This window comes from Micromonospora sp. WMMA1923, from assembly GCF_049179195.1.
Classification (GTDB): Bacteria; Actinomycetota; Actinomycetes; order Mycobacteriales; family Micromonosporaceae; genus Micromonospora; species Micromonospora yangpuensis.
Genome location: NZ_JBMHLZ010000001.1, coordinates 968,135 through 1,198,139 on the forward strand (window position 1 = coordinate 968,135; position 230,005 = coordinate 1,198,139).

Consider the following 230,005-nt stretch of genomic DNA (forward strand, 5'->3'; position numbering starts at 1 on the left):
CCCGGCACCGCCGACGTCGAGGTCGGCGGCGACTGGTACGACGTGATCGGGATGGCCGACGACGAACTCGTCCTGGCCATCGGCGACGTGGTCGGCAAGGGCGTGCGCGCCGCCGCCGCCATGGGCCAGCTGCGCAACGCGCTGCGGGCGTACGTCATGGAGGGCTTCGACCCCGGTGTGGCGTTGACCCGGCTGAACCGGCTGGTCGGTTCCACCGAGAGCCGCTCGTTCGCCACCGTGTTCTGTCTCTGGTTCTCCCCACGCACCGGTCGGCTGCGGTACGCCAGCGCCGGGCACCCGTCCCCGCTGCTGATCCGAGGAGACGACGTGGCGTTCCTGCATGACCGGGCGCTCGGTCCGCCCGTCGGCGCGATACCGGGCACCGTCTACCGCACCGTCGAGGGGGAGTTGGCCACGGGCAGCCGGCTGCTGCTCTACACCGACGGTCTGATCGAGGACCGGCAGATCGGCATCGACGCCGCGCTGGACCAGCTCCGGGTCGACGCGAGCAGCCGGAGCGAGCACGTCGCCGACCTGGTCGACACGGTGGTGGAACGGGTCGGCACCCGGCGACGCCGCGACGACGTGGCGGTGCTGGCGCTGCAGGCCACCGAGTTGAACCGGTTCACCCTGCGCCTGCCGGCCGAGCCGACCCGGTTGAGCGTGCTGCGCAAGCGGCTGGAGGACTTCCTGGTCGCCCACGACGTGGGCGAGACCGACCTGTTCGACCTGACCGTGGCGGTCTCCGAGGCCGCCGCGAACGCGATCGAGCACCCGGTCGCCCCGAACGACCCGACGATCAGCGTGGAGGTGACCATCGTCGACCGCACGGTGGTGGCCACGGTGCGCGACAGCGGGCAGTGGCGGGAGTCCACCGGCGCCGGTTTCCGGGGCCGGGGCCTGTCGCTGATCAGGGCGCTCGGTGAGCTGTCGGTCCGGCGTACTCCGACCGGCACGGAGCTGACCCTGCGCCGGCAGCTCCAACCCTGACCGGCCGCCGCCGGTGGGACGGCCCGCGACCGGCGGAGCGCGGCCCGCGGCCGGCGATCAGCCCCCGCTCAGGCCGGTGGTGCGGCCAGCCAGGCCTGCCCGGAGAGGCCGGAGATCTCCAGGATCCGGCTGACCTGACGCGAGGGCAGCACGGTGAGGGTGGTGGGGAAGCGCTGGGCGAGCTGGACCACGGCGTGGATCGCCGCCGAGTCGAAGAAGGTCACCGCCCGCAGGTCCAGGGTGACCCGCTCGGCGGGCTCGCGCAGGGCGGTGTGCAGCATGTCGTCGGCGGTCATCATGTCGACCTCGCCGCTGACCACGACGCTCAGGTGGTCGCCGTCGAGCTCGGCGCTGGCCGTGAAGACGGGAGATGGCCCCGCTTGATCCACGGTCCCACCTTGGCACAGCGGGCAGCACGGGGCAACAACCCGACCCCGGCCGCCGGTGACGGTCGTCACCACGGTGGCCGGCGATAGGCTTACCGCATGACCGTCCGTGCGCCGCTCACCCCTGGCACGCTCTCCCCGTGGCGGGCGGTTCCCGCCCACATCGTCCGCCCCGAGTACGTGGGCCGCAAGAGTCCGAGCCAGTGGCGCGGCTCGCACGTGCAGACACCCGAGACGATCGAGCGGATGCGGGTCGCCGGTCGGCTCGCCGCCCAGGCCACCCAGCTCGCCGGCGAGCACTGCAAACCCGGGGTGACCACCGACGAGATCGACCGGGTGGTGCACGAGTTCCTCTGCGACCACGGCGCGTACCCGTCGACGCTGGGCTACAAGGGCTTTCCGAAGTCCTGCTGCACCAGCCTCAACGAGGTGATCTGCCACGGCATCCCGGACTCCACCGTGCTGCACGACGGCGACATCATCAACGTCGACGTGACCGCGTACCTCGACGGGGTGCACGGCGACACCGACGCCACCTTCTGCGTCGGCGAGGTCAGCGAGGAGGCCCGGCTGCTGGTGGAGCGCACCCACGAGGCGATGATGCGGGGCATCCGGGCGGTGGCCCCGGGCCGGCAGATCAACGTCATCGGCCGGGTCATCGAGTCGTACGCCAAGCGGTTCGGCTACGGCGTGGTCCGGGACTTCACCGGCCACGGCATCGGCGAGGCCTTCCACAGCGGGCTCTACGTGCCGCACTACGACAGCCCGCGCCCCACCGACATCATGGAGCCGGGGATGACCTTCACCATCGAGCCGATGATCACCCTGGGCACCTACCAGTACGACACCTGGGACGACGGCTGGACGGTGGTGACCAAGGACCGCAGGTGGACCGCGCAGTTCGAGCACACGATCGTGGTGACCGACAGCGGCCACGAGATCCTCACCCTGCCGTGACCGACACCCCCGCCGCGCTGCGTGAGGCGCACCACGCGGACGTCTCCGGCGGCTGGCTGCGGCCGGCGGTGTTCGGGGCGATGGACGGCCTGGTCACCAACATCGCCCTGATCGCGGGCGTGGGCGGTGGCGGGGTCTCGCCGCGCAGCATCGTGCTCACCGGCACCGCCGGCCTGGTCGCCGGGGCGATCTCGATGGGGCTGGGGGAGTACACCAGCGTCCGCTCGGCCAACGAGCAGGTGGCCGCCGAGGTCGCCAAGGAACGCCGCGAGCTGGAACGGCACCCCGAGACGGAGGCCCGGGAGCTGGCCGACATCTGGGTCGCCCGGGGACTGCCCCGGGAGCTGGCGACCCAGGTCGCCGACACGCTCGCGCGCAACCCCGACGAGGCGCTGCGGGTGCACGTCCGGGAGGAGTTGGGCGTCGACCCGGACGACCAGCCCAGCCCCTGGGCGGCGGCGATCTCGTCGTTCCTGTTCTTCTCGATCGGGGCGCTCGTGCCGCTGCTGAGCTACCTGCTCGGTTTCACCAGCCTCTGGTTGGCGCTCGGCATCGGTGGGGTGGGGCTCTTCGCCGCCGGGGCGATCGTGGCCCGGTTCACCAACCGACCCTGGTGGACCAGCGGCCTGCGGCAGCTCCTGCTCGGCGCGGCGGCAGCCGCCGCCACCTACCTGGTAGGCGCCCTCATCGGCATCCAAGGCCTGTAAGGAAGGGCCCCCTGTTAACGCATTCGGTAGAGAAGGGTTCCCCTCTCACCGGCCCCGCGAGCCGGGGGCGGCAGGTGGCGGCGCGGTGAGGCAGGGGCGGCAGGTGTCAGCGGCCCCGTGGCCCGGGGACGTCAGGGGGTGGTGAGTAGTTCGTCCACGGTGCCGTCGACGGGACGGCCCCGGGCGGCCAGCTCCTCGGCCTGCCGGGCCAGCACCGCGCCCACCTCGATCATGTCCGCGCCGGCCAGACCGGTACGCCGGACCGCGTCCCCGGGATCGCGGAAGTAGGTCCGGGTCAGCAGCCCGGTCACCGTCGCCGCCACCAGCCGGGCCTCGGCGAGCATCAACAGCGCCTGGTCGGTCTCGTACCACTCGGCCAACCGGGCGGCTCGGGCGTGCGCGGCACAGCCCCGGTACCACGCCTGCCGGGCGGCGGTGCTGAACTCGACGGGTCGGGCCCGGGCCAGCTGGGCGAGGTGCTCGTCGCGCAGGCGGGGCAGCCAGCCCGACGGGTCGTACAGTTCCCGGGTGGTGACGTACCGGTCGGCGGTCAACGGCCAGAGCGGGGTCAGCAGCCGGGCCTGGCGCAGGTACTCGTCGGCGCCGACGACGGTCAGGTCGACCAGGATGCCGTCCACCCGGCTGACCGCCGGCAGTGGACCGGTACCCGGGCGGTAGGTGACCACCAGCAGACCCGCCTCGGCGTCGCCACCGCCGTCGTCGTCGGTGTGCGCCAACGGCCCGTGTACGGCGACCGCGAGCACCTCGGCCGGAAACCGCCGCCGGACCTCCTCGGCGACCTGCCCGGCGACCCGCCACCGGGCATCCGTCGGGCGGCTGTCACCGGTCCGGTGGTCCGGATCTGCCTCGCCCGCCGGCAGCCGGTCGGCTCCGGTCGGGGTGGCCGTCTCCTGCCCCGTCTCCATGCCGTACCGCCCTCAGCTCGTCGCTCCGCCACACGCTAAACGACCGGAGTGGCGGGGCGAGGCGGTCAGGCGGACCCGGGTGGAATCGGGGTCAGGCGGAAGATGCGGATCTCCCGGCCGCCGGCCCGCCGCACGTACGTCTGGTACGCCGGCCACTCGGCGATCAGCAGCCGCCACAGCCGGTCACGTTCGGCGCCGGTGGCCAGGGTCGCGTGCACCGGGAACCGACGGCCCCCGACGGCCACCTCGGCGGCCGGCTGGGCGAGCAGGTTCAACGACCAGGCGGGCTGGTGCGGCTGCCCCCAGTTCGACCCGATCACCACGTACGCGTCGCCGTCGGACACGTACAGCAGGGGGTTGCTGCGGGGCTGCCCGGAGCGGCGGCCGGTGGTGGTGATGATCAGGGACGGCAGCAGACCGAGCGCCACCACCCGACCACTGGTGAGTCGACCCATCAGGCGGTCGGCCGGGACGAGCAGGCGGACGGCGGCACCGAACCAACGGTGGTGCCCCAACCGGCGGGTGAGCGTTGCCATCATGGACACCCGCCCAGTCTGCCGGCTCGCCGCCGGTCGGGACAACGCGGCGGTTCGGGTTCGCCCGCGCTCCGCGACCGCCGGGCCGGCACCGCGGTGTAACGATCACAGGCGGTTGGTGAGAGGGGGTCCCCTCTCTACCGTAAGCGTTAACAGGGGGCCCTTCCTTACCCTGCGGGGGGCGGGTGATCAGTCCAGCCGCCGTTCCACGGGCAGCCGGGAACGGGTGAACAGGGCCGCGCCGAGCATCGCCACCAGCGGCACCACGAGCAGGACACCGAGGGCCTTGCCGGGTACGACCAGCGGATAGTCGGGTTCGATCGGCCAGGTGGTGGCGTACCGCCGGTTGGTCGAGACGAGAATGATCACGGCTGCGACGAGGCCGGCGAGAATGCCGAGGGCGGTGCCGATTCCGGAGATCACCCCGGCCTGGCAGAGGGCGAGCAGCCGGCGTACCCCCGGACTGGCCCCGACCGCCGCGAGGGTGGAGAGGTCCGCGCGACCCTCTGCGGCGGCCAGCCCGGTGGCGACGCCGGCGGCCCCCACGGTGACCACCGCGGCGGCCGCCGCGAGCAGCAGCAGGATCGGCTCGCCGGCGTCGACGGGCGGGGGCCGTTCCAGTACGACCCGGGTCTGGCCGGCCCGGGTCAGGTCGGCCCTGAACCGCTGCTGCTGCGTCGCGCTCGGCGGGTTCTCCGGCACGACGACCCAGCCGACGCGGACGGCGACCACACCCAGCTTCCGGGCCGCCGCCGGGGAGAGCAGCAGCCGGCTCGCGGTGTCACCACCCACCACCGCGTACCCGGCAACGGTCACGGTCCTGGTCGGCTGCGCGCCGGTGGGGCCGGCGCCGGTCGGCTGCGCGCCGGTGGGGCCGGCGCCGGTCTGCTCCGTGCCGGTGGGGCCGGCGCCGGTCGGCTCCGTGCCGGTGGGTCCGGTGGGCCGACCGGCGGTGGGTCCGGTCTGCTCGGGGGGGTAGGCCCGGATGGTCAGGTGGCCGTCGTGCAGGTACCGGGGGTCGGTGACCACCGCACCGCCGGCCCGCAGCACCGCCCGGGCGGCCGCCACCTCGGCCGGGTCACCGCCGGTGAGCACCGGCACCGACGTACCGTCGTCGAGCAGCGTCGCCGGTGGGGAGCCGTAGTGCAGCCAGGACGGCCCGAGGCAACGCGGGTCGGCGCGGGCCCGGCGCTGGTCGGCCGCGCCGAGGTTGTCCCCGGCCTGGTAGGGGCAGGCCCGTCCGGCCGGCAGCACCACCTCGACCGAGCAGAACCGCACCGGCCCGCCGGCCGGGCCGCAGTCCGGCTGGTCGAGCGGGGCCACCGTGTCGGTGTGCAGGTGGGTGCGGGCCGGACCGAGGACCTGATCGCGGGTCAACCAGCCGTCGGGGCGGGCGCCGGTGGCCGGGTCGGGCCGGTGGACGAGGACCTGGCCCGGCGGGCCGGTCGGTTGCAACAGGGCCAGGTCGCGGGCGTTGCTGCTGGCCAGGTAGCTGCCGAGGGTGACACTGCCGGCCACCGCCGCCATCACCGCGGAGATGGCCGGGGCGGCGGAGGAGCGGTTCCGGCTGGCGTCGCGCAGCGCGATCCGGGGGGCCAGCGGCAGCACCCGGCCGGCGCGGGCCAGGACACCCAGCAGGGTCGGGGTACAACAGACCAGGCCCAGCTCGCCGAGAACCAGGCCGGTGAGGATCAGGGTGGTCCGGGTCGTCACGGCCCCGGCGGCGGCCGTACCGGCCCCACCCACGGTGAGTACCACGCCGATCAGCAGCCACCGTCGGCGGTGCGGCGGTGCGGTGCGCCGTCCCGCCAGGCCGGCGACCACGTCCTGGCGGGCGGCGGTCCAGGCCGGGGTCAGCGCCGCCAGCACCCCGGCCAGCACCGCCACGGCGGCGGTCAGCGCCAGCGCCGCGGGCCAGCAGCGGTACCCGCCGAACCGGGACTGGAAGAGGTACTGCTCGGTCAGGGGTCGGGCGGCGAACGCGACGGCGACGCCCAGGACGACCCCGGCCAGCGCGCCGGCGCAGCCCAGCACCACCCCGTCGGCAAGCACGATCCGACGCAGGTGCCGGGGGTCACCACCGGCGACCGCGACCAGCGCGAGGTCGCGCCGTCGGCGGCGTACCCCGACCGCGAACGCCGGCCCGACGAGCAGCACCACCTCCAGCAGACCCAACCCACCGACGAGTACGGCGTCACCGACGTCGGTGGGGCTGACCGCCGTCGGCGGTTCCTGGTGGGGCCAGCGGGTACCGGGCAACGGCTGCCGGGCGGAGACCAGGAAACCGTGCTGGTTGAGCCGGGCCACCAGGTCGGCGTCGGGTGGTACGGGCAGGTCCACCAGCCAGAGCCGCTCCTGCTCGACCAGCTCCCCCGGTGCCGCGCCGGGGTGCAGGGCGAACAGCGGACCCAGGTCGTCGGCGAACTCGACCGTCGCGACCACGGTGAACGTCTGACCGTTGCCGGTGATCCGGTCGCCGAGGTCCACGCCCAGGGCACGTCGGGCGGCCGCACTGGCCCCGATCTCGGCGGCTCCGGTCGGGGCCCGCCCGGCGAGCAGCCGGGCCGGTCCCCGGGCGAGCGGATCGGCGAGGTCGACCGCGCGGGCCTGGAACTCGTCGATCCGCCCGTCGAACTCGACGGTGAGGTTCAGCCACCGACCCACCTGGCTGGCCCGGCTGCCCGCCGGAAGCAGGTCGGTAACCTGCGCCGTGGACGGTGGCCGGTGCGGGTCGTCGACCTCGTGGGTTTGCTGCCAGTCGTACCCCCACTCGTCCTGCTCCAGCGGGCCGCCGGTGTACCAGCGCAGTTCCAGGTCCGCGCTGCCCAGGCGGCGACCGTTGGCCTCGGCCGGGGTCAGCTCCGCCATGTCCACGCTGGCCGCGACGAAGCTCAGCACCAGGACCGGCAGTGTGATCATCGCGAACACCAGCGCGGTACGGCCCCGCGCGCGCACCGCCTCCCGGCGGGCGATCCGCAGCGCCGCCCGCCAGGAACCGACCGTCCCGGACCACCGCCGTCCACCGACGGGACTCCCACCCGGCTGCCGGTCCTCGGCCGCGGACCCACCCGGCTGCCGGTCGCCCGCCGGGATCACCTACCGCTGCCGGTCAGCAACTGCTCGACGCCGGGCAGCGGAGCCGTCGAGTCCACCATGACCCCGTCGCGGAGGAAGACCACCCGGTCGGCCCAGCCGGCGTGCCGGGCCTCGTGGGTGACCAGCACGCCGGCGGCACCGGCGTCCACCCGACGACGCAGCAGTCGCAGCACCGCCTCCCCGGTCTGCGAGTCCAGCGCCCCGGTCGGCTCGTCGGCCAGCACCAGCCGGCGTTCGCCGACCAGCGCCCGGGCGATCGCCACCCGCTGCTGCTGACCGCCGGAGAGCTGGTCCGGGAACCGGTCACCCAGCTCCGCCAGGCCCACCTCGGTCAACGCCTCGGCGGCCAGTCGGCGGGCCTGCCGGACCCGGCTGCCGTCCAGCTCCAGCGGCAGCGCCACGTTCTCCACCGCGGTCAGGCTGCCGAGCAGGTTCAGGTGCTGGAAGATGTAGCCGATCCGGCGACGGCGTACCTGGGCCAACCGCCGGCGGTCCAGCAGGTGCAGTTGGTGTCCCTCGACGCGTACCTCGCCGGCGGTGGGGCTGTCCAGGCCGCCGGCCAGCGCCAACAGGCTGGACTTGCCGGAGCCGGAGGGGCCCATCACGGCGACCAGCTCACCCGGACGCACAGCCAGGCTGACCCCGCGTAGCGCCCGGACGGCCGCCGCGCCGGCACCGTGGGTCCGGTGGACGTCCCGCAGGTCGAGTACCGGGTCGGCCGGTCCACTCACCGGAGCCGGCTCCCCGCTCGCCGCCACGCCCGCCTCACGGCCGCGCCTCCTGTCCGATCCGGTGCGGCACCTCGCCGTCGGCGTCCCGGCCGGTCCGGTCCTGTTCCGCCGTCGGGCGGCCGGTCCAATCCTGGCCCGTCGGGCGGCTGATCTGGTCGTGTTCGGCCGCTGACGGTGGCCGGTCCACCGTCGGGCCCCGGTCGACCGGCCGGTACCGCAGCAGGCTGGTCTCGCAGTGGTCCAGCCAGCGGATCTCCGCCTCGGCCTGGAACACCATCGAGTCCAGCACCAGCCGCCACGGCAGGTCCTCCGGTCGGTCGCTGGCGTACTTCAACCGGGTCAGCTCCTGCAGGGTGCGCATGGTCGCGCCGCGCTGGTTCTGCACCACCGAGCGGACGTCCACCCCCGGGGTGGTCAGCGCCAGGGCCAGCTTGATCGCCAACTCGTCACGGGGCCGGTCGGTACGGCTGATCGGGGTGGCGAACCACAGCGCCAGGTCCGCCCGTCCGGCGTCGGTGATCTCGTACGGCCGCTGGCCGGCGTCGCTCTCCGGCAGCGGTCGGACCAACCCGTCCCGTTCCAGCCGGGCCAGCGTGGTGTAGACCTGCCCGATGTTGAGCGGCCAGGTCGAGCCGGTCGACTCCTCGAACGCGGCACGCAGCTGGTAGCCGTACATCTGGCCGCGTTCGAGCAGGGCGAGCAGCCCGTGACGGATGGACATGGCAACGGAGTATGCATACCTGGTATGCCGTCCGCAACAGTGGCGCCGGCCTGCTCAGGTCGGTCGCCCGGGAAACGGCACGGTGAGCGGGGTGACCCCGGCGGTGCGCCGCCACCGGGTGGCCCGCAACGCGCAGTCGGTGAGCGCCGTCAACGCCGTGGCCCGGTCGTCGCCGGTGGTCACCGGCAGGGCGGCCCGCCAGAAGGCGCCGGTCCGTTCCTCGACCTCGATCGCCAGGCGGAGCGCGCTGCCCGCGTCGGTCACCGGGAACGGCAGGGCGTACCCGGCCTGGTCGGCGGGGATCGGACCACCGGCGGAACTGAGCCGCATGACCAGGGCGTCGCGCCGGGCGCGGTGGGCCGCCTCGGCGTTACGGGCCGCGCGACGGGCGGCCTCGGGTAGGCGTACCCCGATCGGGCCGTAGGCGTAGACGGCCGCGTACTCGGCGGTGAGCGCCGCGACCAGCGCGTCGCCGGAAGCGGCGGGAGTCGGCTGCCGGATCACTTGAGCGCCTCCACGTGGGTCGCGCGGGCGGCGGCGATCGACCCGAGCAACGCCGCCCGTTCGGCCGGGGCGTCGACGCAGGCCTGCCGCGCGGCCTCCCGGCCCTGCTGCTCGGCGTCGCGCAGCGCGGCGAGCACCGCGCTGCGGTCACCGTCGCGCCCGGGGTCCGGGGAGGCGGTGGCCGGCGGCGTGACCGGTGTGGCCGGCGCACTCCGGCCGGTCAGCCGGGTCAGCTCGGCCGCGTGTGCCTGGTGGGCCTCGGCGATCGGGGTGAGCCGGGCCGCCAGCTCCGGATCGGCGGTGGCGGCGGCCCGGTGCCGGGCGGCCAGGTCGAGCGCCGTGGCGACCAGCGGCTCCAGCGGGTCGGGCGTCGGATCCGCGTCGTCGCCGCGCCCGAACAACCCGCAACCCGCTGTCGGTACGACCGCCGCGCCGAGGATCAGCAGCCCTCCGGCCTGCAACATCTGCCGCCGGGAACGCCCGGTCGGCGCGCCCCGCCGTGTCGTTTCGCCCCGCCGTGTCGTTTCGCCCGTCGCCACCGGACAAGTCAACACCATCGGCGTCGACGGGTGGGTGACCGGCGTCGGTGCGCCGCTCGGTCCGTCGCACCGCGAGCGCGTTACGCTCTGCGCAGCCACCGGCGCGGATCGCCCGGTGGCGTGCCGGCATGGCGGCCGACCGGGGCCGTCGACCTTGAAGGGGTAGGCCAGATGACGCAGCGTGGCCGGGCCACCAGAGCCTCGGGCAGGCCCAGAGGCGGCGAGGCCGCCCGGGGCGGCGGTGCCCGGGGTGAAGGTGCCGTCCGGGCGGGAAGTGCCCGCGGTGGCGACGTGGGTGCCCGTCGGGACCGCCTGCGGACCGTGATCGAGCCGGTGGTCAGCGCGGCCGGATACGACCTGGAGGACCTCTCCGTCTCCCGGGCCGGCCGCCGGCACGTGGTCCGGGTGATCGTGGACGGCGACGGCGGGGTCAACCTGGACGCCGTGGCGGAGGTCTCCCGGGCGGTCTCCGCCGCGCTGGACGACGCCGAGAACGCCGGTGGCGACATCGTCGCCGGCGAGTACCAGCTGGAGGTCTCCTCCCCGGGTGTCGACCGGCCGCTCACCCTGCCGAGGCACTGGCGGCGCAACGCCGGCCGGCTGGTCAAGGTGAGCGCCCGGGCCGGGGCGACGGCTGCCGGCCAGCCCGCCGGCGACCGGCAGGTCACCGGTCGGGTGATCGAGGCCGACGACGAGCGGGTGGTGCTGGAGACCGACGCCGGCCGGGTCGAGCTGGGCTACCCCGAGCTGGGGCCGGGCCGGGTACAGGTCGAGTTCAGCCGCCTCGACGAGATCGACGAGCCAGACGAGATCGACGAACCAGACGATGACGATATCGACGACGAAGACGATGTGGAGGACGAGGAGAGGTGAACATCGACCTCGCGGCGCTGCGCGCACTCGAGCGCGAGCGGGAGATCCCGTTCGACACCATCCTGGCGGCGATCGAGACCGCGTTGCTGACCGCCTACCGGCACACCGAAGGCGCCGAGGCGCACGCCCGGGTGGAGATCGACCGTAAGAACGGCGCGGCCCTGGTCTACGCCCAGGAGTTGGACGCCGACGGCACGGTCACCCGGGAGTGGGACGACACCCCGCACGACTTCGGGCGGATCGCCGCGATGACCGCCAAGCAGGTGATCCTCCAGCGGTTGCGGGAGGCCACCGACGAGGTGCACTTCGGTGAGTACGTGGGCCGCGACGGTGACCTGGTCACCGGGGTGGTGCAGGCGCACGAGGCGCGTACCGAGAAGGGCATCGTCAGCGTCGACCTGGGCAAGTTGGAGGGCGTGCTGCCGCAGTCCGAGCAGGTGCCCGGCGAGCGGTACGTGCACGGTGAGCGGATCCGGTGCGTGGTCGTCCACGTGGCCAAGGGCATGCGCGGACCCCAGATCACCCTCTCCCGGTCCCATCCGGCGCTGGTCAAGAAGCTCTTCGCGCTGGAGGTGCCGGAGATCGCCGACGGCACGGTGGAGATCGGCGCGATCGCACGTGAGGCAGGTCACCGTACGAAGATCGCGGTGCGCTCCACGGTGCCGGGGGTCAACCCGAAGGGCGCCTGCATCGGCCCGATGGGGCAGCGGGTCCGGGCGGTGATGAGTGAGCTGCACGGCGAGAAGATCGACATCATCGATTGGTCGGACGATCCGGCCACCTTCGTCGGCAACGCGTTGTCGCCGGCCAAGGCGTTGCGGGTCGAGGTGGTCGACCTGGCCACCCGGGCCGCCCGGGTCACCGTGCCGGACTTCCAGCTCTCGCTGGCGATCGGGCGGGAGGGGCAGAATGCCCGACTTGCTGCCCGGTTGACCGGTTGGCGGATCGACATCAAGTCGGATGCCGAACAGTCCGGCGGCCCTGCCCGCAGCGCGGCTGATCACGTCCGGGAACCGGGCGGAGCGATCTCGGGCGCCTAGGGGTAGACTTCTGCCAGTGGTGGGACGCGCGCTGCCGGAGCGCACCTGTGTGGGCTGCCGGTCTCGTGCGCCGACCAGCGAACTGCTGCGGATCGTCGCGGTTGCCGACGAGGCTGGTCACAGCCTCCGGCCCGACCGGCTCCGCAGGTTGCCGGGTCGGGGAGCGAACATGCACCCGGATCCGGCCTGTTTCGCGCTGGCGTTGCGGCGTCGCGTCTTCGGGCGTGCGCTGCGCATCACCGGGGTCATCGACCACGGTGCGTTGGCCGAGCACGTCGACGCGTCAGCCACTACACCCGGTCAACCCGACCGGGTGAGGGTCGCAAGCAAGGTAGGACGACCGACATGAGCACACGATGAAGTCGCAGAAATGACCAGGCTTCAAGTGCACGAGTGAGGTTGCTGCGGGTGCTGCCCGCACGACCTCGGAGTGAGGAGTGCAGTGGCAGGCAAGGCCCGCGTACACGAGCTGGCAAAAGAGCTCGGGGTCGAAAGTAAGACCGTTCTCGCCAAGCTGAAGGAAATGGGCGAGTTCGTGAAGTCCGCGTCCAGCACCGTCGAGGCGCCCGTCGCCCGTCGGCTGCGCAACGCGTTCGTCGCCTCGTCCGGTTCGCCGGCTCCGGCGGCTTCACCGGCGGCCAGCCAGGCCCCGACCCCGACGCCCACCCCGACCCCCGGTCTGCCCCGGGTCTCGGCCAAGCCGATGCCGCCCCGGCGGCCGGCCGCGCCGACCCCTGGTCCCAAGCCGAAGGGGCCGGTTCCCGGCCCGCCGCAGCCGGCGACTCCGGTCGCCAAGCCGGCGAGTGCCCACGACATCGAGGTGGCGGCCGCGGAGGCCCGCGCCGCCGCGCTGAAGGCTGAGCAGGAGGCCGCGGTCAAGGCCGCGCAGGCCGCCCGTCAGCAGCAGCGGGAGAACGTCCGCCGGGAGCCTCCGGCCGAGGGTGGTCCGCGCCCCGGTCCGCGCCCCGGTCCGGGCAACATGCCGCCCCGTCCGGGTTCCCCGGCGGCCGGTCGTCCCGGTGGCCCGCCCCAGGCTCCCGGTGGTCGGCCGGGTGGTCGGCCGCCGGCGCGTGGCGCCGGTAACAACCCCTTCGGCATCCAGGGCGGCCAGCAGCAGCGGCCGCCGGCTGCCGGTGGTCCCCGGCCCAGTCCGGCCGGTATGCCGCCGCGGCCCAGCCCGGCGTCCATGCCGCCGCGGCCGAGCCCGGCGTCCATGCCGAGCCAGCGTCCGGGTCGTCCCGGCGGTCCCGGTGCCGGTCGTCCCGGCGGCGGTGGCGGCGCGGGTCGTCCCGGCGGCGGTGGCGGTGGCGGCGGTTACCGCGGCGGTCCCGGTGGGGGCGCCGGCGGTGGCGGTGGCTACCGCGGTGGTCCCGGTGGCGGCGGTGGCGGTGGCTACCGTGGCGGTCCCGGTGGCGGCGGCGGTGCTCCGGGCGGCGGTTTCCGTCCGGGTGGTCCGGCCGGCGGCGGTGGTCGTCCCGGTGGCGGCGGTCGTGGCCGTGGCGGCGGTGCCGCGGGTGCCTTCGGGCGTCCGGGTGGCCGGCCGACCCGTGGCCGCAAGTCCAAGAAGCAGCGCAGACAGGAGTTCGACAACCTTTCGGCCCCGACCATGAGCTCGGGTGCTCCCCGGGGTCAGGGTCAGGTCGTCCGGCTCTCCCGTGGCGCCTCGCTGTCGGACTTCGCCGACAAGATCAACGCCAACCCGGGTTCGCTGGTCCAGGAGATGTTCAACCTGGGCGAGATGGTCACCGCGACCCAGTCCTGCTCTGACGAGACCCTGCTGTTGCTGGGTGAGCACCTCGGCTTCGACGTGCAGATCGTCAGCCCGGAGGACGAGGACCGCGAGCTGCTCGCGCAGTTCAACATCGACCTCGACGCCGAGGTGGACAGCGAGCGGCTGGTCAGCCGGGCGCCGGTGGTGACCGTCATGGGTCACGTCGACCACGGTAAGACCAAGCTGCTCGACGCGATCCGTAAGGCGAACGTGGTGGCCGGCGAGGCCGGCGGCATCACCCAGCACATCGGTGCGTACCAGGTCCACGTCCCGCACGAGGGCGAGGACCGGGCGGTGACCTTCATCGACACCCCGGGTCACGAGGCGTTCACCGCCATGCGTGCCCGTGGTGCGCAGGTCACCGACATCGTGGTGCTGGTGGTGGCGGCCGACGACGGCGTCATGCCGCAGACCATCGAGGCGTTGAACCACGCCAAGGCGGCCGACGTGCCGATCGTGGTCGCGGTCAACAAGGTCGACAAGCCGGACGCCAACCCGGACAAGGTCCGCCAGCAGCTGACCGAGTACGGGCTGGTCGCCGAGGAGTACGGCGGCGACACCATGTTCGTCAACGTGGCGGCCAAGCCGGGTATCGGCATCGAGGAGCTGCTCGAGGCGGTCCTGCTGACCGCGGACGCGTCGCTGGAGCTGACCGCTCCGATCGACGGCCCGGCGCAGGGTGTGGCGATCGAGGCGCACCTCGACAAGGGGCGCGGCGCGGTGGCCACGGTGCTGGTGCAGAAGGGCACCCTGCGGGCGGGCGACTCGATCGTCGCCGGTGGGGCGCACGGCCGGGTCCGGGCGATGCTCGACGAGAACGGCAACCAGGTCGCCGAGGCGGGTCCGGCCCGTCCGGTCCTGGTGCTCGGTCTGACCGCGCCGCCCGGCGCGGGTGACACGTTCCTCGCCGCGGCGGACGACCGTACGGTGCGCCAGATCGCCGAGCAGCGGCAGGCACGGAGGCGGGCGGCGTCCTTCGCCAACTCCCGCGGTCGGGCCACTCTCGAGACGCTCATGGAGCAGCTCAAGGAGGGCGAGAAGACCTCGCTCAACCTGGTGCTCAAGGGCGACGTCTCCGGTTCGGTGGAGGCCCTCGAGGACGCGCTGTTCAACCTGGACATCCCCGAGGAGGTCCAGCTCCGGATCATCCACCGGGGCGTCGGTGCGATCACCGAGAGCGACGTCATGCTCGCGAGCGCCTCGTCCGAGGCGGTCACGATCATCGGCTTCAACGTCCGGGCCGCGAACAAGGTCCGGGAGATCGCCGACCGCGAAGGCGTGGAGATCCGGTACTACACGGTTATCTACCAGGCCATCGAGGAGATCGAGGCGGCGCTCAAGGGGCTGCTCAAGCCGGAGTACGAGGAGGCCGAGCTGGGCAGCGCGGAGATCCGCGACGTCTTCCGCTCGTCCAAGGTCGGCAACATCTCCGGTTGCATCGTCCGGTCCGGCATCATCCGCCGCAACGCCAAGGCGCGGCTGCTGCGGGACGGGGCGGTCGTGGCGGACAACCTCACGATCAGCTCCCTGAAGCGGTTCAAGGACGACGCCACCGAGGTGCGCGAGGGCTTCGAGTGTGGTCTGACCCTGGGCGGTTACAACAACGTCCAGGTCGGCGACATCATCGAGACCTTCGAGATGCGGGAGAAGGTTCGCGCCTGATCCGGCGGTGACACAGTGATCAAGGGGTTTACGCCGATCGGCGTAAACCCCTTGATCATGTGGGCCGGTGCGGCGGTATCGTCGGACGCGATGTTCACCGGAACCGCGGTCTTCGACCTGCTGCTGCCGAGCGACTCCCGGTCGCTCAAGGCCAAGAGATCATATGTCCGCCCGATCGTCGCGGCGCTGCGCCGGTTCGAGGTGTCGGCCGCCGAGGTCGGCTCGCTCGACCTGCACGGCCGGGCCGAGATCGGGGTGGCCGTGGTGGCCGCGGAGGCGGGTCACGTGCGCGACGTGCTCGACTCCTGCGAACGCCTGGTCGCCGGCCGTCCCGAGGCCGAGCTGCTGTCGGTCCACCGACGGCTGCACGGCCCCGACGACTGACGCACCGAGGCTCCGACCACCAACGCACCGAGGCCCCGGTGGCGCGGCCGTTCGGTGCGGCGCGGGGTGGTGGGTGCCACTGTCGGCGGTGGGCGATGGCCCGGGCGACAACGGTACTGTTCGAGTGGTGGGCGCTCCGGCGCGGACGACGCCTCGCGTCGCCGGCCGGACCGGAACGGGACAGCGTGGAGGTGGCGGAGATGACGGATCCGGCCAAGGTACGGCGGCACGCGGAGCGGGTACGCGAACTCGTCGCGTCGGTGGTGCGTAGCCAGATCAAGGATCCCCGGCTCGGCATGATCACCATCACCGACGCCCGGATCACGGCCGACCTGCGGGACGCGACGGTCTTCTACACGGTGCTCGGTGACGCGGCCGCCCAGGCCGGCACCGCCGCGGCCCTGGACAGCGCCAACGGGATGCTGCGCAGCACCGTCGGCAAGGCGCTGGGTCTGCGCCACTCGCCGACCCTGACCTTCGTCCTGGACGACGTGCAGGATCAGGTCAAGCACATCGACGACCTGCTCGCGGCGGCCCGCAACGCCGACGCGGAGGTGCAGCGGCTGGCGGCCCAGGCGAAGTACGCCGGTGACGCCCAGCCGTACCGCGTGGAGTCCGACGAGACCGAGACCGAGACCGACGAGTCCGAGTCCGGCGAGTCCGAGCCCGACGTGACCGGATCCGACGCGCCCGGGGCCGGCCGTGTCACCCCCGACGAGGGCACCGCCGGGGCGCCGGACGGGGAACGGCGGTGACCGATCCGGCCGGCGCGGTCCTGACCGGTCCGTCGTCGGTCGGCTCCGGCCCCACCGAAGCCGACTGGGCCGCGGCGGTGGCCGCGGTGCGTCAGCTGCCCGCCGACGGCCGGGTGCTGCTGATCTGTCACGTCAACCCCGACGGCGACGCGCTGGGCAGCATGCTCGGTTTCGGGTTGGGCCTGCGTCGGCTCGGCGTGCGCCGGCTCCAGGCGACCTTCCCCGGCCCGCCGGAGCTGCCCGAGCCCTTCCACGGGCTGCCCGGCCTCGACCTGCTGGTACCCGAGGCCCAGGCGTACCCCGATCCTGATCTGGTGATCTGCTTCGACGCGGCGAGCGCGTCGCGGCTCGGTGCGTTGGCCGACCGGTTGGCCACCGCCGGGACCGCCCTGGTGCTGGACCACCACGCCTCGAACACCCGGTTCGGCGGCATCCACCTGGTCGAGCCGACGGCGGCGGCGACCTCGGTGGTCGCCGAGGAACTGCTCGACCGGTTGGGTGTCCCGTTGGACGCGGGGATCGCCGAGTGCCTGTACGTCGCGTTGAGCACCGACACCGGTTCGTTCCGGTTCGAGGCGACCACGCCGGCGGTGCACCAGATGGCCGCCCGCCTGCTGGCCACCGGCCTGCGACCGGGGGAGATCTCCCGCCGGATCTTCGACCACCGACCGTTCGGCGCGGTCCGGCTCTTCGGCGAGGTGCTCGGCCGGGCCCGGCTGGAGCCCGCCGCCGCGGCCGGGCTGGGCCTGGTCTGGACCTACGCCACCCTGGACGACCTGGACCGGCACGAGCAGCGGCCGTACGTCCTGGAGGCCCTGATCGACTCCGTCCGGTGCACCGCGGAGGCGGACGTGGCCTGCGTGGTCAAGCAGGTCACCGCCGGGCAGTGGGCGGTGTCGATGCGGAGCAAGGGTGCGGTGGACGTCAGCCGGGTGGCGGTGGCCCTCGGTGGCGGTGGGCACCGGTTCGCCGCCGGTTTCACCGGCCTGGGCAGCGCCGAGGAGGTGGTCGGGCGGATCCGGGAGCTGCTCGACGACGCCCTGATCGTCGAGGCGGGCCAGGAGCGACCCCGAGGGGTGTCGGGCTTTTGACGCTGGGTGGCGGCGGGGAGAATCATCGGATGGAGCAGTCTCCCGAACTCGCCGTCGACGCCCCCCGGGTCTGGGACCGTCCGATCGTCACGGTGCCGGTGCTGGCCTGTCTCTCCCTGGTGGGTGGGCAGTTGCCGTCGTTCTCGACCCAGGCGAACCTGTACGTCCTGGGCGCCGGGGGCGCGCTGATCTGGGTCGGCCTGAGCAACCGGATGCCGCGTCGTCCCTCGCCTCGTCGGCTGCCCCCGGGGGTGGTCTGGTGGGTGTTGCCGGCGGCGCTGTTCGGGGTGCTCGAGGCGGCGACTTTCGCGATGGCGGCGAAGGACGACTTCCCCACCTTCTCCCGGTTGGCCGATCCGCTGCTGGAGGACGAGTTGTTCCGGTCGGCGGCCTGGATGGCCTGGCTGGCCGCGTTCTGGGGGTTGGTGCGGCGATGATGCGGATGATCGCCATCTACGGTTTTCTGCTCTCGCTGGTGCTCTTCGTGGCCGTCGAGTGGGCGGCGCGTCGACCGGGTTCCCGGATCCCCTGCCTGAGTGACGTCTGTGGCTACCTGATGCGGTACGAGGTCGGCCCGGTGCCGGTGGGCCGGATCGGACTGTTCGGGTTCTGGTGGTGGATCGGCTGGCACTTCCTGGCCCGGTGACCGCGCCGACCCGATTCGGCAGCCCTGTCCAGATGGCGGGAACGCTGGGCAGCATGTGGACCTGAACGATAGCTTGGGATTTGACATTGCGGCGCCCGTCGCAGGTCGTGGGCGGTGGTGCCGCACCAGGGGCCGCCTCCCTCCAGGGTCGTAACCGACCCGGGCTCACGCTGCCCAGGCCAGCCGCTCCGGTGATCCCGGACCGCTTCCCGGGGCGCTCCCGCAGCACCGCCCGCACGGCCGCCGGTCAGTGGCTGGCCGCACCCTGGAAGGGGCCTCCTCATGCCTACCAACCCGAAGCCCGAGAAGACCAGCACCGCCAACGACGAGGCCCGTGAGCAGGCCCGCCGGGCGCTGCAGATCTCCATGGACACCCGTCAGTGAGCTGTCCCGTCCGGCGGTGACGGCGGACGAGGTGTAAGGAACACCGGCCCTTGCCGGGCTTACCGGCGCTGTGGCAGCATCAGCGCCGATGAGCACTGTCGTCGCGTCCCCACGTCGGATCGCCACCCTGGCGCTGCCGGCCCTGGTCGTCCTCGCCGCCGAGCCGGTCTACATCCTGGTCGACACGGCGGTCGTCGGGCACCTCGGTCAGGTTCCGCTCGCGGCGATCGCCGTCGGCGGCACGGTGCTGACCCTGATCGCCTGGATCGGCACCGTCGTGGCGTACGGCACCACCGGGCGGTCGGCCCGCCGGTTCGGCGCGGGTGACCGGGCCGCCGCGGTGGCCGAGGGCGTGCAGGCCTCCTGGCTGGCGCTCGCGGTGGGGCTGCTGGTGGTGGTGGCGATGCAGATCGGCGGGGCGGCGCTGGCGCGTACCCTCGCCGGAGGCCCGGGTGAGGTGGCCGACGCGGCCGCCCTGTGGCTGCGGATCGCCGCGCTCGGCGCGCCGGGTCTGCTGCTCGCCGCCGCCGGCAACGGTTGGATGCGCGGCGTCCAGGACACCCGTCGGCCGATCTGGTTCGTGCTCGGCCCCAATCTGCTCTCCGCCGCGCTCTGCCCGCTGCTGGTCTACCCGGTCGGGCTCGGCCTGGTCGGTTCGGCGGTGGCCAACGTGGTGGCCCAGAGCATCTGCGGCGGGCTCTTCGTCGCGGCCCTGATCGCCGAGCGGGTGACCCTGCGCCCGGAGCCCCGGCTGATCCGGCAGCAGCTCGTGCTCAGCCGTGACCTGCTGATCCGGGGCGTCGCCTTCCAGGCCAGCTTCCTGTCCGCGATCGCGGTGGCCTCCCGGTTCGGCCCGGCCACCGCCGGGGCGCACCAGATCACCCTGCAACTGTGGTTTCTCACCGCGCTGCTGCTCGACGCGCTGGCCATCGCCGCCCAGTCCCTGGTCGGCGCGGCCCTCGGCGCCGGGGACGCGGCGGTGGCCCGGGCGCTGGCCCGCCGGCTCGCCCTGGTCGGCGGGGCCTGCGGGTTGGCCTTCGCGGCCCTGGTCGCCGCCGGCGCCGGCGTGGTGCCCACCTGGTTCAGCAACGACCCGCAGGTGCACCAGCAGGCCCTGCTCGCCTGGCCGTGGTTCGCCACGATGTTGCCGCTGGCCGGGGTGGTCTTCGCCCTCGACGGGGTGCTGATCGGTGCCGGGGACGTGCGGTACCTGCGTAACCTGACCGTGCTGGCGGCGCTTGGCGGTTTCCTGCCGGCGATCTGGTCGGCGTACGTGTTCGGGTGGGGGCTGGGCGGGATCTGGGCCGGCCTGGCGTTCTTCGTGGTGCTCCGCCTGGTCGCCGTGCTGCTGAGGTTGCGCTCCGGGGCCTGGGCGGTGGTCGGCGCGGTCCGGTGAACCGGGGGCCCGGGGCTTCTGGCAGGCTTGGCGGTCGTGAGCACAGACGGTCTGATCGTGGTCGACAAGCCCGCCGGTATGACCTCGCACGACGTGGTGGCGCGGATCCGCCGGTTCGCCCGGACCCGCCGGGTCGGCCACGGCGGCACCCTGGACCCGATGGCGACCGGGGTGCTGGTGATCGGGGTGGGACGGGCCACCCGGCTGCTGACCTACGTGATCGGCGCCGGCAAGAGCTACACCGCCACCATCCGACTCGGTCAGGCCACCGTCACCGACGACGCCGAGGGTGAGGTCACCGACACCGCGCCGGCCGGGGCGGTGACCGACGAGGCGGTCCGCGCGGCGTTGACCGCGCTCACCGGCGAGATCGACCAGGTGCCGAGCGCGGTCAGCGCCATCAAGATCAACGGCCAGCGGTCGTACCACCGGGTACGCCAGGGCGAGAGCGTCGAGCTGCCCGCCCGGCGGGTCACCGTCTCCCGACTCGACCTGCTCGCGGTCCGCCGGGACACCCCGGACGTGGTGGACGTCGACGTGGCGGTCACCTGCTCCTCCGGCACGTACATCCGGGCCATCGCGCGGGACGCGGGCCGGGCGCTGGGCGTCGGTGGCCATCTCACCGCGCTGCGGCGTACCGCGGTGGGGGGTTTCACCCTCGCCGAGGCCGCCGGTCTCGACCAGCTGGAGCAGCGCGCGCCCGAGGTGGTCGACCTGCCGCTGGCCGCGGCGGCCGAACGGTTCTTCACCCGCCGCGACGCCAGCGCCGAACAGGCGCGGGTGCTCTCCCACGGCGGGCCGCTGGACCCGGCGGGCATCGTCGGGCCGTACGCGGTCTTCGATCCGGCCGGGGGGCTGATCGCTATCGTCAGCGAGCGGGACGGGCGGGCCCGCGCCGAGATCGTGCTCGCGCCGGCCTGACCGCCGGTACGCAGGACAGGGGAGGGGCGGCATGCAACGGTGGCGGGGGTACGACGCGACGCCGGGCGGGTGGGGACGCTCGGTGGTCACCATCGGCGTCTTCGACGGCGTGCACCGGGGACACCAGGCGACCATCGGCCACGCGGTGAGGAGGGCCCGCGAGCTCGGGGTGACCTCGGTGGTGGTGACCTTCGACCCGCACCCGGCCGAGGTGGTCCGGCCCGGCTCCCACCCGGCGGTGCTGACCGAGCCGGCCCGCAAGGCGGAGCTGATCGAGTCCCTCGGGGTCGACGCGCTCTGTGTGGTGCCGTTCACCCCGGAGTTCTCCCGGCTGTCGGCCGAGGCGTTCGTGCACGACATCCTGGTCGAGCAGCTGCACGCCGCGCTGGTGGTGGTCGGCGACAACTTCCGCTTCGGGCACCGGGCCGCCGGCGACGTGCCGCTGCTGGACCGGCTGGGCCGGACCTTCGGCTTCGCCGTCGAGGGCGGTCCGCTGGTCACCGAGGACGGCACCGTCTTCTCCTCCACCTACATCCGGTCCTGCATCGACGCGGGGGACGTGACCGCCGCGGCGGCGGCGCTTGGCCGCCCGCACCGGGTGGAGGGGATCGTGGTCCGCGGCGACCAGCGCGGCCGGGAGCTGGGCTTCCCGACCGCCAACCTGGCCTGCCACCGGTACGCGGCGGTGCCGGCCGACGGGGTCTACGCGGCCCGGCTGGTCCGGCAGGTGGGTCCGCGTCGCCGGGGCGGGGGACAACCGGGGCAGGTGGAGGAGTTGGCCGCCGCGGTCTCGGTCGGCACCAACCCGACCTTCTCCGGCCGGGAGCGCCGGGTCGAGGCGTACGTGCTGGACTTCGCCGGTGATCTCTACGGTGAGCAGGTCGCGCTGGACTTCCGGGCGCGACTGCGCGGGCAGGTGCGGTACGACTCGATCGAGCCGTTGCTGGCCCAGATGACCGAGGACGTGGCTCAGGTCCGGGCGATGCTGACCTGAGCCGCCCCGGGCGCCACGGCGACTCGACCGGGGCCTTCACCGGGCGGTTCCCCGATGAGCTGGTACTGTGGCGTGGACGTCGGCTGACCGACGAGGGGCCTCGCGTGCCTGCACGACGCCGCGGGTGCGAGGTTCAGTCCGTCTGGCGATCCCCGCCGGGTCGGGACGACGGACTCAGGTAGCAACCCACAGAACAGGGAGAAAATGGCGCTCGACCAGGAAGCCAAGGCCACGATCCGCGCGGAGTACGCGACCGCCGAAGGGGACACCGGTTCCCCCGAGGTGCAGGTCGCGGTCCTCACCAAGCGGATCGCCGAGCTGACCGAGCACCTGAAGGTGCACAAGCACGACCACCACAGCCGCCGTGGGCTGCTGCTGCTGGTCGGCCGGCGCCGTCGGCTGCTCAACTACGTGCAGAAGAAGGACATCAACCGCTACCGGTCGCTCATCGAGCGGCTCGGCCTGCGCCGCTGACGTGCCGGGGGAGTGGCCAGCCGGCCGCTCCCCCGCAGTACGTCGGCACCAGAAAAGAACCGGGCCGCGCGACCACCCGACAGGGGAGCCGGTCAGCGTACCGGTCTCCGGTAGTGGCCTCCGGACACGCCGGCACCTCGCCGGCCCACCCGGGCGCTTCGATCGAAGACCGGCCGTCTGAGCAGCTCCGCAAGCGTCGCGTAGCCCCCGATGCGAAGGAGCAAGACCGAAACATGACCGAGACCAAACTCGGCACCGAACAGCGCACCGCCGTGATCGACAACGGGTCCTTCGGCACCCGGGAGATCACCTTCTCCACCGGTCGGCTGGCCCGTCAGGCCGCCGGCTCCGTCATCGCCCAGCTCGGCGAGACGGTCGTGCTGAGCGCCACCACCGCCGGCAAGCAGCCGAAGGAGCACTTCGACTTCTTCCCGCTGACCGTGGACGTGGAGGAGCGGATGTACGCCGCGGGCCGGATCCCCGGCTCGTTCTTCCGCCGCGAGGGCCGGCCCAGCGAGGACGCCATCCTCACCTGCCGGCTGATCGACCGCCCGCTGCGCCCCTCGTTCGTCAAGGGCCTGCGCAACGAGGTCCAGGTCGTCGAGACCATCCTCGCGCTCGACCCGCAGCACCCGTACGACGTGGTGGCGATCAACGCCGCCTCGATGTCGACCAAGCTCTCCGGGCTGCCGTTCTCCGGCCCGATCGGGGCGACCCGGGTCGCCCACATCGACGGCCAGTGGGTCGCCTTCCCGACCCTGGAGGAGCTGGGCCGGGCCACCTTCGACATGGTGGTCGCCGGCCGGGCGCTCGCCGACGGCGACGTCGCGATCATGATGGTCGAGGCCGAGGCGACGCCGAACGCGGTGACCCTGATCGCCGGTGGCGCGACCGCCCCGACCGAGGAGATCGTGGCCAGCGGCCTGGAGGCCGCCAAGCCGGCGATCCGTGAGCTGTGCCGCGCGCAGAGCGAGCTGGCCGAGGTCGCCGCCAAGCCGGTCACCGAGTTCCCGGTCTTCCTGGACTACTCCGACGACGTCTACGGCGCGGTCGCCGACACCGCCCGCACCGAGGTCGCCGAGGCGCTGCAGATCGCCGGCAAGGCCGACCGCGAGGAGGCCCTGGACCGGGTCAAGGCCCGCGTCCAGGAGGAGCTGAACCCGCGCTTCGAGGGCCGCGAGAAGGAGGTCAGCGCCGCGTTCCGGTCGCTTACCAAGTCCGAGGTCCGCAACCGGGTGCTGCGCGAGCAGGTCCGCATCGACGGGCGTGGCCCCCGCGACATCCGCCCGCTGACCGCCGAGGTCGGCGTGCTGCCCCGGGTGCACGGCTCGGCGCTGTTCGAGCGGGGCGAGACCCAGATCCTGGGCGTCACCACGCTGAACATGCTGCGCATGGAGCAGTCGCTGGACACCCTCGCGCCGGAGAAGTCCAAGCGCTACATGCACAACTACAACTTCCCGCCGTACTCCACCGGGGAGACCGGCCGGGTCGGCTCGCCGAAGCGGCGGGAGATCGGCCACGGCGCGCTCGCCGAGCGGGCGTTGATCCCGGTGCTGCCGGCGCGCGAGGAGTTCCCGTACGCCATCCGGCAGGTCTCCGAGGCGCTCGGCTCGAACGGCTCCACCTCGATGGGCTCGGTCTGCGCGTCCACCCTGGCGCTGCTGCACGCCGGTGTGCCGCTGAAGGCCCCGGTGGCCGGTATCGCGATGGGCCTGATCTCCGACGAGGTCGACGGCAAGACCGAGTACGTGACGCTCACCGACATCCTCGGTGCCGAGGACGCGTTCGGTGACATGGACTTCAAGGTCGCCGGTACGCCGGAGTTCGTCACCGCCCTGCAGCTGGACACCAAGCTCAACGGCATCCCGTCGGACGTGCTGGCCGCCGCGTTGCAGCAGGCCAACGAGGCCCGGCAGGCCATCCTCGGGGTGATGCAGGCCGCCATCGAGGCTCCGGCCGACATGTCGGACCACGCTCCCCGGGTCACCACCGTCAAGATCCCGGTCGACAAGATCGGCATGGTGATCGGCCCGAAGGGGCAGACCATCAACGCGATCCAGGACGAGACCGGCGCCGAGATCTCCATCGAGGACGACGGCACGATCTACGTCGGCGCCACCAACGGCCCGTCCGCCCAGGCGGCGGTGGACCGGATCAACGGCATCGCCAACCCGACCCTGCCCAAGGCGGGGGAGCGGTTCCTCGGCACGGTGGTCAAGACCGCCGCGTTCGGCGCGTTCATCTCGCTGCTGCCGGGCCGCGACGGCCTGCTGCACATCTCCAAGGTGGGCGACGGCAAGCGGGTCGAGCGGGTCGAGGACTTCCTCAACGTCGGCGACAAGGTCGAGGTGGAGATCGCGGACATCGACGCCCGCGGCAAGATCTACCTGGACAAGGTCCGGCCGGAGGGTGCCGAGGCACCGGCCGCCGGTGCGGAGGCCGGTGGCGAGCGTCCGGCCGGTCGCGGCGGCGACCGGGGTCCGCGCGACCGCGGTGACCGGGGCGGTCGTGGCCCGGAGCGGGGCGACCGTGGCCAGGGTGGCGGCGGCGAGGGTGGCGGCGAGGGCGGCGAGCGCCCGCGTCGTCGGACCCGGCACAGCTGAGCACCTGATTCGTACCACCTCCACCCCTCGTCGATTCAGGAGCAGCCGTGAGTCGGGCCGATCGCGTGCCGTTCCCACCGGGTCGACGGGGGGTGGCCCGTACCGGTGCCGCCCCTCGGGCGGTCACCCGCACACTCAGTGACGACCCGGTGGGTGGCACGGTCCGGCGGACCGTGCTGCCCAGCGGGCTGCGGGTGCTCACCGAGGCGATCCCGGCCACCCGCAGCGTGTCGTTCGGCGTGTGGGTGGGGGTGGGCTCCCGGGACGAGACCGGCCCGCAGGCCGGCGCCGCGCACTTCCTGGAGCACCTGCTCTTCAAGGGCACCCACAAGCGGACCGCCCTGGACATCTCGGCGCAGATCGAGGCGGTGGGCGGCGAGACCAACGCCTTCACCACCAAGGAATACACCTGCTACTACGCCCGGGTGCTCGACGACGACCTGCCGCTGGCCGTCGACGTCATGTGCGACCTGGTGGCCGACTCGCTCATCGAGCCGGCCGACGTGGAGACCGAGCGGGGCGTCATCCTCGAAGAGATCGCCATGCACGACGACGAGCCCGGCGACGAGGTGCACGACCTCTTCGCCCGGATCGTCTACGGCAACCACCCGCTGGGCCGGCTGATCTCCGGTACCGAGCAGACGGTCACCCCGATGACCCGGCGGCAGATCCAGGCCTTCTACCGGCGGCGCTACGTCGCCCCGCAGATCGTCGTCGCCGCCGCCGGCAACCTCGACCACGCCACCGTGGTCCGGCTGGTCCGCCAGGCGCTGCGCGGCACCCCGATGGACACCGACGCGGCCACGCCCGCGCCGTGCCGCCCGCACACCCCGGGGGTACGCACGCGCCGGCCGGCCACCCTGGTCGAGCCGAAGGAGACCGAACAGGCGCACGTCCTGCTGGGCTGCCCCGGCATCGACCGGCGCGACGAGCGGCGCTTCGCCCTCGGGGTGCTCAACAACGTGCTCGGTGGCGGCATGTCCAGCCGGTTGTTCCAGGAGATCCGGGAACGCCGGGGGCTTGCCTACTCGGTCTACTCCTACGCCAGCCAGTACGCCGACACCGGGCTCTTCGCCGTCTACGCCGGCTGCGCGCCGGGCAAGCTCGGCGAGGTGCTGAAGCTGACCCGCGCCGAGCTGGCCCGGGTCGCCACCGACGGGATGACCGAGGCCGAGGTGGCCCGGGGCAAGGGCATGAGCAAGGGTTCGTTCGTGCTCGGCCTGGAGGACACCGGTTCCCGGATGAGCCGGTTGGGCAAGGGTGAGCTGCTCTACGGCGACGTGGTGCCGGTCGACCAGCTGCTGGCCCGGGTCGACGCGGTCACCGTCGAGGACGTCAACGCCCTCGCCGCCGAGCTGCTGGCCCGCCCGATGTCGCTGGCCGTGGTGGGCCCGTTCGACGCCGACGCCGTCACCTTCTGACCCGGCCGGTGGGCGGTGCCCGTCCGACGGTGAGCGATGGTCCGGGTTGGGATAGGTTGTGCCCCGTGACTGACGAGCAGGAGAAGAGCCCGGACGCGATCCGGGTCGGCGTGCTGGGCGCCCGGGGCCGGATGGGCATCGAGGTGTGCAAGGCGGTCGACGCGACCGGTGACCTCGAACTCGTGGCGATGATCGACCAGGGTGACGGCCTCTTCGCCGCCTCCGACGCCGGTGCCGAGGTGGTGGTCGACTTCACCACCCCGGACGTGGTCATGGACAACCTGCACTGGTGCATCGACCAGGGGATCAGCGTGGTGGTCGGCACCAGCGGCTTCACCGAGCAGCGGCTGGAGCGGGTCCGTGGCTGGCTGTCCCGGATGCCCGGGGTGGGCGTGGTGATCGCCCCCAACTTCGGCATCGGCGCGGTGCTGATGATGCAGTTCGCCGAGAAGGCCGCCCGGCACTTCGAGTCCGTCGAGATCATCGAGCAGCACCACCCGCGCAAGCTCGACGCGCCCAGCGGCACCGCGACCCACACCGCCCGGTTGATCGGTCAGGCCCGCGCCGCGGCGGGGCTCGCCGCCGCCCCGGACGCCACCACCGACGAGGTGCCCGGCGCGCGGGGCGCCGACGTCGACGGGGTACGGGTGCACGCGGTGCGCGCCCTCGGGCTCGTCGCCCACCAGGAGGTGCTCTTCGGCACCGCCGGGGAGACGCTCACCATCCGGCACGACTCGTACGACCGAGCCTCGTTCATGCCCGGCGTGCTGCTGGCCGTGCGGGCGGTCCGTAACCGCCCCGGCCTCACCATCGGCCTGGACGCCCTGCTCGACTGACGGTACGGCCGGCCTGGTCGGTCCGTGTCCCCGCCCTGCGGGGCGCGGTCCGACCACGGAGCCGCCGGTGGGGTCCCGACCACGCCCGCCGGTGGTGTTGGTGGCCGGCTCGGGCCCGCCGCGTCCCGCCAGGCCGAGCGGGCGCTCAGCTCTCGCTGGGCTCGGTGTCCTCGCTGGGCTTGGTGTCCTCGGCGGGGATCGCGACGTGCCGGCGGAGCTGGGGTACGAGCAGGTCGTCGACGTCCAGCGCGCGAGCCGCCCCGTCGGGCTCCCAGCCGGTGCTGGTGAGGAACTTCGCGCTCGCCTCGTCGGCCTCGAACGACCAGGCCACTGCCCGCTCGAACCCGTCGGCACGCCAGAGGTCGACCAGGGCGGAGAGCAGCCGGCTGCCGTGCCCCCGCCGCCCCCAACGCGGCTCCACCAGCAGGTCGGTGACGGCCACGACACCGGAACCGAGCGCCTCGGCCGGCTCACCCGGGGCGAGCGCCTCGGAGTCGGCCGGGCCGGAAGCGGCGAACCCCACCAGATAGGATTGCTCGGCCTGTTCGACGGCGACCAGCACGCGGTGGGCGTCGGACGGCGGCTGGAGCACCGCGGCGCTCCAGCGCCGGGCGAGGTACCCCTCGTCCAGGTTCTCCAGCACGTGCCGGGGCAGGATCCGCCGGTAGGCGACCCGCCAGGTCGCGAGCTGGATGCGTGCGATCTCGCCGGCGTCGTCACCACGCGCCGGGCGGACGTACCCGAGAGCCATGAACGTGAGCCTACGCAGGGCGAGGGGGACGACGGTGGCGCAGGGTCCCGGACGGACCGTCCGGCAGGTGCTGGTCGTGCTGGTGCTCGCCGTCGCGGTGGCCGCGTTCCTCTCCGTGGCGGCCGTCCGGCACGGCTTCTTCGACCTCAACGTCTACTACGGCGCGCTGCGTTTCTGGGTCCACGACGGTGGCGAGATCTACGACTTCCTCAAGTCCGGCACCCAGTACGGCTTCACCTATCCGCCGTTCGCCGCCCTGGTCATGCTGCCGATGGCGTACCTGCCGTGGAACCTGGCGATCCTGGTGAGCGTGACCGCCAGCGTGGTGGTCAGCGCGGTGGTGATCTGGTGGCTGGTCGACCCGGTGGCCCGCCGCTCCGGCTGGACCCGCTGGTTCACCCTGGCCGTGGCGCTCTGCCTGGCGGCGGCCTTCGAGCCGATGCGCGAGACGGTCAACTTCGGCCAGGTAAACATGCTGCTGCTCTTCCTGGTCGCGGTGGACCTGCTGCGCCTGCTGCCGGCCGGCAGCAGGTTCGCCGGGGTGGGCATCGGGCTGGCCACCGCGATCAAGCTGACCCCCGGCATCTTCATCGTGCAGTTGCTGGTCACCCGGCAGTGGCGGGCCGCGTTCACCGCGATCGGCTCCGCCGCCGGGGCCACCGTGCTGGCCGCCGCGCTCTTTCCCGACGCGTCCCGCGAGTTCTGGACCACCGCCCTGTGGAACACCGGCCGGGTCGGCGAGCTGGCCTTCGTCTCCAACCAGTCGCTGCGCGGGGTGGTGGCCCGGCTCGACCCGGACCAGCCGAGCACGCTTGCCTGGCTGGCCCTGGTGCTGGCGACCCTCGCGGTCTGGGCCTGGCGCTGCCGGGTGGCCGCCGCGGCCGGCGACCACGCCGCCGGGCTGGCCCTGACCGGCGCGGTGATGTGCCTGGTCAGCCCGGTCACCTGGGTACACCACCTGGTCTGGCTGCTGCCCGGGTTGATCCTGCTGGTCGACCACGGCATGGCGGCGCCCGCGCGCAGCCGCCGACGCCGCGCGCTGCTGGCCGCCGCGACCGTCGGGTACGCCCTGCTGATCAGCCGGATCGTCTGGTCCTGGGAGCGGGACTTCACCGGGGTGGACGGTTTCCTGGGCAGCAACACCTACGTCTGGATCAGCCTGGCGCTGCTGCTGTTCCTGCCGATCCGGTCGGCGGCCACCGGAGCCGTGCCGGCCAGCGGGACACCCACCGGCGGACCGGCCGGCGACGGGCCTGCCGATCCTCGGCCGGTCGGCGACGGGCCCGCCGGTTCTCGGCCGGTCGGCGACGCGTCCGCCGGTTCTCGGCCGGTCGGCGACGCGTCCGACGGCCGGCGGGCGGTGGTGGGCGGGCCCGCCGACCCTCGGCCGGCCGGCGCGCGTTCGACGTCCGGCGCGGGCGGGTCTGCCGATTCGCCGACGGCTGGCGACGAGTCCGCTGGTGGGCGGGCCGGTGGGCCGGGTCAGCCGTCGAGGCGGCCGGTGTAGCGCAGCTCGACCAGCCCGACCGGTTCGCTCCCGGCGGTCAGCGGCACCGGATAGGTGGACCGCTCGCCGTCGGGTGACAGCCCGGCCCGCTCGTAGAAACGGCGGGCCCGGACGTTGTCGGCCAGCACCCAGAGCCGGTACTCGTGCCAGCCGCGCCCGGCCAGCCCGTCCCGGGCCGCCGCCAGCAGCGCCGGGGCCGTCCCGTCCCCCCAGTGGTCCGGCTCGACGAAGAGCGCGAGCAGTTCGCCGTACGCCGGGTCCAGGTCGGCCCGGTTCTGGTCGACCCGGTACGGGCCGTACGAGGTGAAGCCGACGACCTGCCCGTCGGCCTCGGCGAGCAGGGTGGTGAACGGATGCTCCGGCTCGGCCGTGCCGACGTCACGCCGGCGCTGGGCCCAGGCGGCGACGTTCAGCCGGGCCAGCACCTGCGCCGGCATGATCCCGGAGTAGGCGTGCTGCCAGCAGCGCACGTGTACCCGGGCGACCGCCTCGGCGTCGGCCGGCCCCTCCCGGCGGATGGTCAGCATGGCACCGTTTGTATGCCCCGGTACGCCCCGAGTCCAGCGTCGCCGCGCGGTCGAACGGTCCGTCGTACCCGTGCGCGGGTCGTGTGCGCGGGTGTCGTGTCGCGCGGGTGGGTTGTGGTGCGCGGGTGTCTGCGGGTGGGTTGTGGTGCGCGGGTGTCGTGTCGCGCGGGTGGGTTGTGGTGCGCGGGTGTCGTGTCGCGTGGGTGGGTTGTAGTGCGCGGGTGTCGTGTCGCGCGGGTGGGTTGCGGTTTGCGGGTGTCGTGTCGCGTCGGTGGGTCGTGGTGCGCGCGTGGGTGTCGTACCCGTGATTTAGGGTGCCTGCGATGGTCGCACCGGTCGCACTCTCCCTCGCCCAGGCCCGGCGGGTGGCGTTGGCCGCCCAGGGCTTCGCCGACCCGGCGCCCACCGGCGTGCCCACCCGCCGGCACCTACGGCGGGTGCTCGACCGGGTCGGGCTGATCCAGATGGACTCGGTGAACGTCCTGCAACGGGCGCACTACCTGCCGCTGTACAGCCGTCTCGGGCCCTACCCGACAAGCCTGCTCGACACGGCGGCCTACCGGGCCCCCCGGGAGCTCTTCGAGTACTGGGGGCACGAGGCGTCGCTGGTGCCGGTGGGGCTGCACCCGGTGCTGCGGTGGCGGATGGCCCAGGCGGCGGAGAAGGCCTGGGGCGGGATGCGGCGGATCAGGGCCGAGCAGCCCCAACTGGTCGCCTGGGTTCGCGAGGAGGTGGCCGCCCGGGGCCCCCTGACCGCCGCCGAGATCGAGCACGACGCGCCCCGGGAGACCGGCAACTGGGGCTGGAACTGGTCGGCGGTCAAGCAGGCCCTGGAGTTTCTCTTCTGGGCCGGCGAGGTCACCGCAGCCGACCGCAGCACCTCCTTCGCCCGCCGGTACGACCTGCCCGAACGGGTGCTGCCGGCGGCCGTGCTGGCCGCGCCCACCCCGACCGACGCGGACGCCTGGCGGGCCCTGGTGGCGATCGCCGCCCGCAGCCTCGGGGTGGCCGCCGAGCCGGAGCTGCGCGACTACTTCCGGCTGCCGGTGGCCGGCGCCCGGCAGGCCGTCGCCGAACTGGTCGAGGCGGGCGAGCTGCTGCCGGCCCAGGTCCCCGGTTGGCGGCAGCCGGCCTACCTGCACGCCCAGGCCCGGCTGCCCCGTTGGATCCGGCGGAACACCCTGGTCAGCCCCTTCGACCCGCTGATCTGGGAGCGGGCGCGCACCGAGCGCCTGTTCGGGTTCACCTACCGGATCGAGATCTACGTGCCGGCGGCCCAGCGCGTGCACGGCTACTACGTGCTGCCGTTCCTGCAGGGTGAGCGGTTCACCGCCCGGGTCGACCTCAAGGCCGACCGCCGCGCCGGCGTACTGCTGGTGCCCGCCGCCTGGCTGGAGCCCGGTGCCGACCCGGGCGAGACCGCCCTGGCCCTGGCGGCGGAGCTGCACCGGCTCGCCGGCTGGCTCGGCCTCGACACGGTCGCCCCGCCCGTCGCCGGTGACCTGGCCGGCCCGCTGACCGCCGCCCTGACGAGCCGCTCAGGTGTACCGTGAGCGACGTGACGAGCGTTGACGGAGCGACCGCCCAACCCGGCCCCACGAGCACCGACCCCGGGCCCGCCGGCCCGCCCGCCGGCCCGTCCGCCGACCCCGTAGCAGCCCCCTCGTCGGCCGGCCCTTCTTCGGTTGCCCCGTGGTCGCCCGCCTCGTCGCCGGTCGCCCCGTCGTCGCCCGCCTCGTCGCCGGTCGCCCCTTTGTCGGTTGCCCCGTCGTCGCCCGCCCCGTCGTCGGTCGCCCCTTTGTCGGCTGCCCCTTCGTCGGTCGCCCCTTTGCCGACCGAGGGTGGCCCGGTGCCGGGGTACCTGGTGGCCGAGCCGGACCGGCTGACCCGGTTCGTGGGGCGGCTCTACGAGCGCTCACCGCGCTGGATGGTGCCGCTGGCGGCGGTGGGTTGTGTGGCGGCCGGCATCGGCTACACCCTGCTGAGCGACCCGACCCGCTCCGCGCCCGACGCGCTGCCGTCCTGCCTGCTCAAGCTGACCACCGGGCTGGACTGTCCAGGTTGCGGCGGCACCCGCGCCCTCTGGTACGTGCTGCACGCCGACCTGCCCGCCGCTGCCCGGCACCACTTTCTCTTCGTCTTCGCGTTGCCCTTCCTGGCGTACCTCTTCGTCGCCTGGGCGGGTCGGCAGGCGTTCGGCTGGCGCCTACCCGAGCTGCGGATCAGCCCGAAGATGATCGGTGGGTTCCTGGGCCTCTGGCTGGCCTTCTCCGTGGCCCGTAATCTGCCCTGGGCCCCTTTCACCTCGCTCTACGTCTGACCTCGACGACACCCGGTCCGGCTCGGGCTGATCGGCTCGGCGCGACCCCGGCCCGGCTCGGGCTGACCGATGCGGGCTGACCCCGATTCAAAAGATCTAGGAAGATTTCGGCCCCTATGATGGGGGCACATTTCTTCCAAGATCTTCCGTCGCGTCGCGTCGCGTCGGGGCGGGCGATCCGGGCGACCGGCCGTTCGTCCGTCGACGGCGTGGGACCGGACAGCGGTATGGCGGGTCTCCGCCTCGTCGACGCGGCTTCGGCTCCACCGATCTGCTCCGGCTCTGCTGGCCGGTGAGAGGGGTACCCCGCTCTACCGAATGCGTTAACAAGGGGCCCTTCCTTGCACCTGGGGGTGGGGGGCTACAGTCGCAGGAATGCCGGACATGGTGCAGCCGCAGGTCAAGCTCATCGCGTGGACTCAGTTCGAGGCCCCGGACGACGTTCCGTGGTCGACCGACGCCGACGGGGGCCAGGCGTTGGCCGAGTTCGCTGGCCGGGCCTGCTACCAGAGTTGGAAGAAGCCGAATCCGGCGACCGCCACCAACGCCGGTTACCTGGCGCACATCCTGGAGGTCGGGCACCTGAGCGTGCTGGAGCACGGCTCGGTGACGTTCTACTTCACCGGGGTGTCCCGCTCCTTCACCCACGAGCTGATCCGGCACCGGCACTTCTCGTACTCCCAGCTCTCCCAGCGGTACGTGCCGGAGCGGGACGCGGCGATGGTCGAGCCGGCGGTGATCGCCGACGACCCGGAGCTGCACAAGAAGTTCGTCGAGGCGGCCGAGGCGAGCGTGCGGGCGTACACCGAGCTGCTGGAGGGCCTGGAAGCGCGGTTCGTCGACGAGCCCAACCCGACGCTGCGGCGCAAGCAGGCCCGGCAGGCCGCCCGCGCGGTGCTGCCCAACGCCACCGAGACCCGGATCGTGGTCACCGGCAACTACCGGGCCTGGCGGCACTTCATCGGCATGCGGGCCACCGAGCACGCCGACGTGGAGATCCGTGAGCTGGCCGTGGAGTGCCTGCGTCAGCTGCGGCGGGTGGCACCGAACGTCTTCGCGGACTTCGTCGTCTCGACGCTGCCCGACGGTACCGAGGTGGCCACCAGCCCGCACGCCGGGTGAGTGATGGCCCCTTCCCGAGCAGGCCTCGGGTGGCCGTCCGCTAGGTTGGTGACATGACGCACGACCACCCTGCCGCCCCCGCCCGGGGGGCGTCGCGCCCGTTCGGGCGACTGCTCACGGCCATGGTGACTCCGTTCACCCCCGACGGCTCGCTGGACCTCGACGGCGCGGCGCGGTTGGCGACGTACCTCGTCGACGAGCAGGGCGCCGACGCGCTGGTGGTGAACGGCACCACCGGCGAGTCGCCCACCACCACCAACGAGGAGAAGGAACGCCTGGTCCGGGCGGTGGTGGAGGCGGTCGGCGACTCCGCCCGGGTGCTCGCCGGGGTGGGCACCAACGACACCCGGCACACCATCGAGTTGGCCACCGCCGCGGAGAAGGCCGGCGCGCACGGCCTGCTGGTGGTGACGCCGTACTACAACAAGCCGCCGCAGGCCGGTCTGCTGCGGCACTTCACCGCGGTCGCCGACGCCACCGGGTTGCCGGTGATGGTCTACGACATCCCGCACCGTTCCGGGGTGCCGATCGAGACCGAGACCCTGGTACGCCTCGCCGAGCACGGCCGGATCGTGGCGGTCAAGGACGCCAAGGGTGACCTGACCGCCACCTCCTGGGTGACCAGCCGGACCGAGTTGGCCTACTACAGCGGCGAGGACGCGCTCACCCTGCCGGCGTTGGCGGTGGGCTGTGTCGGGCTGGTCGGCACCTCGACCCACTTCACCGGCGCGCTGACCAGGCAGTTGATCGAGGCGTACGACGATGGGGACACGGCGACCGCGCTGGCCCTGCACCGTCAGCTCCTGCCGTTGTACACCGGGATCTTCCGGACCCAGGGCACGATCCTGGTGAAGGCCGGGCTGGCGGCCCGGGGCCTGCCCGCCGGGCCGGTGCGTTCCCCGCTGGTGGACGCCACCGACGACGAGATCGACCAGCTCCGGGCCGACTGCGCCGCAGCCGGCCTGCCCCTTCCCTGATGACCCGACGAGACGGGCGCCGGTCGACGGCGCTGCAGAATGAGGTGGACGCGTGACCGAGGCGCACATCGAGACGGAACTGCCCCCGCCGCTACCCGAGGGCGGCCTGCGGATCACGCCGCTCGGCGGGCTCGGCGCCATCGGTCGCAACATGACCGTCTTCGAGTACGACGGCAAGTTGCTGATCGTCGACTGCGGGGTGCTCTTTCCTGACGTCGAGCAGCCGGGCGTGGACCTGATCCTGCCCGACTTCGGGCCGATCCTGGACCGGCTCGGCGACGTGCAGGCGATCGTGCTCACCCACGGGCACGAGGACCACATCGGCGCGGTGCCGTACCTGCTCGCCCACAAGCCGGACATCCCACTGGTCGGCTCCCAGTTCACCCTGGCCCTGGTCGAGGCGAAGCTGGCCGAGCGGCGGATCCAGCCGTACACGCTGACCGTCCGGGAGGGCGGCCGGGAGCGGCTCGGTCCCTTCGAGTGCGAGTTCTTCGCGGTGAACCACTCGATCCCGGACGCGCTCGCGGTGGCCATCCGCACCGGGGCGGGCCTGGTGCTGCACACCGGTGACTTCAAGATGGACCAGCTGCCGCTGGACGGCCGGATCACCGACCTGGCCGGGTTCGCCCGGCTCGGCGCGGAGGGGGTCGACCTGCTGCTGTCGGACTCCACCAACGCGGAGATCCCCGGCTTCGTCACACCGGAGCGGGAGATCGGGCCGGTGCTCGACTCGATCTTCGCCAAGGCCAAGGGGCGGATCATCGTCGCCTCGTTCGCCTCGCACGTGCACCGGGTGCAGCAGGTCTTCGACTCGGCCGCCGAGCACGGCCGCAAGGTGGCGTTGATCGGCCGGTCGATGGTCCGCAACATGGGCATCGCCCGCGACCTCGGCCTGCTCAACATCCCGGCCGGCCTGGTGATCGGCATCGAGGAGGCGACCACCCTCCCGCCCGAGCAGATCGTGCTGATGTCCACCGGCAGCCAGGGCGAGCCGATGAGCGCGCTGGGCCGGATGGCCAGCGGGGACCACCGGCACATCACCATCGCCCCCGGCGACACCGTGGTGCTGGCCTCGTCGCTGGTGCCGGGCAACGAGACCTCGGTCTACCGGGTGATCAACCGGCTGGCCCGTGCCGGCGCGGTGGTGGTGCACAAGGACGTCGCCAAGGTGCACGTCTCCGGCCACGCCCCCGCCGGTGAGCTGCTCTACCTGCTCAACGTGACCCGCCCGAGCAACCTGATGCCGGTGCACGGCGAGTGGCGGCACCTGCGCGCCCACGCCCGGCTGGGCATCGAGAGCGGGGTCGCCCCGGACCGGGTGGTGCTCTGCGAGGACGGCGACGTGGTGGACCTGGTCGAGGGCCGGGCCAGCCTGGTCGGCCACGTCAAGAGCCGGTACGTCTACGTCGACGGGTTGGCCGTCGGCGACGTCAGCGAGTCGCTGCTGACCGAGCGCCGGATCCTCGGCGACGGCGGTTTCATCGCCACCACCGTGGTGGTCGACTCGGTCACCGGCAAGGTGGTCGGTGGCCCCACCCTGTCGGCGAAGGGCTTCTCCGAGGACCCGGCCGCCTTCGACCCGGTGATCCCGCTGGTCACCGAGGCGCTCAACCGGGCCGCCGCGGACGGCATCACCGACCCGCACCAGCTCCAGCAGATCGTCCGGCGCACCGTGGGCCGCTGGGTGAACGACGCGTACCGTCGGCGCCCGATGATCGTCCCCAACGTCGTCGAGGTCTGACCACCGGCTCGACCGCACCGGGTCCACCGCCGCCCGTTCCACGGGTACGGACGGCGGTGGACAATGGTTCAATCGACCGCTTCGCAATAGTTTGTCGTCGATTGTTTCAACCGTTCGGCGCCGTGTTCCGTACTCCGTGCCGGCAGACGTACCCGCGTCGGCCGGGAGGAGCGTGGCGGATGGACCGCAGACGGATGACAGCCATCGGCGTGGTGGTCGTGGCGCTGGGAGCGGCGACGGCGGTGACCCTGCCCTCGTTCGCCGGGGAGGGGCCGACCCCGACGGGTGGCCCGGGTGCGACCTCGGCGCAGCCCGCGCCGGAGGTGGTCGACGCGCTGCGGCGGGACCTGTCGCTGAGCCGGGAGCAGGCGCTGAGCCGGCTCGACCGGGAGCGGTGGGCGGCCGGCGTGACCACCCGGCTCGGCGCCGAACTCGGCGCCGCGTACGGCGGAGCCTGGCTCGCCACCGACGGCACCACCCTGAACGTGGCGGTCGCCGACCGGGCCGAGGCCGAGCGGGTACGCGCCGCCGGTGCGGTGCCGAAGGTGGTCACCCGGAGCCTGACCCAGCTCGACCGGCTCAAGAACACCCTGGACCGGTCCGGCCCGGCCGCCTCCGACGCCATCTCCGGCTGGTACGTCGACGTCGCCAGCAACTCGGTGGTGGTGCTCGCCGAGCCCGGCGCCACCAACGCCGGCTGGCGGTTCGTGGACCGCAGCGGGGTGCCCCGGGAGGCCGTCCGGGTCAACGCCACGGTGCAGGCCCCCCGACTGCTCTTCGACGTGCGCGGCGGCGACGCGTACCTCAACGGCAGCGGCCGCTGCTCGGTAGGCTTCTCGGTGGTCGGCGGCTTCGTCACCGCCGGGCACTGCGGCCAGGTCGGCGACCGTACCCTCGGGGCCAACCAGTTGGAGCAGGGCGTCTTCCGCGCCTCGTCCTTCCCCGAGGACGACTGGGCCGTGGTCGCGGTCAACCGGGACTGGATCCCGCAGCCGGTGGTCAACGACTTCAACGGCGGTACCGTCCCGGTCGCCGGGTCGCTGGAGGTCCCGGTCGGCTCGTCGATCTGCCGCTCCGGCTCCACCACCGGCGCCCGCTGCGGAGTGGTCCAGGCCCGCAACACCACGGTCAACTACCCGGAGGGTACGGTCACCGGCCTGACCCAGACCAACGTCTGCGCCGAACCGGGCGACTCCGGTGGCTCGTGGATCTCCGGCGACCAGGCGCAGGGCGTCACCTCCGGTGGCTCCGGTGACTGCACGGTCGGCGGCATCACCTTCTTCCAGCCGGTCAACGAGATCCTGCAGACCAACGGACTGACCCTGGTCACCACCGAGCTGACCGGCTCCGGCGGGGCAGCCCAACCGGCCCGTCGTGGCCTGCTCGGACGCATCTTCTCCTGACGCTCCACCCCGCTGCCCCCGCCCCGTTCAACCGGGCGGGGGCAGCGCCGTACGCCCATCTCGCGCACGTATCCACACTGCCCCCGTCCCCGCGTCCGCGCTGCGCCCGCCCCTGTCGCCCGCCCCTCCCCGCGTCCGCGCTGCGCCCGCTCGGTCGGGACTGCGTAGATTTCCGTGTTTGACCTGGGTGTGGTCCGTTGGACAGGACGTCGATCCTGTCCAGGAAGGACCACGTCATGGCAGACAAGAAGAATCCGGTTCAGCTTCCGGGGCCGTCGGTGGCGGAGCGGGAGTTCGCCCAGCAGTTGGTCGAGCGGGCCAAGGCCGACGGAGTCTCGTTGGTCGGATCGGGTGGGCTCCTCGCCGGGATTACCCGCACCGTCCTGGAATCAGCGCTCGACGCCGAGTTGGACGCCCACCTCGACGACGCCGGTGTTGACGAGGAGACCGGTCGGCGGGTCAACATCCGTAACGGTCACGGGGTGAAGACGGTGCAGACCGAGGTCGGGCCGGTGCGGATCCAGGTCCCTCGGGACCGGGCCGGGTCGTTCACCCCGCGGATCGTGCCGAAACACGCCCGCCGCCTTGACGGCTTCAACGAGGCGATCGGCGTCGCTGTACGCGAAAGGGTTGACGACCGGGGAGATCTCCGCGCATCTCGCCGATGTGTATGACGCCGAGGTGTCCCGGGAGTTGATCAGCCGGGTCACCGACAGTGTCCTGGCCGACATGGAAGCGTGGCGGCAACGCCCCCTGGACCGGATCTATCCGGTGGTGTTCATCGACGCCCTGGTGATGAAGATCCGCCAGGGGCAGGTCGCGAACCGACCCGTCTACGTCGTCGTGGGGATCAGCCTCGACGGGGAACGCGACGTGCTCGGCATGTGGGCCGGCACCGGCGGTGAGGGCGCCAAGCAGTGGGCCGCCTACCTCACCGAACTGCGTAACCGGGGCGTCGAGGACGTGTTCATGGTCTGCTCCGACGGACTCAAGGGCATGACCGACGCGATCGAACAGGTGTGGCCGCTCGCGGTGCATCAGCAGTGCGTCGTCCACCTCGTCAGAGCCAGCCTGCGCTACACCAACCGCAAGGACTGGCAGAAGATCACCCCCGCGTTGCGGGAGATCTACACCGCGCCCACGGTGGCCGCCGCCGAGACCCGGTTCGAGGCGTTCGCCGCCGAGTTCGGCGACCGCTACCCGGCCGTCATCAAGCTGTGGCGCCAGTCCTGGCCCCAGTTCGTGCCGTTCCTGGACTACAACCACGAGGTCCGCAAAGTCCTCTACACCACCAACATCATCGAGTCCCTGAACGCCCGGTTCCGGCAGGCCGCCCGCCGCCGCGGGCATTTCCCGACCGAGCAGGCCGCGATGAAGGTCCTCTACCTCGTCGTCCAGCAGAAACGCCGGGGCGGCGGGAGTATCACCGGCCGGGTCTACGGTTGGGCCAAGGCCCTCAACGCCCTGATCCTGGCCTACAGCGACCGGATCACCATCTAACAACCTCGATCACACCACAGGCCCAAACACGGAAATCGCCACACTCCCGCTCGGTCGTGGAAATAGTGGTCACTGGTGGTGAGAGAGCTACTCGTTCCTGGATGTTGTGCCAAGGAATCCGGGTGTTGTGCACTCGTTCCTGGGAGTTGTGTGGTGGGGGGAGCTGCGGGTGGGGGAGCCTTTGGGGGTGGCGGTCGGTCGGGCGATCTCGCAGTCGAAGATGCCGGCCCAGAAGGTCGTCAACGAGGCGACGCCGGAGCAGTGGGTCACCGAGCGGTGGAGGTCGCGGACGACCTGGCCGGGGTTGGCGGGGCCGGTCTGGCTGGCGGGGGCGTGGTCGGGGTGCGGGACTCGAAGGACCGGGCGGGGGCGGTCCTGGCCTTCGCCCCGACGCGCTGGCGAGCCTTCGTCGACGCCCTCAAGTCCGGCCACCTGACCTGACCGCTCAGCCTCGCAGCCTTTGGGGAGATCTGTTGTCGCTATAGCGACAACAGATCTCCCCAAAGGCACCCCGAATATGGCGGAGAGGCAGCGCGGCGAGGTCGTCAACCACCGACCGAGAGTAAGGAAGGGCCCCTTGTTAACGCATCTGGTATAGAGGGTTACCCCTCTCACCGCCGGCTGGGGGCGGCAACCACGGAGCCGCCGGCCGGGGGCGGCAGCCACCGAACCGTCAGCCGAGGGCAGCGACCGCCGAGCAGGTCAGCCGAGGGCGGCCACCGCGTCGGCGTACGCGGTCGCGGTGGTCACGGCGGCGTCGACCAGGACGGCCAGCTGCACCGGGGCCACCCCGTACGCCAGGTCGGTGTTGACGTCGCCGGCGAGCACCAGCTCACCGTTGCCCAGGTCGTGCACGTACGCCCGGGGCTGCAGCCGATCGTGGTTCCAGGCGTTGCAGAACCGGTACGCCTCGGCCCGGCGGGTCGCCGGCAGGCGGCGGACGGCGGCCACCCGCGCCTGCAGGATGTCCCCGCGTTCGCCGATCCGCTGGAACTGGATCACCGCCGATCCCCACCGACCGAGCACGGTGCCGGTGGCGTCGACCGCGTAACCGTCCCCGCGACTGTCCAACGTGGCGGTGATCATGGACAGGCTCAGCGGCATCGGCTCCACGTCGCTGGTCCCGCCAAGCACGTCCTGGCCGTAGTCGTCCCCGGGAGCGCGGTCACCGGGCACGTCCTGGGTCGCGCCGTGCGGTTTGCCGCCGGCTGGTCTGCCGCCGTGCGGGCCGTCACCGTCCGGTCCACCGATATCGGACCCGTCGCTGTCCGGCCCGTCGGCGGGCAGGGGGACCGCCGGGCCGGTCGGGCGTTCGGCCAGCCAGCCCGCGATCCGGCCGGACTGGTGGCCGGTGCCGTTGCGGGCGTCGAAGCTGCCGGCCAGTGCGGTGGCGACGGCGAGCAGGTCGGCACCGAGCGTCCCGACGTCGAGATCGGCTGCCGGCCGGGTGCCGTACGCGGGGCGGTGGATCCGCTGTGCGGCCAGCCCGGCCTCGGCCGCCACGGCGCAGACCAGCGCCCCGGCGGCGGCGAACTCCATCGCCCGCCGGTCGTCGGGGGCCCGGTCCAGTCGGGGCAACTGCTCGGCCAGGACCGCCAACCCCCGGGCCGGGTTGCCGCTGAGCGCGCAGAAGCGCAGGTGCGCCGCGAGGTACCCGAACGCCGACCACTCCCGCCGGTGTCGCCGGTAGGCCCGCACGTGTCCCGCCGCCGCCCGGTGCGGCTCGCCGGAGCGCAGCCACGGCAGCAGCGCCACGGCCAGGGCCGCCGCCGGCTGGTCGGTGCAGTCGACCGTACCCGCCAGGACCGGGCCGAGTTCGGCCAGCGCGCCCCGGTGGTCGCCCCAGCCGGCGAGCAGTTCGGCCCGCCGTACCGGTAGACAGCCCACGCAGCCCGAGGCCGGATCGGGCTCGGCGGTGCGCCACCGCTCGTACCAGCGTCGGGCCGCTGGTTCGTCGCCAACGTGGTCGGCGATCCGGCAGCGCAACCCGGCGACCACCTGGCCGCCGACCTCGTCCAATCCGGGTACCGGGCCAGCGTCGGTGGCCTTGTCCAGCCACGTTGCCGGGCCAGCGTTGGCGGCGGTATCCAGTCCCGGCACCGGGCCAGGGGCGCTGGCGGTGTACGGCCCGGATACCAGGCCAGCGTCGGCGGCAGTGTCCAGTCCGGGTACCGGATCGGGTTCGCCGGAAGTGTCCGGTCCGGGTAGCGGGCCAGGGGCGTTGGCCGTGTGTGGCCCGGGTGCCGGGCCAGCATCGGCGGCGGCGTCCAACTCGGCCACCGGGCCGGTCTCGGCGGCTGCCGCCGGCACCGTCCCGGCGTCCGGTCCGTCCACCGGGACCGGTGCCCGGTCACCGGCCGGCGACGACCGGCGGACCAGGTCGTCCAGCATGGCCCAGCCCTGGGCCAGGCCCACCCGGGGCGTGCCGAGCATCGCCTCGACGGCGTACCGCTGGTACCGGCGCATCGTCGCCACCAGGTCATCCGGGGACGGCGGTTCGTCGACCCGCGCCCGGTCGAGGGTGTCGAGGCAGTGGCGTACCGGATCGAACAGCCGCCACTGCTCGTCCTGCCGCAGGTACGTCTCGATCAGCTCGACGCGGGCCTGGAGCGACCGCGCGGTGTCGCCGAGCGCGTCGGCGTGGCGGGCGACCCGCTCCAGGTCGGCGGCGCGGTCCGGGCCGTCCGGCTGGTCCCGGGCGTCCGCCAGGGCCTCGACCAGCGACTGGCCCTCCCGCCCGGCGGTGCGGTCGCGCCCTACGACCCCGTCCCGGCCGGTGAGTCCGTCCCACCCGGTCACCGCGGCAACCCGTCGCGGTGGCGGCCGACGGCGGCGGCGAGATGGCGGCCGGCCGAGATGCCGGTGTCGAGGAGCCGGTCGAGTTGGTGCGTGGTCACCCCACGCTCCAGGTCGGTGACCGCCTCGCCGTGGATCCGGGCCTGGCCGGCGTCGTCGACGTGGACGAAGGCCTTCGGCCAGAGCTGCCCGTGGTTCCAGTCGTTGCAGAAGGCGTGCAGTGCCGGCACCCGCTCGATGCTGAAGGTCGGCGCGGTCACCGTGCGGACCTGCAGCACCTCTCCGGCGGCACCGAGCCGCAGGAACCAGAACACGGTGTCGCCCTGGCGGCTGTAGTGGCTGCCGTCCGGAGCGGTGTGCACGGACCGACCCCGCTGGACCAGCACGGCGGCGACGAGGTCGCCGGTGAGCGGGCGCAGCGTCGACGGGTGCCCGACGAGAGGATCGTCGGAGAAAGCCGGCGACACCATCCGAGATCCCTTCCTGGAGAGGCGAATATCACGATTGGCGGCAAAGGCCGTGTTGCGACGCGCGGACACGACCCGCAAAAGCGGCGGTCCACCGGCCTACGCCGTTACGGTGACCCTATGGCGGGCCGTACCTCTCAGGCGAGCCGGCGGCGCGGCGCGTCGCCGCGCGGAACCACGAACAACCGTGCCCGGCAACCGGCGAAGAAGGCCAAGGCGCCCGTCCGGCGCAAGGCCGCGGCCCGTCCCGGCCCCGCGAACCTGATCGGCCGGGCCATCGGTACGACCTGGATGGGCGTGGCCCACGGGGTCGGCTGGGCGGTACGCGCCGCCGGCCGGCAGGCCGCCTCCGCCCGGGACCTCGACCCGGAGCACCGTCGCGACGGTGCAGGCCTGCTGCTGTTCGGCATCGCCCTGCTCAGCGCGGTGGCGATCTGGTTCTCCGGTGCCGGCCCGGTGGGGCAACGGCTCGCCGACACCGTCCGGCTCTTCCTCGGCGCGATCTCCATCGTGGTGCCGGTGCTGCTCTCCATCGGGGCGTGGCGGGTGATGCGGGAGCCGGGCGACCCGGAGCACCGGGGGCGTGGGCTGGTCGGCTGGGGTTCCATGTTGGTCGCCTTCGCCGCCCTGCTGCACATCGGACAGAATCCGGTCGACCAGACCCAGCGTGACTACGCCGGGGGGCTGATCGGTGCCGGCGTCGGTGACCTGCTCCAGCGGGCGGTGACCGGCTGGGTGGCGGTGCCGCTGCTGATCCTGCTGCTGGTCTTCGGCCTGCTGGTGGTCACCGCCACGCCGATCAACAAGATCCCCGAACGGCTCGGTCTGCTCGCCGGCACGGTGGTCGCGCCGCCGGACGACGACGAGGAGGCCGAGGCGCCGCCGGCGAAACCGGCCCGCCGCCGGCCGGCCAAGCGCGCCGCGCCCCCGCCGTCCGACCCGGACGACCTCGACGACGAGGAGTACGAGGGCGTCGACCTGCAGCAGACGATGGTGCTGCCGCGCAAGCCACCGTCGAAGGTCCCGGCCAGCCGCAAGCCGGCCGAGCCACCGGAGCACTCGCCGGCGCCCACCCGGGCCGAGCAGCTCGCGCTGACCGGGCTGGCCGGCGACTACACCCTGCCGCCGGCGAACATGCTCTCCGGCGGGGCCGCCCCGAAGACCCGCAGCAAGGCCAACGACGAGGTGATCGCCGCGCTGCGCGGGGTCTTCGAGCAGTTCGGGGTGGACGCCGACGTCACCGGCTTCACCCGCGGCCCGACGGTCACCCGGTACGAGGTCGAGCTGGGCCACGGGGTGAAGGTCGAGCGGATCACCCAGCTGTCCCGCAACATCGCGTACGCGGTGAAGTCGCCCGACGTCCGGATCCTCAGCCCGATTCCGGGCAAGAGCGCGGTCGGGGTGGAGATCCCGAACACCGACCCGGAGAACGTGGCCCTCGGTGACGTGCTGCGCTCCCGGGCCGCCACCAGCGACCACCACCCGATGGTGGTCGCCCTCGGCAAGGACATCGAGGGCGGCTACGTGGTGGCCAACCTCGCGAAGATGCCGCACATCCTGGTGGCCGGGGCCACCGGGGCGGGCAAGTCGAGCTGCCTGAACACCCTGCTGGTGTCGATCCTGACCCGGGCCACCCCGGACGAGGTACGGCTGCTGCTGATCGACCCGAAGCGGGTCGAGATGACCAGCTACGAGGGCATTCCGCACCTGGTCACCCCGATCGTGACCAACGCCAAGAAGGCGGCCGACTCACTGGAGTGGGTCGTCCGCGAGATGGACATGCGCTACGACGACCTCGCCGCCAACGGGGTCCGGCACATCGACGACTTCAACCGCAAGGTCCGCAACGGGGAGATCACCGCCCCGCCGGGCAGTGAGCGGGAGATGCGCCCGTACCCGTACCTGCTGGTGATCGTGGACGAGCTGGCCGACCTGATGATGGTCGCCCCCCGCGACGTCGAGGACTCGGTGGTCCGGATCACCCAGCTGGCCCGCGCGGCCGGCATCCACCTGGTGCTGGCCACCCAACGACCGAGCGTGGACGTGGTCACCGGCCTGATCAAGGCCAACGTGCCGTCCCGGCTGGCCTTCGCGACCTCGTCGCTGGCGGACTCCCGGGTGATCCTGGACCAGCCCGGCGCGGAGAAGCTGCTCGGCCGGGGCGACGGCCTGTTCCTGCCGATGGGCGCGTCGAAGCCGGTCCGGATCCAGGGCGCCTGGGTGACCGAGCGCGAGATCGCCGACGTGGTGAAGTTCTGCAAGGACCAGCGGGAGCCGGAGTTCCGGTCGGACGTGCTGACCCCCGTCCAGGATCCGAAGAAGAAGATCGACGAGGAGATCGGCGACGACCTGGACCTGCTCGTGCAGGCGGTGGAGCTGGTGGTGACCTCGCAGTTCGGCTCGACCTCGATGCTGCAACGCAAGCTGCGGGTCGGCTTCGCCAAGGCCGGCCGGCTGATGGACCTGATGGAGACCCGCGGGGTGGTCGGCCCGTCCGAGGGCTCCAAGGCCCGCGACGTGCTGGTCAAGCCGGACGAGCTGGAAGAGGTCCTGGCCGGCCTGCGCGGCGACGACTAGGCCCGCGGCGACGACTGGGCCCGCGGCGACGACTGGGCCCGCGGCGACGACTGGGCCGACACCGGGAGACCCGGACGCGGACGGGCCCGCCGGGATCTTCCCGGCGGGCCCGTCGCGCGCGGTGGTGCTGGTGCGGCGGCTATGTCAGGAACTCATGATCAGGGCGCCGAGGATCATGTTGAGCAGGATCGCGCCGACCCCGGCCGCGGCGGCGTACCAGCCGAGCGGCTTGTCGCCCTGCAGCGCGCCGGCGACCCCGAGACCCACCGCGATCAGGCCGAAGAGCAGCGGGAACACGAAGATGCCGATGGCGGCGAAGACGAAACCGGCGATCGTCAGGATCCGCGCGGTGCTGGTGTTGGAACGGCCCCGGGTGCCGGTGTGGATGTTCGCCATGATGTCCTCCTGGTCGACTGATCTTCGGCGTCGGTCAGGCAGTACCCACGGTGGTGCACCGTCCAAACAGCACCGGGCGAAGCACTCAGTGGAAGACCTTCAGGCCGATCACGCCGGCCACCACCAGCAGCAGGCAGAGGATCCGGGGCAGGTTGACCGACTCGCCCAGGGCCACCATGCCGACGACGGCGGTGCCGACCGCGCCGATACCCACCCAGACCGCGTAGCCGGTGCCGACCGGGATGTCGCGCAGCGCGTACGCCAGGCCGAGCATGCTGAGAACCAGGGTGACCAGGAAGACGAGTGAGGGCGCCAGCCGGGTGAACCCGGCGCTCCGGTCCAGGGCGATCGCCCACGCGGTCTCCAGCAGTCCGGAGATCACCAATACGATCCAGGCCATGAGATCCACCTCGGCGGGCCGGCCCGGCCTCCGGGACCGGGACGAGTCTCCTCGCGCGCAGTGTCCTGCCGCGCGAGCTTCCACGCGGGGCGTCTTGGCCTGACCGGGTACGCCCACGACTCGTCCGGGGTGGCCACGGCGTACCGGGCCACCGTCGCGACCATAGCACCGCCGGTGTGCGGCCGGCGGTGCCGCGCCCGGTACCCTCGGATCGTGTCTGCCACCTCCCCCGCCACCCCTGACGACCACGCCACCCCCGACGGCCGCCGGGTCGCGTTGCTGACCCTGGGCTGTGCCCGTAACGAGGTCGACTCGGAGGAGCTGGCCGCCCGCCTGCACGCCGACGGTTGGCAGGTCACCACCGACGGCGAGGGCGCCGACGTGGTGGTCGTCAACACCTGCGGCTTCGTGGAGAAGGCCAAGCAGGACTCGATCCAGACCCTGCTGGCCGCCGCCGACACCGGTGCCAAGGTGGTCGCCGCCGGTTGCATGGCCGAGCGGTACGGCCGGGAGCTGGCCGCGAGTCTGCCCGAGGCGCAGGCGGTGCTCAGCTTCGACGACTATCCGCAGATCGGTGCCCGGCTCGACGCGGTGGTCGCCGGCACGGCCATCGACGCGCACACCCCGCGGGACCGGCGGGAGCTGCTGCCGCTCACCCCGGTCTCCCGCCGGGACAGCGCGGTGTCACTGCCCGGCCACGGCACCCCGACCCGCGCGACGATGGAGACCGACGAGCACACCCCGGCGCACCTGCGGCAGGTGCTGCGCCGCCGGTTGGACACCGGGCCGGTCGCCTCGCTGAAGCTGGCCAGCGGTTGTGACCGCCGCTGCACCTTCTGCGCCATTCCCGCCTTCCGGGGCGCTTTCGTCTCGCGTACCCCGGACGAGCTGCTCGCCGAGGCGGAGTGGCTGGCCAAGACCGGCGTTCGCGAGCTGGTCCTGGTCAGCGAGAACTCCACCTCCTACGGCAAGGACCTGGGCGACCCCCGGGCGCTGGAGAAGTTGTTGCCGCAGTTGGCCGCGGTCGACGGCATCGTCCGGGTCCGGGCCAGCTACCTGCAGCCGGCCGAGACCCGCCCGGGGCTGGTCGAGGCGATCGCCACCACGGCGGGGGTGGCCCCCTACTTCGACCTGTCCTTCCAGCACTCCAGTGAGCCGGTGCTGCGCCGGATGCGTCGATTCGGCTCCACCGACCGGTTCCTGGAGCTGCTGGCCGGGGCCCGGACGCTGGCCCCGCAGGCCGGCGCGCGGAGCAACTTCATCGTCGGTTTCCCGGGGGAGACCCGGGCCGACGTGGCCGAGCTGGTCCGGTTCCTGACCGAGGCGCGGCTCGACGCGATCGGCGTCTTCGACTACAGCGACGAGGACGGCACCGAGGCCGCCGGACTGCCGGGCAAGGTCTCCGCCGCCACGATCAAGCGCCGGTACGACCGGCTCGCCGCCCTGGCCGACGAGCTCTGCTCACAGCGTGCCGAGGAACGGCTCGGCACCAGCGTCGAGGTGCTCGTCGACAGCGTCACCGACGGGGTGGTGGAGGGCCGGGCGGCCCACCAGGCTCCCGAGGTGGACGGCTCCACCACCCTGGTCGCCCCGGTCGACGGCGGCGTCGACCTCGTCGCGTTGCGCCCCGGTGACCTGGTCCGCGCCACCGTGACCGGCACCGAAGGGGTCGACCTGGTGGCCGTACCGGACGAGATGATCTCGGCGGCGCCCGGCGCGGTCCGGTGACGGCGTCGCCGAGCCCAGCGGGGGACGCGGTACCGGGGACGCCTGACCGGGTCGCCGCGGTGGCCGGGGGAGCGGTGGCCGCTCCGGTGTCGGTGTGGAACGCCGCCAACGCCCTGACCGCGTTGCGGCTGGCCCTGGTACCGGTCTTCGTGGTGCTGGTGGTCGTTTCCGGGACGACCCGGCCGGGTTGGCAGATGCTGGCCTGTCTGATCTTCGGGTTCGCCTCGCTCACCGACTTCGTGGACGGCTGGATCGCCCGTCGTTTCGGGCTGGTCACCTCCGTCGGCAAGGTCGCCGACCCGATCGCCGACAAGGCGTTGACCGGCGCGGCGTTGCTGCTGCTCTCCGTCTACGACCGGCTGCCCTGGTGGGTGACCGTGGTGATCCTGGTACGCGAGTGGGGCATCACCGCGCTGCGCTTCTGGGTGATCCGGCACGGGGTGATCGCGGCCAGCCGGGGCGGCAAGCTCAAGACGGCGTTGCAGACCCTGGCCATCGCCTGGTACCTCTGGCCGATGCCGGCCGCCCTCACCGTCGTGGGCGACTGGATCATGGGGGCGGCGGTCCTGGTCACCGTGGTCACCGGCTTCGACTACCTGGCCCGGGCGCTGCGCCTGCGCCGCCCCACGGCGGCCCGGTGAGGCGAGCCGGACGCGATGATTGGGGCGGTGCGGTGGGGGAACGGGTGAGCAATGGAGAGCGATGCGAACGGGCAACTGCCGGTCGGTAGTCCGGCGGCGGGGGTGGTGCACCGGCTGGCGCAGCGGCACGAGACGTTGGCGACTGTCGAGTCGCTCACCGGCGGGCTGTTGGCCGCCTCGGTCGTGGAGATCGCCGGGGTCAGCGGCGTCTACCGGGGCGGCCTGGTGGTGTACGCCACCGAGATGAAGGCCGAGCTGGCCGGTGTGCCGGCGGACCTGCTGGCCGCGCGGGGACCGGTCGATCCGGATGTGGCGGTCGCCCTGGCCGAGGGCGGCCGACGGCGGTGCGGCGCGGACTGGGCGGTGGCCGCCACCGGGGTGGCCGGACCGGAGCCGCAGGACGGCAAGCCGGTCGGCCTGGTCTACCTGGCGGTGGCCGGTCCGGACGGGAGCACGGTCCGGCAACTCGATCTCGACGGTGGGCGGGGGCACATCCGCGCGGCGGCGGTGATCGAGGCCCTCCGGCTGCTCACCGAGCAGATCGACACCCTGGAGGTGGTCCGCCGGTGAGGCCGTCGACCGGACCGGGCCGGTGATCAGCGGGCGGGGTGGGATGTCAGGCGGCGCGCCAACGGGTACGGTTGCGGGAAGGCCCGGTGGTCGGCCCGTGTCGGCGTGGTGACGCCCCGTCCGGCGTGTGTCCACCGGGTGAGTGTCCCTCAGGGGGAGGTGCCATGGTCCTGCTACGCCGGGTGATCGGTGACGCGCTGCGGGCGCGCCGTCAGGGGCAGCACCGCACCCTGCGCGAGGTCTCCTCCGCCGCCAACGTCAGTCTCGGCTACCTCTCCGAGATCGAGCGCGGCCAGAAGGAGCCCTCCAGCGAGCTGCTGGCCGCCATCTGCGACGCCCTCGGTGCCCGCCTCTCCGAGCTGCTGCGCGAGGTCAGTGACACCGTGGCGCTCGCCGAGCAGATGCCCGGCGTGCTGGTGCCGGTCCAGGAGGGCACACCCGCCCCGGCGGAGCCGGCCCCGGTGGGTCCCACCGCCGTGCGCAAGGCCACCGGCCGGGGCGTCCGCCAGGTCACCGCCGACGGCACCGTGTCGGTCTCGGTCCGGCACGATTCGCCGTTGAAGGCGACCCTGCGCAGCAAGCGCGTGCGGTCCACCGACCGGGACGTGGTCTGCGCCGCCTGAGCGTCCCGCACCCCTGACCGGGGCGTCCCACCCGTGGCCGGGGTGGTTTCCGCCGCGTAGGGTTGCCTGCAAAGCGTTGGCCTGGCCGGCGTCCGTTGGCGTACCCGATGCCGGGTTGGCGTGCGCCTGGGACGATGGATCCAGTGCCGCGCGTCGCCGGTCCGGCTCCGTCCGGTACGGCGTAGGCGGAGCGATGCGACTGAGGGGACACGGCGAAGATGGCTAACCCGTTCGTCAAGGGTTGGAAGTACCTGATGGCGCTCTTCGGTGCCAAGATCGACGAGCATGCCGATCCGAAGGTGCAGATCCAGCAGGCCATCGAGGAGGCGCAGCGCCAGCACCAGGGGCTCGTCCAGCAGGCCGCCGCGGTGATCGGCAACCAGCGTCAGCTGGAGATGAAGCTGTCCCGCCAGATGACCGAGGTGGAGCGGCTGCAGGCCAACGCGCGACAGGCGCTGGTGCTGGCCGACCGGGCCCGGGCCGGCGGTGACGAGACCGAGGCCGGCCGCTACGAGCAGTCCGCGCAGACCCTGGCCAGCCAGCTGGTCTCGGCCGAGCAGGCCACCGAGGACCTGAAGACCCTGCACGACCAGGCGCTGGCGGCGGCGGCCCAGGCCCGTCGGGCGGTGGAGAACAACTCGATGATCCTCCAGCAGAAGCTGGCCGAGCGCACCAAGCTGCTCAGCCAGCTGGAGCAGGCCAAGATGCAGGAGACGGTGGCCGCCTCGCTGGAGTCGATGTCGTCGTTGACCGCCCCGGCCAACACCCCCGCCCTGGACGAGGTCCGTGACCGCATCGAGCAGCGGTACGCCACCGCGATGGGCCGGGCCGAGTTGGCCGGCAACTCCGTCGAGGGCCGGATGATGGAGATCCAGAAGTCGACTGTCGACATGGCCGGCTCGGCCCGGCTGGAGCAGATCCGGTCGAGCATGGCCGGCGAGCAGCTCGGCGCCCGGCCGGCCGCGTCGGAGGCCCAGCCGGCCGCGCCGGCGGGCGACCCGGCCGCCGCCGCCCGCCTCGACGAGCTGCGGGCCAGCATGTCGAAGGACCGGGGCACCGGGGACGCCACTCCCGCCGGCTGACCAGGCCGACGGGGTCGCTCCGGTGGGCACCGCAGGGGTGCGCGGGATGAGGAGGTACGGGTGACGGACGAGCGGGAACGGTACTTCCGCCGACTGCGCCGGCTGCGCCGGTCGGCCCGACGGTGGAGCGTCACCGCCGGTGGACTCGGCGGCACCGCGGCCGTGCTCATCCCGTACGCGGGGGTGGGTCTGCCGGACGCGGCCTGGGCCGGGGCTGCCGGCACCGCCGTCGCGATGGCCGTCTGGCGCTGGATCGACCTGCGGGCGCTTGCCGCCCAGCCGGCGCCCGCCCCGGTCGACCCGGCCGAGGCCGCGGCCCGTTCCCGGGCCCGCCTGGTCGCCGCCGTCGAACGGCTGCCCGCCGGGGCGGGAGTGCTGGCCGAGGTGCGTCGGGTCCGGTCCCGGGTGGCGCTGCGGGGCACCTCGGTCGCCCCGCTCTGGGCCCGGCTGGACCAGGCCGCGTTGGCTCTCGGCGGGATGTCCGGCCGGTTGACCGGGCTGGCCGCTCCCGTGCTCGGGCAGGCCGCCGAGGCCGACCGGTCGCTGCGGGAGCTGGCCGGCCGGGTGGTGAGCGTGGAACGGGCGCTGCGGCTGGCGCCGGCCGAGCCCCGCTCGCCGCTGGCCGACGCCCACCGGGAGCTGGTAGAGCAGTTGACCAGTGGGGTCACCGCGTACGAGCAGCTGGTGGTCGCCGCCGCCGGTTACCTCGCCGAGGATTCCCGCCCCACCGGCACGGAGCACGTCGCCGCATCCCGGTTGACCGAGGCCACCGACCTGCTGCACGGCGTCTCCTCGGCCCTGGCCGAGCTGCGCGCCACCGGCCCGGCCCGGCTGCGCACCCCCACCACCTGAGCCGCCTGCTGCTGACCGGGCCCGCCCGCTGCCGATTCGCGGAAACCGGTGGCATCCCCGTCACGGGCCGGGTGCCCGGCCGGATCGGTTGCTGCGGTGCCAGGACGCGGGTTGAGCCGGTGGGGCGGAGTTGGCGCTGGCCGAGCTACCAGCGGCGGGAGTGGCCGGAGGCGACAGGTTGACGGCCGCCATGGCGGCCGTCAGCTCCGGCGGCGGCCCGGGGTAGGGCGGCGGTGGCGGGTACGCGGGCGGGCCTGGCGTCCCGTCGTAGGCCGGCACCTCCCTCGGCCGGTAGGTGAGCGGGCGGGCCGGGCCCGGGAGGTAGGTCTCCGGATTCCGCCGATTCGGCAGTGCCGGCTCGTAGCTCTGCAGCCACGCCAGCCGCCTGTGCGCCGCTGATCCGGGTCTGAGCAGCGCGGACCAGCCGTGTTCGGCGAGCGTGGTGAGGACGGTGTCGCTGACGTGGGCCTGCCGGTCGAGATCGCGCAGTCGCCGGCCGATGTCGAACGGCTGTTCTTCGGCCTTGAGCCGGGTCCACCCGGGGAGTCGGCGGGCCGTGAACACGGTGACCTCGACCGTGTCGGTCCGCGCGGGGAGTCGACCGCCCTGCTCGTGGCACCGCTGGGCGAGTTGCGCCATCGCGTTGCGGTAGCCGAGGGGGGTGAGTTCGCCCGCCATGGCCACTCTGTCCAGCCACTCCGGCAGGACACCGTCCCGGACGAGCTGCGCCCTGATCCGCTCCGGCATCGCCATCGGCCCGCCGTACTCCCGGCGGGTGATGTTCGTCCACCGGCGCAGGTTGTCGCGGACGTCCGGATGAGCGGCCCGGTCCATCACCACCTTCTCGTCGCGGACCCGGATCCTGCCGGCGCGGTGATCAGCCAGGTAGTGGCGGACGAAGTCCAACCACTCCTGGTCGGTGCTCGGGGCCATCGACCGTCCTTTCCGGAGACTGTGCGGGAACTACGGAAGGCGGAGCCCACGGTTCAGTCCGTGGCACAACTCGCCACCGAAACCCGGACCATCGGCAGTGGCGGTCAGGGCCGGTCCGGTGGGGCGGTGGTGACCGGGATCGGGCCGGTGAACGGGGAGGTGCCGACGACGTTGAACGACCGGACCCGGTAGAAGTAGGTGGTTCCCCGGGTGAGTCCGCTGTTGGTGAAGCCGCGTCCGGTGACGGTGAAGGTGACCAGCTCCCGGCTGAACCGCGGGTCGGCGGCCCGCTGCACGACGAACCCGGAGCCGGCCCCGGTGGGCGTGGCGCACGCCCAGGTGAGGATCACCGTCGCGGTCTCCGGCGCCGGTGCGCTGGCCGTCGCCGCCACCGTGTGCGGCACGCTCGGCACCGGGGGCGTGGTGGCCGTCGCCAGCGTCGACCAGGCGGAGACGGCCCCCAGGTAGGTGGTGCGTACCCGGTAGTAGTACGTGGTCTCCGGGGCGAGGACCGGGTCCAGGTGGTGTTCGGCCACCCCGATCGCGGTGGTGGTCGGACCGCTGGTGAAGGTCGGGTTGGTGGCCCGCTGCACGTCGACGCCGGTGGCGAAGGAACGGTTGCGCCAGGTCAGGGTGACCCGCAGCGGGGCGGTGGCGGGGATCGCCGTGACCAGCCCGGTCGGCGGGTTCAGCTCGACCGAGGCGGGGACGCTGTTCGACCACGCCGAGCAGCTCGCCGCGTTCTCCGCCCGGATCCGGTAGTGGTAGGTCACCCCCGGGGTGACCGTGGCGTCCACGTAGCGGGTCGCGGTGGCGGCCACGGTCAGCCCGGTGACCCCCGCGGTGAACCCCGGGTCGGTGGCGCGTTGCAGGTGGTGGCTGCTGGCCGCCGGCCGGCCACCGTTGCCGGTCCAGGCCAGCGCGATCGCCGGCAGCGCCGTCGCGGTGCCCGTGACGGCGGTCGCGGTCAGGCCCGACGGCGCCCGGGGCGAGACCCGCAGCACCAGGGGCCGGCTCATCCCCAGGTCCCGGTGGCCGGCCAGCTGGCTGTGCCAGCGGTACTCCCAGCCCAGGTTGACCTGGTGGTTGACCACCCGGGCCGGCCGTCCGTCGAGGGGGCTGACGTCGGCCTCGCCGACGGGTGCGCCGGCCGGGCGCAGCGGGTCGAGCAGCCGGACGCTGTCGCCGAGCTTGAACGGCAGCAGCGGTGCGAACGGGCGTACCGCGACGATCACGTCCTCGCGGGGGTGGACCCGGACGATCTGCTTCCACCCCCGCTCGTTGTCGTCCGGTGGCCGGATCGCGCCGTCCCAGCCGACCCGGTTGACCAGCTGCACGTCGCAGCCGTCGAGGTGCAGCGGCTGGGTCACCCGGTCGGCGCCGACGATCCGCCAGAGCTGCGTGCCGTCGCCGACCGCGCCGACCGGGATGGCCGGGTCGCCGACGTCGAGCACCTCGGTGGCCGGGTCGTTCGGGCCCAGCGGCAGGACGGCCGGGTTCCCCGGGCCGCCGACCGGATGCCCGACACCGAGCCGGCCGGTGCGGCGTCCGTGGTCGCGGTCGAAGATCGGCCGTACCCCCTTGACGGCCAGGGGCAGGGTGACCGGCCCGGCGGCACCGACCGGGGTGATCTCGACCGTATCGGCGTGCGCCGACACCACGGTCTGGAGGGCGGTGCGGGTGCCGAAGGCCCGGTCGTACACCGGCTGCGGCACGATCGGCGGGCGCTGGCTGGCCGCGTACGCGCCGGGCAGCCGCTCGGCCAGCCGGTCCCGGTCGTACGGTGGGTCCGCCGCGCCGTGCACCCGGATCTGCAGCAGGGTACGGGTGTTCGGCCCGTACCCGGGGCGGGTCCGGGGTGGCCCGCCGACGTCGGTGCGGTCGGGTGCGGCGCTGTGCTGGTCGTAGCGGGGATCGAAGCAGGGCAGCGGCGCCGGGCAGTCGTTGTAGAGGATCAGGACGCTGCCCGGGGCGACGGTGGAGAAGTCGACCACCACGTCGGCCCGTTCGCCGGGGGAGAGCAGCAGGGCGTGGCCGGCCACGTTGAGCACGGTCGGGTCCTGCCGGTCGTAGCGGTAGCCGACCGGTCGGGCGGCGAGCACCGCCGGGGCGGGCAGCAGCCCGCACTCGTTGCCGATCTGGATCAGGTCCGGGCCGGCGGCCTGCGGGTCGGGTACCCCGCCGTCGCGTCCGTCGACCGGCCAGTGCGGCGGCCGCCCCGGGGCCCGGACCGCCTCCACCATCGGCACCTCGCCGGCGTCGGCGTCGGCGAGGCTGCCGTCGGGACGCCACATCGGCTGGTCCGAGGCGGCCCGGTACAGCCCCAGGTTGAGGCTGCGGTCCGCGCACGCGTTCAGGATCCGGAACCGGTACGCCTTCGGCCGGACCACCAGGTACGGGTACGCGCAGCCGTTGATCACCGGGGTGTCGCCGTACGCCTCGGGCACCGCGCTCGGGTGCGGCACCCCCGGGGTCAGCGGCGGCTCGTCAGGTGCGGTGACCGGGTCGTGGTGCGGGTTGGACACCGGCGCCGGTGCGTCCGGTCGCTGACCGCCGGACACGTCGCGGCCGCTGGACGGGTCGTGGCCGCCGGACGGGTCGCGGGGCGGGCCCGGGCGGTCCTCGGGTCGGGACCAGGGGCCGTAGTCCCAGCGGCCGGTCCGGTTGCCTCCCGACGGGTGGTACGGGTTCTGCCGGGGCTGGTAGACGTGCGGATGCCAGAGGTCACCCCGGGCCCCCCAGCGGTCCCGGTCCCAGGTCGGATCCTCCGCGGCCAGCTGCGCGTCGTCGGGTACGAAGGTCTTGTCCTGAATGATCAACGGAAGCTGTTCGGTGGGCAGCACCCCGTCGGCGACCAGCTGATCCTCGGCCGGATCGGTAAGCAGGTACGGCGCGAGCTGCCCGCTGTAGACGGTGAGCCGGGCCAGCCCCAGCGTGTTGTCGTGCAGCCACATCAGCCGGCCACTCTGGTCGTTCGGGTAGTACAACGTGGTGGCGCCGGCACCCGGCGGCGGCATGTCGGGCACGTGGGTCAACCCCACCCCGGTCGGGTACGGGGTGATCTCGCCGGCCGGGGTCACCCAGTGCAGCGGGTTGCCGGCGCTGGTCCAGCCGGTGAGCGCGCCCTGCAGGCGCGGCACCGCCCGGTTCTGCGGGTACGGCGCGGGTCCGCCCAGCGGGCCGGTCCCGGCCCCGGCCACCGACGGGTCGACCGGCAGGAACAGGTCGCCGGCCCGGCCGGTGGGCAGCTGGTTGATGAACTTGACCCGCACCGGCCGGCCGCGTCGCGCGGCGATCAGCGGACCGTGCAGGTACGGCCGGTCCGGTGGGGTGAGCGTGTTGTGCCCGGTCGGGTCGGTGCCCAGGTTGAGCTGGCGGTAGCCGCGCAGCCGGGTGGTGGGCAGGTCCCGGTGCAGGCGTTGGCGGTACTCCTGCAACCCGATCTCGTAGTAGTCGCAGCCCGGGTAGGTGATGGTGTCGGGCATCGCCACCGGCAGGTGTCCGCCGAGGGCGTTGCGGCCGTGCGGGCCGGGCAGCGGCAGCGCGTCGACGAACTTGCGCAGGCCGGTGCCGCGGACCACCTGGCCGGCGGCGGTCGGCACCGGCCGTCCGCTGGTGGCGAAGTTCGGCACCGGCCCGAAACAGCGGGGTACGGCGGCCGGGTCGAGGCTGGTCGGGGTGGTCGCCGCCGGTGCGGCCGACTCGCCGGTACGGGCCGCCGGCACCCTCGTGGTGCCCCGGGTGAGCCGGTCGAGCCAGGTGTGCCGGAGTCTGCGGAACATGGCCATGACGCTCCCGGGTCGCGGCACGGGCGGGCCGGCCCGCCGGTCGGCGGCCCGCCCCCACGTGGTGGTCTGCTGACGAGAGGTGGTCGTTCGACAACAGAATGCGACCGCCGGAGGGCTGCGAGGAATTACCCAATCGTCCGAAAATCGGCGTCGGTCCGGCCCGGTGTCAGGGTTGTTCCGGTTGGCAGCGCGGGCACCAGTAGGTGACCCGGTCGGCCTGCTCCCGTTTGTCGATCGCGGTGCCGCAACGGCGACAGGGCTGGGCCCGCCGGCCGTAGACGTAGCTGGTCGCGCCCCGGTGCAGCGACCCGGTGGTGCTCTGGGTCCACCGGCCCCGGTTGGCCGCGAGCAGCCGCTGCGCCAGCGTCACCAGGCCGGCCAGGTCTGGCACCGACCCGACCGGGGTCCACGGCCAGATGCCGCGCAGGAACAACACCTCGCACTTGTAGAGGTTGCCCACCCCGGCCAGGTTGCGCTGGTCCAACAGCGCCTCGGCGACGGTGACCTCGGGCCGGGCGGCCAACCGCCGGACCGCCTCCTGCGGATCCCAGTCCGGCCCGAGCAGGTCCGGCCCGAGCCGGCCGACCAGGGTCGCCTCCTCGGTGGTCGGCACCAGGGCCAGCTCGTGCAGGTGGTAGCCGACCGCCACCGCACCCGGGCTACGCAGCACCACCCGGATCAGGTGCGCCGGTCGGGCCGTCCACCGTTCCCCCGGCGCGTACGCCCGCCACGCGCCGTCCATCCGCAGGTGCGAGTGCAGGGTACGACGCTCGGCGCCGGCCGGGTCGGCCAGTCGCAACAGCAGGTGCTTGCCCCGGCTGGCCGACTCGAGCACGGTCCAGCCGGCCAGCTCGACCCCGGCCAGCTGCGGCACCCGGAAGTCGGTGCCGGTCAGCCGGCTACCCGCCAGCGCCCGGTGCAGGACGCGAGCGGTGTTCCAGACGGTGTCACCCTCGGGCACCTGACCATCCTGCCTGGTCGGCGTGGGTCAGGACGCTCCTGGCGGCGTTTCCCGGGCGCGTTGCCGGCCGGCCGGTCAGGGCCGGCCGGCCGGTCAGGGCCGTTCGTCCGGGCGGCCGGTCAGGGCCGTTCGCCCGGCTGGCCGGTCATGGCCGCTGTTTTGGGGCGGGCCGGTCAGGGCCGCTCCTCCGGGCGGGGCGGCCGGACCATGTCCTGGTAGCGGGGGTGGCTGGCGCCGTACACGGCGTAGTTGAGTCGGGCGTGCGAGAGGCTCAGGTCACCGTTGGGGCCGCCCCGTACCACCTCGGCGTCGGCGTCACCCTGACCGTCGTCGGTCCAGAAGCAGACCGGACAGGTCCCCCCGCCGGTCCGACAGGCGCAACAGGGACAGGCGGCCGGAACCCATTGATCACCCACCGGGGAAGCATTCCACACCGCCGGAGCGGACTGGAGCACGGGAGCGTACCGATTGTTGCGCTCACCGCGATCGGGCGCTCACGGTCAGCAGATCGCCGGGCGTCACCGCCAGCAGGTCCACCGCCCGTCCACCGTTCACCGCGATCGCCACCCGATCGGCCGAGTCGCCGTACACCACCAACTCGCCGTGGCCCGCGTCGGCGAAGGTCTCCCCGCGTACCGCCGGTTGACCGGCCCGTGCGGGTGCTGCCGGTTGACCGGCCCGTGCGGGTGCCGCCGGTTGACCGGCGCGTGCGGGTGCCGCCGGAAACCCGGCGCGTGCGGGTGCTGCCGGGTGGCCGGTGACCGTGAGGGTCGGTGGTAGGGCGTCGAGCAGGGCCGCCGGGGCGGCCAACTGGACGTTGCCGAAGTGGTCCACGGTGGACACCTCGGCGGTCAGCCCGTCGGTGTCGGCCCGTACCGTCGGTGTGGGCAGCCGGACCAGGGTGTCCGGGTCGACCGCCGGGCCGGCGGCGGCCAGCGGGTCGCCGCCGGCCAGTCGGGCCGCCACCGGCGCGAAGACGTCCCGGCCGTGGAAGGTCCGCGACACCCGCGACGCCAGCCAGCGCGGGTCGGTCAACTCCACCGCCGCCCCGATCCCGCCGAGGGCGAGCGCGGCGTCGACCAGCAGACCGTTGTCCGGCCCGACCAGGAACCCGCCCGGGGTGGCCAGGCCGACGCCGCGCCGGTCCGTGCCGACCCCCGGGTCGACCACCGCCACGTGCACCCCCCACGGCAGGTACGGCACGGTCTGGGCGAGCACCGCCGCGCCGCGCCGTACGTCGGCCGCCGGGATCAGGTGGGTCACGTCGATGATCCGTGCCTGCGGGGCGAGTCGGGCGAGCACCCCGTGGCAGGCGGCCACGAAACCGTCGGTCAGGCCGTAGTCGGTGGTCAACGAGATCCAGCTCTGCGCCATCGTCGAAGGCTAACCAGCCCCGCCGGGCAGCGACAGCTTCCCTGTCGTGGCGGTCACCCCCGGGCGGCCGGTGCCGGTACGTCGTCGAGGTACGCCACCCCGGTCGCGGCCGTGGAGACCTGCCAGAGGCGCTCGGCGAGGACGGGATCGTCGGCGGGCGCGACGATCCGGCGGGCGTGTACCCGGCTGTCCCACTTGCGCAGCGACGGGCCGTGCAGGACGCCGGTCTCGGCGGTGGGGCTGGTCGCGGCGTAGAGCAGCGAGATGGTGGCGCGCAGCGGACTGCGGGCCGTCAGGAGGCCGATGCCGTTGGTCACCACCCGTTCCAGCGCGCCGTCGGGCCGGGTGTTGAGCGGGGTCCGGGACATGCCGGGGTGGGCCAGGAAGCTGCGCACCGGGCTGCCGGCCCGGCGTAGCCGGCGGTCGAGTTCGGCGCCGAACAGGACGTTTGCCTGCTTCGAGCGGACGTAGCGCACGCCCGGCGAGACGGCCGGGTCGCCGGCCAGGTTGTCCAGGTCGGGGCCGCTGCGCAGCAGCCGGTACATGCCGGAGGTCACCGTGACCACCCGGGGGAGCCGGTCCGGGGCGAAGAGGTCCAGCAGCAGGCCGGTCAGGGCGAAGTGGCCCAGGTGATTGGTGGCGAAGACCGGCTCGTACCCCTGGGCGGTCGCCCCGGAGCCGCCGGCGTTGGTCCCGGCGTTGTTGAGCAGCAGGTCGAGGTGGCGGCCCTCGGCGCGCAGTCCGGCGGCGAACGCGCGTACCGAGTCGAGGTCGGCCAGGTCCAGCCGCCGTACCGTCAGGTCGCCGGTGAGCCCGGAGCGGACCCGTTCGCCCTTGGCCGGGTCCCGGACCGCCATGATCACGCGGGCGCCGCGGGCGGCGAGCCGTTCGGCGGCGATCAGGCCGAGGCCGCTGCTGGCGCCGGTGACCACCGCCGTGCGGCCGGTCTGGTCGGGCATCTCGTCGAGGGTCCAGGAAACGGGCACGCCGCACCTCCGGTGGCAGTGGAGCGGATGAGTTATCCGCTCAGCTGGGTCGACGGTAGCACGGCAGCGGATGACTAATCCGATCTCATCGGATGGATTATCCGCGTACTCTGGTCCGGGTGTCGACGACCAACGCCGAGTCCCTGCGGGCCGACTCCGCCCGGGTACGCGCCCGGATGCTGCAGGCCGCCCGCGACCGGATCGCCGCCGGTGAGCTGGAGCTGCCGCTGAACGCCGTGGCCAAGGCGGCCGGGGTCGGCGTGGGCACCGTCTACCGACACTTCCCCAGCCGCCAGGTGCTGCTGGAGGCGCTGGCAGCCGAAGGGCTCGCCCAGGTGGTCGCCGCCGCCGAGCGGGCCGCCGCCGAACCCGACGTGGCCAACGGTCTCGCCGGGTTGCTCCGGGTCGTGCTGGAGGGCCAGCGCACCGACCCGGCGCTCGCCGCCGTCCTGGCCACCCCGGAACCGGCCGGCCCGCAGACCCGGGACCTGGTAGGCGCGTTGACGGTCGCCGTGGACCGGCTGCTGCGGCGGGCCCGCGCCGACGGGGTGATCCGTTCCGACGTCACCGCCGGGGACCTCCAGGCACTGCTCTGTGGCCTGCAGCACGCCGTCCAGGTAAGTGGTGCCCCCACCGGCGAGCGCTACCTCGACGTCCTGCTGCGTGGCCTGCGCGCCCACCCCTGACGGCGGCGGGTGACTCCGGTCGGGGCGTACTGACGGCTGTGCGACACCCGCCCTGACCGACCGGACGGTGCCACCCGGGACGCGAGGACGGCACACTTCCTGACGTGAACAGTCGCATCTGGAGGGTCCCCGCCGTCGCCCTGCTCGTGGCGCTCGCCGCCGCGAGCACCGCCTGCGGCACCGAACGGACCCGCCCCGAGGCTGCCCCGTCCACCGGCGCCGCGCCGCTGAGCGCGGCACCGACCGCCACCGTCCCCGGCGCGCCCACCGTCCCGCCGGCGTCGACCGCCCCCGGGGCCTCGGCCGCCGGTACGCCCTCCGACGGCCCGTCCGCCACCGCCCCGGCACCCGGCCCGACCGCCGGCAGGACCGACACCCCGTCGGCGCGCCGCAACAGCCCGCCACCGGTCGTGCTGCCGAAAAGGCCCGCCGGCGCGCCCAGTGCGCGCACGGTAGTCGACGCGTTCCGGGCCGCCAAGCTGCCGGTGCCCAACCCCCGGGACCGCTCGGTCGACTGTGGACCGGACGGGCAGGGGCTGGGCTGCTCGGAGCTGATCGCCACCGACGCCGTCACGGTCTACGTCTTCCCCGACGAGACGGCCGCCAGCGACATCGCCGACACCTGGAGCGGGATGTCGTACCGGCACGGCACCGTGGTGTTGAACTACCTGGAGGCGAGGACCCCCTCGGCCGACCGGCCGCGCTACGAACGCGTCCTGGCCGGGCTCGGCTGAGGCGTGCCGGGTCAGCCGCGCAGTCGGAGCCCGCGTGGGGTGGCCCGGAAACCGGCGGCGGTCAGCGCGGCGTGCAGCGGTGACGAGTGCACGGACGCGCCGTCGGCCCGCTCGACCGACATCGCCCCCAACGCCCCGGAGTGCACCGCCTCGGCGAGCGCCCGGCCCGCCCCGGTCACCACCTCGGTGTCGGAGCTGAACGAGAGCAGGGTGCGTCCGCCCCGCTCCACGTAGAGCACCAGCTCACCGCCGACCAGCACCACCACCGCGCCCGCCTTGCGGCCGGCCCGGTGCCCGGTGGGCGCGCCGGCGGCGTCGCCCGCGTCCACCGCCCGGTCGGGCCACGGCAGCGCCGCGCCGTACGGGTTCGCCGGGTCGGTCGCCGCCAACACCAGCGCCGCCCCGGAGCGGTCCCGCCCGGACTCGGCGGTCTCGGCCACCGCGCGGATCCGGTCCACCGCCCCCGGCACGGCGAACTGGGCCGCCCCGAGCCCTTCCACGAAGTACCCGCGCCGGGCCGCGCCGCGCTCCTCCAACGCGGACAGCACCGGGTAGACCGCCGCGAATCCGCCCACCACCTGCTCGGCCAGGACCGCGCCCCGGGTGACGATGCCGTGCCGCTCCAGCAGCACGTCGGCCAGGGCGGTGGCCCGTCGGGTCGGGTCGGTGTCCCGGTCGGGCAGCCGGGACCAACGTCCGGCCACCGTCGGCGGCCCGCCCCGGCTGGGCAGCGCGACCCGCCCGGGACGGCGGTACCGGGTGCGCCCCGCACCCGGGCGGGCCCGGTGCGCCCCGCCGCCGCCGAGCACCGCCCGCAGCGGCGCGAGGGTGTCGTTGGTGAGGTACCCGGCCCAGACCAGGTCCCAGACGGCGGCGACCAGGGCGGCGTCGTCGCCGGAGCCGACCCGGTCCGACAGCGACCGGAAGAAGAGCGCCTGCCCGTCGGCGAGCGCCGCCAGCACCGCCTCGTGCAGCGGGCTACGGGCCAGCGCCTCGTCCGGCGGGGGCAGCAGCAACGGCGCGGTGTCCGGGTAGGCCAGGGTGAGCCAGCCGTCGCCGCCGGCGATCGCCCCGGAACCGGCCCAGAGCACCTCACCGCTGGCGCAGAGCTCGTCGAGCTGCGCGGGGGAGTAGTCGGCGACCCGGTTGGGCAGGACCAGCCGTTCCCAGGCGGAGGCGGGCACCGCGACGCCCTGCAACTGGTCGACGGCGGCGAGGACCGCCTCCACCCCCCGGGCCGCCGAGCCGACCTGTTGCCAGCGGGGCAGGAACGTGGCCAGCGCCGCCGGCGGCACCGGCTCGATCTCCCGGCGCAGCGCGGCCAGCGACTGCCGGCGTAACAACCGCAGCACCTCCGCGTCGCACCACTGGGTGCCCACGCTGTCCGGGGTGAACTCGCCGGAGAGCACCCGGCCGGTGGCGGCCAGCCGGCGCAACGTCTGCTCCACCACGAAGACCCCGAGCCCGAAGCGGGCCGCGCAGGTCGCCGCGGCGAACGGGCCGTGGGTGCGGGCGTACCGGGCGACCAGGTCGCCGAGCGGGTCGGCCACCGGTTCGAGGTACGCCCCGGCGACCCCCACCGGCAGCGCGACCCCGAGCGCGTCGCGCAGCCGGGCGGCGTCCTCCACCCCCACCCAGCGCTCCTCGCCGGCGATCCGGACCCGCAGCACCCGCCGGGCCGCCGCCAGCTCGGTGAGCCACTCCGGCGGGACCTCCCGGGCGGCCAGCTCGGTCTCGGAGAGGTCGCCGAGCACCCGGAGCAGCTCCACCACGTCCTCGCCGTCGCGGGGCCGGCGTTGCGCGGTCAGCCAGCGCAGCTGCCGCTCGGTCTCGGCCAGCACCGCCGGGTCGAGCAGCTCCCGCAGGTCCACCCGGCCGAGCAGCTCACCCAGCAGCGCCGAGTCCAGCGTCAGCGCGGCGGCCCGACGCTCGGCCAGTGGGGCGTCGCCCTCGTAGAGGAAGGCCCCGACGTAGCCGAAGAGCAGCGAGCGGGCGAACGGTGAGGGACGGTCGGTGGCCACCTCGACCAGGCGGATCCGGCGGGCGGTCAGGTCCCGCATCAGCTGGGCCAGGGCCGGCTGGTCGAAGACGTCCTGCAGGCACTCCCGGGCGGCCTCCAGGGTGACCGGGAAGTCGGCGTACTCCCGGGCCACGTCGAGCAGTTGGGCGGCCCGCTGCCGCTGCTGCCACAGCGGTTGCCGGCGGCGGGGGTCGCGCCGGGGCAGCAGCAACGCCCGGGCGGCGCACTCGCGGAACCGGGACGCGAAGAGGGCCGACGTGCCTACCGACTCCTCGACCAGCTGGGCGATCTCGTCGGGGTCGAAGACGACCACGTCCGCGCCGGGTGGCTCGTCGGCGGTGTCCGGCAGGCGTACCACGATGCCGTCGTCGGCGGGCATCACCTGGGCGTCCACGCCGTACCGCTCGGCCAGCCGGCGGCCGATGGCCAGCGCCCAGGCCGCGTTGACCCGGGCACCGAGCAGACAGTGCACGGCCAGTCGCCAGTCGCCCAACTCGTCGCGGAACCGCTCCACCAGGACCGTCCGGTCGTCCGGCAGGGACCGGGTGGCGGCCTGTTGCTCCCGCAGGTACGCCAGCAGGTTGCCGGCGGCCCAGTCGTCGAGCCCACCGGCCCGCAGCCCGGCCACGGCCGTCTCGTCGTCCTGCTGGAGCAGGGCCCGCACCCGGGCCCCGATCGCCCGGCCCAGCTCCACCGGACGGCCCGGCTGGTCGCCCTTCCAGAACGGCATCCGGGCGGCCTGGCCGGGGGCGGGTGAGACCAGCACCCGGTCGGGGGTGATCTCCTCGATCCGCCAGGAGGAGGAGCCGAGCAGGAAGACGTCGCCCACCCGGGACTCGTAGACCATCTCCTCGTCCAGCTCGCCGACCCGGGCCGCGGTGGCCGCGCCGGCCAGGAAGACCCCGAACAATCCCCGGTCGGGGATGGTGCCGCCGCTGGTCACCGCGAGCCGTTGCGCGCCGGGACGGCCGGTCAGGGTGTCGGTGCCCCGGTCCCAGAGCAGTCGCGGGCGCAGCTCGGCGAAGGCGGTCGAGGGGTACCGCCCGGCGAGCATGTCCAGGACGGCACGCAGGGCCGAGTCGGGCAGGTCGGCGAAGGGCGCCGCCCGGCGGACCAGCCCGGCGAGGTCGGCGACGGCCCAGGGCTCCAGCGCCACCATGGCGACGATCTGCTGGGCCAGCACGTCGAGCGGGTTGCGCGGGGGGTGCAGCTCCTCGATGGCCCCGTCGGCCATCCGTTCGGCCACCACCGTGCAGGAGAGCAGGTCCCCCCGGTGCTTGGGAAAGACCACCCCCCGGGAGACCGCACCTACCTGGTGTCCGGCCCGGCCGACCCGTTGCAGCCCGGCGGCCACGCTGGGCGGGGCCTCGATCTGCACCACCAGGTCCACCGCGCCCATGTCGATGCCGAGCTCCAGACTGGAGGTGGCCACCACGGCGGGCAACTGGCCGGCCTTGAGCGCCTCCTCGATCTGGCGGCGCTCCTCGCGGGACACACTGCCGTGGTGGGCGCGGGCGATCACCGGCTCCGCCCCGACCGCCGCCCCGGACTGCGCCATCACCTCGGCCGGCGCCCGCCCGGTCCCCCCGGACCCGGCAACGGCCCGGCCCCCGTGGTACGCCGGCCCGGTGTCGGGGCTGCCGGCTTCGCCGGCGCCGGGCTGCTGCTCGGCGTTGGTCTGCTCGGCGGCCAGCTCGTTGAGGCGGGCGCAGAGCCGCTCGGCACCACGCCGGGAGTTGGTGAAGACGATCGTCGACCGGTGGGCGCGGATCAGTGCGAGGACGCGCTCCTCCACCGCCGGCCAGATCGAGGCCCGGCGCGGCCCGGGCCCGCCGAGGGCGTCCTCGGCGGGCGCGTCCTGCTCGTCGAGGCGGGTCATGTCCTCGACCGGCACCTGGACGTTCACCTCGATGGTCTTGGGCGTGGCGGGCTGCACCACGTCCACCGGTCGGGGGCCGCCGAGGAAACGGGCGCAGCCGTCGACCGGGCGGACGGTCGCGGAGAGACCGATCCGTTGGGCGGGGCGGGGCAGCAGCTCGTCCAGACGCTCCAGGGACAGGGCGAGGTGCGCGCCGCGTTTGGTGCCGGCGACCGCGTGCACCTCGTCGACGATGACCGTGTCGACGCCGCGCAGGGACTCCCGGGCGGCCGAGGTGAGCAGCAGGAACAGCGACTCCGGCGTGGTGATGAGCACATCCGGCGGGGTGCGGGCGAAGGCCCTCCGCTCGTCGGCCGGGGTGTCGCCGGTGCGCATGCCGACCGTGATGTCCGGTGCGGTCAGGCCGAGCCGGGTCGCGGCCTGACGGATGCCGGCCAGCGGGGCGCGCAGGTTGCGGTCGACGTCGACCGCGAGGGCCTTGAGCGGGCTGACGTAGAGCACCCGGCACCGGTGGCGTGGATCGGGTGGCGCGGGGTCACGGGCGAGGCGGTCCAGCGACCAGAGGAACGCGGCGAGCGTCTTGCCGGAGCCGGTCGGGGCGACCACCAGCGCGTTGCGCCCCGCGGTCACCGACCGCCATGCCCCGTCCTGCGCGGCGGTCGGCGCGGCGAAGGCGGCGGCGAACCACTCCCGGGTGGCCGCGCCGAAGCCGGCCAGCACCGTCGTGGCGTCCTGCCCCGCGTCGCCTACCTCCGTCACGCCCCCATCGTGCCCGCACCCGCCGACATTTCCGCGGCCTGCACCGCCGTTGCGCCCGGTAGCAGGCCCAGAACGTCATATTGGCGATTGGTCCTTAAAGTCTTACTTAACTGCTTGCATGTGAGAGACAACATAACGTAGCTTCTCTCGCAACGTAGCGTCGAGGTGGAGGCGATCGATGGCCGTCGAGGAGCGTGGCTTCGAGCCCGGCACCGACGTGCTCATCCGCAAGGTCGACAGCCATCTTGCCGTCGTCCGGGCCGGTCTGCACGGGCCCGAGCTGGAGCTGGCCGAGCGGCTCGCCGGCTGTCTGCGGGAGCTGGTCGCCTCCACCGCGCAGGCCAGCGCCGCCGACCGGGGTCAGGTGCGGGCGGCGGTGCACTTCTTCGTGCTGCGCCGGGAGAGTCGGGGCCGGTTGCTGGCGGTGCGCTCGCTGGCCGCCGCCCAGCGGGTGGTCAACCGGGTGGTGCTCCACCTCGGCCGCCCCGACCTGCTGGTCTGATCACACCATTTGCCGGAAATGCCCCCATTGTCGGGTGAACTGGCGTCTGATCGCTGCTAAGGCCTGTCGAGCCGTGCCGTCGACCTGGAGCACCCGTGCTGTTACTGCTGATCCTCCACCTGGTGGCGGCGCTCGTCGCGCCGCTGCTGGTGCGCTGGTGGGGTCCGCGGGCCTTCCTGGCACTGGCGCTGGCACCGGCGGCCGCCGCCGGCTGGGCGGTGGCCCACACCCCGGCGGTACGCGCCGGCGGCACGGTGGTCGAGGCGTACCCGTGGATCGGTCAGCTCGGGCTCGACCTGGCGTTCCGGCTCACCACCCTGTCCTGGCTGATGACCCTGCTGGTCGGCGGGGTCGGAGCGCTGGTGCTGGTCTACTGCTCCCGGTACTTCCGCGTCGGCTCGGTCGGGCTGGCCCGCTTCGCCGCGGTCCTGGTCGCCTTCGCCGGAGCCATGCTCGGCCTGGTCCTCGCCGACGACCTGCTCCTGCTCTACGTCTGCTGGGAACTCACCACCGTCTTCTCGTACCTGCTCATCGGGCACAGCACCGAACGGCGGTCCAGCCGGTGGGCGGCGGCCCAGGCGCTCACCGTGACCACCCTCGGCGGGCTGGCCATGCTCGTCGGCGTGCTGATCCTCGGCCACCACGCCGGCAGCTACCGCTGGTCGGAGATCACCGACGGTCCGTTGCCCGGCGGGGCCGCGCTCACCGTCGCGGTGGTGCTGATCCTGGTCGGGGCGCTGTCGAAGTCGGCGATCCTGCCGTTCAGCTCCTGGCTGCCGGCGGCGATGGCGGCACCCACCCCGGTCAGCGCGTACCTGCACGCCGCGGCGATGGTCAAGGCGGGCGTCTACCTGATCGCCCTGCTCGCCCCGGTGCTCGCCACGGCCGTGCCGTGGCGTCCGGTGGTGGTCACCGCCGGCCTGGCCACCATGCTCGTCGGCGGTTGGGCGGCGCTGCGGCAGACCGACCTGAAGCTGCTGCTGGCCTACGGCACGGTCAGCCAGCTGGGCCTGCTGGTGGTGGTGACCGGGGCGGGCACCCCGGACGCCGCGCTGGCCGGCACCGCGATGCTGCTCGCGCACGCCCTGTTCAAGGCCGCCCTCTTTCTCGTCGTCGGCGTGGTGGACCACACCACCGGCACCCGTGAGCTGGGTGAACTCTCCGGACTGGGACGCCGGGCACCGGTGCTGTTCGGCGTCGCGCTGCTCGCCGCCGCCTCCATGGCCGGCCTGCCGCCGCTGATCGGGTTCGTCGCCAAGGAGGCGGTCTTCGCCGCCTTCACCGATCGGCCGCTGGTCCTCGCCCTGCTGGTGCTCGGCACCGTGCTCACCGTCGCCTACAGCGCCCGGTTCCTCTGGGGCGCCTTCGCGGTCAAGGACGGCGTGGCGCCCACGGGCACCGGGCCGGCCGGCGCAGCCATGCTCCTGCCCCCCGCCGTACTGGCCGGCGCCGGACTGGTCACCGGGGTGCTCGCCGGGCCGGTGGGTGGGCTGCTCGGGCCGTACGCGCAGCTGTTCGGGACGCCCGGCGAGCAGCTGGCGCTCTGGCACGGCCTCACCCCCGCGCTGGGTCTGTCGGTCCTCGCCCTGGGCGGCGGCGGGCTGCTGTTCGCGCTGCGCGGGCCGCTGGTCCCGGTGCTCGCGCGACTGCGCTTCCCGGTGAGCGGCTCCGAGGGGTACGAGTGGGTCTCCCGCCGCTTCGACCTGCTCGCCATCGAGGTCACCGGCGCCACCCAACGCGGCTCCCTGCCGCAGTTCCTGGGCACCATCCTGATCGTGCTGGTGGCGGTGCCCGGCGTGGCGTTGCTGGTGACCCGGCCCTGGCTCACCCGGATCGCCCTCTGGGACACCCCGTTGCAGGTGGTGGTGGTCCTGGTGGTCGCGGTCGCGGCGGTGCTCGCCGTCGGTGCCCGCCGCCGGCTGACCGCGATGCTGCTGGTCGGGGTGACCGGCTACGGCAGCGCGATGCTCTTCGTGCTCTACGGCGCACCGGACCTGGCGCTCACCCAGTTCCTGGTCGAGACGGCGACCATCGCGGTCTTCGTGCTGGTCCTGCGCCGCCTGCCGGAACGCTTCTCGGCCCGGCCGCTGCGGAGCAGCCGTTGGGTACGCCGGCTGGTCGGCCTGGCGGCCGGGGTGGTGTTCGTGGGCCTCACCCTGACCGCCGCCGGAGCCCGGCAGGCGCCCCCGGACTCGCTGGCCTTCCCGCAACTCGCCGTCGAGCAGGGTCACGGCCGCAACGTGGTGAACGTGACCCTGGTCGACATCCGCGCCTGGGACACCATGGGGGAACTGGCCGTCCTCGTGGTGGCCGCCACCGGGGTGGCGAGCCTGGTCTTCCAGCGTTCCCGCACCGGCCCCCGACCGCGCCGCCCCCGACCCCGACAGCCCGGCGGCCCCCGGCGTACCGACCGGGCGGTCTGGCTGCGGGGCGGATCGACCCTGCACGAGCGGCAACGCTCGATCGTCTTCGAGGTGGTCACCCGGCTGCTCTTCCACACCGTGGTGCTCTTCTCGCTCTTCCTGCTCTTCTCCGGGCACAACGCCCCAGGCGGTGGGTTCGCCGGCGGCCTGGTCGCCAGCCTGGCGCTGGTGGTCCGCTACCTGGCCGGCGGCCGGTACGAGCTGGCCGAGGCGGTACCGGTCGGGGCGGGCACCGTGCTCGGCGCCGGCCTGGCCGTCGCCGTCGGCTCCGGGGTGGTCTCCCTGCTGGCCGGCGGCGCGGTGCTGGAGAGCGCGAAGATCGACTTCTCGGTACCCGGCCTCGGCGCCTCCTACCTGGTCACCTCGCTCTTCTTCGACGTCGGCGTCTACCTGGTGGTGGTCGGGATGGCCCTGGACATCCTGCGCAGCCTCGGCGCGGAGGTCGACCGGCACATCGAGGCGGCCGGCGGCCACAGCCGAGGGCTGCTCGTCGACCCCGACGGGGAACGCGCGTGACCGCGGGCGGGGGCGGGCCGACCCTGGTCCTGGTGGTCGCCGTCGGCATCTTCGTCACCACCGGGGTCACCCTGCTGCTGGAGCGCAGCCTGACCCGCATCCTGCTCGGCGTCATCCTCTTCGGCAACGGGGTGAACCTGCTGGTGCTGGTGGGCGGCCGGGCCGGCGGGGCGCCGCTGGTAGGTGCCGGCCCCACCGACCGGATGAGCGACCCGCTGCCCCAGGCGATGGTGCTCACCGCCATCGTGATCACCTTCGGGTTCACCGCGTTCCTGCTGGCCGTGGCCTACCGCAGCTGGTACCTGACCGGCAACGACGAGGTCCAGGACGACCTGGAGGACCAGCAGGTGGTCCGGCTGGCCGCCCGCAACGAGCAGCCCGCCGCCGACCTCGGCGGGGAGGGCCCGGACGGCGACCCCGAGCAGGTCGACCCCCCGCCGGAGCGTCGACCCCCACGCGGTGGTGGGCAACGATGACGACCCCGTCGGCCCTCGTGCCGCTGCCGGTGGTGCTGCCGCTGCTGGGCGCCGCGCTGACCCTGGTCCTGGCCAACCGTCCCCGCCTGCAGCGGGCCATCAGCGTGGCGGTGCTCGCCGTCACCCTGGCGGTCGCCGTGGTCCTGCTGGTCGAGGCGTACCGGCACGGGCCGGTGGTGGCCCGGATCGGCAACTGGCCCCCGCCGGTGGGCATCGTGCTGGTCGCCGACCAGTTGGCCGCGCTGCTGCTGGTGGTCTCGGCGGCGGTGACGCTCTGCGTGCTGCTCTACTCCATCGGCCAGGGCCAGAGCGACGTGGGGGAGAGCGCCCCGGTCACCATCTTCCACCCCACCTACCTGGTGCTGACCGCCGGTGTCACCAACGCCTTCCTCGCGGGTGACCTGTTCAACCTCTACGTCGGCTTCGAGGTGCTGTTGGCCGCCAGCTTCGTCCTGATCACCCTGGGCGGCACCGAGACCCGGATCCGCACCGGCTCGACGTACGTGGTGGTCAGTGTCCTGTCGTCGATGATCTTTCTGGCGTCGGTCGGGCTGGTGTATGCCGCGACCGGCACCCTGAACCTGGCCCAGATCGCCGACCGGCTGGAGGCCCTGCCGGCCGGCGTACGGCTCAGTCTGCAACTGATGCTGCTGCTGGCCTTCGGGGTCAAGGCGGCGGTCTTCCCGCTGTCGGCCTGGCTGCCGGACAGCTACCCGACGGCCCCGGCCCCGGTCACCGCCGTCTTCGCCGGCCTGCTCACCAAGGTCGGCGTGTACGCGATCATCCGGACCGAGACGCTGCTCTTCCCGGACAGCGTGGCCGACACGCTGCTGCTGGTGGTGGCGGGGCTGACCATGCTGGTCGGCATCCTCGGCGCGGTCGCCCAGTCGGACCTCAAGCGGATCTTCTCGTTCACCCTGGTCAGCCACATCGGCTACATGATCTTCGGCATCGGGTTGAGCACCGTCGCCGGGCTCTCCGGCGCGATCTTCTACGTGGTCCACCACATCACCATCCAGACCACCCTGTTCCTGGTCGCCGGCCTGGTGGAGGTCCGGGCCGGCAGCACCGACCTGCGTCGCCTCGGCGGGCTGGCCCGGGTCGCGCCCCTGCTCGGCGTGCTCTTCTTCGTCCCCGCCATGAACCTCGCCGGCATCCCGCCGTTCTCCGGCTTCCTCGGCAAGCTGGGCCTGCTCCAGGCCGGGATCAGCGACGGCACCCCGCTGGCCTGGGTGCTGGTCGCCGCCGGCACGGTGACCAGCCTGCTCACCCTCTACGCGGCGTCGCGGGTGTGGAACATCGCCTTCTGGCGGGCCCCGCGACTGGCCGTCGACGTACCACCGGTCCGGCTGCCCCACCTGATGGTCGGCGCGACGGCCGCCCTGGTCGTGCTCGGACTCCTGCTGACCGTGGTGGCCGGCCCGCTCTTCGACGTCACCGCCGACGCGGCGACCGATCTGCAGGACCGCACCCCGTACCTGCGGGCCGTGCTGCCGGAGGTGACGTCGTGACCCAGGCCCTACGGGACCGGGCCGGGCGCTGGCGGGACCAGGCGATCGCGCTCGGCTGGCTGGTGCTGATCTGGATCCTGCTCTGGGGTCAGATCTCCTGGGCGAACCTGCTCGGCGGGCTGGTGGCCGGCGGCGCGGTGCTGGTGTTCTTCCCGCTGCCGCCGGTGACCTTCGCCGGTCGGCTGCGGCTGCGGGCGTTGACGGTGCTGGCCTTCCGATTCGCCGTCGACCTGGTCGGGGCCAGCGTGCACGTCGCCGTCCTGGCCGTCCGGCCCGGCCCGGCGCCGCGCAGCGCGATCATGGGCGTGCCGCTGCGGGTCCGTACCGACCTGAACCTGGCCCTCACCGCCGAGGTGATCTCGCTGGTCCCGGGCACCCTCGTGCTCGACGTGGACCGCGACGAGGCCGTCATCTACGTGCACGTGCTCGACCTGCCCGGCACCGGCGGCCGCACCGCCAACCGGGACCGGGTGCTGACCGTGGAACGGCGCATCGTGCGGGCCGTCGGCTCCCGCGCGGAGATCCGTACCGTCTCGTCCGACCCGGAGGCCCCGTCGTGAACACCGTGCTCGCCGTCTGCGTCACCCTCCTGCTCTCGGTCACTGCCCTGCTCTCGTTGACCCGCATGTACCGGGGGCCGTCCCTGCTGGACCGGGTGATCGCCGCGGACATGCTGCTCGCCACGACGGTCGGCGCAGTCGGCGCGGAGGCGGCGCTCAACCGGCACACCGACACGCTGGCGGTGCTGGTGGTGCTCTCCCTGCTCGGCTTCATCGGCTCGGTGGCGCTGGTCCGCTTCGCCGTACGGGAGGAGGGCTGATGCTCGCCACCGTCGCCGACTGGGCCGGCGGACTCTGCCTGGTCGCCGGCGGGCTGCTTGCCCTCGCCGCCGGGATCGGTCTGCTGCGCTTCCCCGACGTGCTGGACCGGATGCACGCGGCCACCAAGCCCCAGGTGCTCGGGGTGCTGCTGGTCCTGCTCGGCCTGGCCCTGCGCCTGCGCACCCCGGAGGACCTGGGCATGATCGCCCTGGTCGGGCTCTTCCAGCTGGCCACCGCACCGGTGTCGGCGCAGATGATCGGCCGGGCCGCCTACCGGTCCCGACGCCACGATCCGGCGCTGCTGGAATCCGACGACCTCGCCGGCCGTCGACCCCCACCACCGGCGTCGGCCGGCCGAACCTGACTCGCCGGTACTCCTTCCCGCGCACCGCCAGCGAAGGCACAGCTGACGCCGATAAAATGGTGGGCATGATCGACTCTTCTGCCCAGGAGGGCAGCAGTAGCCAGCCGGGTCCTGCCCGGCGTTCCCCCGTCCCGACCGTACGTCCGGGAGCCGTGAGACTCCCGTGTTGATCGTCGTCGGACTCGCCCTGATCACCGTCCTCACCGTCGCCACCGGTTACTTCGTGGCCCAGGAGTTCGGCTACGTGGCCGTCGACCGGGGCAAGCTCAAGCAGCTCGCCGAGGGCGGCGACCAGGCCGCCGCCCGAGCCCTGGAGGTCACCGCCCGGCTCTCGTTCATGCTCTCCGGCGCCCAGCTCGGCATCACCGTCACCGCCCTACTGGTCGGTTACGTCGCCGAGCCGTACCTGGGCGCCGGGCTGGCCGAGCTGCTCGGCGGCGTCGGGATCTCCCCGGCGCTGACCCTGCCCCTGTCCATCGCGCTCGCCCTGGTCATCGCCACCGCGGTGCAGATGGTCCTCGGCGAGCTGGCCCCGAAGAACCTCGCCATCGCCCGCCCCGAGCCGCTGGCCCGGGCCCTGAGCCGTTCCACCCTGCTCTACCTCAAGGTGGCCGGTCCGCTGATCACCCTCTTCGACCGGGCCGCCGTCCGCCTGCTGCGCCGGGTGGGCATCGAGCCCATCGAGGAGCTGCCCAGCGGCGCCACCCCGAAGGACCTGGAGCAGATCATCGCGGAGTCCCGCGAGGAGGGGCACCTCGACGCCGAGATGTCCGACCTGCTCGACCGGGGGCTCGACTTCCGGGAACTGACCGCCGGAGAGGCCATGGTGCCCCGGGTCGACGTGCACACCGTACTGGCCCAGGAACCGGTCAGCCGGGTGGTCGAGCTGCTCGACACCGGCCACTCCCGGTTCCCGGTACGCGGCGCCGACGGCGTCGACGACCTGGTAGGCGTGGTCGGCATCGCCGACGTGCTCGGCGTACCCCCGGCGGAGCGCGCCACCACCCCGGTCAGCGCGGTGGCCGGGCCGCCGCTGCTGGTGCCGGAGACCCTCCCGCTGCCAACGGTGCTGGACCGGCTGCGGGTCGGACACCGCCAACTCGCCTGCGTGGTCGACGAGTACGGCGGGTTCGCCGGCGTGATCACGCTGGAGGACCTCGCCGAGGAGCTGGTCGGCCCGATCCTCGACGAGGACGACCCACCGGAGCGCGCACCGGCCCGGCAGGAGGACGGCTCCTGGGTGGTGCCGGCCCGGTGGCGTATCGACGAGATCGCCGACAGCACCGGCATCGCCCTGCCCGAGGCCCCCGAGTACGACACCATCTCCGGTCTGGTCATGCGGGAGCTGGGCCGGGTGCCCGAGGTCGGCGACCGGCTGGAGATCAGCCTGCCGCCCGACCCCGACACCCCCGAGAGCGCCCCCACCGCGTTGGTCGAGGTCCTCGCGGTCGACCGGCACGTGGCCGACTCGGTCCGCATCCAACTCGCCGCCCCCGGTGAACGTAGCGAGGTGGCCGCATGAGCGAGCGGAGTGAGCGAATCATCGTCGTCGGGTGGCATGCGGTCGGCGAGCGTAGCGAGGTGCCGGCATGAGCGAGCGGAGTGAGCGAATCATCGTCGTCGGGTGGCATGCGGTCGGCGAGCGTAGCGAGGTGACCGCATGAGCCCCGGGATCGCGCTGATCGTGTCGGTGGTGCTGCTGGCCCTCAACGGGTTCTTCGTCGCCGCCGAGTTCGCCCTGGTGGCCAGCAAGCGGTACCGGCTGGAACAGGTAGCCGTCGGCGGCGGCCGGGCCGCCCGGGCGGCCCTGGACGGGGTACGTGAGCTGTCGCTGATGCTGGCCGGCGCGCAGCTCGGCATCACCCTCTGCACGCTGGGGCTGGGTGCGCTGGCCGAGCCGGCGATCGAGCGGCTGCTGAGCCCGTTGCTGCACGCGGCGGGGCTGCCGACCGCGGCGAGTCACATCGTCGCGTTGGTCTTCGCCCTGAGCCTGGTCACCTTTCTGCACCTGGTGGTGGGGGAGATGGCACCGAAGTCGTGGGCGATCACCGATGCGGAGCGGTCCGCGCTGCTGCTGGCGCTGCCGTTCCGGGCGTTCGCCCGGGTGGCCCGGCCGGTGCTGTCGCTGCTGAACGCCTGGGCCAACGCGATGCTGCGACTGGTCAAGGTGACCCCGCAGGACCAGTTGGCGCAGGTGCACGGGCCGAGCGAGCTGCGCATGCTGCTGGAGCAGTCCCGCGAGCACGGGCTGCTCGGCGCGGAGCAGCACCAGATGCTGACCAGCATGCTGGAGTTGCAGCGGACCACGGTCGCCGACGTGATGGAGCCGTTCGACCGGATCGTGACGGTCCGCCGGGACGAGTCGGCGGACCGCATCGAGCAGGTCAGCCGGGAAAGCGGCAGGTCCCGGCTGGCGGTGGTCGACGGCGGCGGAGACGTCGTCGGCCTGGTCCACGTCCGGGAGGCGGTACGCGCCGTGACGACCGGCCGGGCCGCCACCGCCGGCGAGTTGATGAGCAACGCCTTCACCCTGCCCGCGGTGGCCACGGTCACCGAGGCGGTGGCGGCGATGCGGGCCCGGCAGTCCCAGCTCGCCCTGGTCCGCAACGGTGGCGGCCCCACCCGGCCGATCGGTTTCGTCGCGCTGGAGGACCTGCTGGAGGAGGTCATCGGCGAGTTCGACGACGAGACCGACCCGGTGCCCCGCGGGCGGCGGATGAGGTAGGGGAGACGGCGGTGCGGTTGACGGGGGTGTCACCGGAGTCCGGCTGGACCGGACTGGCCGTGCACACCACCGTGACCAGCCCGAGCACCCGGCCCGGTCTGCGGTTGCCGGGCCGGGTCACGCTCACCGCCGGCCCCGAAGACGTACCGGTGCGGCACATCCGGCTCGGCCTGGTCGCCCAGGCCGAGCCGGACGACCCGGGTCAGCCCCACCGCCTCGTGCAGTTCCACCAGGTTTCGATCGCCGGCTCGTTCGTGGTCCCGGCCGGTCGCCGACGGGCCGTCGACTTCGCCGTGCCGCTGCCCTGGGAGACCCCGGTGACCATCTTCGGCGGGGTGCCGCTGATGTCGCTGCGCACCGGGTTGCGTACCGAGGTCACCGTCGGCGTCGACGCGACGCAGGCCGCGATGGTGCCGGTCTTCGTACACCCGCTCCCCACCCAGCAGCACGTCCTGGCCGCCCTGGACACCCTGGGTTTCGTCATGCGTCAGGCGGGCCTGCAACAGGGCAGGCTGCCGGGGGTGGCCCAGACGCTCCCGCTGCACCAGCGGCTCGGATACTGGGTGGCACCGCTGTACGCCGGCCCGATCACCGAGCTGGAACTGATCTTCGTGACCAACTCGGCGGGGCTGGAGGTGATCCTCTGGCCCGACCGCCGGCTGGCCCTGGCCGGGGCCACCCACCAGAGCATCAGCCGGTTCCGGGTCTGGCACACCGGCGCCGAGCAGCAGGACTGGATCGCACTGGTGGACGGCTGGCTGCGGGCGACCATCAACCGGCACGCCGAGATGGCCGCGCACGCCGACTGGTCCGCCCAGCTCACCGAGTCCGCCCACGTCAGCCGCCCGCCGGACGAGCCGGTCCCGCCCGGCTACGGCCTCGGCGGCACGGGCGGCGGCACCGGTATCGGCGGCGGCGACGGCACCTGACCGGCCTCGGCTGTCGGTCTCGCCCGGCGCGGTCCCGGCCCCCGGTGCCGGGACCACGCCGGCACGTGGCGGGGCGGGGAGCGCGGCGGGGTTCAGACGGTGGCGGTGGCGAGTTTGACGCTGAATCCGATGAAGAGCGCCGCGACGCCGGTGGTGGCCCCGGCCGCCAGCCGGCGTCGCTGGCGGAACTGCGCCGCCAGGAACGTGCCAGCGAAGATCAACACGGTCAGGTAGAGCACGCTGGTCACCTGCGCGATCAGCCCGAGCACCAGGAACGACAGCGCCGGCCAGGCGTAACCCGGGTCGACGAACTGGATGAAGAACGAGACGAAGAAGAGGATCGCCTTCGGATTGAGCAGGCTGATCACCAACGCCTTGCGGAACGGGCTGCGCAACTGCGCCGGCTCGGCGGCGTCGATCAGTCGCGGCGTATCCGGGTCGTGCCGGGTCCGCCAGCGCCGCCAGGCCCCGCGCAGCATGCCCACCCCGACATACCCGAGGTACGCCGCGCCGGCGTACTTCACCACCAGAAAGATCGGCGGGTACGCCTTGAGCAGCGACGCCACCCCGGCCGCGGAGAGCACCATCAGCACCCCGTCGCCGAGGAACACCCCACTGGCCGCCCGGTAACCGGTACCCACCCCGCGTTGGGCGGCGGTGGAGAGCACGAAGAGCGAGTTGGGGCCCGGCAGCAGGATGATCGCCACGGTGCCCAGCACGTACGTCCAGAGATCGGTGATACCCAGCACGAGGACATCATGGGGTGAGCGGCATGCTGGGGCGTACCCCTTTCCGGTCGGTTGACCTGTGCCGTCGGCCACTGCCCCTCGCGTCGGCGGACCCTGCGTTTCTCGCGCCGTCGGTCTCTGTGTCTCGCCTTATCGGTTCCGGTGTCCCGCGCGTCATCGGTTCCGGTGTTCCGCGCGTCATCGGTTCCGGTGTTCCGCGCGTGATGGGTTCCGGTGTCCCGCCTCGTCCCTTCCGGCGGATCCTGCTGCGCGTAGCGGGCGGGAACGGGTAGAACAGTCGGCATGTCCGAGATCGACACCGCTCCCGGTGCCCAGCAGTTCATCCCGCCCCGCGCCGACACCCTCGACGCCCTGCGCGCCGCCGCCCGCGGCTGTCAGGGCTGTGAGCTGCACCGGGACGCCACCCAGACCGTCTTCGGCCGGGGCGACGCCAGCGCCCGGGTGGTCTTCGTCGGCGAGCAGCCCGGCGACCTGGAGGACCAGAAGGGCCTGCCGTTCGTCGGACCCGCCGGCCGGTTGCTGCGCCAGGCGGTCGACGACGCCACCCTGGACCCCGGCCAGATCTATCTCACCAACGCGGTCAAGCACTTCCGCTTCGAGTTGCGCGGCAAGCGGCGCATCCACCAGACGCCGGACCGGGTACACGTCACCGCCTGCCGACCCTGGCTGGTCGCCGAGTTCGCCCGGCTGCGCCCGGAGATCATCGTGGTGCTCGGCGCGACCGCCGCCAAGGCGCTGCTCGGCCCCACGTTCCGGGTCACCCGCCAACGGGGCGAACTGCTGCCCTGGCCGGCATCGGCCCAGCACCCGGCAGACTTCACCCGGGTACCGGTGGACTCGGCCGGGCAGGTCGCCGACGCCCCGCCGGCCCGCCTGCTGGCCACCATCCACCCGTCGGCGGTACTGCGCGCCGACGACCGGGACCAGGCGTACCAGGGACTCGTCGCCGATCTCACCGTCGCCGCCCGCGCCCTGTCCGGCGGCGGGTGACGCCCGACGTCGCCAGGGAACGTCCGTTGACCTGTCGGTGTCGGTGTCGGTGTCGGTGTCGGTGTCGGTGTCGGTGTCGGTGTCGGTGCCGGTCGCCGGCTCCCGGACCGGGCAAGCCTCGACTACCGGATCGACCTGTCCTGAGCCCGGCCGGGGACAATGCTCGATCCTTCGGAAGAAGCCCCAGTCACATATCCGTTGATGACGGCCTGGTGGCGTGCGCCTAGTGTCGGTGGCATGACGAGGAGGCTGCGCCTGGTCGGTTCGGCGGAGATCCGGGCGATGCTCGGTGGGGTGTACCGTCAGCGCGTCTACCAGATCACGAGTCACCGCAGCTTTCCCGAACCCGTCGCGCACCTTCAAATGGGCAACGTGTGGCTGACCGAGGACGTCGAGGCGTGGCTCGCTGAGCACCGCCCCGGCCTGGACGAAAGCTGACCTGTGCCGACCGGCGCAGGAGCGGGCCGCTTTCCTTCTCATCACCCGGGCTGCTGTCGACGCCTCGCGAACCCCACGGGACAGGTGGACGCAAGGTGGTCCGGCATCCAGTCACCACACCAACCCCCAACCTGCCCCGGCTCCCGACCGGTGGGTAGATCTTGGACACTTACCGTTCTATTTGGACGGTAAGTGTCCAAGATCTACCTCCGGGGACCGCCTCGGCGGTGACGGGGGGCGTGAGGTGGTGGGGGTGGATGGGAAGCAGCGGGGCATTGCGGTGACTTGTCCTGTTTTCGTACCTGCGAGGCACCTGCAACAGCCGGGGTGAACTTGGAAGGAAAACTCCCCTCCGGAGGGGCCGATTCTTTCCAAGATCTTTCGGGCCGGCCGACTCCGGCCAGGGACACGGTGACCGGGGCGAGCGATCGTCTGGCACCGGGACGGGGCGGGCAGGACGCCGCGCCGGTGGTGAGAGGGGTTCCCCGCTCTACCGTAGGCGTTAACAGGGGGCCCTTCCTTGCGGGCAAGGGGGGCGGGTGAGGATGGGATGGTGCCAGTGCTGACCACCACGGGCTTGCCCCCGCGCGTACGGCCCGACGTCGCCGGCATTCAGTGGCGTACCCTGCGGTTGCTCTTCGTCACCCAGATCATCGGCGGGATCGGCGTGACCATCGGCGTCGCCGTCGGGGCGCTGCTCGCCGCCGACCTGGCCGGTACGGCGGTGGCCGGGGTCGCCCAGAGCGCCGCGGTGGTGGGGGCCGCCCTGCTCGCCGTGCCGATCACCCGGCTCATGGTCAGCCACGGTCGCCGACCCGGCCTGGCCGTGGCCTACCTGGTAGGGGCGGCCGGCGGGGTGTTGACGGTGCTCGCGGCGGTCACCCGGTGGGTACCGTTGCTCTTCGTCGGCATGCTGCTCTTCGGCGGCGGGAGCGCGGCTAACCTTCAGGCCCGCTACGCCGCGGTGGACCTGGCCGAGCCTGCCCGGCGGGGACGGCAGCTCTCCCTGATCGTCTGGGCCACCACCATCGGCGCGGTGGCGGCACCGAACTTCGCCGCACTGACCGACGAGGCCACCGCCGGCTGGGGGCTGCCCCGGCTCTCCGGCCCGTTCGCGTTCAGCGCTGTCGCCTTCGTGCTCACCGCCGGCGTACTCCTGCTGTTCCTGCGCCCCGACCCGCTGCTCACCGCCCGCCGCCTCACCACCGCGCCCACCGATCCCGCCGCGTCCACCGGGCCTACCGCGTCCACCGATCCCCCCGCGTCCACCGGGCCTACCGATCCCTCCGTGTCCGCCGATCCCCCCGCGCCCACCGGGTCCGCGCCCGCTGATCCACCCGCGTCCGCCGATCCCGCCGATTCCACCGGGCCTGCCGATCCCGTCGCGCCCGCTGATCTTGCCGCGTCCGTCGATCCCGGCACGTCCGTCGGCGGTGGGTCCGTCGCGTCCGCCGATCCGGTCGCGCCGGCGGGCGGGCCCGTGGTGGCGAAGGTCGGGGCGGTCGTCAGCCCGGCCGCGCGGACCCGGCGCGGCGCGGGGGTGCGCACGGCCTGGTCGGTGGTACGTCACCGACCCGCCGCCCGGCTCGGCATCGCCGCGGTGGCCGTCGGTCACCTGGTGATGGTGGCGGTGATGGTGATGACCCCGGTACGCCTGCACGAGTCGCACACCGACGCCGAGGTCCTGCCGGTGGTGGGCCTGGTGCTGAGCCTGCACATCGCCGGCATGTACGCCCTCGCCCCGGTGGTCGGCTGGCTCACCGACCGGCTGGGCCGGCGCGCGGTGATCCTCGGTGGGGCCGCCACGCTGCTGGCCGCCTGCGTGGTCGCCGGCACCGCCGGACACGACACCGTCCGGCTCACCCTCGGCCTGGTCCTGCTCGGGCTGGGCTGGTCGGCGACGATGGTGGCCGGCTCCACGCTGCTGTCGGAGTCGGTGCCGACAGAGGTCCGGCCGACCGTCCAGGGGCTGTCCGACCTGACCATGGGGCTGGCCGGGGCGGGGGCCGGCGCGGCCAGCGGATTCGTCATGCAGGTGGCCGGGTACCCCACCCTGGCCCTGCTCGCGGCGGTCGCGCTCGGGCCGCTGGTGGCGCTAGCGTTGCGGCCGGCACCGCCGGCCGAGCCGGCACCGAACCGGGTGCCGGACGAGGAGGAGTGATCCGTGCGGCTGACCGACTTCTGGGACCGGCTGGAGGAGGCCTTCGGCCCGGGGTACGCGCCCAGCATCGCCGCCGACCAGGTGCTGTCGCAGCTCGGTGGGCGCACCGTCGAACAGGCCCTCGCCGCGGGTGAGCAGACCCACGTCGTGTGGCGCGCGGTCTGCGCCGCGTACCCGGACCGGGTGCCTGCCCGACTACGCTGAGCAGCGCTTTTCCTCGCTCCGCGTGTCGCTTGCCGAGTCGTACACCTGTTCGGCTATTGTCCACAGCTGGGTGCTCGTCCACAGCTCGCGGCCCGTCGGCTGGTTTTCTGTCGGACCCAGCGCCTAGCGTGTCCGCGTGACGCGAAGCTCAGGAAAGACGCCGGCGAAGGCAGGGGTGGCAACCATGGCAGCAGGGCCTGACCGGGAGAAGGCACTCGACCTTGCTCTCGCTCAGATCGACAAACAGTTCGGCAAGGGCTCGGTGATGCGGCTGGGGGAGCGGCCGGTCGTCCAGACCGCGGTCATCCCGACCGGGTCCATCGCCCTTGACGTGGCGCTCGGCGTGGGCGGTCTGCCCCGGGGCCGGGTCGTCGAGGTCTACGGCCCGGAGTCCAGCGGTAAGACCACGGTGGCGCTGCACGCGGTGGCCAACGCCCAGCGGGCCGGCGGCATCGCCGCCTTCATCGACGCCGAGCACGCGCTCGACCCGGAGTACGCCAGGGCCCTCGGCGTCGACACCGACGCGATGCTGGTCTCCCAGCCGGACACCGGCGAGCAGGCGCTGGAGATCGCGGACATGCTGATCCGCTCCGGCGCGCTCGACATCATCGTGATCGACTCGGTGGCGGCCCTGGTGCCGCGCGCCGAGATCGAGGGCGAGATGGGCGACAGCCACGTCGGCCTCCAGGCCCGGCTGATGAGCCAGGCGCTGCGGAAGATCACCGGCGTGCTCAGCAACACCGGCACCACCGCGATCTTCATCAACCAGCTCCGCGAAAAGATCGGGGTCATGTTCGGCAGCCCGGAGACCACCACCGGTGGGCGGGCGTTGAAGTTCTACGCCTCGGTCCGGCTCGACGTGCGCCGGATCGAGAGCCTCAAGGACGGCACCGACGTGGTCGGCAACCGGACCCGGGTCAAGGTCGTGAAGAACAAGGTCGCCGCGCCGTTCAAGCAGGCCGAGTTCGACATCATGTACGGCAAGGGCATCTCCCGTGAGGGCTCGCTGATCGACGTCGGCGTGGAGCAGGCGATCATCCGCAAGTCCGGTGCCTGGTACACCTACGACGGCGACCAGCTCGGGCAGGGCAAGGAGAAGGCCCGGGAGTTCATGAAGGAGAACCCGGACGTGGCCGCCGAGATCGAGAAGAAGATCCTGGAGAAGCTCGGCGTCGGCGTCGGCGCGGGTGACGCCGCCGGTGGCCCGGAGCTGCCGCCGGTCGACTTCTGATCGGCGGGTGGCGGGACGACGCGCCCGTACGGGGCGGGGCTGGGATGCCAGCCCGCCCCGTACGGGTGAGGCCACCGATGAGGCCGTCGACCCTCAGCTGAGCGGGGCGGCCGGTCCCCGGCAGCGTCGGGCTCGACGGGGCCGCGCCGAGGCGGGCAGCAGCCCCGAGGCAGGCAACGGTCAGCCGGGCGATGACCGGCGCAGCGGCGGTGGGTCGGGGCCGCCCCGGCCCGAGTCGGAGGTGGCCCGGGAGATCTGCCTGCGTCAGCTCGCGGTTCGGCCGCGTACCCGGGCGGAGCTGGCCGGGGCGTTGGCCCGGCGGGGGATCTCCGAGGAGGTCGCCGCCGAGGTGCTCGACCGGTACGACGAGGTGGGCATCATCGACGACGCCGCCTTCGCCCGCGCCTGGGTGTCGAGCCGGCACACCGGCCGGGGGCTGGCTCGCCGGGCGCTCGCCAACGAGCTGCGCCAGCGTGGCGTAGACGGCGACACCGCGAGCGAGGCGCTGGAGGAGCTGGACGAGGAGACCGAGGCCGAGACGGCCCGCGCGCTGGTCGACCGGAAGCTGCGGACCGCCCGGGGCGAGCCGGACGCGGTCTTCCGTCGGCTGGTCGGCATGCTGGCCCGCAAGGGCTATCCCGCCGGCGTGGCGATCCGTGCGGTGAAGGATGCCCTCGCCGAGCAGAGCGCGGAGGCGGCCGAGTTCGCCGACCGGATAGACGCCGATGCCCTGGCCGACGCCGAGGGCGAGCCGGATCGCTGAGCCGACGCCGAGGGCGAGCCGGATCGCTGAGCCGACGCCGAGGGCAGGCCGGATCGCGGAGCCGACGCGCTGGCCGCTGTGGAGGGCGAGCCGGAGCACTGTCCGGCGAGTCGGGTCAGGTGCCGCGGGTGACGGCGATGACTACGCTCGGAGCCGATCGGGCCGATGTGACCGGTGGGTAGGGTTAGTTATGTCTGCCCATGTCCGGATCGTCGATCAGCGGAGAGTCACTTTTCAACTTCTCTCCGTTCGGGGGGTTTGATCATGACTCCTTGACCGGAAGGCCCTCGGAGACCTAGCCTCGCCATACAGGCTCACATTGCCCGACCATGCAGGCTACGTGCACAACATAGAACGCATAACAGAACAGCATCATTTGGGTCAGCTCTCTCGGTGCTGGACGGCGTAGCCGACCAGGCCGGATCGGTGCTGACGTGACAACCGCATCCCGCCGTCGGCGCTGTCCCCGGACACCGTCGACCACGAGAAGCTACCCAAGGCCAGCCGCTCCGGTCGGGCGTCCAGGAGGCCGCAGGGGGCGTGCCCACCCGGCACGCCACCGGTGGCGTAGACGTGTTCAGGGGAGGCGGCGGCCATGGTGGTGCGGCACAGGCCCGCGGGGGCGGCATGAGCGCCTTCGACGTGGTGATCCTCGCGTCGGTGGTGCTCCTGACGCTGGTCGTGGTCGGCGCAGTGATCTTCGGGGCCCGGCTGTTGCGGGGCTTCACGGCGGCACCGGCTCCGGAGGATCCGGCGTTCATCGCCGAGAAGGACCGCCAGGAGCAGTCCCTGGCGGCGCTGCGCAGCGCCGCCGACGAGGCCAACAGCACCATCGACGTGGCGAAGTCGGCGGCTGCCGCGTCCCGGGCCGAGGCGGCAGCGGCCAAGGCGGAGGCGAAGGCGGCCCGGGCCGAGGCGCGGCGGGTGCTCGACGCCGCCCGGGTGGAGGCCGACACCGTCCTGGAACGGGCCCACAAGCAGGCCGAGGCCGACGCCGAGCAGTTGCGCTCGACCGCCCGGCGCAGCGGGGAGCGGGAGGTGGCGGTCCTGGCCTCCACCACCCGCGAGCAGGCCGCCGAGGTGGAGCGGCGGGCCGCCAGGATGGACGAGCGGGAGCGGATGCACACCGAGGAGGTGGAGCGGCTCGCCGAGCGGGAGCGGCAGCTCACCGCGGCCAGTGCGGCGTTGGCGGCGCGCGAGTCGGCGCTGGCGCAGCGGGAGGAGGCGCTGGCCGAGGCCGAGGAGCAGCGCCGCCGGGAGTTGGAGCGGATCGCCGGCCTCACCGCCGAGGCGGCCCGTACCGAACTGGTCGAGGTGATCGAGACCCAGGCCAAGCGGGAGGCGGCGATCCTGGTCCGGGAGATCGAGTCCGAGGCCCGGGGCACCGCCGAACACCGGGCCCGGCATATCGTGGTCGACGCGATCCAGCGGGTGGCCAGCGAGCAGACCGCGGAGAGCGTGGTCAGTGTGCTGCACCTGCCCGGTGACGAGATGAAGGGGCGGATCATCGGCCGGGAGGGGCGCAACATCCGCGCCTTCGAGTCGGTCACCGGGGTCAACCTGATCATCGACGACACTCCCGAGGCGGTGCTGCTCTCCTGCTTCGACCCGGTCCGTCGCGAGGTCGGCCGCCTCACCCTGGAGAAGCTGGTGCTGGACGGTCGGATCCATCCGCACCGGATCGAGGAGGTCCACGACCTGGCCCGGCACGAGGTGGACCAGCTCTGCCAACGGGCCGCCGAGGACGCCCTGGTCGAGGTGGGCATCACCGAGATCCATCCCGAGCTGGTCGCCCTGCTCGGTCGGCTGCGCTACCGGACGTCGTACGGGCAGAACGTGCTCAAGCATCTGGTGGAGACCGCGCACATCGCCGGGATCATGGCCGCCGAGCTGCGGTTGGACATACCGACGATCAAGCGGTGCGCGTTCCTGCACGACATCGGCAAGGCGCTCACCCACGAGGTGGAGGGCAGCCACGCCATCATCGGCGCCGATCTGGCCCGAAAGTACGGCGAGACCGAGGACGTCGTGCACGCTATCGAAGCGCATCACAACGAGGTGCAGCCGCAGACCATCGAGGCGGTGCTCACCCAGGCCTCGGACGCCTGCTCGGGTGGCCGGCCCGGAGCGCGGCGGGAGAGTCTGGAGGCGTACGTCAACCGGTTGGAGCGGATCGAGGAGATCGCGGCCGGCAAGCTCGGGGTGGAGAAGGTCTTCGCCATGCAGGCGGGCCGGGAGATCCGGGTGATGGTCAAGCCGGACGACGTCGACGACATCGGTGCGGCGGTGCTGGCCCGCGACGTGGCCAAGCAGATCGAGGAGGAGCTGACCTACCCGGGTCAGATCCGGGTGACGGTGGTCCGCGAGTCCCGGGTCACCGAGATCGCCCGCTGAGCCGCAACCCGAGCCCGAGCCGGAGCCCGAGCGGGAGGGGGAGCCCGAGTAGGAGCAACGCGACGGGCTGGTGAGACGACGAAGGGCTGTCCCCCTGACGGGGCAGCCCTTCCTGCCGTCCAGCTGACCGACGAACCGGCGCGGGGCGGGTACGGGTCAGCCGACCCGTTCGACCACGGCCCGCCGGATGACGAACTTGCCCGCCTCCCGGACCTGCTCGTACGCCGCGTCGTTGAGCAGCACGCAGCTGCCCGACGGGCTGGTCACGGTCACCGTGATGCTCTTGCCGTTGTCCAGGTTGGTCACCTTGAGCCGGGTGCCGACCGGGAAGGTGCCGCTGGACGCGGCCGGCCCGGCCGCCTCGTTGAACAGGGTGACGGTGGAGCCCGCGCAGACCACCTCGCCGGCCCCGGTCCCGTCGCCGGCGTCCCCGCCGCCGGTCTCGGCCGGGGGCTGCTGACCGGGGGCGGCCGCTGGCGGAGCTGCCGCGGGCGGGGTCGCCGCCGGTGGGGCCGTCGGGGCGTCCACCCGGACCTCGGCGGTGCAGCCGGCGGTGGCGCGGCGCTGTTGGAGCAGGTCCACCACTGCCTGCCGGTTGGCGATCCGGTCGGCGGAGAGGGCGTCCGGGTTGGCCCGCTGGTCGGCGATGAAGGTCAGGTTGTTGCGCAGCGCGGTGTCCAGGCCGGCGCAGTTCTCGCCGGCGTTGCCCAGCCCCGTGCCGGCGACCAACGCGCCGCCGAGCAGGGTGGCCGCCGCCGCACCCAGCAGGACCTTTCGCGTCCGACCGGTCGTTCCGCCTCGCCCGTGCATGCCTCGCTCCTCTGTTCGGATACCCGACGATGGGTACGGCGGAGAGCGCGGCACGGATCGGCTCGGGACCCCACATTCTTCCGTTGAGGTCGCGCAAGGTGGTCGGTGGAGCGCTGGCGGAGGTAGCCAACAGGTACCGGCAGCCCACCCACCCACCGTGACCCACCCACCCACCCACCGTGACTCACCTGTCGGACGTGCGGCCGATGGCTTTGGGGAGATCTGTGGTCTCCAGGGCGACCACAGATCTCCCCAAAGCCGCGGGGCCACTTGTCAGCGGCGCTGGCGTCACCAGCCGCTGAAGGCGACGAGGAAGGCGAGCCCGAGGCCACCGAGGACGACGAGGTAGCCGGCGCCGATGAAGATGGCCCGGCGGTGCCGGAGCGGGAACGGCAGGAAGCCGACCAGCGCCAGCAGCACCCCGAGCACGGCTCCGCCGAAGGGGGCGCCGAGCATCACGAGGTGGCCGAACGCGTTGCAGACCAGCAGCCCCTCGGTGCCCGACGCGCCGCAGCCGGCGGCAGCCATCGGGAGGAACATCGCCACCAGGGCCACGACGAGGGCGACCACCACCAGCAGCACCGTGGCCAGGATGGCGCCGACCGTGGCCGCCGTACCGCCCCGGCGGGGCTGCGCCGCCCGATTCGCGACGCCCTGCGGGCCGCCCGCGATCACCATGCTGTGCCTCCTGTCGTCGCCCCGGCTCCACCGGTCACCGCAGGCTCGACAGGTGACACACCACGGTCGGGGCGACGGACGTGACGCGGGCACCACGGCTCGCCGCCGCCCGCACCGCCCGGGGTGCGGGCCTGAGACTAACCGCCGTGGGGCTGCGGCGGGTCGGCCGAGGAGGTCGACAGTGTCCGCCGCTCGGCCGGCCGGCGACAACCGTCGACGCCGGGAGCTGGACGGCCGTACCGAGCAACAGATCAGGGGCCGTGCCCGCCGACTACTCGGCAGGCACGGCCCCTGTTGACGTTGAGTCCGACGCCGGCGTCGGGCCGTACACCGTCCTAGGTCTTGGAGTCCTGGCCGAGGGCGGCGGCGGCGAGGGCGGGCGGCGGTGCCGCGTCCGGGGTGTCGGCGGTCCGACGGCCCCGGGCGAGTCGGTGTTGGACGTACTGGGCCAGCTTGGACAGCGAGTAGTTGACCACGATGAACAGCACGCCGATGACGACGTAGACCTGGATCGGGTTGTCCAGCACACCGATGATCTGCTTGCCGATGTTCAGGGTCTCCTCGAAGCTGATGATGAAGCCCAGCGAGGTGTCCTTGAGCACCACCACGAGCTGGCTGATCAGCGCCGGCAGCATGATCCGGAACGCCTGCGGCAGCAGGATCAGCCGGGTGGTCTGCAGCGGCGACAGGCCGACCGCCGCGGCGGCCTCGCGCTGGCCGCCGGGCAGACCCTCCATGCCGGAGCGCAGGATCTCGGCGATGACCACCGAGTTGTAGATGGTCAGGCCGATGACCAGGTACGTCAGGGTGCTCAGCGAGATGCCGAACTCGGGGAAGCCGCGGGCGACGAAGAAGATGGTGAGCACCACCGGCAGGCCCCGGAACACCTCCACACAGATCCGGGTGATCGCCGACAGCAGCAGGCTCAGCCCGCGCAGCAGGTAGGAGACGGGCTGGGCGAAGCCGGTGAACCGTCGGGCGGCCAGGCTCTTGAGTTGGATCCGCAGGACCGCCAGGGCGGTGCCGACGACCAGGGAGGCGACGATGGCCAGTGCCGCGGCGGTCAGGGTGTTCTTGAAGCCGACCCCGATCCGGTCCCAGACCTGGGAGAAGTTCTCGTTGGAGGGGTCGATCAGCGGCCCCCACAGCTCCATCGAGAACTGGCCCTTGTCGTCCAGCGGGCGGTAGATCAGGAGGTACGCGACGGCCAGCAGCAGCACGGTGGCCACGACGCTGCCGATCAGGGTGAGCCGGCGCTGGCGGGGGCCGGGTACGTCGTACAGGACGCTCTGCTGACTCATCGGGCCACCGCCTGTCGCTTCTCGATCCGGTCGAGCAGGGCGCCGAGCGGCACGGTCATGATCAGGTATCCGATCGAGATGCCGATGGCCACCGGGATGAAGGCCTGGCCCTCGGCGGAGGTGAGCTGGTCGGCCGACTGGGACAGGTCACCGACGACGCCGAAGAAGCCGGCCAGCGCCGAGTTCTTGATCATGGCGATGATGACCGAGCCGAGCGGCACGATCGAGGCCTTCCAGGACTGCGGCAGGACGACGTACCGCAGGTTCTGGCCGAAGGTGAGGCCGAGCGACCGGGCGGCCTCGGCCTGCCCGGCGGGCACGGCGTTGACGCCCGAGCGCAGCGCCTCACAGACGAACGCGGCGGTGTAGAGCACCAGCGCGACCAGCGCGAACCGGAAGTACGGCAGGTCCGTGCCGAGTCGGCTGAACAGCGAGTCCAGCAGCGGGATGCGGAGGAAGTCCGCGTTGGAACCGAGTGCCGGCAGGCCGAAGGCGGCGAAGAACCACACGACGGTCAGGGGCAGGTTCCGGAAGATGTTGACGTAGGCGGTGCCGACCGCCCGCAGTGGTGGCACCGGGGAGATCCGCAGGATCGCCAGGACGGCACCCAGAACCAGGGCACCGACCGCGGCGAGTACGCAGATCTGGAGGGTGAGCCAGAAACCACCCGCGAAGACGTCGAACCTGTCGATGAGCACATTCACGGGCCGGACTTCCTCCCCACCCTCCAGACCAACGGATCAGATCAGTAGCGGTTCACGGCCGGGGCTTCGCCCAGCTCGGCGCCGAACTTGCCGGCGGTGTCGTCCCAGGCCTTCTTCCAGCTGCCGTCGCCGTACGCCTTCTCCAGCGTGTCGTTGATGAAGGCACGGAAGTCGGTGTCCTCCTTCTTCACCCCGATGCCGTACGGCTCCTTGGTGAAGTTTTCGCCGGCGAGCTGGAAGGCGTTCTCGTCCTTGGCGATGTAGCCGAGCAGGATGACGTTGTCGGTGGTGACGGCGTCGACCTGGCCGCCGGTGAGGGCGTCGCGGCACTTGTCGTAGGTGTCGAAGAGCACCAGCTGCGAGCCGACGTCCTTGACGTACTTCTTGATCTCCTCGGCCGGCGTGGAGCCGGTGACCGAGCAGACCTTCTTGGCGCCGTCCTTGAAGGAGTCCGGGCCGGTGATCGAGGTGTCGCCCTTCTTGACCATGATGTTCTGGCCGGCCTCGTAGTACGGCCCAGCGAAGGCGATGCGCTCCTTGCGGGTGTCGTTGATCGTGTACGTCGCCGCGACCAGGTCGACGGTGCCGTTGACGATCACGTCCTCGCGGACCTTGGAGGGGGCCTCGACCCACTCGATCTTGTCCTCGGGGATGCCGAGTTCCTTGACGATGATCTTCGCAACCTCGACGTCGAAGCCCTCCGGGTCACCGGAGAGGCCCTTCTGACCGAAGCCGGGCTGGTCGAACTTGGTGCCGATCTTGATGGCCTGGGCCTTGTTCAGCCGCTCCATCGTGCTACCGGCGGCGAACGACTTGCTGCCCGCGCCGGTACCCTCCTCGGCATCGTCGCCGCCACATGCGGCCATTCCCAGCGCCAGGGTGGCTGCCGCCGCGAGCGCCGCAACGCGCTTGATACGCATACACTTCTCCTTCTCGACAGAGCCCACCGGGGGCGGCGCGCTCCACAACAGACACAACTAGTGCGTCAGGATCTTCGACAGGAAGTCCTTGGCCCGCTCGCTGCGGGGGTTGGCGAAGAACTCGTTCGGCTCGGCGTCCTCTACGAGCCGGCCGTCGGCCATGAAGATGACCCGGTTCGCCGCGTGCCGGGCGAAGCCCATCTCGTGGGTGACCACGACCATGGTCATGCCCTCCCGGGCCAGCGAGGTCATCACGTCCAGCACCTCGCCGACCATCTCCGGGTCCAGCGCGCTGGTCGGCTCGTCGAAGAGCATCGCCTTGGGCTGCATGGCCAACGCCCGGGCGATCGCCGCCCGCTGCTGCTGGCCACCGGAGAGCTGGGCGGGGAACTTGTCGGCCTGGTTGGCGATGCCTACCCGGTCGAGAAGGGCCAGACCCCGCTCGCGGGCGGCGGCCGGCTTCTCCTTGCGGACCTTGATCGGACCGAGGGTGACGTTCTCCAGGATGGTCTTGTGCGCGAAGAGGTTGAACGACTGGAAGACCATGCCGACCTCGCTGCGCAGTTTCGCCAGCGCCTTGCCCTCGGCGGGCAGCGGCTGCCCGTCGAAGGTGATGGTGCCCGAGTCGATCGGCTCCAGCCGGTTGATCGCCCGGCACAGGGTCGACTTGCCGGAGCCGGAGGGGCCGATCACGACCACCACCTCGCCCCGGCCGACCGAGAGCGCGACGTCCTGCAGCACGTGCAGCGGCCCGAAGTGCTTGTTGACCCCGTCCAGCACGATGAGCGGTTCGCCCGTCGTCACGTCGTTCACCGTCCTGTCGTCACGCCGATCCGGGGTCGGATGAACCCCCGGTGCGGCAACTGTAGGCGGGGTGACGTGGCGCAACGCAACTCAGATGGTCACGAGGGTGTAACACCGGTCCGTAACCGTGTCGGGAATCCGAATTACCGTCGCCGAAGGGCCGGTTCCGGGCCGCCGTAAGGCCTTTCGGTGGCGAGGGACACCCGGCCGGGGAGATCATGGCCGGATGACCGAACCGGTACGACTGACCCGGTACGCCCGCGGCGGCGGCTGCGCCTGCAAGATCCCTCCCGGAGAGCTGGAGGCGATGGTGGCCGGTCTCGGCCCGCCCAGCGGCACCGCCGAACTGCTGGTCGGCCTGGACCACGGCGACGACGCGGCGGTGGTCCGCCTCGACGCACGCACCGGCCTGGTCAGCACCGCCGACTTCTTCACCCCGGTGGTGGACGATCCGTACGACTGGGGACGGATCGCCGCGGCGAACGCGCTGTCGGACGTCTACGCGATGGGCGGCACCCCGCTGCTCGCGCTCAACCTGCTCTGCTGGCCGCGTGAGCTGCTGCCGGTGGAGCTGGCCGCCGAGGTGCTGCGCGGCGGGCAGGACGTGGCCCGGCTGGCCGGTTGCCACCTGGCCGGCGGGCACAGCGTCGACGACGACGGACCCAAGTACGGCCTGGCGGTGACCGGGACGGTCCGCCCCGAGGAGCTGATCACCCTGGACGCCGGGCGGGCGGGGGTGCCGCTGTCGTTGACCAAGCCGCTCGGGGTGGGGGTGCTCAACACCCGGCACAAGGCCACCGGTGAGGTCTTCCCGGAGGCGGTCGCCACGATGAGCACCCTGAACCGGGACGCGGCGCGGGCGGCGGTGGACGCCGGGATCCGCTGCGGCACCGACGTGACCGGTTTCGGGCTGTTGGGGCACGCCGCGAAGCTGGCCCGGGCCAGCCGGCTGACGGTCGCCATCGACGTGGCCCGGGTGCCGTACCTGTCCGGGGCGGCCGAGGCGCTGCGTGACGGGTACGTCAGCGGCGGCACCCGGCGCAACCTGGAGTGGGTGACCCCCTGGACCGACGTGGGGCCGACCGACGAGGCCCAGCGGCTGCTGCTGGCCGACGCCCAGACCTCGGGCGGGCTGCTGGTCGCCGGGGAACTGCCCGGCGCACCCGTGGTGGGCGAGCTGCTGCCCCGCGGCGAACACCTGCTGGTGCTGCGCTGAGCCGCACGCCACCGGAGCCGATAAACTGTCATCTTCCGGTCACTCACTGGAAGGGCTCCGATGGAAATTTTGCCCATAATGGTCACAGACCGGTAACTTGCCCCCGGTTCGGGTGAAATGCCGCGCACCATCGTCAGTAAGGCCCGATCCGGAGGCCGGTGGGGACGAGCACAGCGAGGAGGTGGCATGACCGAGCTGTGGAACTGGAGAATCGAGCGGGTCCGCCCGGTGGAGGTCTATCCGGCGTTGGCCGAGGCGCTCGGCCGGGTGGTGATGCCGTTGGCGGTGGCGGATCCGGCCCGGCTGCCCACGTACGCGGTGATCTGCGACGTCTGGGAGGCGCCGGGTGAGTTCGGCACCATCGTGGACTGCTACGGGGTGCCCGAGCAGCTCTCCGAGCAGACCTGCATCGCCGCCCTGGCCCGGCTGCTGGGCCGCAACTGCCTGCTGCGCGACGACACCCTGGACGCCGGGCGGCACCTGCTCGTCGCGCCGGACGGCACGATCCGCCCGGTGCACTTCGAGCTGACCGAGACCGACGACGGCGAGGTGCTGCGCGGCCAGCGCCTCTGCACCGAGGCCGACCCGGGCTGCCGGGGCTGGTCCCGGTGCCACCGCTCACGCTGGACCCCCGACTCGGTGCGCCCCGCTCCCGCCGCCGCCTGACCCCCGCCGGCAGGTGCCCCCCGGCCGCCTTGGTCAGGGGGCGCCGCCCCTACCGGCGGACCACCAGGTCGGCCAGGAGGGTGCGGGTGGCGGCGGCGACCGCGGCGACCGCCGCGTCGAAGGCGGCGGCGTTGTGGGCGGCGGGGGCCCGGAAACCGGAGATCTTGCGGACGTACTGCAGGGCGGCGGCGTCGACGTCCGCCGGGGTCACCTCCGGCGTGTACGGCTCACGCAGGGTCTTGATGCTGCGGCACACGGTCTCCTCCTCGCCTCGTGCCGAACCCGGCCGACACCTGCGGTGGCGCGACCCGGCACCGACAGTGAGGGTAGTCGACGCCCACCTGCGCACCCGGTGCGCCGCCGGGCGCGGGCGGCGGCCGGGCGGGCCGCTACCCTGGTAGCCCGAGGGAAAGGGGCGCTACCGAGGTGGCGAAGACCTACAACGTCGTGACGTACGGCTGCCAGATGAACGTGCACGACTCCGAACGCATCTCCGGCCTGCTGGAGCAGGCCGGCTACGTGCGGATGGGCACCGGGGACGAGCACCCGGACGTGCTGGTCTTCAACACCTGCGCGGTGCGCGAGAACGCCGACAACCGGCTCTACGGCAACCTCGGCCACCTGCGCCCGGTCAAGACCCGCAAGCCCGGGATGCAGATCGCCGTGGGTGGCTGCCTGGCCCAGAAGGACCGCGGCGAGATCGTCCGCAAGGCACCCTGGGTGGACGTGGTCTTCGGCACGCACAACATCGGGTCGCTGCCGGTGCTGCTGGAGCGGGCCCGGCACAACGCCGCCGCCGAGGTGGAGATCCTGGAGTCGCTTGACGTCTTCCCGTCGACCCTGCCGACCCGGCGCGAGTCGACCTACGCCGGCTGGGTGTCGATCTCGGTGGGCTGCAACAACACCTGCACCTTCTGCATCGTGCCGGCGCTGCGCGGCAAGGAGAAGGACCGCCGCCCCGGCGACATCCTGGCCGAGGTGCGCGCCCTGGTCGACACCGGTGTGCTGGAGGTGACCCTGCTCGGCCAGAACGTCAACTCCTACGGCGTGGAGTTCGGCGACCGGTACGCCTTCGGCAAGCTGCTGCGGGCGACCGGTGAGATCGACGGGCTGGAGCGGGTCCGGTTCACCAGCCCGCACCCGAAGGACTTCACCGACGACGTGATCGCCGCGATGGCCGCGACCCCGAACGTCTGCCACTCGTTGCACATGCCGTTGCAGTCCGGCTCCGACGCCGTGCTGCGGGCGATGCGCCGGTCGTACCGGTCGGAGCGGTACCTGGGCATCATCGACCGGGTCCGGGCGGCGATGCCGGACGCGGCGATCACCACCGACATCATCGTCGGGTTCCCCGGCGAGACCGAGGCCGACTTCCAGGCCACCCTCGACGTGGTCCGGGCGGCCCGGTTCTCCTCGGCGTTCACCTTCCAGTACTCCAAGCGCCCCGGCACCCCGGCCGCGACCATGGACGGTCAGCTGCCCAAGCAGGTCGTGCAGGAACGCTACGAGCGGCTGATCGCCTGCGTCGAGGAGATCACCTGGGCGGAGAACCGGAAGCTGGTCGGCCAGACCGTCGAGGTGCTGGTCGCCGTCGGCGAGGGCCGCAAGGACGAGCGGACCGGACGGATGTCCGGCCGGGCCCGGGACGGCCGCCTGGTCCACTTCGACGTGGGTTCGCTGGCCGGGCAGGTCCGGCCCGGCGACATCGTGCACACCACCGTCACCTACGCCGCCCCGCACCACCTCAACGCCGACGGCGAGCCGGTGTCGCACCGGCGTACCCGGGCCGGCGACGCCGCCGAGGCGGGGCGGGTACCGCGTACCCCCGGGGTGTTGCTGGGCCTGCCGGCGGTGGGCCCGCCGGCCGAGCTGCCGGCACCGACCGCCGGCTGCGCCGCGCACTGACGGGCCGAGCCCTGACGGGCCGGGACCACCGCGCCCACCGAAGGAGCCCTCGTCCCAGCCCGGGACGAGGGCTCCTCTGCTCAGCTGGCCTGCTCGGCGAACTGGAGGAACTGGCGCTTCGAGGCCAGCGCCTGCTCGGCCTCCTTGACCCGGCGGGCGTCCCCGGCGGCCTGCGCCCGGGTCAGGCGCTCCTCGGCCTCGGCGACCTGCGCCCGCATCTGGGCCAGCAGCGGGTTGTCCGACGGCGTGGTACGCCGCCACGCCGAGTCCATCACCTCGCGGACCTTGTCGTCGATGGCCCGCATCCGCCGTTCCAGGCCGGCGGCGGCCTCCCGGGGCACCCGACCCGCCTCGTGCCACTGGGCCTGGATGTCGCGCAGCCGGGCCTGGGCGCCCTTGGGGTCACCGTCGATGTCCAGGGCCTCGGCCTCGGCGATCAGGGCCTGCTTGCGTTCGAGGTTGGCCCGCTGCTCGTTGTCGCGCGCCGAGAAGACCTCGCTGCGGCGGGTGAAGAACTCGTCCTGGGCGGCCCGGAACCGTTCCCAGAGCTTCTGCTCGGCCTCCTTGGAGGCGCGCGGCGCGGCCTTCCACTGTGCCATCAGCTCCTTGAGCTGGTTGGCGGTGGCCGCCCAGTCGGTGGACTCCTTGAGCTTCTCGGCCTCGCCGACCAGCTCCTCCTTGACCGACTGCGCCTGCTTGCGCTGGGAGTCCAGGGTGGCGAAGTGGGCGCCCCGGCGCCGGGTGAAGCCGTCCCGGGCGGTGGCGAACCGCTTCCACAGCTCGCCGTCGGTCTTTTTGTCGACGCCCCGGATCGACTTCCACTCGTCGAGGATCTCCTTGAGACGGTCGCCGGCAGACTTCCACCCGGTCGCCTCGGCGGCCAGCTGCTCGGCCTCCTCCACCAGGGCGGTCTTGCGGGCGAGTGCCTCGACCCGGGCGGCGTCGCGGGCGGCCCGGGCCTCGCCGGCCTTCTCCTCGGCGACCGTGGCGAGCTTGTCCAGGCGGGCGGCGAGTGCGTCGATGTCGCCCACGACGTGCGCCTCGGCGAGCGATCCGCGGATCCGGCGGATCGTGGTCAGCGAGTGCCCGGCGTCGGCGGCGCCCGAGTTGAGCCGGGCCTCGGTCAGGTCGACCTCGGTCACCAGGTCGGCGAAGCGGCGGGCGAAGTGGGCGAGACCCTCCTCGGGTGCCCCCGCCTGCCAGGATCCGACCACTCGTTCACCGTCGGCCGTCTTGACGTAAACGGTGCCGTCCGCGTCCACCCGTCCGAAGGCAGTCCAGTCGCTCATGTGCCCATCCTCGTTCTCCCGGCGTCGTCGGGTCGGGACCCGCGATCGCCGCCACGGCGCAGCAAGTTACTTCCGGCATTGTCACAGGTCTGCCCGGGTCCGCGTCGAGCGCCTATCGCCGACCGTGACCATACGGTGTCCTACCGAACGGTGGGGTTCGGGGCGATCCGGGCGGTCGTCCGTCGCGTCGTCGTTACCGTACAATGTACGACAGCGCCGCGTCGGTGGCGCCCGAAGGAGGACCCAGATGACCCAGAGCCAGCCCCGGACCAGCACCCCACCGGCCGATGCCGGGTTCGTGCCCGGCCCCGAGGACCTCGCCGCCATCGACGAATGGTTCCGCCGGTACGACGCCCTCGCCGCCGCCGGTGACGTGGCGGGCACCGCGGACCTGGCCCTGTTCCCGTTGAACACGGTCACCGACGACGCCGCCGGCCAGGCCTCCGCCCAGCAGCTCGACCGGGCGGCCTACCTGGAGATGATGGGCGGTGTGCTCGGCGGCCCGGCCGACCTGCAGATGGAGTCCACCCGCACCCCGCACTTCCTCACCGGCAGCCTGGTGGTGGTGCTCACCGACGCCCAGTTCACCATCGACGGCCAGCGGCAGCGGGTGCGCTACGCCGACGTGCTGGTGAAGGTGGACGGCCAGTGGCGCTTCCAGACCATGGTGCAGGGCGGCTGGGGCGACCACGCCGGCTGAACCGTCGACCACCGGGCCCGGCACGCGCACCGCCGCCGGGCCGCTACGGTGGCCTCGTGCCCCTGGTCGCCGCCGCCGTCTGTCCCCACCCGCCGCTGCTCGTACCCGAGCTCGCCGGTGCCGCCGCCCCGGAGCTGGCCGACCTGCGGGCCGCCTGCGACGCGGCCGTCACCGGCCTGCTCGACCACGCGCCGGAGCAGGTCCTGCTGGTCGGTGGCGGACCGGAGACCACCCGGTTCTCCACCGCCGACTACGGGTCACTGCGCGGGTACGGCCTCGACCGGTACGTCCAGCTCTGGAAGGTCAACTGTGCCGGTGGGGGGCGGCTGCCGCTGAGCCTGACCATCGGGGCCTGGCTGCTGCACCGGGCCCGCACCGGGCTGCCCCGCTTCGCCGAGGCGGTCGCCGTCGACGCCGCCCCCGACCGGTGTGCCGCGCTCGGCGCGGAACTGGCCGCCCGGGCCGAGCCCCGCACCGCGCTGCTGGTGCTGGGCGACGGCACCGCCTGCCGGGGCACCGGCGCGCCCGGCTACGACGATCCGGGAGCCCAGCCGTACGACGAAGGGGTCGCCGCGGCCCTGGCCGGCGCGGACAGCGACGCCCTGCTCGACCTGGACCCGGCGCTGTCGACGCGGCTGAAGGCCGCCGGCCGGGCCCCCTGGCAGGTGCTCGCCGGGGCGGTCCGGGCCACCGGCGTGCCCTGGCGTGGCGAGCTGCGCCACCACACGGCGCCCTACGGCGTCGGCTACCTCGTGGCCAGCTGGGAGCCGGCGTGACCGGCGGCCAGGTGGGAGCCGGCGTGACCGGCGGCCAGGTGGTGGCGGTGGTGGGGCCCACCTGCGCCGGCAAGTCCGCGTTGAGTCTCGCCCTGGCCCACACCCTCGGCGGCGAGGTGGTCAACGCCGACTCGATGCAGCTCTACCGGGGCCTGGACATCGGCACCGCGAAGCTGACCCCGGCCGAACGGGACGGGGTGCCGCACCACCTGCTGGACATCTGGGAGGTCACCGAGCCGGCCAGCGTGGCCGAGTACCAACGGCTGGCCCGCGCGGCGATCGACGACATCCTGGCCCGGGGGAGGGTGCCGCTGCTGGTCGGCGGCTCCGGCCTGTACGTGCGCGCGGTGCTGGAGCGCTTCGAGTTCCCCGGCACCGACGCGGCGCTGCGCCAGCGGCTGGAGGCGGAGCTGGCCGCCGTCGGCCCGGCGCCGCTGTACGAGCGGCTGCGGGCGAGCGATCCGGCGGCCGCCGCCAGCATCCTGCCCGGCAACGGCCGGCGGATCGTGCGGGCCCTGGAGGTGATCGAGCTGACCGGCGCGCCCTTCACCGCCGCGCTGCCCGAGCCCACGCCCTACTACCCGGCGGTGCAGCTCGGGGTGGACCTGGACACCACGGCCCTGGACGAGCGGCTCGCGGTACGCCTCGACCGGATGTGGGCCGACGGCCTGGTCGCCGAGACCCGGGACCTGGTCGGCCGGGGCCTGCCCGAGGGACGTACCGCCAGCCGGGCGCTCGGCTACCAGCAGGTGCTGCGCTTCCTGGCCGGCGGCTCCACCGAGACCGAGGCGTACGACGACACGCTGCGCGCGACCCGCCGCTTCGTGCGCCGGCAGCGCTCCTGGTTCCGTCGGGACCCCCGGATCACCTGGCTGGACGCGGCGTCGCCGAGCCTGGTCGCCGATGCGCTGCGGGTCGTGGCCGACCATGGGCGATGATGGGGCCGTGGAGTTCACCAAGGGGCACGGCACCGGCAACGACTTCGTCATCCTGCCCGACCCGGACGGCCGGCTGGAACTGACCGCCGACCTGGTCGCCGCGCTCTGCGACCGGCGACGCGGGCTCGGCGCGGACGGCGTGCTGCGGGTGGTCCGGGCGGCGAAACACCCCGAGGGGGCCGGTCAGGCCGGCGAGGCCGAGTGGTTCATGGACTACTGGAACGCCGACGGTTCCTTCGCCGAGATGTGCGGCAACGGGGCCCGGGTCTTCGTCCGCTACCTGACCGAGACCGGGCTGGCCGCCCCGACCGGCCGGATCCTGCCGGTGGCCACCCGGGCCGGCGTCGTGCGCGCCCGGGTCGGGCCGGAGACCATCGCGGTCGAGATGCGCCGCCCCACCCTCACCGGCAGCTCCACCGCCGTCCTCGACGGGCTACGGCTGACCGGTACGGCCGTGGACGTGGGCAACCCGCACCTGGTCTGCGCGTTGCCCGCCGGCGTCGACCTCGCCGCGCTGGACCTCACCCGGGCGCCGGAGTACGACGCCACGGTCTTCCCGAGCGGGGTGAACGTCGAGTTCAGCACGCCGGCGGAGCCGGTCGGAGACGCCGACGGGCACGTCCTGATGCGGGTCTACGAGCGCGGCTCGGCCGAGACGCTCTCCTGCGGCACCGGGGCCTGCGCGGTCGGCGCGGTGGCGTTGCGCGACGCCGGCCGGGACACCGGCACGGTCGTCGTCGACGTCCCCGGCGGCCGGCTCACCGTCACCGTCGCCGAGGACTCCTGCTGGCTCGCCGGCCCGGCCGTGCTGGTCGCCACCGGCACCCTCACCGCGCACCGCCCCTGACCGCACACCGCCCGACCTGTCGAAAGGGGTCGGGCGGGTGTCCGTGCGGAGCGGGGCGGTCAGGGGGTGGCGGAGGCGCTGGCGGCGACCTCCGGCAGGTCGGCGGGGCCGGAGTCGGCGGCGGGGGTGGCGGTCGGCGCCGAGGCCGGGTTCTGCGCGGCGGCGCGCACCGCCGCCGCGACCGCCGGGGCGACCCGGGCGTCGAAGACGCTGGGCACGATGACCGTCGGGTTGATCTTCTCGGCGCCCACCACGTCGGCGATGGCCCGAGCGGCGGCGATCGCCATCTCCTCGGTGAACTCCTCGGCGTGCGCGTCCAGCATGCCGCGGAACACGCCCGGGAAGGCGAGCACGTTGTTGATCTGGTTCGGCTGGTCGGACCGGCCGGTGGCGACCACCGCGGCGTGCTTGCGCGCCTCCCGGGGGTCCACCTCCGGGTCGGGGTTGGCCAGCGCGAAGACGATCGCGTCGTCGGCCATCGTGGCGATGTCGTCGCCGGTGAGCAGGTTCGGCGCGCTCACCCCGATGAAGACGTCCGCGCCGCGTACCGCCCCGGCCAGGTCGCCGTCGTAGTTGCCGGCGTTGGTGTTGTCGGCCAGCCACTGCCAGGCCGAGTTGAGCCCGGTCAGCCCACGGTGCAGGGCACCCTGCCGGTCGTACGCGATGATGTCGCCCACACCCTGACGCAGCAGCAGCTTCATGATCGCGGTGCCGGCCGCGCCGGCGCCCGAGACCACCACCCGGACGTCGCTGAGCTTCTTGCCCACCACCCGCAGCGCGTTGGTCAACGCGGCCAGCACGCAGATCGCCGTGCCGTGCTGGTCGTCGTGGAAGACCGGGATGTCCAGCGCCTCCCGCAGCCGGGCCTCGATCTCGAAGCACCGCGGCGCGGCGATGTCCTCCAGGTTGATCCCGCCGTACGCGGGCGCGATCGCCTTGACGATCGAGACGATCTCGTCGGTGTCCTGGGTGTCCAGCACCACCGGCCAGGCGTCCACCCCACCGAAGCGCTTGAAGAGCGCGGCCTTGCCCTCCATCACCGGCAGCGACGCGGCCGGCCCCAGGTTGCCCAGGCCGAGCACGGCCGAACCGTCGCTGACCACGGCGACCGTGTTGCGCTTGATGGTCAGCCGCCGGGCGTCCGACGGGTTCTCCGCGATCGCCATGCAGACCCGGGCCACCCCCGGCGTGTACGCCCGGGACAGCTCGTCCCGGTTGCGCAGCGCGACCTTCGGGCTCACCTCGATCTTGCCGCCCAGGTGCAGCAGGAACGTCCGGTCGGAGACCTTGCGGACGTCCACCCCGTCCAACGCGGTCAGCGCGCCGACCACCTGGTCGGCGTGGGTGGCGTCGGCGGTGTCACAGGTCAGGTCGACGATCACGTTGGTCGGGTCGGAGTCGACCACGTCGAGCGCGGTGACGATCGCCCCCGCCTCACCGACGCAGGTGGTCAACCGGCCGATCGCAGAGGCGTCCGCGGTCACCGCGATCCGGATGGTGATCGAGAACCCGGCACTCGGAAGTCGGGTGATGGCCACGGGATTTGCCTCCGTCAACGCTGATCGGCCGGTCATATGTTCGCAGGCATTTCTACTCGCCCACCGAGGTCGGTCGGCATTCGCCCCCGGATTTTCGGCCCGCGAACCCCGGCTCGGCGGGTCCGGATCGCCCGTCCGGCGGCCCCGTGCCGACGGTGCGACCGCCCCGCGTCCCCGCCGGGCCGGGCATATTGCGGGTGCGGGTGACGTTGACCCGTGTCAGGATTACTCGGTAAGGAACAGAACGGACAGGAGAACGGCTTGCCAGACCAGGACACCTTCGCTCCCAACTCCGACGAGGAGTTCGACGCCACCACCGGTGAGCTGGAGTTGTCGGAGCGGCAGGCGCTCCGGCGCGTCCCCGGCCTCTCCACCGAGCTCACCGACATCACCGAGGTCGAGTACCGCCAGCTGCGGCTGGAGCGGGTGGTCCTGGTGGGCGTCTGGACCGAAGGCTCGCTCACCGACGCCGAGAACTCGCTCACCGAGCTCGCCGCGCTGGCCGAGACCGCCGGATCGCAGGTCCTGGAGGGGCTGATCCAGCGGCGCAACCGGCCCGACCCGGCCACCTACATCGGCCGGGGCAAGGTCGACGACCTCGGGGCCGTGGTGCTCTCCAGCGGCGCCGACACGGTGATCTGCGACGGTGAGCTCTCCCCGTCCCAGCTGCGCAACCTGGAACAGCGGATCAAGGTCAAGGTGGTCGACCGGACGGCGCTGATCCTTGACATCTTCGCCCAGCACGCCAAGAGCAAGGAGGGCAAGGCGCAGGTCGAGCTGGCCCAGCTGGAATACCTGCTGCCCCGGCTGCGCGGCTGGGGTGAGGCGCTGTCCCGGCAGACCGGTGGTTCCGGTCGCGGCGGCGGTGCCGGCGGCGGCGTGGGTCTGCGTGGCCCCGGTGAGACCAAGCTGGAGACCGACCGGCGGCGGATCCGCCACCGCATCGCCCGGCTGCGCCGCGAGATCAAGGGCATGAAGACGGTACGCCAGACCAAGCGCGCCCGCCGGGCCCGCAACGCCGTGCCGGCCGTGGCCATCGCCGGCTACACCAACGCGGGCAAGTCCAGCCTGCTCAACCGGCTCACCGGTGCCGGGGTGCTGGTGGAGGACGCGCTCTTCGCCACCCTGGACCCGACCACCCGACGGGCCACCGCCAGCGACGGCCGGCTCTACACCCTCTCCGACACGGTCGGCTTCGTCCGGCACCTGCCGCACCAGATCGTCGAGGCGTTCCGCTCGACGCTGGAGGAGGTCGCCGACGCCGACCTGGTGGTGCACGTGGTCGACGGTGCCCACCCCGATCCGGAGGAGCAGGTCCGGGCGGTCCGGGAGGTGCTCGCCGAGGTGGGCGCGGACCGCCTGCCCGAGCTGCTGGTGGTCAACAAGGTCGACACCGCCGACGAGGAGACGCTGCTGCGGCTCAAGCGCCGCTGGCCGGACGCCGTCTTCGTCTCCGCCCACAGCGGGCGGGGGATCGAGGGGCTGCGGCAGACCATCGAGAGCCGGCTGCCCAGCCCGGCCGTGGAGGTCCGCGCGGTGCTGCCGTACGACCGGGGTGACCTGGTGGCGCGGGTGCACCGCACCGGCGAGGTGCTGAGCACCGCCCACCTGCCCGAGGGCACCCTGCTGCACGTACGGGTGGCCGAGGATCTCGCCGCCGAGTTGGCGCCGTACCGCACCGAACCGCAGCAGGCGGTTACCCAGAGTCGCTGACCCCGGCGTAACCCACATGGTGAATGAGGCATGCGACACTGACGTCATGCACCGCGCTGTCTCCTCGGTCACGGTTGCCCTCGGCCTGTTCGGGCTGACCGTGGCGTTCTCCGGCACGGCCACGGCCGCGCCCGCCCCGCAGCCCAAACCGGAGCCGGGCAAGAAGCGGTGCGCCATCACCGACCCACGGCTACGTGAGGTCTCCGGCCTGGTGGCCACCAAGAGCGGCTACATCGTGGTCAACGACGGCACCGAGGTCGAGGAGCGCAAGCGCGTCTTCTACCTCGACACCAAGTGCCAGGTGACCAAGGCGGTCGCCTACACCCAGCAGGGGCCGTTCGACACCGAGGACCTCGCGCTCTCGCCCGACGGCAAGACGCTCTGGATCGCCGACACCGGTGACAACATCACCAGCCGGGAGCGCCGGGAGCGGGTGGCGGTGTGGACCATGCCGGTCGACGGCTCCAAACGACCGGTGCTGCACCGCCTCTCCTACCCCGAGCGCAAGCCGCACGACGCCGAGGCGTTGCTGATCGGCCCGGACAACCTGCCGTTGGTCATCACCAAGGAGCTCAACGGCAAGTCGCAGATCTTCACCCCCACCGGGCCGCTGCGGTCCGGGGACACCGAGCCGGTGCCGATGAAGAAGGTCGGCGAGGTCACCGTCCCGAAGACCACCACGGAGAACCCGCTCAACAGCATCGGCCGGCAGACGGTCACCGGGGCCGCCCGCGCGCCCGACGGCAGCCGGGTGGTGCTGCGCACGTACGCCGACGCCTTCGAGTTCGACGTCGCCGACGGCGACGTCCTCGCCGCGCTGACCACCGGCAAGCCGAGGGTGACCCCGCTGACCGACCCGTTCGGGGAGGCCATCTCCTACACCCCCGACGGCAAGACCTTCGTCACCGTCTCCGACGGGGGCGAACTGGCCGACGACGAGGAGCTGGAGATCCTCGCCTACACCCCGGCGACCACGGGCGCCGAGGCGCTCGCCGCCGAGGGTGGCCCTCCAGAGCCCAAGAAGCAGTCCTGGACCGCCGACCTGTCCCTGGACGACATCACCTACCTGATCGCGGCCACCGGGATCCTCGGTGCGCTGCTGGTGGGTGCCGGCATCGTCGGTATCGTGCGCGCCCGCCGACGGCCCGACGCCTCGTCGGTCGGTCCGAAGTCCGACGGCGGGCCACTGCCGGGCGACGATGAGCGCGCGGCACCGGTGTCCGCCGGGGAGCGTCCGCGCGGCGGCGTCTACGGCGGTGCGGCCTCCGGCGGCCATCCGGCACCGGTCGCCGCCCGTCCTGCGGGGCGCACCGGAGACCCGGCCCCGGCCGGGGTCTACGGCGGCAAGGCGGCCCGCGGTGGTGCCGTCTACGGCGGTGGCCGTCCCGCCGGCGACGGCGACGGTGGTCGTCCCGGCGGTGGTGCTGGTGGTGGTCGTGCCGGTGGTGGTCGGCCCGGTGGCGGCGTGTACGGCGCGGCCGCCCCACCCGGGCCGGGCCCGGCGGCTGGTGGTCGCGGTGGCCGACCCGGCGGCGGCCGACCGACCGGCGGTGGCGGCCAGCCCGGCGGGGGTGGTGGCGGTCAGTCCGGTGGCAACCGGGGCGATCAACCGGGTGCTCCGCGGGGTGCCCAGCCCGGTGCCGGTCAACCGGCGGCCCGGGGCGGCCCGGCCGGTGGTGCGGGGCGCGGTGGCCAGCCCGGTCGGGCAGCTCAGCCGCCTCGCGGTGGGCAGCCGGATCGCGGCGGCCAGTCCGCCCGCGGTGGGCAGCCGCCTCGCGGTGGCCAGCAGGGTCGCGGTGGTCACCCGCCGGCGGGTGACGGGGGCCGGGGCGGGGTCTACGGCGGCGGTCGGGCCGAGCCGCCGCGTCGCGGCGGCCGGGAGCCCGACCCCCGGGCGGGTCGGCGGCGCGACGCCGAGCACGACGACGGCAACCAGAGCCAACCGCCCTACGGCGGCCGCGGCGACTACCGCGGTGAGCGTTACTGACCGCGCCGCCCGATGGGCCGACCCCACGGCCTGCTGCACCGGGGACGTGGGGTCCGTGGTCAGGCCACCGGCCCGGTCAGATCCGGCGCAGCACCGCCACGACCCGGCCCATGATGGTGGCGTCGTCGCCAGCGATCGGGTCGAAGGCCGGGTTCTGCGGCATCAGCCAGACGTGCCCGTCGCGTCGCCGGTAGGTCTTGACGGTCGCCTCCCCGTCCAGCATCGCGGCCACGATCTCGCCGGAGTCCGCGGTGGGCTGTTGGCGGACCACCACCCAGTCGCCGTCGCAGATCGCCGCGTCGAGCATCGAGTCGCCCTTGACCTGGAGCATGAAGACCTCGCCCTCACCCACCAGCTCGCGGGGCAGCGGGAAGACGTCCTCCACCGACTGCTCGGCGAGGATCGGCCCACCGGCGGCGATCCGGCCCAGCATCGGCACGTACGCCGGGGCGGGCCGCTGCGCCCGGGTCACCTCGTCGTCGAGGTCACCGGGGGAGCGCACGTCCACCGCGCGGGGCCGGTTGGGGTCGCGGCGCAGGAAGCCCTTCTTCTCCAGCTCCTTGAGCTGGTAGGCGACGCTGGACGGGGAGACCAGCCCGACCGCCTCACCGATCTCCCGGACGCTCGGCGGGTAACCGTGCCGCTCGACCCAGGTGCGGATGAACTCCAGGATCCGGCGCTGTCGGGCGGTCAGGTCCACGGCGGCCGGGTCGCTGAACGCGCTGACCTGGGCGACCGGCCGTACGGCGGGCTGCCCGGCCCGGCTGCGGGCCGCGCCCCGGCGCCGTGTGGCCGGCGGACCCGCCTCGGTGATCTGCTGCGGGTGCTTCTGCCGGCTGGCCCGGTCCTCGGTCACGTCCGTCCTCCCTGGTCGGCGCCGGCGCTCCGGCTGTTCCTGACCGTATAGGTGAGATCCGCCATTTTCAAACATCTGTTCGACCTGTTCCCGCGTGTCGAGGGGATATTCGAGCTCATTCGAACGCGTGTTCTGGTAGAGATGCTACGTCGGGGGGCGCCGTGACCGGGTGGGGTGCCGGTGCGTTGGGGTTCTCGGCGGGTCGCCGACGGGGGGTGCCCGTGACGCGCCGGACACGCCTACCAACTTGACCTCGGTTCGCCGGCAACATAGGTTCGACCCCTAGATGTAGTAGTCACATGGGTGTAAGTCGCCTACAGGTTGGGTTCGACTACCGACCGCACTCCCCGCACCAGCAGCACGGCGGCAGCCATCGGCGATGGTTCGCGCCGGGCTTCCAGGTGCCCGGCGGCGCGTTCCGCGAGCGATGAAGGAGGCCGAGTGATGCGCTGCCCGTACTGCCGGCACGCCGACTCTCGGGTGGTCGACTCGCGGGAGGCCGACGACGGCCAGCTGATCCGGCGGCGCCGCTCCTGCCCGGAGTGCGGCAAGCGGTTCACCACCGTCGAGGAGGCGGTGCTCGCGGTGGTCAAGCGCAGCGGGGTCACCGAGCCGTTCAGCCGTACGAAGATCATCGGTGGGGTGCGCAAGGCCTGCCAGGGGCGACCGGTCGACGAGGACTCGATCGCCCTGCTCGCCCAGAAGGTCGAGGAGACCGTCCGGGCCAAGGGCGCCGCCGAGATCCCCAGCCACGACGTGGGGCTGGCCATCCTGGGCCCGTTGCGGGACCTGGACGAGGTGGCCTACCTGCGCTTCGCCAGCGTCTACCGGGCCTTCGACTCGCTTGCCGACTTCGAGCGGGAGATCGAGACGCTGCGCGCCGCCGCGCTCGCCCGGCAGGACGCCGCCGGACAGCCGGAGGCCCAGGGCCGGGCGGCGGCTCAGGGCGGCCCGGCCGCCCAGGGGGGCGCGGCGCCACGAGCCGCCGCCCGCCCCAGCTGACGTACTTCTTTCACAGTTTCTGACAGTAACCACGCGTGGCCGGTGGCCGCGCAGACGAGGGGGCGATGAGATGGCGGGGGATGGCGTGACAACCAGCCGGTCACGGACGAAGGCCGGCGCGGGGCTCAAGGTCGAGCGGGTCTGGACCACCGAGGGCGTCCACCCGTACGACGAGGTCGCCTGGGAGCGGCGCGACATCGTCATGACGAACTGGCGGGACGGCTCGATCAACTTCGAGCAGCGCGGGGTGGAGTTCCCCGAGTCCTGGAGCGTCAACGCGGCCAACATCGTCACCACCAAGTACTTCCGGGGCGCGGTGGGCACCCCGGAGCGGGAGTGGTCGCTCAAGCAGCTCATCGACCGGGTGGTGCACACCTACCGGGCCGCCGGTGAGCAGCACGGCTACTTCACCACCCCCGCCGACGCCGAGCTCTTCGAGCACGAGCTGACCTGGATGCTGCTGCACCAGGTGTTCAGCTTCAACTCCCCGGTCTGGTTCAACGTCGGCACGCCGTCGCCACAGCAGGTCAGCGCGTGTTTTATCCTCGCCGTGGACGACTCGATGGACTCGATTCTCGACTGGTACAAGGAAGAGGGATTGATCTTCAAGGGTGGTTCCGGCTCCGGGGTCAACCTCTCCCGGATCCGCTCCTCCCGGGAGCTGCTCTCCTCCGGCGGCACCGCCTCCGGCCCGGTCAGCTTCATGCGTGGCGCGGACGCCAGCGCCGGCACCATAAAGTCCGGTGGGGCGACCCGGCGGGCGGCCAAGATGGTCATCCTCGACGTGGACCACCCGGACATCGAGGAGTTCGTGGTCACCAAGGCGCGCGAGGAGGACAAGATCCGCGCGCTGCGCGACGCCGGGTTCGACATGGACCTCGGCGGCTCGGACATCGTCAGCGTGCAGTACCAGAACGCCAACAACTCGGTCCGGGTCTCCGACGAGTTCATGCGGGCCGTCGACGGCGGCACCGGCTTCGACCTGCGCGGCCGGCTCGACGGCGCGGTGATCGACACCGTCGACGCCAAGGGGCTGTTCCGCTCCATCGCCCAGGCCGCCTGGGAGTGCGCCGACCCCGGCCTGCAGTACGACGACACCATCAACGACTGGCACACCTGCCCGGAAACCGGACGAATCACCGCAAGTAATCCTTGCAGTGAGTACCTGCACCTGGACAACTCGTCCTGCAACCTGGCCTCGCTGAACCTGATGAAGTTCCTGCGGGCCGACGGTGGCTTCGAGGTGGAGAAGTTCGTCCGCTCCGTCGAGTTCGTCATCACCGCGATGGACATCTCGATCTGCTTCGCCGACTTCCCGACCGAGAAGATCGGCGAGACCACCCGGGCCTACCGGCAGCTCGGCATCGGGTACGCCAACCTCGGCGCGCTGCTGATGGCCTCCGGCCTGCCGTACGACTCCGAGCAGGGGCGTTCGGTGGCCGCCGCGATCACCTCGCTGATGACCGGCACCGCGTACCGCCGCTCGGCGGAGCTGGCCGGCATCGTCGGCGCGTACGAGGGGTACGCCCGCAACGCCGAGCCGCACAAGCGGGTGATGCGCAAGCACGCCGCCGCCAACGACGAGATCAAGCCCGCCGGTACGGTGGCCACCGCGATCGCCCGGGAGGCCACGAAGCAGTGGACCCAGGGCAACAAGCTCGGCGACAAGTTCGGCTGGCGCAACTCCCAGGCCGCGGTACTGGCGCCGACCGGCTGCCTGACCGCCGACACCATGGTGACCACCGATCGCGGGTTGGTCCGCCTCGGTGAGCTCGGTGACGTCTACGGCGACCGCTGGCAGGACCTGGACCTGCAGGTCTCCACGGACGAGGGGGCCCGTACGGCGACGAAGTTCTTCGTCAACGGTGAGGAGCCGACCCGGCGGATCGTGACCGACGGCGGTTACCGGATCCAGGGCACCCTGGCCCACCGGATCAAGGTCGTCGAGCCGGAGTCCGGCGCGTGGGTGTGGAAGCGGATGGCCGAGGTCGCCGAGGGTGACCTGGTGCCGATCCAGCTCGGCACGCTGGTGGGCGAGCCCCGCCGGGTGCCGCTGCCCGTGCTCGACCAGGCGTACTACACCGACGACCGTCGGCTCTACGTCCCGGACGCCGTCGACACCGAGCTTGCCGAACTCGTCGGCTACTTCATGGGCGACGGCAGTCTGCACGCCAAGGGCCTCCGGTTCTGCGTGGCCGACACGGACCTCGACGTGGTCGAGCGGCTCCGGGTGCTCGGCAAGGGTCTGTTCGGTCTGGAGCCGGTGGTCGCCGCGCAGGCCGGCTACCAGGAGGTCAGCTTCCACTCGGTTCGGCTGGCCCGGTGGTGGCAGACGGCCGGGTTCGCCAAGACACTGCCCGGCGCAGACCACTCCGGCAAGGGCTGGACTCCCCAGGTGCCGTCGGCGCTGCTGGAGACCAACGACGCCGGCGTCTACGGGGCGTTCCTGCGGGGCCTCTTCGAGGCCGACGGTACGGTGCTCGGCGGCGTACCGTCGATGTCCACCTCCACCGAGAGCTTCGCGGCCGAGGTCCGTACCCTGCTGTTGACGCTCGGGATGGCCACGACCACCCGGCGGACGATCAGCGGCCTGGGCTCCGAGGTCTGGCAGGTGCGGCTGCGCAACACCGCGCACGCGATCGCCTTCGACGAGGTCGTCGGCTTCGTCGGTGCCCGCAAGGGCGACCTGGTCACGTCCGACATGGCACAGAGCGCCAACCGGGACCGGATCCACCTGCCGGCTGCGGTGTGGGATCTGCTGGTGCCGGCCGGTCACGAGCTGCGCCCGGCGGTCGTCCAGTCGCTGCGCAAGACCGGCGGCGTGCCCCGGGCGGTGGCGCTGCGGGTGTTCGCCGAGACCGGCGACGACCGGCTCGGTCACGCCTTGGACTACCTCTTCGAGCAGGTCGCGGTGAACGAGGACGGCGGGGTCCAGCCGACCTACGACCTCTCCGTACCGGCGAACGTCACCTACGTCGCGGGTGGTTTCGTCAGCCACAACACCATCGGCCTGATGATGGACTGCGACACCACCGGCGTCGAGCCCGATCTGGCGCTTGTCAAGTTCAAGAAGCTGGTCGGCGGCGGCTCGATGCAGATCGTCAACCAGACCGTGCCGCGTGCCCTGCGCAGCATCGGCTACCCCGAGGAGCAGGTCGAGGCGATCGTCGAGCACATCGCCGACCACGGTCACGTGGTGGACGCCCCCGGCCTCAAGCCGGAGCACTACCCGGTCTTCGACTGTGCGATGGGCGAGCGGTCCATCGCCCCGATGGGCCACGTGCGGATGATGGCGGCGGTGCAGCCGTTCATCTCGGGGGCCATCTCGAAGTGCGTCGTCGGGGAGACCCTGGTGGCCTCCGGGGACGGGCTCGTCCGGATGGGCAGTCTCTACCAGGGCGAGGCGGAGGACACCTTCCGGTCGGAGTTCCTGAAGATCTCCTCCCTGGACGGTGACCGTAAGACCGACGCGTTCTACTACGGCGGCGTGCGTCCGGTGCGGACTGCCACGCTCCGTTCCGGGCACTCGGTGACCGGCACGTACCCGCACCGACTGCTCACCGCCGGTGATGGCGGACTGGTCTGGAAGACCCTGGGCGAGCTTCAGCCGGGTGACCAGGTAGCCACCCAGTACGGCGCCGACCTGTGGTCGACCGTCCCGGCGAGCCTGCGTGACGTGGTGACCTCCCGGTCCTATGGGAACCAGAGGTCGGTCACGCTGCCGGGGGAGATGACGGAGGAGTTGGCGCTGCTGCTCGGTGCCTACGCCGCCGAGGGGCACACCAGCCGCAGCAACTGGACGATCACCATCACCAATTCCGTCGACTCGGTGCTGGAGCGGATCCAGGCAGCCTGGCAGTCGGTGTTCGGGCTGACCGCCCGGATCGACCGCCAACCCGGCAAGTGCCCGGGGGTCGTCGTGTCGTCCAAGACGGTCGTGGAGTTCCTGACGGAAGTCGGTTGTGGCTCGCGGGCATCCGAGAAGCGGATCCCGGACGCGGTGCTGCGTTCGCCCCGCGCCATGGTGCTGGCCTTCCTGCGCGGGCTGGCGCTCGACGCGTACGTGACGACGGCGACCGCGCCGAAGTGGGCGATCTGTCTGGACAGCCCGGCGCTGCTGGACGACCTGCAGGCCGTGTTGACCAATCTCGGTGTCGTGCACGGCCGGGTGAGCAAGTTCAACCCGGCGTACGGCAAGTCGTACGACGAGGTCTACGCCGCCGGTTACCAGGGGCAGCTCCTGGTGAGCATGGTGCCGTTCCTGGAGCCGGAGAAGGCGGTCGCCGCCGCGCGTTACCTCGCACAGTCCTACGGCACGGGGACGGCGGATGTCGTGCCCGGCATCAGCGGGCGGGACCTGTACGACCTGATTCCGGCCGGAAAGCCGGGCCGGGGCGGCATCCGTGGCGACCGTTCGAGCTTCGCGTTCCTGCTCGACAAGCGCACCCAGCACGTCACCCGTCGTACCGTGGAACGGGTGGCCTCCCTCGACGGTGTGGTACTGCCGGGATGGCTGCGCCAGGTGTTGGACGGCAATCTGCACTTCTCGCCCGTCGACTCCGTGGTGGATGCCGGTGAGCGGGAGGTGTACGACCTCTCGGTGCCGGAGACCCACGCCTTCGTGGCGAACGGCATCATGAACCACAACACGGTCAATATGCCGGAGCAGGCGACCGTCGAGGACGTCGAGAAGATCTACTTCGAGGGCTGGAAGCTCGGCCTGAAGGCGCTGGCGATCTACCGGGACAACTGCAAGGTCGGCCAGCCGCTGTCGGTGGCCAAGCCGAACAAGGCGGTGGTCGCGGCGGCGGTGGAGGCCGCCGTCGAGGCCGCGGTGGCGGAGAAGGCCGTCGAGAAGGTCGTCGAGTACCGTCCGGTGCGCAAGCGGCTGCCGAAGAAGCGCCCGTCGCAGACGGTCAGCTTCTCCGTCGGCGGTGCCGAGGGGTACCTCACCGCGTCGTCGTACCCCGACGACGGCCTCGGCGAGGTCTTCCTCAAGATGTCGAAGCAGGGCTCGACGCTGGCCGGGGTGATGGACGCCTTCTCGGTGGCCATCTCCATCGGCCTGCAGTACGGCGTCCCGCTGGAGACGTACGTCAGCAAGTTCACCAACATGCGGTTCGAGCCGGCGGGCATGACCGACGACCCGGACGTGCGGATGGCCGCCTCGGTGATGGACTACATCTTCCGCCGGCTGGCCCTGGACTTCCTGCCGTACGACCGCCGTGCCGAACTGGGCATCTTCACCGCCAAGGAGCGGGCCGCCCAGCTGCGGGCCGAGGCGGAGGCGGAGGCCGGTGGCGCCGACCTCACCGCCATGGCCGCCTCGGCTCCGGTCGAGGCGCCCGAGACCAAGGCCGACGTGGCCGGGCCGGTTGGCCCGATCGCCCAGCCGGCCCTGGAGACCGCCGACGTCGCCGCCGCCAAGCCGGCGCCGGCGGTCGGCTCCAGCACCGAGCTGCTGGAGGCCGTGATCGGCAAGGCCGCCGACGCACCGCTCTGCTTCACCTGCGGTACGAAGATGCGCCCGGCCGGTAGCTGCTACGTCTGTGAGGGCTGCGGCTCCACCAGCGGCTGCAGCTGAGCCACGACCGGCGACCGCCCGACTCCCACCAGGGGTCGGGCGGTCGCCGGTGGTGTCACCATCGAATGATGCCGATCGCAGACAGCTTCGTCACGTTCGCCGTCCGGGAGGCGCGCGGGGTGTCGCCGACGTACGAACGACTCTGTCTGGCGGTGGCCCGGGACGACGAGTTGCTCGCCCGTCTCGAGCAGCTGCCGGCTGCCAGTCGGCAACCGAACCTGCTGCTGGGGGTCACCCGGCTGCTCGGCGGCCCGGTCGACGACCCGGTCGCGTTCCACGACTGGGTGTTGTCGCACTGGCAAATGGTCGAGGCGCAGCTGCGTACCCGGACGACCCAGACCAACGAAGCCGGTCGGTGCGCCGCCCTGCTACCGGTGCTCGCCGCGTTGCCGCAGCCCCTGGCGTTGGTGGAGGTCGGTGCCTCCGCCGGCCTCTGCCTCTATCCCGACCGGTACGCCTACCGGTACGGCGAGCACCTGGTAGGCGTCGGCGAACCGCTGCTGGAGTGCGCCGCGGTCGGCCTGTCACCGCCGGCACGGCGGCCCGAGGTGGTGTGGCGGGCCGGGCTGGACCTGACCCCGCTCGACGTCACCGACCCCGCCGACGTCGCCTGGCTCGACGCGCTGATCTGGCCGGAGCACACCCACCGCCGAGCCCGGTTGCGGGCCGCGGCGGCCGTCGCCGCGACGGATCCGCCGCTGCTGCTCCGGGGCGACCTGGTGGACGACCTACCCGCCCTGGCCGCCCAGGCGCCGGCCGACGCGACGCTGGTGGTCTTCCACACCTCGGTGCTCTACCAGGTGCCGGCTCGGCGCCGGGCGGCCTTCATCGAGACGGTACGCGGGCTGCCGGGACACTGGATCGCGAACGAGGCCCCGGAGACGCTGCCGTACGACGGGTTGCCACGACCACCGGACGGTGCCCTGCACCACGTGCTCGCGTTGGACGGCACGCCGTTGGCCTGGACCCGTTCACACGGTCAGTCGGTCACCTGGTTCGCCTGAGGCGACTCAGGCTCTCGACCGTTCCGCGCCTCGCGCCGGCTACGCCGGCCGGTCCGTGCGTTGCGCCGGCTGCCTCGGCCGGTCGGTGCGTTGCGCCGGCTGCGCCGGCCGGTCCGTGTGTTGCGCCGGCTGCGCCGGCCGGGCAGCATGGGGCACCGTGACCGAGCCGACCCACCTGGGGATCACCCGGGCCGCGTACGACACGGTGGCGGTCGACTACGCCGACCTGCTCCGCGACGAGCTGGCGTCACGACCGCTGGACCGGGCCCTGCTCACCGTCTTCGCCGAGACGGTCCGGGCCGGTACCGATGGCCGGGGCGGCTTAGATGGTCGGTCTGGGGCTGATGGTCAGGTGGGCGCCGATGGTCGGTCTGGGGCTGATGGTCAGGTGGGCGCCGATGGTCGGTCTGGGGCTGATGGTCAGGTGGGCGCCGATGGTCGGTCTGGGGCTGATGGTCAGGTGGGCGCCGACGGTCGGTCCGGGTCTGCTGGTCGGGCGGCCTCTGACGGTCGGGGCGGGGCCGATGGCCGCGCAGGTGACGGTGCTGGTCCGGCCGGTGGCGGCCCTCGGGTCGCCGACATCGGCTGCGGTCCCGGGCGGGTCACCGGCTTCCTGCGCGACGCCGGCCTGGACGTCTTCGGCGTGGACCTGTCCCCGCAGATGGTGGCGGTGGCCCGCCGGGAGCACCCGGACCTGCGCTTCGAGGTGGGCACGATGACCGACCTGACGCTGCCCGACGGCTCTCTCGCCGGCATCGTCGCCTGGTACTCGATCATCCACCTGCCGCCGGAGCTGCTGCCCGGCGTCTTCGCCGGGTTCCACCGGGTGCTCGCGCCGGGCGGTCACCTGCTGCTCGCCTTCAAGGCCGGTGACGAGCGGGTCCGGCTGGAGCAGGCGTACGGCCACCGGGTCAGCTACGACGTGCACCGGTTGCCGCCGGAGCGGATCGCCGGGCAGCTGCGTGACGCCGGGTTCACCGTCACCACCCGGGTGCTGCGCGAACCGCAGGCCTACGAACGCACCCGCCAGGCCTTCCTCCTGGCCGAACGCGACGGGTGAGCGCCGACCACCGGTCGAGCTCTGGCCACACCGGTTGGGCCTGACCACCGGTCGAGCCCTGGGCACCGGTCGAGCCCGGTCGCCGGTCGAGCCGAGCTGCCAGTTGAGCGCGAGCCACCGGTTCAGCCCAGCCACCGGTTCAGCCCAGCCACCGGTCGAGCCCAGCCACCAGGGTGTGAGCGGGGTACCCCTCTCGACGATATGCGTTAAGAGGGGGCCCTTCCTTACACTTTGGGGGTGGGGGGAGAGCGGCGGGCGTTGGCGGATCGGGCGTTGACCGAGCCGCATCCGTCCCGGCTGTCGCCGCAGCACCCGGACCGGGAGCGGATCCTGGCCGCGCATGCCGCCGCGCTGGCCGCCGGGGAGGCGGGCTACCTCGACCCGGGCAGCGGACTGTTCGTGCTCAGCGCCGGCTTCCTCGCCCGCCGGGGCACCTGCTGTGGGCGTGGCTGTCGCCACTGCCCCTACGTGACCGACTGACCCGCCGGGCGGCCACTTCCGGTACGTGTTCGACCGATCCGCCGGGCGACTTTCCTCCGGCGGGTGGATTCCGTACGGTGTCGCACGGACAGTCGGCAGGCGGCCGTCGTCGGGAGGTGTGCGAGTGCGCGGGCGGGTCTGGATCGCCGGGGCAGCGGTGCTGCTGGTCTCGGGATGTGCTGCCAAGGACGACGCCGAGCCGGTGGCGGTGCCGCCGGTGGGGCAGGTGACGATCCCGGTGGAGGCGGCCGCCGCGGGTGGTGCCTGCCGGCTGCTGGACTTCGCGGTGATCGAGGAGCACACCGGGATCCGGTTCGAGGTGGCCGCCGCGAGCGAACGTACCGACACCCAGACGTGTGTGGTCCGCACCGGGCAGGAGAGTCTGCCCGAGTTGACGCTCAGTGTCAGCGAGACGGCGGTGGACAAGGAGACGTTCACCGCCGACGTGGTGCCGAGCCGGGCGGAGAAGGTCACCGACCTGGGCGAGCAGGCGTACCGGCGTACGCTCGCGGCCTCCGGTGACGACGGTGCGGCGGCCGAGGTGGGCTGGTTGGCCGGGAAGGGCCGACTGGCCGTGCTGCGCTGCACCCTGCCGCCGGAGACCGACCGCGCCGCCGACGAGCTGGCCACCGGGCTCGCCGACCTGGCCAGGACCGTCGACCTCGCCCCCACCAACTGAGGCGCAAGGAAGGGCCCCTTGTTAACGCATCCGGTCGAGAGGGGTACCCGTCTCACACCCCGGGCACGCGGCGGTGAAGATCCAGTGGCCAGTCGGTGTGCGGCGAGGAGCTAGCGGTCAGCCGGCGGCGACGAAGACCCGGGAGGCGACCTCGCGGGGCAGCCGGACCCGATCGCCGGAGCGGTCGATGGAGACCCCGTCGCGTTCCTGGGCCACGGTGACGGTGGCACCCGGGTCGACGCCGGCGGCGTGCAACTGCCGCAGCACGTCGGAGTCGGTCTGCACGCTCTCACAGATCCGCCGGACCACCACCTGGCCGGCGAGCCCGGGGAAGGCGAGGTTGCGCTCGGTCTCCGCCACGTCGGCGGCGGGCTGCTCCGGTCGGCCCAACTCCTCCAGGCCGGGGATCGGATTGCCGTACGGCGACCGGGTGGGCCGGTTGAGCAGGTCGTACACCCGCTTCTCGACCGCGTCGCTCATCACGTGCTCCCACCGGCAGGCCTCTTCGTGGGCCTCCTCGTAGGGCATGCCGATCACGTTTACCAGCAGCAGCTCGGCGAGGCGGTGCTTGCGCATGACGGCGACCGCCATGCCGCGGCCGAGCGCGGTGAGGGTCAGGTGCCGGTCGCCCTCCACGGTGAGTAGCCCGTCACGTTCCATCCGGGCCACCGTCTGGCTCACCGTGGGGCCGCTCTGCCGGAGCCGTTCGGCGATCCGGGCGCGTAGCGGTGGCACACCTTCCTCTTCGAGCTCGAGGATGGTGCGCAGGTACATCTCGGTCGTGTCGACCAGGTCATGCTTCACGTCAGCGGCCTCCCGGAGGCCGATGCTACCTTGAGTAACGCCGATCGACCGCCGACGAGCCGCGAGACACCGACGAGCTGCGGGATCGGTACCCCCATGGTGTTGACTGGTCGGCGTGTCCGATTCGCAGAGCCCACTCGTCGAGGCCGACCGGCTCGCCACCGAGCTCGCCGGTCCGCATCCGCCCACGCTGCTGGACGTGCGCTGGCGGCTGACCGGCCCGTCCGGGCGGGCCGACCACGCCGCCGGCCACCTGCCCGGTGCCGTCTTCGTCGACCTGGACGCCGAGCTGTGCGGCCCGCCGGGCCCCGCCGGCCGGCACCCGCTGCCCGAGGTGGCCGGCCTGCAGGCCGCGCTGCGGGCGGCCGGGGTCCGCACCGGTGGTCAGGTGGTGGTGTACGACGGCGGCGACGGGTTGGCCGCCGCGCGGGCCTGGTGGACGCTGCGGTGGGCCGGCCACCTGCCGGTCCGGGTGCTGCACGGTGGCTGGGCGGCCTGGCTGGCGGCGGGGCTGCCCACCTCGACCGAGCCGGCGACGCCGGCACCCGGTGACATCGTGGTCGCCCCGGGGGCCCTGCCGGTGATCGACGCCGACGGGGCGGCCCGCCTGGCGGGCGAGGCCGCCGGGGTGCTGCTCGACGTGCGGGCCGCGCCCCGCTACCGGGGGGAGCACGAGCCGGTCGATCCGGTGGCCGGGCACGTCCCGGGTGCGGTGAACCTGCCCGCGACGCGGCTCGTCGACGCCGCCGGTCGGTACCCGGCGGCGGAGGTGCTCCGGGACCGGTTGGCCGCGGCGGGGGTGGTCGACGGGCGGACGGTCGGGGCGTACTGCGGGTCGGGGGTGACCGCCGCGCAGGCGGTGCTCGCCCTGCACCTGGCCGGGCGGCACGACGCCGCCCTGTACGTGGGGTCGTGGAGCAACTGGGTGGCCGATCCGGCGCGGCCGGTGGCCACCGGGGAGACACCCGCCGGTTGAGCGGGGCCGGTGACCGGGCCCGCAGCCGCCGTCGTGCGACCATGGGCCCATGGCCGACGACACGGTGGTGGTGTGGGACGAGGCCCTGCTCGCCTACGACCTGGGTGACCATCCGCTCGACCCGGTCCGGGTCGAGCTGACCATCGCGCTCGCCCGCGAGTTCGGCGTCCTGGACCGGCCCGGGGTACGGCTGGTCAAGCCGGAGCCGGCGGACGACGCCCTGCTCACCCTGGTGCACGAGCCGGACTACCTGGACGCGGTACGCGTCGCGCCGCGGGACCCGCTCTTCGCCGGTTTCGGGCTGGGCACCTCGGACAACCCGGTCTTCGCCGGGATGCACGAGTCCAGCGCGTTGATCGCCGGGGCCACGGTGGCCGCCGCCGAGGCGGTCTGGCGGGGCGAGGCCCGGCGCGCGGTCAACGTGGCCGGTGGGCTGCACCACGCCATGTCGGCGCGGGCCGCCGGGTTCTGCGTCTACAACGACCCGGCGGTGGCCATCGCCCGGCTGCTCGACCTCGGCGCGCAGCGGATCGCCTACGTCGACGTCGACGTGCACCACGGCGACGGCGTCCAGCAGATCTTCTGGGACGACCCCCGGGTGCTCACTGTCAGCCTGCACGAGACCCCGTTGGCGTTGTTCCCGGGCACCGGGTTCCCCGACGAGACCGGCGGGCCGGGGGCGGCCGGTACGGCGGTCAACCTGCCGCTGCCACCGGGGGTCGACGACGCCGGCTGGCAGCGGGCGTTCCACGCGGTCGTGCCCTCGGTGCTGCGGGCGTTCCGGCCGCAGTTGCTGGTCACCCAGTGCGGCGCGGACGCCCACCGGCTAGACCCGCTGGCCGACCTGCACCTGTCGGTGGACGGCCAACGTGCCACCTACCGGGCGTTGCGGGCGCTTGCCGACGAGCTCTGCGACGGTCGGTGGGTGGCCACCGGCGGTGGCGGGTACGCCCTCGTCGAGGTGGTGCCCCGGGCCTGGACGCATCTGCTCGCGGTGGCCACCGGTGAGCCGTTGGACCCGGCGGCGCTGACCCCGCTGGGCTGGCGGGAGCTGGCCGCCGCCCGCCGGCCGGGTCGGGAGGTGCCGTTGCGGATGACCGACGACGTCGACCCGGAGTACGTGCCGTGGCAGCCGACCGGGGAGCCGAGCGCGGTGGACCGGGCGGTCGCGGCCACCCGTCGGGCGGTGTTCCCGCTGCTGGGGCTCGATCCACACGATCCGCGCGACTGACCGGGCCTGGGGAGGACCGGTGGTGAGCGTGTCGGTGCAACCGGTGGATGTCCTGCTCAGCGACGGCACCACCGTCCAGTTGCGGCAGATCGAGCCGCAGGACGCGGCGGGGATCGTGGCGATGCACTCGCGGTTCTCCGAGCGCACCCGCTACCTGCGCTACTTCTCGCCGTACCCGAGGATCCCGGAGCGGGACCTGCGGCGGTTCGTGACTGTCGACCACCACGACCGGGAGGCGTTCGTGGTGGTGGCCGGGGAGCGGATCGTGGCGGTCGGCCGGTACGAGCGGCTCGGCCCGCAGGCCCCGCAGGCCGAGGTGGCGTTCGTGGTGGAGGACGCCTTCCAGGGGCGGGGGATCGGCTCGGTGCTGCTGGAGCATCTCGCCGACGCGGCCCGCCGGGTCGGCGTGACCAGTTTCGTCGCCGAGGTGCTGCCCGCCAACGGCACCATGTTGCGGGTCTTCGCCGACTTCGGTTACCAGGTCCGACGGCAGTTCGCCGACGGGGTGGTGCACCTCAGTTTTCCGATCGCCCCGACCGAGCAGACCCTGGAGGTCCAGCGTGGTCGGGAGCAGCGTACCGAGTCCCGTTCCGTGGCCCGGCTGCTCGCACCGCGTGGGGTGGCCGTCTACGGTGCCAGCGCCACCGGGCAGGGGGTGGGCGCGGCGGTGCTGGGGCACCTGCGCGACGGCGGGTTTCCGGGCGCGATCGTGCCGGTGCATCCGGCGGCGTCCACCGTGGCGGGGCTGCCGGCGTACCCGTCGGCGGTCGACGCCGGGGTGCCGGTCGACCTGGCGGTGGTGGCGGTGCCACCGGAGGCGGCGCGGGCGGTGGTCGCCGACGCGGCCGCCGCCGGGGCGCACGCCCTGGTGGTGATCTCCGCCGGGTTCGCCGAGGCCGGGCCGGCCGGCGCGGCGGCGCAGCGGGGCCTGGTCCGGGCGGCGCACGCGGCGGGCATGCGGGTGGTCGGCCCGAACTGCCTGGGCGTGGCCAACACCGACCCGACGGTACGCCTCAACGCCACGCTCGCGCCTGTCCTGCCCGCCGCCGGCCCGGTGGGGATCTTCAGCCAGTCCGGCGCGTTCGGGGTGGCGTTGCTGGCCGAGGCCTCCCGGCGCGGGCTCGGCCTGTCCAGTTTCGTCTCGGCCGGCAACCGGGCCGACGTCTCCGGCAACGACCTGCTGCAGTACTGGCAGGACGATCCCCGTACCGACGTGATCATGCTGTATCTGGAGACGTTCGGTAACCCGCGCAAGTTCGCCCGGCTGGCTCGGCGGATCGGCCGGAGCAAGCCGGTGGTGGCCCTGGCCTCACCGGCCCGGCCACCCGGGGTGGACGAGTCACCAGGGCTGGACACCGAGGCGGTCAGCGCGCTCTTCGCCCAGTCCGGGGTGATCCGGGTCGACACCGTCGCCGAGTTGCTCGACGTCGGGGTCCTCCTGGCCGACCAGCCGTTGCCGGCCGGGGCACGGGTCGCCGTGGTGGGCAACTCGTCGGCGTTGACCGGGCTGGCGGCCACCGCCTGCGTCGCGCAGGGGCTGACCGTCGCCGCCGGTTACCCGTGCGACGTCGGACCGGCGGCCGGGGCGGCGGAGTTCGCCGTCGCGCTTGCCGATGCGGCCGCCGACGAGCGGGTCGACGCCCTGGTGGCGGTCTTCGCCCCGCCGTTGCCGGGGCAGCACACCGAGGTGGACAGCGACGTCGTCGCCGCCCTGCCGGTCGCCTCGGCCGCCGGCAAACCGACCGTCGCGACGTTTCTGGCCGGTCGACCGCCGGCCGGGGTGCCGGCGTACGGCAGCGTCGAGGAGGCGGTACGGGCGCTGGCCCGGGTCACCCGGTACGCGCGGTGGCTGCGCCGGGACCCGGGTGTACCGCCGGAGCTGTCCGGGGTGGACAGTGCCGCGGGGGAGGCGGCGATCCGGGCCGACGGGGCGGATCCGACCGGTGCACTGCTCGCCGCGTACGGCATCGAGCTGGTCGCCTCGGTGCCGGCGCGCTCGGCCGAGGAGGCCGCCGAGGCCGCCGACCGGGTCGGCTACCCGGTGACGATCAAGGCCGCCGCCGCCGGACTGCGGCACCGGTTGGATCTCGGCGCGGTCCGGCTCGACCTGGCCGACGCGGCGGCGCTGCGCCGGGCGTACGCGGAGATGTCGGCGGTCTTCGGCGCGGAGGTCCTGGTCCAGGCGATGGTGGCGCCCGGGGTGCCCTGCGTGGTGGAGCTGGTGGAGGATCCGGCGTTCGGGCCGGTGGTCGGCTTCGGGCTGGGCGGGGTGGCCACCGAACTGCTCGGCGACCGGGCCTGGCGGGCGCTGCCGCTGACCGGCTCCGACGCCGCCGAACTGGTCGACGAACCCCGGGCGGCCCCGTTGTTGCGGGGGCACCGGGGTGCCGCGCCGGTGGACCGGGCGGCCCTGGCCGACCTGCTGCTGCGGGTCGGTCGGCTCGCCGACGACCAGCCCCGGATCCGGTCGCTGACGCTCAATCCGGTGCTGGCCCGCCCGGACGGCCTCTCGGTCCTGCACGCCACGGTCCGGATCGGCTCGGCCGCCGCCCGCCCCGACACCGGCCCCCGCCGCCTCTGACGGTAAGGAAGGGCCCCTTCCTATCGCTTTCGCGATAGGAAGGGGCCCCTGCAAACACCGCGCTCAGCTCAGCCCCGGCTGGAGATCTGCTGCACCGCCCAGGAGTTGCCGTCGGGATCGGCGAAGAAGACGAAACCGACGTTGTCCAGCGGGTTCGGCACCGGGTGTGGGTTCTCGCCGAGGATCTGGACCTCGCTGACCTCGACACCCCGCTCGACCAGCTCGGCGCGGGCCCGGTGCAGATCGGCCACGACCAGCTGCAGGCCCTTGAACGAGCCGGGTGGCATCTCCGGCACGGCGCCGTGGCCGATGACGATCGAGCAACCGGAGCCGGGTGGGGTGAGCTGGATGAGGCGTACCTGGTCGTTGATCCGGGTGTCGTGGTCGACGTGGAAACCGAGCCGGTCGGCGTAGAACGCCTTGGACCGGTCGAGGTCGGAGACCGGTACCACCACCACTTCCAGGGTCCAGTTCATGATGTCCTTCCGAGTCGGTGACCCCGTAGCGTAACGACGAAACGGGACCCCGGTGAACCACCGGAGCCCCGTCGTGTCGGGTCGTTCAGCAGGCGTACGCCTCCAGGCGCTGGGCCCGCTCGGGGGCCCGCAGCTTGAGCAGGGTGACCTTCTCGATCTGCCGGATCCGCTCCCGGGAGAGGCCGAACTCCCGGCCCACCTCGTCCAGGGTGCGCTGCCGGCCGTCGTCCAGGCCGAAGCGCAGCCGGATCACCGCCTGCTCGCGCTGGCTGAGGGTGGCCAGCACCACGCTGACCTCGGCGCGCAGCTCGCCGCCGGTGGCGCTCTCACCCGGCTCGTCGCGGGGGGCGGCGGCGACGAAGTCACCGAGCGCGCTCTCGCCGTCCTCGCCGACGGCCTGGTCCAGGCTGACCGGCTCCCGGTCGTACGAGATCAGCTCGATCACCTGGAACTCGGGCACGCCCATCGCGACGGCCACCTCGCTGACGGTGGGCTCCCGGCCCAGCGAGACCGACAGCTCCCGCCGGGCCCGGACCATCCGGTTGACCTGCTCGACCATGTGGACGGGGATGCGGATGGTGCGGGCCTGGTCGGCCATGGCGCGGGTGATGGCCTGGCGGATCCACCAGGTGGCGTAGGTGGAGAACTTGTAGCCCTTGGTGTAGTCGAACTTCTCGACGGCGCGGATGAGGCCGAGGTTGCCTTCCTGGATGAGGTCGAGGAAGGCCATCCCACGACCCGTGTACCGCTTGGCGATGCTCACCACCAGGCGGAGGTTGGCCTCCAACAGGTGATCCTTGGCGGCCCGGCCCTCGGCGGCGACCAGCGCCAGGTCGGCCTGCAGCTCCACCGAGACCGGCGTGCAGGTGGTCAGCTTCTCCTCGGCGAACAGCCCCGCCTCGATCTGCCGGGCCAGGTCGACCTCCTGCGCCGCGGTGAGCAGCTTCTTGCGGCCGATGCCGTTGAGGTACGCCCGGACCAGGTCGGTGGAGACGCCCCGCTCGTCGGTGGCGTCCAGGTCGGTGAGGGTGTCGGCGGTCGGGCCGTGCTGCTGCTCGATCATCTGCTGGACCATCTCTGTCGTCTCCCCGCGTCGACTCTGTGCCGCGTGCCGGACCACGAAGTGGCGCCGGTGACACCCAGCTTGGCGGGCGGGACGTGAAACGGGAGTGAGGCGATCGGGGAACCGACAGAATCGGCTCGACGAAGCCGGTCACACCGTCACCGTACGTGCCGGTAAGGTCGACCGGCCATCCACCGGGGTCCGTACGTTGTTGCTGGTCGAAGGGTTGTGTGTGTCGGTTACCGTGCCAGCGGCGGTCATCGAGGGTCGCCATCGGCAGACGGTGCACAGGCAACGGAGGGCGTCATGGTCTTCAAGCGGCTCATGCAGGCGATGGGGGTGGGCGGTCCGTCGGTGGAGACCGTTCTGGCCAACCCGAACTGCCGTCCCGGCGGGGAGCTTCAGGGCCGGATCCAGGTCGTCGGCGGCGACCACCAGGTCGACGTGGAGTACGTCGCCCTCGGCCTGCTCACCCGGGTCGAGGTGGAGAGCGGCGACAACGAGTACCAGACCAACCAGGAGTTCCAGCGCCAGCAGGTGACCGGCCCGTTCCAGCTGGCGGCGGGGCAGCGCTACGACATCCCGTTCCGCTTCGCGGTGCCCTGGGAGACCCCGCTGACCACGTTGTACGGGCAGTACCTGCACGGCATGACGATGGGGTTGCGTACCGAACTGGAGGTGGCGCGGGCGGTCGACTCCGGTGACCTGGACCCGGTGTCGGTGCATCCGCTGCCGGCGCAGGAGCGGCTGCTGGAGGCGCTGCTGCGGCTGGGCTTCCGGTTCGCCCGCGCCGACGTGGAACGTGGTCACATCTACGGGGTACGCCAGAGTCTGCCCTTCTACCAGGAGATCGAGTTCTACCCGGCGCCGCAGTACGCCGCGGCGATCAACCAGCTGGAGGTGACCTTCATCGCCGACCCGGGCCAGACCCAGGTGGTGCTGGAGATCGACAAGCGGGGTGGGCTCTTCACCGAGGGGCGCGACGCGTTCGGCCGGTTCACCGTGGACCACGCCACGCTGGACCGGGTCGACTGGGCGGCGCAGCTCGACGGCTGGCTGCGGCAGTCCATCCAACGCCGCGGCCTGTTCTCCTGACCCGGCCCGGGTCCGCCGTCGTCGGGTGTCCCGGGCTCGGGTCCGCCGCCGGCGAGGCACCGGCAGCCGGGATCAGAGGTCGAGCAGGAGGGTACGCGGGCCGACGTTGACGCTCTCCACCAGCATGTGCGCGCGGAACCGGCCGGTCCGCACCGGTGCGCCCCGGCCACGCAGCGCCTCGACGAACTCGGTGACCAGTGGTTCGGCCCGCTCGGCGGGGGCCGCCGCCGTCCAACTCGGTCGGCGGCCCTTGCGGGCGTCACCGTAGAGAGTGAACTGGCTGACCACCAGGATCGGCGCACCGGTGTCGGCGGCACTGCGTTCGTCGTCCAGGATCCGCAGCTCGTGGACCTTGCGGGCCATCGTCTGGGCCAGCTGCGCGGTGTCGGTGTGGGTCACCCCGAGCAGTACCAGCAGGCCGTCGGTGACCTCGCCGACGACCTCGCCGTCGACCGTGACGCTGGCCCGGCCGACCGTCTGCACCAGCGCCCGCATCAGGCCGGCACCGGCTCGATGAGGCCCCGCTCCACCAGGTGCGCCACGATCGGGCCGGCCGCCTCGGCGAGTTCGGACTCGGCGACGTCGTGCGCGGCGGCGAGCAGGGCGAGCTGGTCGCGCAACGGCAGCCGCCCGTCGGCGCCACCGACCAGCGCCAGCACCAGCGGATCGATCTCCTCGCTCCAACGCAACCCGTGCGGCTGCACCAGGACCTGCCGGTCCACCTCCCAGCCGTCGGCACCCATGGTCGCCTCCTGCCGCAGCTGGAGCCCCTCGGCCGCCCGGTAGCGCTCGGCGAGCAGCGCCTCGGTGTCGCGTACCCGGAGGAAGTCCTGCCGGTCGAACCAGGCGGCCACCTGGTCGCCCAGCGGCGGCTGCACCCGCTGGCGCAGGTCCTCGACCCGGACCACCGGATCGTCGTGACCACCTCTCCGCAGCGACACGAGGCCGAACCCGATCGCCTCCACCTGGTGGGCGTCGAACCAGTCCAGCCAGGCGGCGGCCCGCTGCGGGTCGGCGGTCTCGCCGACGTCGGCCAGCCACAGGTTGACGTACGCCATCGGGTCGGCCACCTCCCGCTGGATGACCCAGGCGTCCAGTCCGGTGCCGGTGAACCAGTCGGCCACCCGTTCGCCCCAGTCCTGGCCGCTGACGTGCACCCAGTTGGCCAGGTACTGCATGGTGCCGCCCGGGTTGAGCAGGCCGGGTGCGGCGGCGGCCAGCTCCGCGCCGACGGCGTCGCCGACCCGGCCGGAGTCCCGGTACACGTGGGTGGTGGTGCCGGGGCCGACCACGAACGGCGGGTTGCTCACCACCAGGTCGAAGCGTCGGCCGGCGACCGGGGCGACCAGGTCACCCCGGAGCAGCTCCCAGTCCTGGCCGTTGAGCGCGGCGGTGGTCGCGGCGAACCGCAGCGCCCGCGCCGACACGTCGGTCGCGGTGACCCGGCGGGCGTGCCCGGCCAGGTGCAGCGCCTGCGCCCCGGAGCCGGTGCCCAGGTCCAGCGCGGTCTCCACCGGCCGCCGCAGGGTCGCGCCGGTAAGCGTCTGGGTAGCCCCGCCGACGCCCAGCACGTGCTCGGCGGGCAGCGGCTGACCGGGCCGGGCGCTGGCCGGCACGTCGGAGAGCAACCACCAGTCGTCGGCGTACGGTTCCAGGTCCAGGCCCATCCGCAGGCCGTCGCCGTGCCGTTCGACCAGGCCGGCGGCGAGCGCCTCGGCCAGCGGGAGCGGGGCGAGGGCGGCGGTGACGGCCGGTTCCGGTTCGGTCTGCTCGCAGACGAACAGCCGGATCAGGGTGGCCAGCGGGTCGCGGTCCTCGGTGGCCCGCAGCGCGGCCCGGAAGTCGTTGCGGGCCACGCCGGCGGTGGCCGCCGTGCCGAGCCGGTCGGCGATCCCGGCGACGGTGTAGCCGGCCCCGGTCAGCGCGGCCCGGAGCGCCTCGACGCCGGCCGGGGAGAGCAGCATGTCATCTTCGTCCACCTGGACATCCTGCCCTCCCCGCGCCGGGCACCCGGCACCGCCCACGCCGGCGGATCAGCGGTGCCCGGTGCCGACCGGCTATCCCTCGGTACTACCTCGGTCGACCGCCCGGACCGGTCTGACCCGGCTGCGGTTGGTGCGGTGGACGTTGGCCCTCGGCAGGGAACCCGGGCTCAGGCGGGCCAGGCGCGGGCGGTGCCGTCGACCCGTACCGCCACGTCGGTGCCGACCGGTGCGGTGCTCGCGTCGTCGAGGATCCGGGCGGTGACCCGGGTGCCGTCGGCCAGCCGGAGCCCCACCAGCGCGTCGTGGCCGTGGAAGTCGTGCCGCAGCACCGTCGCCGGGACGGTGTCCGTGCGCGGGGCCGGCAGGATGCGTACCTGTTCCGGGCGGACCAGGACGGTGACCGCCCCGGACGGTGCCGCCCCGGCGATCGGGATCGGGCCGAGCGCGGTCCGGGCCCGACCTCCGTCGGCGACCGCGGACAGCAGCACCGCGTCGCCGACGAAGCCGGCCACCCACGGGTCGGCGGGTTCCCGGTAGATGGTGGTCGGGGTGTCGGCCTGCACCACCCGGCCGGCGCGCAGCACCACCACCCGGTCGGCCACCGACAGCGCCTCGCCCTGGTCGTGGGTGACCAGCACCGCGGTCGCCCCGTCGGCGCGCAGCGCCGCCCGGATGTCGTGGCGCAGCCCGGCGCGCAGCCCGGCGTCGAGGGCGCTGAACGGTTCGTCGAGCAGCACCAGCGACGGCCGGGGGGCCAGTGCCCGGGCCACCGCCACCCGCTGCTGCTGTCCGCCGGAGAGCTGGTGCGGCATCCGGTCGCCGTAGCCGGCCAGCCCGACCAGGGTCAGCACCTCGTCCACCCGGTCACCGCGCCGGGCGGCCCGGTCCAGGCCGTAGCCGATGTTCGCGGCCACGCTCAGGTGCGGGAAGAGGGCACCCTCCTGCGGCACCACGGCGATCCGGCGGCGGTGCGTCGGCAGGTGCCGGCCGCCACCGGCCACCGGCCGGCCGTCGAGCCGGATCTCGCCGTCGTCGAGGCGTTCGAAGCCGGCCAGGCAGCGCAGCAACGTGGTCTTGCCGCACCCGGACGGGCCCAGCACGGCGGTCAGCTCGCCGGCGGGCACCCTCAGGTCCACCCCGTCGAGCGCGGTGACCGGGCCGTACCGTTTGACGACGCCGGTCAGCACGACCTCGCTCATCGCCGATCCTCCTTGTCGAGCAGGCCGCTGCGGGCCACCAGCAGCCAGGTGGGTAGCGCCGAGATGACCACCAGCAGTGCGGCGTACGGGGCGGCGGCGGCGTACGCGCCGACGGCCGTACTGGTCCACAGCTCGGTGGCCAGCGTGTCGACCCCGGTGGGCCGCAGCAGCAGGGTGGCGGGAAGTTCCTTCATACCGGTGAGGAAGACCAGTGCGGCACCGGCGCCGATGCCGGGCAGGGTGAGCGGCAGGGTGACCGTGCGCAGCACGTCCCAGGGGCTGCGGCCCAGCGAACGGGCCACCTCCTCCAGGCCGGGCGGGGCCTGGGCGGCGGCACCGGCGACCGCACCCACCGCCAGCGGCAGGAACAGCGTGGCGTACGCGAGCGCCAGCAGCCACGTCGTCTGGTACAGCGGGTAGGCGACGTTGATCCCGAAGAAGATCAGCGACAGCCCGACCACCACCCCGGGCAGGGCGTGCGACAGGTACGCCGTCCGGTCCAGCAGCGTGGTCAGCGGCCCGGGGGCGCGGGCGGTGAGCAGCCCCAGCGGCAGCGCCAGCAGCATGGTCAACCCCGCGCCGGCCAGCGACAACCAGAGCGAGTTCCCGGCCGCGACCGCCACCTCGGCCAGCGCGCCGGGCCGGGACACCCCGGCGAACAGCCGCCGGGCCAGGCTGACCGCCGGCACCCCGAAGGCCAGCGCCGCCACGGCCAGCAGGACGGCCATCGCCGGCCACCGGGCCGCGCCGAGGCGCGACCGGACCACCGGCCGGCGGGCGCCACCGAGCCGGGCGTACCGGGCGCCGCGCCGTCGGGTGACCGTCTCCCCGGTCAGCAGCAGCAGGGTCAGCAGCACCAGCACGCTGGAGAGCACCAGCGCGCCGGTCGGGTCGAAGCCGAGGTCGAAGGCGACGAAGACGGCCCGGGTGAAGGTGTCGGTCCGCAGGATGGAGACCGCGCCGAAGTCGGAGAGCACGTAGAGGGCGACCAGCAGCGCGCCGGCGGCGGTGGCCGGCCGGATCTGGCGCAGGGTCACCTCGGTGAAGGTCCGCCAGCCGCCCCGCCCCAGCGACCGGGAGACCTCCTCCTGGGCCGGGTCCGCGCCGCGCAGCGCCGCCGCGACCGGCAGGAAGACATGGGGTACGAGCAGAGGGTGAGCACCAGCGCCGCCGGCCAGAATCCGGCCAGCCCGTCGACGGTGGAGACCCAGGCGAACGCGGCGATGTAGGTGGGCACCGCCAGCGGCAGCGCGGCCAGCACCGCGAAGACCCGCCGACCGGGCAGGTCGGTCCGGGTGACCAGGTACGCCGAGCCGACGCCGAGCAGCACGCAGGCCACGGTGACCACGGCGGCCAGGCCCAGGCTGCGCAGGGACAGCCAGCCGACCCGGCTGGTCCAGACCTCCGCGACGATCCGCTCCCAGCCGGCCTCGGCGGTGCGTACCGCGAGATAGGTGAGCGGGACGGCGGCCACGGCCACCGCGGCGGTCGAGGCCGCGAGCAGCGCCGGCCGCGGCGCCCACCGCCGCCACCTCCCCGGTACGCCGGACAGGGCCGGGCCGCCTCGGCGGTCCGGCCCTGCGGGGGCGACGGTCGGGGTGGTCAGGGTACGAGCCCCGAATCCTTGATCAGCGTGATCGTGGACTCCAACCCGTCGAGGTCGTTCAGGTCGATCTGCGGCACCTGCAGCTCGGCCAGCGCGGGCACCCCGGCCGGGCCGGTGACGCCGTCGACCACCGGGTACTCGAAGGTCTGCTCGGCGAAGTACGCCTGCGCCTCCGGGCCGAGCAGGTAGTCCACGAAGGCCTGCGCGTCCGGGTTGTCGGCGGCCCGCTTCAGCACACCCACCCCAGCGACGTTGACCAGCCCACCGGTGTCCCCACCGGCGAAGAAGTGCAGCTTGGCCTTGAGCGAGTCGACCGTGGCCCCCTGCTCCTTGGCGACCTCGCCGAGGTAGTAGTGGTTGATCAGACCCACCGGGACGGTGCCGGCGATGACGTCTTCGAGGATCTTGCCGTTGCCGTCGCGGATTTGCGGGTCGTTGGCCTTCAGCCCGGCCAGGAACTCCTTGGCCCGGGCCTCGCCGTGCTGCACCGTGATCGCGGTGACGAACGCCTGGAACGAGGCGTTGGTCGCGGCCACCCCGACCTTGCCCTTCCACTTCGGGTCGGTCAGCTCGAACACCGACGCGGGCAGCTCCGCCTCGGTGACCTTGTCGGCGTTGTAGGCCAGTACCCGGGCCCGGGCGCTCACGCCGACCCAGTGGCTGTTGCCGGCCCGGTAGGTGGCCGGCACCTTGTCCACCGTCGCGGCGGGCAGCGCGGTGAACATCTCCTGCTTGGAGACCGCGCCGAGCGCGCCGGCGTCCTGGGCCAGGAAGACGTCGGCGGGGGAGCGGTCACCCTCCTCGACCAGCTGGGCGGCGAGCTGGGCGGTGCTGGCGTAGCGGGCCTGCACGGCGATCCCGGTCTGCGCGGTGAACTTCTCCAGCAGCGGCTTGACCAGCTGCTCGTTGCGCCCGCTGTAGACGGTGATCTGCTTGTCGCCGGCGGCACCCGTCTCGGTGCCTGCCTCGTCCTCGGCGCCGCAGGCGACCAGACCGACGGAGAGTAACCCGGCGGCGATCATGGTCGCGGTGGCCCTGCGGAGGGGGATGGGCACGACGAGACGCTCCTTCGTCGCGGCTCCCGGACGACATCCGCCCAGGTGACGGGAATGAAGTTAGCACTGCCTAACCTCACTGCCGCCCGCTGTGGTCTGAGGTCCGGGTCACTCCGTCGCGCCGGTCCGGTTCCGCCGATCAGCCTGGCGACGGCGCTGCGGGCCCCGGACGGGTCCCCTGCCGGCCGTTGCCCGGACCGGTGGATCCGGCGGGCCGGGTGGCTGATGACCGGCCCGACCCGATGGTGTTGTCGGCGGCCGGCAGTGTGGCCCGCGCGTACGGTGCCGTAACCGCCGTCGCCGAGGGCGGGTGTTGCGCACCGGCCAGCCGGTCGATCTCCGCCCTTACCAGGGAACTCAGCTGGTCCATCGTCTGCTGGTGGAGAGCGTTCCCGGCTGACCACCGCAGCTGGGCGGCGGCGGACGCCGGCTGCCGTTCGAGCGTCGCCCACCAGGCCTGGATCTTGTGCTCGTTGCGGGCGAGGAAGGAGAGCCCCTCCCGTACGGCGGGATGATCGGCGATCCGGAGCTGATCGGCCTGCGGGAGGTCGTTGAGCGCGTCGGCGGTGTCGAGTTCCAGGTGCGGCAGCAGCGCGGCAAGCTGGTCCCGCCGCTGTTTGGCCGCCGCCAGGGGGTCCAGGGGTGCGGAAGCCGGCGGTGTGTCCTCGGGCGCGGCTGGGGAGCCGGAGCCTGTACCGGGTGTCGGTGGCATCTGTTTCTCGCTGCTTGTCGGGGAGTCGGACAGCGGCTCTACGCAGGGCGGACCCGCATTGTTCATCCGGGGTGTGGCGGGTCCGCCGATCGGCGGGGTGGCAGCATGGTCGACATGGCGCTCTCCCTGCCGATCGACCCGGCCGCGAACGACCTGCTCAACCGGGACCCGTTGGCCCTGCTGGTCGGCATGACCCTGGACCAGCAGATCCCGCTGGAGAAGGCGTTCACCTCGCCGTACGTGCTCGCCGAGCGGCTCGGGCACGCCCCGGACGCCCGGGAACTGGCCGGATACGACCCGGAGGCGCTGGTCGCGGTCTTCGCCCGGCCACCCGCGCTGCACCGGTTCCCGAAGGCGATGGCCGCCCGGGTGCAGGAGGTCTGCCGGGTACTGGTCGACCGGTACGACGGCGACCCGACCCGGCTCTGGGCGCAGGTGGCCGACGGGCGGGAACTGCTGGCCCGGATCGCCGACCTGCCCGGCTTCGGCCGGCAGAAGGCGCAGATCTTTCTCGCCCTGCTCGGCAAGCGGTACGACGTCCAGCCCGCCGGCTGGCGGGAGGCCGCCGGTGACTACGGCGACGCCGACGCGTACCGGTCGGTGGCCGACATCACCGACGGCGCGTCACTGACCCGGGTACGCGAGCACAAGAAGCAGCTCAAGGCGGCGGCGAAGGCCGCAAAGGGCTGACCTGCCGATCGGCCCGGTGCCGTCAGCGGCCACCGTTGTCCCGCAGCACCCAGTTCCGTGCCGTCGGCACCCGTCCTGCGCCGGCAGCGACTCCTTCCGTGCCGTGGGCACCCGGCCTGCGCCGTCGGCACCCGGCCTGCGCCGGCGGCACCCAGTTCCGTGCCGTCGGCACCCAGTTCCGTGCCGGCGGCACCCAGTTCCGTGCCGGCGGCACCCAGTTCCGTGCCGGCGGTGCCGGTTCCGTTCCGGCGGCGACTGCGGCGCCGATCAGATCTTTCACGTCACCGTGCCTGGTGCAGATGCCTCGAAGCCTAAAATAGCCCAAATATCCGCAAACAACCTATTCCCCACCCACCCACCCACCCCCACCGCCCCCCTCCCCACCGCCCCCTCCCCTCGTTCGCCACCGAAGCGGGCCCCAAAGTGAATCTTGGACACTTACCGTTCTATTTGGACGGTAAGTGTCCAAGATCTACATTCCAGGCGAGTGCGGAGAGGGCAACGCGCATCAGGGCGGGAGTTGGGGCGTTCGGCGGGCCAGTCAGGTTTGGAGTCGCTCTGCTGCTACCAGCTGTCAGCCCACCACCTTCGGGAAGACCCGGCAAGTCGCACAGTCAGCGTTGGTTGTGGTGACCGGGGCGGGCCAGATCTTCCGCTCGGGGCGAGCGCCGCTGAAGTGCGGCGGCGGTGGAGTCAGGCGGCGGTGGAGTCAGGCCGCGGTGGGATCAGGCTGCGGTGAGGTCCGGGCGGTGGGTTCCGGCGGCCTGGGTCAGGGTTGCGGTGGGGTCCGGCGGCGGTGGGGTCCGGCGGTGAGGTCCGGCGGCCTGGGTCAGGCGGCCTGGGTCAGGCGGCGGTGGGGTGGGCGAGCGTGGCCAGGGCGCGGCGCACGTCGGCCAGCGAGACCGTCGCGGAGTCGTCCAGGTCGGCCAGGCCAGCCTCGATCCACTGGCGCATCAGCGTGGTCACGCCGATGCCCCGGTCGTCGGCGGCGACCCGGACCCGCTCGTAGGTCTCCAGGGGTAGCCGGACCGAACGGCTGACCATCGGCACGTCGGTGTCGGGGGCGGGCAGTTCGCTCGACGCCTGGTCGTCGATCAGCTCGGCGAGCCGGTCGTCGCCGCTGTGGAACTGCTTCAACGCGTCGTCACGGTGCATGGCCACTGCCTCCTCGTCGGCGTGTTCTCCGGACCGCCTCGTCGTAGCGTTTCGCCTCGACGTCGCTCAGCTCGCGGGCGGAGAGGATGTCCCAGTCGTTGTCGGTGCCGTCGGCCTCGGCCAGCAGCACGGCCAGTCGTCGTCCCGGACGGGTCGCGGCGTAGACCACCATCACGTCGTCGCCCAGGTGTCGGATGACCCGTCTGCCGCTGTGCAGCGCCGCCCAGACCTCGCCCGGCGTGACGTCGTAGACCCGCAGGTTGGCCAACGCCTCGGCGGTGAAGCTGAACCGGTCGCCCACAGGGCGGAGCGTACCACGTACGTAACACGCGGCTCTGGGCGAAATGGCGGGAGACGGTGACGGCCGCCTCGATGTTCGCGCAGGGGTGGACAGCGGTGACAGAATGAAACCGATTCCGTCGAGGAGGACCGTGTGAAGCGTCCGGCGTACCAGCCGATCCTGATCACCGATGCCTCACGCAGCCAGGGCGACCAGCTCACCAGTCGCCAGCGGCGCTACGTGGTGATGATGATCTTCCGGGTGGCCTGTGTGGTCGCCGGGGCCGTCCTGGTCGGGGTGGAGGCCCCGCTGCTCTGGCTCTGGCTGCCGCTCTGCGGCGTCGGGATGGTCCTCGTCCCGTGGCTGGCGGTGCTGCTGGCCAACGATCGCCCACCCAAGGAGCAGCACCGGCTGGCCAACCGGTTCCAGCGTCGGGCCCGCGAGGAGGCCGCGCCGCGGACTCTCACCGCCGAGGAACACCCGCACAAGATCATCGAAGTCGAGCCCTGACCGACCGGCCGGAACGGCGGCCGGGTGGACCGGGCGCGGTGGGCCCGGTCGGGTGGTCGGCCTCAGCCGGGCGGCCGGGCGCCGGGGGTGCCGACCGCCGCCGCGCCGAGCGCTCCGGCCCGCTCCAGCGCCGCCGGCACCGGCTCCCCGGTCAGCCAGGCGGCCAGCAGGCCGGCGGCGAACGCGTCGCCGGCACCGGTGACGTCGACCACCGGCACCCGGGGTGCCGCCGGCCCGTCGACCGTCACGTCCCGATCGGCCCAGAGCGCCCCGGCCGCACCCCGCTTCACCACCACCCGCCGGACCCACCCGGACAGCGTCCGGGCCTGCGCCGCCGGCTCCGTACCACCGGCCAGCGCCGTCGCCTCGTCGGCGTTTACCAGCAGCAGGTCCACGTCGCGTACCCAGGTCAGGAAGGCCTCCGCCCCGACCTGCCGCAGCGGGGCCGCGGAGGCCGCGTCGACGCTGGTGGTCAGACCGCACTCGCGCGCCACGGCCAGCGCGCGCAGCCCGGCCGGCCGGGAGGCGGCGTCCAACAGCGGGTACCCGGACAGGTGCAGGTGCCGGGCGTCCGGCGCCGCAGCGACCGCCCGCTCGACGTGCCCCGGGCTCAGCAGCAGGTTTGCCCCCCGCTCGGTGACCATGGTCCGCTCGTCCGCGCCGGCCAGCACGATCACCGTGCCGGTGGCCGCGTCGCGGTGCGACTCGACCGCACAGACCACGCCGCCCCGGGTCAGCTCGCCCGTCCGGTCCCGGCCCGCGTCGTCGGCGCCCACGGCGGCGACCAGCGTCACCGGTACGCCCTGGGCGGCCAGCCAGGCGGCGGTGTTCGCGGCCTGGCCGCCGCCGGTCATCCGGATCGCCGCGGGCGTGTCCGAGCCGGGGGCGACCGGGCCGGCCAGCATTGCGACCACGTCGGTCACCACGTCACCGACGACCAGGACGCGCCCCGGGCCGGTCACGCTCCCTGGCCATCGTGCCGGGCGTCGTCGGCGGTAAGGCCATCGCGCCGGGCGTCGTCGGCGGTAAGGCCATCGTGCCGGGCGTCGTCGGCGGCGGGGCCGGTCTGCCGGGCGGCGGCGACCGCGATCCGGGCGGCGAGGTCGGCGTTGCGCAGGATGATCCGGACGTTGACCGCCAGGCTCGCCCCGGCGGTGGCGGAGTGGAAGTGGGCCAGCAGGAACGGCGTCACCGCCTTGCCGGTGATCCCGTCGCGGGCCAGCGTCGCCAACCCGTCGGCAAGCGTGCGGTCGTGCAGGGCCGGGTCGAGTTGCTCGTCAGCGGGGAGCGGGTTGGCCACGATCAGCCCACCGTGGTGCACTCCGTGCTCGGCGCGGGCGGCGATGATGTCGGCCACCTGCTCCGGTGAGTCCGCCGCCCAGTCCAGGTCGAAGCCCCCGTCGGTGACGAAGAAGCCCGGGAACCGGTGGGTGCGGTAGCCGACCACACCCACCCCGAGGGTCTCCAGCCGCTCCAGGGTCGCCCCGACGTCGAGGATCGACTTGACCCCGGCGCAGACCACCGCGATCGGGGTACGGGCCAGGGTGACCAGGTCGGCGGACTCGTCGAAGGTCTGGGCCGCGTCCCGGTGCACCCCGCCGAGGCCGCCGGTGGCGAAGACCCCGATGCCGGCGGCGGTGGCCACCGCACTGGTCGCGGCGACGGTGGTGGCACCGTCCGCGCGGATCGCCGCCGCCACCGCCAGATCGCGTACGGAGAGTTTCGTCACCCCGTCGGCGGTGGCGAGCCGGGTCAACTGGGTGTCGTCGAGTCCCACCACGAGTTCCCCGGCGACCATGCCGATGGTCGCCGGCACCGCCCCGGCGTCCCGGACGGCCTGTTCGATCTCCCTGGCCACGCGCAGGTTGTCCGGGCGGGGGAGGCCGTGCGAGACGATGGTGCTCTCCAGGGCTACGACCGGCCGCCGGGAGCGCAGGGCGTCGGCCACCTCGGCACCGAAACGAAGCTGAAAGTCGGTCATTTCAGGTACGTTACGGCGTGCCGTCGGGTCCACCTGTGGTGGACCCGACCGGGGTGACCTGCCAGACTGGAAAGGTTGGAGGTGTACACGTGAGCACAGAGGTTCTCGAACGTCCAGAGCTGAAGGACGCCGACACCGGTCCGGAGATGTTCCACTACGTCCGGAAGGAGAAGATCGCCGAGAGTGCCGTCATGGGCACCTTCGTCATCGCTCTCTGCGGAGAGACGTTTCCGGTGACAAAGGCCGCCAAACCCGGCTCGCCGGTCTGCCCCAAGTGCAAGGAGATCTACGACTCCTGGGGTGAGTGACGCGGGGCGGCCCACCAGGCCGCCCGCGTAATCTTCGGCGCTGTGAGCACCTCCACGGCCCTGCTTCTGGCCGACCTGACCGGGGTGGCCGTCTTCGCCGCCTCCGGTGCCTCCGCCGCGGTGGCCAAACGGCTCGACCTGTTCGGGGTGGTCTTCGTCGGCTTCGTCGCCGCCCTCGGCGGTGGGATCTTCCGCGATCTGGCCATCGGTGAGGTTCCGCCGTTGGCCTTCGCCGACTGGCGGTACGCCGCCACCGCCGCGCTGACCGCCGTCGCCGTGTTCTGGCTGCACCCGCAGCTCGCCCGGCTCCGCACCACCGTGCTGGTGCTGGACGCCGCCGGCCTGGGTCTGTTCACCGTCACCGGTACGGTCAAGGCCCTGGAGGCCCAGGTGCCGGCGGTCGGCGCCTGCGTGATCGGCATGCTCACCGCGATCGGTGGCGGACTCGGCCGGGATCTGCTCACCGGCGAGATCCCGGTGGTGCTGCGCCGGGAGATCTACGCGGTGGCCGCGCTGGCCGGCGCGGTCGCCGTGGTCGTGCTGGATCTGCTCGACCGGGCCGGAGCGGTCCCGCTCACCGTGGCGACGCTGCTGGTCTTCGGCCTCCGCCTGATCGCGTTGCGCCGTCGCTGGTCCGCCCCGGTGGCAATGCTCCGTCCACCGAGCACCGGCCCCACCTGACCGGCGACCCGACCCGCGGACCGGCACGGCCACCGTGGGCGCCGGTGTGCTCGGGTGGGCGGTCGAGCGCGGCGCGTGGCGTCGCGTGGGCGGGTCGACGGTCGCTGGTTATGCTGAGTGTCGGCCTTCGCGGCACCGACGCGCGGAGGTCCTTTTCATGGGCGGCGGTACGTGGCCCTGAGCCGGGGGCCGCCGCCGTGCGGCAGGGAAGGAGCACCTCGCGTGGCTGCCCGGTTGCCGACGATCGAGACCTTTCCGGCGCTGCGCGCCTGGCAGCGCCGGGCGTTGGTGGAGTACCTGCGGCGGCGTACCGAGGACTTCACCGCCGTGGCCACCCCCGGCGCGGGCAAGACCACCTTCGCCCTGCGGATCGCCGCGGAGCTGCTCGCCGACCGCACCGTCGAGGCGGTCACCGTGGTCGCCCCCACCGAGCACCTGAAGACCCAGTGGGCCAGCGCCGCCGCCCGGATCGGCATCCAGCTCGACGCCGCCTTCCGCAACGCCGACCTGCACTCGGCCGCCGACTTCCACGGCGCGGTGGTGACGTACGCGCAGGTCGGAATGGCGCCGCAGGTGCACCGTCGGCGCACCATGACCCGCCGTACGCTGGTCATCCTCGACGAGATCCACCACGCCGGCGACTCGCGGTCCTGGGGCGACGGGGTGAAGGCGGCCTTCGAGCCCGCCGTACGCCGCCTGATGCTCACCGGTACGCCGTTCCGCTCCGACGACAACCCGATCCCCTTCGTCGAGTACGAACGCGGCGGCGACGGCCTGCTCCGGTCCCGTGCCGACGCGGTGTACGGCTACGCCGACGCCCTGCGCGACGGGGTGGTCCGGCCGGTGCTGTTCCTGGCCTACTCCGGGGAGACCCGCTGGCGGACCAACGCCGGTGAGGAGCTGTCGGCGCGGCTGGGCGAGCCGATGACGCAGGACCTGATCGCCCAGGCCTGGCGCACCGCGCTGGACCCGGCGGGGGACTGGATGCCGCAGGTGCTGCGGGCCGCCGACGCCCGACTGACCGTGCTACGGGCCGCCGGGATGAGCGACGCCGCCGGCCTGGTCATCGCCAGCGACCAGCAGACCGCCCGCTCGTACGCGAAGCTGCTGGAGCAGGTGACCGGCGAGCGGGCCGCCGTGGTGCTCTCCGACGACGTCGGCGCGTCGGCCCGGATCGCCTCGTTCGCCGCCTCGGAGCAGCGGTGGATGGTCGCGGTGCGGATGGTGTCCGAGGGGGTGGACATCCCCCGGCTGGCCGTCGGGGTCTACGCGACCAGCGCCAGCACCCCGCTCTACTTCGCCCAGGCGATCGGCCGGTTCGTCCGGGCCCGTCGCCCCGGGGAGAGCGCGTCGGTCTTCCTGCCCAGCGTGCCGCACCTGCTCGGGCTGGCCAGCGAGATGGAGGCCGAGCGGGACCACGTGCTCGGCAAACCGAAGGACCGGGACGGCTTCGACGACGAGCTGCTGGAGCGGGCCCAGCGCGACGACCAGGCAAGTGGCGAGTTGGAGAAGCGGTTCGCCGCGCTCTCGGCGACCGCCGAGCTGGACCAGGTGATCTTCGACGGCGCGTCGTTCGGCACCGCGGCGCAGGCCGGTACGCCGGAGGAGGAGGAGTATCTCGGCCTGCCCGGTCTGCTGACCGCGGACCAGGTCACCGTGCTGCTCAACAAGCGGCAGGCGGAGCAGCTCGCGGCCCAGCGTCGCCGACGCGACGAACAGCCCGCTGAGCGGGCCGCTGCGGGCCCGCAGGCTCCTCCGGTGCCGCTGAGTGCCGCCCAGCGTCGGGTGGCCCTGAGGCGTCAGCTCAACGCTCTGGTGGCCGCCCGGCACCACCGGACCGGGCTGCCCCACGGCAAGATCCACGCAGAGCTTCGTCGCCGCTGCGGTGGCCCGCCCAGCGCCCAGGCCACGATCGAGCAGCTGGAAGAACGCATCGCCACCGTCCAGTCGCTGTAGGCCCGGACCGGCCACCGGGGCCGCGCCGGACATTCCGCGCGGCCCGGCCGACTCGCCGCGGGCTGTGGAACAGGCACGAAAAAGCCGGTCGGTGGCATCCACGGGATGCCACCGACCGGCCAGGTCGTTATCTGGTCAGTTCGCCATCAGATCGGCGCCACGCCAGCTGAACTCCGGGTCGGACGCGTACTTCACGGTGATCTTCACGAGATCCTCCGCGTACTTGTTCGCATGGTGCCCACAGAACACCAACTCGCTTCCACCCGCCAGAGTGATCCGGAGCTTGCCGGCAGCATTGCAGCGGTCGCACCGTTCATCGGCGGCTGGGGGAGCCACCGTCTCGGGCGGCGGCGTGAGGGTCGGGGTCATCGCCTTCCTCCTCTGGTCGTCACCGATGAACAAACTCTTCGGTCGTTGCTCACCTATCCTGCAACACCCTCGGCGGATGTTGCCTTCCCTGTGTGCCCGCGGGGGACCGAGGTCACACCTGGCAGCAACAGTGTGCCGTGCACCCAGGGTGCCACGTCAACGATCACAAACGAGCAACCACCCGATCATCATCAGGTCTTGTACGCCTGGTGATCAAAACGACACGCGCAGTTGACGTACTCGCTCAGTCGAGGTAGTCACGAAGCACCTGGGAGCGCGACGGGTGGCGCAGCTTCGACATCGTCTTGGACTCGATCTGCCGGATCCGCTCCCGGGTCACCCCGTAGACCTGGCCGATCTCGTCAAGCGTACGCGGCTGGCCGTCGGTCAACCCGAACCGCAGTCGGACCACCCCGGCCTCCCGCTCGGAGAGCGTCTGCAGCACCTGCTGGAGCTGGTCCTGCAGGAGCGAGAAGGAGACCGCGTCGACCGCGACCACGGCCTCCGAGTCCTCGATGAAGTCGCCCAGCTGGCTGTCGCCCTCGTCGCCGATGGTCTGGTCGAGCGAGATGGGCTCCCGGGCGTACTGCTGGATCTCCAGCACCTTCTCCGGTGTGATGTCCATCTCCTTGGCCAGCTCTTCCGGCGTGGGCTCGCGGCCCAGGTCCTGGAGAAGCTCGCGCTGGATCCGGCCGAGCTTGTTGATCACCTCGACCATGTGCACCGGAATGCGGATGGTGCGGGCCTGGTCGGCCATGGCGCGGGTGATGGCCTGGCGGATCCACCAGGTGGCGTAGGTGGAGAACTTGTAGCCCTTGGTGTAGTCGAACTTCTCGACGGCGCGGATGAGGCCGAGGTTGCCTTCCTGGATGAGGTCGAGGAAGGCCATGCCACGACCGGTGTACCGCTTGGCCAGCGAGACCACCAGCCGGAGGTTGGCCTCCAGCAGGTGGTTCTTGGCCCGCTCACCGTCGCGGGAGATCCAACCCAGGTCACGGACCATGTCCCGGGTCATCTTCTCTTCGCCCTCGTCGGCCGCGCGCAGCCGCTCGGCGGCGTAGAGGCCGGCCTCGATCCGCTTGGCCAGCTCCACCTCCTGCTCGGCGTTGAGCAGCGGGACCTTGCCGATCTGCTTCAGGTACGCCCGGACGGAGTCGGCGGACGCGGTCAGCTCGGCGTCCCGGCGGGCCTGCTTGAGGGCCTCGGACTCCTCGTCGTCCCACTCGAAGTCGTTGTCGGTCGCCGCTCCCGCGGCGTCCGCCGCGGCGGCCCGGGCCAGCTCCGCCGGCTCCTCGACCACCACGTCCTCGATGGCGGCGGCGAGCTCCTCGGGGTCGATGTCGCCCTCGGCACCCTCACCCTTGGCCTTGCCGGCGGCCTTGGTGGGCTTGCCCGCGGCGGCGGCCACCGTCGCCTTGGTGGCGCGGGTGGACTTCGCCGCCTTGGCCGGCACGACCTTGGCGGCCACCTCGCCGGTGGCGCCGGCGGCCTTGCGTGCGGTCGCCTTACGCGCCGGTGGTGGAGTCTCCTCCGCGGCGGCTGCCTGCTTGGGCGCCGGCGCGGCGGCCTTCCTGGTGGTCTTGGCGGTGGTGGCCCGGGAGGCCGGGGTGGCCGACCGGGCGGCGGCGACCCGGCGTCGGGTGCTCGCCGAGCCGTCCACGACCACGGTCACTCCCGCTTCGGAGAGCGCCCGCAGAATCTTCTTGGCCTGGGCCGGAGTCACCTCAGCGGACTCCACCGTGCGCGCGAGCTGGGCCGACGTCAACTGGCCGCCGGCGGTCTGCGCGTGCGCGATCAGCGTGTCGGTGAGCGAGCGTACGTCGGCGCCGGTGTGGCGGGGTTCTGTCACGAATGACCTTCCGGAGGCGATGAACGGGCACGGCCGGGGTGTCCGACACAGCGCGGCGCACCGTGCCAGGCATGTGGTTGAGGGACCCCCGTGTCCCGGGCCGGCCGGTCGTTGGCGGTCCGTGGCGCGTGGGCAGGGTGAATTGTAACGCCGTCTGCGGCGATCATCCTGCGCCGCACGGCGTGATCGACGGTGGAGACCGCCGAATAGGCGCAGATGTGGACTTTGTAAGGATGATACCCACGCGCGACAGCCGGAACGTCCCAGTCGTGCGGGAAGGGGACGAACCATGCATTGTTCGACGCCCGCGCCGCAGGATCTGCTGGCCCTGGCGGTCGAGGTGGCCCGTACGGCCGCCACGACCGCGCACCGGATGCGTGCCGAGGGCGTGTCGACGGTCGCCACCAAGAGCACCGTGACCGACGTGGTCACCGCCGCCGACCGGGCGGTGGAGCGGCAGGTCGTCGAGGCGTTGCGCCGGGCGCGTCCGGCCGACGCCGTGCTCGGCGAGGAGTACGGCCAGCGGGAGAGCGGCCCGGCCGGCGCCTCCGGCGTGCGGTGGATCATCGATCCGATCGACGGCACCGTCAACTACCTGTACGGGCTGCCGTACTGCGCGGTCTCGCTGGCCGCCGAGGTCGACGGCCAGGTGGTCGCGGGTGTGGTGCGCAACGTGGTGACCGGCGAGGAGTGGACGGCCACGGCCGGCGGCGGCGCCCACCGGGCCGGGCGGCGGCTGCGCTGCTCGACCGAGACGGACCTGGGGCAGGCGCTGGTGGCCACCGGCTTCGGGTACGACCCGGCACGGCGGTCACACCAGGCCCGGGTGGTCGCCGAGTTGATCGGGCAGGTGCGGGACATCCGCCGGATGGGGGCGGCGGCACTGGATCTGTGCCTGGTCGCCGAGGGCCGGCTGGACGCCTACTTCGAGAAGGGGCTGGCCGCCTGGGACCTGGCCGCCGGCGGGCTGGTCGCGGCCGAGGCCGGTGTGCGGGTCACCGGGCTCAACGGTGCGCCACCCGGGCCCGACCTGGTCGTCGCCGCCCCACCGGCGCTCTTCGGGGCGCTGCACGACCGCCTGGCCGAGCTGGACGCCGCGGGCGGCCCGTGACCGCCGGCCGGTCGGCGCGGGCGTGCGGGGGGCGGCCGGCCGGTCGCTCGTGTCTTACGGCGCGCCCGAGGTCGGCTCGGGCGTGCGGGGCCGCTGGTGCCCTGGTCGACGGTGGGCAGCCGGCGCGGGCCGGGTGACCCGGCCCGCGCCGGGCCGTCACTTGTCGACGGGCATCGGGCAGGAGCCGACGGGTGCGACCGGCGAGCCCAGGTCACCGAGGGACTGGTTGACCTCGGTGGTGGTGGCCAGCTGGGCGAACCCGTTGCCGAGGACCACGTCGACGGTGTCGTCCTTGCGCTTGGGGTCGTAGGCCTGGTCCGCGTTGTTCAGGAAGTACGCCCGCAGCAGGTGGGCGGAGCCGACTCCCTTGGGGCCGAACCGCAGCACCGCGACGCCGTCGACGCCCTTCTTCTCGTCGCCGACCTTCTGGACCTGGAACTTCCGGTTGCGGAAGTCGTCGGCGGTGCTGCCGGCCTGACCGACCTCGTCGGTGGCGTTGAGCACGTTGATCTTGACGTCCTTGGGTTCACGCAGGGCCACGTCGGCCATCGGCCAACCCTCCGGGCAGCCGCCGGCGACACCGGCGTCACCCTGGCTGTCCTTGACGATGGCGGCGACCACGAAGACCAGGGCGAAGACCGCCAGCACTCCGACGACAACGAGTGCTCGCACTCGCGCAAAACTCATCTGGGAGCTCCCCGGACATGGTTGGGTGGCGGCGACCGCCGGCGTTCGGAGCGCCCGGCCGGCCGTCGAGTACGCCGCTGAGGTTAGCGGTTGTCCGACCGTCGCGTGGAAACAGCCGGACATGCCGGCGCGCCAACCGGGAACCGGGTAGTACTACCCCTATCTTCGTGTCGCCTGAGTCACATTGGGAACAACTTCGCGGGCTGGGGCGTACATCTCTGCCACGAGGGCGGTATACATGCCTCGCCCACGAGGGGGGTAAGGTACCGCGCTCGCTGGGGGAGGTTTCCCTGCCGACCTGGCCGACCATCGGTCGAGTCGGGTGACCGACACGTGACAGTGACCGGCCAGCGGGAACCGAAACAGCGTCGTCCGGCGTTACCACCGGAAGCGACAACATCGATATGGGAGAGTGAAACCGATGGCCACCGACTACGACGCCCCGCGTCGCGACGAGGTCGACCTCGGCGAGGACAGCCTGGAAGAGCTCAAGGCCCGGCGGGTCGACTCACAGTCGGGCGCCGTGGACGTCGACGAGGCCGAGGTGGCCGAGAGCTTCGAGCTGCCCGGTGCCGATCTGGCCGATGAGGAGCTCACCGTCAAGGTGCTGCCAATGCAGCAGGACGAGTTCCGCTGTGCCCGCTGCTTCCTCGTCCACCACCGCAGCCAGTTGGCGGTGGAGCGAAACGGCGAGCTGATCTGCCGCGAGTGCGTCTGACCATCCGGCGGGCACGACCGTGTGCCCGCGAACCGGCGGCGGCCTCCCTGACGGGGCCGCCGCTACCGCAGCCATGCCCGCCGTGCGCCGTGCGCCGGTAGCTGCTTGACTCTGTCTGGCAGCTGCCACCGCAGGCGGATCCACTCGGGAGGTTCGGACGTGAGTGATCGAATCGGCGGTGCCGAGCCGTCGCCGTCGAGCGGTGCCGAGCCGTCGAGCGGTGCGGAGCCGCCCCGTGGTGCCGAGCCGTCCCGTGCTGCCGAGTCGTCGTCGACGGACGGTGCTGCTGCCGAGCCGGCCCGGCCCGGCGGTGACGCGCAGCTGAGCGTGCCGGGCGACGGCACCGGCGACGACCTGGGCGCGACCGTCGCCGCGCTGACCGCCGACGACCTGGAGCCGGCCCGCCGCCGGCAGCTGTTGGCCCGGATGGTCGGGCAGGCGCGGGCCCGGGGACTGGCCGACCTGTTCAAGCCGAAGGCCGCCCTGCGCTGGATGACCGACGCGGTGTCCGAGGTCGCCCCGCACGTGCCGATCCGTGACCTGGCCACCCTGCGTCAGCACTTCGACGGCCTCGACGGTGACCTGCTCGCCGACCGGCTGGTCCGCAACGCCTCCCGGGCCACCGCCGGCGTCGGTGCCGCCGGTGGGGGAGTCGCCGCCGTGGAGTGGGCGGTCACCCCCACGCTGCTCTCCGCGCCGGTGCTGCTGGCCGCCGAGACCGTCGCGGTGGTGGCGATCGAGCTGAAGCTGATCGGCGAGCTGCACGAGGTCTACGGCGTGCCGGTGCCGCCCGGTGGCACCCAGCGGACGGTGGCGTTGGTCCAGGCCTGGGCCAACCAGCGGGGGATCAACCCGATGTTGCCCGGGGTCGGGGTCGGCGCGGTGCTCGGCACCGCCGCCCGCAAGGAGCTGCGGGACACCCTGCTGAAGCGGTTCGGCCGGAACCTGACCACCTTGGGTCCGTTCCTGACCGGGGCGGCCGTGGCGAGCTACCTGAACCGCCGGGCCACCCGCAGCCTCGGCGACAACCTCCGCACGGATCTGCGCCGACAGCGCCGGGAACTGCCCGCTCCACCGCCCAGCTGGACGTGAGGGCCCACCCTGCCGGGGCTACCCAGCCTGTCGGGACGGCCCGGCCCGGGGTCGCTCAGGACCGGGCGTCGCGGGCGGCCAGCAGCGCCTCGGCCAGCTCGACCGGCCGGCGGGAGCTGACCACCCAGAACGGCGTCGGGTCGGCCGGATCGTCGAGCACCACCTGGACGGCCCCGCCGACCCAGGGACGCTGCACCACGAAGGCGAGCGGGTCGCCGCCGACGCCCAGCACCTCCCGGCGGCCGGCCACGTCCAGCGGGATCGCGTCGGCGACGAACCCCACCGGCAGCCGGGCGTCATCCACCCGCAGGTGCCCGTCGCGTACCTCGATCCGGATCCGGCCGCACCACCACAGCCCGGCCGCCGTCACCGGCAGCAGCAGCACGAACGGCAGCCAGGCCCGCACCCCGGGCGCGCCCATCCAGACCTCGGCGGCGAGCAGCCCGGCGGCGGCCAGCCCGGCCAACCACAGCCACCAGGGCAGGGTGAGTCGTTCCGTGTACCCGGGGGGTGCCGTGGGGGACCGGAACTCGGACGGCGAGGATGGCGACACGCTCACACCTGCGAGGGTACGGCGAACGCCGGCCGCCGTACCGGGCAGGATGGCAGGGGAACCCGGTGAACCGGACGGAAAGGGAGAATCGTGACCGACGTCGTAGGCGTGGCGGTGCGCCAGCTCGATCCGGAGCTGCCGCTGCCGGCGTACGCCCATCCCGGTGACGCCGGGGCGGACCTGGTGGCGGCCACCGACGTGGAACTGCCCCCCGGCGGCCGGGCGTTGGTCCCGACCGGGGTGGCGATCGCGTTGCCGCCGGGGTACGTGGGCCTGGTCCATCCCCGGTCCGGTCTGGCGGCCAGGCTCGGCGTGACGGTGCTCAACGCGCCCGGTACGGTCGACGCCGGCTACCGGGGTGAGATCCTGGTGAACCTGATCAACCATGACCGGGTCACCCCGGCGAGGATCTCCCGGGGGGACCGGATCGCGCAGCTCGTGGTGCAACGGGTGGCGCGGGCCGAGTTCCGCCCGGTGGCGGAGCTGCCCGCCTCCCGGCGTGGCGTCGGTGGGCACGGATCGACCGGCGGGCACGCCGGGCTCGGCGCGTCCCCGACGGCGGGACAGCGGGCGGGCGTACGGACGGAAGAGGTGGCAGGGTGAGCGCGAACAGTGGAGGGTGGGCGCAGTGATCTTCTCCCGAAAGCGGGCCGGACGGCACTCCCGTGACGAGCGGGCCACCGAGGTCCTCGACTCCGCCGACACCGGCGAGGCGACCGCACCGGAGCTGGCCCGTGGCCCCTACGACATCGCCGAGGCCCCGGCCGGGGTGCAGCGGCTCGACCTGGGCAGCCTGCACATCCCGGCGGTGCCCGAGGTCGAGGTCCGGGTGCAGGCCGACCCGCAGGGCGTGGTCCAGCAGGTCGTGCTGGTGCACGGCGAGAACGCGTTGCAGCTGGGCGCCTTCGCCGCACCCCGCTCCGACGGCATCTGGGACGAGGTGCGTGAGGAGATCCGCCGGTCGTTGTTCAACGACGGCGCCGCCGCCGAGGAGGTCCAGGGGGAGTACGGCACCGAGCTGCACGCCCGGGTGCGTACCCAGGACGGGGTGACCGCCCTGCGGTTCGTCGGCGTCGACGGCCCGCGTTGGATGGTCCGGGGGGTCTACCAGGGCGCCGCGGCCACCGACCCGGCCGCCGCCGGCCCGCTGGCCGAGTGCCTCGACGGGCTCGTCGTCGACCGGGGCATGGAGGCCAAGCCGGTCCGGGAGCCGCTGCCGCTGCGGCTGCCCCGGGAGGTCGCCGAGCAGGCCGGGCAGGCCGACACCGACGGCGACGCCGCGTCGCCCGCCGGTGGGCGGTCCGCTCCCGAGCCCCGCTAGGCCCGGTCGCCGCCGGCCACGAGGTGGTCGGCGGGTGGGCGGTCCGGCGTACGCTGGCGGGGTCGCCCCCGGGGTTCGCCCGGGTGCGGGACCACCGGCGTGGGCCGGCCACTGGGAAGGGTGACGCGGAGGTCATGACGACCGACGACAGCCGGGTGTCGCTGCGCCGCATGCTGCGCCGGCTCACCGCGAGCGAGGCCGAGATCGAGGCGCAGGAGCTGCTCCGGGTGAGCGCCGAGTCGGGTGGGATGCCGGCCGGCCAGTGCCGGGGGGGCCAGCTCGTCTCGGTCGCCGGCCGGCTGCGTACCGTGGTCTACACGCCGCGGACCAACCTGCCCACCCTGGAGGCCGACCTCTACGACGGCAGCGACGTGGTGACCCTGGTCTGGCTGGGGCGACGCCACATCGCCGGCATCGAACCCGGACGGCACCTGACGGCCCGGGGCCGGGTGGCCCTGCGGGACGACCGCAAGGTCATCTACAACCCGTACTACGAACTGGAGCCGAGCAGGTGACAGCGGGACGCGGCGAGCTGGACGACGTACCCACGGCCGGGCCACAGCGCACGGCGCAGGGCTGGGCCGACCCGCCACCGGCGAACCGGCCGCAGGAGGCCGACGACCCGTTGGCCGACGAGCCGCTGCCCAGCCTCGCCGAGCAGATGGCCGACCAGCTGGGCGGTTGGCGCGGGCTGGCCGAGTCCAGCGTTCCGGTGGTCGTGTTCGTGCTGGCCAACATCGTCGGCGAGCTGCGTCCCGCGGTGATCGCCTCGGTGTCGGTGGCGCTGCTCATCGCCGGCCTGCGGCTGGCCCAGCGCCGGCCGGTCCGGCACGCCCTCAACGGTCTCTTCGGCATCGCGATCGGCGCGGCTATCGCCTGGCGCACCGGTGACGAGCGGGACTTCTACCTCCCGGGGATCCTCTACGGCATCGGCTACGGCATCGCCCTGCTGATCTCGGCGGCTATCCGGCAGCCGCTGGTCGGCTGGATCTGGTCGGTGCTGGTGGCCGGCGGCCGGTCGGAGTGGCGGCAGGACCCGAAGCTGGTGCGCACCTTCACCGGGCTGACCGTGCTCTGGGGGGTGGTCTGGCTGGCCAAGGTGGGGGTGCAGGCCGGCCTGTACCTCGCCCACCAGGACACCGCCCTGGGCGTGGCCCGGCTGGTGCTGGGCTACCCGCCGTACGTGCTGTTGCTGCTCTTCACGGTCTGGACGGTGCGCCGGGTGACCCAGGAGCCCGAAGCGGTGCCCAGCACCTGAGCAGCGGGGCTCACCCGCTGTTGCGGGTCCGCTCGACGCTGTCCGGTCCGAGGACCACGGCACGTACCGCGTCCTCGGTCTCGGCGGTGCAGACGAAGATCAGCTCGTCGCCGGCCTCGATCGGGTCGTCCGGGCTCGGCACCAGCACCCGCCTGCCCCGCAGGATGGCCACCAGCGCGGCGTCACGGGGCAACGGCACCGCGTGCAGCGGCTGACCCACGTACGGGGCGGTCGGTGGCAGGGTGATCTCGACCAGGTTCGCCTCGCCCTGGCGGAACGTCATCAGCCGTACCAGGTCGCCCACGGTCACCGCCTCCTCCACCAGGGCGGCCATCACCCGCGGCTTGCTCACCGCGACGTCGACACCCCACTGCTCGGTGAAGAGCCACTCGTTCTCGGCCCGGTTGACCCGGGCCACCACCCGGGGCACCGCGAACTCGGTCTTGGCCAGCAGGGACACCACCAGGTTGACCTTGTCGTCACCGGTGGCCGCGACCACCACCCCGCAGTCGGCCAGGTTGGCCTCCTCCAGGCTGGCCAGCTCGCAGGCGTCGGCGAGGACCCACTCGGCGCTGGGCACCCGGTCCGGCCGGAGCATCCGGGGCTGCCGTTCGATAAGCAGCACCTGGTGGCCGTTGTCGATCAGCTCCTGGGCGATGGACCGGCCGACGTTGCCGGCGCCGGCGATGGCGATCCGCATGACTCAGTGCCCTCCTTCGGGCGCCGCCGCCACCGCGGTGACCGTGGCGACGATGTCGTCGGTGACCAGCATGAAGGTCTGGTCGCCCTCCTGCACGACGGTGGAGGCGGTGGGCAGCATGCCGATGCCGAACCGGATCAGGTACGCCACCCGGGTCCCGCAGGCGGCCTCCAGGTCCCGGACCGGCCGGCCGATCCAGTCCCGGTGCGTCGGCACCTCCACGATCGACACCGTGCTCGTCGGGTCGCGGAAGATCTCCACGTTGCCCTCCGGAACCAGGTGCCGCAGCATCCGGTCGGCGGTCCACCGGACGGTGGCCACGGTGGGGATGCCGAGCCGTTCGAAGACCTGGGCCCGGCGCTGGTCGTAGATGCGGGCCGCCACCCGGGACACGCCGAACGTCTCGCGGGCCAGCCGGGCCGAGATGATGTTGGAGTTGTCCCCGCTGGAGACGGCGGCGAAGGCGTCCGCCCGCTCGATGCCGGCCTGGCGCAGCACGTCACCGTCGAAACCGACGCCGGTGACGGTGATCCCGGCGAACTCCGGGCCGAGCCGGCGGAACGCGTTGGCGTCGTGGTCGATGACGGCCACCGAGTGCCCCCGGGACTCCAGGTTGTCGGCGAGGATCGAGCCGACCCGACCGCAACCCATGATCACGACATGCACGCTGGTCCTCCACAGGGCACCACCCGACAGGGCTGTCGTCTGCGAGCCTGCCACGTCCTGCCCGCCGGCGCGGACCCGACGGTACTCCCCGTTGTGATGGGGATCGACCACCCCCCGTCGCCGCCGAATCGGCCGTCGTACGCTGTGCCCTTGTGGCCCGTTCCACCTCGCTGCTGAAGCGGCTCCTGCTCGGTCGGCCGTTCCGGTCCGACCGCCTCCAACACACCCTGCTACCCAAGCGGGTCGCGCTGCCGGTGTTCGCCTCCGACGCGCTCTCCAGCGTCGCGTACGCACCGGACGAGATCCTGCTGACGCTCTCCATCGCCGGCGCCTCGGCGTACCTGTTCTCGCCGTGGGTGGCCCTGGCCGTCGTCGTGGTGATGCTGACCGTGGTGGCCAGCTACCGGCAGAACGTGCACGCCTATCCGTCCGGCGGTGGCGACTACGAGGTGGCCACGGTCAACCTCGGCCCCCGGTTCGGCATCGGGGTGGCCAGCGCGCTGCTTGTCGACTACGTGCTCACCGTCGCGGTGTCGGTCTCCTCCGGGGTGGCCAACCTCGGCTCGGTGGTCCCGTTCGTGGCCGAGCACAAGGTGCTCATCGCGGTCTCCGCCGTGGTCCTGCTCACCGCGCTGAACCTGCGCGGGCTGCGGGAGTCGGGCAACCTCTTCGCGATCCCCACCTACGGCTTCATGATCGTGATCGTCGGGATGATCGTCACCGGTCTGGTCCGGGTCTTCGTCCTCGGTCACGACCTGCGGGCGCCCAGCGCCGACCTGGTGATCCAGGCCGAGCACAGCGTCACCGGGTTCGCCCTGGTCTTCCTGCTGCTGCGGACTTTCTCCTCGGGCTGCGCCGCACTGACCGGGGTGGAGGCGATCTCCAACGGCGTACCGGCGTTCAAGGCACCGAAGAGCCGCAACGCCGCGACCACCCTGCTGCTGCTCGGCACGGTGGCGGTGACCATGCTGGTCGGCATCATCTGGCTGGCCCGGCTGACCGGCCTGCAGTTCGTCGAGGACCCGGCGTTGCAGATCGTCAGCGGCCCCGACGGGTACGTGCAGAAGACCGTCACCACCCAGCTCGGTGAGACCGTCTTCGGCTCCGGTTCGGTGCTGCTGTACGTGGTGGCCGGGGTTACCGCGCTGATCCTCTTCCTGGCCGCCAACACGGCGTTCAACGGCTTCCCGGTGCTCGGCTCGATCCTGGCCCAGGACCGCTACCTGCCCCGACAGCTGCACACCCGGGGCGACCGGCTGGCCTTCTCCAACGGCATCGTCTTCCTGGCCGTCGCCGCGATCGTGCTGATCGTCGGTTTCCAGGCCGAGGTGACCAAGCTCATCCAGCTCTACATCGTCGGGGTGTTCGTCTCGTTCACGCTCTCCCAGGCCGGCATGATCCGGCACTGGAACCGGCACCTGCGCACCGAGCGGGACCCGGTGGCCCGCCGCCGGATGGTCCGCTCCCGGGCGATCAACGGCTTCGGCATGGGCATGACCGGCGCGGTGCTGGTCATCGTGCTGATCACCAAGTTCCTGCTCGGGGCCTGGATCGCGATCGTGGCGATGGCCCTGATGTACGGGTTGATGGTGGCCATCCGGAGGCACTACGACCGGGTGGCGGTGGAGCTGACCCCGGACGACGGGCGCCCGGTGCTGCCCGCCCGCAACCACGCCATCGTGCTGGTCAGCAAGCTGCACCAGCCGACCATGCGGGCCATCGCGTACGCCCGGGCCACCCGTCCCGACACGCTGACCGCGGTCACCGTGAACGTGGACGAGGCCGACACCCGCGAGCTGCAGCAGGAGTGGGAGCGGCGGGAGCTGCCGGTACCGTTGACCGTGGTCGACTCGCCGTACCGGGAGATCACCCGCCCGATCCTGAACTTCGTGGCCAGCACCCGCCGCCAGTCACCGCGCGACGTGGTCACCGTCTTCATCCCCGAGTACGTCGTCGGCCACTGGTGGGAGAACCTGTTGCACAACCAGAGCGCGCTACGGCTCAAGGGGCGGCTGCTCTTCGAGCCCGGGGTGATGGTCACCAGCGTGCCCTGGCAGCTGGCGTCCACCGCGAACAAGAACCTGGACCGGCTGGACAAGGCGCTCAGCCAGGGGCCTCCGCGTGGACCCCGGGTGGTGCCCCGCAGCACCCTGCCGCCGACGGTCGCCCCGATCGGCTCCGACCAGCCCGGCGAGAGCTCCGGAGGTGACCGTGACTGAGACCGCGACACCACGGGTCGGGCTGACCGAGGGCGAACGGGTCGAGGTGACCATCGACACGGTCGCCCCCGGCGGGCACTGCGTGGCCCGCTCCGACGGCCAGGTGGTCTTCGTCCGGCACGCGTTGCCCGGCGAGCGGGTCGAGGTCGAGGTCACCGAGGTGCACCGGGGCTTCGTCCGGGCCGACGCGGTACGGGTGCTGGCCGCCTCGCCGGACCGGGTCGAACCGCCCTGCCGGTACGCGAAGCCGGGCGGCTGCGGTGGCTGTGACCTGCAACATGTCTCCCCGGCCGGGCAACTGGCCTGGAAGAGTGCGGTGGTCCGGGAACAGCTCGCCCGGTTGGGTGGCCTGACCGGGGCCGAGATCGACCTGCTCGACGTCCGGGTCGCGGCGTTGCCCGGCGGGACCCTGGGCTGGCGCTCCCGGGTCCGGTACACCGTCGACGCCGGCGACCGGGCCGGGCTGCGCCGGCACCGCTCGCACGAGGTGGTGCCGATCGACCGCTGCCTGATCGCCCACCCGGCGATCCAGGAGCTGCCGGTGCTCGGCGCGGCCCGCTGGCCGACGGCGGAGGCGGTGGAGACGGTGGCCAGCACCGGTGGGCAGGTGAGCGTGACCAGCGTCACCGGGGACGAGGCGACGCCGGTGAGCGGCCCGCTGACCGTCCACGAGCTGGCCGCCGGCCGCGAGTGGGCGCTGCCGGTCGCCGCCTTCTGGCAGGTCCACCCGGCAGCGGCGGACACCCTCGTCGGAGCCGTGCTGGAGCTGCTGGACCCCCGGCCGGGGGAGTCGGCCTGGGACCTCTACGGCGGGGCGGGGCTCTTCGCCGCCGCGCTCGCCGGCCGGGTCGGCCCGGACACCCGGGTCACCCTGGTCGAGTCCGGCCCGCCGGCCGTCGCGGCGGCCCGGGAGAACCTGCGCGACCTGCCCGGGGTGGAGGTGGTCGCGGCCCGGGTGGAGACCGCGCTGGCCCGGCGGCGGATCACCGGCCCGGTCGACCTGGTCGTCCTCGATCCGCCCCGCAGCGGTGCCGGTGCCGCGGTGGTCCGGGCGGTGGCCGCGGCCGGCCCGCGGGCGGTGGCGTACGTGGCCTGCGACCCGGCCGCCTTCGCCCGCGACGTACGGACCTTCGCCGAGGCGGGGTGGCGGCTGACCGCGCTGCGTGGCTTCGACCTCTTCCCGATGACCCAGCACGTCGAGTGCGTGGGTCTGCTGCACAAAGTATGATTCAATCTACGTAAGTTTGGGTCTACGTAAGATTGAATCTACCTTTGTTCGGGCGAGGTGAGTGGTGATCTTTCAGGGGCGAACCCGAGATCTCGACCTGCTCTCCGGGCAGTACCGTGCCGTGGTCGAGGGCTCGGGCGCCACCCGGGGCCGCGCAGTGATCATGACCGGTCGTCGACGGGTGGGTAAGTCTCGGCTGGCCCAGGAGTTCTGCGAACGCTCGAACTCGCCCTACCTTGTCTTCCAGGCGACCAGAGGTCGAAATCCCCAAGCGGAACGGGCCGACTTCGTCACGACCCTGGCGGAGTCGCCACTGCCCGGCGCCGAGTTGGTGGCCGGGCTGCAGGTGCAGGACTGGAACCAGGCCCTGCGTTCCCTCGCGCTCGCGGTTCCGCAGGACCGACCCAGTGTCGTGGTCATCGATGAGGTCCCCTGGTTGGTCGAGCAGGACACGGAGTTCGAGGGGGCACTCCAGACGGTCTGGGACCGTCAGCTGTCCGCCAAGCCGGTCCTGCTGCTACTGGTGGGGAGCGACCTGTCGGTGATGCAGGCCCTGCAGTCGTACGGTCGGCCCTTCTTCGGCCGGGCAGCGAAGATGGTCGTCGATCCGCTCAATCTGGCCGACGTCCGCACCGTGACCTCGCTGGACGCCGCGACGGCCGTGGACGCCTACCTGATCACCGGTGGTTTTCCGGAGATCGTGCAGTCCTGGCGGCCCGGTACGAGCCGGACCGAATTCCTCCAGGCGTCGCTGGCGAATCCGCTGTCCCCCCTGCTGGTCGCCGGGGAGCTTGTCCTGTCGGGTGAGTTTCCGGCAGCCGGTCATTCGCGGGCGGTGCTGGAATCGATCGGTAGTGGCGAGCGGACATTCAGCGCCATCGCCGCCCAGGCCGGCGGTGCCAACGCACTACCGTCCGGGACGCTCTCCCCACTGCTCACCACCCTGCAGGAGAAACGCATTCTGGCGGTGGACGTGCCGCTGTCCACCAAGCCGGACAGCAAGAACAAGCGGTACCGGATCACCGATCCGTACCTGCGGTTCTGGCTGGCGTTCCTGCGCCGTGGCGTTCCCTTCGCGGAGCGGGGGCGGGCGGATCTGGCGCTGCAGCTGATCGAGCGTTCCTGGACGGCCTGGCGTGGCCGGGCGGTCGAGCCGTTGGTGCGCGAATCCCTGTTGCGGCTCCTGCCTGATTCCGGGTGGTCGGAGGCCGAGGTGGTGGGTGGGTGGTGGAACCGACAGAACAATCCGGAGATCGACCTGGTCGGCGCGGACCGTGCCCCGGTGGCCGCGAAGGTGCACTTCGTGGGCTCGGTCAAGTGGTTGGCGAACCGGCCCTTCGACCGCCACGACTACGACGCCCTGGTCCGCGATGTGCTCGCCGTCACGGGGGCGACGCCGGACACACCGCTGGTGGCGGTGTCCCGAGCGGGAGTGACCCCGGGGCTGCCGCTGGCCGCCCACTGGGGCCCGGACGACCTGGTGGATGCCTGGCAGCGCCGGTAGCGGGTGAACGAGGTGGTGACCGGGGTGCCCCGCTCTACCGGAGACGTTAGGAAGGGGCCCTTCCTTACCGGTGGGGAAATGTGCCGGGCTGCGCGGTGTCGGACGGCCGATAGACTCTGCGGTCATGAGCGTTGATGAGGACACGGCCAACCACGGCCGGCTGCTGGCCACGGTGCGCGGTCCGCAGGACGTCAAGCGGATGTCCACCGAGCAACTGGCCCTGCTCGGCGCGGAGATCCGGGACTTCCTGATCGCCAAGGTCTCCCGGACCGGCGGGCACGTCGGCCCCAACCTGGGCGTGGTGGAGCTGACCATCGCCATGCACCGGGTCTTCGACTCGCCCCGGGACCGGCTGCTGTTCGACACCGGCCACCAGGCGTACGTCCACAAGATCATCACTGGCCGGCAGGCCGGCTTCGACCAGCTGCGCCAGCGCGGCGGCCTCTCCGGGTATCCGAGCCAGGCCGAGAGCGAGCACGACCTGATCGAGAACTCGCACGCCTCCACCGCCCTGTCCTACGCCGACGGCCTGGCCAAGGCGTACGCGCTGCGGGGCGAGCAGCGCAGCGTGGTCGCGGTCGTCGGCGACGGCGCGCTGACCGGCGGGATGTGCTGGGAGGCGCTGAACAACATCGCCACCGCCGGCAACCCCCTGGTGATCGTGGTCAACGACAACGGCCGGTCGTACGCGCCGACCATCGGTGGCCTCGCCGACCACCTCTCCTCGCTGCGGCTCAACCCCGGCTACGAGAAGGTGCTGGACACCGTCAAGGACGCCCTCGGCTCCACCCCGCTGGTCGGCAAGCCGATGTACGAGGTGCTGCACGCGGTCAAGAAGGGCATCAAGGACGCGGTCGCCCCGCAGGCCATGTTCGAGGACCTGGGCATCAAGTACGTCGGCCCGGTCGACGGGCACGACCTGGAGGCCGTCGAGTCCGCCCTGCGGTCGGCCAAGAGTTTCGGCGGCCCGGTGATCGTGCACGCGGTGACCCGCAAGGGTTACGGCTACCGCCCCGCCGAGGAGGACGAGGCGGACTGCCTGCACGGCCCCGGCGGCGCGTTCGACGTGGAGACCGGCCAGCTGCTCGCCGCCTCGGCGGTCAAGTGGACCCACGTCTTCGCCGACGAGCTGGTAGCGATCGCCGACACCCGGCCCGACGTGGTGGGGATCACCGCCGCGATGGCCGAGCCGACCGGCATCGCCAAGCTGGCCCGCAAGCACCCCGACCGGGTGTACGACGTCGGCATCGCCGAGCAGCACGCGGCCACCTCGGCCGCCGGGCTGGCGCTCGGTGGGATGCACCCGGTGGTGGCGGTCTACGCGACCTTCCTCAACCGGGCCTTCGACCAGGTCCTGCTGGACGTGGCGATGCACAAGCTGCCGGTGACCTTCGTGCTGGACCGGGCCGGGATCACCGGCCCCGACGGCCCCAGCCACTACGGCATCTGGGACATGTCGGTCTTCGGGGCGGTGCCGGGTCTGCGGATCGCCGCCCCCCGCGACGCCGCCACGCTCCGTGAGGAGCTGCGCGAGGCGGTCGCCGTCGACGACGGCCCGACCATCGTGCGTTTCCCGACCGGGGCGGTCGCCGCCGACCTGCCGGCCGTGCGTCGGGTCGGTCCGGTGGACGTGCTGGCCGAGTCGGCCCGCACCGACGTGTTGCTGGTGGCGGTCGGTGCCTTCGGCCAACTGGGCATGGAGGTGGCCGGCCGGGTCGCCGAGCAGGGCTACGGGGTCACCGTGGTCGACCCGCGCTGGGTCCGTCCCGTCCCGGCCGAGCTGGTCGAGCTGGCCGCCGGCCACCGGCTGGTGGTGACCGTCGAGGACGGCGTACGCGTCAACGGGGTCGGCAGCGCCCTGGCCCAGGCGATGCGCGACGCCGACGTCCGGGTGCCGCTGCGGGACCTGGGCGTGCCGGCCGACTGGCATCCGCACGGCACCCGGGCGCAGATCCTGGCCGACCTCGGGCTGACCGCCCAGGACGTGGCCCGGGACGTCACCGGCTGGATCTCCGGCCTGGACTCCCGGCCGGTCGACCCGGTGCGGCTCTCCGCCCCCGACGCCGGGGCGCAGACCTGACCTGACCTCGCGGAGTCGGGCCGGCCGTGCTGCGGCCGGCCCGATCTCTGTCGGGGAGCTACCGGCCGCCGGCCCGACTCCTCGTCGCCAGCTACCGGCCGCCTACCGAGCGGTAGTAGGTCTTCTCCGGCTCGGCCAGGCTGAAGGTCTCCTTGCCCTCGGGCTCGGGCACCACCACCAGTCCGGACCGGTCCACCAGCCGGGGGGTGCCCGGCGGCACCGACAGGGTGCTGTTGCGGTCGGCCTGCCAGCTCAGCACCACCAGCGGTTGGCCCGGCACCGGCAGCACGTACGTCTGCAGGGGGTTGGCGCGGTCGGCGCGGGAGAAGACCACCGGGCCGTTCCCGGCCGGCCGGTAGATGACCGCGGTCATCGCGCCGGCGTCGGTCTCCCAGCTCAGCTTCTCCAGCTTGCCCCGGTCACCGCCGCCGAGGGCGACCTCGCCCAGGGCCGAGGTGGACACCTTCTCCATCGGCCAGGACAGCGGCACCGCACGCGGTGCGTCCCGGTCGCCGATCCGGCGCGGGATGCTGCCGAACGGGCCCTCCCGCTCGGCGAGCAGGCAGGTGTCCAGCCCCTGCAGGGCCTTCCGGCCGGCCCCGCCCTCGTCGCGGACCAGCGGGTACCGCGGATCGGTGGTGGCCGTGCCGAGGTCGAGCAGTCGGTCGGCGGCCCGACCCCGGGGCAGCGACTCGGTGGCCCGCAGCGTGACAGTAAGCGGGGTGGCGGCACAGGCCGGCACGTCGGCCGGGTCGGTGAGGCCGTCGTTCTTCGCCAGCGCCTTGCCCTTCGGCCCCAGTAGCCGTTCCACCCGGCCGGAGGTGAGGTACCGGCGTCCGTCCGCGGTGTGCACCGGCAGCACGTCGGCGTAGACCAGGTAGCCGGGGTCGGTGTAGTCGGTGGCCCGGTCGACGACGTACCGGTCCCCCTGGGCGCTCAGCTGCAGCAGCCAGGACGCGCTCTCGCCGGGCACGTCGGCGGCGACCAGGGCCAGCCGGGTCCCGTCGACCTCACCGGAGTAGAGGATGCCGGAGGTGGGCAGGTGGGCCCGGTCGTCGATCGGGGAGCGCCAGGCCCGGACCGCCTCGGTGACCGCGCCGGTCGCCGCCGCGTCACCGGCCAGCGAGCCCCGGGGCGGCCAGACCGCCAGGTCGCCGTCCATGCTGTCGTAGCCCACCCGCAGGTCCGCCCGGTGACGCTGGGTGTCGGGACCGCACGCCGTGGTGGCCAGCAGCAGGGTCAACAGCGCGGTGGCCATCGTGCCGGAACGGCCAACTGCAGCCACCTGGTACGCCCCCGATCGTCTCGCCGGTCGTTCGCGGAATGCCACATGGTACGAGACGTCGCGGCGACGCCCTCGGCCGGTCTCACGAACCAGCACAATGGACGAACCCGGGGCAATCGGGCCGTTCGCCTGCTCGGGTAGACTCCGCCGACTGTGACGCCTGCCGAGACCCGTGGTGCAGCCTCGCTGGACTCCGACACCCTGACCGTCGTGAAACCCGTGACCAGCCGTGACTCGGCGGTCTCCGATGGTGAGGTCGAGTCGACGGCGGTCCCGGAATCCCCGGCCGAGGAGGTGCCCGCGACCAAGGCCGCGTCCCCGGCCGGGGAGGTGCCCGGGTCCGATGCCGCGTCCCCGGCCGGGGAGGTGCCCGGGTCCGATGCCGCGCCGACCCGGGCCGGTCGCCGGCCCTGGTGGTTCAGCCGCCGTCGCCGTGACCTCGCCGCGTACGCGCTGTTCCTGGTGGCCGCGCTCTGGGTGACCAGTCAGATCTGGCTGGACCCGGCCGGCCGGGTGGCGTCGCTGTACGTCAGCGACCCCGCCCAGGTGCAGTACTTCCTGGCCCACTCGGTCCGGGTGGTGCTGCACGGGGACTTCCCGTTCTACACCGACCAGCTCAACTACCCCGACGGGGTCAACCTGATGGCCAACACGGCCATCCTGGCGCTCGGCATCCCGATGGTGCCGGTCACCCTGATCTTCGGGCCGGCCGTCTCCTTCGTGGTGCTGATCACCCTCGCCCTCTCCGGCACCGCCTTCGCCTGGTACCACGTGCTCTCCCGGCACGTGGTGCGCAGCCCGCTGGCGGCGGCCGTCGGCGGCTGGTTCTGCGGCTTCTCCCCGGCGATGCTGTCGCACGCCAGCTGGCACCCGAACATCATCAGCCAGTGGCTGCTGCCGTTCATCGTCTGGCGGGTCATGGTGATCACCCGGTCGACCCGGCCGTGGCGGGACGGGGCGATCCTCGGCCTGCTGGTGGTCTGGCAGGCGTTCATCAACGAGGAGATCCTGCTCTTCACCGCGATGGCCTGCGGCATCTTCCTGATCGCCGTGGTGGCGCAGCAGCCGGCGCGGTGGCGCGCGGCGTGGCGGCCCCTGGGCAAGGCGGTGCTGACCTGCACCGTGGTGGCCGGGTCGCTGCTGGCGTACCCGCTCTACATCCAGTTCGCCGGGCCGATGGCCTACCACGGCCTCAGCGCCGCCGTGCAGGACTACGGCAACGACATCGCCGCCCTCTTCGCGCAGGGCTCGCCCACCCTCGGCGGCGACCGGCGGGCCAACGTGAACCTGGCCCCTAACTACTCCGAGGAGAACGCCTTCTTCGGCTGGAGCCTGGCGCTGATCACCATCGGGATCGCCATCTGGCTGCGCCGCGAGCTGATCGTCCGGGCGCTCGCCGCGACCGGGTTCTTCTTCGTCGTGCTCTCCCTCGGCGAGCGGATCACCTGGTGGGACCGGGAGCTGTTCCCCGGCCCCTGGGAGCTGCTGGTGCATCTGCCGCTGCTCGACGCGGTGGTGCCCACCCGGTTCGGCATGATCACCACGGTGGTGATCGGCATCCTGCTGGCCATCGCCGCCGACCGGTTCCGGGCGCTGCGGGTGGCCGACGCGAAGACCCGCCGCACCCTCGCGGTCGCCGCCGCTGTCCTGGCGCTGCTGCCGGTCGCGCCGATGCCGCTGAAGATGACCTCGCGTCCGCCGGTGCCGGAGTTCATCACCGCCGACCGCTGGCGGGAGTACGTCGGGCCGGAGCAGACCCTGGTCCCGATCCCGGTGCCGAGCATGGGCAACACCCACGGGATGCGCTGGGCCGCCGCCACCAACAACGACTTCCGGATCCCGGGCGGGTACTTCCTCGCCCCGCGCAACGCCAACACCGGCGACCCGGGGCGCTTCGGTGGCCGCCCCAACGGCATGGGCAGCCTGCTGGAGGAGGTCTCCAGCACCGGCCGTACCACCAAACTCGACGACCGGCAGCGCCGGCGTTCCCTCGACGAGCTGCGGTACTGGCGGGCGGCGGTGCTGGTGCTGCCGGTGAGCCAGCACAACGCCGAGCCGCTGCGGCAGACCGTCGAGCAGGTGGTCGGTCCGGCCCGGCGGGAGCTGGACGTCTGGGTGTGGGACGTCCGCCCGCTCACCGAACCGAAGGACTGATCCGGTAGCTGCCGGGCCGGCCCCGGGCCGCCGCGGTGCGCGGCGGCCCGCGGCGGGTCAGTCCCGTACCTCCCAGAGCCAGACGTCGTCGACCCGCTGCGCCGGGGTCTCCAGCAGGCCGGTGATCAGGTCCCGCAGCACGGCCTGGCGGGGATGGTCACCGAGCACCACCACCGAGGCCTTCCAGTGGCGCAGGTCCGCCGCGGCCTGTTGCCGGTTCTCCTCGGTCAGCTCCGGCACCTCGCCACTGTCGATCGTGGAGTAGATCAGGGTGCTGGTCGGGCGGTTCGGCGTGCCGAACATGCCCTCGCCGGCCGGACCCGGGCCGATGAAGTAACCGGCGGGAATCGGGAACCCGTGCTGGGTAAGTGCGCTCCAGCGCAGCGTGGACAGGCCGTGCACGTTGCTCGGAATCGGTACCGGCACCAGGGTGCGGCCGTCGGGGACGTACTCCTGCCAGGCACCGGACATGATGAACCGGGGCGGCAGGTCGACGTGCTCGGCCGGCAGCGGGCGGGGGAACAGCGGCAGCACGGCGAGGGCGACGGCCGCGTACCCGACGGGTCGCCACCACCGTGGACGCGTGCGGTCGGCGCGCGAGACCGCCTCCCAGGCCAGCGCGAGCAGCACCCCGAGCGCACCGGTGACCACCAGGCTGAGCCGGGTGGGCATCATCATCTCGACAAGCGGCAGATCCTCCGGGATGAAGTGCCACGGGCCGGGGGTCTCGGTCTCGGTGCCGCCCAGCCGGATCCGTGGGCCCAGCGAGGCCACCGTGAAGAGTACGATCAGCACGCCGAGGATCCGGGCGACCAGTGACCGACGCCAGAGCAGCACCAGGGCGACCACCGCGAGCAGCACCACCGGCCAGCCGAACCAGCTGTTCTGCTCGGTCATGCCGATGGTCTGCTCCACGGCCGGGTCACCGGCGATGGTGTCCCGGGGGAAGGTCACGAAGGCGGCCAGGTCCTCGCCCCAACTGTGGAACACCCCGCCCTGCAGGCCGCGGTAGGACTGCGGGCCGTTGAACTGGAACCAGATCGGGTACGCCGTCAGCAGCAGCGCCAGCGCGCCACCGGTGCCGAGCCCGGCCAGGAAGGTGCCGGCGCGGGCCCGGGTGTCGGCCGGCCGCTGCACCGCGTACGCCACCACGATGACCAGACAGGCCAGCGCGGTGAGCAGGAGCATCTCCTCGTTGATGAAGATCTGGTACGCGACCAGCAGCCCGAGCGCCAGACCGTTGCGCTTCCACCGCCCCGGCTCGGCGAGCCGGAACACCCGTACCACGATCAGCGGCAGCAGGAAGTTGGAGACGAAGTTCGGCTGCCCGTTGGCGTGGTGCACGATGCCGGGGGCGAAACCCAGGAACGCGCCACCGACGAACGCGGCGGTCCGCGACCGCACCAGGTGACGGGAGAGCATCCAGTACGAGGTGGCGGCGGTCGCCGCCAACGCCCCACCCAGGTACAGCGCGTAGGTCACCTGCGGGCCGAACAGCCAGGTGACCGGGGCCAGCGGCAGGGTCACCCCGAGCAGCGAGGTGTTCGCCATCATGTTCACCCCGTCCGGGGCGTTCTGCCGGACGCTGAACAGCGGGTTCTCCAGGTGCCACACGGAGTACGCGCCGTGCGAGAAGAGCCACTCGAACCAGCTGTGGTCACTGGGCAGGTGGGAGGAGACCCGCTGGTCGACGTCCACCCAGTAGTTCAGGCAGACGAAGACGCCCAACAGCACGTACGCTCCGATGGCCAGTGTGTCGGCGCGGTTGGGGCGGCGGAGGATCCGCCGGCGTCCTTCGGTGCCGCCTCCGGCGGTCGCGTCGGGTCCGCTTCCGGCGGTCTTGTCGGATCCGCCTTCGGCATCGGTTGTCTTCGATCCGCCTTCGGCGGGTCTGGTCGGAGAGTTCGTCGAGGGGTCTACCACCGGCACAGCCACGACGGGCCATCGTACAGGCGGACCCGTCCGGAACCGGTCGGGCCGGTGGGCGGGAGGGACGTCCGTTGTCCGTCATCGATCTGGGCGAGATACGGCCCGACGACGCCCCGCCGCCGGTCGCCGACCGGACCCGACCACCCCGACGCGCGCTGCGGTGCCTGCTGGTGTTGGTGTTGACGCTGGGTACGCTGGCCGCCGCCGTCCCACGACCGCAGCGGGTGTCCAGCATCCTGCCCGCCTCGGTCGGGGCCACCGCGGCGCTCGTCGACGACCGGCTCTTCGTGCTCGAACGACAGAGCGCGGAGACCGGTGGCGACCCCCGGTTGACCGCCTGGGCACTGCCCGCGGTGGACCGTCCCGCCGACCGGCCGCGAATGCTGTGGCAGACGCAGGTGCCGGACCTGCTCCGGCTCTTCGACGTCGTGGTACGCGACGGGCTGGTCATCGCCGCCGGGTTCGGCGAACGCAGCGGCACCACGGTGGTCCTCGACGCCGTGACCGGAGCGCGGCGCTGGCGGCAGCCGGGCAGCGGCAGCCTGACCACCGGCGGCAACCTGCTGCTCACCGGGGGCCGCGGCGCCGACGGCCAGATCCGGGTGGTGGAGGTGGCCACCGGGCGGCCGATCTGGGTGCTGCCGGTCGGCCTGGACGGGGCCGCCCTCACCTTCCGGGCCGACCGGATCGAGCGGGTGGTGCTGACCACCGACGACGGGCGGATCGAGGTCCGCTCCGCCGACACCGGGGCCGTTCTGGTAAGCAGGCCCGTCGTCGCCGATCCCGCGCCGCCGTCCGTCTCGGTGATCGACGACGTGGTGCTGGCCAGCCAGGGCAGCACCGGCTCGGTCACCGCGTACGGGCTGGACCGGCTCGACGTGCGCTGGACCGGCTCCTTCCCCCGGGTGGAGTACTTCGTCTCCTGTGGTCCGGCGATGTTCTGCGCCTTCCAGCGCAACCGCCCGATATCGGTGCTGGAACGCGACACCGGCCGCATCCGGTGGCAGAGCGAGGACTGGTGGGTCTGGCAGGAGCTGGGGAACCGGCTCTTCGTGATGGCCGTCGCCGGCTCCCGCGTCGCCGACCCGAACAGCTACGGGGTACTGGACGCCGCCACCGGCCGGGTGCTGGGCAGGGTCGGGCCGTGGCAGCCGGCGGCTGGCCGGTCCAACACGCCGTACGCCCCGCTGCTGGTCCGCCCCGCCGGTGAGCGGGGGCTGCTGGTGGCCGAGCTGGACGTCGCCGCCGCCGAGGTCCGGTTGCTCGACATCCTGCCCGGGGCGGACCGGGACTGCCAGGCCGAGGCGGACCGGCTGCTCTGCCGTACCCAGGACGGTTTCGGGGTGTGGGCCCTGCGTCGGGCGGTGGCGACCCGGCACTAGGTTGGGGCCGGGTCGCAGGTGGAGGAGGCCGGGATGCGGGTGCTGGTGGTGGAGGACGAGCGGAACCTCGCCGACGCGATCGCGCGGGGGTTGCGCAAGCGTGGCATGGCGGTGGACGTCGCCTACGACGGCGACAGCGGCCACGAGGCGGCCTTCGTCACCCGGTACGACGTGATCGTCCTCGACCGGGACCTGCCCGGCGTGCACGGCGACCAGATCTGCGCCGAGCTGGCCGCCTCCGGCGCGTTGACCCGGGTGCTGATGCTGACCGCCAGCGGCACGGTCGCCGACCGGGTCGAGGGGCTGCAGCTCGGCGCGGACGACTACCTGCCGAAGCCGTTCGCCTTCGACGAACTGGTGGCCCGGGTGCAGGCGCTGGGGCGGCGGGCCACCCCGGCGGCACCGCCGGTCTTCGAGCTGGCCGACCTGATGCTCGACCCGGCCCGCCGGGTGGTCACCCGGGCCGGTGCGCCGCTGGAGCTGACCAACAAGGAGTTCGGCGTGCTCTTCGAGCTGCTCAAGGCGCGCGGCGCGGTGGTCTCCAGCGAGGAGCTGCTGGAACGGGTCTGGGACGCCAACACCGACCCGTTCACCACCATCGTCCGGGTGACCGTGATGACGCTGCGCCGCAAGCTGGGCGACCCGCCGCTGATCGAGACGGTCGTCGGTGCCGGTTACCGCACCGCCGGGGGCGGGGCGTGACCGCCCGGCCCCGGTTGCGGCCCACCCTGCGACTGCGGTTGACCCTGCTCAACGGGGTGCTGCTGGTCGGCGCCGGCACGATCCTGGTGCTGCTGGCCTGGCTGCTGGTCCGCGACGGGGTACGCCCGATCGACGAGCTGGCCCCGGGCAGCACGGTGGTGCTGGCCGACGGCCGGGTGCTCGACGCCGCCCAGTGGCAGCTCCAGCTGGCCGACGCGGCCTCCCGGGAGCTGCTGGTCAAGGGGCTCGTGGCGCTGGTGGTGATCAGCGTGGTCGGGGTCGCCGGGGCGTACGCGGTGGCCGGGCGGGCGTTACGTCCACTGCAACAGGTGACCTCGACCGCGCAGCTGCTCGGCGAGGCCACCCTGGACCAGCGGATCGGCTACTCGGGCGCGGACGACGAGGTGGCGGAGCTGGCCAAGACGTTCGACGCGATGCTGGACCGGTTGGCCGAGTCGTTCGAGGCGCAGAAGCGGTTCGTCGCCAACGCCTCGCACGAACTGCGGACACCGCTGGCGGTGATGCGTACCGAGATCGACGTGACACTCAGCGACGACGAGGCGGACATCGCCGAGTACCGCCGGATGGCGACCGTGGTCCGGGACGCCTCCGAACGGGCCAACGGCCTGGTCGACGCGCTGCTGGTGCTGGCCCGCAGCGAGGCACAGGCCGCCCGGCCGCTCGGCCGCCGCACCGAGTGCGACCTGGCCGACGGCACGGCCAACGCGCTGTCCGCGGTACGCCGGGAGGTGGACCGGATCGGGCTGCGGGTCACCACCACGCTGGAGCCGGCCCCGGTGGTCGGCGATCCCGGCCTGCTGGACCGGCTGGCCGGCAACCTGATCGAGAACGCGGTCCGCTACAACCACCTGCACGGGCGGGTCTGGGTGCGGACCGGCTCCGACGGCCACCGCTCCTGGTTGGTGGTGGGCAACACCGGCTTCGAGGTCGACCAGGCCGACGTGCCGGGACTGTTCGAGCCGTTCCGGCGCGGCGGTCGGGAGCGTACCGGGGCCCGCGGCTCCGGCCTGGGGCTCTCCATCGTCCGGGCGGTCTGCGACGCCCACCACGGCACCGTCCGGGTGTTCGCCCAGCCCGGCGGCGGCCTCGAGGTAACCGTCAACCTCCCCGCCCCCTCCGAGTAAGGAAGGGCCCCTTCCTAACGCATTCGGTAGAGAAGGGTGCCCCGCTCACATCTCCACCTACCCATAGGCTGCTGCCGTGCTCGCCGCCTTCGTGCCGATCTGGTTGTTGACCGGCTTCGGCTGGCTGGCCGGCCGGTACCGGTTGCTGGGCAGCGATGCCGACCGGGTGCTCGGCGCCTTCGTCTTCCACCTGGCCATGCCGGCCGCGCTCTTCACCGCCCTGTCCCGTAGCCCGCTCACCTTCGACGCCCGTGCGCTCGGCGCGTTCGCCGCCAGCACGGTGCTGACCATGGCCCTCGGGTTCGGGTTGAGCGGCCCCGTCCTACGCCGTTTCGGCGGTGTGGGGCGGGGCCGCTGGTTCGGCCGGGCAGGGTGGGTCCGCCGACGGCGCGGAGGTGCGGAGTCCGGCGGGGACGGGCAGCAGGCCACGGCCGGCCCCGGCGGGGACGGGCAGCAGGCTGCGGCGGGTCCCGGCGGGGAGGGGCAGCAGGCTGCGGCCGGCCCCGGCGGTGTGGGGCAGCAGGCTGCGGCGGGTCCCGGCGGGGAGGGGCAGTGGGCCGCGGCGGGGTCGGGCGTGGGGGAGCGGACCATCGCGGCGATGGCCGCCGGCTACGTCAACGCCGCCAACCTGGGCATCCCCGTGGTGTTGCAGGTGCTGGGCAGCGCGGCGTTCCTGACCGAGGTGCTGCTGTTCCAGGTGCTGGTGGTCACCCCGGTGATCCTCGTCCTGCTCGACCGGGGGACGGGGCGGCGGCTGCGCCCGGGGCGACTGGTCAGCCTGCCGTTGCGTAACCCGGTCCTGGCCGGGCTGACCCTCGGCGCGCTCTGCTCCGGACTGGACTGGCGGGTACCCGCACTGGTGGCCGAACCGGTGGCGCTGCTGGGCGCGGCGGCGGTGCCGGCAGCGCTGGTAACCCTGGGGTTGTCCCTGACCACCCGGGGTGCCGGTCGCGCCGGGGAGGGTGCCCAGGTCGCGCTCTGCGGTGGGCTCAAGTTGCTGGTCCAGCCGGCGCTGGCCTGGGCGATCGGCACCCTGGCCGGGCTGGACGGCACGCGGCTGCTCGCCCTCGTGGTCTGCGCCGCACTGCCGGCGGCCCAGAACACCTACATCTACGCCCGGGAGTACGGCCAGGGTGCCTCGCTGGCCCGACGCGCCGTCATCACCAGTACGGCCCTGTCGATGGCCACGCTGGCCGCGATCGCCTGGTGGCTCGGCTGACCGGGAGCCGGCCCGGGTGGTGGGGGTGGTCCCGACCGACGGCCGGGACCACCCCCACCGAGGATCAGCCGGGCAGGCTCGCCGCGCCGGGCGGCAGGAACCGCCGGCCGGTGACCCGCTCGCTGGTGCCGGTCCGGTCCAGGTACGGCGTGATGCCGCCCAGGTGGAACGGCCAGCCGGCCCCGAGGATCAGGCACAGGTCGATGTCCTGCGCCTCGGCGACGACCCCCTCGTCGAGCATCAGCCGGATCTCCTCGGCCAGTGCGTCGAGGGCGTTCTGGCGTACCTGCTCGGCGGTCAACGGCTGGTCACCGACGACCAGCAGCTTCGCCACCTCCGCGTTGATCTCGTCGTCGACCACGATCGGCTGACCGCTGTCGGCGATGCGCTTGAGGTTCCCGCTGACGGTGAACCGGTCCGGGAACGCCTCGTGCAGGGTGCCGGCCACGTGGTGGGCCACCGCCGGGCCGACGAGCTGGAGCAGCGCCAGGGGGCGCATCGGCAGGCCCAACGGGTCCAGCGCGTTGTTGGCCACCTCCAGCGGCGTACCGGCGTCGACGGCGGCGAAGACCGTACCGAGGAACCGGGTGAGCAGGCGGTTGACCACGAACGCCGGGGCGTCGGAGACCAGCACCGAGGACTTCTTGAGCTGCCTGCCGACCGCGAACGCGGTGGCCAGGGTGGCGTCGTCGGTGCGTTCGCCCCGGACGATCTCCAGCAGCGGCAGCACGGCTACCGGGTTGAAGAAGTGGAACCCGACCAGCCGCTGCGGATGCTCCAGGTCGGCGGCCATCGCGGTGACCGACAGCGACGAGGTGTTCGTCGCCAGCACCGCCTCCGGGGAGACGATCTTCTCCAGCTCGGCCCAGACCTGCTTCTTGACCGACAGGTCCTCGAAGACGGCCTCGATGACGAAGTCACAGTCAGCGAACGAAGTGCGCTGACCCGGAGTCGAGGCAGCGAAGGCCTCTGCCGTTGTCGCGCCGCTGACCAGGCCGTACATCTTGGCGGCGGTGCCCTTGTCCAAGCGGCCCCGGGTTACCTGCTTCTCGATCTGGCTGTGTACGTAGGCCACGCCGGCCTCGACCCGGGCCTGGTCCAGGTCGGTCAGCACGACCGGTACCTGGAGGCGGCGGGCGAACAGCAGCGCGAGCTGGCCGGCCATCAGACCGGCGCCGACGATGCCGACCTTGGTCACCGGCCGGGCCAGCCCCTTGTCCGGCGCGCCGGCCGGGCGCTTGGCCCGCCGCTGGACCAGGTCGAAGGCGTACAGGCCGCTGCGCAGCTCCTCGGAGAAGATCAGGTCGGCAAGCGCCTCGTCCTCGGCGGCGGTGCCGGTGGCGAAGTCCGCGTCCTTCGCCGTCTCCAACAGGTCCAACGCCCGGTACGCCGCCGGCACCGCGCCGTGCAGCCGCTGGTCGAGGGTCTGCCGGGCGAAGTACAGCACGCCGGCCCACATGTCCCTGTCGACCTCGGGGCGGGTCACGGTGACCCGGCCGGAGACGACGTCGGCCGCCCACAGCAGGGAACGCTCCAGGAAGTCCGCCGGCTCCAGCAGCACGTCCGCGAGGCCCATCTCGGCGGCCTGCTTCGGCTTGAGCATCTTGTTCTGGGTCAGCGGGTTCTGCAGGATCACCTGGGTGGCGGCCGGGATGCCGACCAGGTTCGGCAGGAGTTGGGTGCCGCCCCAGCCGGGGACCAGACCGAGGAAGACCTCCGGCAGGGCCAGCGCCGTCGCGCCGCCGGAGAGCGTGCGGTAGTGGCAGTGCAGGGCCAGCTCCAGGCCGCCGCCCATCGCCGCGCCGTTGACGAAGGCGAAGGTGGGCACCGGGCTGTCCCGGAGCCGGGCGAAGATCCGGTGCCCGAGCCGACCGATCTCCAGCGCCTGGTCCCGGTCCGCCAGCGCCGGCAGGCCGACGAGGTCGGCCCCGACCGAGAAGATGTACGGCTTGCCGGTGATCGCGACGAACGCCGGGTCCGCCGCGAGGGCGGCGCTGATCGCCTCGTCCAGGCTGGCCAGCCCGGCCGGCCCGAAGGTGTTGGGCTTGGTGTGGTCGTGGCCGTTGTCCAGGGTGATCAGGGCGGCCCGACGGTCCAGCCCCGGCACGTCGACGTGCCGCAGCAACGCCCTGGTGACGACCTCGTTCGGTGCGACGAGTGCGCTCACTTGTGGTCTCCACCCTCCCGCTGCGCGGATGCGTCGGACGCCGTCCGTTGTGCGGATCCGTCTGATCCCGTCCAGTGCGGGTTCTCCCAGATCACCGTGCCGCCCATGCCGATGCCGATGCACATCGCGGTGAGCCCGTAGCGGACCTCGGGATGCTCGGCGAACTGCCGGGCCAGCTGGGTCATCAGTCGTACCCCGGAGGAGGCCAGCGGGTGGCCGATGGCGATCGCGCCGCCCCACTGGTTGACCCGGGGGTCGTCGTCGGCGATGCCGAAGTGGTCGAGGAAGGCGAGCACCTGCACGGCGAACGCCTCGTTCAGCTCGAACAGGCCGATGTCGTCGATGGTCAGGCCGGCGATGCGCAGCGCCTTCTCGGTCGACGGGATCGGGCCGACCCCCATCACCTCGGGCTCCACGCCGACGAAGCCGTACGACACCAGCCGCATGGCGATCGGCAGGCCCAGCTCGCGGGCGGTGGCCTCGGCGGCGATCAGGCTGGCGGTGGCCCCGTCGTTGAGACCGGCCGCGTTGCCCGCGGTGACCTTGCCGTGCGGGCGGAACGGGGTCTTGAGGCCGGCGAGCTTCTCCAGCGAGGTGTCCCGGGGCGCCTCGTCGACGGTGGCCAGGCCCCAGCCCTGCTCCTGGTCGCGGATCGCGACCGGCACCAGGTCGTCCTGCAGCTTGCCGTTGGCGTACGCCTTGGCGGTCTTCTGCTGCGAGGCCAGCGCGAACGCGTCGGTGCGGGCCTTGGTGATGTGCGGGACCCGGTCGTGCAGGTTCTCCGCGGTGGCCCCCATGACCAGGGCGGACGGGTCGACGAGTTTCTCGGCGACGATCCGCGGGTTGGGGTCGACCCCCTCGCCCATCGGGTGCCGGCCCATGTGTTCGACGCCCCCGGCGATCGCCACGTCGTACGCGCCCATGGCGATGCCCCCGGCGACGGTGGTCACCGCGGTCATCGCGCCCGCGCACATCCGGTCGATGGCGAAGCCGGGCACCGTCCTGGGCAGGCCGGACAGCAGGGCGGCGGTGCGGCCGATGGTCAGGCCCTGGTCGCCGATCTGGGTGGTGGCGGCGATGGCCACCTCCTCCACCCGGTCCGGGGGCAGCTGCGGGTTGCGGCGCAGCAGCTCGCGGATGCAGCGGATCACCAGGTCGTCGGCGCGGGTGTCGGCGTACATGCCGCCCGCCTTGCCGAACGGGGTGCGGACGCCGTCGACGAAGACGACATCGCGGACTTCACGGGGCACTTGGAGCCTCCTTGCCGGGGCGTTTCCTCGGATGCTACTCGTCGGTAACCATCGGCGTCACCCCTGAGCCGGGGTTTCCAGTGCGGGTGTGAGGACCGGCACGAGAAGATCCAGTTGCCACTCCCGGGCACCGACGCCCCGCAGGAACTCCGTCACGGCGGCCTCGGTGATCTCCACGGGCGGCTGCCAGGCCAGCCGGCGTACCGAGTCCGGGGTGATCAGGTTCTCCGGCGGGAGGCGGTGCTCACCGGCGATCCGGACGACCACCTCGCGGCACCGGGCCAACCGGGCCGCCGCCACCGGGTCCCGCTCCGCCCAGCGGTGCGGCGGCGGGGGCCCCTCCACCGCCGGACTCACCGGCAGCTGCGTGTCGGGCAGCTGCCGGGCCTCGTCCAGCGCGGCGAGCCAGGTCCGGGCCAACCGGCGTACCGACCGCCCGCCGAAACCGGGCAGGGTCAGCAGCGTCTTCTCGTCCCTGGGGTCCAGCTCGGCGGCGGCGACGATCGCCGAGTCCGGCAACACCCGCCCCGGCGCCGCGTCCCGGCGCGCCGCGATCTGGTCCCGGGCGTACCACAGCGAGCGGACCCGGGCCTGCGCCCGGGCGCCGCGCACCCGGTGGATGCCGGAGGTACGCCGCCACGGCTCCGCCCGGACCCGGGGCGGCCGGGTGCCGGCAAGGACCAGCGCGGCGAACTCCTCGGCGGCCCACGCCGACTTGCCCTGCCGCCGCAGCTCCGCGTCGAGGGCGTCACGCAGGTCGGTGAGCATCTCCACGTCCAGCGCGGCGTAGGTCAACCACGACTCCGGCAACGGTCGGCTCGACCAGTCCGCCGCCGAGTGGTGCTTCTCCAGGGTGTAGCCGAGCAGCTGTTCGGTCAGCGCGGCCAGGCCGACCCGCTCGAACCCAGCCAGCCGGGCGGCCAGTTCCGTGTCGAAGAGCCGGCGTGGGCGCAACCCCAGCTCCGCCAGGCAGGGCAGATCCTGGTTGGCGGCGTGCAGCACCCACTCGGCCTCGCCGATCACCGCGTCCAGGCTGCTCAGGTCGCCCAGCGGTAACGGGTCGATCAGGGCCGTGCCGGCACCGGCGCGGCGCAACTGCACGAGGTACGCCCGCTGGCTGTAGCGGTATCCGGAGGCACGCTCGGCGTCCAGCGCGATCGGCCCGCTGCCGGCGGCGAAACGGGCCACCACCTCGGCGAGCTCCTCCGGGGTGGCCACCGGCTCCGGGGTGCCGTCACGCGGGGCGGTCAGGGGCACGGGACCGCCGGAGTCCGGGACGCCGTCCCCGTCGACCGCCGGGGCGGACGGCTGGGGCGGTTCGTTTTCCGGACGACTTTCGGCGGCCCGACGGTGCAGGGGTGGTTCGTCGGTCACCTGACAACCCTAGTGCGCGACGTGAAGCACCGTGCGCAGCCGGCCCGGCGTGTGTCGACGGCCCGGCGTGTGTGGGCGGCCCGGCGTGTGTGGGCGGCCCGCGTGCGCAGCTGGCCCGGTGTGTGTGGGCGGCCCGGCCTGCGCAGCTGGGCCGGCCTGTGTCGGTGGCCCGGCCTGTGTCGGTGGCTCAGCGTCGGGAGGTGGGATGCCCCGGGGTGCCGCTGGGTACTTGACCCCGGATGACAGGCTCGGAGGGCGGAGAGACAAACACCGACCGCGCGGGTACGGTCCATCGGGCCGCCTCCCCGGCGCGGATTTCCGGGGCGGCGCACTTCGCGTCGATGGGGAGGGCGTGGCGATGACGGCTGGTTACCCGGCTGATGACGGGCCGGGACACGGCGAGGAGTCGGGCTCTCCGGAGCGCTCGACCCGGCCCGGGCCGTTACCACCCCGCTTCGAACCGCCCCGTGGCTACCCGCCGCGCCCGCCGGCTGCGCCGGGCGTCGGCTGGCCGTCCGCTTCGGGTACCGCCGCCGCTCCCGCTCCGGCCACCCCCGCCAGCTGGTCGTCTGCCCCGGGTCAGGCCGCCGTGCCAGGCCCCGGACGGCCGCCTTCGGCCCCTGGTCAGGGCTATCCGGCGCCCGCCGTACCCAGTCGGCCACCGGCCGGGTCGGCCCAGGGGCACCCGTCGCCGGGCCATTCGCCGGTGCCGGCCCCCCGGTCCGGTTGGGCCGCGCCGCCGGCTGCCGGGTCGTGGCCCGGTGCGGCACCCACCAGCGGTACGCCGACGCCCGGCTCGGGCGGGCCGGTCGGACCCGGCGGCCCGGGTGGGCCGGTCGGCTCGGGTGGACCGTTCGGACCCGGTGGGCCGGTCGGCTCGGCTGGGCCGGTCCAGCCCTGGCCGGGTGGAGCGCCCGCGCCCCCACGGCCCCGGGGCGGCAAGCTGGCCGTCGTCGCGCTGGCGCTGGTCGTCGTGCTGGTCGCGCTGACCGGGTGGCAGGCGTACCAGATTCACGGGCTCACCGGCCGGCTCGGTGAGCTGGACCGCAGCCAGGCCGAGGGACGGGGCAGTGCCGACACCCGGCTCGACAGTCTGGAGGCGCGGGCGGAGGACCTGGAGCGGCAGACCTTCAACCCGGAGACCATCGCGACCGCCGTGCTGCCCAGCGTCTTCCGGGTCCGGGCCGGCCCGGCCACCGGTACGGCCTTCGCCGTCGGCAAGCCGGCCGCCGGTGGCGGAGCGAACCTGTTCACCAACTTCCACGTGGTCGAGGCGCTCTGGGAGAGCGGCGGTCGGCAGGTCTTCCTGGAACGCACCGACCAGCGGTTCCCGGCCACCATCGTCGACGTGGACCGGACCAACGACGTGGCCCACCTGCGTACCACCGGCACGTTCGCCGGGCTGGTGGCGGCGACCGAGCCGGTCCGGTCCGGTCAGCAGATCGTCGTCGTCGGCGCACCGCTCGGGCTGGAGGACAGCGTGACCACGGGCGTGGTCAGCGCCTTCCGCGAGGCCGACGGCAGATCCGGGCCGGTCGTACAGTTCGACGCCCCGATCAACCCGGGCAACTCCGGCGGCCCGGTGATCAACGGGGCGAAGGAGGTCGTCGGCATCGCCACGGCCAAGGCGCGCGATGCCGAGGGCATCGGCCTCGCCGTACCGATCAAGACGGCCTGTGACGCCTTCGACATCTGCTGAGCGGTCGGCCGTCGTACCCGCGGTACCGGACGGGGCGCCACCGCGTGGCGTCCCGCGACCGGGCTCTGGCAGCGGGTGGGCCCGGTCCGGGCCGGCCGCCGCCAGGCTTTTCCGGACCGCCGTGACCCCGTAGGGACCCACCCTCTGGAGGAAGAGTTGACCCAACCACCGCTCGGGCCGCAGGGGCACCCCCAGGAACCGCCTCCCGGTCCGCAGCCGCCCCGAGGCGCCGTCTACGGCAGAGCACCCGATGCCGGCCCGCCGTCCGAGCCGCCCCCCGTTTCCGACCAGCCCGCCGCGCCGTACCACCCACCGCAGTCCGGAGCACCGCAGTCCGGAGCACCGATGTCCGGAGCGCCGATGTCCGGCCCACCGCAGTCCGGTCCGCCTGGCTACGGAGCGGCGAGCTACGGTCCGCCGCAGCCGGGCTCGCCGCAGTCCGGCCCGCCTGGCTACGGAACGCCGCAGTCCGGCCCGCCTGGCTACGGCCCGCCGCAGTCCGGTCCGCCTGGCTACGGCCCGCCGCAGTCCGGCCCGCCGCAGTCCGGGGCGCCGATGTCCGGTCCGCCGCAGTCCGGTCCGCCTGGCTACGGGGCGGCGCAGCCCGGGGTGCCGGGCTATGGGCCACCGATGTCCGGCCCACCGATGTCCGGCCCACCGATGTCCGGGCCACCGCCGTACGGGTCACCGATGTCCGCTCCGCCGGGGCCGTACGGGGTGCCGGCCGCACCGGCCCGGCGTGGTCGGGCCGTGCCGGTGTTGGCCGTCGTGGCCGGCCTGCTCTTCGTCTTCGGCGGGGTGATGACCGGGCTCTTCGTCGTCAAGGGCAACGAACTTGACCGTACCGAGCAGCGGCTCACCGCGACCTCCACGGACCTTGACCAGCGTAAGAAGGACATGGAGAAGCTCAACGGCGAGCTGAAGACCGCGCGGGACAAGCTGGCCGACACCGAGCAGGACCTCACCGGCACCCGCAACGACCGGGACGAACAGGCCCGGCAGAAGCGGGTCATCGCCAACTGTCTGGACAAGCTCACCACCGCCCTCAACGCGGCGGCCCGCAACGACCAGTCCGGGTTCAGCCGGGCAACCCAGGGCATGGACCAGATCTGTGACGAGGCGGAACGGTACCTCTGACACCGGTCACCGGCACCGCCCACCGGTGCTGATCGACTCGGTTGGGCTGAGGTGGCGGCATCGACCGGCCCCGGACACCGCCATTCCGCCACAACCGAGTCGATCAAGACGGCGCGGACGGACGCCCCCCTTCCGGGCGGCGCACACCGGCCCGACACCCGCCCGGCCGGCGGCGCACGCCGCGGGCATCCCGCCCGGCCGGGGGCGTGGCCGGTCAGGCGGTGCCGGCCGCGCGGCGCTGCGGTAGTGCGGTCACCCCGGGCGGCGGCAGGCCGGCGGTCGAGGCGAGCAGGGTGCACCAGGCCATCAGGTGCGGCAGGAGGTCCTCCCCGAGCGGGGTCCAGGAGGCCCGGATCTCGATGTCGCCGCCGGCGGGCGGCCCGGCCAGCTCACCGAACCGGGTCGACATGGTCTGGGTGACGGTCCCGCCGAGGGCGCGGTGCCGGGCGTCCTGCGCGTCCAGCGCGTCGGTAAGCCAGGTCCAGCCCACCCCGGGCAACAGCGGGTCGGCGGCCAGTTCGGCCTCCAGGTCGGCGGTCACGTAGGTGACCAGGCGGAGGCTGCCCTGCCAGGCCTCGTGTCCGGCCGGGTCGTGGAGCAGGATCAGCCGGCCGGTGCCCACCTCGTCGCCGTCGCGGAACACGGTGGCCGAGAGCGCGAAGGCGTACGGGGCCAGGCGCTGGGGTGCCCCCACCTCCTCGAGCACGATCTCGGCCCGGGGGGTGGCCGACCGCAGTCCGGCGACCGCGCGGGCGAAGGTCTCCGGGTACGCGAGCGGGGGGGCCATGCCGGCAGCCTATGTCGCCCGCCGTCCGGCCGCCCGGATGGCACGCCGGGTCAAGCCCACCGTGACCTGTCCCGGCCCCGCCCCTCCCGGCGGCCCCGCCCCGCTTCGGGCTCGTCGTCGGCGAGGGGGTGAGAAGGGGACCCCGCTATACCGTAAGCGTTAACAAGGGGCCCTTCCTTGCACTGGGGGTGGGGGTGGGACGATGGGGGGGATGACCACCACCGCCACGGGCGCCGACGCCCGAGACCGAGAACCCCGCCCGGCTACGACCGATTCGCCGTTCGTCCGGGCCTGCCGCCGCCAGCCGGTCCCGCACACGCCTGTCTGGTTCATGCGTCAGGCCGGACGTTCCCTGCCGGAGTACCGGGCGATCCGGGCGAACGTGGCGATGCTGGAGTCCTGCCGCCGGCCCGACCTGGTCACCGAGATCACCCTTCAGCCGGTACGCCGGCACGGGGTGGACGCGGCGATCCTGTTCAGCGACATCGTGGTGCCGGTCGCCGCGGCCGGCGTCGAGCTGGACATCGTGCCGGGCACCGGTCCGGTGGTGGCCGAGCCGGTGCGGACGGCCGCCGACGTCGAGCGGATCCGGCCGATCACGGTGGCCGACGTGTCGTACGTGGACGAGGCGGTCCGGTTGCTCGTCGCCGAGCTGGGCGACACGCCGTTGATCGGCTTCGCCGGCGCGCCCTTCACCCTGGCCAGCTACCTGGTCGAGGGCGGGCCGTCGCGGACCCACGCCAAGACCAAGGCGCTGATGTACGGCGACCCGGACCTCTGGCACGCGCTCTGCGGCCGGCTGGCCGAGGTCACCCTGGAGTTCCTGCGGGTGCAGGCCGCCGCCGGGGTCTCCGCGGTGCAGCTGTTCGACTCGTGGGCCGGCGCGTTGTCGGAGGCCGACTACCGTCGGTTCGTGCTGCCGCACTCGTCGAAGGTCCTGGCCGGGCTGGCCGACACCGGGCTGCCCCGGATCCACTTCGGGGTGGGCACCGCCGAGCTGCTCGGGGCGATGGGCGAGGCCGGCGCGGACGTGGTGGGCGTGGACTGGCGTACCCCGCTGGACATCGCCACCGGCCGGATCGGCGCCGAGCGGGCGGTGCAGGGCAACCTGGATCCGACCGTGCTGTTCGCCCCCTGGCCGGTGGTGGAGGCCGAGGTGCGGCGGATCCTGGAGCAGGGCCGGGCGGCTCCCGGGCACGTGTTCAACCTGGGCCACGGGGTGCTGCCGGAGACGGATCCCGACGTGCTGACCCGGGTGGTCGCGCTGGTGCACGAGGTCAGCGCGGGCCGGGTCGACCAGGGCCGCTGACGATGCGGCGGCCCTGGCGGGTGGCGGTGGTCGGCGGCGGGATCGCCGGGCTGGCCGCCGCGCTCCGGTTGCGCGACCGCGCCCCGGCCGGCACCGAGATCACCGTGTACGAGCGGTCCGGCGCGTTCGGCGGGAAGCTGCGCACCGGTGAACTGGCCGGTCAGCCGGTGGAGTTCGGTGCCGAGTCGTTCCTGATGCGGGACCCGGCCGGTGGCGAGTCGGCGGCGGTGGCGCTGCTGCGCCGGCTCGACCTGGCCGGGGAGATCGTGCACCCGACGGTCGGGCAGGCCGCGCTGGCCGTCGACGGTGGGTTGCGTCCGGTCCCCGGCGGCACGCTGGTGGGCGTACCCGGGGATCTGGCGGCGGTGGCGACGGTGGCCCGGCCGGACGCGGCGGCCGACCGCGACGAGGGCCACCCGCTGCTGGCCGAGGGGGCGGACGTCGCGGTCGGGGCGCTGGTGCGCCGCCGGCTCGGCGACGAGGTGGTGGACCGGCTGGTCGACCCGATGCTCGGTGGGGTGTACGCCGGTCGGGCCGACGACCTGTCCCTGGTGACCACGATGCCGGCGCTGGCCCGGGCCGCCCGCCGGGAACACACGCTCACCGGCGCGGTCCGGGCCGCCCAGGCGGCGGCGCCCCGCGCCCCCGGTGCGCCGGTCTTCGGCACCCTGGCCGGTGGGCTGAGCCGGCTGGTCGAGGCGGCGGCGACCGCCAGCGGGGCGAGGTTGCGTCGTGACGCGACGGTACGGGAGCTGATCCCGACCGCCACCGGTTGGCGGCTGACCGTGGGCCCGACCCGCGATCCGGAGTGGGTGGCGGCCGACGCGGTGGTGCTGGCGGTGCCGGCCCGGCCGGCGGCCCGGCTGCTCGCCGGGGTGGCCCCGCAGGTGGCCGGGACCGTCGGCGGGCTGGACTACGCAAGCGTCGCGCTGGTCACCCTGGCGCTGCCCGAACCGACGCTGCCCACGCTCTCCGGTTTCCTGGTGCCCGGCACCGAGGGGCTGCTGGTCAAGGCGGCGACGTTCTTCACCACCAAGTGGGGGCACCTGCGCCGGCCGGACGGGCTCGCCCTGGTCCGCGCCTCGGTGGGCCGGTACGGGCAGGAGGCCGACCTGCAGCGCCCCGACGAGGATCTGGCGGCGACCGTGCACCGGGAGTTGTCCGCCGTGCTCGACACCGCGCTGCCGGCCCCGGTCGCCGGTCACGTGCAACGCTGGGGTGGGGCGCTGCCGCAGTACACCCCGGGACACGCGGCCCGGCTGGCCGGTGCCCGTACGGCGCTGCGCGCGGCACATCCGACGCTGGCCCTGGCCGGGGCCGGCTACGACGGGGTCGGCATCCCGGTCTGCGTCCGCTCCGGCGAGACGGCGGCCGAGGAGATCATCACCGCACTGGGAGGAACGGGGTCACCATGACCGAGCAGACCAACGCGGCGCGGCTGCGGGAGCTGAACGCGCGTATCCGCTACACCATGTGGTCGGTGTACCGGGCCAGCAGCCCGCTGCCGTCACTGCGGGAGAACGTCGTCGGCGAGGTCGAGTCGCTCTTCGCGGAGCTGGCCGGCAAGGACGTCACGATCCGGGGCACCTACGACGTCTCCGGGCTGCGCGCCGACGCCGACCTGATGATCTGGTGGCACTCCGCCTCCAGCGACGACCTGCAGGACGCCTACCAGCGGTTCCGGCGGACCACCCTGGGGCGGGCGATGACCCCGGTCTGGTCGCAGCTGGCGCTGCACCGGCCGGCGGAGTTCAACCGCAGTCACATCCCGGCGTTCCTCGCCGACGAGCAGCCCCGTGACTACCTCTGCGTCTACCCGTTCGTCCGCTCCTACGAGTGGTACCTGCTGCCGGAGGCCGAGCGCCGGGAACTGCTCGCCGAGCACGGCAGGATGGCCCGGGACTACCCGGACGTACGGGCCAACACGGTCGCCTCGTTCGCCCTCGGCGACTACGAGTGGATGCTCGCCTTCGAGGCCGACGAACTGCACCGCATCGTCGACCTGATGCGGGAACTGCGTGCCTCGCGGGCCCGCCGGCACGTCCGGGAGGAGATCCCCTTCTACACCGGCCGCCGCCGTCCGGTCGCCGAGATCGTGGCCAGCCTGGTCTGAGCCCCCTGCCGCCGGCTAGCCCCGGCGCTTGTCCGCACCGCCGGCTAGCCCCGGCGCTTGCCCTCAGGTGGCGTCCACGCCGACAGCAACGCACCGGGGTCGGATCCGATCGACTCGGGTCCGACCCCGGTGCGGTTACCGGATCAGGCGGTGGCGGTACAGGTGGGGGTGGGTGCGGCGGGGGTGCCGGTGGTCGAGCCGGTGAAGCCGAAGCTGGTGGTGCCGCCGGCGGCCAGGGCGCCGTTGTAGCCGGCGTTGCGGGCGGTCACGGTGGATCCGCTGCTGGTCACCGTGGCGTTCCAGGAACTGGTGATCTGCTGGCCGCTGGGGAACGTCCAGGTCACCGTCCAGCCCTTGATCGCCGTGCTGCCGGCGGTGACCTGGACCTCACCCTGGAAGCCGCCCGACCACTGACCGGTGCTCCGGTAGGTGGCGGTGCAGCCGGCCGAGCCACCCGGCGGGGTGGTCGGTGGGGTGGTCGGCGGCGTCGTGGGTGGGGTGGTGGGCGGCGTGGTCGGCGGCGTCGTGGGCGGGGTGGTCGGGTTGCTGCCGCCGAAGTTCACGTCGCTGCACAGGTAGTAGGACTGGTCGGTGTGGCTGGCCTGCCAGATGGTGTAGACGATGTGCCGGCCGGTGCGCCCCGGGGCGTTCGTCGGGATGTCGATCTGCACGCCGCCGGTGGTCGGCGTCCACTGCGAGGCCGGGGTGTTGCCGATCTGGCCGGCCAACTCCAGGTCCTCCCAACGCAGCGGCGAACTCAACGCGTTGAAGCCCTGCTTGGTGACGTACACCCGGATGTAGTCGGCGCCGTGGCTGGCCTGGTCGAAGAAGCGGACCCGGAAGTTGTTGGCGACGTTCGTCGTCCGCCAGGCGCCCGGCGTGTCCAGGGAGCGGTACCGGCCGTTCTCGGTCCGGCCGCCGCTGCACAGCTGCCCGTTGGGGATCGCACCCTGGTGGTTGCCGGCGACGCCCTCGCGGAACAGGCCGTTCCAGTTCCACATGGCGTTCGGGTTGTCCTGCCAGGCCTGCCAGCACATCGGGTCCTGGGTGGCCATGTTCGGGTTCTGGAAGTCGCTGCCCCACCGCTGCCAGCAGCCGTAGTTGCGCGAGGCCGGGTCGACCACGGAACCGTGGGCGGACGCGGGGACAGCCAGCACGGTGGTCAGCAGCAACACGGCCGCCGCGCCGGTGGCGAGCAGCCCGCCCACCAGCGGGATGCGTCGTGATCGGGAGATGATGGACATGGGTTGAGCCCCCAGGAGAGAGATCGGTCGTCGTTACGTCCGGACGGCCGGGAGTTGCCCTCGTCCCGTGCCACGTCGTACGGCTCCCACACCGCTACTGCCTCGCAGAGTGGCATATGTATTGGCGAGAGTCAATCTGAGGGGGGTGGTCGGAGCTGCTCGGTCAGCCCGGGCGGCGCATCGGCACGTGCGGGATGCCGTCCTCGACGTACTCCGGACCGGCGACGGTGAACCCGTACCGGCGGTACCAGCCGGTCAGGTGCGACTGCGCGTGCAACTCGCTCGGCCGGTCACCGACCACCCGCAGCGCCTCGGTCACCAACCGGTCGGCCAACCCACGGCCACGCTCGTCGGGGGCCACCACCACCCGTCCGATCCGGGCCGTGCCGTCGGACTCGGCCAGGATCCGCAGGTACGCCAGCACCCCACCGGCCCGGCCCAGCCACAGGTGGCGGGTGCCCGGCTCGACGTCCCGGCCGTCCAGTTCCGGGTACGGGCAGGCCTGCTCCACCACGAACACGTCGATCCGCAGCCTCAGCAGGTCGTGGAACGTACGCGGATCCAACTCGGCGAACGACGCCACCCGAACCTCGATACCCCCCGACCCCACCCGCCCACACTACCCAGTAAGGAAGGGCCCCCTGTTATCGCTTTCTGTTGTACAGGGGTCCCTTCCTAACGCGTGCCCGACGGTGGCCTGGCGCGTGGCCGACGGTGGCCTGGCGCGTGGCCGACGGCGGCCTGAGGGGTGCCCGACGGTGGGGGCCGGCGCCGGGGGCGGCGTTGGTGGGGACGGATCAGGCGGGCCGGGCCCCGACCGCGTCGCGGATCTCGGCGCCCCGGGCGCCCTCCTCGCTGCGGGCACAGTGACCGCAGCAGAAGAACCGCCCGGACACCTCCACCCCGTGCCCGACGATCCGGATCTGGCAGTGCTCGCAGATCGGCGCCAGCCGGTGTACGGCGCATTCGAAGCTGTCGAAGGTGTGCACGTCGCCGCTGACCGTCCGGACCTCGAAGGCCATCCAGTAGTCGTTGCCGCAGACCTCACAGGTCGCCATCGGAACCCCCGTCGCAGTCGTTTCGTCCAGCCTGCGCCCGGTCCGGGGCCGATGGGGAACAAACGCCCCAAGTGCCCTCCGGAGGGCGGCGCGTCGCCGTCGGTGGGTCGGGCGTTAGGCCGGGTGACGGCGTACCCCGCGGAGGATCACATGATCAAGCGCAGCAAGCTGTTCGGCAACCAGACCCGGGTGACCTTCTGCCTGCCCCGGGAGACGCCGGCCGGCACGGTAAGCGTGGTCGGCAGCTTCAACGACTGGGCACCGGGCCGACACGAACTGGTCCCGCGCCGTGACGGCACCCGTACCGTCACGGTGAAGCTCGGCCCGGGAGAGCACCGGTTCCGTTACCTGGCCACCGGCGGCGTCTGGCTCGACGACGAGTATGCCGACGAACTGGACGACCAGGGCGGCCGGCTCCGCCTCTGACGGTGCCGACCCACCCGGTCAGCCCTGGCTCGGCTCCAACCGGATGGAGACCGAGTTCACGCAGTGCCGGGTGTCCTTCGGGGTGAAGCCCTCACCCCGGAAGACGTGGCCCAGGTGGCTGTCACAGCGGGCACAGCGGATCTCGGTACGGGTCATCCCGAGGCTGTGGTCGTCGATCTCCTTGACCGCACCGGGCAGGGCGTCGTCGAAACTCGGCCAGCCGCAGTGCGAGTCGAACTTGGTGTCGCTGGGAAAGAGCTGCGCTCCGCAGGCCCGGCAGTGGTAGACACCCGGGGTCTTGGTGTCGACGTACTCGCCGGTCCACGGGCGTTCGGTGCCGGCCTCGCGCAGGACCCGGAACTCCTCCGGGCTCAGCCGGACCCGCCACTCGTCCTCGGTACGGGGCAGTTCGCTCTCGTCAAGACTCACCCGTCAACGGTACGCCGACTGTCGGTGGCATGGCATATGGTCGCGCCATGGGGGCTACCAGGGCCACAGGCACCGGCAGATCCACGGACAGCGGCAGTGCCAGGGCGGGCGGGCGGAAGGCGGCGGCGGAGCTGCTCGAGGTGGCCGGGCACGAGGTCCGGCTGAGCAGCCCGGACCGGGTGATCTTTCCGCAGCGCGGTTTCACCAAGGCTGACGTCTTCCACTACTACCTCGCCGTCGGCGAGGGCATCATGCGTGCCCTGCGCGACCGGCCCACCACCCTGCAACGCTTCCCCGACGGCATCGAGGGGGAGGCGTTCTTCCAGAAACGGGTGCCGGCCCGGGGCGTGCCGCCCTGGCTGGCCACCACCACGATCAGCTTTCCGAGCGGTCGCAGTGCCGACGAGCTCTGCCCGGTCGACCTGGCCCATGTGGCCTGGGCAGCGCAGATGGGCACCGTCGTGTTCCACCCCTGGCCGGTGCGCTCGGCCGACGTCGACCGTCCCGACGAGTTGCGCATCGACCTCGACCCGCAGCCCGGCACCGACTTCGCCGACGCGGTCACCGCCGCCGGGGAGGTCCGGGCGATCCTCGACGAGCTGGGCGCGACCGGCTGGCCGAAGACCTCCGGTGGTCGGGGCGTCCACGTCTACCTGCGTATCGCACCCCGCTGGACGTTCACCGAGGTGCGTCGGGCGACCATCGCGCTGGCCCGGGAGGTCGAGCGCCGCCGACCGGACCTGGTCACCACCGCCTGGTGGAAGGAGGAGCGGGGCGAGCGGGTCTTCGTCGACTACAACCAGATGGCGCGGGACCGCACGATCGCCTGCGCGTACTCGCTGCGGGCCACCGCCCGCGCCACCGTCTCCACCCCGGTCGACTGGGCCGAGTTGCCCGACGTGGACCCGGACGACTTCGACCTGCGCACTGTCCCGGCCCGGCTGGCCGAACGGGGCGACCCGCACTCGGGCATCGACGACGCCCCGTGGGACATCACCGAGCTGCTGGAGTGGGCCGACCGGGACGACACCGACGGTCGGGGCGACCTGCCTTATCCGCCGGACCACCCGAAGATGCCCGGCGAGCCCAAGCGCGTCCAACCCAGCCGCGCCAGGCCATCCACCAGCTGAAAACCATGAGCCCCGGGTCAGCTGCGGGGCATCAGCGCCTCGACGGCCTCCTTGGCGGTACGCAGGTCGGCGCCGGTGGCCTCCCGGTAGGCCTTGATCGCCTTGATCTTCTCGCCCCGGTCCAGGTGCTCGCGGACGCCCGGCACGATCGGCCGGTTGTCGACCACACCCAGGTGGTCCATCACCAACTGGAGCTTCCGCTCGATCTCGCTCAGCCGGTACGCCTGGCGGGGGCTGGGCTTCGATCCCCGGCTGGCGAGCAGCAGGACGAGGCCGAGGACGAGGGCGGTCGACGACAGGATGAGTTCCATCCCCGGGATTCAACCAGGTCCCGGCCAGCGGCTTCCCGACTGCGCTGCCCGACCGGAACCGATCAGCCGGTAACGATCACGTAACGGGCGCGAACCTTTTCCCCGGCGTACCCGGTCTTCCTGGTCATCGATCCAGCGGTGACCGGGGGAGGCGTCGGGATGACGTTGGTGTTCAGGCGGGCGGGCCAGGCCCGGGGCCTGCTGGCCGCCGCCGCGCTGGCGGCGCTGGTCGCCGTGGCGTCGGTCGCCGGGCTCGCCGAGTACAACCGGCGGGCGATCGACGCCGGTCAGCGCAGCCTGCTCGCCGCCGCGCCCGCCGCGGAGCGCACCCTGCTGATCAGTGGTGCCGGTGGCACCGGGTACGCGCAACGGGACGCCACGGTACGGGCCGGGTTCGCCGACGGGCTGGCCGGGTTGCCGGTCACCGTCGCCGCGGCGCGCTACGGCACCGGACGGGAGTTGACCGGGGACCTCGGCCCGGCCCGGGTCGGCGACGATCCGGTCTTCGCCAGCCTGACCAGTCTGGACGACCTGGCCGGGCACGCCGAGCTGACCGCCGGTGGCTGGCCCGCTCCCGGGTCCGACCCGGTGCAGGTGACGCTGCCGGAGCGGGTGGCGGCCAGCCTCCAGGTGGGTGTCGGGGACCGGATACCGGCCCGGGACCGCAGCAGCGGCACCGCCAGCGACCTGCTCGTCTCCGGCACCTGGCGACCGGTCGACGGCACCGACCCGTACTGGCGGTTGGCCCCGGGCGGGACCGCCGCCGACGCCGGTTCGGTCACCTCGTACGGGCCGTTCGCGATGGACCCGGCGGACTTCGCGGCGGCCTTTCCCCGGTCCTTCTCGGCGGCCTGGCTTATCGAGCCGGACCTGGCCGCCGTCAGGCCCGGCCGGCTGGCCCCGGTGAAACAGGCGATCGCCGAGGCCGCCGTCGAGGTGCCCGAGGCCGCCGGGCTCGGCTCGTCGGCGACCACCGCCACCAGCATGGACGAGCTCATCGACCGGCTCGGCCGGGCCGACCTGGTGGGGCGCTCCGCGCTGCTGACCCCGTTGCTGTTGATCGTGGTCCTCGGCGGGTACGCGCTGGTGCTGGTCGCCGCCCTGCTCCACGACGACCGCCAGGCCCAGACGGCGTTGCTGCGCGCCCGGGGCGCCGGACGGGGCCAGTTGGCCGGGCTCGCGGTCCGGGAGGCGACCCTGGTGGTGTTGCCCGCCGTGCTGCTCGCGCCCCCGCTGGCCGGGCTGGCGGTGCGCGGCTTCGACGATCCGAGCGCCCGGCCCGGTCTCGGTGGCACCGGTTGGGCGGTGGCGCTCGCGACCGCCGTGGGTTGCCTGGTCGCTATGGTCCTGCCGGCCCTGCGGCGGGCCGGTACCTACGTCGCCGACCTGGCGGTCCGGTCGCGGCCCGGCCGTCAGGTGGCCGCGCAGCGGGCCAGCGTGGATCTCGCCCTGGTCGGGTTGGCGCTGCTCGCCTGGTGGCAGTTGCGCCGGTACGCCGGACCGCTCACCGGTTCCGGCGGCCGGCTGGGCATCGATCCGCTGCTGGCCACCGCCCCGATCCTCGGGGTGCTGGCCGGCGCGGTGATCGCGCTGCGGCTGCTGCCACCGGGTACCCGGTTCGCCGAACGGTTCGTCGACCGGCGACCGTGGACGGCCACCGTGTTCGGCATGTGGCAGGCGGGTCGCCGACCGCACGCCGGGCCGGTGCTGCTGCTCGCCCTGGCCGTCGGCGGCAGCACGCTGGCCTGGTCGCTCCTGGCGACCTGGGAGAGGTCCCAGTCCGACCAGGCCGGGCACGCCGTCGGCGCGGACCTGCGGGTGGTCGAACGGGACGCCGCCGCGCCGGTGGGGCGGGCCGGCGAGTTGGCCGACCTGCCCGGCGTGCGGCGCGTCGTACCGGCCTGGCGGGACGAGGTACGCCTCGGTCGCGCCGACCTGCCGGTGACCGTGCTCGCCCTGGACGCCGCCGCCGGCCCGGCCAGCACCGCCGCCGGCCCGGCCAGCACCGCCGCCGGCCCGTCCAGCACCGCCGCCACCGAGCCGGCCAGCCCGGCTGGCCCGGCCAGCACCGACCGGGCCGGCTACGGGGTCGTCCAGCTGGACGAGCGGCTCACCGACGGGTCGGCGGTGGAGCTGTTCCAGCGGCTCGTGCGGGCCCGGGGCACCCCGCTGGGCACCGGGCTGCCCGCCGGCACCCGACAGCTCACCGGCACCGTCGCCACCCTGGGACAGCAGGCCGTCCGCCCGCACCCGGTGACCGTGTCGGTGCTGGTGACCACGGCCGACGGTCAGGCGTACCGGCTGCCGGTGGCGCAGTCGGACAGCGCCGGCCGGTCGACCCGGTTCACCGTCGACCTGCCCGCCACCGGAGGCTCGCCGTTCCGGCTCGCCGGGTTCACCGTCGAGGCCCCGCCGCTGGCCCCCCGGTACCGGGTGGAGATCGCCGACCTCGGGGCGGTCGGCCCGGACGGGGCCGCCGCGCCCGTGCGGCTGGCCGGCGGGTGGGTGGCCATCGACAACGAGGAGCCGCCCCGGCCGGTCGTCACCGGAGCCACCACCCTCACCGCGGAGCTGGCGCTGCCGCCGGCCGGCGGTGTCGAGGGCTGGTACGTCACCCGACCGTCGCTGCGCTACGCGTTGGTGCCGCAGGCCTCCGCCGCACCGGTGCCGGCCCTGCTCACCCCGGGTACGCGGGCGGCGTTGAGCCTGCGGATCGGTGACACGGTGACCGTCGCCCTGTCCGGTGTCTCGGTGCCGATCCGGGTGCTGGGTGAACTGGCGGCGGTGCCGGCGACCGGGGGCGACGCGATCCTGCTCGACCTGCCGGCGGCGGTGGACTGGCTGGTCCAGGCCCGTGGCGCGATCCGCCCGGTACCCGAGTGGTGGGTGCGGGTCGACGACGGCGACCACGCCACCGCCGCCCGGCAGGCCGCCGACCTGGCCGGCGTCACGGTGGCCGACCGGCATCAGCTCGCCGCGACGGCGGCCGGTGATCCGTACTGGCGGGCCGCCCGGACCGGGCTGCTCGCCGCCGCGTCGGGCTCGGTCCTGCTCGCCCTGGTCGGGTTGGCCGTCGACCTCTGGGCCACCGGCCGGCAGCGGTCGACCGAGTTCGCGGTGCTGCACACCCTGGGCGCCACCCCCCGGTTGCTGGCCCGGACCCTCCTGACCGAACAGGCCTTCCTGGCCGGGGCCGGCGTCGGGGTGGGGTTGCTGGTAGGTGCCCTGGTCGGCGCGACGACAGCGCCGCTGGTGATCGTCACACCCACCGCCGGCCGTCCGGTGCCCGAGCCGGCCTTCGAGCTGCCCTGGCTGCCGGTCGGGGCGACCGCCCTCGGTCTGCTGCTGGCGGCGTTGGTCGGTAGCGCGCTGGTCGCCGCCGGCATCCGGCACCGGGTGGCCGTGGCTCGGCTGCGGATCGGGGGCGACCGATGACCGGCGTCGTCCGGCGGATCCGGGCCCACCGTGGGTCGTTCCTGCTCCTGGCCGTGTTGACCCTGGTCGTCACCGCCGGGGTCAGTGGGGTGCCGCGGTTCACCGCCCGGCTCTCCGATGAGGGGTTGCGCCAGCACCTGGCGGCCCAGCCGGCCACCCAGCGGGACCTGAGTTACACCACCGTCGCGGCCGCCCGGCCCGACGCGGCGTACCGGAGCAGGCAGACGGAGTTGGCGGCCCGACTGGACCGGATGCCGCCGGAGGTACGCCACGCGGTGGCGCACGGGTGGTACCTGGCGGAGACCGACCCCGGTCGGCTGGCCGGCCCCGATCTGGCGGCCCGGAACCTGCTGGTCGACCTGAGGCTGCGCGCCATGCCCGAGGTGGGGCGCGCGGCTGCCCTGGTCGACGGGGCCTGGCCGCCCGAGACGCCACCCGCGATGCCGCCCGAGACGCCACCCGCGATGCCGCCCGAGACGCCACCCGCCCGGCGGCAGCCCACCCCGCTCGCCCTGGCCGTTGACGTGGCCGAGCGGCTCAACCTGCGGGTCGGCAGCCGGCTCACGCTGGCGGCGTCGTCGGCGGAGCGTCCGCTGGCCGGCGTCGAGCTGGTGGTGGTCGGGTTGTTCCGTCCGGTCGATCCCGCCGACGGCACCTGGGACACGTTGCCGCCGGTGCTGCGGGTCGTCCAACCCGAAGGGGAGGGCAAGCCGTTCAACGTGGTGGGTCTGGTCGGCGCCGGTGGGTTCGACGACCGGGCGGCGGCCGGCTGGCCGGTACGGTTCAGCTGGCGCTACCGGGTGGCTCCGGACCGCATCGACGTGGGTGACCTGGACCGGACCATCGACGCGCTGGCGGTGCTGGGCCGCGACGCCGGCACCGAGGCACCCCTGACCCAGGGCCTGGACCTCGTGCTGCGGGAGTTCGCGGCGGCGGCTGCTTCGGCCCGCAGCCTGCTCGCCGTGGTCTCCGCCGGGATGCTGGCCACCCTGGCCGGCCTGGTGGTGCTCACCGTCGGCCTGGCCGGGCGGAACCGGAGAGCGGAGTTCGCGCTGATCCGGGCGCGCGGCGGCACCCGGTTCGCCCCGGCCCGCCGCTGCCTGGCCGAGTCGGCGCTGGTGGTCGTGCCCACCGCGGTGCTCGGCGGGCTGCTCGGCAGCCTCGTCCCGACCGCCCCGTCCGGCCATCACGGGGGTGGCTCGGCCGGGGTCGCGCTGCTCCTGGTCGCCGTCGCGGTCACCCTGGCCCTGCCGCTGGCCGCGCTCGCCGTACCGGCCGGCACCGGTGGGCGGCGTGACCTGATCCGGCTCAGCCCCTCGGCCCGCCGGCTCACCGGGGAGGTGCTGCTGCTGGCGCTCGCGCTGCTCGGTGTGCTGCTGCTGCGCCGCCGGGGCCTGGCCGTCGGCGGGGTCGACCCGCTGCTGGTGTCGGTGCCGGTACTTGTCGCGGTGGCTGCGGCGGTGTGGGCGCTGCGCGCGTACCCGTGGCCGTTGCGCCTGGTCAGCCGGTTGTCGGCGGGTACCCGGGGCAGTGTGTTCTTCCTCGGCACCGCGCGGGCCGGGCGGGCGGGGGTGGCCACCCCGCTGGTCGTGGTGGTGGTGGCGGTGGCGACCGCGGCGTTCTGCGCGGTGGTCACCGCCGGGATCGAGGCGGGCCGGGACCGGTCGACCACCCGCGCGGTGCCGGCGGACGCGTTGGTCCACGGCTACCGGCTGGCTCCGGAGACCGCCGACGAACTGGGCCGGCTGGCCGGGGTACGGGCGGTGACCCCGGTGCTGGCCGAGTCGGGCCGTACGCTGGCCCGCGACGCGGTCGGGACCACGGCGGGCGTCGGCGAGACCGCGGTGCTGGTGGTCGACGGTCCGGGGTTGGTCGACGCCGCCGCCCGCGCCGGACGGGCCGTGCCGGTGCCCGACGCGCTCCGGACCAGCGGCACGGCGACCGGTGCGGTGCCGGCGGTGGTCTCCCCGGCGGTCGCCGCCGACCTGGCCGGGGCCGGCCTGGACCGGTCCGCCTTCGTCGAGGTCCAGGGCGAGCGGTACGAGTTCCGGGTCGCCGACACGGTGGCGGACTTCCCGTTGCTGCGGCCGGGCACCGAGCGGTTCGTCGTGCTGCCCTGGCAGACGTTGCCGCCCCGGCGGTACCCACCGGCGCCCACCGGATTCCTGCTGGCCGCCGAGGACCCGGACGTCGGCGCGTTACGGCGCGTCGGCGACGCCGGCCAGCGTCGGTTCCAGACCTCCGGCACGGTCACCGCGACCACCGTGCCGCTGCCGGTGACCGTCTCCACCTGGGCCGACCTGCGCGCCGAGCGGGCCGCCAGCGGGGCGAACGGGCTGCTGGCCTTCGGCTTCCTCGGTGGAGCCGTCGGCGGCACCGGTCTCGGTCTGCTGGCGATCGTCTTCACCGTGCTGGCCGGCGCCCGGGACCGGGGGCGGCTACGGTCCCGGCTGCGCACCCTCGGCCTGTCCCGCCGGCAGTGGCGGGGGCTGCTGCTGGTGGAGCTGGTGCCGCTGGTCGGCGTCGCGATGCTCACCGGTGCGCTGGTGGGCGCGCTGCTGCCGGTGCTGCTGACCCCGGTGCTGGGGCTGTCCGCGTTCACCGACGGAGGAGAGTTGAGTTGACCACCACCGCATCCGGGAGCACCGGAACCGACGGCACCAGGCCCGACGCGACCGGGCCGCCGGACCTGGCCGACCTGCACCGGCGGGCCGCCCGGCGGGCGGCCGAGCGGGCCGGCGGGCAGGACCGGCTGCGCGGGCACATCGTCTGCGACGGTCTGGTCCGGATCTACCGCAGCGACGGCGTCGAGGTGGTCGCCCTGCAGGGGCTGGACCTGGTCATCGACCGGGGGGAACTGGTGGCGATCGTCGGCGCGTCCGGATCGGGCAAGTCCACCCTGCTGAACATCCTCTCCGGGTTGGACACCCCGACCGCCGGCATCGCCCGGGTCGCCGACTACGACCTGCTCGCCCTCTCCGCCCGAAGGCGGCTGAGCTACCGGCGGCAGGTGGCCGGCTTCGTCTGGCAGCAGACCAGCCGCAACCTGCTGCCGTACCTCACCGCCGTGGAGAACGTGGAGCTGCCGATGCGGCTGGCCGGCCGCCGTGGCCGCCGGGCCCGGCGCGAGCGGGCCCGGGAGTTGCTGGAGCTGGTCGGCCTCGGCCCCGGCGCCCACCGCCGGCCGGAGCAGCTCAGCGGTGGCGAGCAGCAACGGTGCGCGGTCGCGGTGGCGGTGGCCAACGATCCGGAGGTGCTCTTCGCCGACGAGCCCACCGGTGAACTCGACGAGGCCACCGGGGCGGAGGTCTTCGCCGCCCTCCGGATGATCAACGCCGAGCTGGGGGTCACCGTCGTGGTGGTCACCCACGACCACGCCGTGGCCGACCAGGTCCGCCGGACCGTCGCCATCCGCGACGGCCGGACCGCCTCCGAGGTACGCCGTACCGCGCGGGTCGGCGCCGACGGCGCCACCGAGCTGGTCAGCGAGGAGTACGCGGTGCTGGACCGGACCGGGCGGATGCAACTGCCGGCGGCCTTCGTCGACGCGCTCGCGCTGCGCGACCGGGTCCGGCTCGACCTGGCACCCGACCACGTCGAGGTCCGGCCGGCCAACGGCGGGCCGGCGGCCAACAGCGGGCCGGCCAACGGCGGGCCGGCGGCCGACGGCGGGCCGGTCAACGGCGACCGGGTGACCGACGGTGGTGGGCCGGCCGACGGTGGCACGGTCGACGACGACCCGCCGGAGGTCGGTCAACCGGGCGGGAGCTGGCGGGACGGTGACCGGCGGGGTGACGTCGCCGGGCGGGACGGGGCAGGGGCATGAGTGAGCAGGCCGTGGTGGGCGCGCACGGGCAGCCGGTGACCGGGCCGGTGGTCCTGGTCGAGGGGTTGCACCGCAGGTTCGGCCGGGGCGAACGCGCCGTGCACGCGGTGCGCGACGTCTCCCTCTCGGCCGGGCGGGGCGAGCTGGTGGCGATCCGAGGCCGTTCCGGAGCCGGCAAGACCACCCTGCTCAACCTGGTAGGCGGCCTGGACCGCCCGGACGCCGGCCGGGTCGTCGTCGCGGGCCGGGAGGTGACCACCGCCAGCGAACGGGAGCTGCTCGACCTGCGGCGGGACCGGATCGGGTTCGTCTTCCAGTCCTTCGGGCTGCTCCCGATCCTCTCCGCCGCCGAGAACGTCGGCGTGCCGCTGCGGCTGGCCCGGGTGCCGGCGGCGCAACGGGAGAAGCGGGTGGCGGTGCTGCTGGAGTTGGTCGGGCTGGGGGACCAGGCGGCGCAGCGCCCGTACGAGCTCTCCGGGGGTCAGCAGCAGCGGGTGGCGGTCGCCCGGGCGTTGGCCAACGACCCGGAGGTGCTGATCGCCGACGAGCCCACCGGACAGCTCGACTCGGAGACCGGCCGCGCCATCATGGACCTGTTGCGGGCGGTGGTGCACGCCCGGGGGATGACCGCGCTGGTGGCCACCCACGACCCGGCCCTGATCGAGGTGGCCGACCGGACGCTGACCCTGCGCGACGGCCACCTGGTCACCGACTGAGGGGTCGGGTCGTGGCCGGGCGGCCCGGGTCGGGCCGGTGGGTGGCCGGTGGGCGGGCCGGTGGGTGGCCGGTGGACGGGCCGGGTGGCCGGCACCGGGATCGTGCCGGCCACCCGGGGCGGGTCGCCCTACGCCGGTTGCTGGTCCGCGCTGCCCGGTACCCCCTGCACCGGCGGCGCGTCCGGGTTCACCCGGGGGCGTCCCCCGCCGGCATCAGGCCCGGGACCACCGCTGGTTGGTGCCACCGTGGCAGGTCCACGCCAGCACCGTGGTGCCGTTGGTGGTGCCGCCGTTGTTGACGTCCAGGCAGAGGCCGGGATGCCGGACGTTGCTGATCGTGCCGTTGCTGTTGAGGTTCCACTGCTGGTTGGTACCGCCGGTGCAGTCCCAGAGCTGCGCCGGGCTGCCGGCGGTCGCGGTGGTCGGGATGTCCAGGCACTTGCCGAGCACCCGCAGGGTCTGGCCGGTCTGGGTGAACTGCTGGTTGGCGTTGCTGTGGCAGTCCCAGATCAGCATCGTGGTGCCGTTGGCGGTGCCACTGTTGTTGACGTCCAGGCAGCGGTTGGCGGCCTCGCTGCGCAGCCGGAAGGTCGGCGTGGGCTCCGGGTTGCCGGTGCCGCCGCCACTGACCCGGTAGACCACCGTGCCGTGCGCCGGGACGCTTGCCGAGATCGCGCCGGTGCTGGTCGAGGTGGCGTTGGTCCAGGCGTCGCGCAGGGTGAACGAACTTCCGGTCTTGCCGACGGCCGCCGCCGTGGTGGAGACCGTGGTGGTGGCGTTGCCCTGGTTGAACAGGGCCACCGCGACATCGCCGTTGGCCAGCCGCTTGGCCAGCACCCGTCGGGTGCCGTCGTTGGAGACCTGGACCGCCTGCAACGCCAGCGGGTCCTGGTTGATCGCGATCAGGTTCTGGTTGCGCAGGATGTTCAGGGTGGCGGCGTTGGCGTTGCGGATGTCGTTGCCGGCGATCAGCGGGGACGCCATGATCGACCAGAGGGCGAAGTGGCTGCGCATCTCGGTGTCGGTCATCCCGCCGTTGCCGACCTCCATCATGTCCATGTCGTTGAACGATCCGGGTCCGGCGTACCCGGCCAGCGGCACGGTGACGTTGACGATGTTCTGGACGCCCATCGGGTAGCCGTTGGTCTGGCCGGTGTTCCACGCGTTGGTGATGTCCTCGGTGGTCCGCCACATGTTGGCCACGTCGCCCCAGTTGCGCTGGGGGCCGGTCTTCTCGTGGATGCTGTTCGGGTTGATGCTGTAGAGGATCGGCCGGCCGGTGGCGGCGAGGGCGTCGCGCATCCGGGCGAAGCCGGTCACCTGGTCGTTGATGGTGCCCCACGGCGAACACCAGTCGTACTTGAGGAAGTCCACGCCCCAGTTGGCGAACTGCTGGGCGTCCTGGTACTCGTGACCGAGGCTGCCGGTGGCACCGGGCCACGCTCCGAAGTACTGGGCGCAGGTCTTCTCCCGGGGCACCTGGTAGAGGCCGAAGAGCAGGCCACGGGCGTGCAGGTAGTCACCGAGGGCCTTCATGCCGCTGGGGAAGCGGCCCGGATCGGCCTGGAGGTTGCCCTGGGCGTCCCGGTTCGGGTTGAACCAGCAGTCGTCGACGACGACGTACTTGTAGCCCAGGTCGCGCATCCCGTTGTTGACGATGGCGTCGGCCATCTGGCGGATCAGCGCCTCGTTGATGTTGCAGCCGAAGGTGTTCCAGCTGTTCCAGCCCATCGGTGGGGTGCGGGCCACCCCGTTGTTGAGCGCCTGCGCCGGTCGCGGTGCGGAGAACCCACCGACGGCCGTCGCGGCGAGGGTCACCAGCAGCACACCCATTGCGGCCCACAGGCCTCTTCGTACCCGCATGCAGTCCTCCCGAGCGAAACGGGTGCCGCGACGGCACCCCGACGGTGGCCGGCCGACCCGGGCCACCTCGCCGACCGTGGTGGCGGGGGTACGGATTGCGCGGCCGTTGCCGAAGCATTACGCGCCAGCTACCGCGATGTTATCGATAACATCCATGGCTGTATATAGATGGGGGGAGTGCGTCGGCGGAGCCGCGGCTCAGCGGGCCGGGCAGCGTAGGCCCTCGCGGGGCACGGTCAGGTCGATCAGGTACGCGTCCACGGCGTTGGTGACGCAGGCGGTCTGCGGGTACGCGGTGTGCCCCTCGCCCTCCCAGGTCAGCACCCGCCCCACCCCGAGCATCGAGGCCAGGGCCGGGGTCTGCTCGTACGGCGTGGCCGGGTCGCCGGTGGTGCCGACGACCAGGATCGGCGGCGCTCCGTCGGCCGTACCGGTGGGGTAGGGATCGCGCTGGCCCGGCCACTCGACGCAGGTCAGCATGCCGACCGCCAACGCCGGCCCGAAGAGCGGGTACTGCTGGCGCCACTGCGACTGCAGCTGACGGATCTGCGCCACGCTCGGCTTCTGCTCCTCGTCGGCGCAGTTCACCGCGAGGTTGGCGTCGAAGAGGTTGGAGTACCGGCCGTCGTCCTCCCGGCCGGCGTACGCGTCGGCGAGGCGGAACACCTCGCTCGGGTCGCCGCCGGCCAACCGGTCGATCGCCCGGGCCAGCTCCTGCCAGCCCGCCTCGGTGTAGAGCGAGGAGACGATCGCGTAGAAGATCCAACCGGCGGTCGCCTCCCGCCCCTGCGGATCGCGGACCGGTGCCGTGCGGGCCTTCTCGATCGCCGAGGTCACCGCCGCGCGGGCGTCCGGGGCGATCGGACACCGCTGGGCGTTTGCCGCGCACCAGCGGGTGAAGTTGTCGAACGCCCGCTCGAAGCCCTTGGCCTGCCCCTCCGAGCCGGCCACCAGGTCCTGCCGCGGGTCGACCGCCCCGTCGAGCACGAACGCCCGCACCCGCTGCGGGTAGAGCTGGGCGTACGTGGCACCGAGCAGGGTGCCGTAGGAGTAGCCCAGGTAGGTCAGCTTGTCGTCGCCGACCGCCGAGCGGATCGCGTCCATGTCCCGGGCGGCCTGCTCGGTGGCGTACAGCGGCAGCTGGTCGCCGTAGCGGTCACCGCAGGCCCGACCGATCCGCTGGCTCAGCGTGACGAGGCCGTCGAAGGACTGCTGGCTGGTCGGATCGGGGTCGTAGCCGAAGCTGGCGTCCAGGTCGGCGTCGGAGATGCACTTGACCGGGCTGGAGCGGGCCACCCCGCGCGGGTCGAAGCCGACGATGTCGAACCGTTCGGTGACCGAGTCCGGCAGGCCACCGAAGGCCGAGCCGAAGGAGAGGTAGACGGCGGTGTCCACCCCGGACCCGCCCGGACCGCCGGGGTTGATCACCAGGGAGCCGATCCGGTCGCGCTGCGTGGTGGACCGGGCGCGCAGCAGCGCGATCTCGAAGGTCTCCCCGCTGCCCGGCCCGGCGGTGGCGCCGCTGCCGTCACCCCAGTTGCGCGGCACCGCGATCCGCGCGCAGTCGTAGCGCATCTCCGGTGCGCCGCGACCTACCAACTCGGTGGCCACCTCGGGACAGGGCCGCCAGTCGGCGGCGCCCCCCGGTGGGGTGACCTGCCGGTCGGGGCCGCGCTCGCTCTCGGCGTCGGTGCGTGGGGCGAACGCCGGCAGGGTGCAGCCGGCGGCGACCAGAGCCGCCGCGACGAGCCCGGCGAGAGTGCTGCGGACCCGACGGATCCGGTGCGGCGTACGGGTCACGGGCTGCCCCTCCTGGTCGTGTCGGTGGCCCACGCTACGCCGGCTCCGCCGTGGTCGTGGTCGCCGGCTCCGCCGTGGTCGTGGTCGCCGGCTCCGCCGCCGTCGCTGTCGGCTTGACTGTCGGCTCCGCTGCCGGCGCGGCCGGGTCACCCCGAAGCACCTCGTCCACGTCGAAGCGGACCGGGCGGTCGAGCTGGTCGTATCCGCAGGAACGCGGGTCGCGGTCGGGCCGCCAGCGGACGAACCGGGCGGTGTGCCGGAACCGGTCGCCCTCCATGGCGTCGTAGCCGACCTCGGCGACCAGTGCCGGGCGCAGCGGCTCCCAGGACAGGTCCTTGCCGCCGGTCCAGCGGCTGACCCCGCCGGGAATGCGCTGGCCACGCTCGTGGTCGCCGTGCGCCCACGGGTGCTCAGGCCCGGCGTCGCGGTACGGCTGCAACTCGTCCACCAGCTCGGCCCGGCGGGCCGCGGTGAACGAGGCGCTCACCCCGACGTGGTGCAGCACGCCCGCCTCGTCGTAGAGGCCGAGCAGCAGTGACCCGACCACCGGCCCGGACTTGTGCCAGCGGAAACCGGCCACCACCACGTCGGCGGTGCGGGCGTGCTTGACCTTGAACATGAGTCGCTTGCCCGGCGCGTACGGCAGGTCGGCCGGCTTGACGATCAGCCCGTCCAGACCGGCGCCCTCGAAGATGTCGAACCAGCGACGCGCGGTGGCCGGATCGGTGGTGACCTGGGTGACGTGCACCGGCGGGCGGACCTGCGCCAGGGCCGTCTCCAGCCGGGCCCGGCGCTGCGGGTACGGCTGGTCGACGAGCGACTCGTCGCCCAGGGCGAGCAGGTCGAAGGCGACGAAGTCGGCCGGGGTCGTCTCGGCCAGCAGCCGCACCCGGGAGGCGGCCGGATGGATCCGCTGGGCCAGCAGCTCGAAGTCGAGCCGGGGCTGCCCGTCCGGGCTGTCGCGCCGAATCACGATCAGCTCGCCGTCGACCGCGCAGCGCCGGGGCAACTGCCGGCGGGCCTGCTCGACGACCTCGGGAAAATAGCGGGTGACGCCCTTACCGCCCCGACTGGCCAGCTCCACCTCGTCGCCGTCACGGAAGATGATGCAGCGGAAACCGTCCCACTTCGGCTCGTAGGTCGCCCCGGCGGCGGTGGGCAGCCGGGCGACGCTCCTGGCCAGCATCGGCTCGACCGGTGGGTTGATCGGCAGGTCCACGGCGACAGTCAACCAGAGACCACCGACAGTCCGGTGGCGGAACACCGGTCGTAGGCTGGTCCGGTTGGTTCCTCCCGCGTGAAAGGGGCGTGCCGTGACGGCCCTGACCTACCCGCACGTCGGTGCCACCCGTACCGGTGCGCTGCCGGCCGGGTGGCGGCACGTCCGGCACCGCGTCCGGCTGCCGGCGGGGAGCTTCGCCACCGCCGGTGCCGCGGTGCTCAGCTGGCGGCTGCACCGGGCCGCCGGGATCCGCATCGACGCCGACGGGCCCCGGGCCGCGCCCGGCGTGCGGGTGACCTCCGGACTCGGGGTCGGTCCGCTGCGGCTGCGCGCCCCCTGCGAGGTGGTCTGGAGCGCCGACGACGCGCACCGGGCCGGCTTCGGCTACGGCACCCTGCCCGGTCACCCGGCGACGGGGGAGGAGGCCTTCGTGGTCAGCCGGGACGACACCGGCCGGGTGTGGTTCGAGGTGATCGCATTCAGCCGGCCGCAGAGCCGGCTGATGCGGGCGGCCGGCCCGGCCGGGCGGGCCTTCCAGACCGGGTACGCCTGGTGGCTCGGCCGCACCCTGCGCCGCCTCTGCGCGCGGGGCTGAGCCGACCGTCCCGCGCCGACTCCGCGCGGGGCTGAGCCGACCGTCCCGCGCGGAGCTGGGTCAGAAGCGGGCGAAGGAGCGCAGCGGCATCCGGGGGCCGAACCGGGGCGCCTGGATGCCGGCGGCGGCCAGCAACAGGCAGACCCGCCCCCGGTGCCCGGCGAACGGCGCGAGCAGCTCCAGCATCCGGGTGTCGTCGCCGCGCGCCTCACCGGCCAGCGCCCAGGCGACGGTGTTCGGGACGTGGTAGTCGCCGACGCTCACCGCGTCGGGGTCGCCGTAGGCGATCCGGACCACCTCGGCGGCGGTCCACGCCCCGATCCCGGCCACGGCGGTCAGCCGCCGGGTCGCCTCGGCGGAGTCGGCACAGCGTTCCAGCCGGTCGGCCACGGCGGCGGCCCGCCGGAGCGTGTCGGCCCGCCGCTGCTCCACCCCGAACGGATGGAAGACCCAGTACGCGGTGGCGGCGACGGCCGCCGGATCGGGAGGCAGCAGCAGCGGCTGCGCCGGGCCGGGGGCCGGCGTGCCGAAGTGCCGGACCGTCGCCGCGTAGGCCCGGTAGGCCTCGGTGCCGGTGACCTTCTGCTCGAAGACCGCCCGCAGCACCCGGGGGAAGAGCTGACCGGTGGCGGGCATCCGCAGTCCCCGGTGCCGGGCGGCCAGCCGGGCCACCACCGGGTGCGCCCCGGCCAGCTCGGCGAAGCCGGTCAGGTCGTCGCGTAACCCCGCGATCGCGTCGGCCCGATCCACCACCCGGTCGGCGCCGGGGCCGTAGCCCTCGGCCAGGAGCTGTCCGCCGACCGGTCGCAGGGCGAGGGTGGCCGGCCCGTCCGGGGTACGGGTGGCCCACCAGAAGGTGCCGTCGGCGATCCGCGCGCACGGGTCGTACCGGCTGAAGGTGAGCGCGCGCACCGACTCCACCAGCCGGTAGTCCGCCGGCGGGCACAGCACCCGGCTGGCCGCCGGTCCGGTCTGGCTCACCCGGCCACTCTGCCATGCCGGACGCCCCCGGCCGCAGGACGGCCTGCTCCCGACCGTCGAGGTGTCGGCCCCAGGGGGCCGGAGGCCCGACCGTCGAGGTGCGGGGGCCCGGGCGCAGAATGACACGCGGCGCCGGCCCGGGTGGGCCGGCGCCGCGGCCGGGACGCCGTTCGCTGCCGGTGCGCCGACGTCCAGGTCGGCACCGCGCGGTGGCCGGTCACGCCCCCGGTGGGGGGCGACCGGCCACCGGCTGCGGTGGATCAGTACGAGTAACCCGAGTCGCCGCTGTTGTCAGCCGGCGGCTCGACCGCCTTCGGGGTGCCGGTGGGCAGGCACTCCAGGTTCTTCTTGCCGTTGGGCTGGATGGCGAACCAGGTGCCGCCGACGCCCTGGCCCTTCCACTGACCGGCCTTCTTGTCCCCGATGTAGCGGTACAGCGGCCAGCCGTCCAGGGTGATCTGGCGGGTGCCGTCCTGCCGGGTCACGGTGCCGACCTTGTCGTCGGAGACGCCGGTGAGCTGCGGGTTGCCGTCGGTCAGCGCGGGCGGCCAGACCTGGGCGCACTTGTCGACGCAGTTCGAGGCGGCCGGGTCGTTGGTGTCCTTGTCGAAGCGGTAGAGCAGGAAGCCCTTCTCGTCGGTGACCACGTTGCCCATCTTGGGCACCGCCTTGCCCTTGAGGGCCGTGGTCAACTTGACGTTGGCAGGCGGTGGCGCGGCCTCGGGGGCGTCGGTCGCCTCGGGGTCCACGGTCTCCTCGGGAACGGGGGTCTCGCTGGACTCCGGTACGACCGTCGCGGTGGGTTCGGCGGCGGCGACCGCGACCGGCTCGGCCGCACCCGGGTTGGCCGGGTCGTAACCTGCGGGAGCGCAGGCCGTAAGTGCCACCAGCGCACCCGCGACGATGACGGTTCGCTTCAGCTTTGCCACGTGCCCTCCTCATACTTGGCAGTTCACCGAGTAGTACGGGGAGAGTGCTGTCAAGGTTGAACGACCAGGGGTGCTCAATTTCACTCCGGTGCCATTGAACCGCTCGGCCGATTCGTGCGTGGGAGTCCACACCCGAGGCGCTCGTGGCGGAAACGACGGATCGGCGCCGGCCACCCGTACGGGTGACCGACGCCGATCAGCGCCCGTTGGCTAGAGCTTCGCCGCCACCAGCGGGGTCGCCACCCCGTTGACGTCGACGGACTGCACCTGGAGCCGGGCGATGTCGTCCCGGGTGGCGAAGGTGGAGGCGCCCAGCACCAGCTTCTCCGAGTTGCTGTTCGTGCCGTACCCGCCGGGCGGCACCGACCAGGAGGAGATGACCTCGGTCTTGCCGTCGCGGCGGACCACCACCAGCCGGCAGGTACGCGGACCGGGCAGCTTGTCCATCACGAAGTTGACCTGCGTGCCGTACTTCTTGTCGGCGATGTAGAAGGTCGCCGCGACCCCGGTGGTCGGATCCGTGGCGGCGAACGGCTCACCCTCGATCGGGTTCGGGCCACCCAGCCCCGGACCACTGACCGTCGGGTTGGGCGGCGGGTCCACCGACGCGTTGGTCGTCGGCTCGGCGATCACCTGCTGCCCACCGCCGTCGCTGACGCTGGCGATGCCGACCCCGGTCAGTCCGCCGAAGACCACCACCGCGGCGGCGGCGGTCAGGACCTGCCGGAACCGCTGGCGCCGCCGGTGGGCCCGCACCGCGACCAGGGTTCGGTCCAACAGGCGGGGATCGGTAGCGGTCTGTTCCATCGCGGTCATGGTCTCGCCGTCGATGTCGGAGAGCAGCCCCACCACCGGGACCATGGTCTCCAACTCGGCCGCGCAGGCCCAACAGGTGGCGAGGTGTTCCTCGAACCGTTCGGTGTCCTGCTCGTCCAGCACGCCGAGCGCGTACGCCGCGACGTCCATGTGCTCGGTCCGACTCATTCCGTCACCCCCCTCTCCTGTAGAGCCGTGCGCAGCGCCCGCAGCGCGTAGTAGACCCGCGACTTCGCGGTGCCCAGCGGCAGCCCCAGCTCCTCGGCCGCCTCGGGCACCGTGCGTCCCCGGAAGTACGTCGCCACCAGGATCTCCCGGTGCGACTGACTCAGCGTACGCAGGGCGTCCGCCACAGTCATCGTCCGCAACACCCGGTCGGTGCTGTCGGACTCCGCGAAGGCGGTCAGGTCCCGGTCGTACGTCTCCGCCGGCCGGGCCTGCTCACTGCGGTGTTCGTCGATGGCGATCCGGCGGGCCACCGTGACCAGCCACGGCCGTACCGAACCCTGCCCCTGCGCGCCGAGGCGGTGCGCGTTGCGCCAGGCCCGCAGCAGCGTCTCCTGCACGATGTCCTCGGCCCGCTGCCGGTCGCCGCCGGTCAACCGCATCACGAACATCAGCAACGGGCCGGCGTGCTCGGCGTAGAGCAGCCGGATCAACCGGTCGGCGTGACCGGTCTCCTCCGGCGCCTGGTGCCGCCCAGGGGTCGGGCGCGGCGTCACCGGCTCGTTCTGGCGATCGACCGGACGGGTGTCGACCCCTCGCGTCGATCGGGGCACCCGGGACTGGGAACGGGCGGACATCCAGTCCGGCCGGACCCGGTCGCCGTGCCAGCCGGCCGCCACCGCATGCATGCAGACCTCCGGAACGTCCTATGAGCACAGCAACCCTTGGCAGGTGCCGCCCGATGATACGGAGGCGCGCTCCCAGCGGATCAACGCCGGGAAGAAAAAAATCCGGGTGGGGGCGGCTCGGAGCCGGTGGCGTCGGTGTCCCGCACCACCGGGGCCCCGCCGGCGAACCGGTCGAGGTCCGCACCGGCGACCACCCGGCCGGGAAACCAGTCGCCGGCGGCCCGCCGGGTCAGCTCCGGCACCGGCGGCTCGACCCGCCCGGCGACCAGCACCAGGTTGCCGTACCGCCGGCCGCGCAGCACCGCCGCGTCACCGATCAGGCAGGCCCGGGGCAGCACCGAACGGACCGTGGCCACCTGCCCCCGGGCGTGGCGCAACGGCGGGCCGTCGGCCAGGTTCGCCAGGTACCAGCCGTCGGGGCGCAACACCCGGGCCACCTCGTCGACGTACTCCACCGAGGTCAGGTGGGCCGGGGTCCGCGCGCCGGCGAAGACGTCGGCGACCACCACGTCGTAGCTCGCGTCCCGGGTGGAGGTGAGCGTCGCCCGGGCGTCGGCCACCCGGACCCGCAGTCGCGGGTCGGCCGGCCAGGGAAGTGCCCGCCGGACCAGCTCCACCAGCGCGCCGTCCACCTCCGACACCCGCTGGGTGGAGCCGGGCCGGGTGGCCGCGACGTACCGGGGCAGCGTCAACGCCCCGCCGCCGAGGTGCAGCACCCGCAGGGCCGTACCGGCCGGGGCGACCAGGTCGATCGCGGCGGCGAACCGCCGGACGTACTCGAACTCCAGGTGCGTGGGGTCGGTCAGGTCGACGTGCGACTGGGGCGCGCCGTCCAACAGCAGCGTCCACGATCCCGGCCGGTCGGGATCGGGCACCAGCTCCGCCTGCCCGGTGTCGACCGTCTCGACCAGCCGGTCCGCCCCTCGCCGCCGACCCATCAGCCACCGGTCCGGGCGGCTGCGCCGGCCCTCACGGGCCCGTCCGGGCGGCTTGTCCCGGCCCTCATGGGCCGGTCCGGGCGGCTTGTCCCGGCCCTCACGGGCCGGTCCGGGCGGCGCTGCTCAGGGCCCGGTGCAGCAGTCGGGCGTCGCCGAGCATCGCGCGCAGCCGGCGTTCCAGCCCGGCGATCGGGACCAGGTTCTGTGGTGCCCGGGGATCCTTGTACGGGGTGGAGGCGAACCGGGGCAGGGTCACCAGCGACAGGTCGGCCAGCCGGACCGCCTCGGTCTCGGGCAGCTCCGGGGAACACTCCAGCCGGACGATGCCGGCCCACGGCGCCCCGGCCGCCACCGGCAGGCGGAGGTACCAGGAGTAGCCACCCCAGGCGGTGCCGAGCCGGAACACCGGTGAGCGTTGGCCGGAGCGCAGCCCGGTCACCACCGCGGTCAACCGGGCGTCGAGGTACTGGCTGTGCTGGGTCTTGATGTAGCCCAGGGTGCGCGGCAGCTGCCGCCGGCTGCGCAGCGGACCGTCCACCACCAGCAGGTCGTCGTCGGTACGGGCCGCGCCGGAGACCTCCACCTCCAGCGCGGTCAGCGGCCCCTGCACCGCCGCGGGCAGCTTGTTCAGCTCACCGCTGCCGCCCACCCGGTGCACCGGGTACCGGATCCGCCCGGCCACCACCTCGCGCGCCGACGGGCTGGCCGTGAAGAGTCCCCGCGCCACCCGCGCCCCGGCCAGCTCGGCCGCGCCCCGCTCCAGGTCGCACCGGACCACCCCGGCCGCGTAGGAGGCGGCGAGCCCGGGGTACGACACACCGTCGGCCTCCGCCGTCCAGACGCTCGCGTCGATCCGGCGTACCCCGTCGACAAGCAGCACCACGTCCGGGGCGCGCACGTCCGCGCGCACGTCGATGGCCCGCCAGTCCACCACCGGCAGCTCCACCGTGGGGTCGACCTGGGCGCTGCTCGGTGCCGCCGGCCCGCCGGCCGCCGCCTCGAAGGAGGCGCCGTAGGCCGGATCCCAGCTGTCCACGAAGAACCGTCCGGCGCTCACCGGCCCGGCCCCCCGACCACTGTCGACCTCACCGGCCGGTCCGTTCCACCCGGGCGCTGCGGGCGTCCTTGCGCACCTCGAAGCGCACCGGTATCCGCTCGGCCAGGGCGGGCACGTGGGTGACCACCCCCACCATCCGGTCCCCCCGGGCGGCCAGCGTCTCCAGGGTGGCGGCCACCGTGTCCAGGGTGGCCGCGTCCAGGGTGCCGAAGCCCTCGTCCAGCACGATCGACTCCAGGCTCGCCGCCGTGGTGGACATCCCGGCCAGCTGCTCGGACAGGGCCAGCGCCAGGGCCAGCGACGCCTGGAACGTCTCCCCACCGGACAGGGTCCGCACCCCGCGCCGCAGCCCCGCGTCGTGGTGGTCGACGACGAAGAACTCACCCTTGTCGTGCACCAGGTCGTACTGGCCGCCGGAGAGTTCCCGCAGGATCGACGACGCCCCGTCGACCAGCAGGTCCAGCGCCTCGGCCAGCAGCCACCGCTCGAAGTTGTTGGCCCGCAGGTGCCCGGCCAGCGCCCGGGCCACCCGGGCCCGCTGCTCGTGCCCGGCCCGCTGGGCGCGCAGCTCGGCGGCCTGCTCGCGGCGTTCCACCAGCCGGCGGTGGGCCGCCTCGGCACGCTCCAGGGCGAGGGTGGCCGCGCGTACCGGATCGTCGTCGACCGGCAGACCGGCGGCGGTGAACAGCGCGGCGATCCGCTCCCGCACGGCCCTCTGCTCGGCGTTCGCCGCGTCGAGGGCGGCGCTGCGCGTCACCCGCTCGGCCCGCCGCCGGTCGGCCTGGTCACCCGCCCAACCGGTGAGCGTGGCCCAGGCGGCGGCGACGTCGTCCCGGTCGGCCGTCGGCGGACCGAGGCGGGCCAGCCCGTCGCGGGTCAGGTCGAACTCCCGCCACGCGGCACGCAGCCGCTGCTCGGCGGCGTCCCAGGTGCCGCGGGCCCGCCGGGCGGCGTCCCGGCCGGCCCGGACCGCGCCGGCCGCCTCCTCCAGCGCCCGGCGCAACCGGGCCTGCTCGGCCAGGTCGTGGCGGAGCGCCTCCGGCGCGGCCACCCCGGCGAGCTGGTCGTCCAACTCGGCCAACCGGCCCCGCAGCTGGTCGAGCTCGGTCCGGGCGCGCAGCAGGACCCGGTCCAGGTCGCGGGCGGCGGCGTCACGCTCCTGCAGGACCCGCTTGGCCGCCTCGCTCGCCGTCCGGGCCGCCTTGCCGGCGGCGGTGGCGCGGGCCACCGCCGAGCCGGCCGGCACCGTAGGCACCCGCGACACCTGCTGCTCGCAGACCGGGCAGGCCGTCCCCGCCACCAGGTGCGCCCGCAACGCGACCGCCTGGTCGGTGGCCTTGGCCTCCTCGTGGGCCAGGAACGCCGCCGCCAGCTCGGCCTCGGCCCGCTCGGCCGCCGTCCGGGCCTGCGCCAGCGCGGCCACCGCCGCGTCGTGTTCGGTCTGCGCCGCCGTCACCGCCGCGGCCACCGTCTCGACCTGGCCGGTGAGCCGGTCCCGGTCGGTGTGCGCCTTGAGCAGCAGCCGCAGGGCGCTCTCGTCGCCCGCGCCGGTCAGCTCCCCGCGCAGTTTCTCCTCCCGCTCCTCGGCCAGCGCCACCGCCGCCGTCGCCTCGTCGGCGCCGGCCCGGGCGTCAGCCACCGCGCGGGCCACCTCGGCCACCCCGTCCGGCGCGGCCACCGCACCCAGCACGGACAGCTCGGCGTCGAGGGCGGCCAGCGCCGCGTGTGCCTCGCGCACCGCCGCGTCGGCCCGCTCCCGCTCCGGTACGGCCGCCGCGACCGCCCCGGTCAGCTCCCGCAGCCGTTCGACCTGCCCCTCGGCCTCGGCCAGCGTCGCGTCGTCGACGCCGGTCAGCGCGTCGAGCAGCCGGGTCACCTCGTCCAGCCGCGCCTCGGCCTGCCCGGCCCGTTCGGTGGCCCGGCGCTGCACCTCCTCGTAGACGCCGAGGCCGAGCAGGTTGACCAGGATCTGCTGCCGGGTGGCCGGCCGGGCGTGCAGGAAGTCGGCGAACTGCCCCTGCGGCAGCACCACACAGCTGGTGAACTGCTCGTACGGCAGCCCCACCGCCGCCAGCACCGCCTCCTCCATCTCCGCCGGCGTACCGGCGACCACCTCGCCCAGGTCCTCCGGGCTGAGCCCGGTGTCCAGCTTGGTCACGTCGAACCCGGCCGGCATCAGCTGCAGGCCCGCGCCGGCGGTCTTCACGTTGCCCCGGGAGTCCCGGCGGACCACCCGGGTCGCCACGTAGCGTTCCCCGGCCGACTCGAAGACCAACCGGACCCGGGCCTCGGTGGCCGACGGAGCGAGCGCGTTGGCCAGTCCCCGGGTCCCGCCCCAGCGGGGCACAGTGCCGTAGAGGGCGAAGCAGATCGCGTCCAGCACCGTCGACTTGCCCGAACCGGTCGGGCCGACCAGGGCGAAGAAGTCGGCGTCGGTGAAGTCGATGGTGGTGTCGTCCCGGAAGACGGTGAAGCCCGCCAGGTCCAGCCGCATCGGTCGCACTACCGGTCGACCTCCTCGAACAGCTCGTCGAAGAGCGCACGGACCTCGTCGTCGGCGTGACCCCGGCTGCCCAGGTAGTCGGCGAAGAGGTCCCGGGGCGACCGACCGGACCGCTGGGCGGTCCGGGTGGCGCTGCCGGGCGCCGGCAGCAGCTGCGGGTCGATCCGGATCTCCAGGGCGTGCGGGAGCAGCTCCTGCACCTCCTCACGCAGCCCGGCGCGGGGCTGCTCGCTGACGAAGACCCGCAGCAGCCCCTCCGGCGGCGGCGCCTCGGCGAGCTGGGCCAGCGTGCCGCGTACGGTGCGCAGCGGAACCGCCGCGGCGATCGGCACCTCGCGGACCCGCGCCGCGGTGGTGGCGGTCACCTCCACCACGGTCACCGACGGCACGTTCTCCTGCTCGCCGAAGTCCACCGCCAGCGGGCTGCCGCTGTAGCGGACCGGGCAGGGGCCGACGACCCGCTGCGACCGGTGCAGGTGACCCAACGCGACGTAGTGGGCGGTGCCCGGGAAGACCGAGGCCGGCACGGCGTAGCCGAGCACGGTGTGCGCGTCCCGCTCGCCGCCGCCGGTGCTCGCCCCCACCACGGTGAGGTGGGCGGTGACCAGGTGCACCCGGTCCGGCTCGTCGAAGCCCTCGGTGAGCCGGTCCAGCACCCGTCCCAGGTGGTCGGCGTAGGTCTGGGTCGCCTCGGCGGCGGTCAGCTCGTACATCTCCACCGCGCGGACCGCGTACCGCTGGGACAGGAACGGCAGGGCGGCCAGCCGCCAGCGTTCGCCACCGGCGGTGACCCCGTCGACGACGTGCTCGTCCGGATCGGCGAGCACGCTGCCGCGCAGGGTGATGCCGGCGGCCTCGGCCCACGGCCGCAGCGCGTCCAGGGCCGGCCCGTTGTCGTGGTTGCCGCCGATGGCCACCACGTCCGCCCCGGTCCGCCGCAGCGCGGTCAACGCCCGGGTGACCAACCGGGTCGCCTCCGAGGTGGGCGCGGCGGTGTCGTACAGGTCGCCGGCGACGATGACCAGGTCGGGCCGTTCGACGCGGGCGACCTCGATGACCGCGGCGAGGACCTGCTTGTGCTCCTCGGCCCGGGACTGGCCCTTGAGGACCTTGCCGACGTGCCAGTCGGAGGTGTGCAGGATCTTCATGGGGAGGGCACCTGACTGCTAGAACGGGATGTCGTCGTCGCTGCCGCCGCCGGAGCCGACCACCACGAACGGGTCCGCCGCCCCGGTGATCGAGCGCAGCGTCTCCGACGGGGCCCGGCCGGCCTCGGAGACCCGGGTCGCCCAGGCCGGGAAGGGGAACTCCAGGCAGAGCGGGACCGGGATGTCCGGCTGGTTGACGAACATCGTGCCCGGCTTGGCCAGCAGCGCCCGTTGCCGCTGGGCGGGCGGGAGGAAACCGTACTCCGGGCGGGACGCCTCGGCCGGGTCGAGCCGGCCCACCACCCGGATCGCCGAGTTGGTGACGATCCGGCGCTCCACCTCGCTGGCGGTCTGCTGCGCACCGACCAGGATCACCCCGAGTGAACGGCCCCGCTCGGCGATGTCCAGCAGCACCTCCTTGATGGGGGAGGAGCCCTCCCGGGGGGCGTACTTGTTCAGCTCGTCGAGGACGACGAAGAGCAACGGCTTGGCGGTGCCGGACTTCTCCTTGCGCTCGAACTCGCTCTTGAGCGTCACACCGACCACGAAACGCTGCGCGCGGTCCGGCAGGTTGTGCAGGTCGACCACGGTGACCTGGGCGCTCTCGGCGGTGTTGATGCTGTGCGGGCGGCGGGTGGCCAGGTCACCGCGGATCAACCGGCCCAGGTCCTTCTTGCTGCCGATCAGCCGCCGGGCGAACGCGTTGACGGTGCCCAGCCCGACCGCGCTGCCGGCCCAGTCGCCCCGGGTCTCGTCGTCGTTGAGCTGCTCGACGACGTGGTCGACCAGGTCGGCGTAGCTGCCCAGGCGCACCCCGTCGATGCTCACCCCGCCGTCGGCGGGCTGGGCGTACCGGGCCAGGTGGGCGGCGACCGAGTGGACCACCATCGTGTACTGCTGGCGCTCGTCGTCGGCGTCGGCGAAGACGTACGGCAGCAGCCGGTCGGCGCAGAACTCGCTGAGCGTCCAGTAGAAACTGTCCACCCCGGTCAACCGGCTACTCACGTCCGGGGTGCCGGAGGCGTCACCGACCCGGGGCGGAGCGTAGACCCGGACGTCCGGGAAGGCCCCGGCGGTCAGGCCCAGCTTCGCGTACCCGGCCCGGGTGGCGTCGTCGAGGCGGGTGTTGGGATGGTCGAGGAAGAGCAGGTCCTCACCCTTGACGTTGAAGATCAGCGCCTTGGCGTTGACCGCGTCGCCACCGAGCACCCCGGAGCGGAACACCGAGTAGAGCAGGAAGGTGGCGAAGCTGGTCTTGGTGGCCACCCCGGAGATGCCGGAGATCGAGACGTGCGCGCCCCGGCTGCCGTCGAGGAAGTCGGCGTTGAGGTAGACCGGCACGCCGTCGCGACCCATGCCCATCGGGATGCGCCGCTCCATCCGGTCGAAGTGCAGCGCCCGGGCCCGGGCGTCACCCTCGGCCCGGAACACCACCGCGCCGGGCTGCGGCGGCACGTACAGCTCCGGGTCGACCCGGGTGGTGGTGATCTCGGCCGCCTCCTGCACCATCGCCGGCAGGGTGCCGTCGGCGATGGCGAAGACGTCCGACTCGAACTGGGCGCCCTCGTGCCGGGCCCGGACCTGGGTGACCACCCCGGCGATCGTCACCGGCTCCCGGTCGGGCAGCTCGCGGCGGGTCACCACCACGTCGTCGAGCTGCAGGTAACTGCCGGGGGCCACCGCCGTCCAGAACTGCAACGGGGTGGCGTCGGCGGTGCCGAGCACCCGCCCGACACCCTCACCCGGGCCGTCGATCTGGTCGTCGGTCATCGCCGGGCTCCGGTCAGCCGGGGGTCTCGGTCAGCGCACACGTCCTGCATCCTGCCCGAGGAGTGTGACAGGTTGCCACGCGACGTGCCGCCCACGACGCGCAGCGACCGTCGTCGTACCGATGGTCACCCGCGCCGGGTGGCCGCAGGCGGCGGCGGTCCGGGCTCAGTCGCGGCCGTAGCGCAGCAGCAGGGTGCCGTCGTCGGCGTGCAGCACGTGCCGCAGTGGCAGCCGGCGCGGCGGGCTGGCCGCCGGCCCGGCGGTGATCCGGCCCGGCCCGGCCCCGGCCAGCAGCGGGGCGACGGTGAGACAGACCTCGTCGACCAGGTCGGCCGCGGTGAGCGCGCCGAACAGCACCGGGCCACCCTCGCAGAGGATCTGGTCGAGCCCGCGTCGGCGCAGCTCGGCCAGGCCGGCGGCCAGATCCACCCGGTCGGTGCCGCAACGGACCAGGTCGGCGACGTCGGTGAGGCCGGCCGGCGGATCGGCCGCGGCGTGGGTGAGCACGATCGGTCGCACCGGCGCGTCGGCGAAGGCGGCCTGCGCCGGATCCACCCGCAGCGACCCGGAGACCACCACCAACGTCGGGTACGCGGACAGCCCGTGTGCCGTCCGCCAGGCCCGCCGGGCCTCGCTCAGGCGCAGCGCGTCGTACCCCTCGTGGCGCAGCGTGCCGGCGCCCACCAGCAGGGCGTCGCAGAGCATCCGCAACCGGCCGAAGACCCGTTTGTCCGGCGCGCCGGACAGCCCGGCGGAGTAGCCGTCGAGGCTGACCGCGCCGTCGACGCTGGTCACGAAGTTCATCCGCAGGTGGGGCCGGTCGGCGCGACCGTAGAGCGCGGTCAGCTCCGCGTCGTCGAGCCCGGCGCCGGGCGGTGTCGACGCCTCGCCGCCCGGTGTCGGCTGCTCGCGGTGCGGTGTCGGCTGCTCGCGGTGCGGTGCCGACGGCTCGTGGTGCGGTGCCGGCCAGAGCCGGCGGATCTCGGCGCGCCCGCTCATTCGCCGGCCGGACCGGTGACCGGAGGAGGCGGCTCGGGGGTACGGTGCTGGCAGTCACACCAGTTCCGGCCGGGGCAGTCGCCGTGTCGTCCGGCCCGGCACGCTCGGCAGATCATGCCGGCAGCCTATGCCGAGGGAGGACGGGGCCGCATGGCGCGTCAGATCTTCCAACTCAGAGTCTCCCTGGTCGGGGTCCGGCCCACCGTCTGGCGGCGGGTGCTGGTGCCCGGCGGGTACACCCTGGACCGGCTGCACCGGGTGCTGCAGTACGCCCTCGGCTGGCGGGACTGCCACCTGCACTCGTTCGACGTCGACGGGGTGGTGTACGGCGTACCGGACCCGGTGGGTGAGCTGGCCGTGCTCGACGAGTTGGACGTGCGGTTGGACGCGGTGGTCGGCAAGGGCAGCCGGTGGCGGTACACCTACGACTTCGGTGACTGGTGGGAGCACGACCTGCTGGTGGAGGACGTGTTCGTGGCCGACCCGGACGAGCGGTACCCGATCTGTGTCGACGGTGAGCGGGCCGGGCCGCCCGAGTCCGCCGGCGGTCCGAGCGCTTACCAGGTGCTGTTGGCCGCCCACGCCGACCCGGGTCATCCCGAGCACCTCGTGTTACGGGACTGGGCCGGGGAGCGGTTCGATCCGGCGGCCTTCGACGCGGGGCGGGTGACCACCCTGCTGCGTCGGCTCTGCTGACCCCGACGGCGTGAACTGGTCGTGGGTGGCGGTTCCGGGCGCGGGAGCCGGCGGTGCGTACCCGGACGATCACCCGTCGAATCCGGCCGGTGGTAACGATCGGGGAACGCTCCCGATCGACTATTGACACTCCTGTAACCCGACGGCAGTCTCATGGGAGCGCTCCCGGAGTCCCACGGAAACAACGGGCCGGAGTACTCGCCACCGCCCCGACCACCGTCTGGACCGGCGGCGTCAGCAGCACACCCCACCACGGAACCCACTGCCTCACCACCGAAAGAGGGTCAGGATGAGCGTCACCACGCGGCGTAACCGCCTTGCGGTCGCCGCCCTTGCCGCGATCACCGCACTCGGCGGTCTCACGGCCTGCGGCAACGACGAGGGCTCGGGCCAGGCGGACGGCAAGCCCGCCAAGCTGGTCGTCGACACCTTCGGCGAGATGGGCTACGACGAGCTCGTCAAGCAGTACGAGAAGGACACCGGCATCAAGATCGAGCTGCGCAAGACCGCGCAGCTCAGCGACTACCGTCCAAAGCTGGTCCGCTACCTGGCCACCGGCAAGGGCGCGGGCGACGTGGTCGCGCTGGAGGAGGGCATCCTCAACGAGTTCAAGGCGAACCCGGCGAACTGGGTGGACCTCGCCCCGCTGGTCGCCGACCACTCCAAGGAGTACCTGCCCTGGAAGTGGGAGCTGGGCAAGGCCCAGGACGGCCGGCTGCTCGGCCTGCCGACCGACGTCGGCAGCCTCGCGGTCTGCTACCGCAAGGACCTGTTCGAGGCGGCCAAGCTGCCGACCGAGCGGGACCAGGTCTCGGCGCTCTGGCCGGACTGGAACGCCTTCCTGGAGACGGGTCGCAAGTACAAGGCGGGCAGCGGCGGCAAGGCGATGATCGACTCGATCACCGCGGTCAGCAACGCCGTGCTGTTCCAGCAGAACGGTGACCTGTTCTACGACAAGGAAAACAACATCATCGCGGATAAGAGCCCGGCGGTGCAGGCCGCCTGGGAGACCGCGACCTCGATGTCCGACATCTCCGCCAAGGCCGCCACCTGGTCGCCGGCGTGGTCGGGTGGCTTCAAGCAGGGCACCTTCGCCGCGACCTTCTGCCCGTCCTGGATGCTCGGCATCGTGGCGGAGAACTCCGGCGAGGCCAACAAGGGCAAGTGGGACGTCGCGGCGGTGCCGGGCGGCGGCGGCAACTGGGGCGGCTCCTGGCTCTCCGTGCCGGCGCAGAGCCAGCACCAGAAGGAGGCCGCGAAGCTCGCGGAGTTCCTGACCAACGCCAACAGCCAGGTGGAGGCCTTCAAGGCCACCGGCCCGCTGCCCACCAACCTGGAGGCGCTGAAGAACGAGGCGTTCCTCAGCTACACCAACGAGTACTTCAGCGGCGCGCCGACCGGCAAGATCTTCGGTGAGAGCGTCGCCAAGATCCAGCCCGTCCACCTCGGCCCGAAGCACCAGGCCGTCAAGGAGAACGCGCTGGAGCCGGCACTGCGGTCGTTCGAGAACGGGCAGTCCGACAAGGCCAAGGCCTGGGAGCAGTTCCAGAAGGACGCGGCGATCCAGGGCCGCTTCTGAGCCAGTCCCACCCGGTGGCGTTCGGGGATGACCCGGACGCCACCGGTCGGTCCCGTTCCGCGTACCACCCTGCGCGAGATCCCCCTCCTTCTCGCCGGGAAAGGAAACCGCAATGAGCCTGTCGGCCACGACGGCACCGCCGTCACCAGCAGCACCACCACCCCGTGAGCCATCCTCCCGGCGGCCCAAGGGACACACCCTCTCGCGTCTGGATCTCAAGTACTCCCCGTACCTCTACATCGCGCCGTTCTTCCTGATCTTCGGCGCCTTCGGGTTGTACCCGATGCTGCGTACCGCCTGGATGTCGCTGCACGACTGGGACATGATCGGCGAGCACACCTTCATCGGGCTCGACAACTACACCCAGCTGATCCGGGACGACTACTTCTGGAACGCCCTGGTCAACACCTTCGGCATCTTCGCCCTGTCGACCATCCCGCAGCTGCTGCTGGCGCTCTTCCTGGCGAACCTGCTCAACCGGACCTTCCTGCGCGCCAAGACCTTCTTCCGGATGGCCATCTTCATCCCCAACGTGGTCTCGGTGGCCGCCGTCGCGATCGTCTTCGGCATGCTCTTCCAGCGCGACTTCGGCCTCTTCAACTGGATGCTCGGCTTCGTCGGGGTCGACCCGATCTCCTGGGACTCGCAGCGGTGGAGCTCGTGGACCGCGATCGCCTCGATGGTCAACTGGCGCTGGACCGGCTACAACACGCTGATCCTGCTCGCCGGCATGCAGGCCATCCCGCGCGACCTCTACGAGGCCGCCGCGCTCGACGGCGCCAGCCAGTGGCGGCAGTTCTGGCAGATCACCCTGCCCATGCTCAAGCCCACCTTCGTCTTCGTGGTGATCCTCTCCACGATCGGTGGCATGCAGCTCTTCACCGAGCCGCTGCTCTTCGCCAACGGCAGCATCACCGGTGGCAACCTGCGGGAGTTCCAGACCCTGGCGATGTACATGTACGAGATGGGCATCACGAACCTCAACTCCGCCGGTTACGGCGCAGCGGTCGCGTGGGCGATGTTCCTGATCATCGTGCTGGTCTCGATGATCAATTTCCTGCTCGTCCGCCGCTCGGCCAAGTGAGGAGAGAGTCGTGACCTCGGCTTCCCAGCGCCTCTGGCGCACCAGTCCACTTACCTACGTCGCGCTCGTCCTCGCCGCGCTGCTGTCGATCTACCCGTTCTACTACATGGTGGTCATCGGCACCCGCAGCCTCGACTCGATCAACGACGTGCCGCCGCCGTTGACCCCCGGCAGCGCGTTCGGCGACAACTTCGGCCGGGTCCTGGACAACAGCGCGGCCAACTTCCTCACCGGCATGATGAACTCGATCATCGTCTCGTCGGTGGTGACGCTGTCGGTGGTGATCACCGGCTCGCTGGCCGGGTTCGCCTTCGCCAAGCTGCGCTTCCGGGGCCAGAACGTGCTGCTGCTGGCCATTGTGGTGACCATGATGATCCCGACCCAGCTCGGCCTGATCCCGCTCTGGGGCATGATCCAGTCCCTCAACTGGTACGACACCCTCTACGCGGTCACGGTGCCGTTCCTGGTGAGCGCCTTCGGCGTGTTCATGATGCGGCAGTACGCCAGCCAGGCGATCTCCGACGAGCTGATCGAGGCCGGTCGGGTCGACGGCGCCAGCACCTTCCGGATCTACTGGAACATCGTGCTGCCGGCGCTGCGCCCGGCGGCCGGGGTGCTCGGTCTGCTCACCTTCATGGAGACCTGGAACTCGTTCCTCTGGCCGTACGCGGTGCTCAGCCCGGAGAACCCGACCCTGCAGGTGTCGCTGGCGTTCCTGTCGTACGCCTACTACACCGACTACTCGCAGGTCTTCGCCGCCACCGCCATCGGCACGATCCCGCTGGTGCTGGTGTTCCTCGTGTTCGGCCGCCAGATCATCGGCGGCATCATGGAAGGTGCCGTCAAGTCGTGAGCAACCCCGCAGGACCGCCCGCTGTGGGCGTGCTCGACCAGGCTCGGCAGCTGACCTTCCCACCCGGGTTCCTCTGGGGCGCCGCCACGGCGGCATACCAGATCGAGGGCGCGGCCACCGAGGGCGGTCGGGGGCCGTCGATCTGGGACACCTTCAGCCACACCCCCGGGCGGGTGGTCGGCGGGCACACCGGTGACGTGGCGTGCGACCACTACCACCGGGTCGCCTCCGACGTCCGGCTGATGGCCGGCCTCGGCCTGCAGTCGTACCGGTTCTCGGTCGCCTGGCCCCGGGTGCAGCCCACCGGCTCCGGTGCGGCCAACCAGCAGGGCCTGGACTTCTACCGGCGGCTGGTCGACGAGTTGCTGGCCCACGACATCGAGCCGTGGCTCACCCTCTACCACTGGGATCTGCCCCAGCCGTTGGAGGACGCCGGTGGCTGGCCGGCCCGGGACACCGCCGCCCGGTTCGCCGACTACACCCGGCTGGTCGTCGACGCGCTCGGCGACCGGGTCCGGTACTGGACGACCCTCAACGAGCCCTGGTGCTCGGCGTTCCTCGGGTACGGCTCCGGGGTGCACGCCCCGGGGCGGACGGCCGGGGCGGACGCGGTCCGCGCCGGACACCACCTGATGCTCGGACACGGGCTCGCGGTGCAGGCGCTGCGGGCGGCCCGCCCGCAGGCCGAGGTCGGCGTCACGGTCAACCTGTACCCGGTCACCCCGGCCACCGACTCGCCCGCGGACGTGGACGCCGCCCGCCGCATCGACGGGCTGATGAACCGCTTCTTCCTCGACCCGCTGCTGCGTGGTTCGTACCCGGTCGACCTGCGGGAGGACCTCCGCCAGGTGTCCGACTTCGGGCACGTGCGCGACGGTGACCTGGCCACCATCTCCACCGACCTGGACATGGTGGGGGTCAACTACTACAGCCGGCACGTGGTCGCCGCGCCGGTCGAGGCCCGGCCGCGGCCCGAGACGCCGGCGCCCTCCAGTTGGCCGGGCAGCGAGGACGTGCGCTTCGTCACGCGCGGCGTCCCGGTGACCGACATGCAGTGGGAGATCGACGCCCCGGGGCTGGTCGAGACGTTGCGCCGGGTGCACGACGACTACACCGACCTGCCGCTGTACGTCACCGAGAACGGCTCGGCCTTCGTCGACACGGTGACCGACGGCGAGGTCGACGACGTCGACCGGCTGGCCTACTTCGACGCCCACCTGCGCGCCGCGCACGCCGCGATCAACTCCGGAGTGCCCCTGAAGGGGTACTTCGCCTGGTCACTGATGGATAATTTCGAGTGGGCCTGGGGTTACACCAAGCGGTTCGGCATGATCCACGTCGACTACGACAGCCAGCACCGCATTCCCAAGTCCAGCGCCAGGTGGTACGCCGAGGTGATCCGACGCAACGGTCTGGCCGCACAATAGGCGAGGGCCAGCCAGTCACGAGCGGCTTCGGTGCCGTCCCCGCCGGGGACGGCACCGGGCCCGCCGGACGTCGGAGGAGCACACCATGACAACGCAGCGCACCCGCTCGCTCGGGCGCCCGACCCTCGACGCGGTCGCCGCGCGTGCCGGTGTCGGCCGGGGCACGGTCTCCCGGGTGGTCAACGGCTCGCCCCAGGTCAGCCCGGAGGCCCGGGCCGCGGTCCAGCAGGCCATCGCCGAGCTGGGCTACGTGCCGAACCGGGCCGCCCGGGCCCTGGTGACCCAACGGACCGACTCGGTGGCCCTGGTGGTCTCCGAGTCCGGCGACCGGGTCTTCACCGAGCCCTTCTTCGCGGCCATCGTCCGGGGGATCAGTTCCGGACTGCTGGAGACCCCGATGCAGCTCTGGCTGGCGATGGCCCAGTCGCCGGTCGAGCGGGAACGGGTCGAGCACCACCTGACCAACCAGCACGTCGACGGCGTCCTGCTGCTCTCGCTGCACGACGCCGACCCGCTGCCCACCCTGCTGGAGGAGCGCGGCCTGCCGACCGTGCTGGGCGGCCGGCCGGCCCGGATGCTGCACCCGTCCGCCGCCCCCGGCTGGTTCGTGGACGTGGACAACGTCGGTGGCGCCCGGCACGCCGTGGAGTACCTCTTCGACCAGGGGCGACGCCGGATCGCCACGATCGCCGGCCCGCAGGACATGGGCGCCGGCCTGGCCCGGTTGACCGGCTACCGGGAGGCGGTCCGGCAGACCGGGGCCGGCATCAACCCCGACCTGATCGCGTACGGCGACTTCAGCGAGGGCAGTGGCACCGCGGGCATGCGCCGCCTGCTGCAGCTCTGCCCGGATCTCGACGCGGTCTTCGTCGCCTCCGACCTGATGGCCTTCGGCGCGCTGCGGGCGCTGCGCGAGGCGGGCCGGCGGGTGCCCGAGGACGTGGCGGTGATCGGCTTCGACGACGCGCCGGTGGCCCGGCAGGCCGACCCGCCGCTGACCACCGTCTTCCAGCCGATCGAGGAGATGGGCCGACAGATGGCCCTGCTGCTGGTGGCCCGCATCCGTGGCGCGGAGGTGCCCTCCCCGCACGTGCTGCTGGACACCCACGTGGTCCGCCGCACGTCGGCCTGAGCGCAGCTCGACTCCGCTGTCAAGGGCAGATTTTCACCCCAGGTCATCCAGCCGCAACAGGGGCGAAATGGTCATCCGGCAGGCTGTCGCCTAGCCAGCCACCGTGCCGGCCCGCCGAGTGGAGGGACAGACATGTTGCTGAGAGTTCGGGTGACCCTGCCGGACCGACCCGGAACACTCGGCCAGGTGGCCCGCACCCTCGGGGTCTCCGGGGCGGACATCGTCCAGGTCGTCGTGCTGGAGCGGCTCGGCGGGCGGGCGGTCGACGACTTCACGGTGGTCTGGCCGGGCGCGGGCCGGGTGGAGCGGCTGCTGGCCGGTCTGGCGGCCATCCCGGGCGTCCGGGTGGACGGGGTGTGGCGGGCGATCGGCGCGCCCACCACCACCGGCCAGGACGCCGAGCTGCTGGCCCAGGTCGCGGCCAACCCGACCGACGGGTTGGCGACCCTGGTCGACGCGGTGCCGGGGCTGTTGGCCGCCGACTGGGCGGTGGCCGCGGTCGTACCGCTGGACTGGGCCTCGCGCGACGGCGGTGGCCGGCCGACCGTCGGGCACGCGAGCTGGAAGGCCCCCGTACCGCTGCGGTTGCCCGAGGTGACCCCGCTGCGGCCCCGGGCGGTCACCACGGCCGGCGGTGGGCACTTCGCGCTCGCCCCGTTCGGCCGGGCCGGGCTGGTGCTGGTGGTGGCGCGGGAGCAGAGCGAGCCGCTCAACCCGGCCGCCTTCCACAGCACCGAGGTCGACCGGCTCGCCCAGTTGGTCCGGGCCAGCGCCGTCATCCTCGGCGACCGGCTCGACCTGGTCGGATCGACCCCGCCGGTGGCCACCACCGGCTCCTGACCGCCGGGCCCGACGCCCGGTACGCGACGACGGCTCTGCCCCGGTTCGGGGTCCGGAGCTGCGGCCCTGGTCCCTCGCGGGACCTGTCGGCCGCGAGCCGACCCCGGTTCGGGGTCGGCTCGATCGCTGTCCGGACCGGGTTGTGATGCCGGCCTCAGTCGTCGCCCGTCACCACCGGGCAACGCCCCGGCAACAGGCGGCGGCGATGGTCGTACCTGGTGAAAGGAGTGAACATGGCGCTGTGGCGGATCCGGGCGACCGTGGACGACCGGCCGGGCTACCTGTCGGTGCTCACCGCGAGCCTCGCTCTTCGTGAAGTCAACATCCTCACCGTCCAGGTGCACACCACCGAGGCCGGCGCGGTCGACGACTTCCTCGTCGACGCCCCGGAGGAGCTCGACGAGGCCGAGTTGCTGGCCGCCGTGGCCCGGGGGCGGGGCCGCAACTGCTGGGTGGCGCGCAGCGAGGCGCGCGGCCTGGCCGACCAGCCGACCCGGGTGCTCGGCCTGGCCACCCGGCTGGTCCGCGACCCGGAGGCGGCGGGTGAGGCGTTGCGGGTGCTGCTCGGTGCCGACGAGGTGAGCTGGCGTCCGGCACCGGCCGCCGACCGGCCCGGCATCGGCGACACCACCATGCGGCTGGCCGACCCGACCGGCGGCACCTACCTGCTGCGCCGGGCCGCGCCGAGCTTCACCCCGGCCGAGTTCGCCCGGGCACAGGCCCTGGTCGAGCTGGCGGCGGCGGCGGTGCGCCGCAGCGCCGAGCAGGTCACCCTGGTCCTCTCCGACGGCGCGGAGCTGGCCGTACGGGTGGCCACCGCCGACGACGTACCCGCGGTGGGTGCCCTGCACGAGAGCTGCTCGGCGCAGAGCCGGCAGCGGCGTTACCTCGGTGGGGCCGGGCTGCCCACGCCCGCGCGGTTGCGCCGGCTGGTCGAACCGGACCGGGGACTGACCCTGCTCGCCACGGACGTCGACGCACCCGGCGAGCCGGTGGTGGCCATGGCGAACCTGATCGCCGAGGGCGACGAGGCCGAGGCGGCCCTGCTGGTCCGGGACGACTGGCAGCGCCGGGGGCTGGGTACCGCCCTGCTGCGCCGGCTGGTCCGCCACGCCGAGCAGGCCGGGTACGTCGCCCTGGTGCTGCACACCCAGGCCGACAACGGGCCCATGCTGCGGGCCCTGCGCCGGCTCGGCCGGCCCGCTCCGGTCGACCGGGACGGCCCGGTGCTGACCGTCACCGTCCCGCTCGCCGTCACCGCTCCCAGCCCGAGCTGACGACCGGCCCCGGGTCGGGGTGGCGGCCCGACCCCGGGGCGGGCGGTGCGGGGGCCGCCGCTGTCGGGGTGGTCAGCCGAAGAAGAAGCCGGCGCGCCGGTTGCCCGATACGCAGAACCGGTTGCCCTCCGGGTCGGCGAGGACCACGTACGGCTGCACGCCCGGCTCGGGTTCGGCCGGATAGTGTGCCCAGTCGACGCGGCTGGCCCCCAGCCCGAGCAGCCGCTCCACCTCCTCGTCCAGGTCCACCTCGCCGGCGTTCAGGTCGAGGTGCAGGCGGGGGTAGGCCGGCACCGGGCTCTCGCTGAGGTCCATCGCGAGGGCCGTACCCGGGGTGCCCGGCGGGGGCTCCAGCACGATCCAGTCGTCTCCGGGGTAGCGGGGCGGACGGCGGACGTATCCGAGGGCGGCGCCCCAGAAGGCGGCGGCCCGCGCGCAGTCGGCCACGCCCACCGAGATCTGGTCGATCAGCGACATCGATCGACCATAGCGGTCGGTCTTCCCAAGTTGCCAGGTGACTGGATACATTGTCAGATATCCATGGGAGCGCTCCCGAAAGCCTCTCCTGGCACCCCCGAAGCCCCACCCCCACCACCGCCACCGGCAGCTCCGAGCGCGCCCGATGCCGTCCCCGCATCGCCTCGGAGCTGCCGGGGCACCCTTTCCGACAGGAGCCACCGGTATGCGCCACCCTTCCCGGCCCCGGGGCCCGCGCCCCTGGCTGCGCCGCCTGCTCGCCTCCGGCATCGCGTTGACCAGCGGTCTCGCGCTCGCCGTCGGCACGCCCTCGGCCGGCACCGCCGCACCGGCCGCCGACGGAGCGGCCGCGAGGACCACCGTCGGCGCTGCCGGGTCGACGACCGTCGACGCTGCCGCGCCGACCTTCAACTACGCCGAGGCCCTGCAGAAGTCGCTGCTGTTCTACGAGGCACAGCAGTCCGGTGAGCTGCCGGAGTGGAACCGGGTCTCCTGGCGGGGCGACTCGGCGCTCACCGACGGCGCCGACGTCGGCCTCGACCTCACCGGCGGCTGGTACGACGCCGGGGACCACGTCAAGTTCGGCTTCCCGATGGCGTTCAGCACCACCATGCTGGCCTGGGGCGCGGTCGAGTACCGCGCCGGGTACGCCCAGTCGGGGCAGCTCACCCACCTGCTGAACAACCTGCGCTTCGTCAACGACTACTTCGTCAGGGCGCACCCGTCCCCGAACGTCCTCTACGGACAGGTCGGCAAGGGCGACGACGACCACAAGTGGTGGGGTCCGGCCGAGGTGATGCCGATGGCGCGGCCGGCGTACAAGATCGATGCCAGCTGTGGCGGCGCGGACCTGGCGGGGGAGACGGCGGCGGCGATGGCCGCGTCGTCCATGGTGTTCCGACCCACCGACGCCGCGTACGCCGACAAGCTGGTCACCCACGCCAGGCAGCTGTACACGTTCGCCGACACGGTGCGCAAGAGCTACCACGAGTGCATCACCGACGCGACCAGCTTCTACCGGTCCTGGAGCGGCTACCAGGACGAACTGGTCTGGGCGGCGATCTGGCTGCACCGGGCCACCGGTGACGCCGCCTACCTGGCCAAGGCCGAGAGCGAGTACGACAAGCTCGGCACCGAGAACCAGTCCACCCTGCGCTCGTACAAGTGGACGGTCGCCTGGGACAACAAGCAGTTCGGCGCGTACGTGCTGCTGGCCAACCTGACCGGCAAGCAGAAGTACGTCGACGACGCCAACCGGTGGCTGGACTTCTGGACCGTCGGGGTCAACGGGGAGAAGGTCCGGTACTCCCCGGGCGGGATGGCGGTGCTCGACTCCTGGGGTGCGCTGCGGTACGCGGCCAACACCGCCTTCGCGGCCCTGGTCTACAGCGACCGGACCACCGACGCCACCCGCAAGGCCCGGTACAAGGACTTCGCCGTCCGGCAGATCAACTACGCCCTCGGCGACAACCCCCGCAACGCCAGCTACGTGGTCGGTTTCGGACAGAACCCGCCGAAGAACCCGCACCACCGCACCGCCCACGGCTCCTGGTGGGACAGCAGCAAGGTGCCGACCGAGACCCGCCACGTCCTCTACGGCGCGCTGGTCGGCGGCCCGTCGTCGCCCAACGACGCCTACACCGACAACCGCGACGACTACGTGATGAACGAGGTCGCCACCGACTACAACGCCGGGTTCACCTCCGCGCTGGCCCGGCTCACCCAGGAGTACGGCGGCACCCCGCTGGCCGGTTTCCCGGTCGCCGAGCGGCCCGACCTCGACGAGCTGACCGTGGAGACCACGGTGATGCAGGCCGAACCCCGGGCCACCGGGCTGAAGGCGATCGTCTACAACAAGTCGGCGTTCCCGGCGCGGGCGCTGACCAACGGGAAGTTCCGCTACTACTTCCGCCCCGACGGCACCGGCCCGGTGCAGGTCACCCCCGGTTACACCCAGGGCTGCCCGGCGCCCACGACCGCGAGGCAGTTCGCCGGCGACATCTGGTACGTCGAGGTCGACTGCACCGGGCACACCATCGCCCCGGCCGGCCAGTCGGCCCACCGGATGGAGGTCCAGTTCAAGATCGGCGTACCGGAGGGCGGCACCTGGGACCCGACCAACGACCCGTCGTACCAGGCGACCGCCGGGCCGAACCGGAAGGTCACCCTCTATGCGGGCAGCACCCGGGTCTGGGGCGACGAGCCGGGCACCCCGACCGCCGACACCACCCCACCCACCGTGCCGGGCACCCCGGTTGCCTCCGCGATCACCGCCAACTCCGTCACCCTCACCTGGCCCGCCTCCACCGACACCGGTGGCAGCGGACTGGCCGGCTACGTCGTCCGTCAGCGGCTGGTCGGTGGCGACGTGGTGACGACCTACAGCACCAGCACCAACAGCCTGACCATCGACACCCTCGCCCCGGCCCGGACGTACTCCTTCTGGGTCAACGCCCGCGACGGGGCCGGCAACCAGTCGACCAGCTCGCCCGAGCTGCGGGTCACCACCCCGGCCGGCACCGGCGGCGACACCACCCCGCCCACCTCGCCCGGCACCCCGGTCGCCTCGGCGGTCGGCCCGACCGGGCTCACCCTGAGCTGGGCCGCGGCCACCGACAACGTCGGGGTGACCGGCTACCGGATCTACCGACGGTCCACGCCGAGCGACCTGCCGGTCACCACCGTCACCGGCACCAGCCACGCCCTGACCGGGCTGACCCCGGCCACCGCGTACACCTTCTACGTGGTGGCCCTGGACGCCGCCGGCAACCCGTCGGCCCCCTCACCGAGCGTCACCGTGACCACCGGCTCGACACCCACCTCGTCGTGCCGGATCGGGTACGCCACCAACGACTGGAGCAACGGCTTCACCGCCACCGTCACCGTCACCAACACCGGCACCACCGCCCTGACCAGCTGGAACCTCGCCTTCACCTTCCCCAGCACCGGGCAGAAGGTGCAGCAGGCCTGGTCGGCGACGGTCAACCAGAGCGGTACGACGGTGACCGCGACGAGCCTGTCCTACAACGGCGCCCTCGCGCCGGGGGCCTCGACCAGCTTCGGCTTCAACGGCACCCACACCGGCACCAACCCCCGCCCCACCTCCTTCACCCTCAACGGCACCCCCTGCACCACCACCTGACCGCCCAAGCACAGGGCCGCAGGCCCGTGCGACCCTGCGCGTAGGCCGCGTAGGCCGCGCGGGTCGCACGGCCCGTGCAGCCCGTACGGGCCGCACGGGCCGCGCGGGCTGATCAGTGAATCTTGGACACTTACCGTCGTATTTGGACGGTAAGTGTCCAAGATCTACGCGGTACGGAACCGGAGGCGCGGACAGGTGGGGCGGTGCGGGGTGGGGTAGGTGCGGGTTGTGGTCGGTGGCTGAGGTGTAGCTCCGCTACCCCGGCCGGCCGCGTCACTGCGGCATCGCGGTTCGTGCCGTGCGCTGCTGACGCTGCCTCGCCCTCGTGCTGCCTCGCCCTCGTGCTGCCTCGCCCTCGTGCTGCCTCGCCCTCGTGCTGCCTCGCCCTCGTGCTGCCTCGCCCTCGTGCTGCCTCGCCCTCGTGCTGCCTCGCCCTCGTGCTGCCTCGCCCTCGTCCCGCCAGCCTCGCCTCGCCCTGTCCGGTTGCGTCTCGCCCTCGTGCTGCCTCGCCTCGTCCCCTCCCGTCCGTCCCGTTCCCTCCCGTCCGCCCCGTCGCGTGCCGGCCGGACCGGCCGGGCGTGGGTGGTGTGCGGGGGGTACGCGGGGATCCGGCGCGTGGGGTGGCTCAGGTGGGACGCCAGCCGGCGGCGACCAGGGCGCGGCGGAGGGTCTCGGCGACCTCGTCCGGGCGGACCCGGACCAGCCAGGCGGGGAAGCGGAGTATCCGGTCACCGGTGGCCCAGTTGTCGTTCTGTCGCTGCATGTCCTCAGCCCAGTGCCGGACGTCCATGTGGTGCGACCCGTCGACCTCCACGTGCAGCCGCCACCGGGACCAGTAGGCGTCCAGCCACCGGGTCCGCCCGCCGGCGTCGGCCCGTCGGTGTTGCAACTCCGGCCGGGGAAGCCCGTACCGCCGGCACAACCCGACGAAGTCGATCTCCGAGAGCGCCTGTGCTCCGCCCGCTATGTCCGCCACCGTGCGCTGGATAAGCTCTCGCCGAGGCGCACGAGGTAGGTCGTCCAGCACGGCCCGGAGCTCCTCGGGGGTCACCCGGCGCTGCTGGCAGCCGGCGGCCAGTACCGTCATCGCCTCGGCCGGGTCCCGCGCCCAACCAGCCGCGTCCACCAAGGAGCGTGCGGTAGTGGTCCGGCCGGGTCTGGCCACCTGCCGATGAGCGTCCGGCAGCACCGTGGTCCGGTGCACCGTCACCGCCGGCATGTCCAGCGGCATTCCGCGCAGTACGCCCCGGCCGGCCCGACGGCTGGCCGGTACCAGGACGTGCAGCGGCTCGCGTCGCAGTCCCCGTACGCCCGCCTCGGTCGCTGCGGTGACCCCGGCGAGCAGGGCGCCCGGTCCGCAGGCGAGCACCGCCGCCCACAGTTGCTGGTCCCGGGTGAGCTGGCCGTTGCCGGTGAGCAGTACGCCCCGACAGATCGAGCGCCACCGTCCGGACCGGACCAGGCTGCGTACCCGTCCCTCGGTGAGCAGGTCGGTGGCCTGGCCGGTGGTGAGCATGCCCGACTGCTCGAACGTCACCCACGCCAGCGCGTCATCGTCCCCCACCCCCGGCACCGACCACACCCACCCACCCTCCCACCCCTCACTCGCGCCCACTGCCCCGTACCCGGATAGATTTTGGACACTTACCGTCCAAATAGAACGATAAGTGTCCAGGATCCACGCAGGGCGCCCCGCGGGCGGCGGGTGGGGGGATGGGGATGGTGCGGCCGGGGCACCGGATCCGGTGCCCCGGCCGCACCCGGGGGAGAGAGGAACGATCGGTCAGCTGTCGGAGATGAGGGCGAAGCCCCGGTTCCAGTTCTTGGCGTCCGTGTCGGGCCGGTAGTTCTTCTCGATGTTGCCGGCCGCGTCCACCGAGAACCAGAAGATCTTGGTGCCGTACGGCACGGTCAGGGTCTCGGCTCCCTCCCGGAGACCCGCCGCGGCGTAGAGGGTGGACTCGTACGTCGGCTTGCTGCCGTCCAGGGTGTAGAAGACCGCCGCCGGTTCGCTGGTCTCGAAGGTCACGTCCACCATGCCCTCGGTGGCGCTGGGCTTGGTGACCAGGGTGCTGGTCGGGCGCTTCTTGTCCTTGTCGTAGTCGCGGGCGACCCGCATCAGCTCCACCAGACCGTTGGAGTACTCCAGGGTCTGCTGGTGCGCCTCGTCCCAGGTCGGCTGGAAGGAGGTGCCGACCTCGAAGTTCCAGGCGTAGATGCCGTACTTGTACCAGAGCATGTCACCGGAGTTGCCGGCCGCCGAGTAGAGCACGTCGGAGATCGGGCCGGTGCGGGCCGGGGTGACCGCCAGGTTCCGGTGCCGCTTGATGGCGGTCAGGATCCGCGACGACGCGCCCCAGAAGAACGACTCCTCGGCCAGGGTCGGGCGCGGCGCGGAGATCCGGCCCGGGGTGGCGTAGGCGCCCGGCGACCACATGAAGTAGTTGCCGGAGGAGTGCAGGTTCATCGAGAACTTGATGTTGGCCCGCTGGGCCAGCCAGTCCAGGTTCTTGTTCTCCGGCTCGGAGAGCTCGCTCGGGCCGGCGAAGGTGTCGCTGGTGCAGCTGGTCGACGCGCCCGAGAACCCGTCGAAGAGGCTGAACTCGGTGTAGTTGCGGTTGTTGTCCACGCCCCACGAGTTGCGGGCCAGCGCGTCGGTCGAACCACCCTCGGCGCAGTGGTTGGTCATGTTCCGGCGCTGCGAGTTGAAGTCGTAGAACGAGTAGTGCCCGCCGTCCGGGTTGATCGACGGGGCGATCCAGATGTCCAGGGTACGCAGGAGCTGCTTGGTGTTCTCGTCGGTGGCGGCGTTGCGCAGCAGGCGCTCGGCGGTCTCGATGGTCACCAGCGGCGGCACCCACTCCCGGGCGTGTTCCTGGGCGTAGGCGAGCACGCCGGTCTTGCTGCCGTCGCGGAACTTGCCGATCCGGATGGCGTACACCGGGTGCGGGTCGCGGGAGACCGAGGCCGGGGCCTTCAGGTTGTCGGTGAGCGCGGTCCGCGCGACCGGCGCGACCACGCCGTCGCCGACGCTACCCCGATAGGTGTACGCCTTGACGAGGCTGCCCGCCGAGGCGTTGATGGCCGCGGCGACCTGGGCGGCGGTGCTGGTGGGCGTACCGTTGCCGTCGGTGGCCAGGCTGACCCGGATGGCCTTGTCGGTCAGGCTGACCGAGAGGGCCTGGTCGGCGGCGCCGGGGTTGACCAGCTCGACGGAGATGTCGTTGCCTCCCTCGTGGCCCCAGGCGAGCGAGTCGACGGCCACCCGGTTGGCGTTGGCGCTGCCGAGCACCACCTGGGCCTTGCGCCGGTACCCGTTGGTCTTGTACGGCAGTTCGACGATCTCGGCCAGCTGCGGGTACTGGTCGGCGAGGCGCTTGATCCGGTCGTACAGCTCGGTCGGGGTGAGGTAGCTGCTGACGAAGTCCTTCTGGTAGCCCGGTCCCTCGGGTGCGTCGCCGGAGATCGGCAGCCACTCCTTGACCTGGACCTCCGCCACGTCACCGGTGGGGCTGGTGATCCGGATCTTGTCGGGGCGGGCGGTGACGGTGGCCGCGCCCCGGTGGTACAGGTACACGCCGGCGTCGACGAAGCGGGTGATGTTCTGGGTGCCGCCGGAGCCCATCGCGGTGCCCGGTCCACTGTCGCGGGTCACGGTCAGGGCGCTGGTGGAGGTCTGGCCCTGGGCCCACTTCGCCTCGACGCTGAGCACCTGGTTGGTGCCGGAGGTGTAGTAGTCGGCGCGGGTGATCTTGACGTCGGAGACGGCCGCGCTGCGGGCCAGGCTCGCCGTGAAGGCCTGGTTCTCGGCCTTGTGCTCGGCGATGGTCGCCTCGCGCTCGGCGACCCGGTCCTCGGAGTCCTCCGAGTCGAACAGGACCTTGCCCACCTGGTAACCCTGGGCCTTGAGGCCCTGGATCTCGGTCGGGGTCACCACCGCGTGTACGACGATGCCGGACTCCGTCTGGGAGACGTGGTGGTCCAGGTCGACGCCGGTGGCGACCAGCTCGTCGAGTTCGGTGCGGTCGGCGACGGTGACCTCGACGACGCTGGCGTCCTCGTCGGCGAAGCGTTCGAGGTGCTCGGCGTGGACTTCGTGGTTGTCGTCCGGGGCGGCGGCGGTCACGGCGGTGGCCGGACCGGCCAGGAGGAGAAGGGCGGTCGCCGCGGCGGTGGCCACGGGGAATCGCCTTCGCCACCGAGGCAGGGAGGAGGGGGACATGTCGCTACCTTTCACTGACGGTGCCGCTGGTCTTCCAGGGGTACGGCGGACCGGGTGATCCGCCGTTGGTCCACAGTGGACGTACGGCGTGGGGGTGTCACCCGGTCAGGTCGTGACGGCTGCCCGGACATCGACGTACCCCGAGGGGCAGCCGGTGTCGGGCGGGGGGAGTGGCGGGAGGATGTGCAGGTGGGGGCCGGTGGGGTTGGCCAATCCTGGACGGCCCCGACTTGATCTGTCAATCACCCCTGCGGACCGCTCACCGGCTGTAACACGCCCTGGGAGCGCTGCCCGGCAGGCCCGCGGGGTCATCGGCGTCGGTCAGCGGGATCCGATGGGGATGGTGCGGGTCCGCACGGGTATCGCCCGGCCGGCTCCAACGTCACCGCGCCCGGCCGGCCGCAGGCCGCCGATCGGCGGATCCAGATCCATCGCATAACCGGACAAGCGCCTCGGACGTCCGGTCGTACCGACGTACCGCTGCGAGGCTGCGGCAGGACGGGTGCCCCCGGCCGGATCGGCGCGGTCCGGCACCACCCGCACCGCGTCGGACCAGCGGACAATCACCGGTTCCGCCAGGGTGGACTCACCCTGGCGGCGGAGCCGCACCACCGGTCGTGCCGGTTCGAAACGGCCCCGTCGGGGCGTGGGCGACAGGGCATCCGCCCGGCGGGGTCCGACCCGGACGGCCCGGGTCTCGCCGGGTCGGGCGGCATCCTTTCGGACGATGCGGGGCCGGGCGGCCACGTGGTCGGTCCGGACGGGTCAGCCGCGCAGTTCGCCGTGCTCGACGCAGACCGCGGACCAGCCGGCCGGCAGGATCTGCACCTTCATCCGTCGCCGGCAGTGGGCGCAGAACCGGGGTGGCTCCAGCGCCCGCGCCGACGCGCACGCCGGGTGCGCCCCGGCGTCCGCCGGCTCACCGCACCGGTCACACCAGCGCTGGGCCAACGGCGCGCTCACAGGGTGGCCGAGAGCGCCTTGACCGGCATCTTCAGGTCGTCGAGCAGCTTCAGGTCGTCGGTGGCCGGCCGGCCCAGGGTGGTCAGGTAGTTGCCGACGATCACCGCGTTGATCCCGCCGAGCAGACCCTCCCGGGTGCCCAGGTCGCCGAGGGTGAGCTCGCGACCGCCGGCGTACCGCAGGATGGTGCGCGGCATGGCCAGCCGGAAGGCGGCGATGGCCCGCAGCGCGTCCTTGCCCTCCACCACCGGGCGGTCGCCGAGCGGGGTGCCCGGCCGGGGGTTGAGGAAGTTCAGTGGGACCTCGTGCGGGTCCAGCGCGGCCAGCTGCGCGGCGAACTCGGCCCGCTGCTCCACCGTCTCGCCCAGGCCCAGGATGCCGCCGCAGCAGACCTCCATGCCCGACTCCCGCACCATCCGCAGGGTCTCCCAGCGCTCCTCCCAGCTGTGCGTGGTGACCACGTTGGGGAAGTAGGAGCGGCAGGTCTCCAGGTTGTGGTTGTAGCGGTGCACGCCCATCTCGACCAGCTCGTCGACCTGCTCCTGGCTGAGCATGCCCAACGACGCGGCGACCTGGATGTCGACCGCCGCCTTGATGGCGGCCACGCCCTCGCGCATCTGCTTCATCAGCCGGGCGTCCGGGCCACGGACGGCGGCCACGATGCAGAACTCCGTCGCCCCGGTGGCCGCGGTCTGCTTCGCCGCCTCGACCAGCGACGGGATGTCCAGGAACACCGACCGCACCGGGGAGGTGAACAGCCCCGACTGGGAACAGAAGTGGCAGTCCTCCGGGCAGCCGCCGGTCTTCAGCGAGACGATCCCCTCGACCTCCACCTCCGGACCACACCAGCGCATCCGCACCTCGTGGGCGAGCTGCAGCGCGGCGGACAGGTGCTCGTCGGGCAGGTTCAGCACCGCGAGGACGCCGGCTTCGTCGAGGCCGACGCCGTTCTCCAGCACCTGGGTCCGGGCCTGGTCGAGGATCTCTGGCATGGCTCGTACCCTACAAGGCCGCGTACCGCGCGGGAACGCCGCCGCCGGTGCGGCAGGCCGGCCGGACCGCGACCCACGCTCCGGCACGCCGGGCGGCTCGGGACCCACCACCGTCCGGCACGCCCGGCGAGGGCGGGCAGGCCCGCCGCCACGCCGGTACGGGCGGCAAAGATGGTAATTTCGCCCCGGTCGGCGGCGGATCGACGCCGGGCGGCGGACCCGGGGCGGGGCCCGGCCGTACCGGGCGGTGGTGTCTGCCGCCGCAGACCACGGCGGGGCCGGTGGGGGTCGGTCCCGGCGGCGGACGAAGATCCCGGCGGACGAAGGGGGACACGGTGGCGGACTGGCTGGCGGCGCTGGACCGCCGCGCCGAGCTGCGGGCCCGCGCGGGGCTCACCCGGCGGCTGCGCCCGCGCGCCGCCGGCGACGCCGTGACCGACCTGGCCGGCAACGACTACCTCGGCCTGGCCCGGCACCCCGAGGTCACCGCCGCCGCGGCCAAGGCCCTGACCGAGTACGGCCTGGGCGCCACCGGCTCCCGTCTGGTGCGCGGCTCCACCGAGGCCCACCAGGAGCTGGAGAGCGCCCTGGCCGACTGGCTCGGCACCGAGCGGAGTCTGGTCTTCTCCTCCGGCTACCTGGCCAACCTCGGCGCGATCCGGGGCCTGGTCCGCCCGCGTACCCTGCTGGTCTCCGACGCCCACAACCACGCCTCGCTCATCGACGGCTGCCGGCTCTCCGGCGCGGAGACGGTCGTCACGCCGCACGCCGACCCCGACGCCGTGGCCGAGGTGCTCGCCACCGCCGAGGGGCGACCGGCGGTGGTGGTCACCGAGAGCGTCTTCTCCGTCGACGGCGACCTCGCCCCGCTGGCCCGGCTGCACGCCGTCACCCGCCGGCACGGCGCGTTGCTGCTGGTCGACGAGGCGCACGCGGTCGGGGTCGTCGGGCCGGGCGGGGCCGGCGGGGTCGCCGCCGCCGGGCTGGCCGGCGCGCCGGACGTGGTGCTGACCGCCACCCTGTCCAAGGCGCTGGGCGGCGCGGGCGGGGTGGTGGCCGCCCCGGCCGGGTTCGTCAGGCACCTGATCGAGACCGGTCGGACGTTCATCTTCGACACCGCGCTGCCGCCGGCGATCGTGGCCGGCGTGCACGCCGCCGTCGAGCTGGCCCGCACCGGCGACGACCTGCGGGCCGAGCTGACCGACCGGGTCGCCACCGCGGTCCACCGGCTACGCGCCGCCGGCCTGACCGTCTCCGCACCGGACGCGGCGGTGGTGTCGGTGACCGCGCCGGACCCGGCGGCGGCGGTCAGCTGGGCGGCCGACTGCGCCGACCGGGCCGTCGCGGTGGGCTGCTTCCGGCCACCGTCCACCCCCGACAACCGCTCCCGGCTGCGCCTGACCGTCAACGCCGGCGTACCCCGGCCCGACTTCGACCGCGCCCTGACCACGATCGTCACCTGCGCCCCACAGGAAGTGCTATGAGCGACGCGTGGCACGGTCCGGTCCTGGTCACCGGCACGGACACCGAGGTCGGCAAGACGGTGGTGACCGCCGCGATCACCGCTGCGGCGCAGACCGCCGGGCTGCGGGTCGCGGTGATCAAACCCGGTCAGACGGGTACGGCCGACGGCGGGCCCGGTGATCTCGACACGGTGACCCGGCTGGCGGCCCCGGCGACCGGCCGGACCCTGGCCAGCTTCCCCGATCCGCTGGCCCCCCTCGCGGCGGCCCGGGTGGCCCAGTTGGAGCCGCTGGAGCTGTACCACGCCGTCGACGCCATCCGCGAGGAGATCGACAAGCACGACCTGGTGCTGATCGAGGGGGCCGGCGGGCTGCTCGTACCGATGGGGGTGCGTCCCTCCGGTGAGCCGTGGACGGTGGCCGACCTGGCGGTGTCGCTGGACGCGCCGGCCGTGGTGGTCGCCCGCGCCGGCCTCGGCACGCTCAACCACACCGCGCTGACCCTGGAGGCCCTGCAGCGACGGGCGGTACCGGCCGGGGTGGTCATCGGCGCCTGGCCGGCCGAGCCGGAGTTGGTGCACTGGGCCAACCTGAGCGACCTGGTGCCCAACCTGCTCGGCGCGCTACCCGCCGGGGCGGGCTCGATGGACCCGGGCGTGTTCCGCCGTTCCGCCCCCGGCTGGCTGACCCCGGTGCTGTACGGGGTGCTCGACGACTGGCGTTCCTGGGCCGAGGACGCCGGCTGACGTACCAGCCATCTTTTTCGTCCCCACCACCTGAATGCCCGCCCCGCCGACCTGCGGCGGGGCGGGACGACTGCGGTCACCGACCGGGCAGAACCCCGCCGGGGGTGAAGAGAACCTCGGGGAAGCGGGGGGAGGGGCCGTCGAGCAGTGGGACCGGCCGGTCGCGCAGGTGCCGGTCGACGAAGGCGGTCAGGTACGTCCGGGTGATCAGCAGTTGCCGCTCGCCCGACAGCGGCCCGGGGTCCTGTCCGAGTTGAGCGCCGAGGACCGGCCGGTCGGTGAAGGACATGTGCCCGGTGCCGGTGACGGTCAGCCACCGTTTCCACCCGGCCAGGCCGGGCCAGTCCCGCACCCAGCTGTGGTCCGGCACCCGCTCCGCGCCGACCAGCAGCACCGGCCGGTCCACCGTGCCGGGCGGGACGGGGACGAAGAGCGTGCCGTCCAGGACCGCGGCGGCGTCCACCCGCCGGTCGGTGCGGAGCGTGTGCACGGCGCTGGCGCCCCCGATGGAGTGGCCCGCCACGGCGATCCTGCGGTGGTCGACGAACCGGGCCCCCGGCCAGGCCGGCCGGACCCCCGTCAGCTGGTCGAGTAGGAACGCCAGGTCGGCGGCCCGGCCCTCGACGACCCGGGCGGGGGTGCCGGTGCCCCACTCGTCGCACACCTGGCACCCGATGACCCGACCGTCGGGGAACTCGATCCCGTACGCCTCGTACGGGTGGTCCACGCCGGCGACCACGTACCCCCGGCTGGCCAGCTCCTCGGCGAGCCCGGTGAGCGACTCCCGACTGAGCGTGAAGCCGGGGGAGAGGAGCACCAACGGCCAGTGGCCCGGCCGTACCGGGGCATCCCGACGGGAATTGGTGCGGACCGTGGTGAGCAGGTCCGGCGGCACCGGCAGACCGGTGGCGGCGAGGACCCGGGCGGAGACCTCCGCCGTGGTGTACGGCGCGGGCGGCTCGGCGGTGCGTAGGGCCGGGTACCAGATGGTGACCATCAGTTCCCGGGGCAGCTCGGGCCGCCACTGGTCCGGTCGTTCCCGGTCGGTCAGGTGCAACCAGGTCGTACCGACCGGGTGCCGGCCGGTCGGCGGGGGCAGGTGCAGACCGGACGTCGTCGCTGGCGGGGCCGCGACCGCACCGGCAGGCAGGAGTACCACCAGCGTCAGCAGGAGTACGGCAAGCGCCCGGACGCTGCGCGGGCGTCGTTTCGGTGCCGGTGCTGCCGTCATCACGGTGGGCTTCGACATGGCACCCATGGTGGCCGATATCGCAGTCTGTCGCTGCCCCCCTACCCACTTCTGCCGGTTCGCGGTCAGCCGTGCCGGTGAGCGGGGAACCCTTCTCTACCGAATGCGTTAACAGGGGGCCCTTCCTTACACACGAGGAGGGTGTCGGGGATGCGGAAGGTGAGGTTGTCGGGGTACCAGGGTGGACGGAGCACGGTCAGGCCGGGCAGCAGCGGGGCCAGCTCGTCGACCACCACGGTCGCCTCCAGCCGGGCCAGTTGTGCGCCGACGCAACGGTGCGCGCCCGCCCCGAAGGCCAGGTGCCGGCGGGACCCGCGCTGACCGGGTACGAACTCGTCGGGCCGGTCGACCACGGTGGCGTCCCGGCCGGCGCGGGCCAGCCAGAGCACGATGCTGGTGCCCGCCGGCACCGCCGTGGCACCCAGCGTGGTGTCGACGGCCGCGACCCGTCGCCAGGTGACGATCGGCGGCTCCAGGCGCAGCCCCTCCTCGACCACGTCGGCGACGTCGACGGTGCCCCGGCGCAGCCCGGCCAGGATCGCCGGCTCGCCGGTCAACCGGTGCAGCAGCAGGGTGAGGAACTGCGAGGTGGTCTCCTGCCCGGCGACCAGCAGGAAGAACAGCGCCCCGACCACGACGTCCGGGCCGTGCCCGGCCGCCCGCAGCCGCGCCGCCAGCCCCGGTCCGGTGGCGGCGAAGTCACGCAGCACCCGGTGGAAGCGGCCCACCTCGGTGGCGAGCACCTGCTGCCGGTCGGCGTCCAGCGGCGCCCAGAACAACTCCAGGGCGGCGCGGGCGAAGTCCTTCACCGCGCCCAGCGGCGCGTCGGGCAGCTCGACCAGCCGGGCCAGGGCCAGCAGCGGCAGGTCGGCGGCGAGTTCGGCGTGCAGGTCGACAGGTACGCCGGCGCGCAGCGCGGCACCGATCCGGGCGACCCGGCGGCGGACCAGCCCGGTCAGCCAGCCGCGCTGGGCCTCGACCCGGCTCGGGTGCAGCGCCTCGGCGACGATGGCCCGGATCTGCGGGTGGCTGGCGCCGGCGTTGTTGGCAAGTGTCGGCGGCAACCGGAACCGGTGCCCGGCGAGCACCCGCAACGCGGCCACCGGCACCGGGGTCACCGCGTCGAGGGCGTTGTCGGGCCGGTAGGTCTGCGGGTCGGCGAGCACCTGACGGACCAGGGCGTGCCGGGTGACCACCAGATGTCGTACGCCGACGTGGTCGACGACGCTCGCCACGTCCGGCCACCCGGGCCGCGCGCCAGCCGCGTCCGGGCCGCCGGACGCCATGGCGTCCACGTCCGGTCCCGCGGTGTCGGCGACCGCCGTCCAGCTCCGGAACAGCACCTCGACACGCTAGCCGTCGGCGCGCGGTCGGGCGGGGTTCAGCTCCCACACCGTGGTGCGCTTCACCCGGACGCTCTCCAGCGCCGGCGGCACCGGCACCTGGTAGCTGGCCAGCTCCCGGAACCGGTCCCGGGGCAGGAAGGCCCGCCCCGGGTCGCCGACCAGCACCCGGGCCCCGCCGCGGGCCGCGCGCAGCAGGAACCGCAGCATCCGGTTGGCCATCGCCTCGCTGTAGAAGACGTCCCCGGCGAGCACCACCTCGGCGTCGGCGGCGTCGGTGTCCAGCACGTCGCCGAGTTCGGCGTCGACGCGTACCTCGTTGGCGCCGGCGTTGAGGGCGACCGCGGCCACCGCACGCTCGTCGACCTCGACGGCGCGGACGCTGGTCGCGCCGCAGCGCGCGGCGGCGATGCCCACCAGCCCACTGCCGGCGGCCAGGTCGAGCACCCGCCGGTCGGCGACCACCGTCGGATGGTCGATGACGTACCGGGCCAGGGCCTGCCCGCCGGCCCAGGCGAAGGCCCAGAACGGGGGCGGTTGGGCGCTGCGGAACTCGCCCTCGGTCAGCTCCCACAACCCGATCGGCTCGTCGGCCTGGTGCAGGCGTACCTCGGGCACGAAGGCGACCGGGGCGAGCCGGGCGTGCAGCCGGACGAAGGTGGCGTGGAGGTCGGACATGGCGGTGATTGTCCCTCCCGACGGTTACTCGGCGTGTCGCGGGTCGGCCGTGAAGGGTTCATCACTGTCGGTGAAAAGCCGCCCCATAGTTGACGGTTCGCGCGAAGACGCCCCTCTACCGGCTGTCCGTTTCTGCTCCTAGCGTTGATCACTGGATGCAACCGACGGGAGGCGTGGGGCGGTGATGACGGTGTGGCGGTACGCGTTACGGGTCGGGGTGGTGCTGGCCTGTCTGTCCGGGGTGCAGGCGGCTCTGGCCGCTCCGGCGCACGCGGCGTTCAGCACCGAGCTGAGCGGCCTACCGGCCGAGTTCACCGCCGGTGGCCGGGCGGAGACGGTGTCG

The 230,005-nt window shown here is 73.2% G+C and carries 196 protein-coding genes, 9 pseudogenes and 1 riboswitch (2 of these 206 cut by a window edge); of the genes and pseudogenes, 121 read left to right on the forward strand and 84 right to left on the reverse strand.

Translation table 11 applies throughout. The annotated features are described in order from the left end of the window. Positions 1-990, forward strand: partial view of a SpoIIE family protein phosphatase gene (locus ACN28G_RS04435; RefSeq protein ID WP_421478478.1) — the end only. It extends 2,700 nt beyond the left edge of the window; the window shows 990 of its 3,690 coding nt (coding positions 2,701-3,690); the start codon falls outside the window, past its left edge; the stop codon is at positions 988-990. 68 nt (positions 991-1,058) lie between these two features. On the opposite strand, the gene ACN28G_RS04440 is transcribed toward ACN28G_RS04435, so the two are convergent. Continuing rightward, positions 1,059-1,379, reverse strand: a complete 321-nt coding sequence (locus tag ACN28G_RS04440; RefSeq protein ID WP_091435549.1) for an STAS domain-containing protein — start codon at positions 1,377-1,379, stop codon at positions 1,059-1,061. Positions 1,380-1,475: 96 nt separating this feature from the next. On the opposite strand from ACN28G_RS04440, the gene map reads away from it, so the two are divergent. Both map and ACN28G_RS04450 read left to right on the forward strand, forming a co-directional pair. Beyond that, positions 1,476-2,333, forward strand: a complete 858-nt coding sequence (gene map / locus ACN28G_RS04445) for a type I methionyl aminopeptidase (protein ID WP_421478480.1) — start codon at positions 1,476-1,478, stop codon at positions 2,331-2,333. Continuing rightward, entirely contained in the window at positions 2,330-3,040 is a 711-nt protein-coding gene (locus tag ACN28G_RS04450) for a VIT1/CCC1 transporter family protein (protein ID WP_091435551.1), read from the forward strand. The genes map and ACN28G_RS04450 overlap by 4 nt, the downstream gene beginning before the upstream one ends. A 131-nt stretch (positions 3,041-3,171) precedes the next feature. On the opposite strand, the gene ACN28G_RS04455 is transcribed toward ACN28G_RS04450, so the two are convergent. From ACN28G_RS04455 to ACN28G_RS04485, 7 genes are all read right to left on the reverse strand, one after another. Then, positions 3,172-3,966: a nucleotidyltransferase domain-containing protein gene (locus ACN28G_RS04455; protein WP_421478481.1), complete on the reverse strand. Its 795-nt coding sequence runs from the start codon at positions 3,964-3,966 to the stop codon at positions 3,172-3,174. A 65-nt stretch (positions 3,967-4,031) separates the two neighbouring features. Beyond that, complete coding sequence (locus tag ACN28G_RS04460) at positions 4,032-4,505, reverse strand: nitroreductase/quinone reductase family protein (protein ID WP_421480856.1); 474 nt, start codon at positions 4,503-4,505, stop codon at positions 4,032-4,034. A gap of 186 nt (positions 4,506-4,691) precedes the next feature. Next, positions 4,692-7,598: an FtsX-like permease family protein gene (locus ACN28G_RS04465; RefSeq protein ID WP_421478482.1), complete on the reverse strand. Its 2,907-nt coding sequence runs from the start codon at positions 7,596-7,598 to the stop codon at positions 4,692-4,694. Next, entirely contained in the window at positions 7,595-8,329 is a 735-nt protein-coding gene (locus tag ACN28G_RS04470; RefSeq protein ID WP_091435553.1) for an ABC transporter ATP-binding protein, read from the reverse strand. The genes ACN28G_RS04465 and ACN28G_RS04470 overlap by 4 nt, the downstream gene beginning before the upstream one ends. A gap of 34 nt (positions 8,330-8,363) precedes the next feature. Next, on the reverse strand, positions 8,364-9,050 hold the full coding sequence (locus ACN28G_RS04475) for a PadR family transcriptional regulator (RefSeq protein ID WP_421478484.1): 687 nt from the start codon (positions 9,048-9,050) through the stop codon (positions 8,364-8,366). Positions 9,051-9,104: 54 nt separating this feature from the next. Next, positions 9,105-9,551 carry a ferritin-like domain-containing protein gene (locus ACN28G_RS04480; protein ID WP_421480857.1) on the reverse strand — a complete coding sequence of 149 codons (447 nt, stop codon included), beginning with the start codon at positions 9,549-9,551 and terminating at the stop codon, positions 9,105-9,107. After that, a complete protein-coding gene (locus ACN28G_RS04485) occupies positions 9,551-10,018 on the reverse strand; it encodes a hypothetical protein (RefSeq protein ID WP_091435556.1) in 468 nt (155 codons plus the stop codon). The genes ACN28G_RS04480 and ACN28G_RS04485 overlap by 1 nt, the downstream gene beginning before the upstream one ends. A 246-nt stretch (positions 10,019-10,264) precedes the next feature. Between ACN28G_RS04485 and rimP the strand changes: the two genes are divergently transcribed. From rimP to dapB, 16 genes are all read left to right on the forward strand, one after another. Beyond that, the gene (gene rimP / locus ACN28G_RS04490; RefSeq protein WP_091435557.1) at positions 10,265-10,966 is read left to right on the forward strand and encodes a ribosome maturation factor RimP; all 702 of its coding nucleotides are present in this window, start codon (positions 10,265-10,267) and stop codon (positions 10,964-10,966) included. Beyond that, the gene (nusA, locus tag ACN28G_RS04495) at positions 10,963-12,006 is read left to right on the forward strand and encodes a transcription termination factor NusA (protein ID WP_091435558.1); all 1,044 of its coding nucleotides are present in this window, start codon (positions 10,963-10,965) and stop codon (positions 12,004-12,006) included. Before rimP ends, nusA begins: the two co-directional genes overlap by 4 nt. Positions 12,007-12,022: 16 nt before the next feature. Further along, entirely contained in the window at positions 12,023-12,355 is a 333-nt protein-coding gene (locus ACN28G_RS04500; protein ID WP_091435559.1) for a YlxR family protein, read from the forward strand. Between the two features lie 93 nt (positions 12,356-12,448). Further along, positions 12,449-15,439, forward strand: a complete 2,991-nt coding sequence (gene infB, locus ACN28G_RS04505; protein WP_091435560.1) for a translation initiation factor IF-2 — start codon at positions 12,449-12,451, stop codon at positions 15,437-15,439. Between the two features lie 90 nt (positions 15,440-15,529). Then, positions 15,530-15,823: a DUF503 domain-containing protein gene (locus tag ACN28G_RS04510; protein WP_091446139.1), complete on the forward strand. Its 294-nt coding sequence runs from the start codon at positions 15,530-15,532 to the stop codon at positions 15,821-15,823. A 200-nt stretch (positions 15,824-16,023) separates the two neighbouring features. After that, complete coding sequence (gene rbfA / locus ACN28G_RS04515) at positions 16,024-16,578, forward strand: 30S ribosome-binding factor RbfA (RefSeq protein ID WP_421478486.1); 555 nt, start codon at positions 16,024-16,026, stop codon at positions 16,576-16,578. A 20-nt stretch (positions 16,579-16,598) separates the two neighbouring features. Next, the gene (locus tag ACN28G_RS04520; RefSeq protein WP_091446141.1) at positions 16,599-17,669 is read left to right on the forward strand and encodes a DHH family phosphoesterase; all 1,071 of its coding nucleotides are present in this window, start codon (positions 16,599-16,601) and stop codon (positions 17,667-17,669) included. A 29-nt stretch (positions 17,670-17,698) separates the two neighbouring features. Further along, positions 17,699-18,106, forward strand: coding sequence for a hypothetical protein (locus ACN28G_RS04525; protein ID WP_421478487.1), 408 nt, complete (start codon positions 17,699-17,701; stop codon positions 18,104-18,106). Beyond that, positions 18,106-18,315 carry a DUF6186 family protein gene (locus ACN28G_RS04530; RefSeq protein ID WP_175440749.1) on the forward strand — a complete coding sequence of 70 codons (210 nt, stop codon included), beginning with the start codon at positions 18,106-18,108 and terminating at the stop codon, positions 18,313-18,315. Before ACN28G_RS04525 ends, ACN28G_RS04530 begins: the two co-directional genes overlap by 1 nt. Before the next feature lie 472 nt (positions 18,316-18,787). Beyond that, positions 18,788-20,095: an MATE family efflux transporter gene (locus ACN28G_RS04535; protein ID WP_421478488.1), complete on the forward strand. Its 1,308-nt coding sequence runs from the start codon at positions 18,788-18,790 to the stop codon at positions 20,093-20,095. A 36-nt stretch (positions 20,096-20,131) separates the two neighbouring features. After that, positions 20,132-21,016 carry a tRNA pseudouridine(55) synthase TruB gene (gene truB / locus ACN28G_RS04540; RefSeq protein WP_421478490.1) on the forward strand — a complete coding sequence of 295 codons (885 nt, stop codon included), beginning with the start codon at positions 20,132-20,134 and terminating at the stop codon, positions 21,014-21,016. A gap of 31 nt (positions 21,017-21,047) precedes the next feature. Beyond that, entirely contained in the window at positions 21,048-22,010 is a 963-nt protein-coding gene (locus tag ACN28G_RS04545; RefSeq protein WP_091435564.1) for a bifunctional riboflavin kinase/FAD synthetase, read from the forward strand. 204 nt (positions 22,011-22,214) lie between these two features. Continuing rightward, a complete protein-coding gene (gene rpsO, locus ACN28G_RS04550) occupies positions 22,215-22,484 on the forward strand; it encodes a 30S ribosomal protein S15 (RefSeq protein WP_088963411.1) in 270 nt (89 codons plus the stop codon). Positions 22,485-22,717: 233 nt separating this feature from the next. Beyond that, positions 22,718-25,087 (forward strand): polyribonucleotide nucleotidyltransferase, encoded by a 2,370-nt coding sequence (locus ACN28G_RS04555; protein WP_421478491.1) that lies wholly within the window; start codon positions 22,718-22,720, stop codon positions 25,085-25,087. Positions 25,088-25,134: 47 nt separating this feature from the next. Next, positions 25,135-26,508, forward strand: coding sequence for a M16 family metallopeptidase (locus ACN28G_RS04560; RefSeq protein ID WP_091435566.1), 1,374 nt, complete (start codon positions 25,135-25,137; stop codon positions 26,506-26,508). Between the two features lie 65 nt (positions 26,509-26,573). After that, entirely contained in the window at positions 26,574-27,344 is a 771-nt protein-coding gene (dapB, locus tag ACN28G_RS04565; protein WP_091435567.1) for a 4-hydroxy-tetrahydrodipicolinate reductase, read from the forward strand. 145 nt (positions 27,345-27,489) lie between these two features. Here the strand turns inward: dapB and ACN28G_RS04570 are convergent, their stop codons facing one another. Further along, on the reverse strand, positions 27,490-28,095 hold the full coding sequence (locus ACN28G_RS04570) for a GNAT family N-acetyltransferase (protein ID WP_421478492.1): 606 nt from the start codon (positions 28,093-28,095) through the stop codon (positions 27,490-27,492). A 34-nt stretch (positions 28,096-28,129) separates the two neighbouring features. Between ACN28G_RS04570 and ACN28G_RS04575 the strand changes: the two are divergent. After that, positions 28,130-29,368, forward strand: a pseudogene (locus ACN28G_RS04575) (glycosyltransferase family 87 protein); the annotation flags it as partial. A 209-nt stretch (positions 29,369-29,577) separates the two neighbouring features. On the opposite strand, the gene ACN28G_RS04580 reads toward ACN28G_RS04575, so the two are convergent. Further along, complete coding sequence (locus tag ACN28G_RS04580; RefSeq protein ID WP_091435569.1) at positions 29,578-30,129, reverse strand: GNAT family N-acetyltransferase; 552 nt, start codon at positions 30,127-30,129, stop codon at positions 29,578-29,580. Between the two features lie 323 nt (positions 30,130-30,452). On the opposite strand from ACN28G_RS04580, the gene ACN28G_RS04585 reads away from it, so the two are divergent. The 8 genes and pseudogenes from ACN28G_RS04585 (at position 30,453) to ACN28G_RS04620 (ending at position 39,633) form a co-directional block, all read left to right on the forward strand. Continuing rightward, positions 30,453-31,682, forward strand: coding sequence for a winged helix-turn-helix domain-containing protein (locus ACN28G_RS04585; protein ID WP_421478493.1), 1,230 nt, complete (start codon positions 30,453-30,455; stop codon positions 31,680-31,682). Then, positions 31,679-32,449 (forward strand): DUF2752 domain-containing protein, encoded by a 771-nt coding sequence (locus tag ACN28G_RS04590; protein ID WP_421478494.1) that lies wholly within the window; start codon positions 31,679-31,681, stop codon positions 32,447-32,449. Before ACN28G_RS04585 ends, ACN28G_RS04590 begins: the two co-directional genes overlap by 4 nt. Before the next feature lie 384 nt (positions 32,450-32,833). Beyond that, on the forward strand, positions 32,834-33,571 hold the full coding sequence (gene thyX, locus ACN28G_RS04595) for an FAD-dependent thymidylate synthase (protein ID WP_091435572.1): 738 nt from the start codon (positions 32,834-32,836) through the stop codon (positions 33,569-33,571). Between the two features lie 53 nt (positions 33,572-33,624). After that, a complete protein-coding gene (gene dapA / locus ACN28G_RS04600) occupies positions 33,625-34,548 on the forward strand; it encodes a 4-hydroxy-tetrahydrodipicolinate synthase (protein ID WP_091435573.1) in 924 nt (307 codons plus the stop codon). Between the two features lie 52 nt (positions 34,549-34,600). After that, a complete protein-coding gene (locus ACN28G_RS04605; RefSeq protein ID WP_091435574.1) occupies positions 34,601-36,289 on the forward strand; it encodes a ribonuclease J in 1,689 nt (562 codons plus the stop codon). Between the two features lie 179 nt (positions 36,290-36,468). Further along, a complete protein-coding gene (locus ACN28G_RS04610) occupies positions 36,469-37,692 on the forward strand; it encodes a S1 family peptidase (RefSeq protein WP_421478495.1) in 1,224 nt (407 codons plus the stop codon). Positions 37,693-37,928: 236 nt separating this feature from the next. Further along, a pseudogene (locus tag ACN28G_RS04615) lies at positions 37,929-39,192 on the forward strand (IS256 family transposase). A 276-nt stretch (positions 39,193-39,468) separates the two neighbouring features. Beyond that, entirely contained in the window at positions 39,469-39,633 is a 165-nt protein-coding gene (locus tag ACN28G_RS04620) for a DUF397 domain-containing protein (protein ID WP_229688651.1), read from the forward strand. 261 nt (positions 39,634-39,894) lie between these two features. Here the strand turns inward: ACN28G_RS04620 and ACN28G_RS04625 are convergent, their stop codons facing one another. Together ACN28G_RS04625 and ACN28G_RS04630 are read right to left on the reverse strand one after the other, a co-directional pair. Then, complete coding sequence (locus tag ACN28G_RS04625; protein ID WP_421480858.1) at positions 39,895-41,658, reverse strand: YbjN domain-containing protein; 1,764 nt, start codon at positions 41,656-41,658, stop codon at positions 39,895-39,897. Between the two features lie 329 nt (positions 41,659-41,987). Then, positions 41,988-42,458: a YbjN domain-containing protein gene (locus ACN28G_RS04630; RefSeq protein WP_091435577.1), complete on the reverse strand. Its 471-nt coding sequence runs from the start codon at positions 42,456-42,458 to the stop codon at positions 41,988-41,990. A gap of 117 nt (positions 42,459-42,575) precedes the next feature. On the opposite strand from ACN28G_RS04630, the gene ACN28G_RS04635 reads away from it, so the two are divergent. Beyond that, the gene (locus ACN28G_RS04635; protein ID WP_091435578.1) at positions 42,576-45,032 is read left to right on the forward strand and encodes an FtsK/SpoIIIE family DNA translocase; all 2,457 of its coding nucleotides are present in this window, start codon (positions 42,576-42,578) and stop codon (positions 45,030-45,032) included. 144 nt (positions 45,033-45,176) lie between these two features. On the opposite strand, the gene ACN28G_RS04640 is transcribed toward ACN28G_RS04635, so the two are convergent. Both ACN28G_RS04640 and sugE read right to left on the reverse strand, forming a co-directional pair. Further along, entirely contained in the window at positions 45,177-45,428 is a 252-nt protein-coding gene (locus tag ACN28G_RS04640; protein WP_091435580.1) for a hypothetical protein, read from the reverse strand. Positions 45,429-45,513: 85 nt separating this feature from the next. Continuing rightward, complete coding sequence (sugE, locus tag ACN28G_RS04645) at positions 45,514-45,828, reverse strand: quaternary ammonium compound efflux SMR transporter SugE (RefSeq protein WP_091435581.1); 315 nt, start codon at positions 45,826-45,828, stop codon at positions 45,514-45,516. Positions 45,829-45,911: 83 nt separating this feature from the next. Further along, positions 45,912-45,983, reverse strand: a riboswitch (guanidine-III (ykkC-III) riboswitch). Between the two features lie 55 nt (positions 45,984-46,038). Here sugE and rimO point away from each other — a divergent pair. From rimO to pspM, 6 genes are all read left to right on the forward strand, one after another. After that, positions 46,039-47,556: a 30S ribosomal protein S12 methylthiotransferase RimO gene (rimO, locus tag ACN28G_RS04650; RefSeq protein ID WP_091446147.1), complete on the forward strand. Its 1,518-nt coding sequence runs from the start codon at positions 46,039-46,041 to the stop codon at positions 47,554-47,556. Between the two features lie 59 nt (positions 47,557-47,615). After that, a complete protein-coding gene (gene pgsA / locus ACN28G_RS04655; protein WP_421478497.1) occupies positions 47,616-48,197 on the forward strand; it encodes a CDP-diacylglycerol--glycerol-3-phosphate 3-phosphatidyltransferase in 582 nt (193 codons plus the stop codon). A 51-nt stretch (positions 48,198-48,248) separates the two neighbouring features. Further along, positions 48,249-48,767 carry a CinA family protein gene (locus ACN28G_RS04660; RefSeq protein WP_421478499.1) on the forward strand — a complete coding sequence of 173 codons (519 nt, stop codon included), beginning with the start codon at positions 48,249-48,251 and terminating at the stop codon, positions 48,765-48,767. Between the two features lie 164 nt (positions 48,768-48,931). After that, positions 48,932-49,390 (forward strand): helix-turn-helix domain-containing protein, encoded by a 459-nt coding sequence (locus ACN28G_RS04665; RefSeq protein ID WP_421478500.1) that lies wholly within the window; start codon positions 48,932-48,934, stop codon positions 49,388-49,390. A gap of 218 nt (positions 49,391-49,608) precedes the next feature. Beyond that, positions 49,609-50,472 carry a PspA/IM30 family protein gene (locus ACN28G_RS04670; protein WP_091435585.1) on the forward strand — a complete coding sequence of 288 codons (864 nt, stop codon included), beginning with the start codon at positions 49,609-49,611 and terminating at the stop codon, positions 50,470-50,472. 60 nt (positions 50,473-50,532) lie between these two features. Then, the gene (pspM, locus tag ACN28G_RS04675) at positions 50,533-51,324 is read left to right on the forward strand and encodes a phage shock envelope stress response protein PspM (protein ID WP_091435586.1); all 792 of its coding nucleotides are present in this window, start codon (positions 50,533-50,535) and stop codon (positions 51,322-51,324) included. A 60-nt stretch (positions 51,325-51,384) separates the two neighbouring features. On the opposite strand, the gene ACN28G_RS04680 is transcribed toward pspM, so the two are convergent. From ACN28G_RS04680 to ACN28G_RS04705, 6 genes are all read right to left on the reverse strand, one after another. Beyond that, positions 51,385-52,257 (reverse strand): hypothetical protein, encoded by an 873-nt coding sequence (locus tag ACN28G_RS04680; RefSeq protein WP_421478502.1) that lies wholly within the window; start codon positions 52,255-52,257, stop codon positions 51,385-51,387. Positions 52,258-52,361: 104 nt separating this feature from the next. Continuing rightward, entirely contained in the window at positions 52,362-56,045 is a 3,684-nt protein-coding gene (locus tag ACN28G_RS04685) for a hypothetical protein (protein WP_421478503.1), read from the reverse strand. A gap of 166 nt (positions 56,046-56,211) precedes the next feature. After that, on the reverse strand, positions 56,212-57,006 hold the full coding sequence (locus tag ACN28G_RS04690) for a DNA-formamidopyrimidine glycosylase family protein (RefSeq protein ID WP_091435589.1): 795 nt from the start codon (positions 57,004-57,006) through the stop codon (positions 56,212-56,214). Between the two features lie 173 nt (positions 57,007-57,179). Continuing rightward, entirely contained in the window at positions 57,180-57,422 is a 243-nt protein-coding gene (locus ACN28G_RS04695; protein WP_091435590.1) for a CPCC family cysteine-rich protein, read from the reverse strand. A gap of 61 nt (positions 57,423-57,483) precedes the next feature. Beyond that, positions 57,484-58,380, reverse strand: coding sequence for an SAM hydrolase/SAM-dependent halogenase family protein (locus ACN28G_RS04700; protein WP_091435591.1), 897 nt, complete (start codon positions 58,378-58,380; stop codon positions 57,484-57,486). A gap of 53 nt (positions 58,381-58,433) precedes the next feature. After that, positions 58,434-59,366, reverse strand: a complete 933-nt coding sequence (locus ACN28G_RS04705; protein WP_421478505.1) for an SDR family NAD(P)-dependent oxidoreductase — start codon at positions 59,364-59,366, stop codon at positions 58,434-58,436. A 119-nt stretch (positions 59,367-59,485) separates the two neighbouring features. Here ACN28G_RS04705 and ACN28G_RS04710 point away from each other — a divergent pair, with 119 nt between their 5' ends. Together ACN28G_RS04710 and ACN28G_RS04715 are read left to right on the forward strand one after the other, a co-directional pair. Then, a complete protein-coding gene (locus ACN28G_RS04710; RefSeq protein WP_421478506.1) occupies positions 59,486-60,052 on the forward strand; it encodes a TetR/AcrR family transcriptional regulator in 567 nt (188 codons plus the stop codon). 104 nt (positions 60,053-60,156) lie between these two features. Next, complete coding sequence (locus ACN28G_RS04715; RefSeq protein ID WP_421478507.1) at positions 60,157-60,786, forward strand: hypothetical protein; 630 nt, start codon at positions 60,157-60,159, stop codon at positions 60,784-60,786. A gap of 11 nt (positions 60,787-60,797) precedes the next feature. Here the strand turns inward: ACN28G_RS04715 and ACN28G_RS04720 are convergent, their stop codons facing one another. Continuing rightward, positions 60,798-65,444, reverse strand: a complete 4,647-nt coding sequence (locus ACN28G_RS04720) for an ATP-dependent helicase (RefSeq protein ID WP_421478508.1) — start codon at positions 65,442-65,444, stop codon at positions 60,798-60,800. A gap of 178 nt (positions 65,445-65,622) precedes the next feature. Between ACN28G_RS04720 and ACN28G_RS04725 the strand changes: the two genes are divergently transcribed. The 10 genes from ACN28G_RS04725 to ACN28G_RS04770 all read left to right on the forward strand — a co-directional run bounded on the left by ACN28G_RS04725 (position 65,623) and on the right by ACN28G_RS04770 (position 75,711). Continuing rightward, the gene (locus ACN28G_RS04725; protein WP_091435595.1) at positions 65,623-65,946 is read left to right on the forward strand and encodes a hypothetical protein; all 324 of its coding nucleotides are present in this window, start codon (positions 65,623-65,625) and stop codon (positions 65,944-65,946) included. A gap of 95 nt (positions 65,947-66,041) precedes the next feature. Beyond that, positions 66,042-68,885, forward strand: a complete 2,844-nt coding sequence (locus ACN28G_RS04730) for a Na+/H+ antiporter subunit A (RefSeq protein ID WP_091435596.1) — start codon at positions 66,042-66,044, stop codon at positions 68,883-68,885. Continuing rightward, complete coding sequence (locus tag ACN28G_RS04735) at positions 68,882-69,361, forward strand: Na(+)/H(+) antiporter subunit C (protein WP_421478510.1); 480 nt, start codon at positions 68,882-68,884, stop codon at positions 69,359-69,361. Before ACN28G_RS04730 ends, ACN28G_RS04735 begins: the two co-directional genes overlap by 4 nt. Then, entirely contained in the window at positions 69,358-70,872 is a 1,515-nt protein-coding gene (locus ACN28G_RS04740; protein WP_091435598.1) for a Na+/H+ antiporter subunit D, read from the forward strand. Before ACN28G_RS04735 ends, ACN28G_RS04740 begins: the two co-directional genes overlap by 4 nt. Next, on the forward strand, positions 70,869-71,432 hold the full coding sequence (locus ACN28G_RS04745; RefSeq protein WP_421478511.1) for a Na+/H+ antiporter subunit E: 564 nt from the start codon (positions 70,869-70,871) through the stop codon (positions 71,430-71,432). Before ACN28G_RS04740 ends, ACN28G_RS04745 begins: the two co-directional genes overlap by 4 nt. Continuing rightward, positions 71,429-71,692, forward strand: a complete 264-nt coding sequence (locus ACN28G_RS04750; protein ID WP_091435600.1) for a monovalent cation/H+ antiporter complex subunit F — start codon at positions 71,429-71,431, stop codon at positions 71,690-71,692. Before ACN28G_RS04745 ends, ACN28G_RS04750 begins: the two co-directional genes overlap by 4 nt. Continuing rightward, on the forward strand, positions 71,692-72,057 hold the full coding sequence (gene mnhG, locus ACN28G_RS04755) for a monovalent cation/H(+) antiporter subunit G (RefSeq protein ID WP_091435601.1): 366 nt from the start codon (positions 71,692-71,694) through the stop codon (positions 72,055-72,057). Before ACN28G_RS04750 ends, mnhG begins: the two co-directional genes overlap by 1 nt. Before the next feature lie 163 nt (positions 72,058-72,220). After that, positions 72,221-73,579: a hemolysin family protein gene (locus tag ACN28G_RS04760; protein WP_091435602.1), complete on the forward strand. Its 1,359-nt coding sequence runs from the start codon at positions 72,221-72,223 to the stop codon at positions 73,577-73,579. 138 nt (positions 73,580-73,717) lie between these two features. Beyond that, positions 73,718-74,782: a hemolysin family protein gene (locus tag ACN28G_RS04765; protein ID WP_091435603.1), complete on the forward strand. Its 1,065-nt coding sequence runs from the start codon at positions 73,718-73,720 to the stop codon at positions 74,780-74,782. Positions 74,783-74,793: 11 nt separating this feature from the next. After that, positions 74,794-75,711 (forward strand): sporulation protein, encoded by a 918-nt coding sequence (locus ACN28G_RS04770; RefSeq protein ID WP_091435604.1) that lies wholly within the window; start codon positions 74,794-74,796, stop codon positions 75,709-75,711. A gap of 92 nt (positions 75,712-75,803) precedes the next feature. Here ACN28G_RS04770 and leuE read toward each other — a convergent pair whose 3' ends face one another. Continuing rightward, complete coding sequence (leuE, locus tag ACN28G_RS04775) at positions 75,804-76,460, reverse strand: leucine efflux protein LeuE (protein WP_175440476.1); 657 nt, start codon at positions 76,458-76,460, stop codon at positions 75,804-75,806. Between the two features lie 282 nt (positions 76,461-76,742). Between leuE and ACN28G_RS04780 the strand changes: the two genes are divergently transcribed. The 6 genes from ACN28G_RS04780 (at position 76,743) to ACN28G_RS04805 (ending at position 82,247) form a co-directional block, all read left to right on the forward strand. Further along, positions 76,743-77,450 carry a UdgX family uracil-DNA binding protein gene (locus ACN28G_RS04780; protein ID WP_091435606.1) on the forward strand — a complete coding sequence of 236 codons (708 nt, stop codon included), beginning with the start codon at positions 76,743-76,745 and terminating at the stop codon, positions 77,448-77,450. 237 nt (positions 77,451-77,687) lie between these two features. Beyond that, positions 77,688-77,888, forward strand: a complete 201-nt coding sequence (locus ACN28G_RS04785; RefSeq protein WP_421478512.1) for a DNA-binding protein — start codon at positions 77,688-77,690, stop codon at positions 77,886-77,888. 550 nt (positions 77,889-78,438) lie between these two features. Continuing rightward, entirely contained in the window at positions 78,439-80,049 is a 1,611-nt protein-coding gene (locus ACN28G_RS04790; protein WP_421478513.1) for an MFS transporter, read from the forward strand. Between the two features lie 3 nt (positions 80,050-80,052). After that, positions 80,053-80,253, forward strand: a complete 201-nt coding sequence (locus ACN28G_RS04795) for a DUF3046 domain-containing protein (protein WP_091435609.1) — start codon at positions 80,053-80,055, stop codon at positions 80,251-80,253. Positions 80,254-80,437: 184 nt separating this feature from the next. Beyond that, complete coding sequence (gene recA / locus ACN28G_RS04800; RefSeq protein WP_091435610.1) at positions 80,438-81,484, forward strand: recombinase RecA; 1,047 nt, start codon at positions 80,438-80,440, stop codon at positions 81,482-81,484. A gap of 7 nt (positions 81,485-81,491) precedes the next feature. After that, the gene (locus tag ACN28G_RS04805) at positions 81,492-82,247 is read left to right on the forward strand and encodes a regulatory protein RecX (RefSeq protein ID WP_091435611.1); all 756 of its coding nucleotides are present in this window, start codon (positions 81,492-81,494) and stop codon (positions 82,245-82,247) included. A gap of 381 nt (positions 82,248-82,628) precedes the next feature. Here the strand turns inward: ACN28G_RS04805 and ACN28G_RS04810 are convergent, their stop codons facing one another. Next, the gene (locus ACN28G_RS04810; protein WP_091435612.1) at positions 82,629-82,844 is read right to left on the reverse strand and encodes a hypothetical protein; all 216 of its coding nucleotides are present in this window, start codon (positions 82,842-82,844) and stop codon (positions 82,629-82,631) included. A 30-nt stretch (positions 82,845-82,874) separates the two neighbouring features. Between ACN28G_RS04810 and rny the strand changes: the two genes are divergently transcribed. Next, positions 82,875-84,641: a ribonuclease Y gene (gene rny, locus ACN28G_RS04815; protein WP_091435613.1), complete on the forward strand. Its 1,767-nt coding sequence runs from the start codon at positions 82,875-82,877 to the stop codon at positions 84,639-84,641. A 156-nt stretch (positions 84,642-84,797) separates the two neighbouring features. Here rny and ACN28G_RS04820 read toward each other — a convergent pair whose 3' ends face one another. The 6 genes from ACN28G_RS04820 to ACN28G_RS04845 form a co-directional block, all read right to left on the reverse strand. Beyond that, the gene (locus tag ACN28G_RS04820; protein WP_421478515.1) at positions 84,798-85,451 is read right to left on the reverse strand and encodes a hypothetical protein; all 654 of its coding nucleotides are present in this window, start codon (positions 85,449-85,451) and stop codon (positions 84,798-84,800) included. A 288-nt stretch (positions 85,452-85,739) separates the two neighbouring features. Then, positions 85,740-86,129 carry a hypothetical protein gene (locus ACN28G_RS04825; protein ID WP_421478516.1) on the reverse strand — a complete coding sequence of 130 codons (390 nt, stop codon included), beginning with the start codon at positions 86,127-86,129 and terminating at the stop codon, positions 85,740-85,742. Between the two features lie 335 nt (positions 86,130-86,464). Next, entirely contained in the window at positions 86,465-87,430 is a 966-nt protein-coding gene (locus ACN28G_RS04830) for an amino acid ABC transporter permease (protein ID WP_421478517.1), read from the reverse strand. Further along, on the reverse strand, positions 87,427-88,134 hold the full coding sequence (locus ACN28G_RS04835) for an amino acid ABC transporter permease (RefSeq protein WP_091435618.1): 708 nt from the start codon (positions 88,132-88,134) through the stop codon (positions 87,427-87,429). The genes ACN28G_RS04830 and ACN28G_RS04835 overlap by 4 nt, the downstream gene beginning before the upstream one ends. 41 nt (positions 88,135-88,175) lie before the next feature. After that, the gene (locus ACN28G_RS04840; protein WP_091435619.1) at positions 88,176-89,054 is read right to left on the reverse strand and encodes a glutamate ABC transporter substrate-binding protein; all 879 of its coding nucleotides are present in this window, start codon (positions 89,052-89,054) and stop codon (positions 88,176-88,178) included. Between the two features lie 57 nt (positions 89,055-89,111). After that, positions 89,112-89,867, reverse strand: a complete 756-nt coding sequence (locus ACN28G_RS04845) for an amino acid ABC transporter ATP-binding protein (RefSeq protein ID WP_091435620.1) — start codon at positions 89,865-89,867, stop codon at positions 89,112-89,114. A 217-nt stretch (positions 89,868-90,084) separates the two neighbouring features. Between ACN28G_RS04845 and selD the strand changes: the two genes are divergently transcribed. After that, positions 90,085-91,074 carry a selenide, water dikinase SelD gene (selD, locus tag ACN28G_RS04850; RefSeq protein ID WP_091435621.1) on the forward strand — a complete coding sequence of 330 codons (990 nt, stop codon included), beginning with the start codon at positions 90,085-90,087 and terminating at the stop codon, positions 91,072-91,074. A gap of 186 nt (positions 91,075-91,260) precedes the next feature. Continuing rightward, positions 91,261-91,740 carry a hypothetical protein gene (locus ACN28G_RS04855; RefSeq protein ID WP_091435622.1) on the forward strand — a complete coding sequence of 160 codons (480 nt, stop codon included), beginning with the start codon at positions 91,261-91,263 and terminating at the stop codon, positions 91,738-91,740. Positions 91,741-91,789: 49 nt separating this feature from the next. Here ACN28G_RS04855 and ACN28G_RS04860 read toward each other — a convergent pair whose 3' ends face one another. Next, positions 91,790-91,996 carry a DUF2277 family protein gene (locus tag ACN28G_RS04860; RefSeq protein WP_091435623.1) on the reverse strand — a complete coding sequence of 69 codons (207 nt, stop codon included), beginning with the start codon at positions 91,994-91,996 and terminating at the stop codon, positions 91,790-91,792. Between the two features lie 170 nt (positions 91,997-92,166). Here ACN28G_RS04860 and miaB point away from each other — a divergent pair, with 170 nt between their 5' ends. Continuing rightward, positions 92,167-93,645, forward strand: coding sequence for a tRNA (N6-isopentenyl adenosine(37)-C2)-methylthiotransferase MiaB (gene miaB / locus ACN28G_RS04865; RefSeq protein WP_421478519.1), 1,479 nt, complete (start codon positions 92,167-92,169; stop codon positions 93,643-93,645). An 80-nt stretch (positions 93,646-93,725) separates the two neighbouring features. Here miaB and ACN28G_RS04870 read toward each other — a convergent pair whose 3' ends face one another. Next, positions 93,726-94,934, reverse strand: coding sequence for a DUF349 domain-containing protein (locus ACN28G_RS04870; protein WP_091435625.1), 1,209 nt, complete (start codon positions 94,932-94,934; stop codon positions 93,726-93,728). Positions 94,935-95,181: 247 nt separating this feature from the next. Here ACN28G_RS04870 and ACN28G_RS04875 point away from each other — a divergent pair, with 247 nt between their 5' ends. Genes ACN28G_RS04875 through dapF form a run of 4 tightly spaced genes read left to right on the forward strand, consistent with a single transcriptional unit; the run spans position 95,182 to position 98,195 of the window. Continuing rightward, positions 95,182-95,634 carry a nuclear transport factor 2 family protein gene (locus tag ACN28G_RS04875; protein ID WP_091435626.1) on the forward strand — a complete coding sequence of 151 codons (453 nt, stop codon included), beginning with the start codon at positions 95,182-95,184 and terminating at the stop codon, positions 95,632-95,634. A 56-nt stretch (positions 95,635-95,690) separates the two neighbouring features. Further along, a complete protein-coding gene (locus tag ACN28G_RS04880) occupies positions 95,691-96,410 on the forward strand; it encodes a class III extradiol dioxygenase subunit B-like domain-containing protein (RefSeq protein WP_091435627.1) in 720 nt (239 codons plus the stop codon). Continuing rightward, a complete protein-coding gene (gene miaA / locus ACN28G_RS04885) occupies positions 96,395-97,348 on the forward strand; it encodes a tRNA (adenosine(37)-N6)-dimethylallyltransferase MiaA (RefSeq protein WP_175440753.1) in 954 nt (317 codons plus the stop codon). The genes ACN28G_RS04880 and miaA overlap by 16 nt, the downstream gene beginning before the upstream one ends. Before the next feature lie 7 nt (positions 97,349-97,355). Next, the gene (gene dapF / locus ACN28G_RS04890) at positions 97,356-98,195 is read left to right on the forward strand and encodes a diaminopimelate epimerase (RefSeq protein WP_091435628.1); all 840 of its coding nucleotides are present in this window, start codon (positions 97,356-97,358) and stop codon (positions 98,193-98,195) included. A 59-nt stretch (positions 98,196-98,254) separates the two neighbouring features. Here dapF and ACN28G_RS04895 read toward each other — a convergent pair whose 3' ends face one another. After that, the gene (locus ACN28G_RS04895) at positions 98,255-99,733 is read right to left on the reverse strand and encodes an NAD-dependent malic enzyme (protein WP_091435629.1); all 1,479 of its coding nucleotides are present in this window, start codon (positions 99,731-99,733) and stop codon (positions 98,255-98,257) included. 261 nt (positions 99,734-99,994) lie between these two features. On the opposite strand from ACN28G_RS04895, the gene hflX reads away from it, so the two are divergent. Together hflX and ACN28G_RS04905 are read left to right on the forward strand one after the other, a co-directional pair. Continuing rightward, the gene (hflX, locus tag ACN28G_RS04900; RefSeq protein WP_091435630.1) at positions 99,995-101,446 is read left to right on the forward strand and encodes a GTPase HflX; all 1,452 of its coding nucleotides are present in this window, start codon (positions 99,995-99,997) and stop codon (positions 101,444-101,446) included. 46 nt (positions 101,447-101,492) lie between these two features. Next, a complete protein-coding gene (locus ACN28G_RS04905; protein ID WP_229688610.1) occupies positions 101,493-103,433 on the forward strand; it encodes a hypothetical protein in 1,941 nt (646 codons plus the stop codon). A 76-nt stretch (positions 103,434-103,509) separates the two neighbouring features. Here ACN28G_RS04905 and lexA read toward each other — a convergent pair whose 3' ends face one another. After that, positions 103,510-104,289, reverse strand: a complete 780-nt coding sequence (gene lexA / locus ACN28G_RS04910) for a transcriptional repressor LexA (protein ID WP_091435631.1) — start codon at positions 104,287-104,289, stop codon at positions 103,510-103,512. A gap of 444 nt (positions 104,290-104,733) precedes the next feature. Here lexA and nrdR point away from each other — a divergent pair, with 444 nt between their 5' ends. The 9 genes and pseudogenes from nrdR (at position 104,734) to ACN28G_RS04955 (ending at position 114,098) form a co-directional block, all read left to right on the forward strand. Next, on the forward strand, positions 104,734-105,291 hold the full coding sequence (gene nrdR / locus ACN28G_RS04915) for a transcriptional regulator NrdR (RefSeq protein ID WP_229688611.1): 558 nt from the start codon (positions 104,734-104,736) through the stop codon (positions 105,289-105,291). A 70-nt stretch (positions 105,292-105,361) separates the two neighbouring features. Continuing rightward, positions 105,362-107,065 (forward strand): annotated as a pseudogene (locus ACN28G_RS04920) (vitamin B12-dependent ribonucleotide reductase); the annotation flags it as partial. A 375-nt stretch (positions 107,066-107,440) separates the two neighbouring features. Further along, a pseudogene (locus tag ACN28G_RS04925) lies at positions 107,441-108,289 on the forward strand (LAGLIDADG family homing endonuclease); the annotation flags it as partial. 3 nt (positions 108,290-108,292) lie between these two features. Then, positions 108,293-108,628: pseudogene (locus tag ACN28G_RS04930) on the forward strand (vitamin B12-dependent ribonucleotide reductase); the annotation flags it as partial. A gap of 42 nt (positions 108,629-108,670) precedes the next feature. Next, positions 108,671-110,875: an LAGLIDADG family homing endonuclease gene (locus ACN28G_RS04935; RefSeq protein WP_421480859.1), complete on the forward strand. Its 2,205-nt coding sequence runs from the start codon at positions 108,671-108,673 to the stop codon at positions 110,873-110,875. Positions 110,876-110,943: 68 nt separating this feature from the next. Beyond that, the gene (locus tag ACN28G_RS04940) at positions 110,944-111,879 is read left to right on the forward strand and encodes a DUF2332 domain-containing protein (RefSeq protein ID WP_091435632.1); all 936 of its coding nucleotides are present in this window, start codon (positions 110,944-110,946) and stop codon (positions 111,877-111,879) included. A gap of 157 nt (positions 111,880-112,036) precedes the next feature. Further along, complete coding sequence (locus tag ACN28G_RS04945) at positions 112,037-112,939, forward strand: methyltransferase domain-containing protein (RefSeq protein ID WP_421478522.1); 903 nt, start codon at positions 112,037-112,039, stop codon at positions 112,937-112,939. A 237-nt stretch (positions 112,940-113,176) separates the two neighbouring features. Then, positions 113,177-113,419: a DUF5522 domain-containing protein gene (locus ACN28G_RS04950; protein ID WP_091446155.1), complete on the forward strand. Its 243-nt coding sequence runs from the start codon at positions 113,177-113,179 to the stop codon at positions 113,417-113,419. 124 nt (positions 113,420-113,543) lie between these two features. Further along, positions 113,544-114,098: a hypothetical protein gene (locus tag ACN28G_RS04955; RefSeq protein ID WP_421478523.1), complete on the forward strand. Its 555-nt coding sequence runs from the start codon at positions 113,544-113,546 to the stop codon at positions 114,096-114,098. 117 nt (positions 114,099-114,215) lie between these two features. Here the strand turns inward: ACN28G_RS04955 and ACN28G_RS04960 are convergent, their stop codons facing one another. Continuing rightward, positions 114,216-114,902 (reverse strand): metal-dependent transcriptional regulator, encoded by a 687-nt coding sequence (locus ACN28G_RS04960; protein ID WP_091435634.1) that lies wholly within the window; start codon positions 114,900-114,902, stop codon positions 114,216-114,218. 115 nt (positions 114,903-115,017) lie between these two features. Here ACN28G_RS04960 and ACN28G_RS04965 point away from each other — a divergent pair, with 115 nt between their 5' ends. The 3 genes from ACN28G_RS04965 to ACN28G_RS04975 are packed head-to-tail and all read left to right on the forward strand — an operon-like array spanning position 115,018 to position 119,690. Further along, complete coding sequence (locus ACN28G_RS04965; protein WP_421478524.1) at positions 115,018-115,878, forward strand: sulfurtransferase; 861 nt, start codon at positions 115,018-115,020, stop codon at positions 115,876-115,878. A 49-nt stretch (positions 115,879-115,927) separates the two neighbouring features. Beyond that, on the forward strand, positions 115,928-117,109 hold the full coding sequence (locus tag ACN28G_RS04970) for an acetoin utilization protein AcuC (protein ID WP_091435636.1): 1,182 nt from the start codon (positions 115,928-115,930) through the stop codon (positions 117,107-117,109). 19 nt (positions 117,110-117,128) lie between these two features. Continuing rightward, positions 117,129-119,690, forward strand: a complete 2,562-nt coding sequence (locus tag ACN28G_RS04975) for a bifunctional GNAT family N-acetyltransferase/acetate--CoA ligase family protein (protein WP_373868421.1) — start codon at positions 117,129-117,131, stop codon at positions 119,688-119,690. A 68-nt stretch (positions 119,691-119,758) separates the two neighbouring features. On the opposite strand, the gene ACN28G_RS04980 is transcribed toward ACN28G_RS04975, so the two are convergent. Then, on the reverse strand, positions 119,759-120,166 hold the full coding sequence (locus tag ACN28G_RS04980; protein ID WP_091435637.1) for a VOC family protein: 408 nt from the start codon (positions 120,164-120,166) through the stop codon (positions 119,759-119,761). Positions 120,167-120,251: 85 nt separating this feature from the next. After that, complete coding sequence (sigB, locus tag ACN28G_RS04985; RefSeq protein ID WP_421478526.1) at positions 120,252-121,241, reverse strand: RNA polymerase sigma factor SigB; 990 nt, start codon at positions 121,239-121,241, stop codon at positions 120,252-120,254. A gap of 294 nt (positions 121,242-121,535) precedes the next feature. Here sigB and ACN28G_RS04990 point away from each other — a divergent pair, with 294 nt between their 5' ends. Beyond that, a complete protein-coding gene (locus tag ACN28G_RS04990) occupies positions 121,536-122,324 on the forward strand; it encodes a sporulation protein (protein ID WP_091435638.1) in 789 nt (262 codons plus the stop codon). A 72-nt stretch (positions 122,325-122,396) separates the two neighbouring features. Here ACN28G_RS04990 and dtd read toward each other — a convergent pair whose 3' ends face one another. The 6 genes and pseudogenes from dtd to ACN28G_RS05020 all read right to left on the reverse strand — a co-directional run bounded on the left by dtd (position 122,397) and on the right by ACN28G_RS05020 (position 128,881). Next, positions 122,397-122,819, reverse strand: coding sequence for a D-aminoacyl-tRNA deacylase (dtd, locus tag ACN28G_RS04995; RefSeq protein WP_091435639.1), 423 nt, complete (start codon positions 122,817-122,819; stop codon positions 122,397-122,399). Then, positions 122,819-124,303, reverse strand: coding sequence for a DUF7059 domain-containing protein (locus ACN28G_RS05000; RefSeq protein ID WP_175440479.1), 1,485 nt, complete (start codon positions 124,301-124,303; stop codon positions 122,819-122,821). Before ACN28G_RS05000 ends, dtd begins: the two co-directional genes overlap by 1 nt. Before the next feature lie 173 nt (positions 124,304-124,476). Then, the gene (locus tag ACN28G_RS05005) at positions 124,477-125,508 is read right to left on the reverse strand and encodes an ABC transporter ATP-binding protein (protein WP_091435641.1); all 1,032 of its coding nucleotides are present in this window, start codon (positions 125,506-125,508) and stop codon (positions 124,477-124,479) included. Then, positions 125,505-127,060, reverse strand: a pseudogene (locus ACN28G_RS05010) (ABC transporter permease). The gene ACN28G_RS05005 and the pseudogene ACN28G_RS05010 overlap by 4 nt, the downstream one beginning before the upstream one ends. A 50-nt stretch (positions 127,061-127,110) precedes the next feature. Then, positions 127,111-128,136, reverse strand: coding sequence for an iron ABC transporter substrate-binding protein (locus ACN28G_RS05015; RefSeq protein ID WP_421480860.1), 1,026 nt, complete (start codon positions 128,134-128,136; stop codon positions 127,111-127,113). Positions 128,137-128,308: 172 nt separating this feature from the next. Further along, positions 128,309-128,881: a hypothetical protein gene (locus ACN28G_RS05020; RefSeq protein ID WP_091435643.1), complete on the reverse strand. Its 573-nt coding sequence runs from the start codon at positions 128,879-128,881 to the stop codon at positions 128,309-128,311. A 114-nt stretch (positions 128,882-128,995) separates the two neighbouring features. Between ACN28G_RS05020 and ACN28G_RS05025 the strand changes: the two genes are divergently transcribed. After that, on the forward strand, positions 128,996-129,571 hold the full coding sequence (locus tag ACN28G_RS05025; RefSeq protein WP_175440480.1) for an HhH-GPD-type base excision DNA repair protein: 576 nt from the start codon (positions 128,996-128,998) through the stop codon (positions 129,569-129,571). A gap of 843 nt (positions 129,572-130,414) precedes the next feature. On the opposite strand, the gene ACN28G_RS05030 is transcribed toward ACN28G_RS05025, so the two are convergent. Together ACN28G_RS05030 and ACN28G_RS05035 are read right to left on the reverse strand one after the other, a co-directional pair. Beyond that, complete coding sequence (locus ACN28G_RS05030; protein ID WP_421478527.1) at positions 130,415-130,726, reverse strand: hypothetical protein; 312 nt, start codon at positions 130,724-130,726, stop codon at positions 130,415-130,417. Next, positions 130,716-131,027 (reverse strand): hypothetical protein, encoded by a 312-nt coding sequence (locus tag ACN28G_RS05035; RefSeq protein WP_175440481.1) that lies wholly within the window; start codon positions 131,025-131,027, stop codon positions 130,716-130,718. The genes ACN28G_RS05030 and ACN28G_RS05035 overlap by 11 nt, the downstream gene beginning before the upstream one ends. 132 nt (positions 131,028-131,159) lie before the next feature. On the opposite strand from ACN28G_RS05035, the gene ACN28G_RS05040 reads away from it, so the two are divergent. Next, positions 131,160-131,516 carry a DUF3099 domain-containing protein gene (locus ACN28G_RS05040; RefSeq protein ID WP_091435646.1) on the forward strand — a complete coding sequence of 119 codons (357 nt, stop codon included), beginning with the start codon at positions 131,160-131,162 and terminating at the stop codon, positions 131,514-131,516. 62 nt (positions 131,517-131,578) lie between these two features. Here ACN28G_RS05040 and ACN28G_RS05045 read toward each other — a convergent pair whose 3' ends face one another. Beyond that, entirely contained in the window at positions 131,579-132,478 is a 900-nt protein-coding gene (locus ACN28G_RS05045) for a carbohydrate kinase family protein (protein ID WP_421478528.1), read from the reverse strand. Between the two features lie 101 nt (positions 132,479-132,579). Next, a pseudogene (locus ACN28G_RS05050) lies at positions 132,580-133,497 on the reverse strand (pseudouridine-5'-phosphate glycosidase); the annotation flags it as partial. An 89-nt stretch (positions 133,498-133,586) separates the two neighbouring features. Between ACN28G_RS05050 and ACN28G_RS05055 the strand changes: the two are divergent. The 3 genes from ACN28G_RS05055 to ACN28G_RS05065 all read left to right on the forward strand — a co-directional run bounded on the left by ACN28G_RS05055 (position 133,587) and on the right by ACN28G_RS05065 (position 136,442). After that, entirely contained in the window at positions 133,587-133,805 is a 219-nt protein-coding gene (locus ACN28G_RS05055) for a DUF3039 domain-containing protein (protein ID WP_091435648.1), read from the forward strand. Positions 133,806-133,847: 42 nt separating this feature from the next. Next, positions 133,848-134,486, forward strand: a complete 639-nt coding sequence (locus ACN28G_RS05060; protein ID WP_091435649.1) for a trimeric intracellular cation channel family protein — start codon at positions 133,848-133,850, stop codon at positions 134,484-134,486. 222 nt (positions 134,487-134,708) lie between these two features. Continuing rightward, positions 134,709-136,442, forward strand: a complete 1,734-nt coding sequence (locus ACN28G_RS05065) for a DEAD/DEAH box helicase (protein WP_091435650.1) — start codon at positions 134,709-134,711, stop codon at positions 136,440-136,442. 135 nt (positions 136,443-136,577) lie between these two features. On the opposite strand, the gene ACN28G_RS05070 is transcribed toward ACN28G_RS05065, so the two are convergent. After that, positions 136,578-136,811: a DUF7455 domain-containing protein gene (locus ACN28G_RS05070; RefSeq protein WP_091446165.1), complete on the reverse strand. Its 234-nt coding sequence runs from the start codon at positions 136,809-136,811 to the stop codon at positions 136,578-136,580. Positions 136,812-137,055: 244 nt separating this feature from the next. Then, a complete protein-coding gene (locus ACN28G_RS05075; protein WP_091435651.1) occupies positions 137,056-138,660 on the reverse strand; it encodes an RNA polymerase sigma factor in 1,605 nt (534 codons plus the stop codon). A gap of 289 nt (positions 138,661-138,949) precedes the next feature. On the opposite strand from ACN28G_RS05075, the gene ACN28G_RS05080 reads away from it, so the two are divergent. Next, a complete protein-coding gene (locus ACN28G_RS05080; protein WP_421478531.1) occupies positions 138,950-139,771 on the forward strand; it encodes an inositol monophosphatase family protein in 822 nt (273 codons plus the stop codon). Positions 139,772-139,927: 156 nt separating this feature from the next. On the opposite strand, the gene ACN28G_RS05085 is transcribed toward ACN28G_RS05080, so the two are convergent. Beyond that, a complete protein-coding gene (locus ACN28G_RS05085) occupies positions 139,928-140,443 on the reverse strand; it encodes a LytR C-terminal domain-containing protein (RefSeq protein WP_175440755.1) in 516 nt (171 codons plus the stop codon). Between the two features lie 436 nt (positions 140,444-140,879). On the opposite strand from ACN28G_RS05085, the gene ACN28G_RS05090 reads away from it, so the two are divergent. Together ACN28G_RS05090 and ACN28G_RS05095 are read left to right on the forward strand one after the other, a co-directional pair. Continuing rightward, positions 140,880-141,176 (forward strand): DUF4193 domain-containing protein, encoded by a 297-nt coding sequence (locus ACN28G_RS05090; RefSeq protein WP_007075406.1) that lies wholly within the window; start codon positions 140,880-140,882, stop codon positions 141,174-141,176. Between the two features lie 321 nt (positions 141,177-141,497). Continuing rightward, entirely contained in the window at positions 141,498-142,268 is a 771-nt protein-coding gene (locus tag ACN28G_RS05095; RefSeq protein WP_091446167.1) for a hypothetical protein, read from the forward strand. A gap of 55 nt (positions 142,269-142,323) precedes the next feature. Here ACN28G_RS05095 and ACN28G_RS05100 read toward each other — a convergent pair whose 3' ends face one another. Further along, on the reverse strand, positions 142,324-142,821 hold the full coding sequence (locus tag ACN28G_RS05100) for a DUF3093 domain-containing protein (protein WP_091435654.1): 498 nt from the start codon (positions 142,819-142,821) through the stop codon (positions 142,324-142,326). 90 nt (positions 142,822-142,911) lie between these two features. Here ACN28G_RS05100 and dut point away from each other — a divergent pair, with 90 nt between their 5' ends. The 4 genes from dut to ACN28G_RS05120 all read left to right on the forward strand — a co-directional run bounded on the left by dut (position 142,912) and on the right by ACN28G_RS05120 (position 145,400). Next, positions 142,912-143,424, forward strand: coding sequence for a dUTP diphosphatase (gene dut, locus ACN28G_RS05105; protein ID WP_091435655.1), 513 nt, complete (start codon positions 142,912-142,914; stop codon positions 143,422-143,424). 25 nt (positions 143,425-143,449) lie between these two features. Next, complete coding sequence (locus ACN28G_RS05110; protein ID WP_091435656.1) at positions 143,450-144,142, forward strand: DUF3710 domain-containing protein; 693 nt, start codon at positions 143,450-143,452, stop codon at positions 144,140-144,142. 134 nt (positions 144,143-144,276) lie between these two features. Further along, complete coding sequence (locus tag ACN28G_RS05115; protein ID WP_091446169.1) at positions 144,277-144,657, forward strand: OB-fold nucleic acid binding domain-containing protein; 381 nt, start codon at positions 144,277-144,279, stop codon at positions 144,655-144,657. A 110-nt stretch (positions 144,658-144,767) separates the two neighbouring features. Then, positions 144,768-145,400: a DUF3159 domain-containing protein gene (locus ACN28G_RS05120; protein ID WP_229688623.1), complete on the forward strand. Its 633-nt coding sequence runs from the start codon at positions 144,768-144,770 to the stop codon at positions 145,398-145,400. 10 nt (positions 145,401-145,410) lie between these two features. Here ACN28G_RS05120 and ACN28G_RS05125 read toward each other — a convergent pair whose 3' ends face one another. Both ACN28G_RS05125 and ACN28G_RS05130 read right to left on the reverse strand, forming a co-directional pair. Beyond that, complete coding sequence (locus tag ACN28G_RS05125) at positions 145,411-146,100, reverse strand: potassium channel family protein (protein WP_091435657.1); 690 nt, start codon at positions 146,098-146,100, stop codon at positions 145,411-145,413. A gap of 3 nt (positions 146,101-146,103) precedes the next feature. Beyond that, positions 146,104-146,766, reverse strand: a complete 663-nt coding sequence (locus ACN28G_RS05130) for a potassium channel family protein (RefSeq protein ID WP_091435658.1) — start codon at positions 146,764-146,766, stop codon at positions 146,104-146,106. A gap of 152 nt (positions 146,767-146,918) precedes the next feature. On the opposite strand from ACN28G_RS05130, the gene ACN28G_RS05135 reads away from it, so the two are divergent. From ACN28G_RS05135 to dxs, 4 genes are all read left to right on the forward strand, one after another. Further along, on the forward strand, positions 146,919-148,985 hold the full coding sequence (locus ACN28G_RS05135) for an APC family permease (protein ID WP_421478534.1): 2,067 nt from the start codon (positions 146,919-146,921) through the stop codon (positions 148,983-148,985). Continuing rightward, positions 148,978-150,213, forward strand: coding sequence for a class I SAM-dependent RNA methyltransferase (locus ACN28G_RS05140; protein ID WP_091446173.1), 1,236 nt, complete (start codon positions 148,978-148,980; stop codon positions 150,211-150,213). Before ACN28G_RS05135 ends, ACN28G_RS05140 begins: the two co-directional genes overlap by 8 nt. Before the next feature lie 64 nt (positions 150,214-150,277). Then, a complete protein-coding gene (locus tag ACN28G_RS05145) occupies positions 150,278-151,717 on the forward strand; it encodes an ATP-binding protein (protein WP_091446175.1) in 1,440 nt (479 codons plus the stop codon). 124 nt (positions 151,718-151,841) lie between these two features. Next, positions 151,842-153,797 carry a 1-deoxy-D-xylulose-5-phosphate synthase gene (dxs, locus tag ACN28G_RS05150; RefSeq protein ID WP_091435660.1) on the forward strand — a complete coding sequence of 652 codons (1,956 nt, stop codon included), beginning with the start codon at positions 151,842-151,844 and terminating at the stop codon, positions 153,795-153,797. A 91-nt stretch (positions 153,798-153,888) separates the two neighbouring features. On the opposite strand, the gene ACN28G_RS05155 is transcribed toward dxs, so the two are convergent. Further along, complete coding sequence (locus ACN28G_RS05155) at positions 153,889-155,082, reverse strand: hypothetical protein (protein ID WP_373868422.1); 1,194 nt, start codon at positions 155,080-155,082, stop codon at positions 153,889-153,891. Positions 155,083-155,376: 294 nt separating this feature from the next. Between ACN28G_RS05155 and ACN28G_RS05160 the strand changes: the two genes are divergently transcribed. Next, positions 155,377-157,236, forward strand: a complete 1,860-nt coding sequence (locus ACN28G_RS05160; protein WP_421480861.1) for a hypothetical protein — start codon at positions 155,377-155,379, stop codon at positions 157,234-157,236. Positions 157,237-157,293: 57 nt separating this feature from the next. Here the strand turns inward: ACN28G_RS05160 and ACN28G_RS05165 are convergent, their stop codons facing one another. Beyond that, positions 157,294-158,970 (reverse strand): hypothetical protein, encoded by a 1,677-nt coding sequence (locus tag ACN28G_RS05165; protein WP_373868423.1) that lies wholly within the window; start codon positions 158,968-158,970, stop codon positions 157,294-157,296. A 266-nt stretch (positions 158,971-159,236) separates the two neighbouring features. On the opposite strand from ACN28G_RS05165, the gene ACN28G_RS05170 reads away from it, so the two are divergent. The 4 genes from ACN28G_RS05170 to ACN28G_RS05185 all read left to right on the forward strand — a co-directional run bounded on the left by ACN28G_RS05170 (position 159,237) and on the right by ACN28G_RS05185 (position 163,613). After that, positions 159,237-160,547 (forward strand): PQQ-binding-like beta-propeller repeat protein, encoded by a 1,311-nt coding sequence (locus ACN28G_RS05170; protein WP_421478536.1) that lies wholly within the window; start codon positions 159,237-159,239, stop codon positions 160,545-160,547. A gap of 33 nt (positions 160,548-160,580) precedes the next feature. Then, positions 160,581-161,249: a response regulator transcription factor gene (locus ACN28G_RS05175; RefSeq protein ID WP_091446179.1), complete on the forward strand. Its 669-nt coding sequence runs from the start codon at positions 160,581-160,583 to the stop codon at positions 161,247-161,249. Next, positions 161,246-162,394, forward strand: coding sequence for a sensor histidine kinase (locus ACN28G_RS05180; protein ID WP_091435664.1), 1,149 nt, complete (start codon positions 161,246-161,248; stop codon positions 162,392-162,394). Before ACN28G_RS05175 ends, ACN28G_RS05180 begins: the two co-directional genes overlap by 4 nt. 76 nt (positions 162,395-162,470) lie before the next feature. Next, the gene (locus tag ACN28G_RS05185) at positions 162,471-163,613 is read left to right on the forward strand and encodes an AEC family transporter (RefSeq protein ID WP_421478538.1); all 1,143 of its coding nucleotides are present in this window, start codon (positions 162,471-162,473) and stop codon (positions 163,611-163,613) included. A 64-nt stretch (positions 163,614-163,677) separates the two neighbouring features. Here ACN28G_RS05185 and ACN28G_RS05190 read toward each other — a convergent pair whose 3' ends face one another. From ACN28G_RS05190 to ACN28G_RS05200, 3 genes are read right to left on the reverse strand one after another with little or no spacing between them, the layout of a single operon-like run. Then, positions 163,678-165,780, reverse strand: coding sequence for a 3-hydroxyacyl-CoA dehydrogenase NAD-binding domain-containing protein (locus ACN28G_RS05190; protein WP_091435666.1), 2,103 nt, complete (start codon positions 165,778-165,780; stop codon positions 163,678-163,680). Further along, positions 165,777-167,030, reverse strand: a complete 1,254-nt coding sequence (locus tag ACN28G_RS05195; protein WP_421478540.1) for a thiolase family protein — start codon at positions 167,028-167,030, stop codon at positions 165,777-165,779. Before ACN28G_RS05195 ends, ACN28G_RS05190 begins: the two co-directional genes overlap by 4 nt. A gap of 57 nt (positions 167,031-167,087) precedes the next feature. Continuing rightward, complete coding sequence (locus ACN28G_RS05200) at positions 167,088-168,404, reverse strand: ribonuclease D (protein ID WP_421478541.1); 1,317 nt, start codon at positions 168,402-168,404, stop codon at positions 167,088-167,090. 358 nt (positions 168,405-168,762) lie between these two features. On the opposite strand from ACN28G_RS05200, the gene ACN28G_RS05205 reads away from it, so the two are divergent. Both ACN28G_RS05205 and ACN28G_RS05210 read left to right on the forward strand, forming a co-directional pair. Beyond that, positions 168,763-170,103, forward strand: a complete 1,341-nt coding sequence (locus ACN28G_RS05205; RefSeq protein ID WP_421478543.1) for a trypsin-like peptidase domain-containing protein — start codon at positions 168,763-168,765, stop codon at positions 170,101-170,103. Between the two features lie 690 nt (positions 170,104-170,793). Continuing rightward, positions 170,794-171,240 (forward strand): hypothetical protein, encoded by a 447-nt coding sequence (locus tag ACN28G_RS05210; protein WP_229688617.1) that lies wholly within the window; start codon positions 170,794-170,796, stop codon positions 171,238-171,240. A gap of 214 nt (positions 171,241-171,454) precedes the next feature. Here ACN28G_RS05210 and ACN28G_RS05215 read toward each other — a convergent pair whose 3' ends face one another. Continuing rightward, positions 171,455-172,027, reverse strand: a complete 573-nt coding sequence (locus ACN28G_RS05215; RefSeq protein WP_091435670.1) for a DUF3000 domain-containing protein — start codon at positions 172,025-172,027, stop codon at positions 171,455-171,457. Positions 172,028-172,238: 211 nt separating this feature from the next. Between ACN28G_RS05215 and hemE the strand changes: the two genes are divergently transcribed. The 3 genes from hemE to hemQ are packed head-to-tail and all read left to right on the forward strand — an operon-like array spanning position 172,239 to position 175,449. Beyond that, positions 172,239-173,336, forward strand: coding sequence for a uroporphyrinogen decarboxylase (gene hemE / locus ACN28G_RS05220; RefSeq protein ID WP_091435671.1), 1,098 nt, complete (start codon positions 172,239-172,241; stop codon positions 173,334-173,336). Between the two features lie 2 nt (positions 173,337-173,338). Continuing rightward, positions 173,339-174,751, forward strand: coding sequence for a protoporphyrinogen oxidase (gene hemG, locus ACN28G_RS05225; protein ID WP_091435672.1), 1,413 nt, complete (start codon positions 173,339-173,341; stop codon positions 174,749-174,751). After that, the gene (gene hemQ / locus ACN28G_RS05230) at positions 174,748-175,449 is read left to right on the forward strand and encodes a hydrogen peroxide-dependent heme synthase (protein ID WP_091435673.1); all 702 of its coding nucleotides are present in this window, start codon (positions 174,748-174,750) and stop codon (positions 175,447-175,449) included. The genes hemG and hemQ overlap by 4 nt, the downstream gene beginning before the upstream one ends. Before the next feature lie 143 nt (positions 175,450-175,592). Here hemQ and ACN28G_RS05235 read toward each other — a convergent pair whose 3' ends face one another. From ACN28G_RS05235 to ACN28G_RS05245, 3 genes are all read right to left on the reverse strand, one after another. Further along, positions 175,593-176,693, reverse strand: a complete 1,101-nt coding sequence (locus ACN28G_RS05235; protein ID WP_421478545.1) for a lytic polysaccharide monooxygenase auxiliary activity family 9 protein — start codon at positions 176,691-176,693, stop codon at positions 175,593-175,595. A 163-nt stretch (positions 176,694-176,856) separates the two neighbouring features. After that, entirely contained in the window at positions 176,857-177,288 is a 432-nt protein-coding gene (locus ACN28G_RS05240) for a GNAT family N-acetyltransferase (protein ID WP_421480862.1), read from the reverse strand. A 202-nt stretch (positions 177,289-177,490) separates the two neighbouring features. After that, the gene (locus ACN28G_RS05245) at positions 177,491-177,751 is read right to left on the reverse strand and encodes a Prokaryotic metallothionein (RefSeq protein WP_091435681.1); all 261 of its coding nucleotides are present in this window, start codon (positions 177,749-177,751) and stop codon (positions 177,491-177,493) included. A gap of 150 nt (positions 177,752-177,901) precedes the next feature. Between ACN28G_RS05245 and ACN28G_RS05250 the strand changes: the two genes are divergently transcribed. After that, positions 177,902-178,177 (forward strand): isoamylase early set domain-containing protein, encoded by a 276-nt coding sequence (locus ACN28G_RS05250; RefSeq protein WP_091435684.1) that lies wholly within the window; start codon positions 177,902-177,904, stop codon positions 178,175-178,177. An 18-nt stretch (positions 178,178-178,195) separates the two neighbouring features. On the opposite strand, the gene msrB is transcribed toward ACN28G_RS05250, so the two are convergent. Beyond that, positions 178,196-178,606 carry a peptide-methionine (R)-S-oxide reductase MsrB gene (gene msrB, locus ACN28G_RS05255; protein WP_091435687.1) on the reverse strand — a complete coding sequence of 137 codons (411 nt, stop codon included), beginning with the start codon at positions 178,604-178,606 and terminating at the stop codon, positions 178,196-178,198. Between the two features lie 47 nt (positions 178,607-178,653). On the opposite strand from msrB, the gene ligD reads away from it, so the two are divergent. Further along, positions 178,654-179,736 carry a non-homologous end-joining DNA ligase gene (ligD, locus tag ACN28G_RS05260; RefSeq protein WP_421478547.1) on the forward strand — a complete coding sequence of 361 codons (1,083 nt, stop codon included), beginning with the start codon at positions 178,654-178,656 and terminating at the stop codon, positions 179,734-179,736. A 17-nt stretch (positions 179,737-179,753) separates the two neighbouring features. Here ligD and ACN28G_RS05265 read toward each other — a convergent pair whose 3' ends face one another. Continuing rightward, on the reverse strand, positions 179,754-180,047 hold the full coding sequence (locus ACN28G_RS05265) for a hypothetical protein (RefSeq protein ID WP_139135628.1): 294 nt from the start codon (positions 180,045-180,047) through the stop codon (positions 179,754-179,756). 159 nt (positions 180,048-180,206) lie between these two features. On the opposite strand from ACN28G_RS05265, the gene ACN28G_RS05270 reads away from it, so the two are divergent. The 4 genes and pseudogenes from ACN28G_RS05270 (at position 180,207) to ACN28G_RS05285 (ending at position 188,024) form a co-directional block, all read left to right on the forward strand. Then, the gene (locus ACN28G_RS05270; protein ID WP_421478549.1) at positions 180,207-183,482 is read left to right on the forward strand and encodes an FtsX-like permease family protein; all 3,276 of its coding nucleotides are present in this window, start codon (positions 180,207-180,209) and stop codon (positions 183,480-183,482) included. Next, the gene (locus tag ACN28G_RS05275) at positions 183,479-186,106 is read left to right on the forward strand and encodes a hypothetical protein (RefSeq protein ID WP_421478550.1); all 2,628 of its coding nucleotides are present in this window, start codon (positions 183,479-183,481) and stop codon (positions 186,104-186,106) included. Before ACN28G_RS05270 ends, ACN28G_RS05275 begins: the two co-directional genes overlap by 4 nt. Next, a pseudogene (locus ACN28G_RS05280) lies at positions 186,103-187,098 on the forward strand (ABC transporter ATP-binding protein); the annotation flags it as partial. The gene ACN28G_RS05275 and the pseudogene ACN28G_RS05280, both read left to right, overlap by 4 nt. A 206-nt stretch (positions 187,099-187,304) precedes the next feature. Next, positions 187,305-188,024, forward strand: coding sequence for an ABC transporter ATP-binding protein (locus tag ACN28G_RS05285; protein WP_421478552.1), 720 nt, complete (start codon positions 187,305-187,307; stop codon positions 188,022-188,024). 213 nt (positions 188,025-188,237) lie between these two features. Here the strand turns inward: ACN28G_RS05285 and ACN28G_RS05290 are convergent, their stop codons facing one another. The 3 genes and pseudogenes from ACN28G_RS05290 to ACN28G_RS05300 all read right to left on the reverse strand — a co-directional run. Further along, positions 188,238-189,887 (reverse strand): glycoside hydrolase family 27 protein, encoded by a 1,650-nt coding sequence (locus ACN28G_RS05290; protein WP_421478554.1) that lies wholly within the window; start codon positions 189,885-189,887, stop codon positions 188,238-188,240. A gap of 198 nt (positions 189,888-190,085) precedes the next feature. Further along, positions 190,086-191,687, reverse strand: coding sequence for an alpha/beta hydrolase (locus ACN28G_RS05295; protein WP_421478556.1), 1,602 nt, complete (start codon positions 191,685-191,687; stop codon positions 190,086-190,088). A 118-nt stretch (positions 191,688-191,805) separates the two neighbouring features. Then, positions 191,806-192,906: pseudogene (locus ACN28G_RS05300) on the reverse strand (ATP-dependent DNA ligase); the annotation flags it as partial. 94 nt (positions 192,907-193,000) lie between these two features. Here ACN28G_RS05300 and ACN28G_RS05305 point away from each other — a divergent pair. Further along, positions 193,001-193,504: a DUF1990 family protein gene (locus ACN28G_RS05305; protein WP_421478558.1), complete on the forward strand. Its 504-nt coding sequence runs from the start codon at positions 193,001-193,003 to the stop codon at positions 193,502-193,504. Between the two features lie 60 nt (positions 193,505-193,564). Here the strand turns inward: ACN28G_RS05305 and ACN28G_RS05310 are convergent, their stop codons facing one another. The 10 genes from ACN28G_RS05310 to ACN28G_RS05355 form a co-directional block, all read right to left on the reverse strand. Next, the gene (locus ACN28G_RS05310; RefSeq protein WP_091435705.1) at positions 193,565-194,485 is read right to left on the reverse strand and encodes a DNA-3-methyladenine glycosylase family protein; all 921 of its coding nucleotides are present in this window, start codon (positions 194,483-194,485) and stop codon (positions 193,565-193,567) included. Positions 194,486-194,745: 260 nt separating this feature from the next. After that, complete coding sequence (locus tag ACN28G_RS05315) at positions 194,746-195,414, reverse strand: hypothetical protein (protein WP_421478560.1); 669 nt, start codon at positions 195,412-195,414, stop codon at positions 194,746-194,748. A gap of 210 nt (positions 195,415-195,624) precedes the next feature. After that, a complete protein-coding gene (locus tag ACN28G_RS05320; protein ID WP_091435709.1) occupies positions 195,625-196,398 on the reverse strand; it encodes an anti-sigma factor family protein in 774 nt (257 codons plus the stop codon). Then, positions 196,395-197,084: a sigma-70 family RNA polymerase sigma factor gene (locus ACN28G_RS05325; protein ID WP_091435711.1), complete on the reverse strand. Its 690-nt coding sequence runs from the start codon at positions 197,082-197,084 to the stop codon at positions 196,395-196,397. Before ACN28G_RS05325 ends, ACN28G_RS05320 begins: the two co-directional genes overlap by 4 nt. Positions 197,085-197,164: 80 nt before the next feature. Next, the gene (locus ACN28G_RS05330) at positions 197,165-198,022 is read right to left on the reverse strand and encodes a spermidine synthase (protein ID WP_421478563.1); all 858 of its coding nucleotides are present in this window, start codon (positions 198,020-198,022) and stop codon (positions 197,165-197,167) included. A 97-nt stretch (positions 198,023-198,119) separates the two neighbouring features. Then, positions 198,120-199,079: a hypothetical protein gene (locus ACN28G_RS05335; protein WP_091435717.1), complete on the reverse strand. Its 960-nt coding sequence runs from the start codon at positions 199,077-199,079 to the stop codon at positions 198,120-198,122. Between the two features lie 28 nt (positions 199,080-199,107). Continuing rightward, complete coding sequence (locus ACN28G_RS05340) at positions 199,108-201,582, reverse strand: AAA family ATPase (protein ID WP_421478565.1); 2,475 nt, start codon at positions 201,580-201,582, stop codon at positions 199,108-199,110. Further along, complete coding sequence (locus tag ACN28G_RS05345) at positions 201,582-202,730, reverse strand: exonuclease SbcCD subunit D (RefSeq protein WP_091435723.1); 1,149 nt, start codon at positions 202,728-202,730, stop codon at positions 201,582-201,584. Before ACN28G_RS05345 ends, ACN28G_RS05340 begins: the two co-directional genes overlap by 1 nt. A gap of 18 nt (positions 202,731-202,748) precedes the next feature. After that, positions 202,749-204,500: an ATP-binding protein gene (locus ACN28G_RS05350; protein WP_091435725.1), complete on the reverse strand. Its 1,752-nt coding sequence runs from the start codon at positions 204,498-204,500 to the stop codon at positions 202,749-202,751. A 165-nt stretch (positions 204,501-204,665) separates the two neighbouring features. After that, positions 204,666-205,499, reverse strand: a complete 834-nt coding sequence (locus tag ACN28G_RS05355; RefSeq protein ID WP_091435728.1) for a pyrimidine reductase family protein — start codon at positions 205,497-205,499, stop codon at positions 204,666-204,668. A gap of 150 nt (positions 205,500-205,649) precedes the next feature. Between ACN28G_RS05355 and ACN28G_RS05360 the strand changes: the two genes are divergently transcribed. From ACN28G_RS05360 to ACN28G_RS05395, 8 genes are all read left to right on the forward strand, one after another. Beyond that, positions 205,650-206,195 carry a plasmid pRiA4b ORF-3 family protein gene (locus ACN28G_RS05360; RefSeq protein ID WP_091435730.1) on the forward strand — a complete coding sequence of 182 codons (546 nt, stop codon included), beginning with the start codon at positions 205,650-205,652 and terminating at the stop codon, positions 206,193-206,195. Positions 206,196-206,484: 289 nt separating this feature from the next. Further along, complete coding sequence (locus tag ACN28G_RS05365) at positions 206,485-207,774, forward strand: ABC transporter substrate-binding protein (RefSeq protein ID WP_091435733.1); 1,290 nt, start codon at positions 206,485-206,487, stop codon at positions 207,772-207,774. 112 nt (positions 207,775-207,886) lie between these two features. After that, on the forward strand, positions 207,887-208,858 hold the full coding sequence (locus ACN28G_RS05370) for a carbohydrate ABC transporter permease (protein ID WP_091435736.1): 972 nt from the start codon (positions 207,887-207,889) through the stop codon (positions 208,856-208,858). Positions 208,859-208,868: 10 nt separating this feature from the next. Beyond that, the gene (locus ACN28G_RS05375) at positions 208,869-209,711 is read left to right on the forward strand and encodes a carbohydrate ABC transporter permease (RefSeq protein ID WP_091435738.1); all 843 of its coding nucleotides are present in this window, start codon (positions 208,869-208,871) and stop codon (positions 209,709-209,711) included. Then, positions 209,708-211,138 carry a GH1 family beta-glucosidase gene (locus ACN28G_RS05380; protein ID WP_421478568.1) on the forward strand — a complete coding sequence of 477 codons (1,431 nt, stop codon included), beginning with the start codon at positions 209,708-209,710 and terminating at the stop codon, positions 211,136-211,138. The genes ACN28G_RS05375 and ACN28G_RS05380 overlap by 4 nt, the downstream gene beginning before the upstream one ends. An 85-nt stretch (positions 211,139-211,223) precedes the next feature. Continuing rightward, entirely contained in the window at positions 211,224-212,270 is a 1,047-nt protein-coding gene (locus ACN28G_RS05385) for a LacI family DNA-binding transcriptional regulator (RefSeq protein ID WP_091435743.1), read from the forward strand. 132 nt (positions 212,271-212,402) lie between these two features. Further along, a complete protein-coding gene (locus tag ACN28G_RS05390) occupies positions 212,403-213,110 on the forward strand; it encodes an amino acid-binding protein (RefSeq protein WP_091435745.1) in 708 nt (235 codons plus the stop codon). 233 nt (positions 213,111-213,343) lie between these two features. Beyond that, a complete protein-coding gene (locus tag ACN28G_RS05395) occupies positions 213,344-214,387 on the forward strand; it encodes a GNAT family N-acetyltransferase (RefSeq protein ID WP_421478571.1) in 1,044 nt (347 codons plus the stop codon). 72 nt (positions 214,388-214,459) lie between these two features. On the opposite strand, the gene ACN28G_RS05400 is transcribed toward ACN28G_RS05395, so the two are convergent. Next, positions 214,460-214,864, reverse strand: a complete 405-nt coding sequence (locus ACN28G_RS05400; RefSeq protein WP_091435748.1) for a VOC family protein — start codon at positions 214,862-214,864, stop codon at positions 214,460-214,462. A 205-nt stretch (positions 214,865-215,069) separates the two neighbouring features. Here ACN28G_RS05400 and ACN28G_RS05405 point away from each other — a divergent pair, with 205 nt between their 5' ends. Further along, positions 215,070-218,006: a glycoside hydrolase family 9 protein gene (locus ACN28G_RS05405; RefSeq protein ID WP_421478572.1), complete on the forward strand. Its 2,937-nt coding sequence runs from the start codon at positions 215,070-215,072 to the stop codon at positions 218,004-218,006. A gap of 625 nt (positions 218,007-218,631) precedes the next feature. On the opposite strand, the gene ACN28G_RS05410 is transcribed toward ACN28G_RS05405, so the two are convergent. The 4 genes from ACN28G_RS05410 to bioB all read right to left on the reverse strand — a co-directional run bounded on the left by ACN28G_RS05410 (position 218,632) and on the right by bioB (position 224,183). After that, a complete protein-coding gene (locus ACN28G_RS05410; RefSeq protein ID WP_421478574.1) occupies positions 218,632-219,588 on the reverse strand; it encodes a hypothetical protein in 957 nt (318 codons plus the stop codon). A 201-nt stretch (positions 219,589-219,789) separates the two neighbouring features. Continuing rightward, positions 219,790-222,186, reverse strand: coding sequence for a M14 family zinc carboxypeptidase (locus tag ACN28G_RS05415; protein WP_421478575.1), 2,397 nt, complete (start codon positions 222,184-222,186; stop codon positions 219,790-219,792). A gap of 807 nt (positions 222,187-222,993) precedes the next feature. Then, positions 222,994-223,191: a hypothetical protein gene (locus ACN28G_RS05420; protein WP_421478576.1), complete on the reverse strand. Its 198-nt coding sequence runs from the start codon at positions 223,189-223,191 to the stop codon at positions 222,994-222,996. Beyond that, the gene (gene bioB / locus ACN28G_RS05425) at positions 223,188-224,183 is read right to left on the reverse strand and encodes a biotin synthase BioB (protein WP_091435761.1); all 996 of its coding nucleotides are present in this window, start codon (positions 224,181-224,183) and stop codon (positions 223,188-223,190) included. Before bioB ends, ACN28G_RS05420 begins: the two co-directional genes overlap by 4 nt. Before the next feature lie 335 nt (positions 224,184-224,518). Here bioB and ACN28G_RS05430 point away from each other — a divergent pair, with 335 nt between their 5' ends. Beyond that, entirely contained in the window at positions 224,519-225,667 is a 1,149-nt protein-coding gene (locus ACN28G_RS05430; protein ID WP_091435763.1) for an 8-amino-7-oxononanoate synthase, read from the forward strand. After that, positions 225,664-226,392, forward strand: a complete 729-nt coding sequence (gene bioD / locus ACN28G_RS05435) for a dethiobiotin synthase (protein ID WP_091435766.1) — start codon at positions 225,664-225,666, stop codon at positions 226,390-226,392. Before ACN28G_RS05430 ends, bioD begins: the two co-directional genes overlap by 4 nt. 76 nt (positions 226,393-226,468) lie before the next feature. On the opposite strand, the gene ACN28G_RS05440 is transcribed toward bioD, so the two are convergent. From ACN28G_RS05440 to ACN28G_RS05450, 3 genes are all read right to left on the reverse strand, one after another. Further along, positions 226,469-227,641 carry an alpha/beta hydrolase family protein gene (locus ACN28G_RS05440; protein WP_217628781.1) on the reverse strand — a complete coding sequence of 391 codons (1,173 nt, stop codon included), beginning with the start codon at positions 227,639-227,641 and terminating at the stop codon, positions 226,469-226,471. A 65-nt stretch (positions 227,642-227,706) separates the two neighbouring features. Then, a complete protein-coding gene (locus ACN28G_RS05445) occupies positions 227,707-228,927 on the reverse strand; it encodes a cytochrome P450 (protein ID WP_421480863.1) in 1,221 nt (406 codons plus the stop codon). 66 nt (positions 228,928-228,993) lie between these two features. Beyond that, positions 228,994-229,662: a class I SAM-dependent methyltransferase gene (locus ACN28G_RS05450; RefSeq protein ID WP_091435768.1), complete on the reverse strand. Its 669-nt coding sequence runs from the start codon at positions 229,660-229,662 to the stop codon at positions 228,994-228,996. Between the two features lie 184 nt (positions 229,663-229,846). Between ACN28G_RS05450 and ACN28G_RS05455 the strand changes: the two genes are divergently transcribed. After that, a protein-coding gene (locus ACN28G_RS05455; protein ID WP_421478578.1) for a hypothetical protein crosses the window boundary here: on the forward strand, positions 229,847-230,005 show its beginning. Its footprint extends 714 nt past the window's final position; the window shows 159 of its 873 coding nt (coding positions 1-159); the start codon lies at positions 229,847-229,849; the stop codon falls past the right edge of the window.

What these genes read in the sequence shown, in the direction of transcription:
- bioD (WP_091435766.1), top strand. Translation starts at nt 225,664, where the DNA reads ATGAGCGACGCGTGGCACGGTCCGGTCCTGGTCACCGGCACGGACACC.
- ACN28G_RS04840 (WP_091435619.1), bottom strand. Translation starts at nt 89,054, where the DNA reads ATGCGTATCAAGCGCGTTGCGGCGCTCGCGGCGGCAGCCACCCTGGCG.
- ACN28G_RS05405 (WP_421478572.1), top strand. Translation starts at nt 215,070, where the DNA reads ATGCGCCACCCTTCCCGGCCCCGGGGCCCGCGCCCCTGGCTGCGCCGC.
- ACN28G_RS04475 (WP_421478484.1), bottom strand. Translation starts at nt 9,050, where the DNA reads ATGTCCATCCGTCACGGGCTGCTCGCCCTGCTCGAACGCGGCCAGATG.
- ACN28G_RS04740 (WP_091435598.1), top strand. Translation starts at nt 69,358, where the DNA reads ATGACGACCCCGTCGGCCCTCGTGCCGCTGCCGGTGGTGCTGCCGCTG.
- ACN28G_RS04510 (WP_091446139.1), top strand. Translation starts at nt 15,530, where the DNA reads ATGTTCACCGGAACCGCGGTCTTCGACCTGCTGCTGCCGAGCGACTCC.
- ACN28G_RS04460 (WP_421480856.1), bottom strand. Translation starts at nt 4,505, where the DNA reads ATGATGGCAACGCTCACCCGCCGGTTGGGGCACCACCGTTGGTTCGGT.
- ACN28G_RS05450 (WP_091435768.1), bottom strand. Translation starts at nt 229,662, where the DNA reads ATGTCCGACCTCCACGCCACCTTCGTCCGGCTGCACGCCCGGCTCGCC.
- ACN28G_RS05080 (WP_421478531.1), top strand. Translation starts at nt 138,950, where the DNA reads ATGCATTGTTCGACGCCCGCGCCGCAGGATCTGCTGGCCCTGGCGGTC.
- ACN28G_RS04485 (WP_091435556.1), bottom strand. Translation starts at nt 10,018, where the DNA reads ATGTTGCAGGCCGGAGGGCTGCTGATCCTCGGCGCGGCGGTCGTACCG.
- ACN28G_RS05365 (WP_091435733.1), top strand. Translation starts at nt 206,485, where the DNA reads ATGAGCGTCACCACGCGGCGTAACCGCCTTGCGGTCGCCGCCCTTGCC.
- selD (WP_091435621.1), top strand. Translation starts at nt 90,085, where the DNA reads ATGACCGAACCGGTACGACTGACCCGGTACGCCCGCGGCGGCGGCTGC.
- ACN28G_RS04610 (WP_421478495.1), top strand. Translation starts at nt 36,469, where the DNA reads ATGGACCGCAGACGGATGACAGCCATCGGCGTGGTGGTCGTGGCGCTG.
- ACN28G_RS05400 (WP_091435748.1), bottom strand. Translation starts at nt 214,864, where the DNA reads ATGTCGCTGATCGACCAGATCTCGGTGGGCGTGGCCGACTGCGCGCGG.
- ACN28G_RS05250 (WP_091435684.1), top strand. Translation starts at nt 177,902, where the DNA reads ATGATCAAGCGCAGCAAGCTGTTCGGCAACCAGACCCGGGTGACCTTC.
- hemG (WP_091435672.1), top strand. Translation starts at nt 173,339, where the DNA reads ATGCGGCGGCCCTGGCGGGTGGCGGTGGTCGGCGGCGGGATCGCCGGG.
- ACN28G_RS05290 (WP_421478554.1), bottom strand. Translation starts at nt 189,887, where the DNA reads ATGCGGGTACGAAGAGGCCTGTGGGCCGCAATGGGTGTGCTGCTGGTG.
- ACN28G_RS05125 (WP_091435657.1), bottom strand. Translation starts at nt 146,100, where the DNA reads ATGCGGATCGCCATCGCCGGCGCCGGCAACGTCGGCCGGTCCATCGCC.
- ACN28G_RS04905 (WP_229688610.1), top strand. Translation starts at nt 101,493, where the DNA reads ATGCACCGCGCTGTCTCCTCGGTCACGGTTGCCCTCGGCCTGTTCGGG.
- ACN28G_RS04455 (WP_421478481.1), bottom strand. Translation starts at nt 3,966, where the DNA reads ATGGAGACGGGGCAGGAGACGGCCACCCCGACCGGAGCCGACCGGCTG.
- ACN28G_RS04875 (WP_091435626.1), top strand. Translation starts at nt 95,182, where the DNA reads ATGACCCAGAGCCAGCCCCGGACCAGCACCCCACCGGCCGATGCCGGG.
- sugE (WP_091435581.1), bottom strand. Translation starts at nt 45,828, where the DNA reads ATGGCCTGGATCGTATTGGTGATCTCCGGACTGCTGGAGACCGCGTGG.
- dxs (WP_091435660.1), top strand. Translation starts at nt 151,842, where the DNA reads ATGAGCGTTGATGAGGACACGGCCAACCACGGCCGGCTGCTGGCCACG.
- ACN28G_RS04785 (WP_421478512.1), top strand. Translation starts at nt 77,688, where the DNA reads ATGACGAGGAGGCTGCGCCTGGTCGGTTCGGCGGAGATCCGGGCGATG.
- ACN28G_RS05345 (WP_091435723.1), bottom strand. Translation starts at nt 202,730, where the DNA reads ATGAAGATCCTGCACACCTCCGACTGGCACGTCGGCAAGGTCCTCAAG.
- ACN28G_RS05320 (WP_091435709.1), bottom strand. Translation starts at nt 196,398, where the DNA reads ATGAGTCGGACCGAGCACATGGACGTCGCGGCGTACGCGCTCGGCGTG.
- ACN28G_RS05360 (WP_091435730.1), top strand. Translation starts at nt 205,650, where the DNA reads ATGGCGCGTCAGATCTTCCAACTCAGAGTCTCCCTGGTCGGGGTCCGG.
- ACN28G_RS05355 (WP_091435728.1), bottom strand. Translation starts at nt 205,499, where the DNA reads ATGAGCGGGCGCGCCGAGATCCGCCGGCTCTGGCCGGCACCGCACCAC.
- ACN28G_RS05395 (WP_421478571.1), top strand. Translation starts at nt 213,344, where the DNA reads ATGGCGCTGTGGCGGATCCGGGCGACCGTGGACGACCGGCCGGGCTAC.
- ACN28G_RS05245 (WP_091435681.1), bottom strand. Translation starts at nt 177,751, where the DNA reads ATGGCGACCTGTGAGGTCTGCGGCAACGACTACTGGATGGCCTTCGAG.
- ACN28G_RS04765 (WP_091435603.1), top strand. Translation starts at nt 73,718, where the DNA reads ATGAGCCCCGGGATCGCGCTGATCGTGTCGGTGGTGCTGCTGGCCCTC.
- ACN28G_RS04670 (WP_091435585.1), top strand. Translation starts at nt 49,609, where the DNA reads ATGGCTAACCCGTTCGTCAAGGGTTGGAAGTACCTGATGGCGCTCTTC.
- ACN28G_RS04830 (WP_421478517.1), bottom strand. Translation starts at nt 87,430, where the DNA reads ATGAGTCAGCAGAGCGTCCTGTACGACGTACCCGGCCCCCGCCAGCGC.
- ACN28G_RS05445 (WP_421480863.1), bottom strand. Translation starts at nt 228,927, where the DNA reads ATGGCGTCCGGCGGCCCGGACGCGGCTGGCGCGCGGCCCGGGTGGCCG.
- ACN28G_RS04820 (WP_421478515.1), bottom strand. Translation starts at nt 85,451, where the DNA reads ATGCACGGGCGAGGCGGAACGACCGGTCGGACGCGAAAGGTCCTGCTG.
- ACN28G_RS04825 (WP_421478516.1), bottom strand. Translation starts at nt 86,129, where the DNA reads ATGGTGATCGCGGGCGGCCCGCAGGGCGTCGCGAATCGGGCGGCGCAG.
- ACN28G_RS04870 (WP_091435625.1), bottom strand. Translation starts at nt 94,934, where the DNA reads ATGAGCGACTGGACTGCCTTCGGACGGGTGGACGCGGACGGCACCGTT.
- ACN28G_RS04585 (WP_421478493.1), top strand. Translation starts at nt 30,453, where the DNA reads ATGGTCGCACCGGTCGCACTCTCCCTCGCCCAGGCCCGGCGGGTGGCG.
- ACN28G_RS04970 (WP_091435636.1), top strand. Translation starts at nt 115,928, where the DNA reads ATGGCCGACGACACGGTGGTGGTGTGGGACGAGGCCCTGCTCGCCTAC.
- rbfA (WP_421478486.1), top strand. Translation starts at nt 16,024, where the DNA reads ATGACGGATCCGGCCAAGGTACGGCGGCACGCGGAGCGGGTACGCGAA.
- ACN28G_RS05390 (WP_091435745.1), top strand. Translation starts at nt 212,403, where the DNA reads ATGTTGCTGAGAGTTCGGGTGACCCTGCCGGACCGACCCGGAACACTC.
- ACN28G_RS04530 (WP_175440749.1), top strand. Translation starts at nt 18,106, where the DNA reads ATGCGGATGATCGCCATCTACGGTTTTCTGCTCTCGCTGGTGCTCTTC.
- ACN28G_RS05275 (WP_421478550.1), top strand. Translation starts at nt 183,479, where the DNA reads ATGACCGGCGTCGTCCGGCGGATCCGGGCCCACCGTGGGTCGTTCCTG.
- ACN28G_RS04630 (WP_091435577.1), bottom strand. Translation starts at nt 42,458, where the DNA reads ATGGTGTCGCCGGCTTTCTCCGACGATCCTCTCGTCGGGCACCCGTCG.
- ACN28G_RS05030 (WP_421478527.1), bottom strand. Translation starts at nt 130,726, where the DNA reads ATGCACCGTGACGACGCGTTGAAGCAGTTCCACAGCGGCGACGACCGG.
- hemQ (WP_091435673.1), top strand. Translation starts at nt 174,748, where the DNA reads ATGACCGAGCAGACCAACGCGGCGCGGCTGCGGGAGCTGAACGCGCGT.
- ACN28G_RS05285 (WP_421478552.1), top strand. Translation starts at nt 187,305, where the DNA reads ATGAGTGAGCAGGCCGTGGTGGGCGCGCACGGGCAGCCGGTGACCGGG.
- ACN28G_RS04625 (WP_421480858.1), bottom strand. Translation starts at nt 41,658, where the DNA reads ATGCGCCGGTACCAGCGGTACGCCGTCGAGGCGATGCTCGGCACGCCC.
- ACN28G_RS04570 (WP_421478492.1), bottom strand. Translation starts at nt 28,095, where the DNA reads ATGGCTCTCGGGTACGTCCGCCCGGCGCGTGGTGACGACGCCGGCGAG.
- ACN28G_RS04640 (WP_091435580.1), bottom strand. Translation starts at nt 45,428, where the DNA reads ATGGCGAACATCCACACCGGCACCCGGGGCCGTTCCAACACCAGCACC.
- map (WP_421478480.1), top strand. Translation starts at nt 1,476, where the DNA reads ATGACCGTCCGTGCGCCGCTCACCCCTGGCACGCTCTCCCCGTGGCGG.
- ACN28G_RS04635 (WP_091435578.1), top strand. Translation starts at nt 42,576, where the DNA reads ATGGCGGGCCGTACCTCTCAGGCGAGCCGGCGGCGCGGCGCGTCGCCG.
- ACN28G_RS04535 (WP_421478488.1), top strand. Translation starts at nt 18,788, where the DNA reads ATGAGCACTGTCGTCGCGTCCCCACGTCGGATCGCCACCCTGGCGCTG.
- dapA (WP_091435573.1), top strand. Translation starts at nt 33,625, where the DNA reads ATGACGCACGACCACCCTGCCGCCCCCGCCCGGGGGGCGTCGCGCCCG.
- ACN28G_RS05015 (WP_421480860.1), bottom strand. Translation starts at nt 128,136, where the DNA reads ATGATCGCCGCCGGGTTACTCTCCGTCGGTCTGGTCGCCTGCGGCGCC.
- ACN28G_RS05210 (WP_229688617.1), top strand. Translation starts at nt 170,794, where the DNA reads ATGTCCGCTCCGCCGGGGCCGTACGGGGTGCCGGCCGCACCGGCCCGG.
- ACN28G_RS04725 (WP_091435595.1), top strand. Translation starts at nt 65,623, where the DNA reads ATGGCCGTCGAGGAGCGTGGCTTCGAGCCCGGCACCGACGTGCTCATC.
- nrdR (WP_229688611.1), top strand. Translation starts at nt 104,734, where the DNA reads ATGCGCTGCCCGTACTGCCGGCACGCCGACTCTCGGGTGGTCGACTCG.
- ACN28G_RS04855 (WP_091435622.1), top strand. Translation starts at nt 91,261, where the DNA reads ATGACCGAGCTGTGGAACTGGAGAATCGAGCGGGTCCGCCCGGTGGAG.
- ACN28G_RS05330 (WP_421478563.1), bottom strand. Translation starts at nt 198,022, where the DNA reads ATGGGTCGGCGGCGAGGGGCGGACCGGCTGGTCGAGACGGTCGACACC.
- ACN28G_RS04940 (WP_091435632.1), top strand. Translation starts at nt 110,944, where the DNA reads ATGCCGATCGCAGACAGCTTCGTCACGTTCGCCGTCCGGGAGGCGCGC.
- ACN28G_RS04525 (WP_421478487.1), top strand. Translation starts at nt 17,699, where the DNA reads ATGGAGCAGTCTCCCGAACTCGCCGTCGACGCCCCCCGGGTCTGGGAC.
- rny (WP_091435613.1), top strand. Translation starts at nt 82,875, where the DNA reads ATGAGCGCCTTCGACGTGGTGATCCTCGCGTCGGTGGTGCTCCTGACG.
- ACN28G_RS04680 (WP_421478502.1), bottom strand. Translation starts at nt 52,257, where the DNA reads ATGGCCCCGAGCACCGACCAGGAGTGGTTGGACTTCGTCCGCCACTAC.
- ACN28G_RS05205 (WP_421478543.1), top strand. Translation starts at nt 168,763, where the DNA reads ATGACGGCTGGTTACCCGGCTGATGACGGGCCGGGACACGGCGAGGAG.
- ACN28G_RS05270 (WP_421478549.1), top strand. Translation starts at nt 180,207, where the DNA reads ATGACGTTGGTGTTCAGGCGGGCGGGCCAGGCCCGGGGCCTGCTGGCC.
- ACN28G_RS04790 (WP_421478513.1), top strand. Translation starts at nt 78,439, where the DNA reads ATGGTGCCAGTGCTGACCACCACGGGCTTGCCCCCGCGCGTACGGCCC.
- recA (WP_091435610.1), top strand. Translation starts at nt 80,438, where the DNA reads ATGGCAGCAGGGCCTGACCGGGAGAAGGCACTCGACCTTGCTCTCGCT.
- ACN28G_RS05025 (WP_175440480.1), top strand. Translation starts at nt 128,996, where the DNA reads ATGGCGCTCTCCCTGCCGATCGACCCGGCCGCGAACGACCTGCTCAAC.
- mnhG (WP_091435601.1), top strand. Translation starts at nt 71,692, where the DNA reads ATGCTCGCCACCGTCGCCGACTGGGCCGGCGGACTCTGCCTGGTCGCC.
- ACN28G_RS04580 (WP_091435569.1), bottom strand. Translation starts at nt 30,129, where the DNA reads ATGCTGACCATCCGCCGGGAGGGGCCGGCCGACGCCGAGGCGGTCGCC.
- ACN28G_RS05440 (WP_217628781.1), bottom strand. Translation starts at nt 227,641, where the DNA reads ATGTCGAAGCCCACCGTGATGACGGCAGCACCGGCACCGAAACGACGC.
- ACN28G_RS05070 (WP_091446165.1), bottom strand. Translation starts at nt 136,811, where the DNA reads ATGACCCCGACCCTCACGCCGCCGCCCGAGACGGTGGCTCCCCCAGCC.
- ACN28G_RS04660 (WP_421478499.1), top strand. Translation starts at nt 48,249, where the DNA reads ATGGAGAGCGATGCGAACGGGCAACTGCCGGTCGGTAGTCCGGCGGCG.
- sigB (WP_421478526.1), bottom strand. Translation starts at nt 121,241, where the DNA reads ATGGTCCAGCAGATGATCGAGCAGCAGCACGGCCCGACCGCCGACACC.
- ACN28G_RS05265 (WP_139135628.1), bottom strand. Translation starts at nt 180,047, where the DNA reads ATGGAACTCATCCTGTCGTCGACCGCCCTCGTCCTCGGCCTCGTCCTG.
- ACN28G_RS04545 (WP_091435564.1), top strand. Translation starts at nt 21,048, where the DNA reads ATGCAACGGTGGCGGGGGTACGACGCGACGCCGGGCGGGTGGGGACGC.
- ACN28G_RS04810 (WP_091435612.1), bottom strand. Translation starts at nt 82,844, where the DNA reads ATGGCCGCCGCCTCCCCTGAACACGTCTACGCCACCGGTGGCGTGCCG.
- ACN28G_RS05215 (WP_091435670.1), bottom strand. Translation starts at nt 172,027, where the DNA reads ATGGCCCCCCCGCTCGCGTACCCGGAGACCTTCGCCCGCGCGGTCGCC.
- ACN28G_RS05350 (WP_091435725.1), bottom strand. Translation starts at nt 204,500, where the DNA reads ATGACCGACGACCAGATCGACGGCCCGGGTGAGGGTGTCGGGCGGGTG.
- ACN28G_RS05325 (WP_091435711.1), bottom strand. Translation starts at nt 197,084, where the DNA reads ATGCATGCGGTGGCGGCCGGCTGGCACGGCGACCGGGTCCGGCCGGAC.
- ligD (WP_421478547.1), top strand. Translation starts at nt 178,654, where the DNA reads ATGGGGGCTACCAGGGCCACAGGCACCGGCAGATCCACGGACAGCGGC.
- ACN28G_RS04935 (WP_421480859.1), top strand. Translation starts at nt 108,671, where the DNA reads ATGGGCAGTCTCTACCAGGGCGAGGCGGAGGACACCTTCCGGTCGGAG.
- ACN28G_RS04980 (WP_091435637.1), bottom strand. Translation starts at nt 120,166, where the DNA reads ATGAACTGGACCCTGGAAGTGGTGGTGGTACCGGTCTCCGACCTCGAC.
- dtd (WP_091435639.1), bottom strand. Translation starts at nt 122,819, where the DNA reads ATGCGGGCGCTGGTGCAGACGGTCGGCCGGGCCAGCGTCACGGTCGAC.
- ACN28G_RS05020 (WP_091435643.1), bottom strand. Translation starts at nt 128,881, where the DNA reads ATGCCACCGACACCCGGTACAGGCTCCGGCTCCCCAGCCGCGCCCGAG.
- ACN28G_RS05090 (WP_007075406.1), top strand. Translation starts at nt 140,880, where the DNA reads ATGGCCACCGACTACGACGCCCCGCGTCGCGACGAGGTCGACCTCGGC.
- hemE (WP_091435671.1), top strand. Translation starts at nt 172,239, where the DNA reads ATGACCACCACCGCCACGGGCGCCGACGCCCGAGACCGAGAACCCCGC.
- ACN28G_RS05370 (WP_091435736.1), top strand. Translation starts at nt 207,887, where the DNA reads ATGAGCCTGTCGGCCACGACGGCACCGCCGTCACCAGCAGCACCACCA.
- ACN28G_RS04780 (WP_091435606.1), top strand. Translation starts at nt 76,743, where the DNA reads ATGTCCGAGATCGACACCGCTCCCGGTGCCCAGCAGTTCATCCCGCCC.
- ACN28G_RS04555 (WP_421478491.1), top strand. Translation starts at nt 22,718, where the DNA reads ATGACCGAGACCAAACTCGGCACCGAACAGCGCACCGCCGTGATCGAC.
- ACN28G_RS05385 (WP_091435743.1), top strand. Translation starts at nt 211,224, where the DNA reads ATGACAACGCAGCGCACCCGCTCGCTCGGGCGCCCGACCCTCGACGCG.
- ACN28G_RS05115 (WP_091446169.1), top strand. Translation starts at nt 144,277, where the DNA reads ATGACGACCGACGACAGCCGGGTGTCGCTGCGCCGCATGCTGCGCCGG.
- rpsO (WP_088963411.1), top strand. Translation starts at nt 22,215, where the DNA reads ATGGCGCTCGACCAGGAAGCCAAGGCCACGATCCGCGCGGAGTACGCG.
- ACN28G_RS04990 (WP_091435638.1), top strand. Translation starts at nt 121,536, where the DNA reads ATGGTCTTCAAGCGGCTCATGCAGGCGATGGGGGTGGGCGGTCCGTCG.
- ACN28G_RS05005 (WP_091435641.1), bottom strand. Translation starts at nt 125,508, where the DNA reads ATGAGCGAGGTCGTGCTGACCGGCGTCGTCAAACGGTACGGCCCGGTC.
- ACN28G_RS05235 (WP_421478545.1), bottom strand. Translation starts at nt 176,693, where the DNA reads ATGTCCATCATCTCCCGATCACGACGCATCCCGCTGGTGGGCGGGCTG.
- ACN28G_RS04685 (WP_421478503.1), bottom strand. Translation starts at nt 56,045, where the DNA reads ATGGCCATGTTCCGCAGACTCCGGCACACCTGGCTCGACCGGCTCACC.
- bioB (WP_091435761.1), bottom strand. Translation starts at nt 224,183, where the DNA reads ATGCCAGAGATCCTCGACCAGGCCCGGACCCAGGTGCTGGAGAACGGC.
- ACN28G_RS04700 (WP_091435591.1), bottom strand. Translation starts at nt 58,380, where the DNA reads ATGGCGCAGAGCTGGATCTCGTTGACCACCGACTACGGCCTGACCGAC.
- rimP (WP_091435557.1), top strand. Translation starts at nt 10,265, where the DNA reads ATGACGCAGCGTGGCCGGGCCACCAGAGCCTCGGGCAGGCCCAGAGGC.
- ACN28G_RS04665 (WP_421478500.1), top strand. Translation starts at nt 48,932, where the DNA reads ATGGTCCTGCTACGCCGGGTGATCGGTGACGCGCTGCGGGCGCGCCGT.
- thyX (WP_091435572.1), top strand. Translation starts at nt 32,834, where the DNA reads ATGGTGCAGCCGCAGGTCAAGCTCATCGCGTGGACTCAGTTCGAGGCC.
- ACN28G_RS05175 (WP_091446179.1), top strand. Translation starts at nt 160,581, where the DNA reads ATGCGGGTGCTGGTGGTGGAGGACGAGCGGAACCTCGCCGACGCGATC.